208 protein-coding genes, 3 tRNA genes, 3 pseudogenes and 1 riboswitch are annotated in these 230686 nt (G+C 48.2%); of the genes and pseudogenes, 106 read left to right on the forward strand and 108 right to left on the reverse strand.

Annotated features, from left to right (window positions below; translation table 11 throughout):
- Positions 1-26: 26 nt before the first annotated feature.
- Both BUQ98_RS04260 and BUQ98_RS04265 read right to left on the reverse strand, forming a co-directional pair.
- On the reverse strand, positions 27-713 hold the full coding sequence (locus BUQ98_RS04260) for a DUF3334 family protein (RefSeq protein WP_074212647.1): 687 nt from the start codon (positions 711-713) through the stop codon (positions 27-29).
- A gap of 120 nt (positions 714-833) precedes the next feature.
- Entirely contained in the window at positions 834-3950 is a 3117-nt protein-coding gene (locus BUQ98_RS04265) for a hybrid sensor histidine kinase/response regulator (RefSeq protein ID WP_175566285.1), read from the reverse strand.
- Positions 3951-4372: 422 nt separating this feature from the next.
- Here BUQ98_RS04265 and BUQ98_RS04270 point away from each other — a divergent pair, with 422 nt between their 5' ends.
- From BUQ98_RS04270 to BUQ98_RS16765, 4 genes are all read left to right on the forward strand, one after another.
- On the forward strand, positions 4373-4717 hold the full coding sequence (locus BUQ98_RS04270) for a DUF3802 family protein (RefSeq protein ID WP_074212649.1): 345 nt from the start codon (positions 4373-4375) through the stop codon (positions 4715-4717).
- A gap of 128 nt (positions 4718-4845) precedes the next feature.
- Positions 4846-5598 carry a tRNA-uridine aminocarboxypropyltransferase gene (locus tag BUQ98_RS04275; protein ID WP_074212650.1) on the forward strand — a complete coding sequence of 251 codons (753 nt, stop codon included), beginning with the start codon at positions 4846-4848 and terminating at the stop codon, positions 5596-5598.
- 109 nt (positions 5599-5707) lie between these two features.
- Complete coding sequence (gene nagK / locus BUQ98_RS04280; protein ID WP_074212651.1) at positions 5708-6610, forward strand: N-acetylglucosamine kinase; 903 nt, start codon at positions 5708-5710, stop codon at positions 6608-6610.
- 132 nt (positions 6611-6742) lie between these two features.
- A protein-coding gene (locus BUQ98_RS16765) for an IS3 family transposase (RefSeq protein ID WP_139294610.1) occupies positions 6743-7971 on the forward strand; the annotation gives its coding sequence in 2 pieces (ribosomal slippage) (positions 6743-7094 and positions 7094-7971; 1230 coding nt in all).
- 56 nt (positions 7972-8027) lie between these two features.
- On the opposite strand, the gene BUQ98_RS04295 is transcribed toward BUQ98_RS16765, so the two are convergent.
- The 4 genes from BUQ98_RS04295 to BUQ98_RS04310 all read right to left on the reverse strand — a co-directional run bounded on the left by BUQ98_RS04295 (position 8028) and on the right by BUQ98_RS04310 (position 13298).
- A complete protein-coding gene (locus BUQ98_RS04295; protein ID WP_074212652.1) occupies positions 8028-9098 on the reverse strand; it encodes a ketoacyl-ACP synthase III in 1071 nt (356 codons plus the stop codon).
- A gap of 125 nt (positions 9099-9223) precedes the next feature.
- Positions 9224-10594 (reverse strand): SLC13 family permease, encoded by a 1371-nt coding sequence (locus BUQ98_RS04300; protein WP_074212653.1) that lies wholly within the window; start codon positions 10592-10594, stop codon positions 9224-9226.
- A gap of 224 nt (positions 10595-10818) precedes the next feature.
- Entirely contained in the window at positions 10819-11490 is a 672-nt protein-coding gene (locus BUQ98_RS04305) for a SanA/YdcF family protein (protein WP_074212654.1), read from the reverse strand.
- Between the two features lie 116 nt (positions 11491-11606).
- The gene (locus BUQ98_RS04310) at positions 11607-13298 is read right to left on the reverse strand and encodes an NAD-dependent malic enzyme (protein WP_074212655.1); all 1692 of its coding nucleotides are present in this window, start codon (positions 13296-13298) and stop codon (positions 11607-11609) included.
- A 492-nt stretch (positions 13299-13790) separates the two neighbouring features.
- On the opposite strand from BUQ98_RS04310, the gene BUQ98_RS04315 reads away from it, so the two are divergent.
- Positions 13791-14528, forward strand: coding sequence for a substrate-binding periplasmic protein (locus tag BUQ98_RS04315; RefSeq protein ID WP_074212656.1), 738 nt, complete (start codon positions 13791-13793; stop codon positions 14526-14528).
- A gap of 108 nt (positions 14529-14636) precedes the next feature.
- On the opposite strand, the gene BUQ98_RS04320 is transcribed toward BUQ98_RS04315, so the two are convergent.
- The 5 genes and pseudogenes from BUQ98_RS04320 to BUQ98_RS04340 form a co-directional block, all read right to left on the reverse strand.
- The gene (locus BUQ98_RS04320; protein WP_074212657.1) at positions 14637-15119 is read right to left on the reverse strand and encodes a YajQ family cyclic di-GMP-binding protein; all 483 of its coding nucleotides are present in this window, start codon (positions 15117-15119) and stop codon (positions 14637-14639) included.
- Positions 15120-15171: 52 nt separating this feature from the next.
- Positions 15172-16227, reverse strand: coding sequence for a 3-deoxy-7-phosphoheptulonate synthase (locus BUQ98_RS04325; protein ID WP_074212658.1), 1056 nt, complete (start codon positions 16225-16227; stop codon positions 15172-15174).
- Positions 16228-16412: 185 nt separating this feature from the next.
- Complete coding sequence (locus tag BUQ98_RS04330; RefSeq protein ID WP_074212659.1) at positions 16413-17882, reverse strand: protein adenylyltransferase SelO; 1470 nt, start codon at positions 17880-17882, stop codon at positions 16413-16415.
- A 95-nt stretch (positions 17883-17977) separates the two neighbouring features.
- Positions 17978-21064: pseudogene (locus tag BUQ98_RS04335) on the reverse strand (efflux RND transporter permease subunit).
- Positions 21065-21074: 10 nt separating this feature from the next.
- Entirely contained in the window at positions 21075-22205 is a 1131-nt protein-coding gene (locus BUQ98_RS04340) for an efflux RND transporter periplasmic adaptor subunit (RefSeq protein WP_074212660.1), read from the reverse strand.
- A gap of 177 nt (positions 22206-22382) precedes the next feature.
- Here BUQ98_RS04340 and BUQ98_RS04345 point away from each other — a divergent pair, with 177 nt between their 5' ends.
- Positions 22383-23012, forward strand: a complete 630-nt coding sequence (locus tag BUQ98_RS04345; protein WP_074212661.1) for a TetR/AcrR family transcriptional regulator — start codon at positions 22383-22385, stop codon at positions 23010-23012.
- A 109-nt stretch (positions 23013-23121) separates the two neighbouring features.
- Positions 23122-23955 carry a CvfB family protein gene (locus BUQ98_RS04350; RefSeq protein WP_074212662.1) on the forward strand — a complete coding sequence of 278 codons (834 nt, stop codon included), beginning with the start codon at positions 23122-23124 and terminating at the stop codon, positions 23953-23955.
- 209 nt (positions 23956-24164) lie between these two features.
- Here BUQ98_RS04350 and BUQ98_RS04355 read toward each other — a convergent pair whose 3' ends face one another.
- From BUQ98_RS04355 to BUQ98_RS04365, 3 genes are read right to left on the reverse strand one after another with little or no spacing between them, the layout of a single operon-like run.
- On the reverse strand, positions 24165-26801 hold the full coding sequence (locus tag BUQ98_RS04355; RefSeq protein ID WP_074212663.1) for a PqiB family protein: 2637 nt from the start codon (positions 26799-26801) through the stop codon (positions 24165-24167).
- Entirely contained in the window at positions 26764-28020 is a 1257-nt protein-coding gene (locus BUQ98_RS04360; RefSeq protein WP_254813875.1) for a paraquat-inducible protein A, read from the reverse strand. Before BUQ98_RS04360 ends, BUQ98_RS04355 begins: the two co-directional genes overlap by 38 nt.
- A 2-nt stretch (positions 28021-28022) precedes the next feature.
- Positions 28023-29810 (reverse strand): ABC transporter ATP-binding protein, encoded by a 1788-nt coding sequence (locus BUQ98_RS04365; protein WP_074212664.1) that lies wholly within the window; start codon positions 29808-29810, stop codon positions 28023-28025.
- 76 nt (positions 29811-29886) lie between these two features.
- Here BUQ98_RS04365 and BUQ98_RS04370 point away from each other — a divergent pair, with 76 nt between their 5' ends.
- From BUQ98_RS04370 to BUQ98_RS04385, 4 genes are all read left to right on the forward strand, one after another.
- Positions 29887-30345: a GAF domain-containing protein gene (locus BUQ98_RS04370; protein WP_074212665.1), complete on the forward strand. Its 459-nt coding sequence runs from the start codon at positions 29887-29889 to the stop codon at positions 30343-30345.
- Between the two features lie 114 nt (positions 30346-30459).
- Positions 30460-31116 (forward strand): RNA chaperone ProQ, encoded by a 657-nt coding sequence (gene proQ, locus BUQ98_RS04375; protein ID WP_074212666.1) that lies wholly within the window; start codon positions 30460-30462, stop codon positions 31114-31116.
- A 17-nt stretch (positions 31117-31133) separates the two neighbouring features.
- Positions 31134-33152, forward strand: coding sequence for a carboxy terminal-processing peptidase (gene prc / locus BUQ98_RS04380; protein ID WP_074212667.1), 2019 nt, complete (start codon positions 31134-31136; stop codon positions 33150-33152).
- A gap of 118 nt (positions 33153-33270) precedes the next feature.
- The gene (locus tag BUQ98_RS04385; protein WP_074212668.1) at positions 33271-33927 is read left to right on the forward strand and encodes a hypothetical protein; all 657 of its coding nucleotides are present in this window, start codon (positions 33271-33273) and stop codon (positions 33925-33927) included.
- A gap of 98 nt (positions 33928-34025) precedes the next feature.
- Here the strand turns inward: BUQ98_RS04385 and pncB are convergent, their stop codons facing one another.
- On the reverse strand, positions 34026-35198 hold the full coding sequence (gene pncB, locus BUQ98_RS04390; RefSeq protein ID WP_074212669.1) for a nicotinate phosphoribosyltransferase: 1173 nt from the start codon (positions 35196-35198) through the stop codon (positions 34026-34028).
- A gap of 363 nt (positions 35199-35561) precedes the next feature.
- Between pncB and pepN the strand changes: the two genes are divergently transcribed.
- From pepN to rmf, 9 genes are all read left to right on the forward strand, one after another.
- On the forward strand, positions 35562-38171 hold the full coding sequence (gene pepN, locus BUQ98_RS04395) for an aminopeptidase N (protein WP_074212670.1): 2610 nt from the start codon (positions 35562-35564) through the stop codon (positions 38169-38171).
- A gap of 88 nt (positions 38172-38259) precedes the next feature.
- Positions 38260-38478 carry a DUF2835 domain-containing protein gene (locus BUQ98_RS04400; RefSeq protein ID WP_074212671.1) on the forward strand — a complete coding sequence of 73 codons (219 nt, stop codon included), beginning with the start codon at positions 38260-38262 and terminating at the stop codon, positions 38476-38478.
- A gap of 203 nt (positions 38479-38681) precedes the next feature.
- Positions 38682-43502 (forward strand): NAD-glutamate dehydrogenase, encoded by a 4821-nt coding sequence (locus BUQ98_RS04405; protein ID WP_074212672.1) that lies wholly within the window; start codon positions 38682-38684, stop codon positions 43500-43502.
- A 65-nt stretch (positions 43503-43567) separates the two neighbouring features.
- The gene (gene pyrD / locus BUQ98_RS04410) at positions 43568-44581 is read left to right on the forward strand and encodes a quinone-dependent dihydroorotate dehydrogenase (RefSeq protein ID WP_074212673.1); all 1014 of its coding nucleotides are present in this window, start codon (positions 43568-43570) and stop codon (positions 44579-44581) included.
- A gap of 139 nt (positions 44582-44720) precedes the next feature.
- Entirely contained in the window at positions 44721-45275 is a 555-nt protein-coding gene (locus tag BUQ98_RS04415) for a cell division protein ZapC (RefSeq protein WP_074212674.1), read from the forward strand.
- A gap of 653 nt (positions 45276-45928) precedes the next feature.
- On the forward strand, positions 45929-48058 hold the full coding sequence (rlmKL, locus tag BUQ98_RS04420; RefSeq protein WP_074212675.1) for a bifunctional 23S rRNA (guanine(2069)-N(7))-methyltransferase RlmK/23S rRNA (guanine(2445)-N(2))-methyltransferase RlmL: 2130 nt from the start codon (positions 45929-45931) through the stop codon (positions 48056-48058).
- Positions 48055-48309 carry a glutaredoxin family protein gene (locus BUQ98_RS04425; protein ID WP_074212676.1) on the forward strand — a complete coding sequence of 85 codons (255 nt, stop codon included), beginning with the start codon at positions 48055-48057 and terminating at the stop codon, positions 48307-48309. Before rlmKL ends, BUQ98_RS04425 begins: the two co-directional genes overlap by 4 nt.
- Complete coding sequence (locus tag BUQ98_RS04430) at positions 48296-50221, forward strand: ATP-binding cassette ATPase Uup (protein WP_074212677.1); 1926 nt, start codon at positions 48296-48298, stop codon at positions 50219-50221. Before BUQ98_RS04425 ends, BUQ98_RS04430 begins: the two co-directional genes overlap by 14 nt.
- A gap of 182 nt (positions 50222-50403) precedes the next feature.
- Positions 50404-50574 carry a ribosome modulation factor gene (rmf, locus tag BUQ98_RS04435; RefSeq protein WP_074213579.1) on the forward strand — a complete coding sequence of 57 codons (171 nt, stop codon included), beginning with the start codon at positions 50404-50406 and terminating at the stop codon, positions 50572-50574.
- 235 nt (positions 50575-50809) lie between these two features.
- Here rmf and fabA read toward each other — a convergent pair whose 3' ends face one another.
- Positions 50810-51325, reverse strand: a complete 516-nt coding sequence (gene fabA / locus BUQ98_RS04440) for a bifunctional 3-hydroxydecanoyl-ACP dehydratase/trans-2-decenoyl-ACP isomerase (RefSeq protein ID WP_074212678.1) — start codon at positions 51323-51325, stop codon at positions 50810-50812.
- A gap of 68 nt (positions 51326-51393) precedes the next feature.
- Entirely contained in the window at positions 51394-53049 is a 1656-nt protein-coding gene (locus BUQ98_RS04445) for an AAA family ATPase (RefSeq protein WP_074212679.1), read from the reverse strand.
- A 188-nt stretch (positions 53050-53237) separates the two neighbouring features.
- On the opposite strand from BUQ98_RS04445, the gene matP reads away from it, so the two are divergent.
- Together matP and BUQ98_RS04455 are read left to right on the forward strand one after the other, a co-directional pair.
- Positions 53238-53687 carry a macrodomain Ter protein MatP gene (gene matP, locus BUQ98_RS04450; RefSeq protein ID WP_074212680.1) on the forward strand — a complete coding sequence of 150 codons (450 nt, stop codon included), beginning with the start codon at positions 53238-53240 and terminating at the stop codon, positions 53685-53687.
- Between the two features lie 32 nt (positions 53688-53719).
- The gene (locus BUQ98_RS04455; protein WP_074212681.1) at positions 53720-54010 is read left to right on the forward strand and encodes a DUF3634 family protein; all 291 of its coding nucleotides are present in this window, start codon (positions 53720-53722) and stop codon (positions 54008-54010) included.
- 318 nt (positions 54011-54328) lie between these two features.
- Here the strand turns inward: BUQ98_RS04455 and BUQ98_RS04460 are convergent, their stop codons facing one another.
- Together BUQ98_RS04460 and BUQ98_RS04465 are read right to left on the reverse strand one after the other, a co-directional pair.
- The gene (locus BUQ98_RS04460; protein ID WP_074212682.1) at positions 54329-56449 is read right to left on the reverse strand and encodes an ATP-binding protein; all 2121 of its coding nucleotides are present in this window, start codon (positions 56447-56449) and stop codon (positions 54329-54331) included.
- A gap of 2 nt (positions 56450-56451) precedes the next feature.
- Entirely contained in the window at positions 56452-57642 is a 1191-nt protein-coding gene (locus BUQ98_RS04465) for an FIST signal transduction protein (RefSeq protein ID WP_074212683.1), read from the reverse strand.
- 144 nt (positions 57643-57786) lie between these two features.
- Between BUQ98_RS04465 and BUQ98_RS04470 the strand changes: the two genes are divergently transcribed.
- Complete coding sequence (locus BUQ98_RS04470) at positions 57787-58347, forward strand: Rossmann-fold NAD(P)-binding domain-containing protein (RefSeq protein ID WP_074212684.1); 561 nt, start codon at positions 57787-57789, stop codon at positions 58345-58347.
- 87 nt (positions 58348-58434) lie between these two features.
- Here the strand turns inward: BUQ98_RS04470 and BUQ98_RS04475 are convergent, their stop codons facing one another.
- Positions 58435-58854, reverse strand: a complete 420-nt coding sequence (locus BUQ98_RS04475; RefSeq protein WP_074212685.1) for a hypothetical protein — start codon at positions 58852-58854, stop codon at positions 58435-58437.
- A 277-nt stretch (positions 58855-59131) separates the two neighbouring features.
- Here BUQ98_RS04475 and ccoN point away from each other — a divergent pair.
- From ccoN to ttcA, 11 genes and pseudogenes are all read left to right on the forward strand, one after another.
- Positions 59132-60558 (forward strand): annotated as a pseudogene (gene ccoN, locus BUQ98_RS04480) (cytochrome-c oxidase, cbb3-type subunit I).
- A gap of 13 nt (positions 60559-60571) precedes the next feature.
- Positions 60572-61183 (forward strand): cytochrome-c oxidase, cbb3-type subunit II, encoded by a 612-nt coding sequence (gene ccoO, locus BUQ98_RS04485; RefSeq protein WP_074212686.1) that lies wholly within the window; start codon positions 60572-60574, stop codon positions 61181-61183.
- Between the two features lie 12 nt (positions 61184-61195).
- A complete protein-coding gene (locus BUQ98_RS04490; protein ID WP_074212687.1) occupies positions 61196-61372 on the forward strand; it encodes a CcoQ/FixQ family Cbb3-type cytochrome c oxidase assembly chaperone in 177 nt (58 codons plus the stop codon).
- The gene (ccoP, locus tag BUQ98_RS04495; protein WP_074212688.1) at positions 61372-62352 is read left to right on the forward strand and encodes a cytochrome-c oxidase, cbb3-type subunit III; all 981 of its coding nucleotides are present in this window, start codon (positions 61372-61374) and stop codon (positions 62350-62352) included. Before BUQ98_RS04490 ends, ccoP begins: the two co-directional genes overlap by 1 nt.
- 70 nt (positions 62353-62422) lie before the next feature.
- Positions 62423-62908: a FixH family protein gene (locus tag BUQ98_RS04500; protein WP_074212689.1), complete on the forward strand. Its 486-nt coding sequence runs from the start codon at positions 62423-62425 to the stop codon at positions 62906-62908.
- Between the two features lie 2 nt (positions 62909-62910).
- A complete protein-coding gene (locus tag BUQ98_RS04505) occupies positions 62911-65286 on the forward strand; it encodes a heavy metal translocating P-type ATPase (RefSeq protein ID WP_074212690.1) in 2376 nt (791 codons plus the stop codon).
- 10 nt (positions 65287-65296) lie between these two features.
- Complete coding sequence (ccoS, locus tag BUQ98_RS04510; protein ID WP_074212691.1) at positions 65297-65509, forward strand: cbb3-type cytochrome oxidase assembly protein CcoS; 213 nt, start codon at positions 65297-65299, stop codon at positions 65507-65509.
- Positions 65496-66170, forward strand: coding sequence for a sulfite exporter TauE/SafE family protein (locus BUQ98_RS04515; protein ID WP_074212692.1), 675 nt, complete (start codon positions 65496-65498; stop codon positions 66168-66170). Before ccoS ends, BUQ98_RS04515 begins: the two co-directional genes overlap by 14 nt.
- A gap of 64 nt (positions 66171-66234) precedes the next feature.
- The gene (locus tag BUQ98_RS04520; RefSeq protein WP_074212693.1) at positions 66235-66984 is read left to right on the forward strand and encodes an FNR family transcription factor; all 750 of its coding nucleotides are present in this window, start codon (positions 66235-66237) and stop codon (positions 66982-66984) included.
- Positions 66985-67131: 147 nt separating this feature from the next.
- Positions 67132-68079, forward strand: a complete 948-nt coding sequence (gene uspE / locus BUQ98_RS04525) for a universal stress protein UspE (protein WP_074212694.1) — start codon at positions 67132-67134, stop codon at positions 68077-68079.
- A 146-nt stretch (positions 68080-68225) separates the two neighbouring features.
- Positions 68226-69155 (forward strand): tRNA 2-thiocytidine(32) synthetase TtcA, encoded by a 930-nt coding sequence (ttcA, locus tag BUQ98_RS04530; protein ID WP_074212695.1) that lies wholly within the window; start codon positions 68226-68228, stop codon positions 69153-69155.
- Between the two features lie 111 nt (positions 69156-69266).
- Here the strand turns inward: ttcA and BUQ98_RS04535 are convergent, their stop codons facing one another.
- Together BUQ98_RS04535 and BUQ98_RS04540 are read right to left on the reverse strand one after the other, a co-directional pair.
- On the reverse strand, positions 69267-69917 hold the full coding sequence (locus BUQ98_RS04535; protein WP_074213580.1) for a DUF2987 domain-containing protein: 651 nt from the start codon (positions 69915-69917) through the stop codon (positions 69267-69269).
- A gap of 28 nt (positions 69918-69945) precedes the next feature.
- Complete coding sequence (locus tag BUQ98_RS04540; protein WP_074212696.1) at positions 69946-70773, reverse strand: DUF2189 domain-containing protein; 828 nt, start codon at positions 70771-70773, stop codon at positions 69946-69948.
- A 261-nt stretch (positions 70774-71034) separates the two neighbouring features.
- Here BUQ98_RS04540 and potA point away from each other — a divergent pair, with 261 nt between their 5' ends.
- The 4 genes from potA to BUQ98_RS04560 all read left to right on the forward strand — a co-directional run bounded on the left by potA (position 71035) and on the right by BUQ98_RS04560 (position 74867).
- Positions 71035-72150, forward strand: coding sequence for a spermidine/putrescine ABC transporter ATP-binding protein PotA (potA, locus tag BUQ98_RS04545; protein ID WP_074212697.1), 1116 nt, complete (start codon positions 71035-71037; stop codon positions 72148-72150).
- On the forward strand, positions 72137-72991 hold the full coding sequence (gene potB, locus BUQ98_RS04550) for a spermidine/putrescine ABC transporter permease PotB (protein ID WP_074212698.1): 855 nt from the start codon (positions 72137-72139) through the stop codon (positions 72989-72991). The genes potA and potB overlap by 14 nt, the downstream gene beginning before the upstream one ends.
- Positions 72988-73758, forward strand: a complete 771-nt coding sequence (potC, locus tag BUQ98_RS04555) for a spermidine/putrescine ABC transporter permease PotC (RefSeq protein WP_074212699.1) — start codon at positions 72988-72990, stop codon at positions 73756-73758. The genes potB and potC overlap by 4 nt, the downstream gene beginning before the upstream one ends.
- A 65-nt stretch (positions 73759-73823) precedes the next feature.
- Positions 73824-74867: an extracellular solute-binding protein gene (locus BUQ98_RS04560; protein WP_074212700.1), complete on the forward strand. Its 1044-nt coding sequence runs from the start codon at positions 73824-73826 to the stop codon at positions 74865-74867.
- Between the two features lie 50 nt (positions 74868-74917).
- Here the strand turns inward: BUQ98_RS04560 and cobB are convergent, their stop codons facing one another.
- A complete protein-coding gene (cobB, locus tag BUQ98_RS04565) occupies positions 74918-75634 on the reverse strand; it encodes a Sir2 family NAD+-dependent deacetylase (RefSeq protein WP_074212701.1) in 717 nt (238 codons plus the stop codon).
- A gap of 189 nt (positions 75635-75823) precedes the next feature.
- Between cobB and BUQ98_RS04570 the strand changes: the two genes are divergently transcribed.
- Positions 75824-76531 carry a DUF3581 family protein gene (locus tag BUQ98_RS04570; RefSeq protein ID WP_074212702.1) on the forward strand — a complete coding sequence of 236 codons (708 nt, stop codon included), beginning with the start codon at positions 75824-75826 and terminating at the stop codon, positions 76529-76531.
- Between the two features lie 79 nt (positions 76532-76610).
- Complete coding sequence (locus tag BUQ98_RS04575; protein WP_074212703.1) at positions 76611-77435, forward strand: HDOD domain-containing protein; 825 nt, start codon at positions 76611-76613, stop codon at positions 77433-77435.
- Positions 77436-77444: 9 nt separating this feature from the next.
- On the opposite strand, the gene BUQ98_RS04580 is transcribed toward BUQ98_RS04575, so the two are convergent.
- The gene (locus BUQ98_RS04580; RefSeq protein ID WP_074212704.1) at positions 77445-78347 is read right to left on the reverse strand and encodes a LysR family transcriptional regulator; all 903 of its coding nucleotides are present in this window, start codon (positions 78345-78347) and stop codon (positions 77445-77447) included.
- A gap of 2 nt (positions 78348-78349) precedes the next feature.
- On the opposite strand from BUQ98_RS04580, the pseudogene BUQ98_RS04585 reads away from it, so the two are divergent.
- Positions 78350-78673, forward strand: a pseudogene (locus tag BUQ98_RS04585) (L-lactate permease); the annotation flags it as partial.
- Between the two features lie 140 nt (positions 78674-78813).
- Positions 78814-80565: a D-lactate dehydrogenase gene (gene dld, locus BUQ98_RS04590; RefSeq protein WP_074212705.1), complete on the forward strand. Its 1752-nt coding sequence runs from the start codon at positions 78814-78816 to the stop codon at positions 80563-80565.
- Positions 80566-80674: 109 nt separating this feature from the next.
- On the opposite strand, the gene BUQ98_RS04595 is transcribed toward dld, so the two are convergent.
- From BUQ98_RS04595 to hrpA, 3 genes are all read right to left on the reverse strand, one after another.
- Positions 80675-81532, reverse strand: coding sequence for a DNA ligase (locus BUQ98_RS04595; protein ID WP_074212706.1), 858 nt, complete (start codon positions 81530-81532; stop codon positions 80675-80677).
- A 169-nt stretch (positions 81533-81701) separates the two neighbouring features.
- The gene (locus BUQ98_RS04600; RefSeq protein ID WP_074212707.1) at positions 81702-82343 is read right to left on the reverse strand and encodes a murein L,D-transpeptidase catalytic domain family protein; all 642 of its coding nucleotides are present in this window, start codon (positions 82341-82343) and stop codon (positions 81702-81704) included.
- 181 nt (positions 82344-82524) lie between these two features.
- Positions 82525-86361, reverse strand: a complete 3837-nt coding sequence (hrpA, locus tag BUQ98_RS04605) for an ATP-dependent RNA helicase HrpA (RefSeq protein ID WP_254813910.1) — start codon at positions 86359-86361, stop codon at positions 82525-82527.
- A gap of 282 nt (positions 86362-86643) precedes the next feature.
- Here hrpA and BUQ98_RS04610 point away from each other — a divergent pair, with 282 nt between their 5' ends.
- Positions 86644-87111, forward strand: a complete 468-nt coding sequence (locus BUQ98_RS04610; protein ID WP_074212709.1) for a tellurite resistance TerB family protein — start codon at positions 86644-86646, stop codon at positions 87109-87111.
- Here BUQ98_RS04610 and btuD read toward each other — a convergent pair.
- The 6 genes from btuD to pheS form a co-directional block, all read right to left on the reverse strand.
- Complete coding sequence (gene btuD / locus BUQ98_RS04615) at positions 87108-87881, reverse strand: vitamin B12 ABC transporter ATP-binding protein BtuD (protein WP_083605197.1); 774 nt, start codon at positions 87879-87881, stop codon at positions 87108-87110. The two genes, BUQ98_RS04610 and btuD, sit on opposite strands and share 4 nt — an antisense overlap.
- Positions 87881-88864 (reverse strand): vitamin B12 ABC transporter permease BtuC, encoded by a 984-nt coding sequence (btuC, locus tag BUQ98_RS04620; protein ID WP_074212710.1) that lies wholly within the window; start codon positions 88862-88864, stop codon positions 87881-87883. Before btuC ends, btuD begins: the two co-directional genes overlap by 1 nt.
- Positions 88865-88926: 62 nt before the next feature.
- Positions 88927-89967, reverse strand: a complete 1041-nt coding sequence (locus BUQ98_RS04625; RefSeq protein ID WP_074212711.1) for a succinylglutamate desuccinylase — start codon at positions 89965-89967, stop codon at positions 88927-88929.
- Positions 89968-90137: 170 nt separating this feature from the next.
- Entirely contained in the window at positions 90138-90434 is a 297-nt protein-coding gene (gene ihfA / locus BUQ98_RS04630) for an integration host factor subunit alpha (RefSeq protein ID WP_074212712.1), read from the reverse strand.
- A gap of 406 nt (positions 90435-90840) precedes the next feature.
- Entirely contained in the window at positions 90841-93243 is a 2403-nt protein-coding gene (gene pheT / locus BUQ98_RS04635) for a phenylalanine--tRNA ligase subunit beta (RefSeq protein WP_074212713.1), read from the reverse strand.
- A gap of 19 nt (positions 93244-93262) precedes the next feature.
- Positions 93263-94246: a phenylalanine--tRNA ligase subunit alpha gene (gene pheS, locus BUQ98_RS04640; RefSeq protein WP_074212714.1), complete on the reverse strand. Its 984-nt coding sequence runs from the start codon at positions 94244-94246 to the stop codon at positions 93263-93265.
- A gap of 277 nt (positions 94247-94523) precedes the next feature.
- Between pheS and BUQ98_RS04645 the strand changes: the two genes are divergently transcribed.
- Entirely contained in the window at positions 94524-95585 is a 1062-nt protein-coding gene (locus BUQ98_RS04645) for a lipoate--protein ligase (protein ID WP_305794041.1), read from the forward strand.
- A gap of 322 nt (positions 95586-95907) precedes the next feature.
- Complete coding sequence (locus BUQ98_RS04650) at positions 95908-97296, forward strand: peptide MFS transporter (protein WP_074212715.1); 1389 nt, start codon at positions 95908-95910, stop codon at positions 97294-97296.
- A 62-nt stretch (positions 97297-97358) separates the two neighbouring features.
- Here BUQ98_RS04650 and ptsG read toward each other — a convergent pair whose 3' ends face one another.
- Entirely contained in the window at positions 97359-98795 is a 1437-nt protein-coding gene (gene ptsG, locus BUQ98_RS04655) for a glucose-specific PTS transporter subunit IIBC (protein ID WP_074212716.1), read from the reverse strand.
- Between the two features lie 191 nt (positions 98796-98986).
- Here ptsG and BUQ98_RS04660 point away from each other — a divergent pair, with 191 nt between their 5' ends.
- From BUQ98_RS04660 to BUQ98_RS04670, 3 genes are read left to right on the forward strand one after another with little or no spacing between them, the layout of a single operon-like run.
- On the forward strand, positions 98987-99700 hold the full coding sequence (locus tag BUQ98_RS04660; RefSeq protein ID WP_074212717.1) for a response regulator transcription factor: 714 nt from the start codon (positions 98987-98989) through the stop codon (positions 99698-99700).
- Positions 99700-101142, forward strand: a complete 1443-nt coding sequence (locus BUQ98_RS04665) for an ATP-binding protein (RefSeq protein ID WP_074212718.1) — start codon at positions 99700-99702, stop codon at positions 101140-101142. The genes BUQ98_RS04660 and BUQ98_RS04665 overlap by 1 nt, the downstream gene beginning before the upstream one ends.
- Complete coding sequence (locus BUQ98_RS04670; protein ID WP_074212719.1) at positions 101139-102386, forward strand: ABC transporter substrate-binding protein; 1248 nt, start codon at positions 101139-101141, stop codon at positions 102384-102386. The genes BUQ98_RS04665 and BUQ98_RS04670 overlap by 4 nt, the downstream gene beginning before the upstream one ends.
- Before the next feature lie 4 nt (positions 102387-102390).
- Here BUQ98_RS04670 and BUQ98_RS04675 read toward each other — a convergent pair whose 3' ends face one another.
- The 8 genes from BUQ98_RS04675 to thrS all read right to left on the reverse strand — a co-directional run bounded on the left by BUQ98_RS04675 (position 102391) and on the right by thrS (position 108529).
- Positions 102391-103194 carry a PhzF family phenazine biosynthesis protein gene (locus tag BUQ98_RS04675; RefSeq protein WP_074212720.1) on the reverse strand — a complete coding sequence of 268 codons (804 nt, stop codon included), beginning with the start codon at positions 103192-103194 and terminating at the stop codon, positions 102391-102393.
- A complete protein-coding gene (locus tag BUQ98_RS04680) occupies positions 103191-103481 on the reverse strand; it encodes a hypothetical protein (RefSeq protein ID WP_074212721.1) in 291 nt (96 codons plus the stop codon). The genes BUQ98_RS04675 and BUQ98_RS04680 overlap by 4 nt, the downstream gene beginning before the upstream one ends.
- On the reverse strand, positions 103478-104422 hold the full coding sequence (locus BUQ98_RS04685) for a phosphotransferase enzyme family protein (protein WP_074212722.1): 945 nt from the start codon (positions 104420-104422) through the stop codon (positions 103478-103480). Before BUQ98_RS04685 ends, BUQ98_RS04680 begins: the two co-directional genes overlap by 4 nt.
- A 61-nt stretch (positions 104423-104483) precedes the next feature.
- On the reverse strand, positions 104484-105116 hold the full coding sequence (locus tag BUQ98_RS04690) for a class I SAM-dependent methyltransferase (protein WP_083605198.1): 633 nt from the start codon (positions 105114-105116) through the stop codon (positions 104484-104486).
- Between the two features lie 255 nt (positions 105117-105371).
- Positions 105372-105725: a 50S ribosomal protein L20 gene (gene rplT / locus BUQ98_RS04695; RefSeq protein ID WP_025673305.1), complete on the reverse strand. Its 354-nt coding sequence runs from the start codon at positions 105723-105725 to the stop codon at positions 105372-105374.
- A gap of 36 nt (positions 105726-105761) precedes the next feature.
- Positions 105762-105956, reverse strand: coding sequence for a 50S ribosomal protein L35 (gene rpmI / locus BUQ98_RS04700; protein WP_025673304.1), 195 nt, complete (start codon positions 105954-105956; stop codon positions 105762-105764).
- A 95-nt stretch (positions 105957-106051) separates the two neighbouring features.
- Positions 106052-106597: a translation initiation factor IF-3 gene (gene infC, locus BUQ98_RS04705; RefSeq protein WP_074212723.1), complete on the reverse strand. Its 546-nt coding sequence runs from the start codon at positions 106595-106597 to the stop codon at positions 106052-106054.
- A 3-nt stretch (positions 106598-106600) separates the two neighbouring features.
- Positions 106601-108529, reverse strand: a complete 1929-nt coding sequence (thrS, locus tag BUQ98_RS04710) for a threonine--tRNA ligase (RefSeq protein WP_074212724.1) — start codon at positions 108527-108529, stop codon at positions 106601-106603.
- A gap of 255 nt (positions 108530-108784) precedes the next feature.
- On the opposite strand from thrS, the gene hutC reads away from it, so the two are divergent.
- From hutC to BUQ98_RS04745, 7 genes are all read left to right on the forward strand, one after another.
- Positions 108785-109489, forward strand: coding sequence for a histidine utilization repressor (hutC, locus tag BUQ98_RS04715; protein ID WP_074212725.1), 705 nt, complete (start codon positions 108785-108787; stop codon positions 109487-109489).
- Between the two features lie 53 nt (positions 109490-109542).
- Positions 109543-110334 carry a substrate-binding periplasmic protein gene (locus BUQ98_RS04720; protein WP_083605199.1) on the forward strand — a complete coding sequence of 264 codons (792 nt, stop codon included), beginning with the start codon at positions 109543-109545 and terminating at the stop codon, positions 110332-110334.
- Positions 110335-110486: 152 nt separating this feature from the next.
- On the forward strand, positions 110487-111710 hold the full coding sequence (gene hutI / locus BUQ98_RS04725; protein WP_074212727.1) for an imidazolonepropionase: 1224 nt from the start codon (positions 110487-110489) through the stop codon (positions 111708-111710).
- Positions 111707-112717 (forward strand): formimidoylglutamase, encoded by a 1011-nt coding sequence (gene hutG / locus BUQ98_RS04730; RefSeq protein ID WP_074212728.1) that lies wholly within the window; start codon positions 111707-111709, stop codon positions 112715-112717. Before hutI ends, hutG begins: the two co-directional genes overlap by 4 nt.
- Before the next feature lie 2 nt (positions 112718-112719).
- Positions 112720-114408: a urocanate hydratase gene (gene hutU / locus BUQ98_RS04735; protein WP_074212729.1), complete on the forward strand. Its 1689-nt coding sequence runs from the start codon at positions 112720-112722 to the stop codon at positions 114406-114408.
- A 15-nt stretch (positions 114409-114423) separates the two neighbouring features.
- Positions 114424-115956, forward strand: coding sequence for a histidine ammonia-lyase (gene hutH, locus BUQ98_RS04740; RefSeq protein WP_074212730.1), 1533 nt, complete (start codon positions 114424-114426; stop codon positions 115954-115956).
- A 136-nt stretch (positions 115957-116092) separates the two neighbouring features.
- Positions 116093-116962, forward strand: a complete 870-nt coding sequence (locus BUQ98_RS04745) for a fructosamine kinase family protein (RefSeq protein ID WP_074212731.1) — start codon at positions 116093-116095, stop codon at positions 116960-116962.
- A 34-nt stretch (positions 116963-116996) separates the two neighbouring features.
- On the opposite strand, the gene BUQ98_RS04750 is transcribed toward BUQ98_RS04745, so the two are convergent.
- The 6 genes from BUQ98_RS04750 to BUQ98_RS04775 all read right to left on the reverse strand — a co-directional run bounded on the left by BUQ98_RS04750 (position 116997) and on the right by BUQ98_RS04775 (position 121009).
- A complete protein-coding gene (locus BUQ98_RS04750) occupies positions 116997-117764 on the reverse strand; it encodes a glucitol operon DNA-binding transcriptional repressor SrlR (protein ID WP_074212732.1) in 768 nt (255 codons plus the stop codon).
- 76 nt (positions 117765-117840) lie between these two features.
- Positions 117841-118200, reverse strand: coding sequence for a transcriptional regulator GutM (locus BUQ98_RS04755; RefSeq protein ID WP_074212733.1), 360 nt, complete (start codon positions 118198-118200; stop codon positions 117841-117843).
- 59 nt (positions 118201-118259) lie between these two features.
- Positions 118260-119039, reverse strand: a complete 780-nt coding sequence (srlD, locus tag BUQ98_RS04760; protein WP_074212734.1) for a sorbitol-6-phosphate dehydrogenase — start codon at positions 119037-119039, stop codon at positions 118260-118262.
- An 18-nt stretch (positions 119040-119057) separates the two neighbouring features.
- Positions 119058-119420 carry a PTS glucitol/sorbitol transporter subunit IIA gene (locus tag BUQ98_RS04765; protein ID WP_074212735.1) on the reverse strand — a complete coding sequence of 121 codons (363 nt, stop codon included), beginning with the start codon at positions 119418-119420 and terminating at the stop codon, positions 119058-119060.
- A gap of 12 nt (positions 119421-119432) precedes the next feature.
- Complete coding sequence (locus tag BUQ98_RS04770) at positions 119433-120440, reverse strand: PTS glucitol/sorbitol transporter subunit IIB (RefSeq protein ID WP_074212736.1); 1008 nt, start codon at positions 120438-120440, stop codon at positions 119433-119435.
- Positions 120441-120457: 17 nt separating this feature from the next.
- Complete coding sequence (locus BUQ98_RS04775) at positions 120458-121009, reverse strand: PTS glucitol/sorbitol transporter subunit IIC (RefSeq protein WP_074212737.1); 552 nt, start codon at positions 121007-121009, stop codon at positions 120458-120460.
- Between the two features lie 325 nt (positions 121010-121334).
- Here BUQ98_RS04775 and BUQ98_RS04780 point away from each other — a divergent pair, with 325 nt between their 5' ends.
- From BUQ98_RS04780 to BUQ98_RS04820, 9 genes are all read left to right on the forward strand, one after another.
- Positions 121335-122309, forward strand: coding sequence for a KpsF/GutQ family sugar-phosphate isomerase (locus BUQ98_RS04780; RefSeq protein ID WP_074212738.1), 975 nt, complete (start codon positions 121335-121337; stop codon positions 122307-122309).
- A gap of 100 nt (positions 122310-122409) precedes the next feature.
- Positions 122410-123063, forward strand: coding sequence for a hexitol phosphatase HxpB (gene hxpB / locus BUQ98_RS04785; protein ID WP_074212739.1), 654 nt, complete (start codon positions 122410-122412; stop codon positions 123061-123063).
- A gap of 127 nt (positions 123064-123190) precedes the next feature.
- A complete protein-coding gene (locus BUQ98_RS04790) occupies positions 123191-123394 on the forward strand; it encodes a CPXCG motif-containing cysteine-rich protein (RefSeq protein ID WP_074212740.1) in 204 nt (67 codons plus the stop codon).
- A gap of 158 nt (positions 123395-123552) precedes the next feature.
- A complete protein-coding gene (locus BUQ98_RS04795; RefSeq protein ID WP_074212741.1) occupies positions 123553-124923 on the forward strand; it encodes an MATE family efflux transporter in 1371 nt (456 codons plus the stop codon).
- A gap of 196 nt (positions 124924-125119) precedes the next feature.
- On the forward strand, positions 125120-127153 hold the full coding sequence (locus BUQ98_RS04800) for a methyl-accepting chemotaxis protein (protein WP_074212742.1): 2034 nt from the start codon (positions 125120-125122) through the stop codon (positions 127151-127153).
- A gap of 105 nt (positions 127154-127258) precedes the next feature.
- Positions 127259-128263, forward strand: coding sequence for a DUF3080 domain-containing protein (locus BUQ98_RS04805; protein WP_074212743.1), 1005 nt, complete (start codon positions 127259-127261; stop codon positions 128261-128263).
- Between the two features lie 148 nt (positions 128264-128411).
- Positions 128412-128488, forward strand: a tRNA-Val gene (locus tag BUQ98_RS04810).
- A 63-nt stretch (positions 128489-128551) separates the two neighbouring features.
- Positions 128552-128628: transfer RNA gene (locus BUQ98_RS04815), tRNA-Val, on the forward strand.
- 13 nt (positions 128629-128641) lie between these two features.
- Positions 128642-128718, forward strand: a tRNA-Val gene (locus BUQ98_RS04820).
- Positions 128719-128959: 241 nt separating this feature from the next.
- Here BUQ98_RS04820 and BUQ98_RS04825 read toward each other — a convergent pair.
- From BUQ98_RS04825 to BUQ98_RS04840, 4 genes are all read right to left on the reverse strand, one after another.
- Positions 128960-129784, reverse strand: a complete 825-nt coding sequence (locus BUQ98_RS04825) for a Cof-type HAD-IIB family hydrolase (protein WP_074212744.1) — start codon at positions 129782-129784, stop codon at positions 128960-128962.
- A 60-nt stretch (positions 129785-129844) separates the two neighbouring features.
- Positions 129845-130318, reverse strand: a complete 474-nt coding sequence (locus tag BUQ98_RS04830) for an NYN domain-containing protein (protein ID WP_074212745.1) — start codon at positions 130316-130318, stop codon at positions 129845-129847.
- A gap of 140 nt (positions 130319-130458) precedes the next feature.
- Positions 130459-132207, reverse strand: coding sequence for a formate--tetrahydrofolate ligase (locus tag BUQ98_RS04835; protein ID WP_074212746.1), 1749 nt, complete (start codon positions 132205-132207; stop codon positions 130459-130461).
- A 165-nt stretch (positions 132208-132372) separates the two neighbouring features.
- Entirely contained in the window at positions 132373-134037 is a 1665-nt protein-coding gene (locus tag BUQ98_RS04840; protein WP_139294636.1) for a methyl-accepting chemotaxis protein, read from the reverse strand.
- Between the two features lie 274 nt (positions 134038-134311).
- Between BUQ98_RS04840 and BUQ98_RS04845 the strand changes: the two genes are divergently transcribed.
- On the forward strand, positions 134312-135652 hold the full coding sequence (locus BUQ98_RS04845) for an ABC1 kinase family protein (RefSeq protein ID WP_175566286.1): 1341 nt from the start codon (positions 134312-134314) through the stop codon (positions 135650-135652).
- Between the two features lie 26 nt (positions 135653-135678).
- Here BUQ98_RS04845 and BUQ98_RS04850 read toward each other — a convergent pair whose 3' ends face one another.
- Positions 135679-136620: a Gfo/Idh/MocA family protein gene (locus BUQ98_RS04850; protein WP_074212749.1), complete on the reverse strand. Its 942-nt coding sequence runs from the start codon at positions 136618-136620 to the stop codon at positions 135679-135681.
- Positions 136621-136735: 115 nt separating this feature from the next.
- On the opposite strand from BUQ98_RS04850, the gene BUQ98_RS04855 reads away from it, so the two are divergent.
- Positions 136736-137068, forward strand: coding sequence for a DUF3392 domain-containing protein (locus tag BUQ98_RS04855; RefSeq protein ID WP_074212750.1), 333 nt, complete (start codon positions 136736-136738; stop codon positions 137066-137068).
- Between the two features lie 89 nt (positions 137069-137157).
- On the forward strand, positions 137158-138435 hold the full coding sequence (locus BUQ98_RS04860) for a DASH family cryptochrome (RefSeq protein WP_074212751.1): 1278 nt from the start codon (positions 137158-137160) through the stop codon (positions 138433-138435).
- Here the strand turns inward: BUQ98_RS04860 and BUQ98_RS04865 are convergent.
- The 3 genes from BUQ98_RS04865 to BUQ98_RS04875 all read right to left on the reverse strand — a co-directional run bounded on the left by BUQ98_RS04865 (position 138395) and on the right by BUQ98_RS04875 (position 141719).
- On the reverse strand, positions 138395-139027 hold the full coding sequence (locus tag BUQ98_RS04865; RefSeq protein WP_074212752.1) for an esterase/lipase family protein: 633 nt from the start codon (positions 139025-139027) through the stop codon (positions 138395-138397). The genes BUQ98_RS04860 and BUQ98_RS04865 overlap by 41 nt on opposite strands.
- 132 nt (positions 139028-139159) lie before the next feature.
- The gene (locus BUQ98_RS04870; RefSeq protein ID WP_254813876.1) at positions 139160-140530 is read right to left on the reverse strand and encodes a YjiH family protein; all 1371 of its coding nucleotides are present in this window, start codon (positions 140528-140530) and stop codon (positions 139160-139162) included.
- Positions 140531-140876: 346 nt separating this feature from the next.
- Complete coding sequence (locus BUQ98_RS04875) at positions 140877-141719, reverse strand: hypothetical protein (protein ID WP_083605200.1); 843 nt, start codon at positions 141717-141719, stop codon at positions 140877-140879.
- A 177-nt stretch (positions 141720-141896) separates the two neighbouring features.
- Here BUQ98_RS04875 and BUQ98_RS04880 point away from each other — a divergent pair, with 177 nt between their 5' ends.
- Positions 141897-142235: an HI1450 family dsDNA-mimic protein gene (locus tag BUQ98_RS04880; RefSeq protein WP_074212754.1), complete on the forward strand. Its 339-nt coding sequence runs from the start codon at positions 141897-141899 to the stop codon at positions 142233-142235.
- Between the two features lie 65 nt (positions 142236-142300).
- On the opposite strand, the gene emrD is transcribed toward BUQ98_RS04880, so the two are convergent.
- The 5 genes from emrD to BUQ98_RS04905 all read right to left on the reverse strand — a co-directional run bounded on the left by emrD (position 142301) and on the right by BUQ98_RS04905 (position 146861).
- On the reverse strand, positions 142301-143512 hold the full coding sequence (gene emrD, locus BUQ98_RS04885) for a multidrug efflux MFS transporter EmrD (RefSeq protein ID WP_074212755.1): 1212 nt from the start codon (positions 143510-143512) through the stop codon (positions 142301-142303).
- A 192-nt stretch (positions 143513-143704) separates the two neighbouring features.
- Positions 143705-144166: a methyltransferase family protein gene (locus BUQ98_RS04890; protein WP_074212756.1), complete on the reverse strand. Its 462-nt coding sequence runs from the start codon at positions 144164-144166 to the stop codon at positions 143705-143707.
- A gap of 106 nt (positions 144167-144272) precedes the next feature.
- Positions 144273-144878: a GTP cyclohydrolase II gene (gene ribA / locus BUQ98_RS04895; RefSeq protein ID WP_074212757.1), complete on the reverse strand. Its 606-nt coding sequence runs from the start codon at positions 144876-144878 to the stop codon at positions 144273-144275.
- Between the two features lie 146 nt (positions 144879-145024).
- Positions 145025-145582 (reverse strand): sugar O-acetyltransferase, encoded by a 558-nt coding sequence (locus BUQ98_RS04900; protein WP_074212758.1) that lies wholly within the window; start codon positions 145580-145582, stop codon positions 145025-145027.
- Positions 145583-145586: 4 nt separating this feature from the next.
- A complete protein-coding gene (locus BUQ98_RS04905) occupies positions 145587-146861 on the reverse strand; it encodes a patatin-like phospholipase family protein (RefSeq protein WP_254813877.1) in 1275 nt (424 codons plus the stop codon).
- An 812-nt stretch (positions 146862-147673) separates the two neighbouring features.
- Between BUQ98_RS04905 and BUQ98_RS04910 the strand changes: the two genes are divergently transcribed.
- The 5 genes from BUQ98_RS04910 to BUQ98_RS04925 all read left to right on the forward strand — a co-directional run bounded on the left by BUQ98_RS04910 (position 147674) and on the right by BUQ98_RS04925 (position 152919).
- A complete protein-coding gene (locus BUQ98_RS04910; protein ID WP_074212760.1) occupies positions 147674-149161 on the forward strand; it encodes a sodium-dependent transporter in 1488 nt (495 codons plus the stop codon).
- Positions 149158-149259: a MetS family NSS transporter small subunit gene (locus BUQ98_RS16900; RefSeq protein ID WP_139294638.1), complete on the forward strand. Its 102-nt coding sequence runs from the start codon at positions 149158-149160 to the stop codon at positions 149257-149259. Before BUQ98_RS04910 ends, BUQ98_RS16900 begins: the two co-directional genes overlap by 4 nt.
- 237 nt (positions 149260-149496) lie before the next feature.
- Positions 149497-150216, forward strand: coding sequence for a response regulator (locus tag BUQ98_RS04915; RefSeq protein ID WP_074212761.1), 720 nt, complete (start codon positions 149497-149499; stop codon positions 150214-150216).
- Positions 150206-151654: an ATP-binding protein gene (locus BUQ98_RS04920; protein ID WP_074212762.1), complete on the forward strand. Its 1449-nt coding sequence runs from the start codon at positions 150206-150208 to the stop codon at positions 151652-151654. Before BUQ98_RS04915 ends, BUQ98_RS04920 begins: the two co-directional genes overlap by 11 nt.
- Entirely contained in the window at positions 151654-152919 is a 1266-nt protein-coding gene (locus BUQ98_RS04925; protein WP_083605201.1) for an ABC transporter substrate-binding protein, read from the forward strand. The genes BUQ98_RS04920 and BUQ98_RS04925 overlap by 1 nt, the downstream gene beginning before the upstream one ends.
- A gap of 85 nt (positions 152920-153004) precedes the next feature.
- Here BUQ98_RS04925 and BUQ98_RS04930 read toward each other — a convergent pair whose 3' ends face one another.
- Together BUQ98_RS04930 and BUQ98_RS04935 are read right to left on the reverse strand one after the other, a co-directional pair.
- Positions 153005-153769, reverse strand: coding sequence for a DeoR/GlpR family DNA-binding transcription regulator (locus tag BUQ98_RS04930; protein WP_074212763.1), 765 nt, complete (start codon positions 153767-153769; stop codon positions 153005-153007).
- Positions 153770-153835: 66 nt separating this feature from the next.
- On the reverse strand, positions 153836-154567 hold the full coding sequence (locus BUQ98_RS04935) for a glycerophosphodiester phosphodiesterase family protein (RefSeq protein ID WP_074212764.1): 732 nt from the start codon (positions 154565-154567) through the stop codon (positions 153836-153838).
- 278 nt (positions 154568-154845) lie between these two features.
- On the opposite strand from BUQ98_RS04935, the gene ugpB reads away from it, so the two are divergent.
- The 7 genes from ugpB (at position 154846) to panP (ending at position 162462) form a co-directional block, all read left to right on the forward strand.
- A complete protein-coding gene (gene ugpB, locus BUQ98_RS04940) occupies positions 154846-156150 on the forward strand; it encodes a sn-glycerol-3-phosphate ABC transporter substrate-binding protein UgpB (protein ID WP_074212765.1) in 1305 nt (434 codons plus the stop codon).
- Positions 156151-156211: 61 nt separating this feature from the next.
- Positions 156212-157093 (forward strand): sn-glycerol-3-phosphate ABC transporter permease UgpA, encoded by an 882-nt coding sequence (ugpA, locus tag BUQ98_RS04945; protein WP_074212766.1) that lies wholly within the window; start codon positions 156212-156214, stop codon positions 157091-157093.
- Positions 157093-157941, forward strand: a complete 849-nt coding sequence (ugpE, locus tag BUQ98_RS04950; protein ID WP_074212767.1) for a sn-glycerol-3-phosphate ABC transporter permease UgpE — start codon at positions 157093-157095, stop codon at positions 157939-157941. Before ugpA ends, ugpE begins: the two co-directional genes overlap by 1 nt.
- Positions 157942-159045, forward strand: coding sequence for a sn-glycerol-3-phosphate import ATP-binding protein UgpC (locus BUQ98_RS04955; protein ID WP_074212768.1), 1104 nt, complete (start codon positions 157942-157944; stop codon positions 159043-159045). It begins immediately after the preceding gene.
- Between the two features lie 19 nt (positions 159046-159064).
- Complete coding sequence (locus tag BUQ98_RS04960; RefSeq protein WP_074212769.1) at positions 159065-159862, forward strand: HAD family hydrolase; 798 nt, start codon at positions 159065-159067, stop codon at positions 159860-159862.
- Between the two features lie 214 nt (positions 159863-160076).
- Positions 160077-160598 (forward strand): hypothetical protein, encoded by a 522-nt coding sequence (locus BUQ98_RS04965; protein ID WP_074212770.1) that lies wholly within the window; start codon positions 160077-160079, stop codon positions 160596-160598.
- Positions 160599-160815: 217 nt separating this feature from the next.
- Positions 160816-162462, forward strand: a complete 1647-nt coding sequence (gene panP / locus BUQ98_RS04970) for a pyridoxal-dependent aspartate 1-decarboxylase PanP (protein ID WP_074212771.1) — start codon at positions 160816-160818, stop codon at positions 162460-162462.
- A gap of 126 nt (positions 162463-162588) precedes the next feature.
- Here the strand turns inward: panP and BUQ98_RS04975 are convergent, their stop codons facing one another.
- The 5 genes from BUQ98_RS04975 to BUQ98_RS04995 form a co-directional block, all read right to left on the reverse strand.
- A complete protein-coding gene (locus BUQ98_RS04975; RefSeq protein ID WP_083605203.1) occupies positions 162589-163032 on the reverse strand; it encodes a hypothetical protein in 444 nt (147 codons plus the stop codon).
- Positions 163033-163180: 148 nt separating this feature from the next.
- Complete coding sequence (locus tag BUQ98_RS04980) at positions 163181-163651, reverse strand: DUF2947 domain-containing protein (RefSeq protein WP_074213587.1); 471 nt, start codon at positions 163649-163651, stop codon at positions 163181-163183.
- Between the two features lie 138 nt (positions 163652-163789).
- Positions 163790-164359, reverse strand: a complete 570-nt coding sequence (hutZ, locus tag BUQ98_RS04985; RefSeq protein ID WP_074212772.1) for a heme utilization protein HutZ — start codon at positions 164357-164359, stop codon at positions 163790-163792.
- A gap of 2 nt (positions 164360-164361) precedes the next feature.
- The gene (gene hutX / locus BUQ98_RS04990; protein ID WP_074212773.1) at positions 164362-164898 is read right to left on the reverse strand and encodes a heme utilization cystosolic carrier protein HutX; all 537 of its coding nucleotides are present in this window, start codon (positions 164896-164898) and stop codon (positions 164362-164364) included.
- 92 nt (positions 164899-164990) lie between these two features.
- Positions 164991-167036: a TonB-dependent hemoglobin/transferrin/lactoferrin family receptor gene (locus tag BUQ98_RS04995; RefSeq protein ID WP_074212774.1), complete on the reverse strand. Its 2046-nt coding sequence runs from the start codon at positions 167034-167036 to the stop codon at positions 164991-164993.
- Positions 167037-167188: 152 nt separating this feature from the next.
- Between BUQ98_RS04995 and BUQ98_RS05000 the strand changes: the two genes are divergently transcribed.
- The 10 genes from BUQ98_RS05000 to BUQ98_RS05045 all read left to right on the forward strand — a co-directional run bounded on the left by BUQ98_RS05000 (position 167189) and on the right by BUQ98_RS05045 (position 178734).
- A complete protein-coding gene (locus BUQ98_RS05000; protein WP_074212775.1) occupies positions 167189-168031 on the forward strand; it encodes a heme/hemin ABC transporter substrate-binding protein in 843 nt (280 codons plus the stop codon).
- Positions 168031-169065: a FecCD family ABC transporter permease gene (locus tag BUQ98_RS05005; protein ID WP_083605204.1), complete on the forward strand. Its 1035-nt coding sequence runs from the start codon at positions 168031-168033 to the stop codon at positions 169063-169065. Before BUQ98_RS05000 ends, BUQ98_RS05005 begins: the two co-directional genes overlap by 1 nt.
- Positions 169065-169841, forward strand: coding sequence for a heme ABC transporter ATP-binding protein (locus tag BUQ98_RS05010; protein ID WP_074212776.1), 777 nt, complete (start codon positions 169065-169067; stop codon positions 169839-169841). Before BUQ98_RS05005 ends, BUQ98_RS05010 begins: the two co-directional genes overlap by 1 nt.
- Before the next feature lie 294 nt (positions 169842-170135).
- On the forward strand, positions 170136-171140 hold the full coding sequence (locus BUQ98_RS05015) for a substrate-binding domain-containing protein (protein WP_074212777.1): 1005 nt from the start codon (positions 170136-170138) through the stop codon (positions 171138-171140).
- 178 nt (positions 171141-171318) lie between these two features.
- Positions 171319-171421, forward strand: a riboswitch (cyclic di-GMP riboswitch).
- Between the two features lie 148 nt (positions 171422-171569).
- A complete protein-coding gene (locus BUQ98_RS05020) occupies positions 171570-172163 on the forward strand; it encodes a TfoX/Sxy family DNA transformation protein (protein ID WP_074212778.1) in 594 nt (197 codons plus the stop codon).
- 308 nt (positions 172164-172471) lie between these two features.
- Positions 172472-174607 carry an FAD-dependent oxidoreductase gene (locus BUQ98_RS05025; RefSeq protein WP_074212779.1) on the forward strand — a complete coding sequence of 712 codons (2136 nt, stop codon included), beginning with the start codon at positions 172472-172474 and terminating at the stop codon, positions 174605-174607.
- A gap of 14 nt (positions 174608-174621) precedes the next feature.
- A complete protein-coding gene (locus BUQ98_RS05030; RefSeq protein WP_175566287.1) occupies positions 174622-175761 on the forward strand; it encodes an ABC transporter substrate-binding protein in 1140 nt (379 codons plus the stop codon).
- Positions 175762-175771: 10 nt separating this feature from the next.
- Positions 175772-177487 carry an ABC transporter permease gene (locus tag BUQ98_RS05035; protein ID WP_074212781.1) on the forward strand — a complete coding sequence of 572 codons (1716 nt, stop codon included), beginning with the start codon at positions 175772-175774 and terminating at the stop codon, positions 177485-177487.
- Positions 177447-178115, forward strand: coding sequence for an ATP-binding cassette domain-containing protein (locus BUQ98_RS05040; RefSeq protein WP_074212782.1), 669 nt, complete (start codon positions 177447-177449; stop codon positions 178113-178115). The genes BUQ98_RS05035 and BUQ98_RS05040 overlap by 41 nt, the downstream gene beginning before the upstream one ends.
- Entirely contained in the window at positions 178108-178734 is a 627-nt protein-coding gene (locus BUQ98_RS05045) for a CDP-alcohol phosphatidyltransferase family protein (protein WP_074212783.1), read from the forward strand. The genes BUQ98_RS05040 and BUQ98_RS05045 overlap by 8 nt, the downstream gene beginning before the upstream one ends.
- 1 nt (position 178735) lies before the next feature.
- On the opposite strand, the gene punR is transcribed toward BUQ98_RS05045, so the two are convergent.
- Positions 178736-179635 (reverse strand): DNA-binding transcriptional activator PunR, encoded by a 900-nt coding sequence (gene punR, locus BUQ98_RS05050; protein ID WP_074212784.1) that lies wholly within the window; start codon positions 179633-179635, stop codon positions 178736-178738.
- 106 nt (positions 179636-179741) lie between these two features.
- Between punR and punC the strand changes: the two genes are divergently transcribed.
- Positions 179742-180947, forward strand: coding sequence for a purine nucleoside transporter PunC (gene punC, locus BUQ98_RS05055; protein ID WP_074212785.1), 1206 nt, complete (start codon positions 179742-179744; stop codon positions 180945-180947).
- 64 nt (positions 180948-181011) lie between these two features.
- On the opposite strand, the gene BUQ98_RS05060 is transcribed toward punC, so the two are convergent.
- The 5 genes from BUQ98_RS05060 to BUQ98_RS05080 form a co-directional block, all read right to left on the reverse strand.
- Complete coding sequence (locus tag BUQ98_RS05060; RefSeq protein WP_175566288.1) at positions 181012-181581, reverse strand: O-methyltransferase; 570 nt, start codon at positions 181579-181581, stop codon at positions 181012-181014.
- Positions 181582-181586: 5 nt separating this feature from the next.
- On the reverse strand, positions 181587-182015 hold the full coding sequence (locus tag BUQ98_RS05065; protein WP_074212787.1) for a VOC family protein: 429 nt from the start codon (positions 182013-182015) through the stop codon (positions 181587-181589).
- Between the two features lie 16 nt (positions 182016-182031).
- Entirely contained in the window at positions 182032-182742 is a 711-nt protein-coding gene (locus BUQ98_RS05070; protein WP_074212788.1) for a DUF4336 domain-containing protein, read from the reverse strand.
- Positions 182743-182814: 72 nt separating this feature from the next.
- Complete coding sequence (locus tag BUQ98_RS05075; RefSeq protein ID WP_074212789.1) at positions 182815-183108, reverse strand: hypothetical protein; 294 nt, start codon at positions 183106-183108, stop codon at positions 182815-182817.
- A 12-nt stretch (positions 183109-183120) separates the two neighbouring features.
- Positions 183121-183669, reverse strand: a complete 549-nt coding sequence (locus BUQ98_RS05080; protein WP_074212790.1) for a lipocalin family protein — start codon at positions 183667-183669, stop codon at positions 183121-183123.
- 225 nt (positions 183670-183894) lie between these two features.
- On the opposite strand from BUQ98_RS05080, the gene BUQ98_RS05085 reads away from it, so the two are divergent.
- The gene (locus tag BUQ98_RS05085) at positions 183895-184674 is read left to right on the forward strand and encodes a TerC family protein (protein WP_074212791.1); all 780 of its coding nucleotides are present in this window, start codon (positions 183895-183897) and stop codon (positions 184672-184674) included.
- Between the two features lie 2 nt (positions 184675-184676).
- On the opposite strand, the gene BUQ98_RS05090 is transcribed toward BUQ98_RS05085, so the two are convergent.
- The 4 genes from BUQ98_RS05090 to BUQ98_RS05105 all read right to left on the reverse strand — a co-directional run bounded on the left by BUQ98_RS05090 (position 184677) and on the right by BUQ98_RS05105 (position 189235).
- Entirely contained in the window at positions 184677-184997 is a 321-nt protein-coding gene (locus BUQ98_RS05090; RefSeq protein WP_074212792.1) for a DUF4144 family protein, read from the reverse strand.
- Entirely contained in the window at positions 184994-185356 is a 363-nt protein-coding gene (locus BUQ98_RS05095; RefSeq protein WP_083605206.1) for a DOPA 4,5-dioxygenase family protein, read from the reverse strand. Before BUQ98_RS05095 ends, BUQ98_RS05090 begins: the two co-directional genes overlap by 4 nt.
- 177 nt (positions 185357-185533) lie before the next feature.
- Positions 185534-187963 carry a VolA/Pla-1 family phospholipase gene (locus tag BUQ98_RS05100; RefSeq protein ID WP_074212794.1) on the reverse strand — a complete coding sequence of 810 codons (2430 nt, stop codon included), beginning with the start codon at positions 187961-187963 and terminating at the stop codon, positions 185534-185536.
- 15 nt (positions 187964-187978) lie between these two features.
- A complete protein-coding gene (locus tag BUQ98_RS05105; RefSeq protein ID WP_074212795.1) occupies positions 187979-189235 on the reverse strand; it encodes an outer membrane protein transport protein in 1257 nt (418 codons plus the stop codon).
- A 292-nt stretch (positions 189236-189527) separates the two neighbouring features.
- Here BUQ98_RS05105 and BUQ98_RS05110 point away from each other — a divergent pair, with 292 nt between their 5' ends.
- Positions 189528-190001 carry a peroxiredoxin gene (locus tag BUQ98_RS05110; RefSeq protein ID WP_074212796.1) on the forward strand — a complete coding sequence of 158 codons (474 nt, stop codon included), beginning with the start codon at positions 189528-189530 and terminating at the stop codon, positions 189999-190001.
- 41 nt (positions 190002-190042) lie between these two features.
- Here BUQ98_RS05110 and BUQ98_RS05115 read toward each other — a convergent pair whose 3' ends face one another.
- From BUQ98_RS05115 to BUQ98_RS05135, 5 genes are all read right to left on the reverse strand, one after another.
- Positions 190043-191677: an acyl-CoA synthetase gene (locus tag BUQ98_RS05115; RefSeq protein ID WP_074212797.1), complete on the reverse strand. Its 1635-nt coding sequence runs from the start codon at positions 191675-191677 to the stop codon at positions 190043-190045.
- Positions 191678-191803: 126 nt separating this feature from the next.
- Complete coding sequence (locus BUQ98_RS05120) at positions 191804-192316, reverse strand: prolyl-tRNA synthetase associated domain-containing protein (RefSeq protein WP_074212798.1); 513 nt, start codon at positions 192314-192316, stop codon at positions 191804-191806.
- Positions 192317-192653: 337 nt separating this feature from the next.
- A complete protein-coding gene (locus BUQ98_RS05125; protein WP_074212799.1) occupies positions 192654-193460 on the reverse strand; it encodes a substrate-binding periplasmic protein in 807 nt (268 codons plus the stop codon).
- Between the two features lie 84 nt (positions 193461-193544).
- The gene (locus BUQ98_RS05130) at positions 193545-193985 is read right to left on the reverse strand and encodes a GNAT family N-acetyltransferase (protein ID WP_074212800.1); all 441 of its coding nucleotides are present in this window, start codon (positions 193983-193985) and stop codon (positions 193545-193547) included.
- A 12-nt stretch (positions 193986-193997) separates the two neighbouring features.
- Positions 193998-194582: a nucleoside deaminase gene (locus BUQ98_RS05135; protein WP_074212801.1), complete on the reverse strand. Its 585-nt coding sequence runs from the start codon at positions 194580-194582 to the stop codon at positions 193998-194000.
- A 205-nt stretch (positions 194583-194787) separates the two neighbouring features.
- Between BUQ98_RS05135 and BUQ98_RS05140 the strand changes: the two genes are divergently transcribed.
- Positions 194788-195909, forward strand: a complete 1122-nt coding sequence (locus tag BUQ98_RS05140) for an efflux RND transporter periplasmic adaptor subunit (protein WP_074212802.1) — start codon at positions 194788-194790, stop codon at positions 195907-195909.
- Between the two features lie 10 nt (positions 195910-195919).
- Entirely contained in the window at positions 195920-199012 is a 3093-nt protein-coding gene (locus BUQ98_RS05145) for an efflux RND transporter permease subunit (protein ID WP_074212803.1), read from the forward strand.
- An 80-nt stretch (positions 199013-199092) separates the two neighbouring features.
- Here the strand turns inward: BUQ98_RS05145 and BUQ98_RS05150 are convergent, their stop codons facing one another.
- The gene (locus BUQ98_RS05150) at positions 199093-199986 is read right to left on the reverse strand and encodes a LysR family transcriptional regulator (RefSeq protein WP_074212804.1); all 894 of its coding nucleotides are present in this window, start codon (positions 199984-199986) and stop codon (positions 199093-199095) included.
- Between the two features lie 90 nt (positions 199987-200076).
- On the opposite strand from BUQ98_RS05150, the gene BUQ98_RS05155 reads away from it, so the two are divergent.
- Entirely contained in the window at positions 200077-201009 is a 933-nt protein-coding gene (locus BUQ98_RS05155) for a DMT family transporter (protein WP_074212805.1), read from the forward strand.
- A gap of 6 nt (positions 201010-201015) precedes the next feature.
- On the opposite strand, the gene BUQ98_RS05160 is transcribed toward BUQ98_RS05155, so the two are convergent.
- Together BUQ98_RS05160 and BUQ98_RS05165 are read right to left on the reverse strand one after the other, a co-directional pair.
- Complete coding sequence (locus BUQ98_RS05160) at positions 201016-201708, reverse strand: response regulator transcription factor (protein ID WP_074212806.1); 693 nt, start codon at positions 201706-201708, stop codon at positions 201016-201018.
- A gap of 162 nt (positions 201709-201870) precedes the next feature.
- Positions 201871-203112 carry an NAD(P)/FAD-dependent oxidoreductase gene (locus BUQ98_RS05165; protein WP_074212807.1) on the reverse strand — a complete coding sequence of 414 codons (1242 nt, stop codon included), beginning with the start codon at positions 203110-203112 and terminating at the stop codon, positions 201871-201873.
- Positions 203113-203437: 325 nt separating this feature from the next.
- Here BUQ98_RS05165 and BUQ98_RS05170 point away from each other — a divergent pair, with 325 nt between their 5' ends.
- From BUQ98_RS05170 to BUQ98_RS05185, 4 genes are all read left to right on the forward strand, one after another.
- Complete coding sequence (locus BUQ98_RS05170) at positions 203438-204664, forward strand: ATP-grasp domain-containing protein (protein WP_074212808.1); 1227 nt, start codon at positions 203438-203440, stop codon at positions 204662-204664.
- Complete coding sequence (locus BUQ98_RS05175; protein ID WP_074212809.1) at positions 204657-206636, forward strand: hypothetical protein; 1980 nt, start codon at positions 204657-204659, stop codon at positions 206634-206636. The genes BUQ98_RS05170 and BUQ98_RS05175 overlap by 8 nt, the downstream gene beginning before the upstream one ends.
- Positions 206637-206763: 127 nt before the next feature.
- Positions 206764-207771 (forward strand): amidoligase family protein, encoded by a 1008-nt coding sequence (locus tag BUQ98_RS05180; protein WP_074212810.1) that lies wholly within the window; start codon positions 206764-206766, stop codon positions 207769-207771.
- Positions 207747-208445: a gamma-glutamyl-gamma-aminobutyrate hydrolase family protein gene (locus tag BUQ98_RS05185; protein WP_074212811.1), complete on the forward strand. Its 699-nt coding sequence runs from the start codon at positions 207747-207749 to the stop codon at positions 208443-208445. The genes BUQ98_RS05180 and BUQ98_RS05185 overlap by 25 nt, the downstream gene beginning before the upstream one ends.
- Positions 208446-208512: 67 nt before the next feature.
- Here the strand turns inward: BUQ98_RS05185 and BUQ98_RS05190 are convergent, their stop codons facing one another.
- The 8 genes from BUQ98_RS05190 to BUQ98_RS05225 form a co-directional block, all read right to left on the reverse strand.
- Positions 208513-208986: a 2TM domain-containing protein gene (locus BUQ98_RS05190; RefSeq protein ID WP_074212812.1), complete on the reverse strand. Its 474-nt coding sequence runs from the start codon at positions 208984-208986 to the stop codon at positions 208513-208515.
- A gap of 159 nt (positions 208987-209145) precedes the next feature.
- Positions 209146-209361 carry a VF530 family protein gene (locus tag BUQ98_RS05195; protein WP_046073336.1) on the reverse strand — a complete coding sequence of 72 codons (216 nt, stop codon included), beginning with the start codon at positions 209359-209361 and terminating at the stop codon, positions 209146-209148.
- A 76-nt stretch (positions 209362-209437) separates the two neighbouring features.
- The gene (locus BUQ98_RS05200; RefSeq protein WP_074212813.1) at positions 209438-210046 is read right to left on the reverse strand and encodes a GNAT family N-acetyltransferase; all 609 of its coding nucleotides are present in this window, start codon (positions 210044-210046) and stop codon (positions 209438-209440) included.
- A gap of 20 nt (positions 210047-210066) precedes the next feature.
- The gene (locus BUQ98_RS05205) at positions 210067-210624 is read right to left on the reverse strand and encodes a GNAT family N-acetyltransferase (RefSeq protein ID WP_254813878.1); all 558 of its coding nucleotides are present in this window, start codon (positions 210622-210624) and stop codon (positions 210067-210069) included.
- Positions 210617-211138 (reverse strand): GNAT family N-acetyltransferase, encoded by a 522-nt coding sequence (locus BUQ98_RS05210; RefSeq protein ID WP_074212814.1) that lies wholly within the window; start codon positions 211136-211138, stop codon positions 210617-210619. Before BUQ98_RS05210 ends, BUQ98_RS05205 begins: the two co-directional genes overlap by 8 nt.
- 134 nt (positions 211139-211272) lie before the next feature.
- Positions 211273-211821 (reverse strand): hypothetical protein, encoded by a 549-nt coding sequence (locus tag BUQ98_RS05215; protein WP_074213590.1) that lies wholly within the window; start codon positions 211819-211821, stop codon positions 211273-211275.
- Entirely contained in the window at positions 211821-212357 is a 537-nt protein-coding gene (locus BUQ98_RS05220) for a GNAT family N-acetyltransferase (protein WP_074212815.1), read from the reverse strand. Before BUQ98_RS05220 ends, BUQ98_RS05215 begins: the two co-directional genes overlap by 1 nt.
- A gap of 19 nt (positions 212358-212376) precedes the next feature.
- Positions 212377-212964 (reverse strand): GNAT family N-acetyltransferase, encoded by a 588-nt coding sequence (locus BUQ98_RS05225; protein WP_074212816.1) that lies wholly within the window; start codon positions 212962-212964, stop codon positions 212377-212379.
- Positions 212965-213172: 208 nt separating this feature from the next.
- Between BUQ98_RS05225 and BUQ98_RS05230 the strand changes: the two genes are divergently transcribed.
- Positions 213173-213817: an NAD(P)-dependent oxidoreductase gene (locus BUQ98_RS05230; RefSeq protein WP_074212817.1), complete on the forward strand. Its 645-nt coding sequence runs from the start codon at positions 213173-213175 to the stop codon at positions 213815-213817.
- Positions 213818-213876: 59 nt separating this feature from the next.
- Here BUQ98_RS05230 and lhgO read toward each other — a convergent pair whose 3' ends face one another.
- From lhgO to BUQ98_RS05250, 4 genes are all read right to left on the reverse strand, one after another.
- Positions 213877-215112: an L-2-hydroxyglutarate oxidase gene (lhgO, locus tag BUQ98_RS05235; RefSeq protein ID WP_074212818.1), complete on the reverse strand. Its 1236-nt coding sequence runs from the start codon at positions 215110-215112 to the stop codon at positions 213877-213879.
- A 7-nt stretch (positions 215113-215119) separates the two neighbouring features.
- On the reverse strand, positions 215120-217273 hold the full coding sequence (locus tag BUQ98_RS05240) for a TRAP transporter permease (RefSeq protein ID WP_074212819.1): 2154 nt from the start codon (positions 217271-217273) through the stop codon (positions 215120-215122).
- A gap of 83 nt (positions 217274-217356) precedes the next feature.
- Complete coding sequence (locus BUQ98_RS05245; RefSeq protein ID WP_074212820.1) at positions 217357-218367, reverse strand: TAXI family TRAP transporter solute-binding subunit; 1011 nt, start codon at positions 218365-218367, stop codon at positions 217357-217359.
- Between the two features lie 294 nt (positions 218368-218661).
- On the reverse strand, positions 218662-220011 hold the full coding sequence (locus BUQ98_RS05250; RefSeq protein WP_074212821.1) for a sigma-54-dependent transcriptional regulator: 1350 nt from the start codon (positions 220009-220011) through the stop codon (positions 218662-218664).
- Between the two features lie 144 nt (positions 220012-220155).
- Between BUQ98_RS05250 and BUQ98_RS05255 the strand changes: the two genes are divergently transcribed.
- Complete coding sequence (locus BUQ98_RS05255; RefSeq protein WP_083605208.1) at positions 220156-222300, forward strand: sensor histidine kinase; 2145 nt, start codon at positions 220156-220158, stop codon at positions 222298-222300.
- 28 nt (positions 222301-222328) lie between these two features.
- Here BUQ98_RS05255 and BUQ98_RS05260 read toward each other — a convergent pair whose 3' ends face one another.
- Together BUQ98_RS05260 and BUQ98_RS05265 are read right to left on the reverse strand one after the other, a co-directional pair.
- Positions 222329-222823, reverse strand: a complete 495-nt coding sequence (locus tag BUQ98_RS05260; RefSeq protein WP_139294640.1) for a GNAT family N-acetyltransferase — start codon at positions 222821-222823, stop codon at positions 222329-222331.
- A 185-nt stretch (positions 222824-223008) separates the two neighbouring features.
- On the reverse strand, positions 223009-223437 hold the full coding sequence (locus BUQ98_RS05265) for an organic hydroperoxide resistance protein (RefSeq protein ID WP_074212822.1): 429 nt from the start codon (positions 223435-223437) through the stop codon (positions 223009-223011).
- A 179-nt stretch (positions 223438-223616) separates the two neighbouring features.
- Between BUQ98_RS05265 and BUQ98_RS05270 the strand changes: the two genes are divergently transcribed.
- The 4 genes from BUQ98_RS05270 to BUQ98_RS05285 all read left to right on the forward strand — a co-directional run bounded on the left by BUQ98_RS05270 (position 223617) and on the right by BUQ98_RS05285 (position 225610).
- Positions 223617-224060 carry a MarR family winged helix-turn-helix transcriptional regulator gene (locus BUQ98_RS05270; protein ID WP_074212823.1) on the forward strand — a complete coding sequence of 148 codons (444 nt, stop codon included), beginning with the start codon at positions 223617-223619 and terminating at the stop codon, positions 224058-224060.
- Positions 224061-224177: 117 nt separating this feature from the next.
- Positions 224178-224414 carry an RNA recognition motif domain-containing protein gene (locus tag BUQ98_RS05275; protein WP_074212824.1) on the forward strand — a complete coding sequence of 79 codons (237 nt, stop codon included), beginning with the start codon at positions 224178-224180 and terminating at the stop codon, positions 224412-224414.
- A gap of 120 nt (positions 224415-224534) precedes the next feature.
- Positions 224535-224786 (forward strand): hypothetical protein, encoded by a 252-nt coding sequence (locus tag BUQ98_RS05280; RefSeq protein WP_074212825.1) that lies wholly within the window; start codon positions 224535-224537, stop codon positions 224784-224786.
- Positions 224783-225610 (forward strand): TauD/TfdA dioxygenase family protein, encoded by an 828-nt coding sequence (locus BUQ98_RS05285; protein WP_074212826.1) that lies wholly within the window; start codon positions 224783-224785, stop codon positions 225608-225610. The genes BUQ98_RS05280 and BUQ98_RS05285 overlap by 4 nt, the downstream gene beginning before the upstream one ends.
- Before the next feature lie 13 nt (positions 225611-225623).
- Here the strand turns inward: BUQ98_RS05285 and BUQ98_RS05290 are convergent, their stop codons facing one another.
- The 8 genes from BUQ98_RS05290 to BUQ98_RS05325 all read right to left on the reverse strand — a co-directional run bounded on the left by BUQ98_RS05290 (position 225624) and on the right by BUQ98_RS05325 (position 230677).
- Positions 225624-226133 (reverse strand): GNAT family N-acetyltransferase, encoded by a 510-nt coding sequence (locus BUQ98_RS05290; protein WP_074212827.1) that lies wholly within the window; start codon positions 226131-226133, stop codon positions 225624-225626.
- Positions 226134-226195: 62 nt separating this feature from the next.
- On the reverse strand, positions 226196-226675 hold the full coding sequence (locus BUQ98_RS05295) for a GNAT family N-acetyltransferase (RefSeq protein ID WP_074212828.1): 480 nt from the start codon (positions 226673-226675) through the stop codon (positions 226196-226198).
- Between the two features lie 56 nt (positions 226676-226731).
- Positions 226732-227265, reverse strand: coding sequence for a GNAT family N-acetyltransferase (locus BUQ98_RS05300; RefSeq protein WP_074212829.1), 534 nt, complete (start codon positions 227263-227265; stop codon positions 226732-226734).
- Between the two features lie 73 nt (positions 227266-227338).
- Positions 227339-228088: an SDR family oxidoreductase gene (locus BUQ98_RS05305; RefSeq protein ID WP_074212830.1), complete on the reverse strand. Its 750-nt coding sequence runs from the start codon at positions 228086-228088 to the stop codon at positions 227339-227341.
- 31 nt (positions 228089-228119) lie between these two features.
- Complete coding sequence (locus tag BUQ98_RS05310) at positions 228120-228545, reverse strand: bleomycin resistance protein (RefSeq protein WP_074212831.1); 426 nt, start codon at positions 228543-228545, stop codon at positions 228120-228122.
- 71 nt (positions 228546-228616) lie between these two features.
- Positions 228617-229237 (reverse strand): DUF2726 domain-containing protein, encoded by a 621-nt coding sequence (locus BUQ98_RS05315; RefSeq protein ID WP_074212832.1) that lies wholly within the window; start codon positions 229235-229237, stop codon positions 228617-228619.
- Positions 229238-229336: 99 nt separating this feature from the next.
- Complete coding sequence (locus BUQ98_RS05320) at positions 229337-229723, reverse strand: VOC family protein (RefSeq protein WP_074213593.1); 387 nt, start codon at positions 229721-229723, stop codon at positions 229337-229339.
- 183 nt (positions 229724-229906) lie between these two features.
- Positions 229907-230677, reverse strand: coding sequence for a GNAT family N-acetyltransferase (locus BUQ98_RS05325; RefSeq protein ID WP_074212833.1), 771 nt, complete (start codon positions 230675-230677; stop codon positions 229907-229909).
- Positions 230678-230686 lie beyond the last annotated feature (9 nt).

A 230686-nucleotide genomic window follows, 5' to 3' on the forward strand; every position in this document is an offset into this window, starting at 1 on the left:
TTTTTTCACGTTTACACATCGGAGCATCAAATGCCGAGCTCATCTAACAAGTCGTTACTACCACCATCTTTCTTTTCACTTTTATCCGTAGACTTTTCTTCGAGCCGGCGAACCGTCTCCGCTTCTAGGATAGAATCAGGATCAACCTCTTCACCTTCTTCGAAATCTTGCAGTTGAATGAACTCAGTACGTTCCATCGCCAGCTCAAGATAGAAGATATGATTCTGTTCGGTCGTAAAGCTGACGCGGCGTGCCTGAGGCTTATCAATATTGCTGTCGACGGAAACGGATATGTTTTTATTCACCGCCATCATTTTCGGTTGGTTTTGCGTAATTGATGTTTGAATCGAGCGTTTAATTTTACCGGTAAAGTCACCAATGATTTGGTTCATTAGCTCACCGAGTACATCGCCCACTTCATCGGCGGTATGTAACGTGGCCAGCTCTTCTTCTGGGATCCCCATATGCTGCATGTAGTTTCGATAAATCTCTAATGCCGCAGCGGAAGAGAAATTAATCACCACGAGCCCAGAGAACCCGCCATCAAATAACACAAAACAGCCTATGTCAGGTTTAAGGCTTGTTTTTACGATCTTTTGCACCATGGCAGCATGGTGTACCGGAGAATCAGTGGCCTTGGTTAATACTGCCGTGGCGGACTGACAAAGCTTAAGCAGGATGTCCTCGGAGGTGACAACTTTGGTTTTTCTCATTATTCACTACCATAATGGTTGATGGAACTTACTGTCAGTGTGGCACCGGATTGTCAGATTTGTACACTGATTTTCCGGATATCCGGATAAGGGATCACATTCATTAGCGATGTCAGGGTACTAGCGATGGTTCGCATCGATATTATCCAGCGTGTCAACGAGCCGAGTCATCGCTTTTTGCATTCGGTGTAGCGCCTCTAATAAAGCATGGGTATCTTCCGTTTGAGCGGCTTGCTCTGCGTCAAGGCATGTTTGGTGTAACTCTGTGGCCCCAATACTGCCCGCGGCGGATTTTTGCTTATGAGCCGCATCTTTAATGTGCTTCCAGTCATCAAATGGCGGTTGAGCCTGAGCCAGTTCGATAAGGCTTGGTAGGCTACGCTGCTGAAAAATAGCGACGATTTCTTTAAAGGCCGTGAATTGGCCAGCGTAAAGGCGTTTAACCACGCTTAGATCTAAAACGTCAGGAGAGGGGGGGCAGACTTTTGTGGGGGCGTCGTCAGCGTTTATTGGTGCTGGGGTGTCACGCTGATTGAGCCAATAACTCAATCGGTTGTCGAGTTGGTCTAGTTCAATGGGTTTAGTGATGTAATCATCCATCCCTGCTTCGCTACAACGGGTTTCTTCGCCGCTGAGTGCATTAGCGGTGATGGCGATAATAGGAACGCGTGGAGAAGAGCGTTGGATTTCACGTAATGCGGCAGCAAGCGCGTAGCCATCTTTATTCGGCATGTGGCAATCGGTTAAAACTAAATCGAACTTATCGTTTTGATAGACTTCAAGCGCTTGTTTGCCATCATCAACCATGACGACGTGATAGCCCAGGTAGCGAAGTTGTTGGGTTAAAACCTGCTGATTGGTGGGGTTGTCCTCTGCGACGAGAATGCGTCCACGGATAACCCCAGCTGCGTTTTCTCGTGGTTCTATGCTTAATGGCGGAGGGGTAAGAGATGGCTCGTTCGACTCACCTAGCATGCTGATATCTGGACTTTCGAGTCCTAAACATACCCGGATACCATGCACCAAACGGCGGTAAGTCAGTGGCGAGGCAAAAAGCTCAACAATGCGTTTATTGGGGTGGGTCGCCAGTGACAAGGTCTCTTTTAGCACGATCACGTGATCAACAGCGAGCCGGTTAATGGCATTGTCTGGATTCGTGCGTTTGGTGATCAAAATTATATGATGGGTAGCATGGTCCTGATCATATGTTCTGGCGGTTTGTTCGAGATCAACGGTGTCATGTTTAATGCCTAAATGATCAAGGTAAGCACATATTGCTGTTTTAAGCGCGCTATCTGGCAAATCAAGATAAATCAGTAATGACGCAATATTATGGTAATCGATGGGTGCCGACGGTTGTTCAGCTAAGGGACAGATCCCGTAACTCAAATTGACGGTAAACTGAGTTCCTTTCCCTTGTTCACTGTTAATTTCAATATCACCATTGAGTAAGTCGATAATATTTTTACAAATCGCTAAACCAAGACCCGAGCCTCCATATTCACGGGTGGTCGATGATTCGGCTTGGTTAAACGGTTGGAATATCGTTTCCAGTTTGTCTGGATCAATACCGATACCATTATCGCTAATGATGAAGGATAAACCGGCTTGTTTTGGCGGGGCCGTGATGGACGGCACGATTCGCACATCCACCAGCCCTTGCACCTGGTTCGAGCCTCCGGAGAATTTAATCGCATTGCCGACTAAGTTAAAAAGGACTTGTTTTAGCCGGTTAGGATCACCGATATATTGATCGGGCAAATTTGGAGCGATAAAGAGTGACAGAGTGACGTTTCGTTTGCTGGCCTCATGACTCACGGTGTCCATCACTTGCTCAACGGTTTCTGACAGTGAAAAGGTAACACGTTCAAACTGGAGCTTACCTGCTTCGGTACGGGAAAAGTCGAGTATATCGTTAATAATAGAAAGCAAAGAGAGCGCGGACTCTCTTACTGTACTGAGCAAACTGTGTTGTGACTGCGTTAATGAAGAACGGCGCAACATATCGATCATGCCAATAACGCCATTCATGGGTGTCCGGATTTCGTGGCTCATAGTCGCAAGGAATTGCGCTTTGGCCCGTGATGCACTTTCCGCCCGCTCTTTTTCTGCCATTAGCTGCTCTCGCGCTTGATTACGAGAGATGATGTGAGCACGAAATATTACCAAACCCTGTGCAATCTTACCGACTTCATCTGTTCTATCTTGGAAATAACTGTCGGGAGGGGTCATATCGCCTTCGACGAGTCGTTGCATTGAGTCAGCAAGGACAGCAATCGGCTGTGTGAAAGTGCGATAGATATAAAGGTACATTGCACCACTCACAAACAAAATAAATAACAATAGATAACCGAGATTGAGTTGGTTGGAATGAAGAATCGATTGTAAATTGATCATGGAGCCGCTGACCACTTTGCCTGTCTCTTGGGCAAAGGTGGATAAGGCGTCTTCAAGTGATTGATACTCTTGATCACTTAAGGTACGAACAGCCATCATCGCGCCGACTTTAGCGCTCGGTTGATAGTTGTTAAAGATGGCAATACCACTGCGTTTAAGGCTGGTGAAATGACTCTCCAGCAATGCCACTTTTTTGAGTGACGCGGGATCGTTGAGTTCGAATTGAGCTAACGATAGATACCGCTCGAAAGTAGCCATGTCCTCGACAAAATGCTGTCGACTGCTTTCTCTACCTTCTAAGTATTGATTGAGCTCGGTGAGCATGTCTCCATTTTCATCAACGAGTTCATCAAGGTATTGTAAGATAGCGACGTTATCTGGTTGTGTGAGCGATTGTGCGGCTTTTAGCTCGGCAATCAGATTATCAATTGGGCGGACGACATCAATTGATAAGCGCATGACTTGTTTACGTGCCCATTGTTCAGCCACAGGGTCAAACTCGGTTAACACTTTTTGATGCGCAATCCGCTGAAAGCGTTCATAGAGTTGACTGATCTTACTGAGTTGTGGCTGTGGCTTAGGTTTGATATCACGAAGTTTTTTCAATGAGTTTTCAAAGGTCTGCTGATTTTCTAGAAAAACAGCAAGCGACTCATGTCGTCCCATCACATACTTAAGCATGCTCGCGTTCATGTCGCTGGCGGCTCGCAGCATCTTCATGGTGATAATTGCACTCGGAATTTCCTGGTTGGTCGCGCGCTCCACATCTTGGTTGACCCGCTCTTGCATGATGTAGCTTGAGACTGATAACCCCAGCACCATTAGGGTAATAAAAGTCATGATCAATCCAATTTTACTGACAATACTTTTACTAAATGGGCGGGAGCGGTTTACCTTCATGGGTTTTTCCTACATCCTTGTGGGCGATTGATTCTGAGCTTATCCGTATTACGTTGTGCTGTGTGGTGTTGCTTGCTTTTATCACGGCAAACTAGGACTATACTGCAAAAGAGGCTGGGTCAGTCGTTTGTATGAGTTAAGCTTATTATTGGCTAAGTTAATATGCTTAGCCAATCGTAGTTTTGGCAATGTATATAACCAGTATGATGGCTGCGTGAGTTATTGCGCATGCTATCTTATAATATACAGTGCGTTAAGCGCTGCGAAGCGTGACTCGGTTTCTAATTTCGTCCTCAAGGGGCGCATATCGCGGATGTTCGCGATACACTAGCGGCATATGAACAGTCTAAGGACAAGTAACCATGGTAGTAGACTCAGACGGGTATCAAGCACTGATCGAACACTTTGCGTTTAATCTTACTGTGTTTGAACAACCCGGTGAAGCCATTGGCAATGACACCATTGCTGATATCGTGCACGACTTAGTCGCCTCTAACATCATGACCATTTGTGAACAAAATCCTGGGCTCTCGTCCGCACTGCGGTTCACCATACTGCGTGAGGCCGATCGTGTGGTTGAAGACATGGAAGAAGTCTTAGCAGGACGATGGGAGCAACCTGTTACTGCTGAGCAGGTCGGTTTTTTAGAAGAATATGTGGCCCTGGTTAAAAATTTGTTTGATGGTGCGATGGTTGAGCTCCGCTAATGGGAGGACTAAGAACGTCAACCATGGTGCGATTTCCTCTCAATACCTCTTTCCCTGCCAGCATGGCCGCGATAGCATCATTAGATTTGGTATACTAGGCGGCCATAACCCACAATCCAGATGTATTGATGCCAGAGCCAGAGCAGAGTCACGCCATACAACGCCTTTATAAGACGCGCTTAGCCCGTGCAACGCGTCCTTATCTTGCGCGTGGTGCGGGGGTCGATCGTTGCCAGTACTGCATGTTGGTTCGCCACTATTGTGTCTGTGCGCATCGAGCAGCACGTCAAACCCAAGCGGCTTTTATACTGCTCATGTATGACGATGAAGTATTAAAACCAAGTAATACTGGACGTCTTATCGCAGATTGTGTGGAAGATACCCATGCCTTTATTTGGTCGCGAACCGCTCCCGATCCTGAGATGTTGGCAATGTTATCTCACCCTGATTTTCAACCTTACGTTGTTTTCCCTGCTCAATATGCAGCGTCAGAGCGCGTAGTCAACGTGCCAAATAATCCTCCCTCAGGAAAACGGCCACTTTTTATCATCATTGATGGTACATGGCGGGAAGCAAAAAAAATCTTCCGAAAAAGCCCTTGGCTTGATCATCTGCCGGTTTTGAGTATTCAAGCTCAGGCATTCTCGCGTTATCAGGTTCGTGATGCGCACGGAGAGAATCAGCTAGCGACCGCAGAAGTGGCTGCCGAGACCCTAGTCGCTAACCAAGAGCCAGAAGTCGCTGAGTACCTTAATCAGTGGTTTGATGTGTTTAGGGAGCGATACCTCGCGGGTAAACGACAGAAGACATTGCCCGATAGGGATGCATTGGCTGTATTTATAACACATCAAGCGCGCCACAAAGCCGATGAGGCAGTCTAGCTCTAAAATGTGATTAAAAAACAACGAAATTTGCCAAGACTCACGGACTTATCGCTTTTTTTCGTGAATAATCTGGTTATATAACGACAAACATATAGGTGACTTAGCCATGTATTACGGCTTCGATGTGGGCGGCACAAAAATTGAATTTGGCGCCTTCGATAAACAACTCAATCGTGTTGCGACCGAGCGTCACCCAACACCAACGCAAGATTACCCCGCATTAATCGACACATTGGTGCGGTTGGTGGAAAAGTACGATGCGCTGTTGGGCACGAAGGGAACAATTGGTATTGGTATTCCAGGCTCACAAGCCGAAGATGGAACCGTATTAACTGTTAACGTACCTGCTGCGAATGGGAAACCCTTGCGTGCTGACTTAGAGGCGCGTGTTGATCGTGAAGTACGTATCAGTAATGACGCGAACTGCTTCGCTCTTTCAGAAGCTTGGGATGAGCAAGCGCAATCGGCGAAAACCGTGTTAGGGCTAATCTTGGGTACAGGGTTTGGTGGTGGTTTGGTCATCAACGGGAAAGTGATCAATGGTAAAAACCAGATGGCAGGGGAAGTTGGCCATATGCGGATGCCGATTGATGCGTGGTTTCGGTTAGGTGAGCATCCTCCAATGTTTAACTGTGGCTGTGGTAATAAAGGCTGCTTAGACAATTATCTATCGGGGCGTGGGTTTGAGCAGTTGTATGCCCATTTTTATCAGCCGTTATCAGCCATTGAGATTATCGAAAACTATCGTCAAGGTGACTCCGATGCGGTGGCATTTGTTGACTGTTTCTTTGATGTGCTAGCGATGTCTCTAGGTGGCATTTTAACGGCCTTTGATCCAGACATGGTGGTACTTGGCGGTGGCTTGTCTAACTTTGATGAACTTTATCAAGCTATTCCTGCGCGCTTACCGAAACACCTCCTGTCTGCTGCAAATGCTCCGGATATTGTTAAAGCTCAGCATGGTGATGCTGGTGGGGTTCGTGGAGCTGCATTTTTGCACCTGGCTTAGCGGATGAGGCATTTTCGCTACTTGAATTTTGAAATGGTGCTATTTCAAATGAAAAAAGCCGACATTAGGTGTCGGCTTTTTTATCGTTAACTGTCCCGTCCTGAAATACGTTGACATAAAGAGGACTTCTTTATGACAACATCAAGTAATTCAAGCCGTAAGCGCACGCAACGTGATTACACCTTAGCCTTTAAATTAGGCGTTGTAGAGCGTGTTGAAAAAGGCGAAATGACGTACAAACAAGCTCAAGCCCGTTTTGGCATTCAGGGCCGCTCAACGGTACTCGTCTGGCTCAGAAAACATGGTAGACTCGATTGGTCGAAGCCATTTCAGCATCCCCTTATGCCACATTCAAAAGAAACCCCATCCGAAACTATCAAGCGCCTTGAGCGTGAGTTAGCCGAAGAGAAACTGCGTAACCAAATCCTCAATGGTATGGTCGATATCATGGACAATGAGTACGGAGCCGGCCTCAGAAAAAAGTACTTATCCGGTACATCTGGCAAGCCAAAGCCAAAAGTAAAATAAAGTTAGCGGCGGCATGTCGTGCCACAGGCATTTCTCGGCAAGGTGTCTATCAAGCCGTTGCTCGAATGGAAAGCCGAAGAGCTGAACTATCAATCATCAGAGACTGGGTCCAATACTGGCGTAAGTATATGCCGAGGTTAGGGGCGCGTAAGCTCTACGCGTTGGTAAAGCCCAAGCTAGTTGAACACGAAATTAAGCTAGGGCGAGACGGGTTTTTTAGCTATCTGAGAAGCGAAGGCTTACTGGTTAAACCCAAGAAAAGCTACACAAAAACTACGTGTAGTAAGCACTGGATGAAGAAGCATCCTAACCTGCTAAAAGAAGACGGACTGCATGATGCTGCGCATGTACTGGTCAGCGACATCACTTATGTTGAATCAGACCAAGGTGTGCACTATCTGTCACTGGTGACCGATGCCAACTCACGCAAGATAGTGGGTCATCACGTTAGCGAAGATATGAAAGTCGACAATGTAGTGAAAGCGCTGAAAATGGCCGTCAAAGATAAGCGCTATATCGGCAATGCGGTACATCACTCAGACCGAGGTTCGCAATACTGCTCAGCCGTTTATCAGAGTGCGCTACAGGAGAGTCAAATCCAGCCGTCGATGACGGATGGTTATGATTGCTACCAAAACGCGTTAGCGGAAAGAGTCAATGGCATACTGAAGCATGAGTTTTTACTGTACCGGTGTAAGACACTGACAGAGCTTAAAATACTGGTAAAAGAATCGATAGCGATATACAACGAAATGAGACCGCACCTAAGTTTAAGTATGGCAACCCCCAATCAGGTGCATAATAAAAAAGGCCAGCTACTGGAGCTGGCCTAAAAACTGTCAACCTATATTAGGACGGGACAAACGAGTCATCATTCACTCATATTATTTTATTTTTGGCACTGATGGATAGCGTAATGCAATAACTCGAGCGCAGTTTTGTCCGTGGGTGGCAGAGTCGCGTCGGATTGTGCGATAGGCGTGGTGCGTTCTCCCCAACGAATGAGCCCAGCTCCCCATGTTAAGCCAGCGCCAAAGGCTGCGGTGAGCAGCTGGCTGTGAGGCTTGACGACACCTTGTTCTACAGCCTCACACAAGGCGATGGGGATAGTAGCTGCAGAGGTATTACCATAATGCTGAATATTAATGAACGCTTTTTCTCGTTCGATCCCAGCGTGATCACACAGGGTTTCGATAATGCGTTTGTTGGCTTGGTGAGGAACCACGAGATCAATGCTATCAGCATCGAGTTGATTACGTGAGAGCACTTGATTGGCGGCTGACCCCATTCCTTTTACCGCGCGTTTGAAAATATCCCGGCCAATAAAATCAAACGAGAAGTGACCGTTTTCAGGATCAAAGCGATCCATTGCCGTACCAAAAGCGGGAATCGCCAACACGTCTCGGCCTGCTGGATCACAGCCAAGCTGTGCATCAAGTAATCCCACTTCTTGTTCGGTTTTGCTGACCACTACCGCTCCCGCACCATCACCGAATAGCACGGCGGTATCACGCTTGCTCCAATCGAGATACCAAGTTAAGTGCTCAGCTCCAATAATTAATGCATGCTGGTAGTGACCAGCTTGCAGCATCTTGGTTGCAGTTTCCAAACCATATAAAAAGCCAGTACAGGCTGCATTCATATCAAAGGCGGCAGCGCGCAGTGCGCCTAGGCTCCCTTGTACTTTTGAGGCGATGTTAGGAATGAGTGTGTCGGGGGAGCACGTCGCAACAATGAGAAGATCCAATTGGCTTGCTTCAATACCCGCTGCTGCCAGCGCGCGTTGTGCTGCAATGGTTGCTAAATCAGAGGTCTCTACATGGCTCACACGGCGAGCTTCAATGCCTGTGCGCGAGCGAATCCATTCATCATTGGTGTCTAGGATGGTGCTGAGATCATCGTTACTCAACACAGTGGGTGGGAGACACTTACCCCAGCCCGTTATTTCTGCAAATGCCATAGTCGATTACGGGTTATTAAGCGTTGCGACAGTGTAAACCTGAAACCTGATTGAAACAATTTTGATGACTGATAAGGAGTGAAAAACACTACCTGACGCAAATGCCAGGCAGTGTGTCGCGGGCGTTACCAGAAAAGACGGGTGAAAATTGCCAATACGACAATACAGACAATATTTAAGTACAAACCGACGCGCATCATATCACGCTGCTCAATATGGCCTGAACCAAACACAATGGCATTAGGCGGTGTTGCGACAGGTAACATAAAGGCACATGATGCCGCAATAGCGATCAGCGCCGATAGCGCCACTGGAGACACGCCTAGGGCTTCGGCGATTGTAGCAAAAACCGGTACCAGTAGCGCGGCGCTGGCAGTGTTACTCGCAAATTCAGTAAGAAAAATGACAAACGCAACGACACCAAGCATGGTAAAGAACAACCCTGACCCCGTGAGGGCATTGCTCAGGTGATTGGCCAGAAATAAGCTGGTACCTGTTGCTTTTAATACGTTGCTTAAGCAGATACCACCACCGAAGAGCAGTAACACGCCCCAATCAGCTGTTTTTTCTACTTCTTTCCATTTCACCACACGCGTCGCGCCTAGCAAAACGATCGCGGATAGTGCCACAATCGAGTCAAACTTGCTGAGGCCGCCGAGCATGGCATTTAATGGCTTACTAAAGATCCAAGCACTCACTGTGAGGGCGAAAATCGCAATGGTGATCAGGCGTGGCGTGTTCCAACTAAAACCACGCTGATCGGCTTCAAAACTGTAACTCAAGTTTGGTTTTGTTAGCAGGTACAGCACAGAAACGGCAACTGGGAGCAAGACCAGTGTTACGGGGAGCCCAAGCGTCATCCATTCAGCAAAACTCAGTCCTGCTTCTGCTGCGGCAATCGCATTAGGTGGACTACCGACAATGGTGGCGATCCCGCCAATACTGGCACAGTAGGCGATCCCCAGGAGGACAAACACATAGGTGCCATGATCTTTTTGGTTGTTGACCTTGTGTAAAATCCCTAATACCAGTGGCAGCATCATGGCTGTGGTGGCTGTGTTGCTGATCCACATCGATAAGCCCGCCGTGACCCCAAATAGCATCATCACTGCGACTGACATTTTACCTTGGGCAATGGTCAGTACCTTATTTGCAATCGCTTGATCGAGCCCTTGTGCCTGTAACGCCGCGGCTAACGCAAAGCCACCGAGAAATAAGAAAATGATCGGATTGGCGAAGTTAGACATGGCGGCAGGGGTTTCAAATACGCCGAGAGTAACCGCCATAATAGGCACCAGTATGGCAGTGATGCTGACATGAATGGCTTCTGTAAGCCAAAGCACAGCAATAAAAATTAGCAAGCTAAGGCCTGTCGTTACATCGGCTGCAAAGGGTAGGCTGTTATACAAAATGAAAAACAGCGCAATATCAGCAAATAGAATCCAGGCTTTTCGATCCAATCCCGGTGAACGGGAAGAGAGGGATTGCACATCCATAGGGCATCCTTTTTAAACGTTATTGGGTCTTTATGTTTTTATGTTTTGAGTAATGTTTGCTTGATAAGCTCGGTTTTAAGCACAAATAAACCGCCATTCTTTACCAAGCGATGGCTAATATACGCGTTATCGAACAGAGTGTTAATCGATTGCAGGCAGGTTTTTAAACAAATAATTAAAACAATGTGAAATTTGTGATTAGGGCGGCATTGGTAGGATGTGTGCTAGTTACTCGAATTTGAGAGGCCATCAATAGGCTCTTTCGGGCCCGTAAACTTGGGTTTTACATTGAGAATAAAGCTATCTAAGACCGCTTTGGTTCTTGCTAGTACTTCTCGCGCGCGGATCTTGGCCCCCGCCCAACCTTGAGGGCTTGGAACAGCGTAACAAATCGCATCAATATTGTTAACGTCAGCGAGAAATAACGCCCGCTCACAGTGAAACTGTTGAGTAATCACGGTAAAACGAGCAAGGCTAAAGACTGTTTTGGCACGGACTATGGAATCAAGCGTTCGAAAGCCGGCATAGTCAAGGTGAATTGCTGCTTCGGCGATCCCGGCTTGGCGTAAGTCCCGTTTCATGGTCCAAGGCTCGTTGTATGATCGATGGGCGTTATCGCCACTAAGCAAAAGGTGACGGACTTTGCCGGCATGGTACAGAGATTCCGCAGCGTTAATACGATAGGTATAGTAAGGATTGGGCGTTTTCCCAATGTATTTACTGGTTCCGAGTACCAACCCTACCTGCCGTTTAGGTAGCGTTTCGACGTTTTTGAAAACACGTCCTTTGGCATTGAGCGTGATCGCAACATCGCTGGCACCCATGATGATGACAGTAAAAACGGTGAAGATAGCTAGTGTGATCATCGCTTGACGAAAAAGGCGCCGGAGAGCCATGGTGCGTATTATACCTTTATTCAGTAGACAGCACTCGTTGGTAGCGGGTGCGGCAAGTAGATGGAATGTTAGCAAAAAAAGCGCCTTAATAGGCGCTTTTTTCTGTCAGTCTTTGGTTAAAATGAAGTGCGCTTATAAGCGCGATATTCAGGTGACCAAAAACTGTCATCGATACGTTTTTTCAAGGCTTCGTCTGATAGTTCAGCCGCGATCCCTTCAACAATTGCTTCTTTAGCAACGGCGAAAGCAATACGTTTCGACACCTGAGTGATATCTTCCAAAGGCGGGAGTAAGGCACCCATGCCACGCTTAGCTAAGGGCGAACATTCAGACAGTGCTCTCGACGAAGCCATCAGCATTCCGTCGGTGACTCGAGAAGCGCCGACAGCCAATACCCCGAGCCCAATACCTGGAAAAATATAGCTGTTGTTGCACTGTGCAATGGGGAACGTCTTGCCATTGTCTAAGCGTACCGGTTCGAATGGGCTTCCCGTGGCAACCAAGGCTTGACCATTGGTCCAACGCAAAATATCAAACGGCGTGGCTTCCACACGGCTAGTTGGGTTAGACAGTGGAAAGATGATTGGGCGTGGGCACGTCGCGTGCATTTCTTTAATCACGTCTTCAGTGAAGAGCCCCGGCGCTCCGGAGACACCGACGAGTACGGTCGGTTTCGCATTTCGAACCACGTCCAATAGCGAGATATTACTGTCTTCTAACTGCCAGTCTGAAAGTGCATCGCTTTTTTGCACCAGCTTTTGTTGGAAGTCGAGCAAGTTTGGCATCGCATCAATGAGTAGGCCCCAACGGTCGACCATATAGACACGTGCGCGAGCTTGTTGATCGGAAATACCCTCAGATACCATTTGTGCGATAATGGCTTCGGCAATCCCACACCCGGCAGAGCCCGCGCCTAAGAAGGTGATCCGCTGCTCGGAGAGCTTGGTGCCTGCCGCTTTACACGCGGCAATCAACGAGCCAACAGTGACTGCAGCAGTGCCTTGGATATCATCATTAAAGCAGCACACCTTGTCTTTATAGCGTTCAAGGATAGGCATGGCATTTTTCTGTGCAAAATCTTCAAACTGGATTAAGGCATCAGGCCAGCGACGTTGTACCGCTTGGATAAACTCTTCAATAAAGGCATCGTATTCTTGTCCGCTGATTCGGGTATGCCGCCACCCCATATACATAGGGTCAGAAAGACGTTGCGGGTTATTGGTTCCTACATCTAAGACAATGGGGAGTGTATAAGCCGGGCTGATCCCGCCGCATGCAGTATAAAGAGACAGCTTTCCTATTGGGATGCCCATGCCGCCGATCCCCTGATCACCAAGCCCTAGGATCCGTTCACCATCGGTCACTACGATCACTTTCACGTTGTGACGAGACGCGTTGTTTAAAACATCGTCGATACGATCACGGTTTGGGTAGGAGATAAACAGCCCGCGTCCACGGCGATAGATATTAGAAAAGTTTTCACAAGCCGCCCCCACGGTCGGGGTATAGATAATGGGCATCATTTCAGTAATGTGATTTGAAACGAGCCGGTAAAACAGTGTCTCATTGGTATCTTGGATATTTCTAAGATAGATATGCTTATCGATATCGTTTTCGAAACGCTGGTATTGCTGGTAGGCACGCTCTGTTTGTTCTTCAATGCTTTCGATAGCGTCAGGCAATAACCCTTCTAAGTTAAAAAATTTACGCTCTTCAACGCTAAATGCGCTGCCTTTGTTTAACAATGGCGTCTCGAGCAAAGCAGGTCCCGCATAGGGGATATAGAGAGGACGTTTTTGGTTATTCATGAATGATCAGACTCGATATTGTCTCTAAGTTGGGTCGATGACGAATGTTGGGCGTTATCGTGTGCCTTCATGGCGTTTGTTATGTCCTTTGCCGAACGCATTCTTAGCGTTATTCGGCGATAGTCCCAAGAGCTTTGTAAATGAGGACAAAGTTTAGGCATGAATGGTGACCTAATTCAACTTTTTTGCCGCATTGTGCGGTGTTTTCAACAGGTCTGATCAGATCGCGTTAATTGAAAATTTAAACGGTATCGTTGATTTTTTATCATCTTAGTCAACAACTTGTACATCAATAAAAACGGAATTTAGATCACAACCTTCGTTAAAATTGCGCAAGATAATGTGGAGGTGACTACACTCTAAAGGAAAGCTGATGAATGCCAAAGTCTAACTTTGCCATAAAGCTACGACACAGAAACGAGTTTCGCTATAAGCTAATAGAAATAACGTTGGCTGAGCATACTTAATGGAAAGTAAAAAAGAGGTAGTCCAATGAAGTCACTCATTGCCGCCAGCTTGCTGGTTTTTTCAACCACTACAATCGCTGCAAGCTTGGGCGATCTAGATTATATTACAGAAGTGTATCCGCCGTTTAACTATGAAGAGCGTGGAGAGTTGAAAGGGATTGCGGTTGATTTTCTTGAAGCTGCGACGGCCGCTGCAGGCGATCCGGTTAGCCGCGATCAAGTGAAAATCCAGCCATGGGCACGTGGTTATGCCACGACACTCTCAGAGCCTAATACGGTACTGTTTTCAACCACTCGGACGGATGAACGGGAAGATAAGTTTAAATGGGTAGGGCCGATTACAGACACCAAAATTGTGGTCTGGGCACCAAAGAGTAAAGGGATCACCATCGACAGTGCAAGTGACTTTGCCAATTATAAAGTTGGCGTTGTACGAGATGACGTTGGTGAGCACTTGTTACGCTCAATGGGTGTCGATGAAGGCACACTACGTCTATCACCAAAAGCTGATTTGTTAGCGAAACAGCTAGCCGCTGGACGTGTAGATATGTGGGCTTACGAGGAAAACGTCAGTGCCTTTATCATGAGCCAAAACAATATTGATACCAGCCAGTTTGAAGTGGTTCATGTCTTGGATGAGTCTCAGCTCTACTATAGCTTTAGCAACAACACGCCAGACAGCTATGTTGAAAAGCTACAAGCTGGCATTGATCAAGCGACCGCAGATGGCACGCTTGAGGAAATCAAAAGCAAGTATAAGTAGCGTAGCGCGATTGTTGTCACGAAAAAAGCGCTTAGAGTAACCAGTCTTAGTGAATAAAAACGGGCCAGACAGGCCCGTTTTTTAGCGTATTGAGAAAACTACTCAAGATCAGTCACGAAAATTCTCAAATTGGAAAGGCTGTTCAAAGTCACTTTCTTTAATCAGCTGGATCACGGCTTGTAAATCATCACGCTTTTTCCCAGTCACGCGTACTTGCTCACCTTGTATCTGGGTTTGCACCTTCATCTTGGCGTCTTTGATCGCTTTGGTAAGTTTTTTTGCGACTGGTGTTTCGATGCCATTTTTGAACTTCACCTGTTGCGAGAAGCTTTTACCAGAATGCACCATGTCTTGAATGTCCATCGCACGTGCATCAACACCACGCTTTGCTAAATTACTGCGTAACATGTCCATCATTTGGTTAACCTGAAAGTCCGCCTCGGCAGTCACTTTTACGGTTTCTTTATCGAGTTCAAAGCTGGCCTCTACACCACGAAAATCAAAGCGAGTTGCCAGCTCACGGTTGGCGTTATCCACTGCATTTTTAAGCTCAACGTTGTCAATTTCAGAGACAATATCAAATGAAGGCATAGTCTTTTCCTAATTGGGGCATGAGTCAGTCACGCCGATAAATCGTCAGTCGTTATATGTTGTTGCGTGCCGATACAGCGCCAGCAAGTTGTTCGAGCAAGCGTTCTGTATCTGTCCAGCCTAAACAGGGGTCAGTGATTGACTGGCCATAAACGCGTGATTCGGCGTTCCCCATGGCTTGATTCCCTTCTTGTAAGAAGCTTTCGGCCATGATGCCAGCAATCGCTTGTTCGCCATTACAGATCTGTGCGGCAACATCCGCGCAAACATCCAGCTGGCGGCGATGTTGTTTTTGGCAATTACCGTGGCTGAAGTCTACCACAAGCTTGGCGGGTAACCCGAAACCGCTTAGCGTTTGCGCGGCCGCTTTCACATCGTCGGCGTAATAATTGGGATGATGACCACCTCGTAAAATGACATGTCCATCAGGGTTACCCGCAGTGCGATAAATGGTCATGCGGCCATGTTTGTCGGGTGAGCAGAAAAGGTGAGACTCTCTGCTGGCGCGAATGGCATCAACTGCAATACGGATGTTGCCGTCTGTGCCATTTTTAAAGCCGACCGGGCTGGAGAGTGCAGAGGCCATTTCACGATGAATTTGTGATTCTGTCGTGCGGGCGCCAATGGCCCCCCAGCTGATCAAGTCAGCGATATACTGGCCGGTGATCATATCAAGGAATTCAGTGGCGGTAGGCAGCCCCATTTTGTTAATGTCCAACAGCAGCTCTCGTGCAGTGAATAGCCCAGCACGAATATCACCGCTACCATCAAGGTGTGGATCGTTGATCAGGCCTTTCCAGCCGACCACCGTCCGTGGCTTTTCAAAATACGTGCGCATCACCACCAATAATTGGTCGCTGTACTTATCGGCGAGCGGTTTAAGCTTGGCTGCGTAATCACGGGCCGCGTCGGGATCATGAACAGAGCAGGGACCAACAATCACCAGAAGCCTGGTATCGTCGCCATTAAGAATACGACTGATCGCCTGTCGTGCGGAAGTGATATGGTGAGCAACATTGTCGCTGATGGGGTGGGCAGCTTCCACCTCTGCAGGCGTAGGCATGGTATCCACCACGCGTGTTCGAAGCTCATCGGTTTTCAGTGGCATAGAGGACAGCCTTCCTCACATCTTATTCTGTTGCGAAGCCAGTAAGATAGCAAAAAACGCCGCCTATGAAAGCATCAATGTGACATCTGTTGGATTTTTCTTGTCAGAGCGGTGATCACCGAGGCGTATTTTAGTGAATTGATGATGAGCGCCTCAGTGGCAAATGACTCAGGCGCACGTTTAGGTTACGAGGAGCAGCTAAGGGTCATATCTTTCTCTTCATCAGCGGGACGCCGAGCAAGGGAGTCAAGCGCGGAATGTGACGCAAACGGGGAAGCCAGTACTGTCATCAAATTGTGAGTTGGTTGCATGTCACCTTGTTCTGCCGCCTCTATCGCTTGCTGTGCCAAATAGTTACGCAGAATAAACTTGGGATTGGTCGTCTGCATACAAGCAAGGCGAGTATCATCGTCAAGGTGCGCTATCCGCTGGTGATAATCAGTGATCCACTCCGTCAACGTATCAACATCGGACACTAGGTCGTTAAATTGATTCAGCGTATTGGCGCTTAACAGCGTGTCTTGTTTGATGTCACTGAGTCTGCGGAAGAAAAGGGTATAATCGACCCGCTCCGACTCGAGCAATGAGAAGAGGGCGTTGAATAAAGCGCTATCTCCTTGCTGTGCATCGGAGAGCCCCAGTTTGTCGCGCATGGCTTTGCTGTAAGCCACCTGGAGATGGTGTTCATAACCGCCGAGAATGTCGTTAATCACGTCACTTTCAAGCAGTGGGGTAAAGGCGTAGCCAAGCGCAGAGAGGTTCCATAGCGCGATAGCAGGCTGCTGATTAAAGGCATATCGCCCCGTGTAATCAGTGTGGTTACAAATATTGTTCGGGTTGAAATCATCCAAAAAAGCATAGGGGCCATAATCGAAGGTCTGGCCTAAAATCGACATATTGTCGGTATTCATGACACCATGGTTAAAACCAACCGCTTGCCACTTGGCAATCATTTCTGCCGTGCGCTCGACAATTTCTTGTAGCAATGCGGCATAAGGTTTCTCGGCCTCGGCAAGCTCAGGAAAATGGCGTGCAATGACATAGTCGGCCAGCGTACCCAGTGCATCGTGCTGTTGGCTGTAAAACAAGTACTCAAAATGGCCGAAACGCACGTGGCTTTCCGAGACCCGAAGTAAGGTCGCGGCCGTCTCGATGCGCTCGCGCATCACCGGGGTATCGCTGGTGGCCATGGCTAATGCCTGCGTGGTAGGGATGTTGAGTCCCTTCATGGCCGCGCTCGCGAGATACTCACGGAGGGTGGAACGTAACACCGCACGCCCGTCGCCGTGGCGGCTATAGGGGGTTTTTCCCGCCCCTTTTAAATGCCAATCCCAGAGTGTGCCATTATCATCACGCCACTCTCCCAATAACACCCCACGACCATCACCGAGCTCAGGGTTGTATTGGCCGAATTGGTGCCCTGTGTATTTCATTGCAAAGGGTTTGCGGCCCGCAAGCGGCGCCTCCGCAGACAGAATTGCGCGAAAGCGTTCACTGTGAATGTCTGCCGTTGTTAAGCCGAGTTCATCAGCTAGCGCGGCGTTGTATGTTAGAAGCCGGCCGTTGTCCAAAGGCGTAGGGGTCACTGCTTTACCCAATGCGTTTCCTAATTGGCTAAAGCTAAACCGAATATGTTCACCATCAAATACTGCCATGCATCCCCCTTTAGGTTAATCATTTAAGCCTAACAGCCTGGCAGCCGCTAACAAGGGATAGAATGTAGGGATATATCATGTTCTGCTATAACGCCTCATGTGTTTTCGCCCTCCGATTCGTCACCAGATGTATCAATACGAAACAACCAACTATAAAGCACGGGTGTCATTACCAACGTCAGTATGGTGCCGACGATTAACCCGAAAGCAATACTCACCGACAGGCCATAAAAAAGCACGTCTTTGCTAATAATGAGAGGCATCAAGCCCACGATGGTGGTCACTGTGGTGATGGTGATCGGCCGAAGGCGCCGCGAGCAGGCAATGATAATGGCATCACGATCTGACGTATTTCTCATCCCTCGCTCAATGTCTATCCGCTCGATCATCACAATCGCATTGTTGACAATAATGCCGGCCAATGCCAATAGGCTAAGAATAACCATAAAACTGAATGATGCCTTCATGATGGTGAGACCTATACCCACCCCGATAATAACCAATGGAATGGTTAATAAGATAATGATAGGCCTTCTATATCCATTGAATTGTGCGACAAGCAGAAGCAGACACAGGGCAATACAGAGGGGGAAGCCAGCGAATATTGCGGCTCGGCCCACTTTGGCATCTTTGACAATGCCATCAAATTCAATGTGATGACCTGGAGCCAGCTGGGCGCGCAGGGCGTCGAGCTGGGGTTGAAGTATTGGTGCCATATCCTCGGGAGACATCGTTAGGTTACGTGCTTCAACCGTAATGGTTGGCTCCAGATCCTCACGGTGGATCACGCTAAAATCTGACACCATGTCAATGGTGGCAACTTGTGCAAGGGGGATCGGAGTATCAGCACCGCTGGACCAAATGGGGACATCTTTTAGCCGAGCCGGATTGCGCCGTTCAGGTTCCATCGCGCGAAGTAGAATCGGAAACACATCATTGTTATCACGGAATGCTGACAATGTTTGACCATTATAAAAGCGTGCCAGTGACTCACTCACATCTGTCGATGTAACCCCTGCTTGGTGCGCCAAATGCTGTTCAATATTGACTTGCACTCGATTGACGGGGTTATACCAATTGCTCCAGATATCAATGGTATGAGGAATGTTTTCCAAGGTGTGTTCAAGTTTTTTCGCTTGTTCAACGAGGTAGGCTTTGTCTGGCCCTTTGACCTGAATTTGAATCACATTAGGGTCTGAGGGGCCGAGGAACATACCTGATACCCGGGTTTCCACGTCGTCAAAGCGTTGTCGAAAGTTCTCTCTTAGCCGTGGAATAGCTTCATTAACCGCTTGTTTGTTCCTGGCATTGACCACGATAAAACCGACATTGGGTGCTGGGTCTAACGGCGCGAGAGAGAGAACAAATCGTGGGCCACCAAAGCCGACATACGCGGCAAGATCGCCAAGTCTAGGGTAGCGTGTTCTATCTTGAATCATCGCCATCATCTCCGTGATACGGGCGGATGTGGTTTGTGATGAACTCCCCGCAGGTAAATTGACGTAGATAAGCACTTGAGCGCGATCACTGTCAGGGAAAAATTTGGCGGGAGTACTTTTGATGAGGTAACCGCCAGCGGGCAGTAAGGCGAACATGATAATGACGAAGACAAGGCGGTGGCGTAACACCGCTTTGAGCAACACCGCATAATAGCCCTCTATTCGGTTAAAAAGTGACAAAGAAGGGCGGGGGGCGATGCTGGGTGACAAACTAGGGGGCGGTAAAAACAAGTAGCAAAGCGTCGGTGTCACTGTCATCGCCAGTAGCCACGATACGGTCAAAGAAATTGCAATCACTAAGGATATGTTGCGTGTGTACTCACCCGAGGGGTGCTCGGCCATCATGAGGGGTAAAAATACCAAGATAGTCGTTAAAGACGAGGAAAGTAGCGGCAGTGCGAGTTCACTACCTGTTTCTTTTAGTGCGAGGGCTCTATCTTGGGTTTCTGCAAGCGTGCGCTTAAAGTTTTCGGCGATGACGACACCGTTATCGACAAGTAAGCCGAGTGCGATCACTAGTGTGGCTAAACTCATCCGTTCGAGTGTCATCTCGAGAAAGTACATGATGGCGAGCGTGGTTAGCATGACGGCCGGGACAATGGCGCCGACAATCAATCCGGTTTTGACACCGAGAAACAGAATAACCACGCCGAGCACGATAGCGAGTGTTTGAATGACGTTTGCAGACACGCCATATACCGCGTTTTCCACTTGATCGGCTTGCCAGGTAATCCGATCGAGGTTCACCCCAACAGGAAGGCTCTGCTTGACGTCTGCAATTACCTTGTCTGCCTGTCGAGCATAATTCAACACGCTTTGTTCAGGTTGCATCATCATTGACAGCACAATCGCTGGCTTACCATTAAAGTAAGCACGTCTCGGCGCAGGGTTGACATATCCTCGAGAAATATCTGCAATATTACCGAGTGCTATCTAACCCGCTTCATTGCCGTTTGGGATCAATACGTTACGGATGTCTTGGATGGACGCAAACTCACCACTTGATGAAATCGCCAGTGTGGTATCTTCGATGTGGATACGGCCACTTGGGCTCAAGGTGTTTTGACTGGCGATTGCCTTTGCAATGACGGAAGGGGAAAGCCCCAATGTTTCCATCTGAGAGAGTGACAGTTCCACGAATACTCGCTGCGGCACTCGACCAATAATGTCGATTTTCTGTGTACCAGGTATCGTGAGTAATTGTTGTCGTGAATGGGCAGCGAAGTCATCCAGTTCGGCAAGTGAAAAGTCGTTGCCTGTCAATGCGAGAGTAATCACGGCGACATCGCCAAAACTGTCGTTGACGCTTGGTTTACCGGCCTCTTTAGGTAGCGATGCTTTGTGTACCTCCTCTTCGAGCTCATCCCAGATTTGGTCAAGCTTTGTGAGTCTGTCGTAGGCTTTCACATAGATGATGGACTGCCCATCAGAGGAAATAGAGCGTATTTCGTCAACCCCGGTAATAGATAGCGCGGCTTCTTCCAAAGGCTGCGTGACGAGTGATTCGATACGGTTGGCGGTCAGGCCTGGTGCACTCGTGGTAACAATCGCCTCGCGAATGTGAATTTTAGGGTCTTCTCTGGCAGGAAGGGAAAAGTAACTGACTGCGCCAAATACCATTAAAACAAGGCTGACAAAGAAGATAACGGGGCGATACTGAAAAGCTAGTTGAGAGATATTCATGCGCGAAGACCTAGTGATTATAACGGGCTAGGTGAGCACCAGCGGTATAGACTTCTTGGTGCTCGCGGAGAAGATTGACGCCTTTGGCGACGACCCACTCATCGACAGCTAATCCTGACAAGACTTCTACCTCAGTCTCCCTAAGCGCTCCCACTTTAATGATGCGTGCTTTAAGACGTGTTTTATTGGCGTCGGGCTGCTCAACAACGAAAACACGGGCATGGTTTTTATCAATCAGCTCGATGGCCGTTAATGGCACGACAGGGCGAGAATGGACACTTGGCAGATCCCATTGCAGCGAGACTGACATGCCTAGGTGGAAGGATGCCGGTGGTTCGATCAACTGAGCAATGACAGGAAATAACCCCAGTTGATTGGCCTCCATGCCAATCTGCGTAACGTTGGCGCGGACGCTTTGTTCTATCAGTGACAAAGAGACAGTCGCTGTATCGCCCATTGAGAGGTGATCATGAATACGGCTGGGTACCCAGGTTTTAACTTCTATCTGTGATTGAGGGTTGGCCATTGCCGCTATCGGCTGCCCAGCCATGACCACTTCTGACTGTTCAACCAGTTGTTTGGTGATAAGGCCAGAAAAAGGGGCATAGAGAGAGGCTTTAGCGAGCTGACGTTGTGCTTTAGCCAGGCTCGCTTGGTGACGGGATAACTGTGCGGTGGCGCGCTCGAGCCTAGCTTCTGCTTCATCGACGGCCGAGGCGGAGGTGAGCTTTTGGGCGAACAGTGCTGCTAGCCGTTGATACTGGCGGGAGGCATCATTGCGCTCTATTTGGGCCGTTTTAAGGTTTGACTTTTCCACCTCCACATTGAGCTCAAGCGCTTGCGCATCAAGTCTGGCAAGTCGCTGACCTTTTTTTACTCGCTCACCTAACGCAAGTTCCAGAGTGCGGATTTTACCGCTGATTTCGAAGGAAAGGCTTGCTTGTTCAGCCGCCTGAATACGTCCACTGGCATATTGATGCTGCCCATCATGCGCCGCTTTTATTTGTATCACCTTGACAGTGCGAGGGGGAGGTGTGGCTGACGCTTGCTTGGGATCGCAAGCGCTGAGTAAGCCGATGACGATGAGCACCAACCCGCTATATAACGCGAGTTGTATGGTTTGTTTAGTGATTATAGTCATCGCGTTTCTCCCTCTACGACTTGCCTCAATAACGTCTCTGACGACCTGGCCATCAAATGACTCACTAGTCATAATATGACTCATTGGTCATTTTTACAATGACCAGGTGGTCATTTTTGCAATGACTAGTCAGTCACTGGTACTGTTTAGGTTTGATAGCTTGGGTAAGGTGATGATATGGAGCAAGATTCAACAGCCTCTAAGGCGTTGTCCAGATCTCAGGTGAGACGGCAGCAAGATATTATTAACGCTGCGCTAGCCGCGTTTGATCAACATGGGTTTGAGCGAGCACGTATTGATGATATTGCCAAGCAAGCCGGGGTCGCGAAAGGTACGGTATATCTATATTTTAAAAACAAGGAGCAGCTTTTTCATGGTGTGGTACGGCATGTGGTAGAGCCCGCACTCGAGCAGGTAAAGCATGTTGCAGCGGGCGAGACAGACAGTGCCTCAGAGCGACTGCGTCAGCAAGTCAACGCCTTTGGTCAGTTATTATCTGGTCATGACTTTCAGGTTATTTTAAGGCTGCTTATTTCTGAGGGGCCAAATAACCCAGCCATTCGATCATTTTACTACCACAGCATTGTCGCCCCAGGGATGCGTGCTTTTCAGCAGTGCCTAAAAGAGGGTGAGGAAAAAGGTGAGTTTAAATCGGGTACAGGGGATCTTTGTCCCCAACTCTTGGCAGGCGCGCCGATCGTATCCGCTGTCTGGCAAATTCTTTTTGCTGACTTTAGTCCGTTGGATATTCATACGTTGATCAACCAACAGCTGGCAGTCTTTCTCGAGGGTGTATCCGTAACCTAAAGCTCACTCAGGCGTTTGACGATTTTTCCATCGACTAGGCCAATAAGAGACGCAAGTTAAACGCAAATTGCGTATACTCACGGGCATTATTTTCTACAGCGCTGAGACAATGATTAAACTAGGCCAATTTAATACGCTCACTGTGGTCAAGCAGGTAGACTTTGGGGTGTTTCTGGATGGGGATGACTATGGCAACATTCTTCTTCCTAAGCGTTATGTACCGCAGGGTACCCAACTTGGCGATGACCTGGATGTGTTCATTTATTTCGATTCTGAAGATGACATCATTGCCACTACAGAAACGCCTTATGCCCAAGTCGGTGAATTTGCCTCCTTACGCTGTGTTGGGGTTAATACCGTTGGTGCCTTCGTTGACTGGGGATTGAGTAAGGATCTGCTTGTGCCCTTTAGCGAGCAACGTACGCGCATGGAAGAGGGCAAACCTTATGTCGTGCGTGTTTATACCGATAAGGCATCGGGACGCATTGTCGCCAGTCGTAAATTTAACAAGTTTATTAGTGAGGGCCAGCCGCAGTTAAAAACGGGCGATAAGGTCTCTGTACTCATTACTGATAACACGGATTTAGGGTATAAATGTGTGGTGGAAAACCAGCACTGGGGGCTAATTTATCGCGCAGAAGCGTTTGGTAAGTTATTCATTGGCAAGAAGCTCAGCGCCTATGTAAAGCATGTCCGAGATGATGGAAAAATGGACCTGTCTTTACAAAAACCAGGCAAAGCACGTGTTGATGATCTGAGTGATAAAATTATACAGACGCTTGAAAAGAAAGAGGGCTTTTTACCGCTGAACGATAAGAGTTCACCGGATGCCATCTTTGCATTGTTTCGAACCAGTAAAGCGACATTCAAAAAGACACTCGGTGGCCTCTATAAACAGCGTAAAATTCGTATCGAGCAGGATGGTATCTACTTGAATAAGTGACGGTGTCACAAATTCCTGGTAAAAAAAGACCCGGAACGTCCTGTTCCGGGTTCAGGGAAAAGGCTCATTAGAGCCAGTTGCCAATTTACGTTGTGATATTAAAGTGTAGTCTATCAATAAAGAATTACCAGTACGCGACTCGCCCTTTAAAAGGGTGAAGCTTTATCAGGGACCTAGCATCGCTAGGTCCTTTTTTGTTTTAAGCGGGGTTATGGCTTTGGAATGGCAGTACGCCATTCTTGCCACGCTTTTTTGCGCTCGCTGTGCAACAAGAAATGGTGCTTATTGCCAGCAACAGGTTGTAGTGGTTGATCGTCTGGGGTAGAAAACGCAATGCCGCCTTTCAGTAAGCTATCAATGGTACCACTTTTAAGGTCAGCGCCTGTCAGCCCAATTGATACGTCGACCCCAGACTCGTTCCAAAACACGGTGTTTTCGCGGATTAGGTGGGCGTATTGAGGTGCGATTTGTAGCTCGAAAACCACGCGATCGGATAGCTCGCCTAGTTGAACGTTAGAGACGATACCTACTTCTATATCTCGATGTAGTACCGGCGTACCGGCAGTCACGGAGTGGCGGGCCTCGCTTTCTAAGATCAATGTCAGCCCTTGTGGATACTTGGGGGAGTGGTGGAGAGTGAACTGCTGCGCGAATTCACCATTCCCTGGCACGACCGAGATATAGGTGCCAAATAATGAATCTAGATTTTCTGTTTTGGTGAGGCTAAGAACCGGCTGTGTTAGCCAAAAATAACTGCCGCTTCGCGCGAGTGATGCCTTGTATTCGGGATAGAGTCGGGCCTGAATATGGACCCGCTCTTGGTTGAAGTCAGGCGTTAGGTTGATCACCTCTCCTACGCCAACGCCTTGATAACGGATAGCGCTGCCGACTTTTACGCCATTTGCTTGCTCTACGGTTAGTGTAATATCAACGCCATATTGGGCTGCTTCCTGTTTTGATGGATAGAGTTTCCAATCCCCTTGGCGTTTATTACTGATCCCCGGCATTTTGCCAAACGCAATCCCGCCATTGATCAGAGAACGCAATGAGCCAGTATTTATCTCCACACCACTCAAGTTAGCTTTTATATCTAGCCCCGATTGGTTCCAGAATACGGTCTGGCGATTAATTAAGTGTTTGTAGCGATTATTGATGGCAATAGCGATCGAAACACTGTGGCCGTTGAGTTGATACCCCTCAACATGGCCGACCACGAAGTTACGATACATCACTGGACTGCCTTCGCTAATACTCGGTAAGCGATCTGCGACCAAGGTGAAGCGTGTTTGCCCATGCATGCCTTGTTTAGCGTGTTTCGCTTGAATGGGCGAGGTGTAAAGTGGATAGCTGTCTTGCACGCCATCGGGGCCTTGGCTCGTGAAGCTCAGTGCGGGATCGGCAACTTGCTCCATGGCGGGCACGACCACATCGAGGCCTTCACCCGTTAGTTCGCCGGTAATGCCACCTAAGATGAAAAACTGTGATTGTTGCTTTACTAAGTGACGATAGGCTGGGTCAATCACGAGGCTTAAAGTGACGGTGTCACTCTTGTTGAGACTGACGCTGTCAATGAATCCAACCTGAATACCGCGATGTAGCACTTTTGTATGTTGAGTGAGGCCATAGGCATCTTCGGCTGTTAAAGTGACCGTTAACGCGTCAGCCAATTGTTTTTGTTGTTGATGCCACGTTCTCGCGGTGAACACGTGACTATCGTTCACCTCTTCTGCATCGGCTGATCCAGGATCGATGGATAAATAATTTCCCAATACTAAGTTGCCAATATTTTTTAGCCCATCAAAGCCTATTCGCGGTTGCTCAATCCGTAACTGTGTCTCTTTATTCAAGAGCCAGGTCATACTGGGATCGATGCGAGCTGTCGCAATGGGCTTTTGCTGGTTGTTAGCCATTTCAATATGGGTTATTTCACCTACCTCTAAGCCCTGATAGGTAATTCGAGAGCCTGTTCCTGGAAGGCCATGATGGCTGGGAAGCGCGATCTTTATTGATTGTCCCCGCGCGGCATGAGCAAGGCTCCGATAAAGCTGAAAGGGCTGGTTTGCCTTTGATTGTGGACTCGCATCGGGTGAATCGAAAGCAATACCACCAGCAATTAAGCTAGCCATACTATCAATTTGAACATCTATGCCAGATACATCCATACTGGCCTTTAGGCCACTGACCGACCAAAATCGGGTATCTTGTTTGAGTAGGTGGGCGAATTGGGGCTCAATGAGCGCTGAGAGGGTGACGCCTTGCGCGTCGCTATCGAGGCGATAGCTGTAGACTTCACCGACCCGAATTTTGCGATAGTAGAGCGGCGAGCCAACATTGAGGGATCCGAGCGTCTGTGCATGCAGTTTTACCGTCGTACCTGCTTTTTCTGCCATATCGGTGGGCGGTTCGTCGCGAGCAATGAAAGAGCGGCGAGGTTCGCCTTTGCCGGGCTGCAAGGCAATATAATTACCAGATACTAAGGTTTCTAACCCACTAATGCCAGTAATCGAGGCGCGAGGTTTAACGAGCCAAAACGCGGTATCGGAGGTTAACAGCTGGGTTGCTTCTGGATAGATATTGGCATCAACATAAATACCATCCAAATCATCCGCTAAGGTAATATTGCGTACCTTGCCAACTTCTAAACCCTGATAACGAATAATGGTGCGGCCGGCTTCAAGCCCTTGTGCATCACCAAAAAGGATTTGGATCCGTTGTCCTGCTTCATTGATGGATTGAAACACCAGCCACGCCGCTAAACCTAACGCGAGAAGGGGGAGAACCCAAAGCGGTGATAAGCCGAAAGTGCTTTTAACGATCGGTGAGGGGGCGTTTTGTTTGTTGCTCATGATGATCCCATATCAAACGCGTATCAAGAAATTCGGTGGCAAGCATGGTGAATACCACGACGATACCAAAAGCGATGGCACCCGGCCCGGGCGTAAAGTCCATAATGCGGCCTCGGTCGATAAGAGCGACCATAAATGCAATCACAAATAAATCCATCATTGACCATTTTCCAATCCATTTTACCCCACGGTATAACCACATAAAGCGGCGAGGCGGAATGCCAGTCGGTAATCGTAAACTGGTTAAAATAAGCCCTAGCCCCAGGATTTTTGCTACAGGGACCACAATGCTGGCGGTGAAAATGATGGCAGCAATGCCTGGCATCCCGTTATTTATCAAGCTGGCAACGCCAGAAAAAATGGTGTCTTCAAGCCGAATACCGTTCGAGAATAAGATTGAGATAGGGTAGAGATTGGCAGGAAAAAGAAAAATGCTTGCGGTAATCAAGCAGGCCCATGTTTTTTGCTCACTTCTTGCTATTCGTGAGTGAATGGGCTGGTGGCAGCGCTGGCAAGGAAGCGACGGCACGGCGGCTTGTGTGAGTCCGCAGTGACCACAGCGGACTAATGACTTAGCCCCTACTTGGCGACCATGTGAAGAAAACGCATCCCAATACCTGCGCGTATTGACTCGCACTAATAACACCGACAGTAAAATTTGTATTAACGCGTAACAGGCCAGCCCTAACGAGAAGTGAAGAGTGGCATAGTCTTGAATTTTAAAACATGCGATCGCTAAGCTCACCATGAGCACATCCGCCATGACCCAGTGTCGGCAATGATCGACCACGTTTATCGCAGGGCGAAACCATTGAATGGCCCCTCGGTGGCGGGCAACATGCAAAATCAATAGCGCAGTCGTAAAAATCAGTGGTGCCAATGTTGCGCAGACCATGACCAGAGCGGCGACAAACGGAAAATCAGACCACAGTATGCCTGCTCCCGTTAAGACGGAGGCACTGACGGTTTTACCTAATAAGTCTATCGATAATAAAGGCAGTAAGTGTGCGGGGAAAAAAAGGAGCAGTATCGTCAAGGTTAAAGCGATTTCACCATTGAAAGATAAGCGACGACTTTGTGCGATCTTCGTTGCACAGCGTGGACAAATCGCGAGATGCCCATCGTCTGTATGACATGCTTGTAATACCAGATCACAACCGGGACATCTCATCATTGTTGAGTGAGAGGCCTGGCGCGTGCTATCTGGTGTATGTGCCATGATTATTTTCCTGCTACCTGTTGTACATGCCCATATAAGGTTTGGTATACCCCGGTTGCATTAACCAGTTCAGTGTGAGTGCCTTGTTGAGTGACCTGGCCTTCATCGAGCACATAAATCCGATCGGCTTCTTTTACGGCAGAGAGGCGGTGGGCGATGATAAGTGTGGTGCGCCCCGCCAAGAATGTTTGCATGGCTTGGTGCAGTGCTCGCTCGGTTGCGGTATCCAGCGCTGACGTAGCTTCATCCAAGATCACCAATTTAGGGTCGCCTAATAGCATACGCGCGATGGCGACACGCTGGCGTTGCCCACCAGACAAGCGAATGCCTTGCCGTCCAAGCGGCGTGTCTAGTCCTTCGGTGAGTTGGTTAACAACCTCTCCCAATTGCGCGCGATCCAGTGCTTCCCATAGTTTTATGTCGTCAAGCTCACGCCCTAAGCTTAAGTTATTTCTTAAACTGTCATTAAACAGCATTGGTTGCTGCAATACCACGGCAATTTGTTGACGAAGGGCATCCATATCGACGTGATTAATAGAATGACCGTTAAAACGGATATCTCCTTTTTCTACCGGATAAAGGCCTAACAACAACTGAATGAGGGTGGATTTTCCTCCACCGCTCGCGCCGACTAGGGCAACACGCTGCCCTGCAGGAATATGCATGGTTAAGCCGTCCAGAACGGACTTGTCATGATCATAGGCAAAGTGCAGGTTCTCGATATCAATACTGAGGGCGTGATGTGCTGTTTGACCCGGGTCAATACCATTAGGGCGGCGTATTTCTTCGGGCAATTGTAATACGTCGTTAATACGCGTCATCGCCGCTTTAGCGCTATACCATGCAAACTGGATCCCTAACAGTTCTTGAACCGGCCCCAACATGAACCATAAGTAACCAAAGACCGCAAACATGAGGCCAATCGATAAATCACTAAAAAAGACCATGCCCATTGCAACAGCTCGAAATAGTTCAAAGCCAATCAAGAACATAAGAAACGACAAGCGAGCTGCCGCTTCCGATTGCCAAGCATATTTATCGGCGCTGACTTTAATGTCACTGGCACTGCTGTCGAGCTGCCGCAAATACTCACGTTCCCGATTTGCGGCACGCAACTGGTATAAGCCGTCTAACGTGTCCACGAGCCGTTGTTGAAATCGCTCAAAAGCTTGGTTTTCTTGCGTCTTAAGGTGTTTGACACGTTGACCAAGCGACCGACTTAGCGCAATTACAAGTGGATTAATCAGCAGAATAAACACCCCTAATCGCCAGTCTATCCAGAGGAGGACCACGGCAGTACCAGTAACAGTGAGAATACCAATAATAAATTTACTTAGTGTTGTACCAATAAATTTATCAATAGTTTCAACGTCGGTGACCAAGTGAGAGGTGAGTCCGCCGCTGCCACGAAGCTCATATTCACGCATGCTGATACGCCCCAGTTTCGCGATCAGATGCTGACGTATTTTATAGGTGATAGCCTTTCCTACCAGCGTAAACTGGCGGCTTTGCACAATGTTGAGTCCTTGGCTGAATGTACGCATCAAGACGACGATGATCAGGACGGCACCGATGTAGAAGGTTGCGTGTTGCCACGTTTGTGGCAGTAAAGCATTGAGTATAGCCAACCCCCAGTCAGGTTTATCGAGCAAGACTTCATCAACCAGTAGCGGCATCAGTAAAGGAATAGGCACACTGATAATGGTCGCCGCAATGGCGACCACGTTAGCCCAGATAATCCGCGTGCGATGAGGTCGGGCTTGGTCAAGAATCCAGCGCCACGTAATCATAAATCAAGATACTCAATTGAAAAGTCTTTGGATTCTTTCTATTGTAATGCTCTTAGTGTTTGAGGTGCAGTGATTTATGGAAAACAAAGCTGATTTTTATCGCTTATTAACGCAACAAGCGGTTGCTTTATGTGAGGGTGAACCCAATCTTATCGCAAAACTGGCCAATGTAAGCGCATTGTTGAACAGTCAACTTGACGATATCAACTGGGTTGGGTTTTATCTTGATGATGGTTCAGAGTTAGTACTTGGCCCGTTTCAAGGTCAACCCGCTTGTGTTCGGATCCCTTTTGACAAAGGGGTATGTGGCGCGGCATACCAGCAAGATATGGTGATGCGAGTAGAAGATGTTCATGCTTTTGAAGGACATATCGCCTGTGACGCGGCCAGTAATGCTGAGATTGTTATTCCGGTCAGAGTGAATGGGCAGCGACACGCGGTGCTAGATATAGATAGCCCAAGTATCGGTCGATTTGACCAAGATGATGAACACGGACTGGCTATATTGGTCAAAGAAATGCAAAAACACCTATGATTTCGCCAATCTTGGTAGTTTTTTAATATCAGGTATCTATAATACGCACCACTTTCATACTTAAATACACGTAGATACGCTGCTGTAGTTTGCTGCAGCAGGCCAGGAAAAAACATGGAAAATACTGAAAAGCTCGCGAACAGCAAAGAAGTCATTGCCTACATTGCTGAACGTTTCCCTGAATGTTTTACTGTTGAAGGCGAAGCCAAGCCATTAAAAATTGGTATTTTTCAAGATCTTGCGACACGTCTTGAGGGTGATCCCAAGGTAAGCAAAACTCAATTGCGCGCCGCGCTTCGTCAGTACACGTCTTCCTGGCGTTATCTGCACAGCGTGAAACCAGGGGCGTCACGCGTCGATCTTGACGGCAACGCGTGCGGCGAGCTTGAGCAAGAACATATCGACCACGCTGCAAAGACACTGTCAGAAAGCAAAGCGCGTGCGGCTGAACGTCGTAAACAGCAACAAGCAAAGAAGGCAGAAGGTCAGGCGAAAAACGGCGGTAAAGCCGAGGCAAAAGGTAAAAAGGCGGCTGCTCAATCAGTGAAAGGCCGTACAAGTAAACCAAAGCCAGCTAAAATGACTAAGAAAGAGAGTGAGCCTCGTCGCGAACTCAGCGCCAACGACGTTGTCGTAGGGAAAGATGTAAATGTGAACATGGGCAACGGTAACCTACCTGCGACCATTGTTGAAATTAACAAGGATGAGGTGCGTGTTCGCCTGACTAACGGTCTAACCATGTTAGTAAAAGCGGAGCACCTCAGCGCCTAAAGGAGATACCTCGACGCATGTTTTGTCGACGCCGCGTTTCGGCTATCGCTGTCAGCTTAATGCTGGCAGCGTCTGCCCAGGCCGTAGAAGCCGATTTTCAACTCAGTGAGTTGCCCTCGCTCTCTGCTGAACCTCAACACAAAACCGCTTCCAAGCGAGTAACCTCACGCTTTACTCGGTCCCACTATAAGCAATTTTCACTCGACGATGCGTTTTCAGCGGCTATTTTTGAACGCTATATTGAAACGTTAGATTATAACCGTGTCTTTTTGACCCAAGACGATGTTGATACTTTGTCACGTTGGAAAACGCGCTTGGACGATCAACTGAAGTCTGGCGAGACAGACGCTGCTTATACGATCTATAACCGGGTGCTGAAAAAGCGTTTTGAACGTTATCAGTATGCACTGAACGTATTGGATAAGCCTTTCGATTTCTCCCGTGATGAGAGCATGGTGCTTGATCGTACCGAGCAACCATGGGCCGAGAATCAAGCAGAGTTGGATGCCATTTGGGATAAGCGGGTAAAAAATGACGCCTTGAACTTACGCCTGACGGGCAAAGAAGACGATGAGATCCGAGAAACGCTCGGCAAGCGTTATAACAGCGCACTCAAACGCCTGACTCAAAGCCACAGCGAAGATGTATTCCAAGTTTACATGAACGCGTTTGCGCGTCAGATTGATCCGCATACCAGTTATTTATCCCCACGCAATGCCGAACAGTTCCAATCGGAAATGAATTTGTCATTGGAGGGGATTGGAGCGGTCTTACAGGTCAAAAACGAGTATACCGTGATCCGCTCGTTGGTGGCTGGTGGGCCGGCCTCCAAGTCCAAACAGCTTTCACCGGGTGATCGTATCATCGGGGTCGGCCAAGAAGACGAAGCTATCGTTGATGTGATTGGCTGGCGCCTAGATGATGTCGTGGAGCTGATCAAGGGCCCGAAAGGGAGTAACGTCCAACTGAAAATATTGCCTGAGGGGGCGAACGCTAAAAGTTACAACGTCACGCTCACTCGCGATAAGATCCGCCTTGAAGATCGGGCGGTGAAATCAGACGTGATTAAGCGAGACGAAGATACCATTGGTGTACTGACTGTTCCCGGTTTTTATGTTGGTCTCGCGGACGACACCAAAAAAGAGCTCGCAAGCCTTAAGGCAAAGGGCGTCAGTGGCATTGTGGTCGATTTGCGAAATAACGGTGGAGGGGCATTGAGTGAGGCAACCGCGTTGAGTGGTTTGTTTATCGATGAAGGCCCGATCGTGCAAGTGCGAGACAGTTATGGGCGTGTCAAGGTCAACAATGATAGCGATGGGAAACGCTATTACGATGGCCCGATGACGGTATTAATCAATCGTTATAGCGCCTCGGCATCTGAAATTTTCGCGGCAGCGATGCAAGACTATAACCGTGCCGTAGTGATAGGTGAACAATCGTTTGGTAAAGGGACAGTGCAACAGCATCGCTCGCTTAACCATATTTATGATTTGTTCGATAAGCCATTAGGCTACGTCCAGTACACTATCCAAAAATTCTATCGGATCAGTGGCGGGAGTACCCAGAATAAAGGGGTTGTGCCCGACATTGCTTTTCCATCCCCTGTCTCGCCTGACGAAACGGGTGAGAGTATGGAAGACAATGCGCTACCATGGGATCGCATTGCCAAAGCGGATTTTCAGCCGCGTTCTTTGCCAGCACCGCTGATCGAGACCTTAGGTCAACGTCATAAGGCAAGGATTGCAGACGATCGCGAGTTTGGTTTCATTCGTCAAGATATTGACCGCTATCAGAAAGAAAAGGATGAAAACACCCTTTCTTTGAATGAAACAGTGCGCCGTAAACAAATGGACGATGAAGATGAGGATCGTTTGGCGCGCTTAAATGTGCGTCAAGAAGCCATGGGAGAACCAACCTTTAAGTCATTAGACGACGTGCCTAAAGATTATGAAGAGCCGGATGCTTACTTGGATGAAGCGGCCAGTATCACGCTAGATCTCGCCAGCCTGATGGCATCACGTGATGAGCTGAATTAACTGGCTAATATGATGTGCTGAGATTGAAGCCTAGGTTTTTGCCTAGGCTTTTTTGTAACTGAAAATGAGATCTAGGTCTAACCTTATTGGTAGGGTATCACCATCAGTGAGGGAAAGTATGCGTTGCTTCTTTGGGATCATACTCACCATACTTGTTGTACTACCAGTGCATAGCGAGGACTTAGCGCGCTTTGATGTCCCTTTGCTTTTGGGCCAATGGTATTGGTTTAGTGAAGAAACTGATGCCACACCCAGCCATCCATATAAGGCGATTAACCTTTCATTCAATTCTCACTATGAGTTCCGTATCGACATGCTACGTCGTGATGGTCAATTGGAAACCGCGGCAGGTCGATTCGCGGTGAATCAGCAAGTATTGCGGCTGTATAATGATAATGGCTCTGATCAGGTGCATGCGTATCAATTGAATCATTATCAGCTACAACTGCAAGATGCGATATTTACCAAGCTGCTTCCGGACGATCTCAGCGGTTTATGGCGTTCAAACAGTATTGAAGGTGAAGATGTGAGCGAAGACGTAAACGGTGTCTCTCTTAAACTTCGGCCTGATTTCTTATTTGCAATGCAGGTTCGTGGCGATAATGGTCGCTCGGTGACGCATCGAGGTGTCTACCTCGTTGAAGGAGGGAACTTGATGTTGATTTATAAAGAGGGGCGCCATTCATCACAATATCAATTAGCCTCCGATACCCTACGTTTAACCAATGATGTGTTTGGGATGGAAGCGGTATTGCAGAGGCAAAGAAATGAATAGACAGTAAAAAGCCCGCCATAAAACGGGCTTTTTACTGAATCGCGATTGGGTCTATCAGCCATATGACTCAAGCGTGACTCTTGCCCAAAAAAGCGGGCTTACTGTGACAGGTTAAAGGCCGCTTTAAGTGCTGATAGATGCGCTTCGTCTTTACAAATCGCTTTGTTTGGTTCATCGGATATCTTTGCTACTGGCTTCCCCTGACAACTGGTTAACTTAATGACCACATTTAAGGTTTTTACATTAGGTAAATCGCAGGTCAATTGTGTACCGATCCCAAACGAGGTACGGGCTTTATCGGCAAAGTGTTGATAGATATGAATCGCCTTAGCCAATGTTAAGCTATCGGAAAATACCAGTGTTTTTTCTTTAGGATCAATATGGTGGTGGCGATAATGCGCAATGGCTTTCTCGCCCCAGGTAATCGGATCGCCGCTATCGTGGCGTAGCCCCGTAAATGCGTGCGATAGCGATGCATTAAAATCATGTAAAAAGGCATCCATATTGATGCAGTCAGTTAAGGCCACCCCAAGGTTATTAGGGTATTCCTTTAGCCACATCGTTAATGCCAGCTGTTGTGAGTCTGCAAGATCTCCAGCAAGTTGCTGGTGTGCTTGGAACCATTCATGTGCTTGTGTTCCCACAGGTATGAGCCCCAATTGTTTTGCTAACCAACAATTAGAGGTCCCTTTCAACGGAGGATATACGGCCTCTAAACGTGTGACTATCGCTTGGTGCACGTCACGAGAGAAACGCCGGCGAGTACCAAAATCAACTAAATGAAATCCGTCCGCATAACCGTCTGCAGGTAAATGAGCGAGCTTTTCATCGAGACGGGCTAAGGCATCATCCACAGTATGTTGCGGGTAGCAAGCTTGGTTTCGCAGCTCACAAATAATGGCAAGTAAGGGAACTTCCCAGAGGATCACTTCGCGCCATGGCCCAGCAATATGGATTGCGAGTTGCCCTTCATCCTCTGATACCGTCACGTGTTCAGGGTTGAGCTGGAAGTGCGAAAGATAGGAGAGAAAATCAGCTTGATAAAGATCTAACGACGCGAGATAGTCAAGCTCATCCGCTTGAAAACGGAGAGTGCCCATATGAGTGATCTGCTCAATGATCTGTTCGCGAAGGTACGAGAGATTTTCATCGCTACGACAATAAAAGTCCGCCGTGACGTGAACGTCTGAATAATGATGAAATACCGCCTGCTGCATATTGATCTTATAAGCATCAGTATCTAAAAGCGATGTGATGATCGGATTGTGCATGCGTGAAGAACGCCTTACGGGTTACAAAACGAAATTGGCGTCATAGTACCGTAATTTTCGTAAAATTTAACCGTCGTCACATTATATTTCAGAATGGATTGGCAGGCTTCGTTGACATTATGCCGCGTATTTAACCACCACGGTATGCTTTGAAAACAGCCAGACGACGTTTTTAATGATTGACTTGGGGCTGGCTAACCAATCGGTGGCAGTTTGTTGAATGTAAACGCAAACATTTGATAACAAAATGTTAAACCTATAGTCATCTTTGCTAAGCCGCGGTATGGTATGGCATGCAAATCGTCCCTTGGACGAATGAATACAGTTTGTTGGCTGAGGTACACCCGATAAAAAGGAAATAACATGTCTCAACAACCCACCGCCAAATACCGTAATGATTACCGAGCACCGGATTTTACCATCACGGACATTAATCTTGAGTTTAATCTTGATCCGAACAATACCCTTGTCACCGCAGTAAGCCAGGTAAAGCGTCTGAATGAGCAAGCGACGGAACTGGTTTTAGATGGCGATGACCTTACCTTGGTACGCCTCGATATTAATGGTGACCCTTGGACTGCATATAGTGAAGAACCGGGTAAATTAATTATCCGTGATGTGCCTGCCGCGTTTACCTTGACCATTCAAACGCAACTAGATCCGGAAAACAACACGGCACTAGAAGGCTTATATATTTCTGGGGGGGCGTATTGTACCCAGTGTGAAGCGGAAGGATTCCGCCGAATCACCTATTATCTTGACCGTCCTGATGTACTCGCACGTTTCACGACGAAGGTAATTGCCGATAAAGCACAGTATCCATACTTGCTCAGCAATGGGAATAAAATTGCCTCAGGCGAGCTTGGTGAAGGCCGTCATTGGGTCGAGTGGCATGACCCTTATGCCAAGCCGAGCTATTTGTTTGCCTTAGTGGGCGGTGACTTTGATGTATTGCGTGATACCTTTGTAACGCGCTCAGGTCGCGATGTGGCGTTAGAAATCTTTGTTGATAAAGGCAACTTAGATCGTGCCGATCATGCAATGGTATCGCTTAAAAATGCGATGAAATGGGACGAAACCCGTTTCGGCCTGGAATACGATCTGGATATTTATATGATCGTTGCCGTCGACTTTTTCAATATGGGTGCCATGGAGAATAAAGGTCTCAATATCTTTAACTCCAAATATGTACTGGCCAACTCTGACACTGCGACTGACACCGATTATCTTGGTATTGAGGCGGTGATTGGGCATGAGTACTTCCATAACTGGACCGGGAACCGTGTGACATGTCGTGATTGGTTTCAGCTTAGTCTCAAAGAGGGCTTGACGGTATTCCGTGATCAAGAATTTTCTTCTGACTTAGGGTCACGTTCAGTTAACCGGATCAGCAATGCGCGCATCATGCGCGGCCCACAATTTGCTGAAGACGCCAGCCCGATGTCGCATCCGATCCGCCCAGAAAAAGTGATTGAGATGAATAACTTTTACACCCTGACTGTGTATGAAAAGGGCAGTGAAGTGATTCGCATGATGCACACTATTCTTGGGGAGTCGGTTTTCCAGAAAGGCGTGACGCTTTACCTTGAGCGTCATGATGGCACCGCCTCGACATGTGATGATTTTGTGCAAGCGATGGAAGATGCGTCGGATATCGATTTGACTCAATTCCGCCGCTGGTACAGCCAATCAGGCACGCCCGTGCTGACAGTGTCTTCTACGTATGATGCGGCCACTAAGCAACTTGCGCTCCATGTGGCGCAACACACTCCTGCGACCGCTGATCAGGAAGAGAAAGCGCCGCTTTATATTCCACTTGATATCGAAATGTATCGCCATGACGGCAGTGTTATTGAGTTACAGCGTCACGAAAAGCCCGTGTCGAATGTATTGGCAGTGACGGAAGCAGAACAAACCTACATCTTTGATGGGGTTGATGAGCAGCCCGTCTTATCACTGTTACGCGAGTTTTCTGCGCCTGTGAAGCTTGAGTATGATTATCAAGACGATGAACTGGCCTTTTTACTGCAACACGCGCGTAACGACTTTGCCCGTTGGGATGCAGGCCAGAGTCTACTGGCCAAGCATATTAAAGCGAACGTCGCACGGGTACAAAACGAACAGCCCATTGATGTCCCCTTGCCGGTGATTGACGCATTTCGTGGTGTACTACTCAGTGACAATACCGATCCGGCACTGATTGCTGAAATACTAAACTTGCCCTCTGAAACCGAAGTGGCGGGCTGGTTTGAGACCGTCGACGTGGACGCGATTCATCAAGTCATGTCGGCGTTTAAACAGCAGTTTGCCGATCATATGAAGGATGAGTGTGAAACTGTGTATCGTCGATATGCTCAACCTGATTATCAAATCACTCATAAAGCTATCGGTGAGCGCGCGCTGCGAAATGCGTGTTTGAGTTATTTGGCCCATACTGAAAATGGTAACACTCATGTTGAACGGCATTATCATGAGGCTAATAACATGACCGACACTATGGCTGCACTGAATGCCGCAAACACGGCACAGTTACCATGTCGTGAGCCACTTATGAAAGACTTCAGTGATAAGTGGGAGCATGACGGCTTGGTGATGGATAAGTGGTTTATGCTGCAAGGGGCGAATCCGGCTGATAATGCGCTAGAGGAAGTAAAAGCACAGATGTCACACCCGGCCTTTACGTTAAAGAACCCGAACCGGATACGCAGTTTGATTGGTGCCTTTTGTAACCGAAACCCTGCACGTTTTCACGCTGTAGATGGTGCGGGTTATCGCTTCTTAAAAGAGATCTTGGTGACGTTAAACCAATCGAACCCGCAAGTGGCATCGCGTTTGATCGACCCTATGTTGAAGCTGGCGTACTACGATCAGGATCGCCAGCAACAAATGCGTCACGTGCTGCAAGAGTTGGCAGATATGGATAACTTGGCCAACGATTTGTATGAAAAAGTGGAGAAAACACTTGAGCAGTAACCCATAATCTGGGGTAAGATCAACGCTATCAAGTAAATGGATCAAGCCGTCCTGGTTGGGCGGCTTTTTTAGCGGGTGTAAGTTGGCCATGGAGTACTTTTTTAGCGTTTATATCGCTTATTCCGAATATCAGCACTATTACAGTGGTGCGGCTGCCAACGTTGTGGTCATGACTGACCAAGGGCTTCGTCTTCAGATCCCGGCATCTCGCTTTCGGCCTTTTCTTTCTCAGCTAGGGATAAGAGGGCGTTTTAAACTCACCACAGATACCCACCATCGATTCCAATCTTTAATGCGGGTTGCCTAGTTGCTTATAGGCAATGTGCTTCGCCCATTCATCGATTAAATAGCCACACCAGTCACATTCTGGCGAAATTCGCGTAAATCCAGCCGTTTACCTATAACGTTTTTATGAGCCAAGCCTTACACTAGGCAGTACGTTTGTTAACGTAATGTTTACCTCTGAATACTCACAACGATAATGTTCTAAAAGGACAACGGAGCTCCAGAATGACCTCGCGTGACCCTATAGTACCTGTGTTACTTGAGAAAGTTTATCAACTGATTGCAGATAAGCTTGATGATACTCAACAACCACTTGTCGATGCGTTAGCCAAAAGGATATTGGGTCAAATTTCTGATGATGATTTGCAGGAACGCAATGAGTCAGATCTCTACGGTGCGGTAATGAGTTTATGGCACCATCTCAACACATTTGAACAAGATAAAGTGTTTGTTAAAGTCTTTAATCCTAGCCTGAGTGGTAATGGATGGCAGTCGACCCATACGATTGTCGAGATCTTAGCGCCAGATGCTCCTTTCCTCGTGGATTCTGTTCGCATGGCCCTTAATCGCTTGGGGATCACCACACACCTCATGCTTAATAGCCCCATCAAAGCACAGAAAAACGACCAAGGTGCTATGGTGGAAATTGGCGGTGAAAATGGCCAGTTCCAAAGTACCTTCCATATTGAAATCGACAAGATGTCGAATGACTCTGAGATGGCGGATCTAGAGGCTGAGCTGTCTGAAACGCTGACCGATGTCGTAATGGTCGTTAACGATTGGAAACCGATGCGTGAGCAAATGCTTGAGCTGGTGGCATCGCTGAAAGACACCCAGTTACCGATTGACGATGAGCGTCGCCAGGAAGCCATTGAATTTCTTAGCTGGATCACAGACAACAACTTTACCTTTATGGGCTACAAGTGCTTTGACTTGGTCCCCGTCGAAGGGGATTACGAGCTGAGAGCAAACAGTGATTGCGATGCGCTCGGCTTAGCGAAGAAACACAAGTCACCGACTGTATTACGTTTGTCAGAAATGCCAGAATCAGCCCGCGCTGAAGCGCTAAAAAAAGAGCTGTTAGTGCTGACCAAAAGTAACGCAAAATCCCGTGTGCATCGTCCTGCTTATGTGGATTACATAGGGATCAAAAAGTTTGATGCGCAGGGCAATGTGATTGGTGAGCACCGTTTTACAGGGCTGTATGCCTCGTCGGCGTATAACCAATCGACTGCAAGCATCCCGGTACTGCGTAACAAAGTGCGTCGTATTTTGGATAACAGTGGTTTTTACCGTGAGTCTCACTCATGGAAAGCTCTGGCGAATATTTTAGAAAACTATCCACGTGATGAACTGTTCCAAGCCACAGAAGAAGAAATGCGTGATGTTGGAATGGGCGTGGTGCAGATGCAAGATCGTGACATGCTGCGCGTGTTTGTTCGTCGCGATCCGTTTGGGCGCTTTTTCTCGTGCATGGTATACATCACTCGAGAACGCTATAACACCGAGTTCCGTCGTCAAACCCAGCGTATTCTGCAGCAATACTTTGGTTCAGATAAGACGGTTGAATTTACCACTTTCTTCTCGGAAAGCCCGCTTGCGCGTACGCACTACATTGTCCGAGTTGAGAATAACAACTTCGATATTGATGTGAAAAAAATCGAACATAACCTGACTGAAGCCGCATCCTCATGGGATGATCGTCTGCAAGAAGCGGTGATTGCAAACTTTGGTGAAAACCGAGGGACGCCTATTGCCAAGCGTTATTTGCGTGCATTTCCTCGTTCGTACAAAGAAGCCATGTTACCAGGATCTGCCGTGGCTGATATTGAGCGACTCGAAGGGCTCAGTGATGATAACAAGCTAGATATGCTGTTATATCGCCCACAAGAGGTTAGCCACCAATCGAATGCCATTAGCCTAAAATTGTTCCAAAAAGGTGAGCCCATTCATCTGTCTGATGTCATGCCTATGCTGGAAAATCTCGGGCTAAGAGTGATTGGCGAGTCACCGTATGAAGTAGAAACGAGTCAAGGTGATGTTTACTGGATCCTCGATTTCTCAATGTTGCATAGCGCAGGCACTGCGTTTGATCTTGGGAATGCACGTGATCGCTTTCAACATGCTTTTGCTGATATTTGGCATGGCCGCCTTGATAGTGATGGCTTTAATCGGCTGGTACTGAACGCGGGTCTTTCGGGGAGAGAAGTTACTATATTACGTGCTTACGCCCGCTATATGCGCCAAATTGGCTTCCCGTTTAGCCAAACATATATCGAAGAGACGCTGGCCTCGCATCCGCATTTAGCGGGTGTCTTGATCACGCTCTTTAATACGCGTTTCGATCCTGCGGGCAAGCGGACTCAACGTGCACAAGATGCCATCATTAACGACATTGAAGAAGCGCTGGATAATGTCGAGAGCTTAGATGATGACCGAATCATCCGCCGTTATATGGAAATCATTCTTGCGACTACGCGAACTAACTTCTTCCAAAAAGATCCGGATAACGATCAAGACAAGCCTTACTTGTCATTAAAACTGCAAGCGTCTGATATTCCAGATATGCCCAAACCGGTTCCGGCATTCGAAATCTTTGTTTATTCGCCAGATGTTGAAGGGGTCCACTTACGTGGCGGAAAAGTCGCGCGTGGTGGACTGCGTTGGTCAGATCGTCAAGAAGATTTCCGAACGGAGGTGCTTGGCCTGGTTAAAGCGCAGCAGGTAAAAAACACGGTGATTGTTCCGGTTGGAGCCAAAGGTGGGTTTGTCTGTAAGCGTCAGTATCAATTGTCAGGTCGGGATGCTATTTTTGCAGAAGGCAAGCGCTGCTACCGTCTCTTTATTCAAGGGCTGCTCGATATTACCGATAACATTGTTGAGGGGACACTGACCCCGCCGCAACACGTGGTACGTCACGATGAAGACGATGCTTACTTGGTGGTCGCCGCGGACAAGGGTACCGCTACCTTCTCCGATCTGGCGAACAGTGTCTCAGCACAATACAACTTCTGGTTAGGCGATGCCTTTGCCTCGGGTGGTTCTAATGGCTATGACCACAAAAAAATGGGGATCACCGCTGCGGGGGGATGGGAGTCCGTTAAACGCCACTTTCGTGAAGTGGATATTGATTGCCAAACCACTGACTTCACCTGTGTGGGTATTGGCGATATGGGGGGCGACGTATTTGGCAACGGCATGCTGCTATCTAAGCATATTCGCTTAGTGGCCGCATTTAACCACATGCACATCTTTATTGACCCAGATCCAGATGCAGAGAAAAGCTGGAAAGAGCGTCAACGTCTCTTTAATCTACCTCGTTCTACGTGGGAAGACTATGACAGCAAATTGATCGCTAAAGGCGGGGGAGTCTTCTCTCGTCGTGCGAAGTCAATTACCTTAACGCCAGAAATCCAAAAACTACTCGGTACGCGTAAACAATCGATGGCGCCTAACGATCTGATTAAACAGATTTTAAAGGCGAAAGTGGATCTCCTCTGGAACGGTGGCATCGGGACTTATGTGAAATCGTCTGACGAAACGCATACCTCTGTCGGGGATCGTGCTAATGATGGTTTACGTGTTAATGGCAATGAAATTGGCGCTCGCATTATTGGTGAGGGCGGTAATTTAGGCATGACACAGCTAGGGCGAATCGAGTATGCGCTCAAAGGTGGCCGAGTCAACACGGACTTTATTGATAATGTCGGTGGGGTCGATTGTTCCGATAATGAGGTAAACATCAAGATCTTGCTCAATGGCTTAGTCGCTGCTGGCGATCTGACCATGAAGAAGCGCAATGAGCTGTTGGAGCGGATGGAAGACGAAGTGTCGGACATCGTGCTTGAAGACGCTTATTGTCAGAGTGAATCGATCTCAGTGACCCATAACCAGCAAGCAGCCTTGTTAAAGGAACAGATCCGGTTTATTCATTATTTAGAAAAAGAGGGTAAATTAGATCGTGCACTCGAATATCTTCCCGATGATGAAACCTTGTCTGAGCGTAATTTACGAGGCACTGGATTAACTCGTCCTGAAATCGCGGTGCTGGTGGCTTACGGAAAAATGGTGCTCAAAGAACAGCTGGTTGTTGATGAAGTGACTCAGGATGCTCACTTTGGACAGTTACTCCCGAGTTATTTCCCCAAAGAGTTACAGCGTCACTATCGTCAAGAGATGGAATCGCATCCATTACGTGGAGAGATCATCGCAACCGCGCTCGCCAATCAAATGTCGAATGACATGGGCTTTAATTTTGTGACGCGTATGCAAGATGAAACCGGGGCCAGTGTCAGTGACATTGCTAAGTCTTATGCGATAGCACGAGATGTGTTTGGCTTTGAACAATTGTTTGAGGATGTGCGGACACTGGATAACCAGGTGAGTGCAACCGTCCAATACGATATTTTGTTCCGTTGCCGTCGGATGTTACGTCGTGCGACACGCTGGATGCTACGTAATAAACGCAAAGGAGAAAGCATTGAGGCGCAAGTGGCCTTTTATCGTCCTGCGTTGCAGAACTTGGTCGAGCATTTAGATCAATACTTGGTAGAAAGTGAGATTAAAGAACATGATGAGCAAGCGAATAAGCTACGCCAATCAGGTGTCTCAGACGCGGTAGCGAATAAAGTGTGTCGTTTGACCAGTGTATTCTCTGGTTTAGATCTCGCACAAGTATCTGAACAGCTTGATAAACCTTTCGATCTGGTGGCGCGCTTGTACTATGTGCTTGGTGACAGCCTGTCATTGCACTGGTTCTTAAAGCAAATCAATAATCAACCCGTCGATAATCACTGGCAAGCGCTAGCACGTGCATCGTTCCGTGAAGATCTTGACTGGCAACAACGTTTATTGACCGCGCGGATTGTCTCAGAAATGGATCCTGGCCAGAATGCTGAAACAGGGTTAGCCCAGTGGATGGATGACCATGTTGTGATCTTAGGTCGCTGGCAGAGTATTGTTGATGAGTTCAAAGTTGGCACTGTGCATGAGTTTGCCAAGTTCTCCGTCGCACTGCGTGAGTTGTCGTTGTTAAATTTGAATTGAATTACGACGCTAATGACGTAATAATCTAGCCCCGTTTATTACGGGGCTTTTTATTAGGAGGGATCATGCTTTACCGCCTCGCCAGACCGGCCATTTTTCAGTTAGATCCAGAAAAAGCACACGATTTAACGATCAACACGCTCTCCCGTTTTCATCACACACCACTTCGTTTCTTTTACTCTCAGCACCTTCCTCCTCGTCCTGTAACGGTGATGGGACTGAATTTTAATAATCCTGTTGGATTAGCCGCAGGGCTAGATAAAAATGGTGAATGCATAGAAGCGTTTGGTGCCATGGGGTTCGGTTTTGTTGAAGTAGGCACGGTCACCCCACGTTCTCAGCCAGGCAACGACAAACCTCGGCTCTTTCGTGTTAAGGCCGCCGAAGGCATTATCAATCGGATGGGCTTTAATAACCAGGGGGTGGATGCGCTCGTTGAGAATGTTAAAAAGGCGAAAAACTTTCATGGTATTCTCGGTATCAATATTGGCAAGAATAAAGATACGCCTATTGAGCAGGGCACTGATGATTATATTGCCTGTATGCAAAAGGTATATCAGCATGCCGATTATATTGCCGTGAATATTTCATCGCCTAATACCCCAGGGCTACGTAGCCTGCAGTATGGCGATATGCTGGACGAACTATTAAAGGCGTTGAAAGCTGAACAAACACTGCTCGCAGACATGCATGGCAAATATGTTCCTCTCGCGGTAAAGATAGCGCCTGATTTGAGTGAAGATGAAATTCAGCAAGTAGCTGATACCTTAGTTAGACAACAAATTGATGGTGTGATTGCGACAAATACGACGCTTGATCGTTCGTTGGTCGATGGTATGCCACATTATCGTGAATCGGGTGGGCTAAGTGGTCGTCCGGTTCAACTGAAAAGCACGGAAGTGATCCGTCAACTTCATCATGCACTCCATGGCGCGATGCCCATTATTGGCGTAGGGGGGATTGATTCAGTGACAGCGGCACGTGAAAAGTTGGAAGCGGGCGCCGATCTTGTTCAGATATACTCAGGACTCATCTACCAAGGGCCAGGGCTCGTCAAACAGATCGTGAGACATGTTTAACGAAAAAATAAAGTTTTAGGGCATAAAAGGGGGAGGTTTCTTCCCCTTTTTTTTTATCCTCAGCCCATTACACTTCAGGCAATGGCAATCATGACATCGCCACACACCCCAGTTAGTGAGTCACCGCGGGAGCTGAAGTATGTTAAAACCTAATAATGCATGGAGATGGTATTTCGATGATGCGTCGACATCACTAATGCTAGATTTAGGTGATGACATGGTTTTTCGCGTGGCGATTAATGCCAAACATCTCATCCCTGATGCGTTCTCAGCATCCCCATTTTCAGTTGAGGACGCATCGCTTTTTCAGCGCATGGCAGAGCCTCTGTCGTGCCTTTCGCTTTCCGGCCCTCGACAGGCCGAACTTGGTTTGAACGCAGTGGCAGCTTATCGCTTCCACAAACCTATTCTACCGAAGAGCTGGTTTTTTGAGACGCAACAAGAAACGATTGCTGCACCCGAATGGGGGCAAATCGTCGAGCTCACCAGCCAAACAGGAGATAGGGCGCCATTTATCATCATAGAAAACGCCGGCTCGGCCTCGCTTTGCATGCTTGCACGAGAGGCTGATTTTGAGCTGAGCGCAAATAAAAAGATGGCGTTTTGTGGTGCGATAAAAGTAATGAACGACCGGCTATCGCAACCGATACCTCAAACAAATAGCCAAAAAGGTCGCTTTGCGTTAGTGGGCTGAGTGGTTATCACTTAGCCCACAATCTTTTTCATACTCAAACCAAATTCACGTCCCTGACTTTCTGTTCATTCCCACATTTTTAGACGTTCAATGTTTCTTATACCAAACAGATGAGCATAAAACCTGTGATCTGCATTCATATTTAGGCTGAAAATCATCCACTAAAAATGACTCATTTTCAGCATTTCTGCTGATATTCACACCCTGAAACCACCAATCCCTGCCATGTTTTTCCCATTTTAACCCCAAGCATCTCTTTATATAACTCTTCTGGAATAGACCAGATTGGTGGTTTTTTATTGGTGATTAATAGGAATCAATGGTGTGGTTTTATTTCTATACGGTCAGTATTTACGGTGGTGATATCCCAAGTGAATACTTACCACTTAATGGTTTTTAGAACAAAGTATCCCTATGGAAAAGGCTTGAGGTGAGTCCGTTTCTTTGTGGAAACAAATGGTGAGCCGTTTTGGGGTGATGAGATTCCTGGGGGAAACAGTGTGTCTGAGGGATTGATTCTTGATGGAAACAGAAAGGCGGTGGTTTATTCACCATTCAACGGAGATTGTTACGCCTAGGGTCAACGAGTGACGCAAGATTGATGTATAATCGCGGCCATCACGACAACCACGCCCAGAGGGTGTAGAGACTTAATGAAACACTATCTCGCAATAACCGCTCGAGGCCTCGAGCATCTGTTGGCTCAGGAGCTTGAGCAGCTTGGCGTATCAAACCTCAAGCAAGTCCATGCCGGTGTAAAATTTAAAGCCGATGATCCGACACTGTATCAATGCTGTCTGTGGAGTCGGATTGCATCCCGCTTTGTCCTCGTGCTAGGTGAATTCGCGGTGCGTGATGATATGGATCTATACCTTGGCGCTACGGCGATTAATTGGCCTGACTATTTTCACTCTAGCCAGCGTATTGCTGTTGATTTTAACGGTACTAACCGTGAAATTCGTAATAGCCAATATGGTGCGTTGAAAGTCAAAGATGCCATTGTCGATAAATTTGAAAAAGCAAATTTACCGCGTCCAAGCATTGATCGTGAGCAGCCAGATTTACGCATTCATATGCGATTATCGAAAGACCAAGGGTTACTTGGCATTGATATGGTGGGTAGCGGTTTGCACCAGCGTGGTTATCGTACCCAAGCTGGGGCGGCACCATTACGTGAGACGCATGCAGCGGCCCTTGTCGCACGCAGTGGTTGGCAGGCAGACCAGCCCATGATGGACATTATGTGTGGGTCAGGAACACTGGTAATAGAAGCGGCGATGATGGCAGCGAAAGTCGCCCCTGGATTGAAGCGTAAACGATGGGGGTTTGAATCGTTGCTTGGCTTTGATAGCGAAGCCTTTAAAGCGATTAAGGCAGAAGCCAGCGTCAAAGCAAAACGGGGAGTCAGCCAATGTCAGACTCGGTTTTACGGAGTCGATAACGATGCGCGTATGGTCGAAACGGCGCGTGCAAACGCCCGACGCGCCGGTGTCGGCGATCTGATTCAGCTTGATGTAGCGGATGCTACTCACATCACACCTCCAGAAGGGTTCACTGGGGGTCATATTGTGTCTAACCCTCCTTATGGCGAGCGTCTAGGTACGACGCCAGGTCTTATCGCGTTGTACACTCAATTAGGTGACCACCTTAAGCAATCCTTTGCAGGGAACACGGTTTCTTTATATTCCGGCTCAGAAGAGTTGCTCAGTTGTTTACGGATGCGCGCTGACGATAAATTTAAGTTGCAAAATGGTGCGCTCGATTGTGTGATGAAAACCTATGCCATCACTGCACGGGGCGAGAAGGCGACCAGCGATAGTCCAACCGTCGATGTTGCTCCAGACTTTGCTAATCGCCTGCGCAAGAATATGAGCAAACTTGATAAGTGGGCGAAAAAAGAAGGGATAGAGTGCTATCGACTCTACGATGCGGATCTGCCTGATTATAAAGCAGCGATTGATCGTTATCGTGACTTTTTAGTGATCCAAGAATATGCCGCACCTAAGACGATTGAACCAGAGAAAGCACGTCGCCGCTTGTTAGATATGGTTCGCGCATCAATAGCGGTAACGGGTGTCGATGCCAATAAAGTGGTACTCAAAACCCGCGAGAAACAAAAAGGCAATAATCAGTATCAAAAATTGGCGGGGGCTGCCCGTACAATGACGATTGATGAATACGGCGTCGCACTTGAGGTTAACCTCTACGATTACCTAGATACCGGCTTGTTCCTGGATCATCGCTATACGCGTCGCCTTATCGGAGAAAAAGCGTCAGGGAAAGATGTGCTCAACCTGTTTGCCTACACAGGGAGTGCTTCTGTTCATGCTGCGGTAGGTGGCGCACGATCGACGACGACCGTTGATATGTCTAAAACCTATTTAGCATGGGCTGAGCGCAATATGAAGCTCAATGGCATTGTTGGGCGCCAACACCAATTTGAACATGCAGATTGCTTACAATGGATGCAGCAATCCAATCAGAAGTTTGATTTGATCTTTGTGGATCCTCCTACATTCTCAAACTCGAAACGGATGCAGACAACCTTTGATGTTCAGCGTGATCATCTTGATGTTCTACTCGCATTGAAAGCACTGCTACGTCCTGAGGGAGAAATTATATTCTCCAACAACAAGCGACATTTCAAAATGGATCTTGACGGTTTGGCGGCGGCTGGCCTCCAAGCTGAAAACATTAGCAAACGCTCGATTCCAGAAGACTTTGCCCGTAATCCACACATTCATAATTGCTGGATTATTCGTCACCAAGGTGTGACGTCATGACGTTAGTGTTGTTTAGCACTGAAGGGTGCCATCTTTGTGAGCAAGCTTGGTCGCTCTATCAATCACTCGGTTATCAAACGCCACTTGAGACCCAAGATATTGCCTTTGACGATATGCTGTTTGAGCGTTACGGCGTCACTATTCCTGTGATTGCTATACGCAGTCAAACCGGAAACGTTAGCGCAGAATTAGGCTGGCCGTTTGATCACACACAATTACAAACTTGGTTAACGCAACATGGCATTAATTAAAATTACCGCCGCTCAGCTGGCGTATGGCGACAATCCATTATTGGATAAAACGGACTTTATTCTCCAGCCAGGCGAGCGCGTCTGTTTGGTTGGACGTAACGGAGCCGGCAAGTCCACCTTAATGAAGGTACTTGATGGCCAAGTACAACTCGATGATGGCAGTATTCAAAGCCAGTCGGAGCTGAAAGTCTCTCGGCTTGAACAAGATCCTCCTCGGGATAGCGACGGTTCTGTCTTTGACTATGTTGCGGAAGGACTCGCAGAGGCAGGCGATAAGCTCAAGCAGTACCATCAATTGATCGCCAAGATCGAAACCGATCCGAGTGATCGAAACATTGCAGAGCTAGCCAATGTACAAGAAGCCCTTGATCACGCGGATGCTTGGCGCTTTGATAACCAGATTATGGTGGTATTAGGTGCGCTGGGTCTTGACGGGGATACGGCACTAAATGCTTTATCCGGTGGCTGGCAGCGTAAAGCCGCGCTAGCACGTGCATTGGTCTGTGAGCCAGACGTATTGCTGCTTGATGAGCCAACCAACCATCTCGACGTCTCTACTATTCTATGGTTAGAGCAGTTCTTGAAAGACTTCAGAGGTGCAATTGTCTTTATCTCGCATGACCGCGCCTTTATTGGTGCAATGGCAACACGAATTGTAGATTTAGATCGCGGTAAGCTGACATCCTGGCCAGGTAACTATCAGGCTTACTTAGACGGTAAGGAAGAAGCGCTACGCGTTGAGGCAGAACAAAACGCCGAATTTGATAAAAAACTGGCTCAGGAAGAATCATGGATTCGCCAAGGGATTAAAGCACGCCGTACCCGTAACGAGGGGCGTGTTCGCGCACTTAAAGCCTTACGGCAAGAACGTAAGAGCCGTGTTGAGTTACAGGGTAACGCTAACCTGCAACTGGATGATGCAGCTCGTTCCGGAAAAATTGTATTTGAAGCGGAAAACATTGCATTCACTTACCAAGATACACCGTTAATCAAACCATTTAGCTTTACCGTGATGCGTGGCGACCGTATTGCACTTATCGGCCCGAACGGTTGCGGCAAGAGTACACTGTTAAAGTTAATGTTAGAGACATTGACGCCGGACAGTGGTTATCTACATGTGGGGACTAAGCTTGATGTTGCCTATTTTGACCAATATCGAGAGAAGCTAGATCCTGAGAAAACCGTGATTGATAACCTTGCGGGTGGGAAAACGGAAGTGGAAGTAGGGGGGCGTAAACGACATGTAATGGGCTATTTACAAGATTTCTTATTCCATCCTCGTCGCGCACAAACCCCTGTAAAAGCGTTATCCGGCGGTGAAAAAAACCGGTTACTACTCGCTAAGTTGTTTCTTAAGCCAGCAAACTTATTGGTGCTTGATGAGCCAACCAACGATCTAGATATTGAAACGCTTGAGCTATTAGAAGATTTGCTCTCCCAGTTCCAAGGGACATTGTTATTGGTAAGTCATGATCGCCACTTTGTTGATAATACGGTGACACATAGTTGGATTTTTGAAGGTGATGGTACGATCAATAAGTTTGTTGGCGGTTATCACGATGCGCAGCAGCAACGTGATCAATACCTGAAAGCGATCACGGCAAATGAGAAACCCCATTCAAAATCAAACAATGGCCATACCGATACGGAACAAAAGACGGCAAAACCGAAAAGTAAGCCACGGAAGTTATCGTATAAGTTGCAGCGAGAGCTAGAAGGCCTGCCCGCGCGGCTTGAAGCGCTAGAAAGCGAAGTTGAATCATTGCAGTCAGAGATGAGCGATCCTGATTTTTTCTCAAAAAGTCAGGATGTTACGCAACCTAAACTGGATAGATTAGCCGATGTTGAACAAGAACTTGAGCAAGCCTTTGAACGCTGGGAAGAATTAGAGGCGATGCAACAAGAGGGGTAGTGATCTTGTCACTTCATGAGTGGGTTTGACTCACATTTTGTTTAGCTGTTGCTCGATATTGCTTGCTTAAAAAATAATCATAGCCGAAGCTGTAGAAGATGCTTCATAAAAACGTCATGGACGGGAGCATCTTTGCGAATGGCAATATTAGCATTGAACAAGATGGAAAAGAGGGCGACTCTATGAAAAGACAGAAGCGAGATCGTTTGGAACGCGCACAGTCTAAAGGCTTTCAAGCAGGAATAAACGGTCGATCGTCTGAACTATGTCCTTACCAACAAACGGATGCAAGAAGCTACTGGCTTGGCGGATGGCGCGAAGGCAGAACCAGTAAATCAGAGATGATGAAGTAATCCATTTCCACAGTGTTTCGGCCTTATTATATCGATAAGGCCTTTTTTTAATAACCCCTAATGCACTATAACTTTATATATGAGTGCAAATAAAACAATCTACCTATCAATGAGTATTGAACTCCTAGCTAACTGTCATCTAAAGTCAATTAATGTAGGAAGAGGGGTGAAGTGATTTTTTCTGGTGGGAAAAATAAAACCGGCGAGGAAAGATCGCCGGTTTTGTCGAGGGAAGCTAGAATGCAGATGTGTCTTGAAATAGACCCACTTTCAGATCTTTAGCAACGTAAATTTCTTTATCATCAACGTAAACATGGCCATCACCGACACCCATTACAAGCTTACGGTTAATGACACGCTTCATATGAATTTCATAGCGAACACGTTTAGCTGTTGGTAATACTTGACCTGTAAATTTCACTTCACCGACGCCGAGGGCACGACCTTTGCCTTCGCCGCCAACCCAGCCTAAGAAAAAGCCAACTAATTGCCACATCGCATCCAGGCCAAGACAGCCAGGCATTACGGGGTCACCAGGAAAGTGGCAGTCGAAAAACCATAGATCGGGATTAATATCCAACTCAGCGATAATTACACCTTTATCAAAGTCGCCACCTTGATCGGCAATATGGGTGATGCGATCCATCATCAGCATGTTCGGTGCTGGAAGCTGTGGACGTCCCGGGCCAAAGAGTTCACCTTGGCTAGATGCAAGTAAATCGTCGCGATTATAGGAATTTTGGCGTTTCATTATATCTAAACTGCTCCTTATTCAATTGCGAGCAGGTTAGCGTACACGTGTACGCCAAACAACTCGGATCAGTACTGGCCAAACCAGTTTTTTAAGCGTTTAAACAAACTGTTGCAGCTTTGTTTTTCATCAGTATGAAAATGATTTATCCGATTAGATATTTTTCTCAACAATGTCTCATCGTCTTCTCCTGAGAATGGGAGACCCGTCACAATGGGCAGCGCTTGTTCGACATCGTCGACGGCCCAAATATGGAACTGACCCGCTTTGATTGCTTCAACGACGTCATTGCGTAGACAAAGTGATGAAAGATTCGTTTTCGGTAATACGACACCTTGTTGCCCGGTGAGGCCTCGATGCGCACAAACTTGATAATAACCTTCAATTTTCTCGTTAATCCCACCAACGGCTTGTACACGGCCAAACTGGTCAACAGCGCCCGTAATGGCGATGGCTTGATTAATCGGTTGTTGAGAGAGTGCGCTGACAAATGCACATAGCTCGGCCAATGAGGCGCTATCTCCATCTACTTCGCTATAGGATTGTTCAAACACAATCGAGGCGGAGTATGGAAGAGGATCATCCAGATTCAGGGCTACGCTTACAAAAGCCTGCATAATCATCATGCCTTTGGCATGAATATTACCGGCTAGCTCTGCTTTACGCTCTACATCGGCAATATCACCGTCTCCGGAGTGCACAACACAGGATATCCGTGCGGGCTCACCATAACTCATCGGGTGACCAGGCACTTCTATGACTGTCAGCCCATTTATTTGCCCAATATGTTCACCGCGTGTATCAATAAAGACTTGTCCTTTATGGATGTCTTCAATGGCACGTTCTGGCAAGTATGCGGCCCGTTGGTAACGACGCATAATTGCGGCATTGATTGCTTCACCATCTAGCATGTCATTAGCTGTCATGAGTGACTCCTCAAGCAGCTGTTGATACCAAATGGGGCTAAGAGGCATACGCAACTGGTCTTCACTTTCTCGCGCGCCGGCTTGCAGTAAACGAACCAACGCGGAATCTGTCATGCTTAATGTTGTGAGTGTGTTGAGTATCCCTTTTAGCCAAGAAAAATAGGGGGTAACATTGCTCTCATTGAGCTCAATATCTTGTTCATATTCGGCATAGGCCGATAATCCGTCATAGAGATCCGGCTCATTGGTTTCAAAGTCCGCAAGCCATTGCCTATCACCCACCAAAACAAGGCGTACATCCAATGACTCATTAGGTAAGTCGGTAATTTGATCGGACCGGGCCGTTTGCCATGCCAGTTTTCCTGTGGCTAAAACCTGCTTGAGGCGAACCCAAACACGTGGCTGCTGAAGTACATCAGCGACTTTCAATATTAATACACCGCCATTGGCTTGGTGAAGTAACCCCAGCTTTTTATATGACGCTGTCACATTTTTATTAGCATCATAAGCAAAGCCAAATAGTGTCGATTCTGTTACCGCATCGCCGATTAAAACGGGTCGGTTTGGGCACTGACTCGCCAACTCAGCCTGATAAGCATTAAGGTATTGCGGTAAATCAGCAGACATCACGGTAAGGCAACGTGTAGGGCACGAAGATGACATAAGCCAAGCTAGCGCGTGGGTTAAGCGAGACTGCAATGACAGTAGTGTGGCCGCCTCTAAGCGATCAAATTGTGCGATGTCTGGGGAAAACTGAGAATAATGTGGTTTGGCATCACGCCAATCAACTTCATGCATGTCTATGATTACTGACTAAGATTAGAATGGACAGAGTATAAAGGATAACACACGACGGTAATAGGATATCGCCTCTAACAAATGGCAAATTGCCAACGGGTAGGGGGTGTCTTTCAAGTGTGTGATAATTGAACAGGCAGCGGGTTAGTGTTACGCTGTCACTATTAGGCGTGACAGAAGCTTGGCATATGAAATATCAACAACTAGAAAATTTAGAAGCAGGTTGGAAATGGGCCTACTTAATTAAAAAATGGAAAGATGGTGACGCTGTCACTAAATACATTGATCGTGACGAGGCAAAAGCCGCTGTCGACACACTGTTAAGCCTGGAGCATGAGCCTACGCGAGTGCATCAATGGATTGATAAGCACATGGCGCCTTCATTAGAGAAAAAACTGAAACAAGCGATTCGTGCCAAGCGAAAGCGCCATTTTAATGCCGAACAAGAGCAAACACGGAAAAAGTCCATCGATTTGGATTATCGCGTATGGGAAAAACTCTCGCAGAAAGCGCATGAACTTGATGCCACTTTGTCCGATACCATTGAGTACTTGTTGTCAGAAGCTAATCGCTCGGAGAGCGCAAATAAACAAGTGAATACGCTAAGGCAAGATCTGAATAACTTGCTGGATATGTAAAACCTTTTGACCGATAAGCGAGCACTGTAGTTATGGGTTATTTTTTACTGATTTCTTTTGCCATTTTTCTCGCATTTATGTTGATCGACCGACCATTATTGGTCATTGCATTTAAAGATGGTCAGTTAGTGCGTCACAAAGGAAAAGTCCCGAAAGGTTTTTTACACGATTGCCAAGAGATTGCTAAGCGCCATCCGTTCACGGGCACCGTGAAAGTATATAGTAATCGTTTTAAGCCTGCGAAAGTTGTGTTGTCGCGTAGCATCGACAACCGTATTCAACAGCGCATAAAAAACGTGTTCCCACACCAGTCATTCAAATAATGTCGGTTGCTCGGTCGACCACGATACCTATTGGCTAAGGCAGAAGTGCCATACTGGCTTGGCCGACCCAATAAACGTCGATGTGGAATATGTTGGCTGCATGACCAAATGACCCAATAGTACTTATAGACACCAGTGCGCATTATATATATTATGTTAAATTACGTGTTGGGCAGTAACAACGATAGCCTATTCTTTGCATTAGTTTGCGCAGTTGGGTTTGTGATTGAACGTAATTAGCTATTTACCATAAAATAGCTAATTACTACTTCTTTTAATCGTCATTACCCCAACTCGTTTGGTCTAAGTCGATTTAACTCAGTGGTAATTAGTAGATAGATCGACAGGCTGATGTGTATAAAGCACAGCGTTAAGGCTCGCTGCGCGTATCGGCTTCGTTACAAAATCATCCATCCCTGCACGGACACAGCGCTGTCTGTCTTCGTCCATCGCATTCGCAGTTAAAGCGATAATCGGTTTTTTAAAACCTGATGCACGAAGCGCTTTGGTTGCGGCGATGCCATCCATTACTGGCATCGACATGTCCATCAGTACAAGATCAAATTCAGTATGTTTAACATTTTCGAGTGCTTCTTCGCCGTTTGAAGCTAACACAACCGTGTGGCCTTGTTTTTCAAGCATCAATCGCACAACCATCTGATTAGCCCGACTGTCTTCCGCCACTAAAATTGACATAGGTTGCACAGTTTCTACTGATACAGGCGTCTGAGATTGATGTCTCTCGGCATCTTGAGGTGTGGCAACTATCGGCAGACGGACGTAAAAGTCGGTACCTTTATGAAGTTCGCTCTCTACTTCAATACTTCCACCCATCATTTCAACGAGTTTTTGACAAATGGATAAGCCCAGGCCTGTGCCACCAAATCGGCGTGTAATACTGCCGTCAGCTTGGGTAAAAGGTTCGAAAATTCGTCCAATTTGATGCTCATCAATACCAATTCCCGAGTCATTAACCCTTAGCATGAGCACGTCGCCTTCCGTATAGAGTGACACTGTCACTCCGCCATAATCGGTGAATTTAAGGGCATTGGCTACGAGGTTAAGCAAAACTTGCGTAAATCGATTTTCGTCCATAAAAAGTGTTTCAGGGACTGACGGTGAGACTGAGGCTGACAAATAAATACGTTTTTTATCCGCTCTCTCAATTAACTGTTGATAGACGTTAGTGACACTGTCACTAGGTTTCATCAACGATGGAGAGAGAGAAAAACGGTTTGACTCGATTTTCGATAGATCAAGCACATCGCTGATTAAGGTCAATAGGAGCTGAGCGGATTTATCCATTTGCCCTACCCACTCTTTTTGTTCTGTGCTTAACCTCGAATGCTGTAGTGCATCAATTAGCCCTAATACAGCGTTGAGTGGCGTCCGTATCTCGTGGCTCATTACTGCCAGAAACTGCGACTTTGCGTTATTCGCTAATTCAGCTTGCTGACGTGCTTGTTGCAGTTCCACAACGCGGCGTTTGGTCGCGGTTATATCTTTAGCCGTCCCGCGATAACCCGCTAATTCTCCCCGTTTGTTATAACAGGGCCTACCTGACAGGCTAACCCAGTAATCATGGGCGCGAGATGTTATATGCCACTCGATATCACTGAATGCTTGCTCGTGATCGATGAATTGCTCAAGTTTGGCTTTGAGTTGTGAGTCGGATTTGATTTTCGTGAGTAAGGCTTCTGCATCAATATCGGCATCCGTATTGGGTGATGACAGGTAAGTCAGTTGAAACTGATTATCAAGCTCCCAAAACCAGTCACTGGCCGTTTGTGCAAAATCTTGGAAGCGCTGACGGCTAGCATTTAGTTCTTGGGTTCGGCTACTAACAAGTGTATGTAAGCGATGTCGATAGTCGATGTCCATAATGGTACGTTCGATCAATGGGCGAAAACGGTCAATCACCTGTTGCGCTTCATTATTAAACGAGTCACGTCGATGTGAGAGTAATATCAGCATGACTTCGCTATCGTTTACCGTTAAACCGCTGATCAGGGCGGTTCCTTGTTGGTAACTGGCATATTGATGCGTTAGACAATGGAGCTCTTTAACCATGTCTGGCTTATAAATGGCAACAGTCTCTCCTTTTACACAACGACGAAAAACGTCTCCCGTTTGCCATGTCACGTTCTCTAGCAGACGGTCGGTGGAGACTAAACACCGAAAAGCATCTTCCGTTTCGCGATTGCGGCTGAGTGTCACGGCACTATCGAAATTAACGTAGCGGTGGATAACGTCGAGCAGCGACGCAAATATATCAGTCTTTGACGTCGCCTCAGCCATGGCAGAGATCGCCGACAAAATCGCATCATTCTCTTCTCTTAAGCGTTTTTCTCTTGCTTCAACACGACTGAGTTCAAATAAGGTTTCCTGTAGAGACTCAGCGTCTGAGCGTTCAGATGCCGATAGGCGTTTCGACGTCATGATTAATCCTTATGAAATAACACAGCCGAGATCATTAAATTACCGTGAGAGAGCTCCCCTCCTTTGAATAAACCTTGCTCACCAAAAGTAAAAGGGCAAACAAAAGGCGCGTTATACAGGGCCATATTTATGTTATCAGCCACCTCATCTAAACGGTCTTTGACATGCAACATACATCCTGCGCAATAAATCGCTAGCCCGCCTAACGGCTCTGGCTTGTACAATGCGTGATCATTGGCGGATTCCACGACACGGCTAGCGCGTGAGATCAACCCTTCACTGGTGCCTGACATTAAATAAACAGACTGGCCAACTTCAAGCTGAGAAAATAGCGCCATATGACCTTGCTCATTAATAAACATCGGATGTGACAAGGTATAATATGGCAAACCATGTATGGTCCCCGTTTGGGTACCGAGTGGATAGAGGGTCGATTGAGAAAACAGTGACTCTTCGCTATTAAACACTAATCCGGTTTCTGACTCATACCATTCTCTGTAAACGTCTGCAGCGGGTCGGTGGTTCAAACTGACTAATGTTCGACCTCGGACATCGGTGACCGTTGCGCGCTTTTTTGTCGCAGCATACCCTGAGTGGAATGAGTAACTCACACGAGCGGTAGGATAAAACACGCTAATCGCTATTCCAGACTGTGCGGTAGTGTGATTGTCAAAAATCGCCCACGGCCCACCAACAGTATCCGCCGCCGCAGAGCCACCGATCACGGGGACAGATACGCCCAACTCCTCACGGATAGCCGCTAATGTAGCCTCCTCATCGCCTGGCGTACTATGCAATGCGATCAATTTAGGTAATTCACCACACCGTCCACTTTCTTTGATAGCCTGACTCAATGCGGTGCGAGCGGAATCTCGTACATGACGGTGAGCTTGATGTGTGACTAAGGAGGTACCGTATCCTCCCTTTTTATCACTGCAAGCCCACGCCGCCGCGGTGGGTCCACGGGTATAACCGCGTTGGGTCATTATTCCACCGCACGTGGAGCAGCCGATTAATTGCACGCCCGGAAAAAGTGTGCACAAGGTGTGTTGCAGTAACTGGGCATCGTAGTGCTCTGTAAAATAGATCATTAAAAGCTTAGGCGTACTAAGGCGTGCTTTAATCATGCGAGCCAGGGTGTACGCTGCGTCTACTGCATCATCAGCTTGAGTTCGTGCTGTCGCTATTTTCATATTAACCGTTACAGGGGGAATTAGAACTAATCACACTGTTAATGATACAGATATCAAGCAATGAATTCATTGAGCTAGATGGCTGAAATAACATTCAAACTCACGTATCCTACTAGGCCATTTATATCCGATAGAGCGTCCAACATGGATTGTCGACCCGTCGCGCTATTAGGTGGTGCCTGCACTTTAGGCGCCACCATTGCTTATCAACTTGCCGCCAAGGGATACTCCCCTATTATTATCGACCAAGAGCAAGACGCTGCATTTGACATCGTTGCGGATGATCCTAGAGTTCGATTTAAAGCGCTCCCCAACCTTACCGTCTGTTCACTTCAAACCATCTTGAAGCAAAGTGTTTCACAACTTGCTCCAGTGACAGGCGTCGTCCTGATTTCTCCGCGCGGTAAACAATATATACAGCTTTTAGGATACCAAGAGTTAGATCTTTTTTGTCAGAAAGGCGCAGCTTGTGTGGCGGTATGTCCACAAGAAGCGCCTATTACGCATACACACAATGACATAAAGGATACAAGCTCTCTGCAACGGTTTAACAGTATTAGTTTCAGGTTGGATCACAGTATTAACACAGATGATGAAACATTATCGGACCGTAAAAAATGCGAAATTTTATCACCACTGGTCTGCTTTCTTCTGGAAAATGAGTCAAAATTCATTAATAAACAAGTTTTTAGTGTCGAAATTTAAAAATTAAAAGATGCTTACTTTAATAAATAAGCATCTTCTTTATTAAAAGCCTGCTAGCGTTAGAAATAAGCTTTAAATCGTACTTTTTTATTTGGTTTTAGGGTAACTAAATTTATATTGATACTGATCAAAGACAACATTGAAAACATCCGATTTTTTGGGGGCATTTTGACGTGCCCATCGCCATGTTGTTTTATAGGCGTCTTCCTGTTCTTCTTGGCTTCGACTCAGTTCAAGTGCTTGTTTTCCTTCCTTCTCCCAATAAGCTGAGTGTTGCTTATCTTTTGAAAATAAAGAAAATTCTATGTTTTTTTCAGTGATTGTCCACTCAAATTCTATTGTTTCCTGAGAATGTGACGTGCCACAAAAACCACTGACTCCATCGCAGTCTATAATCGTCAATCCTGGCGTATAAATGAGTGTTCGCCAGAAGAAGGCAATCACTAAAAGTGTAAGCATAACGATGATTTGCGCTAATCGCCCTCGAGTCAGTTTTTCTGCTGCCATTGATTGCTTTCTCCGTGTTACAGAGGTCAAAGTTTTATAAGAAAGGCGGGTAAGCCGCACTAAGTGTGTGGGTTAGGCCCTGTTTTTTAACCAGTATCTACAGTATGATTCTGGTCGAAAATGCCATTTTTACAAAGAAATAGCAACGGAGTGTATAAAGCGGTTAAAAACCGTACGCGACGGGGTGTTTTCTTCAAAATGGTATGTTACTAGACGAAGCGGAGGCTTTGTCCGTATCAAATGTGAGTGTAGTTAACTAAAAGTGGAAGCATGCAATATGAGCCAAGTTAAGCAGCTTGAACAAGACTACAACTACCGCGTTGTCCGCTTATTTACCCTAACAACCATTTTGTGGGGTATCGTGGGCATGGCTGTAGGTGTACTTATTGCCGCTCAGTTGGTGTGGCCTGCACTGAACTTTGATATTCCGTATTTGACATACAGTCGTTTGCGTCCACTGCATACTAACGCAGTGATCTTTGCATTCGGTACTAGTGCTTTGTTTGCAACCTCTTACTATGTTGCACAACGTACATGTCAGGCACGGTTGTTCGGAGGGAAGTTAGCAGAGTTCACCTTCTGGGGTTGGCAAGCCATTATCCTGTCTGCAGCAATTTCGCTGCCAATGGGGTATACCTCATCTAAAGAGTACGCTGAACTAGAGTGGCCAATCGATATCGCTATCGCGGTGGTATGGGTCGCCTACGCTATCGTGTTCTTTGGTACGCTAATTAAGCGTAAAACATCGCATATTTACGTTGCGAATTGGTTCTTCGGTGCCTTTATTCTGACCATCGCTGTTTTACATATCGTCAACAGTATGGCAATCCCTGTTTCACCGATGAAATCTTACTCCATTTACGCCGGTGCGGTTGATGCAATGGTGCAATGGTGGTATGGGCACAATGCGGTTGGGTTCCTACTCACTGCCGGTTTCCTTGGTATGATGTACTATTTCGTACCTAAGCAAGCGGGCCGTCCTGTTTACTCCTATCGCTTGTCTATTGTCCACTTCTGGGCACTGATCTCCTTGTATATCTGGGCGGGTCCTCACCACTTACACTATACCGCCCTACCTGATTGGACTCAGTCTGTCGGTATGGTGATGTCGTTGATCTTATTTGCTCCTTCTTGGGGGGGATGATTAACGGTATAATGACCCTGTCGGGGGCATGGCATAAACTACGTTATGATCCTATTTTGCGCTTCTTAATCGTTTCTCTATCGTTCTACGGTATGTCGACGTTTGAAGGCCCAATGATGTCGATTAAAACGGTTAATGCTTTGTCCCATTATACCGACTGGACGATCGGTCACGTGCACTCAGGTGCATTAGGCTGGGTTGCCATGGTATCTATTGGCTCTATCTATCACCTGATTCCAAAACTGTTTGGGCAAGAACGCATGTACTCAGTCTCGCTGGTTAACGTGCACTTCTGGCTAGCGACAATCGGAACGGTGCTCTACATCGTCGCGATGTGGATCTCTGGTGTCATGCAAGGCCTGATGTGGCGTGCAGTGAATACTGACGGCACATTGACATACAGCTTTGTGGAGTCATTAGAAGCCTCCTACCCGTTCTACTTCGTCCGCTTTATTGGCGGAGCGATTTTCCTATCAGGCATGTTCTTGATGGCTTACAACGCATACAAAACTATTCGTGCGCCTGAAGCCAGCTTGAAATCGCTTGAGCCTGCGGTGTAAGGAGGACGATTAAATGAGTTCAAATCGCCACGAAATAGTAGAAAAAAATACGGGCTTGCTTGCGATCTTAATCATCGTAGCCATCAGTTTCGGTGCATTAGTGGAGATCACGCCACTGATTTATCAAGAGCAAACCACTGAACCAGTTGATAACCTTCGCCCGTATACAGCGTTAGAGTTGGAAGGGCGAGACATCTATATTCGTGAAGGATGTAACGTCTGCCACAGCCAGATGGTTCGCCCGTTCCGTGCTGAAACAGAGCGTTACGGCCATTATGGCGTCGCGGGTGAAAGCGTATGGGAACACCCTTTTCTTTGGGGTTCTAAGCGTACAGGGCCTGACCTATTACGTGTAGGTCAACGTTATTCTGATGAATGGCACCGTGTTCACCTGATTAATCCGAGAGATGTGGTCCCAGAGTCGAATATGCCTGGCTTCCCTTGGCTAGCAGAGAACACGCTAGATGGGGAAACGACGGCAGCGAAGTTACAAGTGTTCCGAGATCAATTTGGTGTGCCTTACACCGATGAGGACATTGAGAACGCGAAAGCTGCTGTCAAAGGTAAAACGGAGATCGAAGCACTCATTGCTTATCTTCAGTCACTCGGTCATGCAATGAAGTAATAAGGAGGGCCTATGGATATCGGCACCTTTCATAGTATTTGGACAGTGGTCATATTTGTGAGCTTCATTGGGATTGTGGTGTGGGCTTATAGCAAACGTCAAAAGAAAAGCTTTGACGAAGCTGCCAATCTGATCTTCGCCGATGAAGAGCAGGAAAAGTCCAATCATAAGACAGGAGATAACCGCTAATGAGTACGTTTTGGAGTATCTTCGTAACAGTCATCGTACTCGGCACAATTGCTGGCTGTGCTGCCCTTATCATTTGGACAACCAAGGATAAAATGGGCGTTGCTGAAGGCGATGACATGGGCCACGAATATGATGGTATCCGTGAGCTAAATAATCCACTCCCCAAGTGGTGGTCTTATATGTTTTGGGCCACATTGGTGTTTGGTTTGGGTTACCTTATCCTGTATCCAGGGCTGGGTAACTTTGCTGGCGTTTTAGGCTGGAAAAGCTCTTACCAAAACATCAGTAGTGTCGAGGAGTCGCGTGAGTTAATGGCGAAAGCACAAGAAGCTCAGCATATTAACCAATACGCGATGGAGCTTGAAGCCGCGGACAAAGTCTTCGGTGAAGCGTTCCGTCAGTTGGCTTATCAAGAAGATGGCAAATCACTACGTCCAATCACACAAATTGCGCGCAATGAAGAAGCCTTGAAGGTAGGTCAGCGCTTGTTTAGCCAAAACTGTGCGGCTTGTCATGGGTCTGATGCACGCGGTCAAGCAGGTTTCCCTAACCTGACTGACGATGCATGGCTATATGGCGGTGAACCAGAAACGATCAAAGCCACGTTGCTTCACGGTCGAAAAGGCAATATGCCGGCTTGGCTAGACACCATGGGTGAAGATGGTGTGAAAGAAGTGGCGGCTTATGCGCTTAGCTTGTCTGGTCGAAAAGTTGACCCACAAATGGCAGCAAAAGGTAAAACCCGTTTTGTGGTATGTGCCGCTTGTCATGGTACGGACGGTAAAGGTAACCCTGCCTTTGGCGCCCCAGACTTGACCGACAATACTTGGCTATATGGTGGCTCACGTCGTGCGGTAGAACAAACCATTCGAAGTGGTCGTCAAGGTGTGATGCCAGCATGGGAAGCTCACCTTGGTGAAGAGAAAATTCAGATACTCTCCGCTTATGTGTGGCGTTTGAGTAATCCTGAAGTAGAATAGGCACTTACGTGTAAAAAAACAGCCCCTGCTTGCAGGGGCTTCTTAAATGCTCATACCCGAGGAGCTCCTGATGATAACACCCTGGTACAAGCAGTTCTGGCCTTGGTTCCTTATCGCTCTTCCCGCTTCTGTTGTAGTCGCGAGCCTCATTACAGTGACTCTTTTTTCAATGAACTCAGTGTCACTCGTTGCTGAGGATTACTACAAAAAAGGAAAAGGGATTAACGTTGATTTGTCGAAGCTTAGAGTGGCTGCGCAGTTAGGTGTTTCTGCTCATCTATCGTCGACGAATGAAGCCATCTCTATTGGGTTAGATAAAGGGAAACTTGATTCTTTTCCTGCGATCAACGTCCACCTTCAGCATCGAACCTTAGAACGTAAAGATGTGAATGTGATGGTCAACCCCAATCAAGCTGGCGTTTATCATATCGACCTTGCAGAGCCTATGTCCGGTCCTTGGTTTATCGAAGTATCATCATTTGATAAACAATGGAAAGTTCACGGTCGTATTAATTTTCCTTTATCCAATACCCTGACGTTAAGCGGTAAGCAATAACCATGACCTCACCCTGTTATCACTGTGGTGATCCTGTTTTAACAGGAGACGCCTACCAAGTAGTGATCTTCGACAAACCTCGCCTCATGTGTTGCCCTGGCTGCCAAGCTGTGGCAACCACCATCGTAGATAGTGGATTAAGTTCTTATTATCAATACCGAACGGAAAAAGCAGATAAAGCGGACTTAGTTCCCGACGAGCTCAAATCACTGACCTTGTATGACAATCAAGATGTACAACAAGAATTTGTTCGTGATGTGGCAGATCAAAAAGAAGTTACATTGTCTCTTGATGGTGTCTCATGCGCGGCATGTGCTTGGCTGATTGAGAAACAGTTACAACGGACTCAAGGTGTCACCCATATTCAGGTGAATACAACCACTAATCGAGCTCAAGTCCGCTGGGACCAAAGTGTGACCTCACTGAGTACAGTGTTGACGCGAATACATCAGCTTGGGTACAAAGCGGCTCCGTTTGAAGCGGACAAGCAAGAGCAACAATATCACCGGAACATGAAGCAGTATCTATATCGCTTGGGAATCGCTGGTCTCGCCACCATGCAGGTCATGATGTTAGCGGTTGCGATGTATTTTGAAGTTTTTGGTGATATGGATGAAACCTTTCGCAACTATTTTCGCTGGATAAGCTTAATTTTTGCGACGCCCGTACTGCTATATTCCGCATTGCCGTTTTACACCAATGCTTGGCGAAACCTAAAAGCAAGAACGCTGGGGATGGATGTCCCTGTATCAATTGCGCTACTTTTTGCGTACTTTTCCAGTTTATATGCCACGATAACGGGCAAAGGCGAGGTCTTTTTTGAGTCTGTCGCTATGTTTACCTTTTTTTTGCTGTTAGGGCGCTTTTTAGAAATGCGCGCAAGACGTACAGCGGCAGCAGCCAGCGCCAACTTATTAAAGTTAGTACCCAAAATGGCACGCCACCTGGATGGTGAAGCGGTGCCTGCCAACAGCTTAAAAGTCGATGAACAAATCCGGGTGTTACCTGGCGAGCCCTTCCCTGCCGACGGGCAGATACTATCAGGCAAGACGTCCGTCGACGAAGCGATGTTAACAGGAGAGTCTCTCCCGCAAACAAAACAAACCGGTGATACCGTTTATGCCGGCACCATGAATGTCGAAGGTAATGTTGACATCACGGTGACCTGTAACCACAAAGAATCTCTCGTTGCGCATATCGTTCGGCTGCAAGATGAAGCCCAAATGGCTAAGCCGAAAGTGGCCGTATTGGCCGATCATATCGCTCGATACTTTGTTGCTGCTATCTTAATCATTTCGGCGTCAACTTGGCTTTATTGGCACTTTGTGCAACCTGATGATGCATTTTGGATCATGCTGTCGGTACTGGTTGCGACGTGCCCTTGCGCCCTGTCCTTGGCTACTCCTACAGCGCTTACCTGCTCAACGTCCACATTTGGACAACTCGGCATTATGCTGCGTCGAGGGCATGTGTTAGAAACCTTGACCAAAGTGAATCGGTTAGTGGTAGATAAAACGGGGACGCTGACAAAAGGCGAAATACAAATTCGTGCGGTTCGTGTGGATGATGAAGCTTTTACAGAGCAAGACGCTTATAACATTGCCGCAAGCCTAGAGGCATTTGCTAACCACCCAATAGCCAAAGCGTTCCAAGAGCTATCCACCCTGCGTTTTGATGTTTATGATGCCGATAATCATATCGGCCAAGGCGTAAGTGGCATCATTAATGGCCAGAGTTGGCGAATAGGAAAGGCAAATTTTGCACTGACGTTAGATCAACCCGAGGATTACGAACGTTACCCTGTCGTTCTAAGTCGTGAAGGCAGTCCCATCGCAGCCTTTTCGTTAGTTGACCCAATCAGATCAAGTAGTGCGAGATTAGTCTCATCGTTTAAAGATGCAGGCATTCAGACCACAATGTTGACCGGAGATCAGTCATGGAATGTCGAGCAGGTTGCAGAAGCGTTAGGCATTGACTCTGTGATATCGGGGGTATCTCCTGAAGGAAAATTGGCGTACCTTCAAAGCCTTGATGACAGTACCATTACGCTCATGGTGGGTGATGGTGTAAATGATGCTCCAGTCTTAGCCGGGGCTCATCTGTCGGTTGCAATGGGCGGTGGTACAGATATCGCGAAATCATCTGCGGATATGGTGCTACTCAGCGATGATTTAGAAAAGCTGTTAACCGCAAGACGACTTGCCCAGCAGACTCGCCGCATTATTCGAGAAAATTTAATCTGGGCGCTGGGTTATAACGTGGTCATATTACCATTAGCGGTGTTGGGCTTTGTTGCACCCTACGTGGCAGTGGTAGGTATGTCGGCCAGCTCCATTATCGTGGTGTCTAACTCGCTACGCTTGCTCAATAAAAAATAAGGATAACGCTATGGCTAGTTTATATATCCTGATCCCAATTGCCATCATCCTGGTTTGTATCGCTGCTTTCGTATTTATCTGGGCAGTCAAGTCAGATCAGTTTGAAGATCTTGAGCGTCAAGGATCCTCTATCCTTTTCGATGAAGAAGAGCCAGAAAAAGAAACCTCTTCCCTTCCCGATCAAACAGCGAGCTCTGAATCTTCCCAGCATGGCCAACGTTGATTTTATAGGTGCCTTTGTCATAGGTTTGCTCGGTGCGGGCCATTGCCTCGGCATGTGTGGTGGCGTAGCGGCTGCTATGTCTTTAGGTATTCCCGCTGGACGAGCAAAGTGGCCTTACATTATTTTGTACAACTTGGGGCGTATTACCTCATATACAATTGCAGGCACAGTCATAGGTGGAACAGTTGCTTCTTTGCTCGCGTTTTCTGACTTAACCCATCATCTGGCTATATTACGGCTCATCGCTGCGATGATGATGCTATTGCTCGCCGCTTACATGGCTCGAGTCTGGAATGGCCTGAGTTACATAGAAAAAGTGGGTAGCAAGTTATGGCGTTATATCTCCCCGCTATCTTCAAAGCTAATGCCATTACGGTCAGCAGTCTACGCTTATCCGTTCGGTTTAGTTTGGGGCTGGTTACCGTGTGGCCTCGTCTATTCTGCACTCAGTTGGGCGGCTGTCGCAGGTAGCGCCTCTGGCGGTGGGCTTGTTATGCTCGGTTTTGGTTTGGGAACATTGCCGGCAATGTTGACCGTAGGTGTTCTTGCTGAACGAATAAAACCGATACTTGATAACCAATTACTGCGCTTGATATGTGCCACAGCGTTGGCCATTTATGGCCTCTACACCGCACAAGGCGCGCTGAAACTCCTTATATAAGGTCGACCTAGCACATAATAATGGTGTAATATGTTAATTGACGTTTTCAATTTTAGGCAGGTGTATGGTGTCGAATAAGATCATCACTCGGCGGGTTCAGTCTGGTGGCTGTGCGATCCATTGTCAGGACTGCAGTATTAGCCAGTTGTGTATTCCCTTCACGTTGAATGAGCAAGAGTTGGATCAACTGGATAGCATCATTGAGCGCAAAAAACCTATTCAGAAAGGCCAAGAGCTATTCAAAGCCGGTGATACTCTTCGAGCGCTTTATGCGATACGTTCAGGAACGGTAAAAACTTATACCATTACTGAACAAGGCGATGAGCAAATAACGGCGTTCCACCTCGCGGGCGACCTCGTTGGTTTTGATGCCATTAATGACAATGAGCACCCTAGCTTTGCTCAAGCATTAGAAACTTCAATGATTTGCGAAATCCCTTACGATACATTAGATGATTTGTCCGGCAAAATGCCTAAGCTACGTCAACAAATCATGCGACTTATGAGTAATGAGATAAAAGGCGATCAAGACATGATTTTACTTTTATCGAAGAAAACAGCGGAAGAGCGCTTAGCGGCTTTCTTATATAACCTCTCAAAGCGTTTTGCTCAACGTGGTTTTTCCCCACGCGAATTCCGACTTACGATGACGCGTGGTGATATTGGTAATTACCTTGGCTTAACGGTTGAAACCATTAGTCGCCTCCTAGGGCGGTTCCAAAAATCAGAAATTTTGGCTGTCAAAGGTAAGTATATTACGGTGTTAAACTTAGAAGAATTGGCGCGTTTGGCTGACGAGGAATGCTTGACATAGTAACACCCTGGTAAATATTTTGTTAACAAATGGCGCTTAAATGCGCCATTTCTCTTTTTTTCGATGCTACTTATAATTTCTTTCGCGCTACCTAGGTAAGTACGTTAAAGTGAAATTAACCGATGCATCTGTGTAAAGGAGGCAGATATGTCCAGGTACAATAACCTTCTCGTCGTCATTGATCCTTCCCAAGAACAACAACCTGCGTTATCGCGTGCGGTCACACTTAGTCAGCGGAGTGACTCACCGGTTAAGCTAACCCTCTTCCTCGCGATTTACGATTTTTCCTATGAAATGACATCCATGCTTTCGTCTGATGAACGGCAAGCGATGCGCCAAGGTGTCATGCACCAGCGTGAAGAATGGATGAATGACATTATTCAATCGCACCACGCCCAAGAGTGTGAGATAGAAAAAGTCGTTGTTTGGCATAACCGTCCTTATGAGGCTATTGTCGAGCGTGTACTTAGCCATCAGCATGATCTTGTGGTTAAAGCCACGCATACACACGACACCCTTGGCTCAGTGATTTTCACGCCAACAGACTGGCATTTGCTACGAAAATGTCCAAGTTCAGTGTTACTGGTGAAAGAGCACGGTTGGCCCGATAAAGGAAAGATCGTTGCGTCAGTTCACGTTGCGTCAGAAACTGAGACCCATGCGGAGCTCAATGATAAGTTAGTTGATGAAGGTGATGTAATGTGTGCGATGCTGGGTGCTGAGCTGCATCTGGCCAATGCTTACCCTGCGACCCCTGTCAATATAACGATTGAGTTGCCAGACTTCGACCCCACATCCTATACGGATGCGGTACGCGGTCATCATCTCACCGCGATGAAAGCCTTACGCCAGCGCCATCATATTGAAGAGAGTCGTACCCACGTGCAAGAAGGCTTACCAGAAGATGTCATCCCAAATATCGCTCGAAATTTGGATGCAGAGCTGGTGATTCTTGGTACCACTGGACGTACGGGGTTGTCTGCCGTCTTTATCGGTAATACGGCTGAGCATATGATTGATCAACTCGATTGCGACCTCCTTGCAATTAAGCCAGACGGATACATTAGCCCTCTTGATCCGCGAGCGAATGACTAGGTCACCTTTAAAAGCCACACGGCAGGCAGTGATACTGACTGCCTGTTCGTGACTGGCATTTATAGCCAAAATCCGTATCATACCCGCCATTCATGCACACTGGCAGCATAACGCGTTTAGGCTGCCCGATAACGCGATCGGTAATTATGAGCACGCAAGAGCTGAGCAAAGCACAAAAATACGGGTTTAATAAACTGCAAAAGCGCATTCGCCGAAATACAGGCCAGGCCATTGCTGACTTTAATATGATTGAAGATGGCGACCGAATCATGGTTTGTCTTTCCGGCGGAAAAGACAGCTACACCTTGCTTGATATGTTGCAAAGTCTGCGAAAGAGCGCCCCTATTTCGTTCGAATTAATCGCGGTTAATTTAGACCAAAAGCAACCGGGTTTTCCTGAACATATTCTCCCAGAGTATCTAAATACCTTGGGCGTAGAGTATAAAATTGTCGAAGAAGACACCTACTCAATCGTGAAAGAAAAAGTGCCAGAAGGGAAAACAACCTGCTCATTGTGCTCTCGCCTTCGTCGTGGGATCTTATACCGTACTGCGAAAGAGCTTGGTGCAACAAAAATAGCGCTTGGCCACCATCGTGATGACATTCTAGAAACCTTGTTCTTGAATATGTTTTACGGTGGAAAAATGAAAGGGATGCCACCTAAACTCGTATCTGATAACCGTGAGCACGTTGTGATTCGGCCATTGGCATATTGCCGTGAAAAAGATATCGAACGGTATTCAGAGCAGAAGGCATTCCCTATCATCCCTTGTAACCTGTGCGGCTCTCAGCCTAACTTGCAGCGTCAGGTGATCAAAGACATGTTACGGGACTGGGATAAACGACATCCAGGACGTATTGAGACCATGTTCCGTGCCATGCAAAACGTGGTTCCCTCACACCTTGCAGATACCGAGCTATTCGACTTTAAATCTGTCGCCGCGGGTATGGCTTATGAAGGTGATGGTGATACCGCATTTGATAAAGAAAATTTTTCTGATCCAGCATCCAATTCAGAGTCCGTTGTAGAGGTGGACCCTGATCTATCACTCGATATCGTCAATATCAATGTATAACGTTGCGACGTTAATCTTCTAATAAAAAAAGCGCTCACTGTTTTAGTGAGCGCTTTTTGCTTTTATTCCGCTAAATATGGCTCGATAGCCTCGGAGATCAAGCGCCTAAAACTAACCGTTCTTGGGGAGCCAAGGCGATACCTTTATTGGTGTCGCAGGGAGGCTTAGTTTGGCACCCTGCCCCAGGACACTAGCATCAATGATGGCTTGATGGTTTTTTATGGTATAGTCCTGACCTGCACTGTTGATTATTTTTCCTGCAACAGAGGGAGCAAAATGGATCACCACGCCCTGCGTTTTGGGCATAAACCAAGAGGCAAACATCCCACCTAGGTTTTCCATCATAGCATCCATTTGTGGCAGCCAATCACGGACTTGTTGACTCGTTAAGATATTTCCGACTGGCTTATCTACGAGGACTTGGAATGAAATATCACAATTTAGCTCTGACGGCGTTTCAACAAATACATCTGGATTCACTTGACGCAATTGGTTATCTAGCGGCAACGGCAACGCCTGTGAGGCCGGTATCGTAAACTCCTCGTAATGTTCTTTTTTACGCATCCATGCGCGCGATATGGGACATACTTGGCCAGAGTCAGCCGATATCATAAAGTATGCTACACCTATATCGGGGTGGCCCTCCTCCGTATTATGCTTAAGTTGAGTAAAGAGCTTACTATAACTAAAACGGTACGTATCAGCGCTGGCGGGGGCACTGGTCATCGCCAACAATGCCAGCACACTCATTATTTTTTTCATGAACACTCCACTAACGGGCTTAACGCCATTAGGCATCAAACGTATCCTGATCGGATGATGGTGACGACGTTTCTGAAGCAGAAGTGGTATTACTCTCTTCTTTTTGTGACACGGTCACTTCAACACCGACACCGAACATTTCTCGGTAAATCACACCTTTAACGTTAAAAAGGAAGGGTAACGCCCAAACCAGTGCAAAGCCAGCCGTGGCAAAAGAAATGAGAAACAGCACACCTACTACCGCATAAATGGTGGCCATCTGAAATAACTTTTTATTCACCGCCCGGAAAGAGACGGTAAGTGCTTTCATTGGCATCACTCGCTTTTCACAAATCAATAACGGCGCCATTGAAAATGCCATTGCGACATAAAGGCTAAGCAGTGGAAAAATCATACTTGCGACACTTTGAAGCGTGGCCGATAAGCAAATTACAACAGTGACAGGTAACGCGAACGCTAATCCTTTTAACAAATGTCGCGGTTTGGAGCGAAAGCCTATTGCGTGACTAAGCCCCATCAAGCTGGCTCCTGCATATAAAGGAGCTATCAATACTTCGGAGGTAAAGTTAGCTAACCAAATGGATGAAATCATATCGGTGGTGAGCTCTCGCTGACCTACTAATGCCTCAAACAAATGCGAAGGGGCGCCCAGCAACAAGGTAAGCATTAGCATTAAAATACCAATTTGAGTCGCGAATAATCCCAGTGTTGCAGGTAAGAAAGACCAAAAATGTTTAAAGGTCTGGGAGAAAGCCTCTTTGATGATCTCGAAAGGATCAAGGCGGTAACGGCCATTTAGTGCGGTTTCTATCGACCCACCAATATGTAAAGCATTATCGTATTCTTGTTGACTCATAATCGTTATCTATCATGGCTGATGCATACAGTATATCTGACTGTCACCCATAGCCAAAAATCATTCTGGCGAATCAGGGAAAATAACCCTAATTTGTCTGCTTGAGCGCTTTAAAGCATACGCATTGTCATAAGCGTATGCTAATAGGTTAAATGAAGCGAAAACTGCTTTAACTTAGACTGTCACGCGTCTATCATGCGCCGTCTGTTTTATGGGTACCTATGTACAAGACAACTTGCCAGGTAGAGAGAGAAAGAACCATTGAATCACGCAAATGTATCTCACAAACCGGTTGTCGAACTCGTGTCATTAACGAAAAGCTTCGACGGCAAAGAAATCATCTCACGCTTCGACTTGACGGTGAATGATGGTGAGTTCCTCACCATTCTCGGTCCGTCCGGTTGTGGTAAAACGACAGTCTTACGCTTGATTGCAGGGTTAGAAGATGTCGACAGCGGCCAAGTAATCATTGATGGTAAGGATGTCACTGACTTTCCTGCTGAACAACGTAACGTCAATACAGTGTTTCAAAGCTACGCCCTGTTCCCGCACATGACTGTCTATGAAAACGTGGCATTCGGTCTGCGTATGCAAGGCGTTAACCGTCATGATATCGACCCCCGCGTGATGGAAGCACTACGTATGGTGCAACTGGATCACTATGCCTCACGCAAACCACATCAGTTATCGGGCGGTCAGCAACAGCGTATTGCTATTGCACGTGCCGTGGTGAATAAGCCAAGTGTCTTGCTGCTTGATGAGTCGCTCTCTGCTCTCGATTATAAACTGCGTAAACAAATGCAAATGGAGCTAAAACAGCTTCAGCGTAAGCTCGGTATTACTTTTATATTCGTCACCCACGATCAAGAAGAAGCCTTGTCGATGTCTGACCGTATTCTGGTCATGCGTGAAGGCGAAATCGAACAAGATGGCTCACCACGAGAAATCTATGAAGAGCCTAAGAATTTGTTCGTGGCCCGCTTTATTGGTGAAATCAATGTTTTTGATGCCACCGTGATTAAACGCATTGATGAAAAACGCATTTGGGCCAACATTGAATCTCGTGAGTGTGAAGTCTTTTGTAAGCTGGACGTTACGTGCGGCGATCAGATCAAGGTCCTATTGCGTCCTGAAGATATTCGTCTCGAAGAAATTAGCGATGATGCGGAGCCTAACGGCATTGTTGGCTACGTGCGCGAGCGTAATTATAAAGGCATGACCTTGGATTCAGTGCTTGAACTCCCTTCAGGACAAACCGTCATGGTGAGTGAGTTCTTCAATGAAGATGACCCGGATGTGGATCATTCCCTTAATCAAAAAGTGGCCCTCACCTGGGTAGAAAGTTGGGAGGTGGTATTGGCCGATGAAAAAGCTTAATCTCCAAACTGCCATCATCGGCCTCGTCGTTGGCTGGTTGTTGGTCTTTGTTTTTCTGCCCAACCTCATGATCATCGTGACGAGCTTCTTAACCCGCGATGACGCCAACCTTATCGAGATGACGTTCACGCTGAGTAATTACGCGAAGCTTCTCGATCCGCTCTATGCCAAAGTAGTGTGGCATTCATTCTATATGGCGGCGCTGGCAACGCTGATCTGCTTACTCATTGGTTATCCGTTCGCCTTTATTATTGCCAAAATGCCCAAAAACATGCGTCCACTGATGCTCTTTTTAGTGATTGTGCCCTTTTGGACAAATTCATTAATCCGAACGTATGGGTTAAAAATTTTCCTTGGCACGCGAGGACTGTTGAATGAAAGCATGATGTGGCTCGGGATCATTGAACGCCCAGTCCGTATTATGTATACCGAATATGCCGTCATGATTGGCCTCGTGTACATATTGCTACCGTTCATGATCCTCCCCTTATATTCGAGTATCGAAAAACTGGACAACAGTTATTTGGAAGCCGCACGCGATCTCGGCGCGAACAAGTTGCAGTGTTTTTTACGTGTCATCCTACCGCTGACGACGCCAGGGATCATTGCCGGTTGTTTATTGGTCATCCTCCCTGCCCTGGGCATGTTCTATGTATCGGACTTGTTAGGAGGGGCGAAAAACTTACTGATCGGGAATGTCATTAAAAGCCAAATCCTCAATGTGCGTGATTGGCCATTTGGTTCAGCGGCCAGTATTTCACTCACTGTACTGATGGGCTTACTGCTTTTTGCTTACTGGCGAGTCGGTAAATGGATGAACCGTAAGGAGACGCTATCGTGAATCGTTTTTTCAAAGGCAGCTTCCTCTCTTTGGTTTATGCGTTTTTATACATCCCAATTCTGATTTTGATTGTGAATTCATTCAATAAAAGCAAATTTGGGATGAGTTGGAAAGGCTTTTCCTGGGAGTGGTACGGGCAACTGGTTAACAACCATAGCCTGATGCAAGCGGCTGGCAACTCGCTCACCATCGCCATTTTTTCTGCCAGTGCGGCCGCCATCATTGGCAGTTTAACGGCGGTGGCTCTATTCCGTTACCGCTTTAGAGGTAAGCAGTTTGTCAATGGTATGCTGTTTGTAGTGATGATGTCGCCTGATATCGTAATGGCAATATCATTACTGGCGTTGTTCATTTTAATGGGCGCGCAGCTCGGGTTTCTGACGTTGCTGCTCTCCCATATCACCTTCTGTTTACCGTTTGTCGTGGTTACGGTATACAGCCGCTTAAATGGGTTTGATGTCAAAATGCTAGAAGCCGCAAGGGATTTAGGCGCGAGTGAATGGGTTATTTTAACCAAGATTATACTCCCGCTCGCTGCTCCCGCTGTCGGCGCAGGTTGGCTGCTTAGTTTTACCTTGTCCCTCGATGATGTGATTGTAAGCTCTTTTGTCACTGGCCCAAGCTATGAAATTTTACCCCTTAAAATATATTCTATGGTGAAAGTCGGCGTTTCACCCGAAGTGAACGCCCTCGCCACGATCATGTTGCTGGTATCGCTGGCTCTGGTCATGTGCTCACAATGGCTCACCAAAGATCGACTAAAATAAACCATTCCTAGGGCGGCTGACAGGTCAGCAGCCCTTCTGTTGTTTGTGTTACCTAGGAGCTCACCATGGTCAAATGGTCCTCACTCTTTGCGCTCACCCTGTTCGGCGCATCACTGTCCTCTCACGCCGCATCAGCCGGTAACGATATCCTCTATTTTTATAATTGGTCGGAATACATACCTCACTCGGTGATAGAAGAATTTACCGATGAAACGGGGATCGAGGTGATGTACTCAACGTACGAATCTAACGAAACCATGTATGCTAAGCTCAAAACATACCCTGAAGGGTATGATCTTGTGGTGCCGTCAACGTATTACGTCGCCAAAATGCGGCAACAAGGGATGCTGCAAAAAATAGATAAAACCCAATTACATCATTTTGATGGGCTCGATCCAGCAAACCTAAATAAGCCTTTTGACCCCAGCAATCAATACTCTGTCCCCTATATCTGGGGCGCTACCGGTATTGGTGTAAATACGGATTTTATGGATGCGGAGGATGTATCAAGCTGGTCGGATCTATGGGATCCCAAGTGGCAAGGCCAACTTCTGATGATGGATGATGCCAGAGAGGTCTTTCATGTCGCACTGCGTAAACTTGGTTACTCTGCCAACACCACGGATCCAGACGAAATAAAGGCCGCGTATGAATCACTTAAGACACTGATGCCGAATGTGTTGTTATTTAACTCTGATTTTCCTGCCAATCCATTCTTAGCCGGGGAAGTAACCATGGGAATGCTCTGGAATGGTTCTGCGTACATGGCACGTCAAGAAGGTGCCGCCATTGAGATGGTTTGGCCAGAAGAAGGGGCGATTTTTTGGATGGATAGTCTAGCGATTCCTGCTAATGCTAAAAACGTCGACGCCGCCCATAAAATGATCGACTTTCTCCTACGTCCGGAAAATGCAGCCAAGCTAGCCTTACAGATAGGCTATCCAACGCCTGTAAAAGCGGCTTATCCCTTGTTGCCTCCCGCATTTAAAAATAATCCGCAAATTTACCCACCTCAATCTGTCATGGAGGCAGGTGAATGGCAAAACGATGTTGGTCGTGCTAACCGCCTCTACGAAGAGTACTTTCAACGACTAAAGGCGGGAAGTTGATCCATACTTTGCTTTAGGCTTTACTCTCAGGAGCCCAACAGGCTCCTGAGCTACGTCTCAAGGGCGAGTATTTCATCCACCAGCTCGGGTACCAAGGTACTGGCTTTGCCGTAGCGCCTTTCATTAAATTCACTTTCTACCGCACTGGGCTCTAGGTTTATCTCAATGGTATGCGCACCATGCATTGCCGCCTCGTGGACAAACCCAGCGGCAGGATAAACCGCGCCGGATGTGCCTACCGATACAAATAGATCGGCCTGATTTAATGCATCATGAATATTCCCCATCCCTAATGGCATTTCACCAAACCAAACAACATGTGGGCGAAGAGGCGCAGGCATCTGGCAGCAATGGCAATGGTCTGAATCGGAAATATCTCCTTTCCAGTCAATGGTTTGCTGAGAGTGGCTACAGCGTGCCTTTAATAACTCCCCATGCATGTGAATAATATTTTGGGTCCCCGCACGTTCATGGAGATCATCAATATTTTGTGTGACCACCAGCACCGTTGCACCCGTTTCTTTTTCAAGACGAGCAAGCGCCTCGTGAGCAGGATTTGGGCTGACACCAGATTGCAATTGGCGACGACGATCATTGTAAAATTGTTGTACTAACACGGGATTCCGCTCAAATCCTTCCGGCGTTGCCACATCTTCAAGATGATGCTCTTCCCATAGCCCATCTTGATCGCGAAAGGTCCGAATACCTGACTCCGCTGAAATCCCTGCGCCGGTCAAGACTACAATATATCGATAAGGGAATATCATACGCCTGTCCTTGATTGTTACTTTACTTACTGTATTTATAACACCCTCGCCTTTACCATTGAAGTACTATGGGTTTAGACCTTAGTCGTTGACATCAATCACAAATAGATGATGTAACGACTGGCTGGACCAATGGTAGGCACCGCTTACGTTACAATAGCCTCTTACTTCTCGTATCTGTTAGTCACTATGAAACTAGAAAACTATTACACCGAGCAGGATGGAAAACTGATATTTACTCGCCAAGGCGCGAGTGATTTTGCCAAGCATGTAGCAGGCGACTTTAACCCGATTCATGACACCGATGCGTCGCGTTTCTGTGTCCCCGGGGATCTTCTGCTCTCTATCTTATTGGCGAAAACCGGGATAAGCGAGCAAATTGAGATCCAGTTTAACGGCATGATTAGTGCCAACACCCCCTTATCTATCGTTGAAACAGGCGAAGAAGTCACTGTGGTGGACGATAATCAAAAACTATATCTCACCATGACCCGCAGAGGTACTGTACGACGAGATCACGTACTGGCGACCGAAATTGCAGAACATTATGTGCAGTTTTCTGGTAAGAACTTCCCTCATATCATGGTACCCCTAATGCGTGAGCAACAAATGATGATCAACACCGATCGTCCTTTAGTGATGTATGAGAAAATGAGCCTCGCATTTGATGATTTATCCATAAACTCCGCCGATGTTGCCCTCTCTGACTCTGCCATGCATGTCAGTGGCAAACGCGGCAAAGTAGAACTTGCCTTTGATTTCATCGTCGACGGAAAACGTGTAGGTCATGGTTGCAAAACCATGGTGGCGAGTAGTCTACGTCCCTATTGTGAGGACGCTATCCAGGATCTTGTCGACCGATTTAATGCCAGAAAGCAAGCCTATTGCCTAACCTAAACAACCTAATGATTTTCTTCACTATAACCGTTGGCTCTGATCTATAGTTAATTCAGAGCCAGCAGTGAAGGACGTTGTTATGGAATCCAATAGCTTAGTAGAGCATATCGACCGGTTGCCCAAAATCCCCAAAGTCGTGCAAGAATTGATTGAGTTGGTCAATAGCCAAGGCGTTGAACTTCATCAAATCGCAGACAAAATAGCATACGACCAGGTCATCTCTGCCCGCGTGTTGCGACTTTCAAATTCTGCTTATTTTGGGCGAGCACGTAGCGTCGGATCCATCCATGAAGCCGTGGTTCGCCTCGGCTTAGGTCCTGTACGAACGGTGGTCGTATCCAGTGCACTTATGAGTGCTTTTGAGATCGATGCAGAGGTTGATATCGATGCTTTTTGGCAACATACCTTTGAAGTAGCGACCTTGAGTAAGGCCCTTGCCTGTTCATTAAGAATGGATGGTAATGAAGCGTTCACTGCCGGTATGTTACATAATCTGGGCGAGTTATTAATGATGGCCACCGCTGCTGAAAAATTGGACCGTATTAGCCAACACATTGAATCCGGCAAGCCAAAACAAGAAGCTCAAAAGCTCATACTTGGTGTTACTAGTGCAGAGTTAGGTGGAGAGCTCGCGCAGTCTTGGGATTTTCCTGAACGCTTATCTGATGCTATCCGGTATCAATTTTCCCCCGTCCATGACGAGCAATTTTCTTCGCTCGCCGGCATTCTTCGTTTAGCGGGCAAAATTGATGCGGCTTGGGGCGATCTCGAGACAACGGATGCGAAACGTGAATGGCTCGATCAGCAACTTGAATATAATATTCTCGGGCTCCCTAACAGCGTCGTCGCGAGCGTCGATGAAATCATTGGATCTGGGCGTGAAATGGCCCGTATGCTTAAGTAAAAAATAACGTTAAAAACAATGCTGAATGGCTAAATATTTTTGGCGAATATGCTCAATGAGTAGGCGAACTTTCTTCGGCGGCTGGCGAGTAAACGGGTAGACGGCATAAATCCCCAACCTTTTACCTACTTGATCTGGAAACAAATCAATCAGGTCGCCTTTTATCAGATCATGATACACCAAGCAGCGCGGAACATATGCAATGCCATGCCCCGTTAACGCCCCTTGACGCAACGCAATCGGGTTATCCGTTGAAAGGTTTCCCGCTACTTTAATGACTTGATTTTTCTGCTCTCCTTTAAACTCCCAATCACTCGCTCCGGTGGTTTGGTAGGCATACTGTAGGCAATTGTGCTGTTTAAGCTCAATAGGTTGCTGTGGCCGCCCGTGACGAGCAATATAACTCGGGGCTGCGCAGACAACCCATTGAGAGTCGAGAATATGGCGAGCAATTAAACTAGAGTCTTCTAGATACCCGGTGCGAATAACTAAGTCGAAGCTTTCGTCAATCAAATCCACAAAGCGATTGTTTAAAGACATCTCAATGTTCAGTCCAGGATACTGACCACAAAACTCGGCCACAGCCTCTGCCAACAATAGCTCTCCCGATATTGTCGGTACTGAAATCTTTATTTTCCCTGTGATGGACTCTCCAAGCCCGGCCACGGCATCAAAGGCCTCATCAGCGGCTTGCTTCACAGTTTTTGCACCTTGGTACAAGGTCCGTCCCGCATCGGTCAGCGTCAGTTTACGCGTGGTTCGGTATAAAAGCTGAATACCTAAGCCTTCCTCAAGCTTTTTTATCCGCTTGCTAACTACGGAGTTTGTCAGGGAATTTATTTCTGCCACCTTGCTAAATGAACCACATTCGGCCACTTGAGCAAAAAGGATAAGATCATCTGTTTTAAGCATATATCGTGGTTGCTGCCATTTTACTGGTAGGTTTAAACTGGCCCGCTAAAAAGGCGATGCTCGTCGCCTTTATCATGACAGTCTTGATCGCACTATTCCAGTGGCAAATGAGCGCCGCTCGTGTCTCTGCCTCCATCGCACAAGGCTTGATCATTACTGCCGCCGTACTTTGGATCGTGTTTGGTACCATCCTTTTGCTTAACACGTTAAAGCACACAGGCGCGATCACTGTGATTTGAAATGGCTTTACCACCATCTCCGATGACAGACGTATTCAGGCAATCATTATTGCCTGGTGCCACGGCGGTTATTGGCTTGGTGTTAATCAATGTATTGCAATTTGCCGATGTCCTCTCCGGGGCGTAATCTACAACGATCAGGCCGAGCTTATCTCGGCCTTTCTCACCACAAGCGGGCCAGCCAGGCTGACCCCAGCCTTTGTAAAAAATAAAGGAAAGGAACGCTTATGAATACCCCATCACGTTTGTCGTCACCCCAACAACAAGCATTTCTCTCGACCTTGACGGACATCGTGGGCGAAGACAACCTACTCACAGATAAAAGCCATACTCAACACTATCGTACCGGCTTTCGCTCTGGCGGCGGGCCAGCACTTGCAGTTATCTTTCCAACGTCGTTGGTGATGCAGTGGCGCTTACTACAAGCCTGTGTAAACGCCGATGTGGTCATGATCATGCAAGCCGCCAATACTGGATTAACCGAGGGCTCAACGCCCAAAGGGGATGATTATGATCGAGATGTCGTGATCATCAACACCACTCGATTAGACGGTTTACAATTGATTGATAATGGTAAACAGGTCGTGAGTTTTCCTGGCACGACACTCCACCATTTAGAGCAAACACTACGGCCGCTCAATCGTGCGCCACACTCGGTGATCGGTTCATCCTGCATTGGCGCATCCATTGTCGGTGGCGTCGCCAATAACTCAGGTGGCGCGCTGGTCAAGCGAGGCCCGGCCTATACCGAGTATTCGCTATTTGCACAACTGACCGAACAAGGGGAGCTAGTCCTCGTGAATCATTTGGGGATTGCTCTGGGTGACGACCCTGAAACCATTCTTTCCCGCGTCGAGCGTGGTGATTATCGTCCAGATGATGTGACCTTTGATGATCGTAAAGCGTCGGCGCATGACTACGAACAAATCTTGCGTGATGTGGATGCAAACAGTCCCGCACGTTACAACGCAGACAAGCATCGTTTGCATGAAGTCAGCGGGTGCGCAGGGAAGCTTGCCGTGTTTGCGGTTCGATTAGATACTTATCCTATCCCCGCACGCGAGCAAGTTTTTTACCTTGGCACTAACAACCCAGATGTATTCAATACCCTACGCCGCCAAGTGTTATCTGAGCTGTCTCATTTGCCCGAAGTGGCTGAATACATACATCGCGATGCGTTTAATATCGCAGAGCGTTACGGCAAAGACGTGTTTCTGGCCATTGGACGCCTGGGGACCGATTCGATACCAAAAATGTTTGCGCTGAAAGCACAGATCACGGCCTGGTTAGACAAAGTACCATTGCTGCCTAAGTCCCTACCCGACAAAGTGATGCAGTCTGCCAGCCAATTGTTCCCGCAGCATTTACCGCAACGGATGCTTGCGTTTCGTGACCGGTTTGAACACCACCTAATTTTTAAAGCATCAGATGATGGGATTGAAGAGACATCCGCCTTTCTTAATCGCTTCTTTGCCGAGCACTCTGATAGTGATTATTTTGTCTGTGATGAGGACGAAGCTAAAAAGGCGATGTTACATCGTTTTGCTGCCGCCGGCGCCGCCATTCGTTACCACACCATGCATACTCGGGACAGTGAAGACATTCTTGCGCTCGATATCGCCCTGAAACGGAATGAAACGGAATGGGAAGAGCACCTTCCTGACGACATTGAAAAAGAGATGGTAGCAAAACTCTATTACGGGCATTTCTTCTGTCACGTGTTTCATCAAGACTACGTGGTAAGAAAAGGCGCCGACGTAGGAGCGATCAAAGCCAAGATGTTGGCGCTATTGGAAACACGAGGCGCGAAATACCCAGCAGAGCACAATGTCGGACACTTGTATGCGGCAGAGCCCGACCTCGCGAACTTTTACCACCAACTCGATCCAACCAATAGCTTTAACCCAGGGATCGGCAAAACTGGGAAGAAAAAGCACAGCGTAGATTGTCAGTGCTTGGACCATCAATTGCGCCAATAGACAGGTGCTTCCTCCTTTTCCGTCACTCAGGCGCATTCGTGAGCGCTAATCGTTAACGGGGAGCGGCACCGCCAACGGTGAGTGTCACTCTCCGTTGGCGGTGGTTTCATTATATGGACGGCTTCTCGCGAATAAAACGCGCAAAGCGCGGAATGCCCTTTTGGGTGACACCGTTATGGCGCACCAAGATAGTACTCCCAACCTGTGGCGGATCAGCCCGCTGCGCATCACTAAAGCCAGATCCCACGCTAAACTCGGTGCCATCGGCAAGGCGTACCACCAATGAGCCCATCAAGCCTTGCAATCGTCCCTTCCCAGGGTTTACCCCTACCACAACCACGTCTTTCTCTTGATAGGTTTTCAATTTAATCAGGCTTTCTACCCGATGGCTTACATACACACTATCAGGATGATGCAGCATCATCCCCTCTCCCCCCGCATCATTGATCGACGCCAGCCGAGCCTCGAGTGCACGATTATTCTCGACAGGGGTTTGTATGACATACGCTAAGTAAGGCGACGCCGTTTCAGCTACAACCTGTTTTAGGGCGGCGTAACGCTCCGAAAACTGGCCAGGATGGTCGGGCACATCAAAGGCATAAAAGCGAATGCGCTGCCACATGTTTTCATCCGGGGTATCATCAAGCACAGTGCGCAACACGGTTTGAAATTCGCCTCTTCCCGCCCATAACTCACCGTCTAAAGGTGTGCGCGGCAGTGATTGGGTAAACGTCTCAGGGGCGTGAATAAGGTTCCCTTGCCGCGTCACTAACCGAGAGCCGGTCCAGTAAGCACGGACCCCATCGAGCTTTTCACTGGCCCAATAACCTCGGTAGTCTTGTTCGGTAATATGTCCATCCGTGCCATGCATCAGGGCAGGCGCAGACGGTGCAGCGTGGCTGTCACTGGTTGGCCACAACGTAAACACCGATAATAAACACAGAGTGAAAGGATTTAGGCGTGTCATGCGTTCCTCCTTGGTCGCGAGTGTCACACGCTATCGAGATGGAGGAAATATCAACACACTTTTGTTTTCTCGCTGCAGAGAATTGGCTTTCACGGCCTACAAGGCGCAGGTGTTACATTGCATACCGTGAAATCGCTCGTGAAACATTGCTTATGCAAGATCAACGGCATCAAGCTTGGCTGGCGCTGGCAAATGCATAGATAAAGGTGCCATTTTTTATCGCATCTATCACCTGAGACGACAAATAGCTAGGCAGTGCCGGGCAGCCCCAGCTTCGGCCTAATTGGCCACTGTATTTGATCACCTTAGGGTGCGCATAGTCCGCGCCATGGATCACTATCGCTCGCTCGCGCGCGTTATCATTTAGCCCCTTCGACAAGCCATCCAAACGCAGCGAATAGCCATGCTTACCATGATACGTTTCCGCCGCGCGATAGATCCCCAAAGACGTTTGCAATGAATTGACTTGGTTAGAAAACTGCTTAGCATACAAGGCACCGCTGTTTTTGCCGTGTGATACGTATGAGCGAAAGAGCACTCGGCGCTTTTTTACATTGATCACCCAAAAGCGCTTTTCAGAAGAAGGCTTACCATAGTCGATCAGTGTCATCACGGGTTTGCGACTTCTATTGTAGGTGAAGTGTCGGTAAGCATCAGAAAAAGCTTGATATGACACCTCGCCAGCGAGGTTGAGTGATTGATATAAACCACTGACTTCATCTTTAAAACTGGCCCATACCGAGGTTGGCATGCTTAACGCCAACACATAGCAAACGACCCGATACCAAGAGGCTTTACCTGCTTGTTTCATTTTTTGCTCCTTTTTTGCCACGGCAACACGAACCACCGAGCGATTTGTTGTTCGTATTGACAAAAACAAAAACCGTGCCACATGACACGGTTTTGATTAACTATTGATATCTCTATAAATTAAATAAAGTCCAACATTTGCTCACTGCCGCCTTACCCGCAGCGGCATAAGCTTGCCGTGCTTAGATCGCGGCAATAGCGTTTTTTATCCGCTTATCGGATACCGGATATGGCGTGCCGAGTTGTTGCGCAAAGTAGCTCACGCGCAGCTCTTCAATCATCCAGCGAATCGCTTTCACCTCATCAGGTACGGCCTTTCCTTTAGGAAGCTTGTTCAGCAATCCTTTATACTCATTCATTACCGACTCGATTTTGAGCATATGGTTGCGATCTCGGGTGGGATCCACGGGGAGCTTTTCCAAGCGACGCTCAATCGCTTTCATGTAACGCAGAATATCAGGCAAGCGCTGCCAGCCTGAGTCAGTAGCAAAGCCTTTATAAATGAGCCCTTCTAGCTGTGCTTTGATATCTGACATCGCAAACGCCATGGAGAGATCGACTTTGCCTTTCAGCTTTTTGTTGATGTTGAATGCGTGCGTCAAGATTTGTTCGACCTGTTGCGCTATCTCGACCACGGTATCGCCTAACTCCGCGCGAACCATCTCTTTCAGCGACTCGAACGTGTGTGCTTCCCAGGTTAAACCACCATGCTGCTCGATAAGCTTGTCGATTCCACAGGCGATACAGTCATCAATCAAATCCAACACCCGACCGTATGGATTAAAGTAGAGCCCCAATTTGGACTTGTTGGGTAAGTGCGCATGTAAGTATTTAATCGGCGATGGCACATTGAGCAAGATAAGCCGACGTTGACCCGCTTGCATCGCTTTTTGTTGCTGGTCTTCGGTTTCGAAAAGACGAATCGCAACACTGTCTTTTTCATCGACCAATGCTGGGTAGGCTTTGACTTCAAATCCACTGCGCTTTTGCTGATAGCGTTTCGGCAGTTCGCCAAATGTCCATTGGGTGATCCCTTGCTGCTCAAGATCATCATCCGCCACATCCGATAACGTCGCTTGTACTTTTTCTTTCAGCGAGAGTTTAAGCGTATTGAGATCTTCACTTTCGGCCAAAGTTTGGTTTTTATCGTCCACCACGCGGAACTGGATACGTAAATGCTCAGGGAGCTGGCTGAAGTTCCAGCTTTCACGCTCAATGGTCACCCCCGACATCTGCTTAAGTGCTTTTTCCACGCTATCTAGCAGCGGCGCGTCCATCGGCGTCACCCGCTGTAAAATCGCATCGGCATAGTTTGGCGCTGGAACAAAGTTACGCCGTAATGGTTTAGGTAAGGACTTAATCAATGCCACAATCAGCTCGTGACGCAGTCCGGGGACATGCCAATCAAAACCGTCCTCTGACACTTGATTGAGGATCGGCAACGGGATATGCACGGTCACCCCATCGTGGTCTTGGCCCGGCTCAAATTGGTAGCTCAACTTGAGTTTCAAGTTGCCTTGATGCCAAAAATTGGGGTAATCCAGCTCAGTGACATGGCTGGCGTCGCCTTGCAACAGCATGGCTTTTTCAAAGTTGAGCAGGTCGGGATTGTCTTGACGTGCCTTTTTCCACCACGCATCAAAGTGACGACCGCTGACCACGCTGTGATCGAGACGCTGATCGTAAAAGTCGAACAAGGTATCGTCGTCTGCCAAAATATCGCGCCGGCGAGATTTAAGCTCAAGCTCTTCCACTTCCGCCAGCAGCTTTTGGTTTTGACGGAAAAAGGCATGCTTGGTGTGCCAGTCGCCCTCGACTAAAGCCGAACGAATAAACAGCTCACGGCTGAGCACAGGATCAATCGCGCCATAGTTAACATTACGGCTGGCAACAATTGGAATACCGTATAAGGTAACCTTCTCGCTGGCCATCACCGCCGCTTGCTTGCGTGACCAATGCGGCTCACTGTAGCTGCGCTTAATCAAGTGCTGCGCTAACGGCTCCACCCATTCCGGTTGGATACGCGCGACAATCCGCCCCCACAGTTTGGAGGTTTCAACCAGCTCGGCCACCATCACCCATTTCGGCTGCTTTTTAAAAAGCCCAGAGCCAGGGAAAATATGGAATCGTGCATTCCGCGCGCCCTGATATTCATTCTTTTCTTGGTCTTTTAAACCGATATGGCTTAATAAGCCAGCGAGCAGCGACATATGGACGGGCTGATAACTTGCCGGCTCTTGGTTAAATTGCGCATTCTGCTCTTTCATCACCTGGGTGATCTGGTAATGGACGTCTTGCCACTCCCGCACACGAAGATAATTAAGAAAGTCTTTTTTACACTGTTTACGGAACTGATTGTTCGATAGCGCTTTCTGCTGCTCTTTAACGTAATCCCAAAGGTTTACATAGGCCAAAAAGTCCGATTCTTTATCGGCAAAGCGACGATGCTTTTCATCTGCTTGTTGCTGCTTATCCGCTGGGCGCTCGCGTGGATCTTGTATCGCCAATGCCGCAGCAATCACCATCACTTCATTTAGCGCACCCTGCTTGGGTGCTTCGATTACCATGCGGGCCAGACGGGGGTCAATCGGCAATTTCGCCAAGGTTTTACCAATAGCGGTCAGTTTACGTTTATCGGTGGCTTGTCCTGGCTTAACCGCGCCCAGCTCTTCAAGCAAACGCACACCATCTTTAATATGGCGGCTGTCTGGCGGTTGAACAAACGGGAAAGCTTGGATATCGCCCAGTCCTATCGCCGTCATTTGCAGGATCACCGAGGCCAGATTGGTACGAAGAATTTCTGGGTCGGTAAATTCCGGTCGACCTAAAAAGTCCTCTTCGCTGTAAAGGCGAACACAAATACCTTCTGACACACGGCCACAACGGCCTTTACGCTGGTTGGCACTGGCTTGTGAAATAGGCTCAATCGGCAACCGCTGCACCTTGGTACGGTAGCTATAACGAGAAATGCGCGCCGTCCCTGGGTCAATCACATACTTGATCCCTGGCACGGTCAATGAGGTTTCCGCCACGTTGGTCGCCAGCACAATCCGTCGTCCCGAGTGGGATTGGAAAACACGGTTTTGCTCGCTGGCAGAAAGCCGAGCATACAAGGGTAAGATGTCGGTATCTCGCAGTTGACGGCGCTGCAAATGATCAGCGGTGTCACGAATTTCACGTTCACCATTCATAAAGATCAGGATATCGCCGGGCCCTTCAAGGCACAGCTCGTCCACCGCATCGCTGATCGCTTCCAGCTGATCGCGGTCGCTGTCATCGTCTTCCACCAATGGGCGATAACGTACATCAACAGGATAAGTTCGACCTGAGACCTCTATCATAGGTGCATTGTTGAAGTGCTTGGAAAAGCGCTCTGGGTCGATGGTCGCCGAGGTAATAATGACTTTGAGATCAGGGCGCTTGGGCAACAGCTCGCGCAAATAGCCGAGAATAAAATCGATGTTTAGGCTGCGCTCGTGGGCTTCATCGATAATGATGCAATCGTACTGATTGAGGTAACGATCATGCTGGATTTCAGCCAGCAAGATCCCATCCGTCATTAGCTTCACTTGGGTGGTATCCGAGACTTTGTCGTTAAAGCGGACTTTATAACCCACGCTGCCACCCAGTTCGACCTCAAGCTCTTCGGCAATCCGTGAGGCGACCGAGCGTGCCGCCAAACGACGCGGCTGAGTATGACCAATGGTGCCGGCAACACCCAGCCCAAGATCCATACAGATTTTAGGTATCTGAGTGGTTTTTCCAGAACCGGTTTCACCCGCGATGATCACCACTTGGTGATTAGCGATCGCCTCGGCGATATCGTCTTTTTTCTGACTTACCGGTAGCGATTCGGGGTAGCTCACCGTCGGCGTGTTGGCTTGTCGTGATAACACGCGCTGCATACTGTGCGCCATCTCCGCGGCGATTTGGTCGTAAACGGCCTGTTTGGCGTCGTCTTTTTTGATTTTTTGCGCGCCGTGGATGCGCTTTTTAAAACGAAAACGGTCTTGCAGCATACAATCGTTTAGTGCTGCAAACAGTGTCTCTGGCGTGTTGTGATGACGTGAACTCAAGGCGATTCCTGCTTACTGCTTAATCTTTTAAGGCGTTTATCAGTGTCACAGCCGATAAATAAGGTTGATTGGTGTCGCATCCTATCACAAAGTAAAAAGAATCAAAGCCGCGCCAGCTACGCGCTAACCACCAACGTGGCGGCGATAAAGTAAACGCATTGGCCGTTCGTTGCGTATAAACGCATAATGACGGCCAATAAACCCCCGCAGTTTGGGAGAGCAGCCATGCTAAAACAGCTTTTTAGAAAACTCGAATCCGCCCTCACCGCCGAAGCCGGTCAACACGGTAACCAATCAGGGCTATCCCTTCATCAAGCGATGGCGGGGCTACTCAGTGAAGTGGCGATGGCCGATCACGATATCGACGAGCGAGAGAGAACAACGAAGCGCAATCGTATTTGCCAGTTGCTATCACTCGACGTGACACAAGCCGAACAGTTGCTCGAGGAGGCCAGACAACACAGCGAGCATGCGACCTCACTGTATGAATACACGGATAAACTGCGCGACCTTGACCCACAAACCCGGATAGCATTAATCGAGGCGATGTGGTCAGTCGCGTATGCCGATGAGAACATTGATCCATTAGAAGAAGCGGTTGTTCGAAAAACGGCCGAGCTGCTCTATGTCGATCATGCTGAATTTATTCGTGCCAAACTCAATGTCATTGATGACGACGAACGTGGTGATTAGGCCGATGAAGCGCGCATAATCACGGGACCATTAGGGGTGGGCACCTGTTCAAGCGGGGTGGCGAACACGTCTGAAAGCCGTTGGTCAGTGAGAACCTCACTCGGTCGCCCGGTTGCAACGAGGCGGCCCTGTTTGAGCAATAACACTGTATCAGCATGCGCCAATGTACGGTTAAGATCATGATTTGCCATTATAATCGCAATCCCATGCTCGGTGGCCATCGTGCGGATTTCTTGGTAAATAATTTCCTGCTGAGCCACATCCAGCCCTGTAGCTGGTTCGTCCAATAACAGTAAGCAAGCATTAGGGTTCAGCCAAGGAGACACGTGTAACAACGCGCCTGCTAACCGAACACGTTGCCATTCTCCTCCCGATAAGCTATCTATTCGCCGATGGAGCTTGTCGGTTATCGCCAAACGGGCTGACACCTCTGTCACCGTATTATCGCGGCAGTCACCGCTAGGTAGTTGTAAACTGTCGAGAACGAGATTGAGGTATTCAAAAACCGCCATTACAAACGCAGGGCGCTGATGTTGCGTTAAATAGCCCCGGATCTGAGCCAAGGCATGCCGTGTTTGACCCGCGATAACCTGGCCATTCATTGACACATAGCCCGTCTCCGCCGTTTCCAGTCCTGAGAGAAGCTGAAGTAATGTGCTTTTTCCACTCCCATTCGGCCCAATTAGGTGAACCACCTGCCCTGCTTCGACCGCCAACGACATCGGCAAAAGGCGTGGTGACAAGCCTAAATCTTGCGCGTTCACGATCATTATCTCGCCCTCACTAGCATCCAAATAAACAAGGGAGCGCCAATCACACTGGTCACCACGCCTACGGGAAGCTCGGCCGATGGTATAATTAGCCGTCCAACGGTATCCGCGCAGACCAGTAACAAGGCACCAGCCAACGCTGACATCGGTAACAAATAGCGATTACGGCTCCCTAACCACACGCGCAGATAGTGAGGCACGATCAAACCAATAAAGCCAATCACCCCCGCGGTCGCAACCGACACACCAACCAGGACGCTGATCAGCACAATCAACTGCCAACGAAGCTGATGCGTATCAAGCCCCAGTTGCTGCGCTTGCTGGTCGCCGAGCATAAGCTGATCAAGTTTTTGTCCGTAACGCCATAATATCCCGATACAAGGCAACGTTATCGACAGTAACGCTGCATGCTCTAGACGCATGCCTGATAGCGATCCCATCAACCAAACCATTAATTGTCGTAGATTGAAATCGGTACTGAAATAGAAAGCCAGTGTCACCCCCGACCCAGCCAGTATACTCAACGCCACCCCAACCAATAAGATGCGCGACGTCGCTAATGCTCGTCGTGCTAATAATACTAAAACCAAAGTAAATAGGCTGGCACCTAACATCGCAGCGATCGCCATGTTCCCACTTGACGCCCAAGCTGGCGCGAGAAGTAACAGTAAAACTACAGCGATACTTGCGCCCCCCGATATACCAAGTACACCCGGTTCAGCCAGAGGGTTTCCCAGTAATACCTGCAAACTCGCACCGGCCATCGCCAGTGAGGCACCAATCATTAAACCTGCGAGCACTCTTGGAAGCCGAAGCTGGATCAGTAGCTGTTGCTCTAATGGCGAGCGAGGTGAAAATGGATTAATCCATAGCTCACCCACACTCAGTGCAGCACCACTTGCCAAAAACAATAAACAGGAAAAAATAAGTAATGCGCGCCGCCAACGGCTTTGTTGGCGGGCGGTGAGTTCTGACACTCGCATGTGTGATCCATTAGGCCAATACTGTGACGCACTTTACCGACTGACAGTCGGCTTGAAAAGCACTACGCAGAGGCTTTTTGGGGAGCGCACACATAGAGCGGTTGATTGACATCGGCATCAAAGGGGGTGGCAAGTAACCCAGCACGATGGCCAACTTGCACATGCGCATTCGGGAAAATCACCACTTCACCCTCATGCTCGGCATAGACGTCTTCTCCCATATCGGTCGCCAACAATGTACCCTTCTCGAACGGCGTGAAGTTTTTAGCCGACGAGGGAAAAGTCAGAGCGAATTGTTCGGAACGCTTGGTTAAAGTGCGCGTCACTCGATAAAAACGCATCGGAGCAAGTGATGAAGGCAAATCAGCGGCAGTGAGAAGCGTGCGCAAGGTGCGGTCAAGTGGTGCGTATTCACGCATGTCATTCTTATACAGCGGTGCAACCCGCCCCATCTCTAGTGTCGCAGCTAAGGCATGATGATGATTTGCACTGTACCAGCTAAAGGTGGGAGACGGAGATTGTGACAGTACTGTCGCATCCATTTGGGCATCATTAAGCAGTGCAGCAAGCGGACGTACGTCGCTGGCTTCCGGCGTCGTAGGGATCACCCCAAACATGTAATGATGAGAGTCACGAATGGCACTATGTAAATCTAAATGCCATCGCTGCATCGATGATGATTGGACAGCAAAAAAATCACTTACCGCTTGCTGAAGTTGGTTCGCGAGATAGTGCTCTTCGTTTTTCTCATCGTTCCAGCCACCAAACAAACGATTGAGGTTATCTTCGATAAAGCGGGTATGGACTTTAATCGCTTCAGCATGACCAATAATCAGTAGCAACGGAGAAGTTGGTGTCAACGCGCCACTTAGGATATCGGCGAGAAGACGATCAATAAGCTCAATGGGTGCCGTTTCATCACCATGGATACCTGATGACAATACGACACAACGATCACCGGTTGGGGAATCAGGCTGAACCACGACAATACCAGGCATGCGATGTGTAATGGTAAGCGTGTTCATACGCCACTGATCGGCATGGAAGGCGTGGGGAGCGGTAAGTGCGGCATCAATAAAAGCGCCTGGACGTGCTGTCAGCATAATGCTTCCTTTTATTACAACTAGACAACAAAACGTTACAGCGAGATAACCCAGAAACCCAGAATTTTCCACTCACAATGTGATCATGTATAGACAAATTAAAAAGCCGTGCACCTTTAGTACACGGCTTTCTACTGTGGTGTCGTCACCACCGACAAGTTGATGCTGGGTTACTCTTCTACCTCAGCATTTTCAACTCGCGCTTTAAGTTTTTGTCCAGGGCGAAAGGTCACTACGCGGCGCGCAGTGATCGGAATATCTTCCCCTGTCTTAGGATTCCGACCAGGTCGTTCATTCTTGTCTCGCAAATCAAAGTTGCCAAAACCCGATAGTTTGACCTGCTCGCCACTTTCAAGTGCTTTTCGTACTTCTTCGAAAAACGCCTCGACTGTATCCTTGGCGTCCCGTTTGCTAATCCCGACATTTTCAAACAGGTTCTCAGCCAAATCGGCCTTCGTGAGCGCCATAGGTTTTTCCCTCAAGAATTGTTGAACACATATGCAATACCGCAGTATCGACACCACCATTCTACACGTGGTCCACACGTCTTTAGCCCTTGTATTCTAGGGATATTTGAGGACCCGTTCAAATCAAGTGTATGCCAACTGGCTGATTTGCGCCAACTTTTTTACGTTAAAAAAGCAAGGGGCATGTCCAAAAAATTGACCTTTTAAACCAGTATGTTAAAAGCTGTATGATCCTCAGACACGTTAATGGGCTTTCAATATGATTGATATTAGGCTTATTTATCAATATCTGAACACTTAATAAACAAATATAGCGAATTTATTCAGTTTTTCAAACGCATAGATGTTAGGCCATTTAGGCATAAAAAAAGCAGCGTTTCCGCTGCTTTTTTATATTTAAACGGGGTTAGTCACGCAAGGCAACGCCCAATTTCTCCGATAAATGGCTAACGACACCAGACACGGCCTCACTAATATCCGCTTCTTCCAGTGTGCGTTCACCTGATTGCAAGACCAGTGCTATCGCGAGGCTCTTCTTACCCTCTTCTACCCCTTTACCGGTATAAAGATCGAAAAGCTGCGCATCTTTAATCAATGGACTGCCGGTTTGCAAACACGCGTCCACCACATCACCAGAAGCAAGCGCTTGGTCGGCAATCACAGCAATATCACGGCGGTTAGCCGGGTATTTAGAAAGCCCTGCGGCTTCAGGAATAAAGCGCTCATCAATGGCTTGCCATTCCAGCTCAAACACTACGGTACGGCCGTTTAAGCCAAATTCACGCTCAAGCTCTGGATGCAGTGTACCAATGTGGCCCACGACCTTGTCGTCATACTCGATCGCGGCGGTTTGGCCTGGGTGCATCGCTGGGTGCGACGCGGATACAAAACGGAAGTCTTTCAACTTTCCTGTTAGCTCAAGCACCGCTTCTAAGTCGCCTTTTAAGTCAAAAAAGTCGACAGTTGTGCTCGCCAGATCCCAATGCTCTTCACTGCCAGGACCTGCAATCACCCCCGCAAGCATGCTTTCTTGGCGAATGCTTGATTGACGAACGGTACCACCCGTTTCTCCTTCAGGGGTAAAGCGTAAGCCAAATTCAAACAAGCGCACACGAGGCTGCTGACGTTTTTGGTTGTAGGCAACTGTATTCAACAGCCCTGGAAGCAAGCTCAAGCGCATGGCCGACATATCAGCAGAAATTGGGCTTGGCAGGATCAGCGGCTCAACATCAGGGACAATCAGCGCTTGCTGTTTAGGTTCAACAAAGCTGTACGTAATCGCCTCGTGGAAGCCACGATCAACCAACAAATCGCGTACACGTTTTAGCGGCATTGCCGCTTCTTTGTATTCACGCATCGTCAGTGCCGCTTTAGGGGCTCGGGTTGGAATGTTGTCGTAGCCGTAAATACGGCCGACTTCTTCAATCAGATCCTGCTCAATGGCAATATCAAAGCGCCAGCTTGGAGCTGTTGCTTGCCAACCCTGTTCTGTGGTCGTTACCGCACACCCTAAACGCGTCAGAATCGCGTCGACATCGCTAGTGTCAATATGATGACCCAGCAAGCCGTCGAGTTTGCTTCGACGAAGCGTGACAGTGTCACGAGCCGGTAATGCTTCAGAGGACTCAGCGGTAACAATCTCTCCCGCTTCACCACCACAAATAGCTAATAGCAGCTCAGTGGCACGCTCCATCGCCGCCGCTTGCAGCGCCGGATCGACACCACGCTCAAAGCGGTGAGAGGAATCTGTGTGTAGCCCATAGCTGCGTGCACGGCCGCGGATCACATCAGGGGCAAAAAACGCCGATTCGAGTAAGATATCTTGCGTGTCTGTAGTGACGCCAGAGTCTTGCCCGCCAAAAATCCCGGCCATCGCCAAGGCTTTGTTCTCATCGGCAATCACCAAGGTTTGCGCATTGAGTGTTGCTTCGTTGCTATCGAGCAATGTAAGCGTTTCGCCCTCTTTTGCCATACGCACCACAATGCCACCCTCAAGCTTGCTAAGGTCAAAAGCATGCATCGGCTGACCTTGCTCAAGCATCACATAGTTAGTGACATCCACCACAGGGTCGATAGCGCGAATGCCACTGCGGCGCAATTTCTCTTGCATCCACAGCGGAGTCTGCGCATTTAGATCCACATTTTTTACCACACGTCCTAAATAACGTGGACACGCTTGTGGCGCATCAATACGCACGGATACCTTGTCTTCAATGCTGGCAGCGACCGGTGTGATAGTCGGCTCGGTGACATCCGCGCGATTCAATACGCCGACTTCACGCGCCAAGCCACGTAGGCTCAAGCAATCAGCACGGTTCGGGGTTAAGTCGACATCGATGGTTACATCGTTTAGCGCGAGGTAGTCACGGATGTCCGTACCAATCGGTGCGTCGACAGGCAGCTCGATAATGCCGTCAGATTCAACATCAATCCCTAACTCAGTAAATGAGCACAACATGCCGAAAGACGGTTGACCACGTAGTTTTGCTTTTTTGATTTTGAAGTCGCCAGGCAGCACAGCACCGACCATTGCTACGGCCACTTTCAGGCCTTGGCGGCAATTGGGCGCACCACAGACGATATCGAGTAATTCGTCGTCGCCGACATTAATTTTAGTCACGCGCAGTTTATCGGCATCAGGGTGCTGGCCACACTCAACGACTTCGCCAACAACCACTCCGCTAAAGTCACCAGCGACTGGCGCAATTTCATCGACTTCGAGGCCGGCCATGGTGATCTGATGGGCAAGCGCGTCGGTGTCGTTTGCTGGGTTTACCCACTCTCTCAACCAAGATTCACTGAATTTCATTATTACCTTGCCCCACTGATTACTTAAATTGTTTCAAAAAGCGCAGATCGTTCTCGAAGAACGCACGAAGATCATTCACGCCATAGCGCAGCATGGTTAGGCGCTCTACCCCAATACCAAAGGCGAAACCTTGGTATTCTTCTGGATCAATATTCACCGCGCGTAGGACATTTGGGTGAACCATGCCGCAGCCTAAAATCTCTAGCCACTTTCCACCTTTTCGGCGTACATCCACTTCGGCAGAAGGCTCAGTGAACGGGAAGTAAGAGGGACGGAAACGCACTTCCAAGTCTTCTTCAAAGAAGTTACGCAAAAAGTCGTTGAGGATCCCTTTCAAGTCCGCAAAAGTAATATCTTTATCAACCAAAAGGCCTTCCACTTGGTGGAACATCGGCGTGTGTGTTTGGTCGTAATCGTTTCGATAAACGCGACCTGGCGCAATAATACGGAATGGCGGTTTGCCCGCTTCCATGGTACGGATCTGAACGCCCGAGGTGTGCGTACGCAACATCAAATCAGGGTTGAAGAAAAAGGTATCATGATCGGTACGCGCGGGATGATCGGGGGCGATGTTCAGCGCATCAAAGTTATGAAAGCCATCTTCGACTTCTGGACCAGCTTCAACCGAAAAACCGAGCTCACCAAAAAATTGCTCAATACGCTCAATCGTACGCGTAACGGGGTGTAATCCACCATTTTCAATCCGGCGACCGGGTAAGCTTACGTCAATGGTTTCAGCAGCCAGTTTGGCCTCGAGTTCAGCGCGCTCGAGCGCCTGCTTACGTTCAGCAATCGTCTGCTGCACGGTTTGCTTAGCCTGATTAATCTTCTGACCCGCTTCACGGCGTTCTTCAGGAGGCAATTTGCCTAGAGCCTGAAGCTGTGCCGTTAGCTCACCCTTCTTTCCTAGGTATTTTACCCGGACTTCATCCAATGCAGCCACAGAGGCGGCGTCGGCCACCGCATTGGTTGCATTCGCAAGAATTTCTTCTAATTGTTGCATTGTTTCCTCGTCGACCCGTTGGGCAGTCCAAACCAGGTAGGTGCGTGACAATACCTGCTGACATCATGGTTTCACCCATTGTCTGAGCAAACTGACAGAGTCGTCTTGTTATACGCCTCAATGCCAATTGACTGAGAGAACAGGTAATAAATTGACCTTACATACTAATTAATGCCACGACTAATGCCAAACGCTAAACGGCATTTAAGCCATTTTTCCTCGTCATTACCTACCGGTTTATCCATTTCGTTGGCACAGAGGGAGAGTTTGCTATCCTATGGACCAATATCTCGACGAATCCGGAGCCAGTATGCAAGACAACAATCACCCTTTACGCGTGTTTGTATCCACCTCGACTCACCCTTGGTTTAATTTAGCGGTGGAAGATACGATTTTTCGGACGATGTCTGCAGATCAAAATGTGCTCTTTCTTTGGCGCAATGATAATACCGTGGTGATTGGTCGTGGCCAAAATGCGTGGCGCGAATGTAACACCCGAAAAATGGAACAAGACGGTGTCGTTTTAGCGCGGCGCCAAAGTGGGGGCGGCGCCGTGTTTCATGATCTCGGCAATACCAACTTTACCTTTATGGCCGGCAAACCGGGTTTCGATAAATCGATATCGACACAAATTGTACTCGACGCGCTGAAAAACCTGGGAATAGATGCCGATGCCAGTGGACGTAATGATCTCACCATGGAGACGCCCGAAGGCCCAAGAAAAATATCGGGCTCTGCCTACAAAGAGGCCAAAGATCGCGGCTTTCACCATGGTACGCTATTAATTAATGCCAACTTGTCGCGACTGGGCGACTACCTCAACCCCGACGCGAAGAAACTGAAAGCAAAAGGGATTACATCGGTCCGTGCCCGCGTTGCCAATATTACCGACTTTGTCCCTAGCATTGATCATCAACGCGTGTGTGCGGCGATTAAAACCGCCTTTTTCCGCCATTACGGCCATACCACTGAGGTTGAGTACATTTCTCCCGACGCCAAGCCCGATGTAGAAGGCTTTAATGCCATCTACGAAAAACAGTGCAGCTGGGAATGGAATTTTGGCAAGAGCCCACAATTTATGCATACGTTTGATGAGCGCTTCGAATGGGGCGGTATTGAGCTGCATTTAGATGTGAAGAATGGAGAAATCGCCGACTGTAAGCTATTTACCGATAGCTTAACGCCAGGGCCGCTGGAAATACTGGCGAGCCAGCTTATTGGGCAAACCTATCACTCGGAAACACTCTATCAATTTGTCACCCGTCAGGCAGAGGCAGATCCAAGCCACCAGGCCATGTTTCAGGATATAGCCCTTTGGCTGCGCCACGCCCTCGCTTGATAGGCACACATTAACAGTGACCCCCGTCACATAATCCCCTCTCTTTTTGATCCCACGCAAAGACGCAATCAGCTGTCACGTCACTATAGGTGGCAGCTGCTCAGTGCGACAAAATTTCATCATTTGGATAAAACTCATCATTAATGACGGCATTGTTGCTTGAATAATAGTTTTTAATTTTGATAAAAAACCATTAATCTAGTTTTACATATTTTGTTACAAACTGTAGCGAGGTGATCTTTCCAACAAACGTTTCGGCAATGTACTGCACGCCGATTGAAGAAATGCAGGCCCAACAAAACTCACGAATAATTAGATAGTTATGGAAAACCAAAAAACAATACTCGGTCACCCTCGGGGACTTTTTTTACTCTTCGGCACGGAACTGTGGGAGCGCTTTTCCTACTACGCGATGCGTGCGATTTTGGTGCTTTACCTCACCGATCAAACCATCAATGGCGGCTTAGGCTGGTCCACCAAAGACGCACTAGAGCTGTATGGCTACTACACTGGTCTCGTCTACATCACTCCACTCATTGGTGGATGGTTTGCCGATAACTTTATTGGTCAGCGCCGTGCCGTTATCGTCGGTGGTGCGCTGATGGCAATTGGACAATTCACCCTCGCCTTTCCTGCCCAAAAGTACGGTTTAGACATTGTTCACACCTTATATGCTGGCCTAGCTCTGCTGATCACAGGTTGTGGCTTACTAAAACCCAACATTTCGACGATGGTGGGTGACCTTTACTATGAAGGCGATCATCGTCGTGATGGTGCGTTTACCATCTTTTATATGGGCATCAACATTGGCTCATTGTTGGCCGGCTTTGTCTCTGGCTCGGTAACCAGCGCTTACGGCTGGCAATATGGCTTTTTTGCTGCCGGTATCGGCATGCTGTTTAGCTTAGTAATCCAGCTAACTATGGCCAACGCTTGGCTAGGCGAAATAGGCCGTGTTCCCGCGGCACAAAAAGCGCGAGATGCTAATCATTCTAAGACCAATGCTCCACTGACCAAGCAAGAAATCGATCGCCTTAAAGTCATCTTATTGATGGGTTTGTTCGTGATCATTTTCTGGGCCGGCTTTGAACAAGCGGGTGGCTTGATGAATATTTACACGCAAGAGTACACGGATCGCATGGTGGGTGGGTTTGAAATCCCAGCGGCATGGTTCCAGTCACTCAACCCCTTCTTCATCATTGTCTGTGCGCCCATAGCAGCATCATTGTGGGTGCGCCTGGGTCCGAAAGAGCCCGGCTCACCGGTCAAATTTGCCATGGCGTTATTTATGCTGGCGCTTGGCTTTTTGTGCATGATCGGGGCCGTGTTAGAGCAAGGCGGCGATACCACGGTGAAAACCTCGATGTTCTGGCTAGTGGGCGCGTTCTTCTTCCACACATTAGGCGAGTTGTGCCTCTCGCCAATTGGTTTATCGCTAGTGACTAAGCTAGCCCCACTTCGCTTAGCATCACTGATGATGGGCGCGTGGTTTGGCTTTAACGCAATTGCCAACTACATTGCCGGTATTATTGGCTCGCATGTGGGTGATTATGGTGCCATGGCTATTTTTGGTGGCATAGCGGCCACGGCTGCTGTCTCAGGCGTTATCTTGCTGACACTATCCAACACCCTGATCCGCTGGATGCACGGCGCTGAATCCGGTGCCACTCCCAGTGAAGAAATCGAGCAACAACAAGTACAAGTGGCGTAACATTAACACCCGTCGCGTTATTGAATAGCAAAGAGGCCCGAGGGCCTCTTTTTTATCGTTGTTTAACCAACAAGCACCGCTTTTATTTCAGATTTAATAGTGTCTGATTGCGTACCAAATATGGCTTGAAGGTTGTCACCAACAACCAGTACCTCTTTGGCGCCGAGCTGCTTAATTGCGGCAATATCGGCATGCTGGATATCATTCAGGCTGACTCGCAGTCGCGTGATACAGGCATCCACATTTTTAATGTTTTCCTTTCCTCCAAGCGCACTGACCAATTGATGTGCCAGCTCTGAACCGATTTCCGAAAGTTGACTTACCTCGGTTTCAGCTGTTTCACGGCCTGGTGTCAGCAAATTAAGCTTACTGATCGTTAATCTAAACAAGCTGTAATACATCAACGCCCAGAGCGGGCCAATCAGTGCGAAAAGCCAAGCATTGGTCGACAGTGGGTAATAGATCAGGAAGTCAATTGCGCCATGAGCGAAGGTGACGCTATGGTGGATATCTAACGTTGTGACGAGAGCAAAACCGATCCCCGTTAAGACACAATGCATGGCATACAACACCGGCGCGACAAATAGGAAAGAAAACTCCATCGGTTCGGTAATACCCGTCAGCCAAGATGTTAACGCTGCCGAAGCCATAATCCCGCCAACCAGTGCGCGTTTGTCAGGGCGAGCTGCGTGATAAATAGCTAACCCCACCGCCGGTAACGCCCACATTGAGTACAAATAGCCTCCGGCTAGATTGCCAGCAGTAGGGTCACCGGCAAGATAGCGCTGAATTTCACCAGTGATCACTTTACCGCTTTCAGGGTCGACGTATTCCCCCACTTCAAAGAAGAAAGGCACGTTCCAAATGTGGTGTAAGCCAAAAGGAATCAAAGAACGCTCAACAAACCCGTAAATACCAAAAGCGGTGGTTGGGCTTTGATAAGCCGCCCAGTGCGAAAAACTCTTGATTGCGCCGCCAATGGGAGGCCAGATATAGCTGAGCGCAATACCCAGGAATATTGCAGCAATACCCGTAACGATAGGGACGAAGCGTTTTCCGGCAAAGAAGCCTAAGTACTCAGGAAGTTGGATGTTATGAAAGCGATTAAATAAATAGGCTGCCACAGCCCCGATCATAATCCCGCCGAACACCCCAGTATTAAGGCTAGGGATCCCGATGATCATCGCAGGCTCAATGCCGTGGATGTTAGCCATTACCCCTAAGGTTGCGGTCATAATGGCAAAGCCAACCGTCGCCGCCAGCGCAGCCGCGCCATCGTTGTCTGATAGACCCAGAGCGACACCAATTGCAAAGATAAGTGCCAGATTGCTGAATACGGCATCGCCTGACATGGCCATGATTTCAGAGACACTATCCGGTATCCATGCGAAGTTAGCAGAACCGATACCGAGTAATAGACCAGCGACAGGTAATACCGCCACAGGCAGCATCAAAGAGCGCCCTATCCGTTGTAGTAATCCAAACGCGTGACTAAACATGTGATGTTCCTTTTTTATGTAGAGACATACACACGATAAAGAAAAGCGTCTCCCCTAAGGTTACAAAAGCCTATGAGTTTGTAAGCAGGCTGTTACATACCAACGCCTACCGGTGTGGCAATATCAGCTTGCACCAATAGTGATCTCGTTTTAATTGAGGTATACACAAGGCATTGGTGATAAACACAGGAATGTGCAAGATGAAAACCATCCTCGTTGTGGATGACAATCAATCGCTTAGAGATGCACTCACCGATTACCTAGGGCGAGCTGAGTTTCATGTTCTTACTGCCAGTGACGGTGAGCAAATGTGGGCGCACTATCAAACGCACGCACCGGATCTCATCATTCTCGATATTATGCTGCCAGGCGATGATGGGCTTACGCTATGTAGCCAAATTCGCAAACACTCTAACGTCCCCATCATCATGCTCACGGCCGTGACAGATGAAGCTGATCGTGTTGCAGGGCTTGAAGTGGGCGCCGATGATTACATGACAAAAACCTTTAGCCCACGTGAGCTACTGGCACGCATTAAAGCCTTATTGAGGCGTACACGTATGACCCAATCATCCGGTATCGGCCATAAAGTCACTTTCGCCGGATGGACGTGTGACCTGCTGAAGCGTCAATTAGTTAGCCCTCACGGTGAGTGCAAACAATTGTCTGGCGCCGATTTTAACCTGATCAGCTTAATGCTAGAAAAACCCAATCAGCTTTTGAGTCGAGATGATATTGCCCGCTGCATTTGGGGGCGAGATGCAGAGCCATTTGAACGCGGGATTGATGTACAAATCAGCCGATTACGTAAGCACCTTCACGACGACGAGCGTTCGCTGATTCTAACGGTAAGAAATAAAGGTTACATGCTCGCCACTGATGTCATCGCGACAGAGGTGCATTGATGCGTACGCTTGCGCTATCGTTGTTCACCTCCATTCGCTTTCGTATTGGCGTGACCTTATTGATCGTGATTGTTATCGCCCAATTGATCGCAGGGTTAATTTGGTACCAAACCAGTGCGCAAAAGGAGCAAGAGAGCCTACAGAAAACGGTACAAAGCCTAACCAGTAACGTTGCCGATACTTACAATTACTTTGAGGCGCTTCCCGTCAGTTATCGCTACCTCATCTTGAACCAAATTAGAGAGATGGGCGGCACACGCTTCTTTATTTCCATCAACCAACGCAAATTAGATGTTGGCTTACCCACACAAACTGCGCGTACCGCCATGATTCTAGATCAGGCATCAACGCGATTGTCTAAATCAGTGCGCCACGCTCAGCACATTGATGTTGCCTTAAGCCGACGCCAAGATCTCAAAGTGTTTAACTCAGGTATTAAGCTTGAGGCATTGCCTGCTATCTGGGCCGACTACAGTTTAGCCTTAGGCGATCTGGATTTACCTATCGTTGTGGTACAGATCCAAATGTCACAAAGCGAATGGTTTTATCTCGCGGCGACGCTACCTGTGCCCTTCTCGGCCTTATCCCCACAGTTTATCGACCAAAAACAGCTGGTCTTTTTGGGGATTTCTTCGTTGCTTCTTGTCTTTTGTACGGTCTGGTTGTTGCGATTAGAAATTCGTCCAATTCGGCGACTGGCTAAAGCCGCTACGCTAATGAGCGGACAGCTATATGTCGAAGAAGTACAAGAAGAAGGCAGTAAAGAAACACGTGCTGCTGTGCGAGCGTTTAATAAAATGCAGCGACGTATACGCGCCTATATCCGCGACCGTGAAATGCTGTTTGGGGCTATATCACACGATTTAAAGACGCCATTAGCTTGTATGAAATTACGCACGGAAATGTTGGAAGATGATGCAGAGCGGCAAAAATTTGAGACCGTATTGACTGAATTTGATGTGTTGTTAGAGGGCGCTCTGCAGTGTATTCGTGAAACTGACATCCATGAGGACGTTGAATGGATTAATTTGGTCGACACGCTTGAACAATGCGCAGCGTACTACAACCGCAGTAAACATAAGGTTCAGCTTTCGCTACCAGTTGAAAGCCGATTCTTGGGTAAACCCCTTGCGATTAAACGATGCCTTTATAACGTCATCGACAACGCGATTAAATATGGTGGCTCCGCTGAGGTTGGTCTTTACGACGGTCATGACAAGGTTGTTATTCAGGTGCGCGACTTTGGTCCAGGATTAGATAAAAAGTGGCAAGAAAAAGTCTTTGAGCCGTATTTTCGCGTTGATGCAACGACACACACTGGTTCAGGGCTCGGTCTAACCATTTCACGCAGTATTGCTCGCAGCCATGGCGGCGACCTTTATGTAGAAAATCACTCGACACAAGGACTCATTATCACCATTCAGTTGGCATGTGAACTATGAAAAGACTCTTTTTCAACCTATTACTCGCAATCGCTTTCCCCATTAACGCAGCACAGTCCACCGTAGCATCTGTTGAATTTCTGCATTGGTGGACATCAGCAGGCGAAGTCCGCGCTGCCAATATCGCCACGCAAGCGCTTGAGGAGGCTAACGTTCACGTCGAAACGCAAGCGATTCAAGGCGGTGGCGGTGATACCGCAATGTCTATTTTACAAGCTCGCGCAATTGCGGGAACACCGCCAGCTATCGCCCAACTAGAAGGGCCTGCAATCCAGTCATGGGCCGCGCTGGGGTTTCTTTACGACCTAGAACAGTTAGCCCATCAAGAACATTGGCGCTCTCAACTCTATCCTATCGCCCGAGCGGTCAATCAATTTGAAGGGAAGTTTGTGGCCACGCCCGTCACGATCCATCGTTTAAATTGGATGTGGGTAAATCATGACGTGCTTCACCAATACAACCTATCGCCACCTGACAACTGGGAAGCGCTAATCGACACTTTTAAAATCTTAAAGCGCCATAATGTGCAACCGATCGCTATTGGCAATGATCAATGGCAAATCGCATTACTGTTCGAAAACCTTGCTTTTGGCTACGGCGGTGCGGATTATTATCGGCGTGCATTTATGGATATGGATAAACATACACTACGGAGCGCAACCACATTTGAGATATTAAGTTTGTTCCGAGAGATTAGCCACCTCATCCAGCCAACGATTTCTCACATACGCTGGGATGAAGCCACTCAGTTGCTGATTGAAGGAGAGCACGCATTTCAGTTTTCTGGCGACTGGGTACTGGGAGAGCTATTGGCCAAACATGTAGCGGCTCCAGAAGCAATCGGCTGCTATCAAGCCCCCGCTAAGCACACAGGGTTTATTTACAATATGGACAGCTTCGCACTCTTTAATAGCGCAAGGAGTGATAGAACAACCGCCAATACGCTCGCTCGCGCCTTATCATCCAAAGCATTTCTTACCGATTTTAATCAAGCAAAAGGGGCACTGCCCGCTCGTAAAGATATCAACCTAAACCAGTTCAACCCGTGCTCTCGCCAAGCTCATCATGATATGGAGCAAGCAGAACAAAACGGCCGCTTGCTTCCTAGTACGGTTGATTCAATGGCTGTAAGCCCTATCGTTCAAAAAGCAACGACCAGTGAGATCTATCGGTATTTTAATGATGAAAGTATTGGGCCAGAGGAATTTATTCTGCGCCTTGAAAATATACCGCGGGGAAAATAAATGACTACTTCTTGCTCAAATCCAGCTTTCCGCCAAATACGGTCACTGCTTGGCCTTGTAGCAACACATGATCGTCGCTAAGCGTCATCTTGATCTGCCCACCGCGCGCGGACGCTTGATAACCGATAAGCTGCTTTTTACTCAGAGCTTGTGACCAATAGGCTGCCAGCGCACAATGTGCGGATCCTGTCACTGGGTCTTCATTCACCCCCACCCAAGGGGCGAAGTAGCGAGAGACAATATCGACCGTATTATCAGAGCTTGTCGCAGTTACCACCACGCCACGTCCAGGCTGCGTATTTAGCGCGGCAAAATCAGGAGACAGCGCTTTTACATCGTCTTCAGAATCAACCACCAATAGCTCTTTTTCACCAAAGCAATAACTCGCGCGGATAACAGAGCCATGTAGACCTAAAGCTTCTAGTCGCGATGGGTTTGGCGTTACTTCTGCAAGCTCAGAAACAGGAAATGCCATCGCTATTCCCTCGCGTTGAACCGTCACGTCAAGAGGCCCAGACTGCGTCTTAAACGTGACACTGTCACCCAGCATTACGTCACCACGCTCAACTAAAATATGTGCTGTTGCAAGCGTGCCATGACCGCAGAGTGCGACTTCAACTCTCGGTGTAAACCAGCGTAAGGACATGGTATCCAAGGAAAGAAATGCGGTTTCAGAGACAGCCATCTCGTCAGCAATAGCGAACATGGTTGCTTCATCCAGCATGGAGGTCGAGATGCACACGCCAGCCGGATTACCTTGAAATAACGACGCACTAAAGGCATCAACCTGATACATATCGACAATCATGATTTCATTCCAAGCCGACAACGCAATGAACGATACATTTCTATCATAAAGGTCGTAAAGCCAACGGTAGGATCGTGTTGTATGTAATCCTCGATTGCATTGAGATTAATCTGGCGAAATTTTTCAATCGCCGTCTCCGCACAATCGGCAACAATCACATCCCCTTCGATGATCAACCCCTGCTCTAACAATGCATTTTTTTCAACGAGGTAGTTGGGGTTTTCCTTAACCAAGTAAGTAAATTGGTCACAGTGATTCGGCTGACAAAAAAAGACATATTGGTTCATCGTATATCCTTATCGTTTTTTAGGTGGTGAGCGACACGACACCACTGCTGAGAAAAAGGCACAAAATCTTGATGAGGAATAAAGCGCTTTGCAGCAACATTATTATGCAAGTACACCTGCTCTAGCGGCCAAATATGATGATCCGCATACATACCCCAGGCTCTGGCTCCATCTATCAGTTCCTCGCCAGTCAGTGGTAATTGCAACGTATATCCATCAATAAAGGCACTTGATAACAGCGGGTCCATTTGAAACATATATGCACATGCCCGTATCACATCATAAGCCGGTGGCATGTTCTGTAATAAATCCCAATCGATCAGACCTGATACTGCGCTATGTCTATCGAAAAAGAGGTTAGCCTGATGGTAGTCGCCGTGAATTAGCTGACGTTGAGTGGCTATCTCATATTGGTGCTCACTGTTATTACTCGCCAAGTGCTCTCTCTGTTGTTTAACACGGCGCATCGCCCAATAGCTGTCTTCGCAGCTAGATGCCTGACTAATTCGTTTAATGATCGTTTCTAATTTGAGTAACCAAGCCTCTTTTTCCCAGTGAAGGGTGATAGTCGGAAAGGCGCTACCATCATGCAGAGCAAGCGCACTATGCACTTGCGCGAGAGCAAAACCCGCCGATTGAGCCTGAACTGACGAGAGTTCACTCACGGATCTCCCATGAGCAGCAGGGTACAAAGCGTAAGATGCACCATTAAATTTGATCAACGTTAACTCTTTGTCGGTGAAGCAGGGAGCAACCACAAACGGCAGCTGGGTTGCTAACGAGCGCTGAATCTGATGAGACTGTAAGATTTGATCGTCAGTTAACGTTTGATAGCAGCGTAAAAAGAAAACACGCGCAGCATGAATCTTGTACGTAACATTCACTGCTCCGCATTCAATTTTTTCAATCGACGAACATTGACCGATGCAAGGCCAATGCATTAACAGTCTATTCAATTCTCTAGCATTGATGAGTTGCACCTCTCGCTCTAAGTATCTGTTATTAAGGGCGCGCTTTTACAGCTTCTGCATACAACGCCTTTACTCTATTTCCTAGGATCTGGATTTGAACATCCTCAAACATCGCCGCATCAAGATACTGTTGTGTCCTTTGCGGCGTGAGTTTAATCGCACCGGCAGGCTTGTTCCCGTACATTCTGATATAACGATACATAAGCCCAAGCTGTCGGAATACGCTCATGCTGTATTGGGTCATACTCATCACAATCAGTCGACCACCAGGCTTTAATACTCGCTTTGCTTGAAGTAGTGCTGCATGTCGACAGGGAATGATGTGCAAAAGGTTGGCCATCAACACTGTATCAAACTGATCATCTGAATATGGCAGCTGTGCACAGTTGGCAACACCTGTACGAACATTTTCATAGCCTTGAAAGCGCTGCTTTGTGGTTTCGACCATTTTCTCTGATAAATCAGTTGCTAGGATTGATGTTGCACTGTGGACAAGGCTACTCGTATACGTACCATTTCCACAACCTAGCTCAAGCACTACCCCGAGGTTATCTAACTCGGCAAGTTTTGCTTTTACTGTATCTATAATGGCTTGACCAACAACATAGGTGTTTTTCTGTTCGAAGCTTTCAGAAAACGCTTCCCATTTGTTTACAATTGTCATGCTATTACCTCTCTAGCCATATGTGATGGCATATATGTAGTCAATAGCTCAACAATGCTCAGTAAAAACACATTTGCTCTAGAAAAGGAATGACATAGACATCCTATTTTCTAGGCAGAATATCACATTGATATACGTGGGTAGTTGGTTAGAGCGCACACTTTCTATGTATGGAGCATAATTATATAGGCGGGAAATAGATAGCAAAAAGGAGAGCCGAAGCTCTCCTTTTTTAGCAATTCTTTACTGTAAAAATTACAGTGAAGCTTTCGCTTTTTCTACCAGCACAGAGAATGCTGCTTTGTCATATACCGCGATATCGGCAAGGATCTTACGATCGATTTCGATAGATGCCTTTTTAAGACCGTTAATCAGACGGCTGTACGACATACCGTTTTGGCGAGCCGCAGCGTTGATACGCGCGATCCACAGTTGACGGAATTGACGTTTCTTGTTGCGACGGTCACGGTAAGCATATTGACCTGCTTTCGTTACCGCCTGAAACGCTACGCGGTAAACGCGTGAACGCGCACCATAGTAGCCTTTCGCCTGCTTCATTACACTCTTGTGACGTGCACGAGCTTGTACACCACGTTTTACGCGAGCCATTGTCTCTCTCCTAAACTAAATTATAAAACTAAAAACTTATGCGTATGGCAGCATGCGAGCTACTTGCGCGTTTTCGCACGCAGGCAGAACAGCATTTGGACGCAGCTGACGCTTGTTCTTAGTAGTACGTTTAGTCAGAATGTGACGCTTGGTTGCACGCTTGTACTTGAAGCCACCAGCGGTTTTCTTGAAACGCTTAGCAGCACCTTTGTTGGATTTCATCTTAGACATGATGATAACTCCGCATTGTGTTAATAATATAGCAACTTGGCGAACAAAACGGCTGCACCTAGCAGGCGCAGCCGCTTGTTACTTGGAAGCCAAAATTACTTCTTCTTTGGGGCCAGGACCATGATCATTTGACGGCCTTCGATGCGAGTAGGGAAACTCTCAACTAATGCGATATCAGCTGTGTCTTCCTTCAAGCGGTTCAGCACGTCAACACCGATGCTTTGGTGCGCCATTTCGCGACCGCGGAATCGGATAGTAACCTTGACCTTGTTACCCTCTTCAATGAAGCGAACCAGGTTGCGTAGTTTTACCTGATAGTCGCCTACATCTGTGCCAGGACGGAATTTTACTTCCTTAACCTGAATAGTCTTTTGTTTTTTCTTCTGCTCTTTCGCAGCTTTACTCTTCTCGTAAAGGAATTTGCCGTAATCCATGATACGACAAACCGGCGGCTCAGCGTTCGGACTGATCTCAACCAAATCAAGAGTCGCCTCTTCTGCCTTGGCGAGTGCTTCATCAAAAGGGACGATACCGAGTTGTTCGCCGCTGTCGTCAGACAGTCGAACTTCTTTTACACCACGAATCTCGTTGTTTAGACGATGAGCGTTTTTCTTTGCCGGGGCTTTTCTTGCGCCTTTAATACCTTATTCCTCCACAATATTGAGTGTTCGATCTTGCACTTCTTGCTGCAGTTGCGCTAGGAAGTCATCAATCTTAATTTTACCCAAATCTTTACCTTTACGGGTCCGTATTGCGATTTCGCCAGCTTCCATTTCCTGGTCACCACAAACGAGCATATACGGAACACGCTTCAAAGTGTGTTCGCGGATTTTAAAGCCAATCTTCTCGTTTCTCAAGTCCGCAGAGGCTCTAAATCCAGCTTTTTGCAGTTTTTTCGCAATCTCTTGCGCATAATCTGCTTGTTTATCCGTGATATTCATCACAACAGCTTGTTGTGGAGATAACCACGTTGGGAAGTGCCCCGCATATTCTTCAATAAGAATACCGATAAAGCGTTCCAACGAACCGAGAATAGCACGGTGAATCATCACAGGAGTGTGACGTTCGTTGTCTTCGCCCACATACGTGGCACTTAAGCGCTCTGGAAGCGCAAAATCAAGCTGTACTGTACCACATTGCCATGCACGATCCAGGCAATCATGGAGAGTAAACTCAATTTTAGGCCCGTAGAACGCCCCTTCACCCTCTTGGATTTCAAACGGAATCGCCATCGCCGTCAAGGCTTCGTGCAGTGCTTTTTCGGCACGATCCCACATTTCGTCAGAGCCAACACGTGTTTCTGGACGTGTAGAAAGCTTAACTTCAATGTTGTTGAAACCAAAGGTCTGGTACGTCTCGTAGACCATTTCAATACACGCACTGACTTCTTTTTGTACTTGTTCTGGCGTACAGAAGATATGTGCATCATCTTGAGTAAACCCACGCACACGCATCAAACCATGTAATGCGCCTGATGGCTCGTTACGGTGGCAACTCCCAAATTCTGCCATACGCAGCGGTAAATCACGATAAGACTTCAACCCTTGGTTGAAAATCTGTACGTGTCCCGGGCAGTTCATCGGCTTGAGTGCATATTCACGGCTTTCTGACTGGGTGGTGAACATGTAATCGGCGTATTTGTCCCAGTGACCAGAGCGTTCCCACAATACGCGGTCCATGATCAGCGGGCCTTTGACTTCTTGATAGTCGTATTCAGTCAGCTTCGCACGGATAAATTGCTCAAGTTCACGGAAGATGGTCCAGCCGTTATGGTGCCAGAATACCATCCCTGGGGCTTCTTGCTGCATATGATACAAATCAAGCTGCTTACCCAGTTTACGGTGATCACGCTTCGCCGCTTCTTCCAAACGCACAAGGTGTGCTTTCAGTTGCTTTTTATCGGGAAAGGCCGTGCCGTATATACGTTGCAGCATCTTGTTGTCGCTGTTACCACGCCAATACGCGCCAGCCACGTTCAAAATTTTAAAGTTCTGGCAAAAGCTCATGTTCGGCACATGCGGGCCACGACACATATCGATATATTCTTCGTGGTGATACAAGCCCGGGCGGTCATCGCGTGATACGTTCTCGTCCAAGATTTCGATCTTGTACGGTTCGCCACGTGACTCAAAGGTATCACGTGCTTCTTGCCAGCTGACCGTTTTCTTCACAACCTGATACTTGGTTTTCACCAGCTCTTTCATGCGCTTTTCGATCGCATCCAGGTCATCCTGGGTGAGCGAGCGATCCATATCGATATCGTAATAGAAACCGCTATCGATGGTTGGGCCAATCGCCATTTTGGTATCAGGGAAAAGTTGCTTAATCGCATGACCTAAAAGGTGCGCACACGAGTGGCGAATAATTTCAAGCCCATCATCGTCTTTTGCGGTGATGATTTCGAGTTGCGCATCGTGATCAATCAAATCACACGCATCAACGCGTTTGCCGTCAACACGGCCCGCGATACAAGCTTTAGCCAGGCCAGGCCCAATATCATTGGCAACGTCGAGGGTAGAAACCGCATGGTCAAAAGAACGCTGACTGCCGTCAGGGAGAGTAATTAGAGGCATTGATAACAATCCTTCTCAGTGGTGCCACACACCAAGTGGCACATGAAGTGTATTTGGGCGATTAGTAAGTAACCGCACAGTGCGAGAATAGAATGTCGATTATGAAGATCCCGCATTTGTGATGCAAGTCATCCCAACAATAATTTCTGCGCGGGAATCAGCGTGATACACAATCAAGTTTTCTATCATTCACTTGATTTTACGCGAGACTTCATTAACCCTGATTTGTATACACAATATAAAAAAGGAATCCGTATGGCCAATGCGCCTCGTTATCAACAAATCAAAGCCTACATTGAAGAGAAAATTGAGACGCGGGTTTGGCCAGTGGGTACACGGATTCCGACCGAGTACGAGCTGTGTGATCTATTCAACGTTAGCCGGATGACAGTCAATAAGGCGGTTCGTGACTTGGTGACTGATGGGCTACTGGAACGTACGCCTCGGTTAGGCACCTTTGTGACTGAGCCAAAAGCGGAATCCCCCCTAATGGACATACGTAATATTGCTGATGAGGTGACGGCAAGGGGCCAAACCTATCACAGTGTCATTCATGCCTTGAAGCGTATATCCGCTCCCGTTGATGTCGCAATGCGCTTGGGCGTGATGCTAGGAACAGATGTCTTTTATAGTGAAATTGTTCACTATGGTGATGACATGCCTTTACAGCTCGAGCAACGTTGGGTGAACCCAGCATTGGCACCCGCCTACTTAGAACAAGACTTTAACCAAACCACCCCGAATGAATACCTATCCACGGTTTGTCCCGTCAATACTATTGAGCACACAGTGGAGGCGATCAGTGCCACACCGTCTATTCATCAAGCACTTGCGATGAAATCAGACGAACCCTGTCTGTTATTACAGCGCCGCACCTGGAGCCAGCAAACATTGGTTAGTGCGGCATTACTCTACCATCCTGGTTCACGTTATAAGCTAACGTCACGCACAGACAGGTAGTCTATCCCCCTCTAAGCTATGCTTGTTGAAAGGTCGTGTATCGGGGTAACAAAATGCTTGCGCGTGCTCTAACGCTATTCAGCCGATATTGTCTATCCATCGTGATCGTTGGGATGCTGTTCACTCCTCACGCTGGTGCCAAAGACAAAATCATCCGCCTTACGAGTGGCGAGTTCGCCCCGCTAATGTCTGCAAAGACTAAACACCGAGGCCTTATCAGCCATATTGTTGATGAAGCGGCCTCGCTAAGTGGTTATCGCGTTCACTATGGCTTTTTCCCGTGGAAACGCGCCTATGTGATGGCAAAAAGTGGCTACTGGGACGGCTCTGTTGCTTGGGGCTACACGGCGGAACGTGAGAAATACTTTGTCTACTCAGCGCCCATCTTTCCTGAGCAGGTTTACCTTTATCACCGCAAGCACTATGCATTTGATTGGCAAGAAGAAGCTGATTTGGAGGGAATAAAGCTCGGTGTTAACCGTGGTTATCTTGATGAATACATGCTGCAGCAAATGCAAAAACGCGGATTACAAATTAACTACCAAACCACCACCACCGAGCTGCAGAACTTTCGTGCGCTACTCGGAGGCCGAATCGATATTGTGATCAGTAACAGCCTCATTGCCGAGCGGGTACTCAGACAACACTTTGACGAACAAGAGCGTGGTAATATCGTTCACCATGCACGCCCTTTTCGCGTCACCTCACTGCATGTGCTAATCAGTAGAGAAATTGAACAAACTGATGAGTACATCTCAGCGCTCAATCAAGGGCTAGAACGCTTGCATCAATCCGGCCGCTACGATGAGTTGGTTTCAGACTTCAAAGCTGGCGCTTATGATTAAGGCTCACACCCTCCTCTTTCCACGTTAAACCTCTCGTCCATGACCGAAAAACGATCGAACTGATCACAAAACCTTCACATCCCCTCTTGTGTCCGGCCTCTTATTTGTCTATACATTTGTATAGACATTTATGGAGTAGCAAGGTATTCACCATGAAAAAGGTCTTTACCGAGGCAAACGTAATCAGTATGGCGAGCGCGATTAGCGAAGAGTCTGGCTATCAATGCCAGCCAGACTCTGCGATCGCCGTCGAGAACGGGACAATTGTCGCCCTAGGAGAGCAAGCCAAGCAACTTGATTGGCCCAAGCAGTCGTTAAATGGCGGCTTAGTCACGCCGGGGCTTATCGATAGTCACACTCACTTAGTGTTTGCAGGCAATCGCGCCGGTGAATTCGAGCAGCGCCTTAACGGTGTGCCTTACCAAACCATTGCTGAGCAAGGCGGTGGGATCTTATCCACCGTCAACGCCACTCGCACAGCCAGCGAGGACGAGCTAATTGCGCTTGCGCTACCCCGCGCTGAAGCACTCATGCGAGACGGTGTGACAACCATCGAGGTAAAATCAGGTTATGGCCTCACTTTTGAGGACGAGCTAAAAATGCTGCGCGTCGCACGCGCCATTGAGCAGCATTTGCCGATTAACGTCTCCACCACCTTGTTAGCCGCGCACGCACTGCCACCTGAATATCAACATGATGCCGATCATTACATTGAGTTTGTTTGTAATACGCTAATTCCTGCCGCTGCAGAACAACAACTGGCTGATGCGGTAGACGTCTTTTGTGAAAAAATAGCCTTTAGCGTCGACCAAGCAGAAAAAGTGTATGCCGCAGCCAATGCACATGGATTAAAAATTAAAGCTCACACCGAACAGCTAAGCGATCTCGGCGGCAGTGTCGCAGCCGCAAAGGCAGGCGCCTTGTCGGTTGATCATATTGAATACCTGTCAGAAGCCGACGCTCAGATTTTGGCAGAGTTCGGCACGGTTGCGACCTTGCTCCCTGGCGCGTTTTACTTTCTGCGTGAAACTCAGCATCCCCCGATTCAAGCATTGCGTGATAACCACGTGCCGATGGCGATCGCTACCGATTTCAATCCGGGCACCTCGCCGTTTGCCTCTTTAACCCTGATGATGAATATGGCCTCCACCTTTTTTAGATTGACGCCTAAAGAGAATCTCTACGGCGTCACCCGCCATGCTGCGCAAGCCATGGGGCTAGACAACAAAGGCCAAATCGCTGTTGGATTTGATGCTGATTTTGCTGTTTGGCATTGCCAATCCCCAGCTGAGCTAAGCTACATGGTCGGTACCGCCCCTCTCGCTGGACGTGTTGTGAGTGGAGCATGGTATGACAACCAAGGGATCCGAGGATGAAACACTTACCAGCTGATATGACGCGGTGGCAAGGGCGTGTTGATCCTGAGGATGGCGATCGCGGACTGCGTTTGCACCAAGCGGTTACCGCATACACGCCTTCTTGTGAACAAGGCGGCGTGGTGATCTACGGTTTTGCCTGTGATGAAGGTGTCGCGCGCAACAAAGGTCGTCAAGGTGCGGCGCTGGCACCGGATGCTATCCGTCAAGCACTCGCAAACCTCGCTTGGCATCAATGTCCGCCATTATTTGATGGTGGCACTATCGCCTGTGACGACGGTGATCTTGTCTTAGCGCAGCAAAGCCTAAGCGCACAGATTGCAAATACACTTCCCCAACACAATGTACTGACACTGGGTGGCGGACATGAAACGGCGTGGGCCAGCTTTCAAGGCTTATCCAGTTACGTGTCGCGCCATGTTCCATCCCAACAGGCACCCAAGATTGGCATCATTAACTTTGATGCACACTTTGACTTGCGTACGCCACAAGGGCTCAGCGAAGCCGGCAGCTCAGGCACACCCTTCGCGCAAATTGCACAATATTGTGAGCAAAAAGGCTGGCCATTCCATTACGCCTGCTTGGGTGTGAGTCGCACCAGTAATACCCAAGCACTTTTCGACAAAGCCGATCAGCTCAATTGCTGGGTTGAAGAAGACACACAAATGGATGCAGATGCCGTACCGGCATTAAAAACCAAATTAACGCAATTTATCCAAGGCTGTGATTATCTCTATCTGACCTTAGATATGGATGTGTTTCCCGCCAGTGCCGCGCCGGGTGTCAGCGCCCCTGCCGCATTCGGAGTGCCTGTACACGTGATTGAGCCGCTTATTCGGCATGTATTTATCGACGCTCAGCAACAGCAGATCCCTGTGCCTATTTGCGATATCACTGAAGTTAACCCCCACTATGATCGCGACCAACAAACCAGTCGCTTAGCGGCGCGTATGGCGTGGGCCATGCTACACGCGTCGTCGCCCCAGATTCATGACCAAGGAGAGTAACCATGACGGATCCACGTTTTGACTCACGTACAGTTAAAGCACCAACCGGGCCGACACTGAACGCCAAAAGCTGGCTAACCGAAGCACCACTTCGCATGCTGATGAATAACCTGCACCCTGACGTGGCCGAGCATCCAAATGGTTTGGTCGTTTATGGTGGCATTGGCCGTGCCGCGCGCAACTGGCAATGTTTCGATAAGATCGTCGAGGTGCTAAAACGCTTAGAGGACGATCAAACTTTACTGGTGCAATCCGGCAAACCGGTGGGCGTATTCCCCACCCACAAAGATGCGCCACGTGTATTGATTGCCAACTCTAATTTGGTGCCGCATTGGGCAAACTGGGAACACTTTAATGAGCTCGATAAACAAGGGCTAATGATGTACGGCCAGATGACCGCGGGAAGCTGGATCTACATTGGCTCGCAAGGCATTGTTCAGGGTACTTATGAAACCTTTGTCGCCGTGGCTAAAAAGCATTTTGGCGGCGAGGCAAAAGGTCGCTGGGTGTTAACTGGCGGTTTAGGGGGTATGGGCGGCGCACAACCACTTGCCGCCACCATGGCGGGCTTTTCAATGATTGCGGTTGAGTGCGATGAAAGCCGTATCGACTACCGTCTGCGTACCGGTTACGTCGACCGTAAGGCCACATCACTTGACCAAGCATTAGGAATGATAGAAGACGCTAAACAAACAGGGGAACCCGTATCGATTGGCTTATTGGGTAATGCCGCCGATATCTTCCCAGAGCTGGTGGAACGCAATATCACCCCCGATGTGGTCACCGACCAAACCTCAGCCCACGATCCTCTCAATGGCTACCTGCCGCAGGGCTGGACTATGGAGCAAGCCGCGGCACAGCGCAAAGAAAACGAAGCGGACGTTGTGAAAGCGGCGAAAGCGTCAATGGCCGTGCAAGTAAAAGCGATGCTTGATCTGCAAACTCGTGGCGCGGCGACCCTGGATTACGGCAACAACATTCGCCAAATGGCGCTCGAAGTGGGGGTTGATAATGCCTTTGATTTCCCAGGGTTTGTGCCAGCCTACATTCGTCCGTTATTCTGCCAAGGAATTGGCCCGTTCCGCTGGGCGGCACTGTCGGGCGATCCAGAAGATATCTATAAAACCGATCAGAAAGTCAAAGAGCTGATCCCGGACGACCCACACCTGCACAACTGGCTGGATATGGCCAAAGAGCGCATTCAATTCCAAGGCTTACCCGCACGAATTTGCTGGGTGGGTGTCAAAGATCGCGCGCGTTTGGCCCTCGCTTTTAACGACATGGTGAAAAATGGTGAGCTCAAAGCACCCGTGGTAATTGGCCGTGACCACTTAGACTCAGGCTCAGTCGCAAGCCCGAACCGTGAAACCGAAGGCATGCTTGATGGTTCAGATGCGGTGTCAGATTGGCCATTACTCAACGCGATGCTAAACACGGCATCAGGGGCTACCTGGGTGTCATTGCACCATGGTGGGGGCGTCGGTATGGGCTTTTCACAACATTCTGGCGTTGTGATTGTCTGTGACGGCACAGATGATGCCCATCAGCGTGTGGCACGCGTGCTACGAAACGACCCCGCGACCGGGGTAATGCGCCACGCCGATGCCGGCTACGACATTGCCATTGATTGCGCCAAAGAAGAACAACTCGATCTGCCGCTGTTGGACTTATCCAACCAACCGCTGCGCTAAGCTAAGGAGAGCAAGATGTACACATTAACGCTACAACCTGGTGAGCTCACCCTAGACCAACTGCGCCAAGTTAGCCGCGAGCCAGTGCAACTGGTTTTTGCTGACGGCATTGAAGCTACCATGAAAACCAGTACCGATACGGTGGCAGACATCCTCGCGCAAGATCGCGTGGTGTATGGTATTAATACCGGCTTTGGTTTATTGGCCAATACTCGGATTGAATTGGACGATTTAGAAACACTGCAGCGCTCGATTGTACTGTCGCATGCGGCAGGGATTGGCGAGTTTATGGACGATGCCACCGTGCGCCTGATGATCGTGCTCAAAATTGCTAGCTTGGCTCGTGGCTACTCAGGGATCCGCTTTGAGGTCGTCAAAGCACTGGCAGAGTTGGTTAATCGCGAAGTCTATCCCTGCATTCCCAAAAAAGGATCTGTCGGTGCCTCAGGCGATCTCGCCCCACTGGCACATATGAGCACGGTACTATTGGGGGAAGGCCAGGCGCGTTACAAAGGCGAGGTGATCTCCGGCGAGGCCGCGTTAAAAATCGCGGGGCTGACTCCTATTACGCTGGGGCCAAAAGAAGGACTTGCGCTACTCAACGGCACGCAAGCCTCCACCGCTTTTGCCCTTGAAGGCTTGTTTGAGGCCGAAGACTTGTATGCTGCCGCCACTGTGTGTGGGGCATTGTCAGTAGAAGCGGCATTAGGCAGCCGCCGCCCCTTCGATCCACGCATTCACGCAGTACGCGGTCACCAAACCCAAATGGATGCCGCTGCCGCCTACCGTCATCTGCTAAATGAGTCCAGTGAAATTGGCGACAGCCACCAAAACTGTGAAAAAGTGCAAGATCCTTACTCTCTGCGCTGCCAGCCACAAGTGATGGGCGCCTGCTTACAGCAAATTCGCCAAGCAGCCGAGGTGCTCACCACTGAAGCCAATGCGGTGTCGGATAATCCCCTCGTGTTCCCTGAAGATGGCGACATCATTTCTGGTGGCAACTTCCATGCTGAGCCGGTTGCCATGGTGGCAGACAATTTGGCGCTCGCAATTGCCGAAATCGGCAGCTTATCAGAGCGCCGCATGGCCTTATTGATTGATAGCAACTTGAGTAAACTCCCGCCATTTTTGGTCAACAACGGCGGGGTCAACTCTGGTTTTATGATCGCGCAAGTCACCGCGGCTGCACTGGCAAGCGAGAATAAAACCCTAGCCCACCCGGCGTCCATCGATAGCTTGCCTACGTCTGCCAACCAAGAAGATCACGTCTCCATGGCGACTTTCGCCGCGCGGCGCTTGCATGATATGAGTGCAAACACCCGCGGCATTTTGGCCGTTGAGCTGCTATCGGCCAGTCAAGGGATTGATTTTCGCGCTCCCAATAAAACCTCTGAGCGCTTAGAGCAAGCCAAAGCCGAATTACGTGGTGCCGTCCCGTTTTACGATAAAGACCGCTACTTTGCGCCTGATATCGAAAAGGCCAATGCGCTTGTGAAAACCGGGACCTATAATCGGCTGATGCCCTCCGGCTTACTCCCCAGCCTGTAAAGTATTTACCCGCAAAAACGGCTCCTATGAGCCGTTTTTTATTGAATTTGCCTCCATCTCCACAGAACATCAAAGCCGAAATAGGCTAATATATAGCCAGTTACCTCCCCCTCACCTCGATGTAACGGAGTCGCTTATGTGGCATGCACTGTCTCTACACTTATCCGAACTGCTCGATATTGATTTTGAGATCAGAGAAAAAACCGCCATCAACGGTGGTGACATTCACGATGCCTATTGCATTAGCGACGGGGGCGAACAGCGCTTTTTCGTTAAAATCAACGAACGGGAGTTGTTGCCAGCTTTTGAGGCCGAAGCCGAAGGCCTACGTCAGCTCGCCATGAGCGGCCATATTCGTGTCCCTCAGGTACATTTTGTCGGCCCCGTGAAAGATAACGCAGCTCTGGTTCTTAATTTTTTGCCCATAAAATCGCTCGATGACACGCAGGCTTATTTGTTGGGGCAACACTTAGCGCGTCATCATCGCTGGGGGGAGCAAGCAGAGTACGGCTTCGATGACGATAATTTCATCGGCACCACGGAGCAGAGAAACTGTTGGCACCGCAAATGGTGTCGTTTTTTTGCCGAACAACGTATTGGTTGGCAACTGCAATTAGCAGCAGAGCGCTCACTGCATTTTGGCAACATCGATACCATTACCGATAATGTGAAAGCCCAGCTTGTCGGCTACACGCCTAAGCCTTCTTTATTACACGGTGATCTTTGGTCTGGCAACATGGGACTCTCTGTGAACGGGCCTGTGGTGTTTGATCCTGCTTGTTATTGGGGGGATCGTGAAGCCGATATTGCCATGACGGAATTATTTGGCGGTTTCCCACAAAGCTTCTATAACGGCTATCAGGCCGAGTGGCCATTAGATGACGGCTATCAGCAACGAAAAGACATTTACAACCTTTATCATGTGCTCAACCACGTTAACTTATTTGGCGGCCCCTACCTTGCCCAAGCCGAACAGTTGCTGATACGGCTTTCGCTTACAAACTAAATGTTTACGGATAGCGAAAAACCGCGCGTGCCGTTTAGACAACTAAAACGTCTATACCCTGTTTTTCCAAAGATTCTATGTGCTTTTGTTTAATATCGGAATCTGTCACTAAGACATTAATCTTATCGAGAGGAACAACAACATTGGGGCTTCGACGCCCAAATTTACTCGAATCTGTGACAACAATGATTTTATTTGCTGCCTGACACATGGCTTGACTCACCTGATACGCTTCATTGTATGTTGTGGTGCCTTGGGCAAGATCAAAGCCATCCGCGCCAATGAATAGCTTATCAAACGAAAACTTCTGAAATGCCTGTTCGGCAAGGGCGCCATGGAATGATGCGGATTTGTGCCTGTACGTGCCCCCGGGCATTAACACTGTGTGGGGCGATTCGAGCTCCGCTACTGCATTGACAATATGAATGCTATTGGTCATCAGCGTCAGCTCTAAAACATGTTGAAGATGACTCACCATTTGCAATGTGGTGCTGCCACAGTCAAGAATAATAGACTCGCCATCTTGTACAAGTTTAGATGCAGCTTGCGCAATCAGAGATTTGTGCTCTAGGTTTAAGGTTTGCTTAACATCCATAGACCAATCCTCAAGGCTATGAGGAGCTGTGGCCGCTTCCGCAGCACCATATCGGCGAATCACCAAACCATCCTCTTCAAGTGACCGGAGATCGCTTCTAATCGTTGCGCCTGATGTGTCAAACGTAGATGCGAGCCTATTCACTGACGTCTTACCATTAGCTTTGAGGAATTCTAACAATCGCTCTCTTCTATTATCCAAATTCATTACATCATCCACTTTTTGATATACTTAGCACTGTAAACACAAGGCTTTCAAAATGAAAGATGAAAAAGCGAATCATCTAGAGATTTTCACGATTTGCGACACTAATCGCCTCTTGAAATGGCGGGGTGAGCTGCGATAAAGCTCTGTTTGATAAAGGGAGAAGCTGGCCAACAAGAGATTCCATTCTCTTTGGGCGAGAGAAGATTGACACACCTTTCATATAAGCAAAATCAACAATTTCTTCATTTTCATTTGCCGCAATAATGACTACAGTTCTAGGTTTCCAGCGGCTTTTTGTCCGCCCGATTCTAACACTTCCTTTTTGAGATAACTCCTTCAATATTTTGTTAAAAGCTCTAACTTGAAAATACCCAAAAACAATTTGAAGCCCCCATGCGAGTATCGCCACATAAATAATCGACCAGGTTGTATCCATAAACTCTCCTTACATAAACAAAGGGGCTATACACCCCTTTATTTATAAATATCAATATATTAGAACATAACTTGTCCACCAGTAATGTTGATAGATTGTCCCGTGCAATAGGCAGCCTCATCACTGGCATAGAATTTAAGCACATTCAGTACATCTTGATAATCACAACCCGCTTTCAAAGGCACTTTATCGATGTATATTTGTTCAACAGCAGACTCATCCACATTGAGCTTTTTAGCATATTGTGGAATGAGGGATTGAAACATTGGGCTTTTCAGTAAATTACCCAGCATCAAAGAATGAACAGTTACACCGTGCTCTGCTAAGTCGAGCGCTAAAGACTGTGTCAGTCCAACACCGCCAAACTTCGCTGCAGAATACCCACTATTATGTTTAGAACCTACCTTTCCTGATTTAGAGTTAATTTGAATAATACGCCCACCACGCCTTTCTCTAATCATAATTTTAGAGACTTCTCTTGCGCATAAGAAATACCCAGTCAAATTAACATTGATTGATAATTTCCAATCTGAAAAATCAAAACTATCTATTTTTGATGCCGTTGCAACACCAGCATTATATACTAAAAGATCAATGCGACCTATAAGAGAGTCAACACGCTCGACCATTTCTTTAACGCTAGATTCATTTGTAGCATCAACACCTACACCAAAGGCAATTTCATCGCCATATTCTTGGTTAATTCCTTCGCTTACGCCACTCGCATTTTTTTCATTCAAGTCAGCAACGACCACACGGTAACCATCATCGGCTAATCCCCGACAAATGAACTCACCTAGAGTTTGGCCACCACCGACAACTAACGCTACTTTACTCATAACCACCTCTAAAAATTTCTAATTAAAAAATTTAATTTCATCACCACAAACGATACTGCCTGGCCGATTTCCTTCGACATGTACACAGCCAGGGAACTCAGCAGAATGTTCACCATCAAAACGAATTGTTATATGGCCTAACTCACTTAAATTTCGATTAGCAACATCACCTACGGCAGTAATAGTAAATAAGCAATCTGAGATCTTCACTTTATTACCAGGCTTAATCTCACCTTTTAATTGATCATGACAATGAATAAAGCAATAGTCTTTTACTTCTTCGGGCGCAATATCAGAAAATAGAATCATCATATCGTCTTCCAGTGCTTCGCTGGAAAATTCACCGAGGCTTTGTATTTTCACTTGATAGAGAGCTAACATATCTACCTCCTACTATTGATAAATGAACATAGACACAAACCAAGCAATTAGAACGGTCGGCGCACCTGTTAAGAACCGTGAATACAGAACAGATGGCACGCCGATTTCCACTGTTTTTTGCTCGGCTTCAGCAAGTCCCAATCCCACAGGGATAAAATCACAAGCTGCTTGTGAGTTAATTGCAAATAAAGCCGGTAGCGCCAGGTGAGGCGGAATGGATCCCATGCCAATCTGAGTGCCAACCAATACACCAATGACTTGTGCAATTACCGCCCCAGGGCCGAGAAAAGGCGAAAGTAAGGGGAAAGAGCAGATTAACGCTAACGTCACTAGACCCAGCGGGTTTTGCGCGAGTGGCGTGAGGCCATGAGCAACCAAATCACCGAACCCTGATGCCATGATCACGCCAATGAGCATCGCAACAAACGCCATAAAAGGAAGAATAGTCTGGATGACGGTATCAATGGTTTCTCGCCCTGCTTGGAAGAAAGTCGACATCACTCCCCCCATCGCCAAGCCAACTCGCGCTAAAAGTCCATCACTCTGCTGGCTCAGTTTTTTATTTGGATCAATAGTTGCTCCATCAGTATTTGATGCATGATCTGATAAATCATCGGTTTTTGTATCTGATTTAATCATAGTTTCTTCACCCAATGAGCCCACAACTTTTATTCCCGATGGGATAACCCCCGAAACATAAATATCTTCAGTGATATACTGCGCAAGAGGGCCACTCTTTCCCGTCGAGTGAATGTTAACTGTTGGTATTCTTTTTTTGGGGTAAAGGCCACATCTAAGCGTTCCACCGCAATCAATTACCGCAACACCAACCTCTTCCTCTGGGACACTTGTTTTAAATCCATCTACCAGTTCATAGCCAGTCACCTCTGATATTTTCTTTGCAATATCAGGGCAAGATCCTCCAGTGATATATAAAACCTTTTTACCTTCTTGAATAGGGAGTTCTAATGGACCACCCCAACCACTACTGCCTTTTTCTATCACTAATATTTTAGACATTTTTATTCTCCCTTACCTTATTGGACAATGTGCACTTTTCTATCGAGTTGTACGCCTTGTTGACGTTCAATAAAGTAGGTTGTGAGATCAGTAACCCAACCACGGAAGAAATTAGTAAACATACCCACTAACAAATAGCTCACGGCTAAAGGCCCAAGCGGCAATCCTAGTGTTGTGATACCACTTGCCACACCCAGATAGACAAAAAGCTCCCCAGGATTAACATGAGGGAATAGCCCATTCATTGAGTGACAACTATAGGAAGCCGCTGCATAATAAGAGGGTTTATAACGTTCTGGTAAAAAGCGACCAAGACTTAGTGTCATTGGGTTACAAAAAATAAATGTACCAATTACTGGAAGCACTAGATAACGCGTAATTGGATTTCCCGCACATCGTTGCGCTAGCCACTCCACCCGCTCTTGCCCAACGAAACGAATCAACGCGTTCATTGCAACAAGTAAAGATATAAGTAAGGGAAGTATCCCGGTTACCATATCTGAAAAAACATCTCCTCCTTTTTCAAACAAACCGATAAACCATTCCGCGCCATGAATTATCCATTCCATAAACAACCCCTTTCATTATGATATTGTGTTTAACCGCATTCATATTTTCACTTTGAAAGCAAAATTAAAACAAGAAAGGCCGTAAGACGTGACTCAGCTCACCATGCTTTTAGTTTGAAAATTCAAAGTTAGATTCAAACACCAATTAATGGAGAATAATGGTTTTTGTTGCATTAATTATGGTGATCATGATCACTATAATCGTGTTTTTAACACCGTAAGGGGATCTTTATGGGTATTATCAGTTTCTTATAATAGATAAAACTCTTTCACTTTACTCTTTCACAGTAAAAACAAAAGCAACATTAAAGAGGTGCTTGTCAATATGACTTATACGAAAAAAGAAGTGATAAATATAGGTAAAAGTGTTGTAAAACATGAGCTTGAACAAGCAATGAGACTATACTCATCGATAAGCACCTCCTTTGTCGATGCCGCCACTTCTCTTTTACAGTGTAAAGGGAAAGTCATCATCTCAGGAGTGGGAAAATCAGGCCATATAGGCAAAAAAATTGCGGCCACATTAGCTTCTACAGGGACGCCGTCGTTTTTTGTTCACCCGACAGAAGCCCTTCATGGTGACTTAGGAATGATTGGAGAAGCAGACGTCGTTATTATGATCTCGAACTCAGGGAGTAGTAACGAGCTACAAACAATGCGAACGCTGATTGAAGTACAAAAAATCACGACTATCGTTATAACAAGTAATCTTGATAGTCCGTTGGCTCGTAAATGTGATATCAAGCTTGACATTAGTACAAGCGAAGAAGCCTGCCCACTTGGACTCGCCCCAACGTCTAGCACGACCAACACTTTGCTTTTAGGAGATGCATTAGCGCTCACCATCATGACAATGCGAAAATTTGATCAAAACGACTTTGCGTTATCTCATCCTGCAGGTGCGCTGGGAAGCCGATTAATTACACGCATTGTGCACTTGATAGAAGATAAACATCAGCAAGCGTTTTGCTCACCCGATACCGAACTACAAGATGCAATAACAATCATGTGCCAAACAGGGCTAGGTCTTATCACCATAATTGATAACAGTAAGCATGTTTTAGGTGTGTTTACCGATGGTGATTTAAGAAGAGCCTTTGCAAAGGGTTGCTATCACAAAACCAAGATGAGCTTATTGGTGCAGCGCGGCCCTCTCGTCATATCATCATCTCGTCTTTGTACCGAAGCATTGGCTCTGATGCATCGTCATGGTGTAACGGCAATACCTGCAGTCGATAACAATTCGTGCTTTACTGGGGTAATCAATCAACATACCATTCATCGCGCAGGTATTTGTTGATGAGTCTTTTAGCACCAGGCTGCCACTTCGTGCGCCGAGTTCGTGTACCTCCGTCGAGCAAATCCCTCTCATTGATTATTCCCTAAAAGTGAGGTTGGCAATGTTATCTGCCGCGATATTTGACATGGATGGTTTGCTGGTTGATTCAGAACCATTTTGGCAACGAGTACAAACAGAAGAACTGAGGAAGCTAGGCGTCTCTATCAGCTTGCAAGACACCCGCGACACGACGGGCGTACGGATTGATGAGATTGTCAAATACTACGCACGCACTCAACCTTGGCAGGGGCCGTCGAATGCCGAGGTGCAACAGCGTATCGTTGATCGCGTGGTTGAGCTGGTGAAAGATGAAAAACCCATGATGCCTGGCGTTAAAGAAGCCTTAGAAATCTGCCATCAAGCAGGTCTAAAAATTGGCCTTGCGTCATCTTCTCCATTGACGCTCATTTATCCGACGTTAGATGCATTAGGGCTCAGTGATCAGTTCGCAATCGTTGAATCTGCAGGGGATTTAAAATACGGAAAGCCACATCCAGAAGTGTACCTTAACGCTGCGAATGCATTGGGTGTCGACCCAGAAAACTGTGTTGCGTTTGAAGATTCGTTTACTGGCCTGCTTGCCGCCAAAGCCGCTTCAATGAAAACCATCGTCGTGCCCGCGGCGCACGAATGGGAAGATCCACGCTTTGTGATTGCCGATCAAAAACTGGCCAGCCTACGCGCCTTTAGTGCTGATAACCTTGAGTCTGTTTAGCCAGTCTCTCTGCGTAATGAACAAGCCATGATAACCGCTGGGCAAGCTAATTATCTTGCCCGCTTTTATGTCCGCTATCCTCTTCTATACTGAAGGTAACCTGTATGTCATAAAGAAGGCGATGATGATGGATGATATTACTGACCGTATCGTTACCTGCCCACATTGCGGACACCGTATTGATATTACGCTAGATCTTAGCGGGGGAAATCAAGAGTTTTACGAAGACTGCCCCAACTGCTGCAACGCAGTCCATTACAATATGCAAATTGACGAATTGCATAAAACCGTCAATTTATTCGTTGATGCCGATGACGAACAAATATTCTAACGACGCGTCAAAGAACAGCCCTATTGTCCAAGGCTTTTTGCATCATTCTTGATGCAAAACTGACATCCTTTTGCTTTCTTTTCTCTCGCTCAAGCACGTATAATTGCGGACGTTTTATATCCCTTCCCTCCCTTAAAATTTAATCTGTTGAGGCCAACGTGCAGCAATATCATGATGAAGCAAGAGCCATTATCCGGCTCAGCGTGCCTGTTTTTATTGCCCAGATAGCGCAAACCTCCATGGGGTTCGTCGATACCGTCATGGCCGGTGGCTATAGCGCCACCGATATGGCCGCGGTGGCGGTGGCTTCTAGCGTATGGATGCCCGCTATCTTGTTTGGAATTGGCCTGCTGATGGCCATGGTGCCAATGATTGCACAACTCAATGGCGCCAGTAAAAACACCGACATACCCTTTCAATTTCAGCAAGGCCTGTATATGGCGCTGGTACTAAGCGTTCCCATTGGGTTCATTCTTTATAAAGCGGGCTTTATTATCAATATCATGGATGTTGAAGCCGCATTGGCCAATAAGACGATTGGTTATTTGCACGCCGTGATCTGGGCGGTGCCCGCGTTTTTAGCTTTTCAGGCGATTCGTAACCTTTGCGAAGGGATGTCTCTCACTGTCCCTGCGATGGTGATTGGTTTTATCGGTTTGGCCGCCAATATCCCGCTAAATTGGATGTTCGTTTACGGCAAACTCGGCGCGCCAGAACTCGGTGGTGTGGGGTGCGGTGTCGCGACGGCGCTGGTGTACTGGTTAATGGCAATCCTCATGGCACTGTACGTAGCGATGAGCAAAAAACTCAGTGGGCTACACCTTTTTGCCTCGTTTTACGCCCCGAAACTGAAAGAGCAAGTTCGTCTGTTTCAACTCGGTTTTCCCGTCGCCGCTTCGCTGTTTTTTGAGGTGACACTATTTGCCGTTATTGCCATTTTGATTGCGCCCCTTGGCCCTATTACCGTCGCCGCGCACCAAGTCGCGATTAATTTCTCGACCATGATTTTTATGTTGCCCATGAGTTTAGGCGTCGCAGTGAGTATTCGTGTCGGCCACCTACTAGGGAAGCGCACCACCGAAGGGGCTGGCAACTCAGCCAAAATCGGTACCTGGTTAGGGGTAAGCACCGCAATCATCACTGCATTGCTTACGGTGTGGCTGCGCGATCCGATTATCGCCCTGTATTCCGATAACCCAGAAGTGGCAACCTTGGCCTCATCACTGATGTTATTGGCCGCGGTGTATCAGATCACCGATGCCATCCAAGTCGTGGCGGCTGGCGCCCTTCGCGGCTACAAAGATATGCGCGCTATTTTTCAGCGTACGCTTATCGCTTACTGGGGCTTAGGTTTGCCCCTCGGTTATGTACTCGGTATGACAGATTGGCTGGTCCCGGCCATGGGCGCACACGGTTTCTGGATCGGTATTATCATCGGCTTATCCAGCGCCGCCGTGTTGTTAGGGTTACGCCTACGCTGGCTACGCCAACAACCCTCTGACTTCCAATTGGCAATGGCAGAGCGATAAGCATCCTGTCACCCTGTCGGTTTTCGCTGTCAGGGTGACAACAGTCACGTATTTATCAATCCAACATTAAAAACATATAAAACAGCGTGATAGATCATGCGCAGCCACTACGCCCCCACCGCCAAACCACGTATAGTTTGTCCTAATTCCCATACAAAATACGTGGCAACCCGGTCACATTGTCGTAGAGTTGTTTATGTTTGAATTCTTAAAATCTCGCCCATTATCAGATAAAGCCTCGCCACAATCGCAGAACCCTATGCCTTGTGTTCATTCATTGTGTCTGAGTAGCCGTGCTATCAATGAAACCACCTTATCGGCGCTATCGTATCCATACGGACAAACGCCCTTAGTTCTTGCTTTTATCTCGCCACATTTACCGTTTGAAGCCACAACCCAAAAGCTCCAAGCAGCCATGCCCTTTTGCCAAACCCTAATTACCATAATGACAGCCGGCGAGCTCGGTGGCGGGCATACTTCGTTGTATCACGCCGCAGACGGTGAATGGGATAACATTGTTTTACAAAGCTACGGCGATAACGTGATTGCGTCGATCAGCCCTGCCACCATTCCTCTGCATTGCGAAGACATTAAACGTGGTGCGCCAACATTATCGCCCGACGCGCGTATTGAAAAAATAACCCGTTCGCTACAACAACTCAGGATCCCTTTTGCGGTAGATTCCGCCGATACCGTTGCACTCACCTTTTTCGATGGTCTCAGCGGTTCAGAAAATTTCTTTATGCAGGCACTGTATGCGACCCGCCGTTTCCCTTGCTATTTCGTCGGTGGCTCAGCTGGCGGCACACTCGACTTTAGCGCAGCGAAGTTAGCACTCAACGGTAAATTGCTCGACAATCATGCCGCGCTCGCCTTTATCAAGTTTGCACCCGGTATTCGCTATGGCATCCTAAATAGCCACAATTTTAAGCCAACGCATTTCCATCTTGATATTGCCAAAGCCGATCCAGCGGCACGGGTAGTGACAGACGTATTTGCGCCCAATAGCACCGCATTGATCTCTCCCGTACAAGCACTGTGTGACCACTTGGGTTGTCAAGCACACCAGCTCGAGTCACACCTGAGTGGGTATACTTTTGGCGTAAAGATTGGCGAACAAATCTACATCCGTTCGATCGCCGCCATTGATCATGAGCGAGGTGCCCTGCACTTCTTTTGCGATCTCGACTTTGGCGATAGCTTATACCTGATGAAGGCGGATGATTTCGCCGACGTCACCGCGCGCGACTATCAACAACATCTAAAAGATAAGCCACGCCGCCCCTTTGCTATGCTCGCCAACGACTGTATATTGCGCCGCGTCAACAACCCACAATCGCTATCGAGGGTGGGATGTTTTGATAGTATCCCGAGCATTGCTGGGTTCTCGACCTTTGGTGAACTATTGGGGGTACATCAAAACCAAACGCTCACTGCGCTCATGCTTTACAACGTGGCACCCGGCGAGACGTTTGCCGACACCTTCGCTGATAATTTTCCTATTTATTATGCCGATTACCGTGGCTACAGCGCACAAAAACAAATCAATAGCTTACAAAAGCTCTCAGCGCTTCAATCACATAGTATCGATAGCCTTTCTCGCTACAAATCATTGCTGCAGTCGCTGCTAGATAGTTACAGCGGAGTCGCTAACTATGCCACCGAAAGCGCAGAGATATTACAAGCCGTTCAGCAACAATTCTCAACACTTGCCAACGAAGTTCAGCAACAACATGGGCAAAGCCAAGACTTACAAACCCATACCGATGCATTAAGTGTGAATGCCGGCCGTATCGAAGAAATATTAAAAGTGATTGATGGCATTGCCGAACAAACCAACCTTCTCGCGTTAAATGCCGCTATCGAAGCAGCACGCGCAGGTGAGCAAGGGCGCGGGTTTGCGGTGGTCGCCGATGAGGTACGCAATTTATCGCAAAACACCCAACGCAGCCTCAGTACCACCGGCGAGACCGTCAGAAACGTCAACGGCGCCATTGGTCAGATCAGCAATGTGATAGGCCTGACCCTCGAGGTGATGGAAAAAGTCCAGTATTCGGCTGACGGCTTGAGTGACGAGGTGACACGGTTGCTAACCCTGTCTGAACAAGCAACCGGGAGTATTCAGTCGAGCATTGCTAATATTGAACACGTGCAGCACGACATGACAGTCATTGATGAGGAGCTTTCTACCATTTTATCGCTCACCCAAAGCCAACAAGGCGCGGGATAAGCTATTAGCGCGCACACAGGTAAAATTCAACCCGGCGATCGTTCATCCGATCGCCTGCGTAAATGGTAAGATTGATACGTAAAGAGCTTAGCCACGAGATAAACCATGCGCGGACTCAAAACAATCTTACTCCTCATTACCCTCGTTGGATTAGTTGGCTGCCAATCTGACGATCCGGCCAAAGCGATGATGGCTGATTATTACCAACGGTTAGGCAATGTGCTTGATGCCCCGACGCCCGATTTTAAGACGCCAGCGGTGCCGACGTTACCGCGCAAGCGCGAGCTAGTCCAGCCACTCGACGCGCTGCGAATGGGAGTACTTGATGCCTATGAACTGCGTCAGTGTGGTTTGTTTAATCTCATCGCCGAACGTAACTCCTCGCTGGGCAAAGTCGCTGACCGCTTCCGTCAGCTGGATTACGAGCTCAATTTTTTACGTATTGCCGAGCAGTGTTTACCGAAAGTGAAAGATCCGAGCATTCAATCTGAGTTAGAGCAAGCGCTGGCACGTAAACGCGAGCAACGCGACACAGTGATCTGGAATACCTTGATCGACAGTGACGCCTGGCGCGGACAACTGAGCCTACCAACCCATACCCTGCCTATTGAACTTCCCGCTCACAGCAATGCGATCAGCACCATTGAGCAATTCAGTCAATTACTCGATAACTCCCCAGCACCCAATGAATCAGTCATCGATTGGCAAGAGAGTATTGAAAAACAGCGTATTCTTGGCGCCCTCTTTGTCAGTTTGAGCAATCATACCGCCTGGCTTAATCAGACCAGTGAGCTGATCGCTAACCACCAAGAAAAAGTGCTTTGTGGCGGTAATTTTGATACGACCCGACTAGAGCGCCTGCAAACCGTGTTCTATAAATTTTACGTGGGTGACGTCCAACCTTACTTAGCTCGTGTCGACGGCCTTTATCGAGACCTGTCTCCTGCCCTCAGCCGTTTTAACCAATTGCAAACCCCAGATGCGTTTAGCGCGTATAAAAACGCCTATTGGCAGGGAGAGGCTTATCACCAATATAAAAACGCGATCAAGCATCATGCCGACGTGTGGCAACAACTTTTCCAACGCTGTGACGTTAAACTGGGGCAGTAGCACGTGCAGCGAAGCCCCTGAAAAAGCGAAAATATCGCCACATTGACGATCAAATCGCCAAACAAACGCGAATGTACAAAAATATGCGTTGAAGCGCTTGCGCGATAAAGATGAACTCGCTACTATTCACCCCGCTTTCAAGCACTGTGCGTCCGTAGCTCAGCTGGTTAGAGTATCGCCTTGACATGGCGGGGGTCGGTGGTTCGAGTCCACTCGGACGCACCACTTGGCTTGATAGCAAACAGTGAATCGCTTAAAGACGGCGATAACTGAATGAAAAAATGGTATGCGTCTGTAGCTCAGCTGGTTAGAGTATCGCCTTGACATGGCGGGGGTCGGTGGTTCGAGTCCACTCAGACGCACCACATTTTGAAATATGCGTCCGTAGCTCAGTTGGTTAGAGTACCGCCTTGACATGGCGGGGGTCGGTAGTTCGAGTCTACTCGGACGCACCATTTCAAGTCGTATCCTTACTTCTTTGATATCTTCATTTTCAACACATCAAACATCAACGCAATTAAATCCTCTATTCACTAAAGCGTGAACTCATTAATACGCTTATTCCGGTAATGTAGCTCCCCAGCAAAGCATCGACTCATACCATAAATGGTAAAAAGATCACTCACCCTTGAGCGCTATTTCTCTTATTTAAAAAGCCTGCATGTAAACAGGCTTTAACGTGTTTAACTAGAGTGTTCACGCCACTGAGCTGTCCGCCGATAACACAAACTTTTCAATCGCTTTGGCCACACCGTGCTCATCATTGCTCTCGGTAATGTAATCCGCGATTTGCTTGGTTGCTTCCATCGCATTCGTCATCGCAATACCAAGGCCCGCGTATTCCAACATCGCGTGATCGTTTTCAGCATCGCCCATGCAAATCACTTCAGCGGGTTGAATGCCTAAATGCGCTGCAATCGCAGCCACTCCCGCCCCTTTATCGCTCGCAGGGTTTAAAAACTCTAGGAAGAAAGGGGCACTTTGCACCACTGTAAATTCCTCGCGTAGCGCGGATGGTAAGGCGGCGATTACGGAGTTTAACTGCGTAGGCTCAGCCACCATTAACACTTTAATAATGGGATGATCATCGCTTAAGGTCTCGAAATCCATCACGGTAATATCTAGGCCGTTGATCTTGCCCTCAATCTCGGTATATGGATTCTGTGCTGGGGTAATCAAACCATGCTCAGTACTAAAGGCATGCACGTAAGCACCCAGTGCCTCGGCATGCTGAGCCAGTGCTTTAGCGGCTTTGCCATCTAGCCCTTTTTGCAAGATCACCTCATCGGTCCCCACGTTTTTCACCATCGAGCCATTGTAATAAAGCACAAAGTCTTTATCTGAATGGATACCCAACTCATCCAGCTTAGGCTGCATGCCTTCAAGCGGACGGCCGGATGCCAACACCACGGTCACCCCTTTGTCTCGCGCACGGGCAATGGCCTGTTTGTTTTCAGCCGATATTTGTTTATCGCTGTTTAACAAGGTGCCATCCATATCTAGGGCGATCAGTTTGTACATCTTTAACTACCTCAAACATCAAAATCAAAACAGAATGGTTTCCCTCAGCCTCGATCGGCTTTATAGCAACAAGCTATCGTCAATGGGAATAAAGCGATCCACGCTATTCACGAGAGAATTAGCACTTAATGCGGGCACTCCGAACACCACCGCTTCGGTGTGATAGCGCGCGCGGATTTTATTCATCAGCAAATCAAAATCGCCATCACCAGAAAGCAGCACCACGGTATCAACATCCGACGCAGCTTCCATCACATCAATGGCAATACCGACATCCCAATCGCCTTTGGTGCTGCCATCGGCACGTTGAATATAAGGTTTGAGCTTGACGGTAAAGCCAATGTGGCGCAGGGCATCTTGAAATTTGATTTGCTGATCGTCATCGCGGCGAATGGCATAGGCATACGCGGTTACCACCTCACCCATGTCATTGAGGGTTTGCCACAACTGGCGATAGTTAAACTGGCGCCCGTAGGCTTGGCGTGTGGTGTAGTAGATATTTTGAACGTCGACAAAAACCGCGATTTTTTTCAAGTCAGGCTCACAGTCGGTGGGAGAATTGAAGCCAGAGAGGATACCACATCACGCAACCGTGAAGATAATGACAGCGTGGCCGCATCTAGCAAAAACAAAAAAGCCGCTGATAACAGCGGCTCTCACGAGGGTTAGTATCATTAACTCAACCCAATAATATTACCTTCATCATCGAGGTCGAGGTTCATAAACGCCGGTTTTTCCGGTAGGCCGGGCATGGTCATCACGTTGCCGCATAAGGCATAGACAAATCCGGCCCCCGCGCACAGTTTTAACTCGCGGATCGGTACATCAAAGCCTTTGGGAGCGCCTTTTATCGCGCCATCGGTTGAAATAGACAGCGGCGTTTTCGCCAAACAGACTGCCAAGCGGTCATACCCTTGCGCTTTAAATTGTTGCAGTTGCTGTTTCGCGGTTTCACTTAACGTCACGCTTCCCGCACCATAGCCGACTTCCGCAACCGCCATCAACTTTTCTTCCAAGCTTTGCTGGGCGTGATACAAGGGTGAGAATGATGCATTGGTTTCACATTGCGCGACCACTTGTTCCGCCAGTTCACGCGTACCCTCGCCACCTTGGGCAAAGCCTTCACTGATCGCTACCCGCACCTTGTTGGGCAGCGCCTCAATCATGGTCTTGAGTGTCGCAAGCTCAGCATCACTGTCTTGTGGAAAGCGATTAATGGCCACCACCGCCGGTACTCCATATTGGGTCACGTTATTGATATGCCATTTGAGGTTTTCAAACCCGGCTATTAATGCCTCATTATCATCCGCAAAGAGTGCGTCGGGCATGGACTGGCCAGGCTGCAAATTGTAGTGACCCGAGTTGGCTTTTAAGCCACGTAATGTCGCCACAATCACCGCACAATCTGGCGCTTTACCAGATCCTTGCGCTTTAATGTTACAGGCTTTTTCAAACCCCATGTCCGAGCCAAAGCCACCTTCGGTGACGGTATAATCACCTAGCTTAAGCGCAATGTTATCGGCGATAATCGACGAATTGCCATGAGCAATATTGGCAAACGGGCCGGCGTGTATCAGTGTTGGCACGCCTTCTAGGGTTTGCATTAAGGTAGGTTCAATCGCTTCTTTCATACTGACCGCCATCGCGCCGGCCACTTGCAAATCTTCGGTGGTGATCGGCTCACCGGTATGGCTATAAGCCAACACAATACGGCCGATACGCTGACGCAGATCGCGAAGATCGCTCGCCAACGCCAAAATCGCCATCAACTCAGAGGCGGCCGAGATATCAAATCCGCCCTCACGCTCGTAACCGTTAATGGTTTTGCCTGGCTCGTTTTTCCCCACTGTCACCATGCGCAAGGCGCGATCGTTGTGATCCATTACCCGCTTCCACACCACGCGACTTGGATCAATTTTTAACGCTTTTAAGCCACTGCGTGCCTCGAAATCGTCATAGCCTCGACGTTGCTCGTGATAAATTCGCGCATCAATGGCCGCAGCAGCCAAGTTGTGCGCCGCGGTCACCGCATGAATATCCCCTGTGAGATGGAGGTTTAGCTCCTCCATCGGAGCCACTTGCGAATAACCGCCACCGGCTGCGCCGCCTTTTACGCCAAATACGGGCCCCATCGAAGGCTGACGAATACACGCGGTGACAGAATGATTCAGCTTCGCCAAGCCTTGCGCCAGACCAATGGTGGTCACGGTTTTGCCTTCACCCAAGGGCGTGGGGGTAATGGCCGTGACCAGGACTAACTTTCCCGTTCGGTTGGAGGCAAGACGCTTTAAGCAATCGAGAGAGACTTTGGCTTTATAGCTACCTTGCGTTTTAAACTCTGAGTCAAGTAGGCTAGCTTGGTTGGCAATGGTGGAAATGGGGGCGAGTTTGGTGTTACGACAGATCTCGACATCAGGCAGCATGATACCCTCTCAATAGCGCACAATATGTTCAAAGCAAACGTTTGCGTAAGCATAATACCGCTAAAGTGACCATTGTAAAGCGAAAGGACGCTTGCCGTAAGCGTCCTTTTAAGATTTTATCCTATCACGCGCCTACGCGTTCCTACGCACCCGCATGGGAGCGAATTAAGCGACTTTAAATTGCCCGACCAAGGTATCGAGATCTTGGCCCAGCGTGCTGAGTTCCGTCGCCGCGTGTGACGACGCCTCACTGGCGTTTAGCAAGCTCGCCACAATGTCGCGTATTGATACCAGGTTACGATGAATATCTTCCGTGACCGTGGTTTGCTCTGACGCCGCGCTGGCAATTTGCGTAGTCATATCGTTCACTTGCGAGAACGCGGCACTGACTGAGGTGATCCGTTCGCCAATGTCCGCTGAAGTACTTGCCATGCTTTGGCATTCTTGATCGCTTTCGGCGATGGTTTTCACTGCACTATCCACATGTACGTGCAAGCCATCGAGCATGTCACGGATCTCATGGGTGCTGGTTTGAGTGCGACTGGCCAAGGTGCGCACTTCATCGGCCACTACCGCAAATCCTCTACCTTGTTCACCCGCGCGTGCCGCTTCAATCGCTGCGTTCAGCGCCAGTAAATTGGTTTGCTCGGCAATCTCACCAATCACCGACAGCACCGAGGTAATTTTATCCGACTGGGCTTTAAGTTGATCGACCTGGCTGCTCGACTCGCTCATCCGCGACACCAAACGCTCAACCGACGCGATAGATTCATGCACTTGGGTTTGCGCATCCTGTGCATCTTGGGTGGCAGACGTAGCCGCATCGGCAACCTGTGTGGTGTTTTGCGCCACTTCCTGCGCGGCGGAGCTCATTTCTGTTACCGCAGTGACCACTTGCTCGGTCTCGTTATTATGGGTTTGTAGCGTTTGCGCCACCGTTTCCATCTGTTGAGCCATATCACTGGCGGTGCTGTTCACTTGTGCCGTCGCCTGCGCCACCCGCTGAATGGTCTGCTGCAGTTTCTCAACAAAGCGATTAAAGGCATGACCGAGTTGAGCGATTTCATCATGGCCGTGTACGCTTAGACGCTGGGTTAAATCTCCCTCGCCACTGGCAATATCACTGAGCTTATCGAGCATATCTTTCACTGGCTCACCAATGCGCTGAGCCAACCAGCTCACCAGCAATACCGTGATAATCACCGTGCCTAACCCGAGCAAGGTTAAATGTAAAATTTGTGCATCTAACGCTTTTTCGGCCTCAATACGGTAGGCAGTCACTTCTTGTGCGATGTCATCGGTATAAGCGCCGGTGCCCAACAGCCACTGACCGTTATTGATCATCACCGCATAACCAATTTTTTCAATCAGTTGATCAGCACCCGGTTTATCAAACATAAAATTGAAAAAGCCATCGCCTCGCTGTGCGGCCTCAAGCAGGCCCTGAATGACCTTATTGCCTTTCGGATCGGTAAAATCAATCAGGTTTTTTCCTTCAAGCGCAGGCTTTACAGGGTGAAACACATTGATCCCCTGTTTGTTGTAGATAAAAAAGTAACCCGCCTCGCCAAACTGCACATCAGTGAGCGCCGTTTTCAGCGCCGCTAGACGTGCCTCACTGGTGCCGGGATTGATGCGTTTAACAATGTTCTCCGCCACCTGAGTCACTTCTTTTAGTTGTTTTTTACGCTCGTTGACCAACTTCTCCCGAAACGTGGCAATGTTTTCTTCTATTAATGTCCGCTCGTTATGCGCCGTGACCGCACTCAAAATCAATATCGAGGCAATAAGCGGCACAATGGCAAGCAGCAGTATTTTTGTTTTAAACATCAGCTTCATTAGTATTTACCCTACCGACTAACTTTGTAAGCAAATGCTACTACTTAACTAGACATTAAAAATATAAACCACTGTTTTCTTTGATCTAAACGCGACTTCGTCAACGAAGCTGTGACATGGGTTGGAGTGTAATGTAAATGAAGGAATCTTTGTCATACCGTAGTGTGGATTTGGCTCGTTAACTCGCTTCTGTGTGGTTGCGAGCAACACGTCCCCACCAAACCATTCTGCTATTTATCCCGTATTCTTAGGAGGTATTTAGGAGGTGGCTATGAAAAATCGTAAAGTGCCGCATGGTAAATTCTCTCGGTTTAGTGCGTTGGCTTCCCTAGCGGGGCGGGTGGCGTCGAATGTGGCGTGGGAAGGCACGAAGCAGTTTGCGCAGGGTAACCGCCCGAGTCGCAAAGATTTGGTGATGTCGCCGGCTAATATTGCCCACGTGGCGGACAAACTGGCGGATTTACGTGGAGCGGCGATGAAGGTCGGTCAATTGTTGTCGATGGATGCGGGGGATTTGATTCCGCCAGAGCTCAGCGAGCTTCTCGCCCGTTTGCGTAATAATGCTACTCCCATGCCACCGGCGCAGCTCAAAGCAGTGCTCAATGAAGAGCTGGGCGACAATTGGCAGGCTGAGTTCACCCACTTTCGTTTTTCGCCCATCGCGTCAGCCTCGATAGGCCAAGTGCACGAGGCCTATACCGATGCCGGTGAAAAAGTAGCGGTAAAGGTGCAATACCCGCGCATCAAAGACAGCATTGATAGCGATGTGGATAATGTGATCACCCTACTGCGCTTAAGTGGCCTGATCCCCAAAGAAGCGAATTACCAAGCCTTACTCGATGAAGCCAAGCAACAACTGCATGATGAAGCCGATTACGGCAAAGAGGCACAAGCATTGACTCGGTTTGGCAACCATTTGAAAAATGCCAACGGTTTGGTGGTGCCAAGGGTTCACTCAGCCCTTACCTCTGATCGCATTCTCACCATGAGCCATATGGCGGGAGAGCCGATTGAGCGGCTTGATAAGGCCTCTGAGACCATTCGTCACCGTGTGATCAGTCGATTGTTCCAGTTACTGTTTGAAGAGGTTTTTGTATTCGGTGAAGTACAAACCGACCCCAACTTTGCCAATTATTTGTATCAGCCTGACACCGGGCGCGTCGTGTTGCTCGACTTTGGCGCCACCCGCCTGTATGCACCAACGTTTACCGATGGCTATCGTAAGCTGTTTTTGGCGGCAATTGAAAAAGATAACGCGGGTATTGAGGCGGCACTGAGCCAAATTGGCTTTTTTGCCGAGCACATCTTGCCGGAGCAAAAGGCCAGTGTGCTGGAACTGGTGAACACGGCTTGTGAACCGATTGCGACGGATGCGCCATTTAACTTTGGCGACGCCGATTTGGCAACGCGTTTACGTAACCGTGGGATGGCGCTGAGTATGGAACAAGGCTATTGGCACACACCGCCGGCGGATGCACTGTTTTTACATCGTAAAATTGCGGGGTTGTATTTGCTGGCGGCCAAGTTAAACGTCAGTTTTAATGTCCGCCAGTTGTTATTGCCCTATTTAATCCACTCGCATACGGATAATCCGGTCGAAGTATAAACAGCTACAGCGTGCTGCGCGTGGGACTAAGGGCTATCGCGCAGCGCTTCACAATAGGCGACCAAATCTTCCGCGGCCCAGTGGCTCGCCACATTACGAGCGGTGAGAGCAGCATCAACCCGCCCTTCGCTGACCACCTCAAACCAATGGCTGAGCATAGCCGCAAAACCTTTGCTCGCTTGCATACCCGTCCAATCTGGCAAGGTAAGCCGTGTGGTGACGTTGTCTTGCATGCGCGCACCGCGGGTAAAACCATCAAAGAAATAGCACTCGTTACGATAAGCCGCCGCAATGGTTTCTTTGGTGACCCCATACTGGCGGTTCATGCTGGCCTCAAACAAGCTATTGTCGCGGTGCCAACGCACATCTAAGCGGCCTAGCAAGCCTTCGCTAAATTGAGCAAACACGTCCAAATCATCAATATTGATGTCACCATGAACGTTTATACTGTCGAGTGGATGAATGAAATCATCAAAAATAAAACGACGCGGTGCATCGGGCAGCGCATGACGGTGTTTTTCCCAACGCAGCGATAAAAGGGGTGTGCCCAGTTCGTCTTCAGGGCGCTGGCCATTGAGATGGGTGTTGAGCAAAGGCAAATAACGCCGGTTAAAGCCTGCAAACAAGGGGGTTTGCTGTTGTTCTGCCAAGTTGAATAAGGCTTCAACCTCCGCGCCTGATGGGGCGACAGGTTTATCGACAAACACCGGCACATCTGCTTGCAAGCAGGTACGAATCAAGGCCGCATGCGAGTCGGTGGCGCTGTGGATCATCACTCCATCCACCCCTAATGCTAAGCATTGTTGGATATCACTTGCGGTCTCACTCACTCGGTATTGGGTGGCGAGCGTCGCCCGTTTCGCGCTATCACGGCTGCACAATACCCATTCGAGCCCAGGCCAATTGGCCATCAGTGGCAGGTAGGCTTTTTGTGCAATATCCCCCAACCCGATCGATGCGATCTTCATGCCTTCTCCTTACATCGTGCGTTCCAGCTACCCAACCGGATGCGGCTTAAGTCAGCGCTGGAAGTCGCCAGCAGAAATCAGTAACCTAGCCGCATTCTACACAGTGTAAGTCGTTATGAATATTTTAATCTCTTGGTTCTCTCAAGCCGGTGCCTGGTTAACGCCTTGGCTCAGTGATATTGCAGTGGCGATTGTCGCGTCACTGTTGGTGGTCTTTGGCAATGATATTAACCGCACTCTGCGCCGTTTATTGACTGGGCATCATTTTATCGTTCGCACCCTGGTGTTTGTAGCGATCAATGCCTTTGGTTACGGGGCTTTTATTATCACTGTCTCACCGTGGTTAGCCACGCAAATGCGCCGATGGCCGGATCATTGGTTGTTTGCAGGATTGGTCGCTACCTTTATGTTTATCGGGATGTGGGCACAGCGACAGCGACAGATTTAGCCGATGACTGTTCAAGGCTTGAACAGCCATGCAGGTAAGGCAATCTGATACACGTATTGCTGCGTATTGGTGAGAAAAAGGAGATTTGTATGCAACGTGGATTAATGTGGTTTCGCCACGACCTTCGAATACATGATAACCCTGCGCTCGCCAATCTGGCTTCAAGCTGTGATGAACTGACCTGTGTGTTTGTGATTGACCCGAACTGGTATCGCGCAGATCATTTTCAAAGTAAACATCTTGGCGGCCCGCGTGAAGCGTTTTTGTGGCAAAGCTTAACGGAGCTGCACCGCGCTTTAGATGCGATGGGGCAAACGCTGATCCTCCGTACGGGTAACCCGCTTGAAGTGGTGGCCGATCTGTGCATGGATCATGATTTTGATCTTATTGGCGTGACCGATCATCCCGGCACACGAGAGCGCCATCAGGTAGATACCTTGGTCAGCCGATTTCCGCAGCGGGTAGTCGTCTCGGATGCCCACACCTTATTTACCCAGCATCAGTTGCCGTTTGATTTACCTGATATTCCACCTACATTTACCCAATTTCGCAAAGCGGTAGAAACAAAAGCTATTAAACCACGCTTACCACTCCCCATTCCTGAGTCGCTCCCCTCTCCTATCGCGGGGATAAAAACCGAACCAGCCCCAGTGTCTGATCGCCGTATCGCACCTTACCAAGGTGGCGAGATTGCCGGCCGGGCCCAGCTTAACCATTACTTGTGGGACACGCACCGTATTCAACGCTATAAAGAAACCCGTAATGGCCTTGATGGTTGGGATTTTTCCTCGCGTTTATCGGCGTGGCTGGCCAATGGCTGCTTATCCGTGCGCTGGGTCGCCGCAGAGCTTGATCGGTATGAACGTAACGTCGAGAAGAATGAGTCCACCTATTGGCTGTATTTCGAGCTGTTATGGCGCGAATACTTCCAATGGATGCTGTATCACTATGGCGCGCGCTTTTTCCATTTTAAAGGCATTGCCAACAAACGCCCGTTAACCACGTTTTATGCAGAGGCGTTTATGGCATGGCGAGAAGGCAGTACCGACTTTCCGATTGTCAATGCGGCGATGCGTCAGCTTAAACACACTGGATGGCTCTCTAATCGCAGCCGCCAATTGGTCGCTAGCTGCTTAATTCATGATCTCGGTGTAGATTGGCGTTATGGTGCGGCGTACTTTGAGCAGCAACTGATTGATTTTGATGTCGCCGCTAATTACGGCAATTGGCAATATTTGGCAGGTGTGGGTGCCGACCCGCGCGGCAGTCGCCGGTTTAATCTCGACAAGCAAGCAGTGCAATACGATCCCGATGGGGCATTTGTTGCTAAGTGGCTTTTGGCGCCCTCGGTTGGTAACCATCAATAAGCGCAATCACTTTATCGCTCACTCGACGTGAAAACAGCAACGCGATGTGTGTCACCGGATACACATCGTGGCTGGTCATGCCTTCGATTTTGGTTTCATCGACTAACACGGTGCCATCACAGACCTCGTTTTTTAGCAACATAGCGGCGGGACCAAAAGGACAATCGCCAGCGACGCTATGCAAAGGCGGCAGGCCCTTCCAGGGGATGACCTTGTCAGGGATCAACAGGCCTTCACTACGTTGGAATAACCAGCCTCCCCAGCCTAAGTCACCAAAGAGTTGCGCGAGTTTTGCCCCCTGATGCGGCGTGCCTAAGGTGATTACCGCTTTTACATTGTCAGTCGGTTGTGCGCTAGCGGCTTTGCCCTCTAAATAACGACGAATGATAAGGCCTCCCATTGAATGGCCAATCAAAATTGTAGGCTCTTGGTTAATAAAGGCGTCTATTTTGGCGTTAATCTCGTCTAAATCTGGGTTCAGTGTGTTGTAGGAGACATTAAGTACTTGATGACCATGCTTTTCTAGGCGCTCACACAGCGGGATAAAAAACACGCCGTGCATATATAAGCCATGAAGTGTGACAATTTTCATCCCGCCTCCTAACGATCGTATTTTGCTAGCATATCAACCTCTGCGGCATCGTGCCCAGAGCGAGTACATAAAAACGCCCCACTAAACAGTGAGGCGCGATGGGATCTCATTGCTCTTGATGCTGCGTGTCGCTTAGAAAATCAAATGGGCAATCCCGGCGATAACAGGGAGTGTCACGAGGGTACGCAAAATAAAAATCACGAACAGCTCCCATAATTTTACTGGGATTTTACTGCCGAGTAGCAAAGCACCCACTTCTGAGATGTAAATCAGCTGAGTGACCGACACGGTAGCAATCACAAAGCGCGTCATTTCACTGTCGATTTCTGCTGCGAGAATGGCGGGAATGAACATATCCGCAAAGCCAATCACCATGGTCTCAGACGCTTTTACCGCATCTGGAATATGCAACAATTCCAGTAATGGTACAAACGGCGTACCTAAGATACTAAATACATCGGTGTATTCTGCCACCATCAGAGCAGCTGTCCCGATTGCCATCACCACCGGTAGCACACCAAGCACCATGTCGATTGCGTTTTGGACACCTTCTTTTAATACACTGTTCACCGAACGGATCTTTTCCACTCGACTAAGCGCGCAGTGCAACCCATAACTCAGGGTTGTGTGCCCCTCAGGTAACGCTTCATCGTTGCTTTCACGCACAGAGTTATCAATTAGTGCATCTTTTTTCCAACACAATGGCGGTAGACGTGGCACGACGATCGCGGCGGCAATACCCGCCAAACATACTGTGAGATAGAACCAGGTAAACATGTGCATCAAGTCAACTTGTGCTATCACGACCAAACTAAAGCTGATCGATACCGCCGAGAAAGTGGTACCGACCACGGCCGCTTCGCGCTGGGTGTAGAAACCTTGCTCATATTGTTTGCTGGTCATCAAAATACCGACACTGCCATCCCCTAACCAAGAAGCGGCGCAATCTACCGCTGAACGACCCGGCAAACCGAATAACGGACGCATAACTTTGGTTAAAATTGCCCCCAGTAACTCGAGCAGACCAAAACTAGTAAGAAGCGGCAAGAGTAAACCCGCAAAAATGAAGACGGACAATAACGTTGGTAATAGTTCATTGAGTACAAATGCGCCCGTGGTCTCACCCATGATCACAGGAGAGCCGATGCCGTAAAATGCCATTGCCACGAAAACAGCACCAAAGACGCGTGTGACTAGCCAAATAGGAGAGATATTAAATAGGCCATTAAGGAAGCCATGACGGGTGATAACGGCAGGTTTGGTCAGGGTAACCAACACTGAAACAACGGCACTCAGTACCACTAAGGCAGTGACGACCGCGGTTGCACTATTACCTAACAAGTCCAAGACGCTGCTGGCCATCACTGCGATAGGGATGGTCACACTATCACCAAAGCTAATCGGCGTCATGAAGAGTAACAATCCCAACAGTGATGGAATCGCGAACATCAGAATATTTCTCGTCGAAGGTGACTTCTTGGAGAGAGTGTCAGTTTTTTGCATACGTCTGAATCCTGAATTTTTATTTAACTCACAGCGATAATTAACCACTTTGTCGATTAATTATTCACTTACTGTGACTAATTGGCACGCAGATTATCGAATCATACTCGTAATGTAAATAATTATTTAGTCATAAATACTGAATAAATACATCATAAAAGTAGATTAACCATGCCTTCCACTTGTTTCATAGTTCAACAAACCATCTTTTGTGAAAAGTTTGTTACACCATTTTATTGACCAAGATCAGATTCTGTTACTCACTTGTAGGGAATGAGGTGGGTCAGCTCACAGAATAAGCTCAAAAAAATAAACAGGTCTCACTCACTGTCGTGGGGAATACCGATTAACCAATTTTAAAGTCAATACGTGCATATTCTTTGATCAACCAATCACCAAAGTCATTGAGGAGGGTCATAACAGCACGTTTTTTTACAGGCTTGCGCTCTAACAGTATAAAAAGTCGTTCAACTGTGGTTTTTTGGGCAGGATAATGCTTGATAAACGCCTCTGCACATTCCTCTAATGATTCACTCCACCGCCCTTCTTTATGCATCACCAAACCGAATGCGCCGCGAATCAATGTATCCGCAATCCATTGTGCAGTGTTGAGCTGAGTATTCCACGTGCTGGCAGCAGTGACTTTTTGCTTAGCTCTCGCTAACTTGCCCGATAAATCGGGATTCATGGCTTTTGCCACTTCCCAACTGGCTTCGAACAAACCAAAACTCACGGACAAGTCTTGTCCATATAGACAAATGGCTCGGTGTTTGAAAAAAAAGCCCCAGTGAAAGACCTGGGAGAGATCCCTAACATGTGACGTTGTCACTATGTCGATATGGCAATCATTAATTATCTTGTGGTGGCTGGTTTTTAGCCGCCAGAGTAAAGTGTTCAAGGCATTTGACTGGTCAAGGGTTAAGGCTTGTTGGCAAACCACAGTGAGCGATAGCACACTCTCTTTGACAACCGCTCGCCGCCAAACGAGATCACCACTGATATACACACTGTGAAGTCGGTTGCCAAGTAAGCGGCGCAGCTGTTTCACCGCTTTGATCATCACGGGGATAAAGTCAGATTGTAATGGCGCATACCGATCAGGTTCGGGCAAAAAAGCATTTCTGGATGGCAACTGAGTCACGACTTTTACACAAGTTTGAGTTCGCGCGCTATTGTTGGTCATCTGCATAAACAAATCAACGCTCTCACATCGGGTCTGCTTCTATTTTAGTCAGTTGCTATCATTATCACCATGCCCGTAACAGTTTGCCCTCGTGATCGATTATTCGGAGCAAGGCCAAAGTCTAAGGCTGAGATGCCTCGCTGTGCATGGTATAGTTCACTGAGGCATACGCAATGAGAATCAATGATGACGCAACAAAACCTGCTTAGCTTAGAAACCGTCCTAGAGACCGCGTTCGAGATTTTTGCCGAAATGGCGCCTGATAACTTAGAATACGATGATTTGATGCTTTTTGAGGCACGCTTTGAAGACGAAGGCGGCGCTATAGTGCTTGAAGTGAACAGAGATTGGCCAGAGCATGTGGGAGCAGATGTGGATTTATCCCAATGTGCAGAGGTTCAAATCGGACTCGCTGGTGATGAGGTCCTCGATCCTGTGTTTGTGCGTATGTTGATCAGTCGCGATCCAGAGAACAAATTCTGTCACATGCTGTGGAAACGTAGCCCTACCCAATTGCATTAAGACAGCTTATAAAAATAAACGGCGGCCTTTATCGCTGCCGTTTCTCTATCAATATCCTCTACGCGTTAATGCACAGTAATCGATGCTGGATCATCACCATGCGTATCTGCGCGATAACTGATCACTAATCCAATGCTTGCAAGCGTCCCCAATATCAACATGATTACGCCTAAGGACAATTGACTCGCCACGCCTAAATAACTAGCCACCAGAGTGACAACGCCGGCGAGTAAGTTTTGTGTTCCGCCCAAAATCGCGCCTGCCGTCCCTGCGTGATGCGGAAATGGACTAATCGCGCCGGTGCTCGCGGCAGGGAAAAGGATCCCCGCCCCAGAAAAATACACGCACCCACCACCAATCAGCGCATAAAGCGATACCTCGCCTATTAAGCCCGGCAACATGATGGCACCAGCTCCCACCAATGCTAGCAAACTGCCTAGCGCCAACGTCGCGTAATAGCCCATTCCCTCCGCGAGTCGACTCGAGAGGCCAGAGCCAACCAAGTAGGCCGGAAGAGGGACCACGAACAACAGACTAATGGTACTCGGAGGTAACGCCAGTGCATCAGACATAATGACCCCAGCGGCAGCCTCGAACAACGAGACCCCTGAAAAGACGGTGATCAAACAAAGTAAGTAACCTCTAAACTTACGCGACCCCATAACATGGCGATAACGCGCAACAAAATGACCAGGTTGACGCGATTCGGCTGGCAGCGTTTCAGTAAACCGCAATGCCATGACGGCATACACCGCAACGGCCAGTAGCAGCAAAAAGAAGTAGCTGGCTCGCCAGTTCAATGCCTCGGTGAGGAAGCCACCTAATAACGGCGCAACCAAGGGTGAAAAAATCAGCCCCATACTGACAAGACTATTGGCACGATGCAGTTTGGCACCCGAGAAACAATCGCGTGTCAGCGTGCGTGCCATCGCGCCACCACAACCAATACCGGCACCTTGCACCACACTACCCATCAAAAAACCATTGAAGGTATTGGCCAATAAGGTAATGCCCGTCCCTACGAGGAATAGTGCCAATCCCACCAAAATAACCGGCTTGCGGCCAATCCGATCAGACATAGGTCCATAAATGAATTGTGACAACCCATAAGGGATTAAGTAGCAAGCCATGACCGCTTGAAGCTGTGATGGCGACACCGCGAAATCCTCCGCCATGACGCCAATAGAAGGCACATACATGGTTTGCGTCATTTGCCCAACCGCAGCCAACATGACGATCAATAGCAATAGCTTGCCCATAGGCATTGCCGAGGACATACCGACACTCCTAAAAATTATTATGCGAAAATGAACGTTGGAAAGATAACCGAAGTTCAGAATAAGGGTTTAACTGACTAGGTCACTTCATTTGAGATAGGGGGATAATAGGCGTTGATGAGAGAGCAAGCAATCGGAGTTTGCCTGTGCAACCCCGATTCTTTATTATATTAAAGATTAGTTTATCTAATCCTAAATCCAGCAACGGACACGAGCTTTGTAGGCCTCAAATGCCTCAGGCCATTGACGTAATAATCGAGCTTCTTCAGCAGGAATAAAAGTAGCGGAAAGATAAGCCATGAATGCCGGAATCATCCCCCAGCACCACAACGCATTAAAATAGAGCCCGGCTGCAGCGATGATAAGCACCATAGCAAGATACATGGGGTTGCGGGTATAACGATAGATCCCCGTCGTGACCAGCGCTGAGGGAGCTTGTAGCGGATCAACGGTCGTATGATGACGATGGAACGCCCATTTAGCTGCAATCAATAAGCTCAAGGCCAACGCCAGTGTCAAGACAGCCCAAATCGGCGTCCCTAGCACCACCGAAAACGGAAAAAAGTGACTAAGTGATAAACCTATTGCGATGACAATAATCATCGCAACGGGGGGTAATGGAGGAAAGAGGTAACGCCATGTTTGTACGCGCATGACTCGTCCTTGAGTGATGACTTATATAATGGCAGTAATGTATCGAAAATTGGCAGTGGCTGTCACTGCCTAGCGGGTTAATTGATCGATTTTTCGCGACGAATGCTTAATCCTGCTCAATATTGAGACGGTGTTTACCGTGCTCTATTTTTGCCTTCAAATAATTACGGTTTCCGTCTTTAAGATGTGCCTTGGTGCCAATCACTTCTTTGAGGGTGATACCCGCGGATTGTAGCTCTTCTATTTTTTTCGGGTTATTGGTCACTAAGCGAATACATTTTATTTTCAAAGCTTTAAGCATTTGTGCCGCTTCGGTAAAGTCACGAAGGTCATCAGCAAAGCCAAGATGGTTATTCGCCTCATAGGTAGTCATTCCCTCACTTTGCAACTTATAAGCATCGAGTTTATTGTAAAGACCAATTCCTCGCCCTTCTTGGCGCAAGTACAAGATAATGCCACCATCCTCACCCATTTTTTGGATGGTTTCTTCAAGTTGTTCGCCACAATCACAGCGCGAAGAGTGAAAGACATCGCCAGTTAAACACTCAGAATGCATTCGCACTAACGGTGGATTAGCCGTTTGATCTGCCTGCTTAAAGATCAGTGCAACGTGCTCTTGCTCGGATTGTAAACCATGGAAGGAAAGGATCTCAGCGGGGATCTCACTTCCCACACCTACTTTCAACGGCACGCGGGCCCTAACTTTAACCATTATGCGTTTATCTCTTACTACTGATACCCGATTCAGGGCACTAACATTACTACACCCATACTCGGATGCCAATTAGAAATTGTTATAATATAACAATTCAGATTGTTACGTTATAACACAAATAAATATGGCGCTGTATGGGTGAGTTACTGTAACCGACGAACCACCGCAGCGGGGTTACCCGCGACAATAGAGAACGGCTCAATATCGGTATCAACTACAGAGCCCGCTTCAATGACGACCCCCTCTCCAATCGCAACCCCGGCTTTTATCACGGTATTGCCTTCGATAATCACGTTATTACCAATAATTACATCTTGGGAGGACTCACATTCTCCACGCGCGATATCAAGCGGTAGTACGCGATGACGCGTCGTATAGATCCCTATATTCGGGCCGATACTGACATTGTCGCCAATGCTGACATGAGCGCCATCAAGAATGGTGCAATTTGGACCCACGCTAACATTACTACCCATCTGAATATTCATTCCGTAGTGGCAAAAAAACGGGGCGTCTATTTCCACATTATCTCCAATATGAGCAAACAATTTGGTCGTGACCACATTGAGGCTGGTAGCATCTTCGGGATCCAAACGATTAAATTGCTGACACAGCCGGCGCGCGGCGTACCGAAACAAGGTAAGTTCGTCATCCGCAGGGCAATACGGCAGTCCACGCTGCATCTTCTCAAATTCAGTCATCACCTTATCCTTGATCCGGCACATGTACCGAGGTCGATGAAAATTCTGGGTTACCGACGGAAGAGATGGCAACCAATGACTCCCCATATTGGCGCAAAAACTGGTTACCTAATGCCAGACCAAGTTGGTAATCCGCTTCTAATGCTTCAGGTTTGCTCAACAGCGCGCTACTTTGCAATGGCGCACTGGGCGCAATTTGCAGTATTTGCGTACGAGCTGGCGGGGTTGCCAAAAACTGCAGTTCACTTTGATAACTTTGGTAGTGTGTGGTGAACATTCTCAACATATCGGTATTGAGTGGCTTCCCTGATAGCGATTGCAGTCGATAAATAGTGTCACCACCAAATAACCATCGGCCACCATTTTGTATCGCTTTTTCTCTCATGTTGTCGCGTACTCTGTTCACCCACTGTTCTCGACTCGATTTGTATCGATCAGATAACTCCCCGAGTTGCTTACTAAGCTCTTTTTGGAAGGTTTCAAATCGCGCCAGTCGGTACTTTGACTCAAAATTCGATAAGTAATCAGAAAGCTTAAATTGTGGTTTTTTATTTTCAAACCGAGTGCGTAAGGTCTCGAGAAATCGACCACTATCATCGCCCCGTTTACTTTGCTCAACGGTAGGTTCGGTGCGGATAACGACAATAATGTCAGCGCCTCGCGCAAATGCTTCTTTAGCAGGGATCGCAGCAGTCACTCCACCATCCACATATCGATGGTCATTGATATTGACTGGATCAGGATACAAAAGTGGGATGGCACAGGTTGCCTTAAGCGCATCGGGCCAGTTATCTTCCACAAGAGAGAAAAAGGCAGGTTGTAAGGTATCAACATCGGTTGCACAGGCATATGCGTACCGATGTTGAAGATGGCGACGCGCTACCTCCATATCTAATGCGGTGTCTTTACCAGGAAGCGCCTTATCCAACGCCCAATCTAGGTCCATATGATGCTGGCGACGCACGTATTTCATTAAATGAAAAAAGCGTTCTTGGGTCGTGAGCTGAGTAATAAAGCGGTAGCCATATTGATATTGTTGGCAAACATACGCACTCATATTGAGCGCCCCCGCAGAGGTGCCAAAGTAAAGCTCAAAGGGATCAAAGTGGTGGGTTAAGAAAGCATCTAGCACGCCCGCTGTAAAGATGCCTCGCTGCCCGCCTCCTTGTAGTACTAGTGAAAGGCGCTGCGGTCGCGAGTACGCGCCACTCTGTACGCCAGCGGCGAGCGCGTTGTCCGTCAAAGCGCTAGGTTGCACGGTTTGATTACTGTCTACCACTTCCATCCCTTACTATCACATATCGCTTTACGAACATATGTTGCTTTTATCAAGCACACAACAAAGAGTACATAACGTTATGCGTATGTTTTTATTGACTGTTTCTTAGGCCTAAGCGTCACAGTCTAACGCGTCGTGTGAGACTGTGCTAGCGCTCACCGTGCTGTGGCTATGTCATTGCTGTGGCTATTTCATTGCTGTGGCGATGACGGGTCTTTATGCCATCACCGCGACGGCGGCAAAAGTAAAGATAATACCTAAGGCACAGGCTGCGGTGACCAATGCGTAAGTAAGGGCAGTGTTCATTATTCTCTCCTAGGGGATAACGCTATTTTAACAAGTATAAGCCACATTTAGTGTGCGTCTTTATTACCTCAAAATCTGCTGCCGAGATCATGTTTTCCGGCGCTGTGGCACGGCCTCATTACGTCTTTCCGTTGTTTTTTTCATCAGTTAACGACCGAAAAAAAATAACCATTAATCACCAATTCTTGATAAAAAAGACAGTTTTTATCACTACACTTAGTTAACAAAGCAAGATTTATATCTAGATCGTAACCTAGGCACTAGGTAAACCCCCACTTTTTGACTAACTTGTTGGTTTTAAGGCTATTGATTTAGTCTTATGCTGTGCTTAATGTGCAATGATTGTCCGCTTTAGATAAAAAATTCAACATTCGGACAACAGGAAGTTAAAAATCATTATTGCGGGAATGTGCTATTTCTTTCATATCGGCCAAAAAACGCAGCTTCACAACACTGCCAATTTGGATGGGCGTAAAGAAAGGCGATTCGCTAAGGAGTAAGTAGATATGAAAAGAGAACAATGGGGCTCACGCGCTGGGTTTATCCTAGCTGCCGTGGGGTCAGCAGTCGGCCTAGGGAATATTTGGCGATTCCCTTATATGGCCTATGAGAACGGTGGCGGTGCCTTTTTTATCCCATACCTTTTCGCCATGCTCACAGCCGGTATTCCATTTATGATTATGGAGTTTGGTTTAGGGAAGAAGCTACGGGGATCATCGCCCGTGGTATTTTCAAAGCTAAACACCAAATTTGAATGGCTTGGATGGTTCCAGGTCTTAATCGCTGCCACTATCGGGATTTACTATGTGGCGGTTATTGGGTGGGCCATTTCGTACTTTGGTTTTTCGTTTGGGCAAGATTGGGGCACAGATACGAATGCCTTCTTCTTCTCCGATTACCTAAAACTGGGTGAAAACTCGCCCACCAGCTTAGGTGACTGGCAGTGGCATATTGCCATTCCAATGATCATTGCTTGGGCCATCACCTATGCAGCGGTTTTCCGTGGCGTTAAAGGCGGTATCGAGAAAGCCAGCAAAATAATGATGCCCTTATTGTTTGTCATGGTGCTATTGCTCATTGGCCGTGTGGTGATGTTGCCGGGTGCACTGGATGGCTTGAACTATCTATTCTCACCTGACTTTAGCAAGCTAACCGATGCCAGTGTCTGGTCAGCCGCTTACGGGCAGATCTTCTTCACGCTCTCAGTCGGCTTTGCCATCATGCTCGCTTACTCAAGCTACTTGCCAGAAAAATCAGACGTGAACAACAACGCCTTAATGACGGTGTTGATTAACTGTGGCTTCTCGATTGTGGCCGGTGTGCTGATCTTCTCCATTCTTGGCTATATGGCGGCAGAACAAAGTAAAGGGATCACCGATGTCGTCAGTGGAGGGGTCGGCTTAGCGTTTGTCACTCTACCAGCGGCAATTAACTTGCTGCCCATCCCTTATATCCTTGGTCCACTGTTTTTCCTCGCATTGGTAGTGGCTGGCTTGAGCTCGCATATTTCTATCATTGAGGCCGTCACTTCATCGATTATGGATAAGCTCAACGTCACCCGTCAAAAAGCCGCAACGGCGGTGTGTGGTGTTGGCTTTGTTGTGTCAATGGCCTTTGCGACCAACGGTGGCTTGCTGCTGCTTGATTTGGTTGACTACTTTGTCAACAACGTGGCACTACTGGCGAGTTGCTTACTTGAGCTGATCATTGTGGGCTGGCTGGTGAAATTGTCTGATATCCGTCAATACGTTAATCGCGTCTCTGAGTTCAGTGTCGGCCAGTGGATGGAAGTTTGTATCCGCTTTATCAGCCCAATAATGCTAGCTGTCATTGTGACCAAAAACCTGATTGATACCATTAATGAAGGTTATGGTGGTTACGCTCAATTCGAGTTATTAACACTTGGCTGGGGCTTGGTTGCCGCGATGCTCGTCGTTGGCATCATTGTAAATAGCACCACTCCTCCCGCTCGTGATATGGAGACAGACTCATGACAACAGGCGCAATTATTATGATGCTTATCGGTTTTGCCGTCACTTGGGGCGGAGCAGCCCTGTGCATCCGTAAAGCGATGCAGAGCAATAACGAATAAGACACATGACATACTGATATCAATTCATCATAAAGCCCTCACGACGAGGGCTTTACTTTTTACTTTATCTACCTTTCCAGACTCATCTCAAACAGAATGTCTGCTCTACCATCACACCTCCACCCTCGACTAACAAGTTGCTGATTAATTACACAAAGTGCGGCTTTGTTTGTGGCATCTCAGTGACAAAGCACCGATAATGAGGGCATTGAAAGTAGCAACGAGGATAATGGCGATATGGCTTCAGCCAAACGCATTTTAGTAGTCGATGACGATGTTGAAATTCGTGAGCTTCTCCAAGCTTATCTCGCGAAAGCCGGTTATGATGTGGTAACCGCGCAAAATGGCCATGAAATGCAATCCAAGCTGGCCGTCCAATATCCCGATTTAATCCTTTTAGACGTCATGTTGCCTGGTGACGATGGGTTTACCTTATGCAAACGGATTCGTAAAGACTCAAGCGTGCCCATCATTATGCTTACTGCGGTGTCAGATGAGACCGACCAAATTGTTGGCCTTGAACTTGGCGCTGATGATTATATAGCCAAACCCTTTAGCCCACGCCAACTGATCGCTCGGATTCGCGCACTGTTACGTCGCACCCAACAATTACAGGAAACCACTCTGTCACGCCCCAAAGCCATTCGCTTTGGTCAGTGGCGTCTTGAGCCAGCCACACAGCAGCTACACCATGTGGTAACAGGGATGGAAATCGAACTGTCTGCATCAGATTACGCGCTCCTCATTCTCTTTATCGACCACCCACATCAGCTGCTCGATCGCAATGCGATTAGCCAAGCGACACGCGGTCGTGACGCGCAGGCACAAGAGCGTGGCATTGATGTCCAAGTTAGCCGCCTACGCCAGCGTTTGCGTGATACGGGTAAAGCCAATTTAATCAAGACGGTTCGTGGGGCTGGCTACATGTTTGTTTCCGAGATCCAATATGAATCATGAATGGCTGGAAAAACTGATCCCTCGCTCGTTGCTATCACGCACCTTACTGCTCACTTTGTTGTCAGTGGTCTTAGCGCAAGGTATCGCCACCTCGATTTGGTATACCCAATCTAAGCGTACCCAGCTTGCCGGGCTAGAATCGGCATCCGCAAGCTTGGCCAACATGTTTGCGTCAACCACCACCTTCTTTCAATCCTTGCCCGTTGCTTATCGCCATGTTGCGCTTAACCAATTACGTAACATGGGCGGGACACGGTTTTTTGTCTCTTTCAACAAAGAAAAAATCCAAATCACGTCCATTGAAGACACGCAGGCAAAAAAGGTAGCGACGAGCACGGTATCACGCATCCTTCACGAGCAGCTTCCTTCGCTCAATACCATTGATGTCGACTTTTCTCGCCCTGAAACCTTGCGAGTGCTCAATAATGATATTCTGCTGCAAGACTTACCCAAATCCTGGGCGCACCACACCTTGAGCTTAGAGCCATTAAACCCACCGATTTTGGTGGTTCAGATGGAGCTACAAACAGATGAGTGGGTGTATATCGCTGCACTACTCCCCGCCCCCTATGTGACCCTAGACGACACTCTGATTACCGCGGATCAGGTCGTATTTATCGTGGTGATCACCGCACTATTGCTATTTTTTACTTATACCTTGATTCGCCAACAAGCCAGACCCTTGAAGCGATTAGCCAAGGCCGCTAATTTATTCAGTACCGATATTGAGCAGCCCCCGCTAAAAGAAGAAGGAGCGGCTGAAATTGCGATTGTCACCCGTGCGTTTAATCGGATGCAGCGCCGGTTGCAACGCCACTTGCGTGAGCGCGAAACCTTGTTCCGCTCCATGTCGCATGATTTAAAAACACCCATCACCCGTTTGCGTCTACGTGCCGAACTGATTGATGACGAGATACAAACATCAAAACTCAATAAAGATTTGGACGATCTTGAGATGATGGTAAAAGGGGCCGTCCAGACCGTCCGTGATACCGATATTCACGAAAACATGGCAGCCATTGACGTGATTGATTTCTTGGCGATGATTGTCGAGCCCCATAACCAAAACCGTATCCGTGTCGGCATTGAGAGTGATGCCGTGCCACCCTTTACCTGTAAGCCACTCGCGTTCAAACGCTGTTTATCCAATTTAATTGATAATGGCGTCAAGTACGGCGACAAGGTGACCATTTATGTGATGGATGCGAAACACACATTGGATATCACTTTGATTGACGAAGGCCCTGGCATCCCTGAAGAAGAGCTAGACTCGGTGTTTGACCCTTATGTGCGCTTACATGATGACAACGAAGGCTCAGGTCTAGGCCTTGGGATTGCGCGTGATATCATCCACGCGCATGGCGGGGACATGGTGCTCAGCAATCGTAGTGAAGGCGGCTTACAAGTCGATATCAGTTTTCCGCGGGTAGAAGAATAATGGCATCCTTAAATAAACGTGTCTCTCAATGGATCATCGGCGGCGTGCTTGCAACTTACAGCCTTGCAGTGTCCGCGAGTGATGTTGAAGTCTTGCACTGGTGGACATCGGCGGGCGAAGCCAAAGCCGCTTCTGTCTTGCGTGAAGGCATCGAGCAACAAGGCCACCAATGGCAAGACTTCGCGGTCGGTGGCCGCGCCGGGATCAGCGCGATGAACACTCTGAGGATCCGTGCCATTAGTGGCAACCCGCCCCTTGCCGCTCAAATCAAAGGGCCAGAGATCACCGAATGGGCGCGTTTAGGCTTTTTACGCAACCTCAATGAGATTGCTGAAGCAGAACACTGGGAAGAAAAAATCCCCGCCCCACTGCGTGATGTTATGCAATACCAAGGCAACTATGTAGCCGCGCCCATTAATATTCACCGGGTGAACTGGTTATGGGTCAACTTACGCGCGTTTGAAGCGGCTAATGCCGACATCCCTACAGACTTTGATAGCTTTTTTTCTGCCGCCGACAAGCTGCAACAAGCAGGGTTTATCCCGATCGCGCTGGGTGGTGAGCCATGGCAAGTGGCAACGCTTTTCGACAGTCTGGCGCTATCAGTGTTAGGGCCGCAAGATTATCAACGTGCCTTTTTAGACTTTGATCGAAAAGCCCTGCTCAGTGACGATGTGGTTAAAGCTTTTACCCTATTAGCAAAGATGCGCCAATACGTCGATGATACAGGCCAAGGGCGTAACTGGAGTGATACCACTCGCCTACTCATTGATAACCAAGCGGGTATGCAAGTGATGGGTGATTGGGCCAAAGGGGAGTTTTTCGCTGCTGATCAGCAAGAAGGCAAAGCCTTTACCTGTGTCGCTTTCCCGGGAACGAAAAAAGCCTTTAGTTACAATGTCGACAGCTTTGTATTTTTCAAGCCCAATAGCCAAAGCGAGCGACAAAGCCAAACAGATATGGCGTCGTATCTACTTACTCCACAGTTCCAGCGTGACTTTAACCGTTACAAAGGCTCGTTGCCTATCCGGTTTGATGTGCCGCTCCCCAAGGGGGATCGTTGTGCACAGCAATCACGTGACGCGTTTATTTATGCGCAAGAGAACGACACCTTAAGTCCCAGCATGTCGCACGGTCTTTCCACTACACGTTATGTACAAAGCGCGGTGTTCGATGTGATTAATGAGTTTTTCTACAAGCCAGAGCAAACACCGCGTGAAGCCACCGAGGCACTGTATCGCGCTATTTTATCCGCGCAAGCCTGATTATCACTACGCACAAATTATCACCACGAAGAAGAGGCAATCTATCCTGTCAGTGATCTGCCTCTTCTTCGTGGCGGGGATCACGCTAGTCACAAGGGATAAAAGCGATATCTGGCGGCAGCGTCAAATAGTTGCTCAATACATCGTTAGTGAACACATAGTCAAACTGACTTAACCTCGTCACTTTCACTGGCGCACTGCGCTGCCACTTTGACCCATCTGCCACCAGCCAACGTGCGCTGGCCGCATTAAGCATGGTGTCACTAACATCCGCTTCATCGGGTGAAAACTCACACACCCACCCCTCTTCATTGACTGCCGCACAACCGATAATGGCGATATCAGGTTGGAAACGGGAAAGGAACTGGAGTACCGAGTGTCCAACCATATCTTGATCATTAGCGCGCAACTTCCCACCAGCCAGCCAAATATCAAGATCGGGATTGGCGCCCAAAATATGCGCGATTTGCACGTTATTGGTGATCACGCGAAGGTGACGTCTTTTTAGCAGCTGTTCCGCAATCGCAGAGACCGTAGTACCAATACCAAGCATCACGGTCGCACCATCAGGGATGCGTTCTGCCACAGCGCGTGCAATCGCCGTTTTAACGCCACTGTGTCTTTGCAAGCGACGTTGGTAATCGCTATTCACCTGCGCAGAGGGCATATTAATACCACCATGGTGACGCCGCGCTAAGCCCAGCGCACAGAGCTGATTAATATCGCGACGAATGGTCTGGGTCGTCACCGAAAACTGCGTGGCTAAATCATCGGTTTCTAGGTGCTCTATTTTCGCTAATTGCGCCAATATTTCCCGTTGACGCCAATTTAACTCCGCCTCTTGTGGCACGCACGCTCCTTTTTGTATCCGGTTATCAGTCGTTGGCTCGCTAACCCTCCGATGGCATCAGCTTCGTTATTGGTTTGCCAAATATTTGCCAGGATCGTCAGTGATCATCATATCGACGCCCCACGCCCACAAGGCCTCCACCTCCGTAGGTTCGTTAGGGGTATAACATTTCAACGCTAACCCTGACGCTTTTACCGCTTTTGCTTTCTCTCGGGTTAGATAGCGATAGTTACAGTGAATGCTAAACGTGGCTAAGTCCCGAAACTCATGCCAATTACCGGGGATCACATCCCATAAAATGGCCCTGGCTAATTCAGGCATTTCATCACGAACAACGGCAAGCGCCTCAAGCGAAAAAGACGAGATCAATACGTTGTCCACGCTGATGGGACTTGCCGATAAACAGGTAAATATCGCGCGACACAAGGCGGGAATATCGCTATCCGGGTAGGTTTTGATCTCGAGGTTGATATGAAGCGCATCACGGTGCGCTTGGTCTAACACCGCCGCAAGCGTTGGCACGGTTTCGTGACCAAACGTCGGAGAAAAGTGTCCACCGGCATCAAGTTGTTGCAAGTCTACCAAGGGAATGTCTTTCAGCGCCCCCACCCCATTGGTACAGCGCAATAAGTTGTGGTCATGAAACACCACGGGAATACCGTCTTGGGTGAGTTGCACATCGACCTCGACCCAGCTTAACCCCATCTCTCGCACCAGTGAAATAGATGTCAGTGTATTCTCTGGGGCATGGGCGGCAACCCCTCGATGGCCGCATAATTGCTGTGGCGAGATTTTCATTTGAACCGTCTCATTTCTCAAGTAATAAAGGTATTTTAGGACAGAGTTTACGCCATTGTCTCGCTTAAAGATGACAAACGCTTTACGAATAAATCATTACGATTACAGTGATTTCATCATAAAAACACGCTCGCATTAACAATTTTTTCACACGTCATGAGACCGCGGTCAAAAGTCATACAATTGTCATCTCCCTTTTCGTTCAGGTTCATATTATGTTCATTTTTGTTCATTAAGTTGCCGGATGAACATTACCCAATCCTCAAAAGGAGTGACGCATGAAAACCCAACGCTTAACCGCGCTTTCTTCGGCCTTGCTGTTGGCCTCATTTTCTGCCAACGCGACAACCGAAATTGAATGGTGGCACGCAATGGGCGGAAACCTCGGTGAAAAAGTGAATGAAATTGCTGAGAAGTTCAATGCCAGTCAGGACGACTATTCCGTTAAACCCGTCTACAAAGGTAATTACACCGAAACCATGACAGGGGCTGTCTCAGCATTCCGCGCCAACAAGCAGCCTCATATCGTTCAAGTATTTGAAGTAGGCACTGCCACCATGATGTCAGCAAAAGGTGCGGTATACCCCGTTTATGAGCTGATGGAAAACGCCAACGTCCCGTTCGACCAATCTGACTACCTCTCTTCTGTCACCGGTTATTATTCCGACGAAGACGGAAATATGTTGTCGATGCCCTTTAATAGCTCAACGCCTGTGCTGTATTACAACAAAGACTTGTTTGCGAAAGCCGGTGTTACCCCCCCCAACACCTGGGAAGAGGTTGAGCAAGTATCTGAGAAGCTCCTAGCTAATGGCACACAGTGCGGCTTCACTACAGGTTGGCAATCTTGGGTACAAATCGAAAACCTCGGCGCCCGTCACAATGCACCTATCGCCACCAACGACAATGGCTTTGGTAGTGTCGATAACAAAATGCTAATTAACCAATCTCCCTTTGTGGATCACATTGCCAAAATGGCGGATTGGCAACAGGCTGGCATTTTTGAATACGGTGGCCGGCGCTCTGACAGTGCCCCACTTTTTTATAGTGGCGAGTGTGCCATGTATATGAACTCTTCGGCTTCTTACGCGGGTGTGCGCGAGAGCGTGAAAGATTTCGAGTTTGGCGTTGCCAAGCTGCCTTACTGGGACAAAGCCGTTGAGCAGCCAAGAAACACCATCATTGGCGGCGCAACACTGTGGGTACTGCAAGGCCACGAGTCAGAAGAGTACAAAGGGGTCGCGAAGTTCTTTTCATTCTTGTCTAAACCCGACATCCAAGCTGACTGGCACCAATTTACCGGTTACCTACCTATCACCCACGACGCTTATGCGCTGAGCAAGGAGCAAGGCTTTTATGCTAAGAATCCTGGTACAGACGTCGCGATTAAGCAGATGACGGAAGTCGAGCCAACCCCTGCCTCTAAAGGGATCCGCTTAGGCAATTTCGTCCAGATCCGTGATGTGATTAACGAAGAGCTTGAGACCGTATGGTCAGGGGATAAGTCAGCACAAGAAGCGCTGGATGAAGCCGTAGATCGCGCCAACGGATTGTTGTCTAAGTTCGCCAAAGCGAACCAATAAGATATCGAGTTGTATCACGGAGCGGTGCATAGACTGCCCGCTCCATGTATTGAGAAAGTCTATGTCTAATAAACCCACATTTAATCATTGTGCGTTTCCCATTTTATTACTCGCGCCTCAGCTGCTTATCACGTTTGTCTTTTTTATTTGGCCGGCAGCTCAGGCAGTGTGGCAATCAACACTACTCGAAGATCCTTTCGGCTTAAGTACCGAGTTCGTCGGTGCCGAAAACTTTATAGAGCTATTGGGAGACACAAGTTATTACAGCGCCTTTTTTACCACGTTATTTTTTAGTTTTTCTGTCGCAGGTATCGCGCTGATATCAGCATTAGTGCTTGCCGTTATGGCCGATAGAGTGATCAAAGGAGCCACGGGTTACAAAACCTTACTGGTTTGGCCCTACGCCGTTGCACCAGCGGTTGCCGGGGTACTCTGGTTGTTTATGTTTAACCCAACCGTGGGAGTGTTAGCCCACGCGTTAACCGCCATAGGGATAAATTGGAACCCTTTCATTCATTCTGGAGATGCCATGACAATGGTGATTATTGCCGCCACATGGAAACAGGTTAGCTATAACTTTTTATTCTTTTTAGCTGGTTTGCAGTCAATCCCACGCTCGCTCATTGAAGCCGCCGCGATTGATGGTGCAGGTCCAGGGAAACGGTTTTTTACTATTATATTCCCTCTCCTTTCGCCAACATCATTCTTCCTTTTGGTTGTCAATCTGGTTTATGCCTTTTTCGAAACTTTCGGCGTTATTCATGCCATGACACAAGGTGGCCCAGGTCAATCGACGACCACGTTAGTTTATAAAGTCTACGCTGATGGGTTTGTGGGACTCAACTTGGGCTCTTCTGCAGCGCAGTCTGTGGTGTTAATGATCTTGGTGGGGGCCCTCACCGTGATCCAGTTTAAATATGTTGAAAAGAAGGTGGCCTACTAATGGTTGAACGTCGCCCTTGGCTTACCGTGTTCTCACATTTGGTGTTAATTCTAGGTGTGGCCTCTGTCGCTCTCCCCGTGTGGCTCGCACTTACTGCTGCAACCCATGATAGCAGCGCCTTTGTGAGTGGTGTCACCCCATTATGGTTTGGTGACAAGGGATTATCTGTCTTTGAGGAGGTTTTAACCGAAGGCACATCACGCGAGTTAAACATTTCTGTTGCTGGCATGCTGTGGAATTCATTTCTGATGGCAATGGGGATCTCGATCGGCAAGCTGTCTATTTCCATTCTATCGGCGTATGCCGTGGTGTACTTCCGTTTCCCGGGTCGGATGTTGGCATTTTGGATCATATTTATGACCCTGATGCTGCCTGTCGAGGTACGGATCATGCCCACCTTCCAGGTGATTGCCGATCTCAATATGCTTAATTCTATGTCGGGGTTAACCATTCCTCTTATCGCCAGTGCTACCGCGACCTTTCTATTCCGCCAGTTTTTTATGACAGTCCCGGGCGAAATGCTGGAAGCAGCACGTATCGATGGCGCCGGCCCGTTCAAATTTTTTAAAGATATTCTTTTACCCTTATCGCGAACCAATATCGCCGCACTGTTTGTGATCACGTTTATTTATGGTTGGAACCAGTACCTCTGGCCCATTTTGATCACTACAGATGATGAGTATTACACCATTGTGATGAGTATCCAGCGCATGCTGTCTGTCGGTGACGGCGAAGTGCAATGGAACCGAGTAATGGCAACGACGCTTATGGCAATGCTACCACCCGTACTTGTGGTGCTCGGCATGCAGAAACTCTTTGTTAAAGGCTTAGTGGAGACGGAGAAGTAAATGGCAACGGTAACCCTCGATCAAATTCAAAAAACCTACCCCAATGGGTTCAAAGCTATTCATGGTGTCGACTTAGCAGTGAAAGATGGTGAAATGATTGTCTTGGTTGGCCCCAGTGGCTGCGGTAAGTCAACATTACTACGCATGATTGCCGGCCTTGAAGCCATTTCTAATGGTCACTTAATTATCGAAGATAAACGGGTTAACGAGCTCGAACCAGGAGAGCGTGACATCGCCATGGTGTTTCAAAACTATGCGCTCTATCCACATATGAGCGTATTCAACAACATGGCTTACGGATTAAGAAACAGAGGGACACCTAAGTCGGAGATTGAAACGTTAGTCAACGACGTCGCCGCTATGTTGGAACTGGATCATTTGCTCGATAGACGCCCAAATCAACTATCAGGTGGCCAACGCCAACGGGTCGCAATGGGCCGTGCGATCGTGCGCCGACCTAAGGTGTTCTTATTCGATGAACCCTTGTCCAACCTCGACGCTAAACTGCGCGTACAGATGCGGCTGGAAATCAAGAGCCTGCAGCGAAAGCTTAATACCACCGCGGTCTATGTGACGCATGATCAAGTCGAAGCTATGACGCTCGCTGATCGTTTGGTTGTATTAAACGGAGGGAATGTTGAACAGATTGGCACACCGCTCGAGGTCTATGATGCACCCGCGAGCCTGTTTGTCGCGACCTTTATCGGGTCACCAGCGATGAATATCGTCGAGGGAAGCGTGACCAATAATACTCTTTCTATTGGCAATCATGCGTTAGCTAATTGCGAGATCGACGCCTTTCAGTCTGTGTTGGTTGGGCTTCGACCTGAGCATTTAAACGTGGTGCCAGCGGATCAAGCAAGCTTTACCTTGTCGGTAACATTAACGGAATCACTAGGGGCCGACTTACTGGCATACGGTCATATTGCGGGGACAAGCAACCTCATAACACTGCGCTTAGAGGGACATAGCAAAGTGGCTGAGGGTGATCAGTTGCCTTTAACAATTGAGCCGCATAACCTCCACGTCTTTGATAGCCAAAATGGTCAGCGGCTTACGTTTGCGATTAAAGCGCTTAATCATCAACGTGCTACCGCCATTTAATGCTCAGGAGTGTCACCTAATGTCCACCCAGTGTTTGCCTTTATCATCCATTCATGATTACGCTACGCGCTGGCGTAACGTACGATGGCTATTTACCGACGTAGATGACACCTTGACATGGCAAGGTGAACTACCTTGGCAAACACTGAGGGCATTAGCAGATTTACGTCACGCAGGGATCCGTGTCGTACCGGTTACTGGTGCTTGTGCGGGGTGGTGTGATCATATAATCAATGCTTGGCCCATTGATGCCGTGATTGGTGAAAATGGTGGGGTTGTCATGTGGCATGAAAATGGCAAGCGGTACACTCGCGTTAATGATGTCGCCCAGAAAGCTCAACCCGCATTGCTCGCCTGGGTTAGTCACCTACTGGATAGTTATCCCGAGAGAATGGTTACAACCGATCAACCGTACCGCCAATGTGAAGTGGCGATTGATATTGGCCAGCACACAACACGTGCGCCAGCGGCAGAAATCGATGCTTTGCTTTATGAACTCCATAAACACGGCGCGAATGCGACCGCCAGTTCGATTCATATCAATGCTTGGTTTGGCACACACAGTAAAAAGCAAGCGACGCTTAATTGGCTTTCTCGTTACAGTGTCACAAAAAAGCAATCTCAACATCAGGTTGCCTTCATTGGCGATTCACGAAACGACAGTGAGATGTTTGCCCACTTTCCCCTGAGTGTGGGGGTTGCCAATATCGCACCACACCTTGAGGCATTAGACACCCCGCCGACTTGGATGACCGATGCACCCGGTGGATTGGGGTTTGCTGAGTTTGTTTCACACTGGTTATCAACCGGCCGATAACAAAAGATAGATTCACACTAACTGAGCGCAACATCACAGCTTTTCTGCTACAGGGCTTTTTATATCAATGTGTTATTTAACTTTGTTGATGGCTCGTTCTACAATGTCTGCGTTTTATCATGAGAATGATGCCCAAACCTCACTGTTTGCGCACCGCGCGCGGTTAGTGCGTATAATTATTAAGCGCAAACACGATAACGATTAGGATAATGTTATGAAACGCTATGCCCTTGCACTGGTAGCGGCCTTGTTGCCGATGATGTCACACGCGGCACCTGTAGAAAACGCAGATTGTTACTCGTCCAAGTATCATGACTATGTCGACGCATCAATTAACTGGTATCAAGCTTTGGTCGACATGACAGTTGAAAAAGATCCATCACTGGATGAGGTTGCCAACTGGTTCTTACATGGTCGCACAAACCACTTTAATCTTAATGCCCAAGCCTTTGACTATTACTTGAACAATGACAGCGCCAAGCTAAATTTAGACGCTCCCGTCGAATCATGGTTGCAGCTGACTCAGGATGATGTAAAAACATTGTCTCAAAGCTCTCTCCCTCCATCTTCACTTGCAAAAGCGGTTTTTGATTTTCGCCAAGGCGAAGCAATGGAAGGTAACTATGCACTACGCAGTGCCCTCGCCGACTTGCTCAGTCACCCGAAAGAAATTGACAAAGCACTAAACCAATACAACGACAAAATGGTCAGTATTAACCAGCGTCAATGCCAATAAATCACCGCTCATGGATCAGGGCCAGCAGAGGTTGGCCCTGTTCACGACCAGGTGCATTGTTTATGCTGCTTTTCGAGCCTATAACTAACAAAAAAGCCTGATGGTCTCGCATTTTTTTGCTATGTTGTGACCATTTTTCAGCAAGTGATCGAGTGTTCCCCTGACATAATTAGGGTGATCACCGTTTGGACAGCTAAGCAGACAAAAGAAGAACGTCATGGCAACACAGAACAAAGCCGCGGACGCCACACCGGAAACCTTACACCGGATTTTCACTGTTCCCGAAGCACCAGGTTCGACGCTCAGTCAAATTGAGCAGGAAATCTCGCAGAATCTTAATCGTTTTTTACAAAATCATATAACAGCCACTGAGCGTTCGCTGACTGACATTGAACGTGATTTTAGCGATCCTACCATTCCCGAAGATCCTACTTTCGTCTCCGATCATACCCAATACCTGCTTGATAAACTGGTTGCTCAGTCAGTACATACTGCTTCACCACGGTTTATCGGTCATATGACTTCGGCGCTCCCGTATTTTTTAATGCCGCTCTCTAAAATTATGATTGGCCTTAATCAAAATACGGTCAAAATAGAAACCTCTAAAGCGTTCACCCCCCTGGAACGTCAAGTACTAGGAATGCTGCATAATTTGATTTATCAGCAGGACGAAGCCTTCTATCAAAGCTGGATGCACAGTGCCAATCATTCACTGGGGGCGTTTTGCTCTGGCGGCACCGTGGCGAATATCACGGCTTTATGGGTGGCACGCAATAATGTGCTTAAACCTGAGGGCGATTTTCCTGGTATTAATAAAGCAGGCTTGTTTGGTGCGATGCGTCATTACGGGTATCGAGATCTCGCCATCTTGGTCTCTGAGCGTGGACATTACTCATTAGGCAAAGCCGCCGATGTCCTCGGCATTGGCCGTGACCAGCTGATTTCTATTCCTGCCGATAACCAAAACCGTATCTGTATCAATGCGCTAGAAGAAACCATTGAACAGCTGAATCAAGACAACATAAAGCCTGTCGCTATCGTAGGGGTTGCGGGGACCACAGAAACCGGCAGTATCGACCCACTAAACGCATTGGCCGATATTGCCGAGCGTGAAGGTATCCATTTCCATGTCGATGCCGCCTGGGGGGGGGCCACGTTAATGTCGAATAACCAGCGCCATAAGCTGGCCGGTATTGAGCGTGCTGACTCGGTGACGATTGATGCACACAAACAGCTTTACGTGCCAATGGGGGCTGGGATGGTACTGTTTAAAGATCCCTCAGTCGTCGCATCGATTGAACATCATGCGGAGTATATTTTACGTAAAGGGGCGAAAGACTTAGGCAGTCATACATTAGAAGGTTCACGAAGTGGTATGGCAATGTTGGTATTCGCCTGTATGAATATCATCTCCCGCCGTGGCTATGAGCTGTTGATTGATCAAAGTATCGATAAAGCGGCTGCGTTTGCCAAAATGGTTAGCCAACACCCGGATTTTGAGCTGATCTCAGAGCCAGAACTTTGTTTATTGACCTATCGCTTTGTCCCCGCTCGTGTGCAAGCGGCCCTTGCAGTGGCCAGTGAGGAACAAGTTGATTTAATCCATGATTTGCTTAATGACCTGACCAAATTTGTGCAAAAGCGCCAACGGGAATCAGGCCAAACGTTCGTCTCTCGCACACGTCTTACGCCAGAACAGTGGCAGCGTCGTACCACAACTGTGTTTAGAGTGGTACTGGCTAACCCATTAACTACACAAGAGATCCTTCACGAGGTATTAACTGAACAGGCGACGATCGCGCAAGAGAGTGAGTTCGCGTATCCACGCCTTATTACGTTGGCAGATAGTATTCTCAAAGGCTAGTGCGCCACCGTTAGGTGCGCAACGATAAAGAAAAATAAAGGCAGTCACATACAGTGGCTGCCTTTTTCATACTATTGGTTCTGCGTACTGGCTCCGTTCAGGTTACCTATTAACTCGGTTGCCCAGTCATTTGAGCGGCCCCGTTTTGGGTATATCGGTTGATTGTAAACAATGCGTCTGGCTCAAGGCAGCCTCGCGCTGATGCTCAATGTCTAACTGAGCTTGCTGCCATTGCATCTGCACTTGTGACGCAGTCATCGAGCGGCCTGGCGTTGAAAACAAAAAGCGCTGCAAAGTATGATCAAATTCAGCAACATTTTCTTGCTCGCTATACGCAATTCCCATTAATTCGAAGGCGCGCACTTTTTCTCGCTCTGTTCCAATCACAGTGTATCGCTGGGCCGTATCTAGCGTTTTATCATAGCGGCAATGAATGAGGTCTTGTTGTGCACCTCGTAATGCCTCGTTAAGGCCTATTGTGCTGTAATTGCGCCATAGATCCGACATTTTTGGCAATGAGCACCCGACCAAAAAAACCGACAAACACGCCGCAGCCATTATCTTAATCATCACTTTTTCCTGAGCTCTGCACGTCATGCGACTCGTATATCAAAGACTGACTCGCTTATCAAAAACCCTAGCACCATGAGAACCTCTGCCGTCACGATAGCGGGCTTCCTATTATTAATTAACGGCGCCACGGCTTGTAACTTGAGACTCAGTCACGCTTGCCAATCACCACTTCTCCTGATTGCTCAAACATGGCGACTTCTTTGCGACGACGACCGATTAAAATGGGTTTGTCGTCGTAAAATAAAAAATTCTTCCAATATTGCTTAAATACTCCCCATTGTGTTTCGACGATATTGTGCTTGTCGTAACAAAAGTAGACCGTGATATTGTCTTCCCAAGGAAAGTTGGACAAAAACTCCTCAGGAAGATTGTCATCGTTATCCCACGCTTGTTGCCAGACCAGCCGTTGGGTCCAGACGTTTTGATGGGTTGGCCAGTCTTGTTTGCCGAAATGATCCGGCGTTGGGCTATCTTTGCTGATAAACTCTTGCCATAACTGCGACGCGCGCATTTCAGTCATGGGTTTAATCTCAGCAAGATCCTGCTCGGGAATAGGGAGAGATTGATGGGTAAAAATCCACTTTCTTTTGTATTCAGACAATGGGAGATAATTCATGCTGCTCGTGGTAATCGGCTTGGTCATGGGCGCAATTTTACCATAATTGCCACTGGGTTGTTACCAAGCGTAATAGAGAAGATAGAAACCAAAAACGGCAATGCGTGATACATTGCCGCTAAGAAAGAACGCATCAGATTAGCCGTTAATGGCGAGTTCATCGGTAGTTTGAATGTCGTTGTCTTCGCCGATTTTACGGTGGCCTTGATCAAGGTGCACCATATCAACAAAGTCGTCACTACCCACTTGAAACGCTTGACCAAACCCTTTTACATACAGGCCGTTTTCTGGCATCAAGCGGAAAAGACGGAAATCTTCAAGCCCGCTTAGGTTGCCGATAATATCGCCAAACCGCGCTTTCAACGCATCAATACCGGCTTGCCAAGTCGCGGTGTTACGTTCCACCATTTCGGCACGTGCATCAAAGCTGAGACGTTGCCGAGCAAAAATCTGTTTCGCGCTCTCTTCATCTTCGATCATCATCAATGACAAGTTTGGGTTTTCTTGCAGGTTGCGTGCATGACGAGCGATGTCACTGATCAGGATATAAAAGCCATCTTCACGCTGAGCAAAAGGGGCATAACTCACATTGGGTTTGCCGTTCGCATCCAGTGTCGCAAGCTGCAATGTCCGGCAGTTTGCACGAAATTCTTTAATTTCAGGGCCAAGGCGGTTTTGCAGACGTTGTTGTTTCGTGGCTTGATCCATGATTATTGCTCCGATTCTGTGTGTTGTGAGGTCGCTAATTGCGTTTTTAGTTGATAAAAAGCATCAATTTGATGATCTAAAAGCTGACGCTTTTCGTCACGCCCGAGGTAGATCTTAAAAATCGAATCGCCTTGTTCTGTAAAAAACCCGATGTAATGGGTTGTCTTGCCGCGAAAGGGTTTGCTGACAAAGGCAATGCCCGCCACGCGTTCTAATTTTAAGTGGCCATGCATTTCGCCGGGCTTACCCATTAAGTTGTAATAGCCGTAAGCGATTTTGCCTTTGGGAAACGGCGCTTTTACTTCAAAGATAGAGCCCCCGGAATGCACAATCGCCGTCACAGGGCCGCCCCATTCGGCCACCTGCATTAACACGGTTTCAGCATGTTTCCCATCGACCCAAGTTTGATAGTCCGCAGGCATGGCGCGTACCGCCTCGCCCTCACTCACACCCAGTGCGTTTGCCATATCAGCAGGCAATATGGAGGCATTGTCAGTCAGTAACGCGCTGACCTGCTCCGTTAACGTGGTGGTTGTCATTGATCACTCCCAACCTATTTTTATTGTGGTTTGTTATTTCAGTGGGCAGGCGTTCACCTGCCCTTTGTACGGGGGGTAAAATTGCTAACGAGCTAAAATTGGTAACGAACATTAAATTTGATATCACGCCCAGGTGAAGCCACTTGCGCCCACGCTTGGGTGTATTGCTCGTCGGTTACGTTATCGATCGCTAAATCAAACTTCACACCATCCCAAGCGCCATTGGGACTGTAGCTTGCATACAAGTCCCACAGAGTGTAGCCGTCATAAGTGTTGGCATCGTTAGTGTCGTTTTGATCTGCATAGTGGGATACGCGACCACCAATACTCACTGGTAACGTCGCAAGCGCATAATCGGTTTCCGCGACAAACTTGTGGGCTGGGATGTTATCGAGATAACTGCCCGTCTCTTTGTCTTTCCCTTCAGTTTGGCTGTAACTTAGATTATTGGTAAAGCCACCAAGTTGGTGATGAAGGCTTAGCTCGACGCCTTCAAGCTTGGCATCTTGAACGTTTTCACGCGTTGTTGTGCCGCCCATGAAGTCAACGTTCATATCAATAAAATCGTCAACATCGTTACGGAAGAGGCGCACATCAACATAGGCGTTATCGAAATAGCTCGTCGGAGTAAACTGGTACGTGATGGCTAATTCTTTGTTAGCACTGTGCTCGGGTTTCAAGTCCGGATTAGGGACAAATTGGTTAATCCCCATGCGAGTAATAAAGTGAGTACCACTGGCATACATTTCTTCTAAACTAGGTGCACGAAATGCTTCGCGATAGCTGGCAGTCAATGCTAGCTGTTTGGTCGCATTCCATGTTAATGCCGTCGACGGGGACCACGCATGATCGCGGCTCTCACTATCCAGTGATGTCGGTCGATTATCTTCACCTTTGTATGAGTCAAATCGAACACCCGCTTGCCAGCGAAATTGGTCTAATACAGGAATATTTATTTGACCAAATGCACCTAAACTTTCTGCATTTGCATCTTGTCCTGCCGGACGCTCTCCAGGTGCACTACTGTCATCACGTTTCGTTTCATAACTATCGCGATATAAATCCAGACCTGTAATTAAATCAGTATCTTTTATGTTGGACGTGTTCGTGATAGAGAAACCTATGGTCTGGGTCTCATTATTGTCACGTTCTTGCGATGCAACACGATGCTCTTTCATCTCAGTATTATTAAAATACAACTGAGAGTTAATATCGATCCAATGACTGGTGGGACTATAATCGTAGGCAACGGAAAGGCTCTGATCCCGTGTTTCCCGGTATACTAACGGATAATAACTTGACGGCTCTTTGACTGAGGGATTTGATGGAGACATATCATCAAGCTCGCCTTGACGAGCAGTAAACGTCCATCGATGATCTAAAGATGGTGTATAGGTTAGTTTCGCAAACCCACCTTTTTCTCTCTCCGCAGAATAAGATAAGGTTTTACCATTACCCAGTTGGTTATCGTCGGCATCGTGGTAGTAGCTTTGTACCAACCAATCAACCGCCTCCGAGCGTCCAAACACCGCGCCGCTTGTGCGTGAGGCATTATTGTTGCTGTGGAAGCCTTGTTTCACATATCCCCCCAGCGTTTGAGCACCGGAGAGAAAGTCGCTGGCCGATTTGGTGTTTTGGGCAAACACGCCCCCTAAAGCACCGGATCCCCATAAAGTACTGGATGGGCCACGGACCACCTCTACCGAGCTGAGTAACTCAGGGTCAATAAATAGACTAGAGCGGTGACCCACAGAGAAATTCTGACGCGTACCATCAACAAGCTGCACCACGCGACCGTTTTCGCTACTTAATCCACGAATAGTCACAGACTGAGCGGCATCGCGCCCGCCGCCAAGCACAGAGACGTTGGGTAAGTGACGAATTAAGTCCGTGACGTTACTTCCTTGCCTTTTCTCTATCTCTTCCTGTGACACCGTGCTGACGGCAACAGCGCGATTTGCTTTTTGCGCGTCCATACGACTGGCATACACAGACACCGTCTCTGTTTGTTCATCGTTATGTTGTGCGCCATCGGCGGCTATTACAGGGGACGCGAGGCTGAATGTCCCCAACGCCAGTCCAATCGCTAGGTTTAAATGGCGAGGGCGCGGTATCAAAATGTCCTTTTTCAATGTCATGTCAGTTCTCTCTAATCCAATTACAAATGAGAATCATCATTATTTTTGCAAGATTGTATTGATCGAGAACATCAATGTAAACGATAATTGATCGTAATTAGTTATGTAACTATTGATTACACTTAATGAAGAGACAACAATAAGGATTAAACATGGCAACTGCCGCAGTAAGACTGATTGCCCTCATCAGTACCCTCATATCGCTGTCTGTTAACGCATCACCACGTATCATCAGTGCGGGGGCTAGCGTGACTGATCTTTTAGTCGAACTTAACGCGCAATCACACATTGTCGGCATTGATGCCACCAGCCAATTGAAAAATAAGGATGTTCCGAGCGTTGGCTATCATCGCCAGCTCGCGGTAGAAGGTGTGCTCTCTTTATCACCTGATCTCTTGATCGGCTCCGATGAGATGGGTCCTGCCTCCGTGTTATCTAAACTCAGTGATACGGGTATAAACGTGGTGACGTTGTCGAGTTCACCGACAGTGGCTGCGCTCAAGCAACGTATTCAAACCGTGGCCGAATTGACCGACACACAGGCCAATGCCAGTTCACTGTTGGATACGATTGACGTTCAGTTAACCAAGCTAAAAAAACAAGCGTCCTCATCATCACTCAAGGGGGTATTCTTATTGGTCCATCAAGGACGACCGGCCAGCGTCGCCGGTGCGAATACCACGCCAAATACTCTGATCCGCCTACTAGGGGCGACCAATCCAGCCGCCGAATCGGTCACCAGTTATAAGCCACTTTCATCCGAGGCGCTTCTTGGCTTTAACCCTGACTTTATTCTAGTCATGCAGCGTTCACTCGATCAGCTTGGGGGTTTACAGGGGTTAGCGGAGGCAGTGCCTTTACTATCTAGCACCAACGCCTACCAACAAAATAAAATCATACCAATAGATGGCCGTGTGTTAGTCGGGGGGTTAAGCCTTAACACCTTAGATGAAGCGCGTCGTATTCAAACGCAGTTAATTGGACATCAACCCTGATGCACGCTTACTTTCGTGATACGCACCATCGACTATTTCCCGCATTGATCACGATGCTCTTTATGGTGGCCGTGACGTCGATCGCGGTTGGACAGTGGCAACTCGGATGGTGGGTCAGTTTACAAAGCCTGAGTCCATGGCAGGATCATATTGCACCTCATGTGTTAACCATCGTGCAGCAAGTACGATTACCACGTACATTGCTCTGTTTATTTGTCGGTGCGTTATTGGCCGTCAGCGGCACATTAATGCAAGGGCTATTTCGCAATCCGCTCGCTGATCCAGGGATTATTGGTGTCTCCGGCGGTGCCTCATTAGGCGGTGCGTTAGGTCTGTTGTTGTTGTCGTGGGGTAGCCTAGAGGCTGGTTTTACTCTTTCAGTTCCGTTGTTTGCCTTTGTCGGTGCACTCTTAGCAACGCTCTTTGTTTATCGTATTGGCACCACATCAATGGGCACCTCGGTCACCATTATGTTATTAGCTGGCATTGCTATCAGCGCATTATCAGGGGCTGCGCTCGGAATGATTAACTATATTGCTGATAATCAAACACTACGTGATATCGCATTATGGTCGATGGGGTCGCTTACTGGGGCCTCATGGGAGCAAATCGCGCTAACAGGTATCGCAGCCGTCACCCTCACGCTTTTTGCCTATCGCTGCGCGCCCCATATCAACGCCTTGTTACTTGGCGAAAACGAAGCAGCGTACCTTGGTATCAATGTCCATCGCCTAAAGCGCCTGCTGATCATTGCCACTGCTGCAGGCATGGGCGTGTCAGTGAGCGCTGCAGGTCTAATTGGCTTTATTGGCCTGGTGGTACCGCATATTGGCCGGCTACTGGCTGGGCCAGATCATCGCACGTTAATTCCTTTATCGGCGATATTAGGTGCACTTTTGCTCACACTTGCCGATATTATCGCGCGTGTGATTGTTGCACCGGCGGAGCTGCCAGTGGGGATAGTCACTGCTTTGATGGGGGCTCCTTTCTTTTTATGGTTACTCATTCAACAACGACAAGCTGTGGTGCATTAATGTCTGATATTGCCTTAGATGTTCGTAATTTAAGTTACTCGCTTAACGGACGCCAACTGCTTAATCGCATCAATGTTTCCTTTGCTGCAGGCCAATTACATGTGTTGCTCGGCCCTAATGGGGCGGGAAAAAGTACACTACTCAAGCAAATGATGAGTGGTCAGCAACAGTCAGGTCATGTGAATTTTTGGGCAACACCTAAAACTGCATGGCACGGTGAGATATTTGCCAAACATGTGGCCTTCCTACCGCAAAGTAGTGGCTTAACCTTTGCGTTTACCGTCAAAGAAGTCGTGAAAATGGGCGCGACCCCTTTGAAAGCGAGCCAGTCACAAATTGCCACAATGGCCGACGAACAGTTACATCGGTGGGAGATTTCTCACCTGGCCAATCGGCCCTATCCCATCTTGTCGGGCGGTGAGAAACAACGTGTCCACATGGCGCGCATTTCTTTGCAGTTGGTCCAAACCGACCCAACACGTGCCATCATGCTGTTAGATGAACCGACTGCCGCACTCGATATTACCCATCAGCATTACACGCTACAACGTTGTCGGGCGCTTGCTGATCAGGGAATGACGGTAATCGTCATACTTCATGATCTCAACCTCGCTAGCCGGTATGCCGATCAGCTCTACTTTTTAAAGCAAGGCGAAATCGTTTTATCAGGGACACCTTGGCAATGTTTTGACAGTGACCAAGTGGTCGATATTTACCATTACCCACTGACAGTCATTCCGCATCCAGAGCATGCTTGTCCACTGATTGTCACCTAGTGCCTACTGGATAGACATTCGAGCGCGGCTTATCCGCCGTAAAGAGGCATCGCTGGGTCACAAAACCGCCTGTTAGTGATCGTTCGCTCATCAGACCAATTGCGACGAAGCAACAACCTAAGTAAACTGAGACCGCAACCGATTAACTATGAGAATGGATGAAATCGGATTCGTTACCTTCGCAACCGTCTGATGGGCCGGGATTGTGAAAGACAGCGCCGCTGCGTATCAGCGGCGTTTTTCTGTAAGGTCGCGAGTAACGATCCCAAGGCTTCACAATATAGAAGAATTAAGATGGCAACGATTAAAGATGTCGCGCGTCTCGCGGGGGTTTCAACCACCACGGTTTCACACGTAATAAACAAAACCCGCTTTGTCGCCGAAAAAACAACAGAAAAGGTTTGGCAAGCCGTTGAAGATCTCAATTATGCACCAAGTGCGGTGGCTCGTAGCTTAAAATGTAATACGACACGTACGCTTGGTATGTTGGTGACTAAGTCGACTAACCCCTTTTTCGCTGAGCTCGTGCACGGTGTGGAAGACTATTGCTACGAACAAGGCTATACGCTGATTCTATGTAACACCGAAGGCAACCTCGAAAAGCAACGTGATTACCTACGCATGCTGTCAGAGAAACGTGTCGATGGTTTGATTGTGGTCTGCTCAGATCTCAATGAAGATCTTATGTTGCTGCTAGAGAAAAAACGCGACTTACCGATGGTGGTGATGGATTGGGGCAGCCATCATATTGATACCGATCGCATTGAGGATAACGCAGAATTAGGCGGCTACCTCGCGACTAAGCATTTTATTGATAACGGACATACCCAAATCGGGTGTATTTCGGGGCAAATGGATAAAAATACCTGTAAACAGCGACTCGCAGGTTTTTATCGCGCACTGAAGGAAGCGAACATCCCAGTGAACCACGATTGGATCATCGAAGCTGATTTTGAAGCGGATCAAGCGAAACATGCTGCGGCACAAATTATTGCGATGAATAACCGCCCCACTGGCGTATTTTGCTTTAACGATATTATGGCCTTAGCTGCTATTAGCACATTTAATCAGGCAGGCATTCAGGTCCCCGATGATATATCCATCATTGGTTATGACAATATCGATCTAACGGAATACTACTCACCACCGCTCACAACCGTGCATCAACCTAAACGTCGACTGGGTAAAACCGCAGTGAAACTGCTGCTTGCTCGGATTAGCGATAATGATACTCAGCAACAAGTGTTTGAAATGGATTTAGCTCTGATTAGCCGAGCCTCAGTGAAAAACCTATCCTAATGTTTTTAAAATATTTATTAAGAAGCCACGGCCTACATCGGTCGTGGCTTCTTACGTTATACTCTGCTAACAAGAGCTTTTACTTTAATCTATCAGTTGCATGATTATTGAACTAGCGTCACATTTTTAGTGCGTAGCAAGGGCGACATCACTGTCTAATTATTATATCCTTAATGGCGTTTGAACAAGGCAAACCACGGCGAAAGCATGGGACGCAAAGCCTCCGGCCTAATGGAAACTGGCTTCATCGTCAGGGTCTCAATGGTAGCGGGGTTGCCAGAATTATTGTTTTTATCGCTGACTTAGGCGTAATTACGAACGAATGCATCAAAACTAAGAATTTGATAATTTGTTGACAATCTTGTCTATTTGCCTTGTTACACTACGACTTTATTTTTAGGCATTCATATTTATCGAGATTGTTATTAAATGGATAAACCTGCTTTAAAAAACGCGATGCGTTTATTTGCCGAGTTTGGCAATATCAAATCCCGATCCATGTTCGGCGGATTTGGCCTGTTTTGTGAAAACACCATGTTCGCTCTTGTTGTAGGCAATACCCTGCACCTTCGCGCAGGCAAAGAAAATGAAAACGTGCTAAAACAACAAGGCTTAGCCCCGTATATCTATAAAAAACGCGGCTTTCCGGTTGTCACTAAGTATTTTGCGATCCCCGATGCATGGTGGGAAGATCATCAAAAACTGCTCACAGAAGCAAAAAATGCTCTCGATGTGGCCGTCCATGATCGCTCGCTTAAGACAGGAACCTGTCCCTCAAGGCTCAAAGATCTTCCCAACCTGCGACTAGCGACCGAACGTATGCTAAAAAAGGCAGGCATCGATTCACCTGAAACCTTGCAAAAACATGGTGCGGTGGGTGCTTATAAAGCCCTCATTTCTGCGCACGATAAAGACCTAAGTTTAGAGCTTTTATGGTCATTGGAAGGCGCTATCACAGGTAAACACTGGTCCGTCGTTCCCCCAAAAAGACGACAAGAGTTATTACAACACTTAGATAAATGATCTCTCATAGTCACGCCTTTATACGTTGATTTTTTGTTACTGTGAGCAATGTCCGCGTCCAACACCGCCTCTAGGCGGTGTCGCTTTATCCCACAATCAAGCTCCCCTCATTTGGCACGAAAGGTCAAAAAATAACCACTCAAACACCTTTTTCGTATGAACTGAAAGTATTGTTCGATCCTTCGGGTCTTATGAAAGGTACGATTGAGAACACAAATTCTTAATGTAACCGAAAAATCAGCCAGTTAGTTGTCGAAAAGATCCTAAAGTATTAGCTGGACCCTATTGACCATACGATGAGACAGACTATGTCAGTAAAAAAACTTCTTGTGGGTGCGGTGATTATCACTCTCGTTGCACTGTGGTTTAGCTTCGATATTGGCCAATGGCTAACACTCGACAATGCTAAAGCACAGCAAACAGTGCTCAATGATTACATTGATCAACATTTCATCCAAGCAAGCCTACTTTTCTTCATTGGGTATGTCGTCATGACAGCGCTCTCACTGCCGGGCGCAGCAGTCGCGAGTTTACTAGGCGCGGCTTTGTTTGGTTTTTGGTGGGCGTTATTACTGGTATCGTTCGCCAGTTCCATCGGTGCCACCCTCGCATTTCTCGTTAGCCGGTTTTTACTGCAAGACTGGGTACAACATCGATTTGGGAACAAGCTAGAGGCAATTAATCGCGGCATTGAAGAAGACGGGAGTTTTTATCTCCTCACGCTTCGTCTCATCCCTATTTTTCCCTTTTTCTTAATTAATTTGGTCATGGGGTTAACCCCCTTCAAAACACGTACTTTTTATTGGGTCAGCCAACTGGGGATGCTACCTGGTACGGCTGTGTATGTGAATGCGGGGACCCAGCTGGCGCACATTAATTCACTCGGGGATGTTGTCTCACCATCGGTACTCGGATCGTTGGCACTGCTGGGGTTATTTCCTCTATTGACCAAATCTATCATGCGTTGGGTTACGCATAGAAAACGTTATCAAGGCTGGGTAAAACCTCAACGCTTTGATCGAAATATGATCGTCATTGGTGCAGGCGCAGGTGGCCTCGTCTCCAGCTACATCGCAGCCATCGTCAACGCCAAAGTTACCCTGATTGAAAAGGCTGATATGGGGGGAGATTGCCTCAATACTGGCTGTGTCCCCTCAAAGGCATTGATCCGCGCAGCAAAAGCAATGCGCGAAATTCGTAAAGCAGACGAATTTGGTATTCATACATCTCAACCTGCAGTCGACTTTGCGGCAGTGATGGAGCGGGTAAAAAAGGTCATCACAAACATTGAGCCACATGATTCTGTCGAACGCTACACCAAGCTTGGTGTCGAGTGTATACAAGGCGAAGCAAAAATAGTCTCGCCCTGGGAGGTAAGCGTCAATGGCCAGCATTTAACGACCCGCAACATTGTGATTGCGACGGGTGCCCGCCCGATGCTACCGCCTATTCCTGGTTTGGCGGAAGTGACCCATTATACGTCAGACACGATTTGGTCACTGACAGCGCTTCCACCACGTCTCTTAGTGTTGGGTGGTGGCCCGATTGGCGCAGAACTCGCGCAAAGTTTTTCTTGCTTGGGAAGCCAAGTCACATTGGTAGAAATGGCGGACCAGCTGCTAAGCCGAGAAGATAAAGACGCCGCAGACTATGTCGAAGCCTCGTTGACTCGTGATGGCGTCACGATGATGATGGGCCACAAAGCCATAGCGTTTGAATACCAAGGCGACCAACAAATCGCCCGATTGGACGGCCCTAATGGCGAAAAAGATGTCGAATTTGATGCAGTATTGGTTGCATTGGGGCGCAGCGCCAACACACAAGGCTTTGGACTTGAGTCACTTGGCGTACCACTTACCGAGCGCGGTAATATTCAGGTTAATGACTATTTACAAACCCATTATCCAAATATCTATGCGGTCGGTGATGTCGCGGGACCGTTCCAATTGACACATGCGAGTGCACATCAAGCATGGTATGCCACAGTCAATGCACTGTTTGGACAGTTTAAACGCTTTAGAGCCGACTATACGGTCATGCCTGCGGCAACCTATACCTCCCCCGAGGTCGCCCGTGTAGGGATCAACGAAAAAGAAGCGAAGGCAAATCATCAAACGGTGGAAGTGACGTATTACGGCATTGATGATCTTGACCGTGCGATAGCCGATGGGAATGATCATGGTTTTATTAAAGTGCTAACACCAAAGGGAAAAGATACCATTTTAGGTGTCACTATTGTCGGTGAACACGCCGGTGACTTACTTGCCGAGTTTACACTTGCCATGCGTCATGGTTTGGGGCTCAATAAAATCCTCGGTACCGTACATCCCTATCCCACCATGAGTGAAGCGGTGAAATATACCGCGGGAATGTGGAAGCAGGCCCATACGCCAAAAACACTCCTTAAATGGGTCAAGAAGTATCACCGTTGGATGCGTCATTAAAAAGGAAGATGAAAATGAAACAGTGGATAGCGGCAGTCACGTTCGCGCTAGCAAGTAGCCATGTGCTGGCAAACCCAGCTGACAATGACTGGGAGCAAATAAAACAAGAGGCAAGCGGACAAACCGTTTATTTTAACGCCTGGGGCGGTAGCCAGGACATTAATGCTTATTTGCGTTGGGCCGGTCGTGAACTCAAACGTGATTATGGGGTGACACTCCAGCATGTCAAAGTGGCGGATATCGCTGAAACGGTGAATCGTCTATTGGCGGAAAAAACTGCGGGAAAAGACACGAACGGCAGTATTGATATGGTTTGGATTAATGGTGAGAACTTTAAATCCATGAAGGAAAATAATTTGCTTTATGGGCCCTTTGTCGAGGCACTTCCCAACTGGGTAATTGTGGATAAAAGCTTACCCGTTGAGGAAGACTTTACGGAGCCGACTGAGGGTCTCGAAGCGCCATGGGGGGTAGGTCAGTTGGTCTTTATTCATGATCAAAAAACGCTCGCTAATCCCCCACGTTCTTTTGCTGAACTTTTAAGCCTTGCGAAAGCCAACCCAGGCCGTGTGGGTTATCCTAAACCTCCGCAATTCCATGGCACCAGCTTTTTAAAAGCCGCGTTGCTTGAACTAACAGATAATAAAGCAGCACTTTATGGCCCAGTCAGTGATGCCGACTTTAACACCGTGACGGCACCGTTATGGCGCTACCTTGATGCATTGCACCCGGTAGCATGGCGCAATGGAGATCAGTTTCCATCAGGCAGTGCAGAGACAATGCAACTTGTCGATGACGGTGAATTGTTAGTGGGCATTGCGTTTAACCCGAACGCCGCAAAAGCAGCGATAGCCTCGGGGACTCTCGCTCCAACGGCGCGCGCGTTTGCGTTTAATCAAGGCGCCCTCTCTAATATCCATTTTATGGCGATCCCTTATAATGCTAATGCTAAAGCCGGTGCCATGGTGGCGATTAACTTCTTGATGAGTAAGGAAGCCCAACGTCGTAAGTCAGATACAGAGGTTTGGGGCGATCCCTCAGTGGTTAAGCTATCTGATACGGCTGCAGGCAACCGATTTAGCACTCAACCCGAGCCACATCCAAGTTGGCAAACCGCGTTAGAGCGCGCGTGGCTTAAACGCTACGGACAATAGAAGAGATCCCATGGCACGTTTGTTGTTTGCCATCACCCTAACGGTATGCTGCCTGCCTTTGTTGCCTGGGGTTGGTGGCTTGCTCACCAGTGCGTTCGCTTTTTTACCCTCTTTAGGACTGGATGAGGCCAATTTCTCAGGCTGGCGAGATGTAATGGCTTGGCCTGGCTTGTCTCAATCGCTCTGGTTGACGCTAGTCTCTGGCATCGGCAGCAGCTTACTTGCGACTGGACTTAGCTTCATCATTTTGCAAGCCACGTGGCAAACACCATTCTGGCAGCGGATAGCCCGTAGCCTCCCAGGTTTACTGGCGCTTCCCCATGTCGCCTACGCCATTGGATTGGTGTTGTTATTATCACCATCCGGTTGGTTATTTCGATTACTCAGTCCCGTCACTGGGGACGCCCCATTAACCTGGGCACTCGTACAAGACCCTTATGTGATAGGCCTTACTCTGGCATTAACACTCAAAGAGACGCCATTTTTACTCTTGATGAGCTTTTCCGTGCTCAGTCAAATTGACGTGCAACGTCTGAGCATGGTGTCGGCTAGCTTGGGTTACAATCGGGCCAGTACCTGGATAAAAGTTATCTTACCGCTTTGGCTGGCAAAGATGCGCTTTCCTATTTTTGCTGTCGTAGCGTATAGCCTTTCCGTCGTCGATGTGGCAATGATTTTAGGCCCAAACACACCGCCTACTTTTGCAGTATTGGTCTGGCAATGGTTTAACGATCCGGATCTCTCTTTACTGCCCCGCGCGTCTGCGGGAGCATTATTGCTTTTTTTGTTTTGCGCGCTGGTACTCCTCGGCTATCGCTCCATCGAGTGGAGTGCTTGTGAGCGCTTTAATCGCTGGCAGTATACTGGCTCACGCTGCACTTGGTTACCGGGGAAATGGATCTGGTGGCCGGTGTTGCTCATGCCATTACTGGTGATCCCAACCCTGCTGATGTGGTCGTTTGCCTTGCGTTGGTCTTTTCCCGACTGGCTACCTAGCCGCTATGGCATACGATTTTGGGAGCAAGAACTGAGTTACATTTGGGCGCTAGTCGGCAATAGTCTGCTACTCGCATTAATCAGTAGCACTGTCGCAGTAATATGTGCCATTGGTTGCCTTGAACGCACCTGTAATTACCAACAACGATCGCTCCCTAGCGCCATCATTGCCATACCTTTATTGGTGCCCCAGTTATCTATTCTGTTTGGTATTCAAGTTGCTGTGTACAGCTTACCTGGTCAATGGCATGTGCCCACGACGATATGGGCACATATCTTTTTTGTTTTTCCTTATGTTTATTTAGCGCTGGATGGCCCATGGCAACAATTTGATCCTCGGCTAACTCAAACAGCTCGAAGCCTGGGGGTTAGTGCGATATCTGCCTGGCTACGCATAAAACTGCCGTTATTATTGCCCGCAATAATACTGGCTTGGGCGGTGGGGGCCAGTGTCAGTTTGGCACAATATCTTCCTACCCAATTGTTGGGCGCAGGGCGAATTAATACTTTAACCACTGAAGCGGTGAGTTTATCGAGTGGCCTGGATAGACGGATCAGCGGCCTCTACGGACTAATGCAGGCGGTTATCCCCTTACTCGTTTTCATGGTGACCACCTACTTAAGCCGCGCAGTCCAGCGGCGACTCACACCTAATCAATCGGGCTATATGCAACCAGGAGCAAAAAATAATGACGCTGTCTATCAACCAACTCAGCATAAACGCGCCTGATCAGTGTTTGCTGAAAGACGTGTCTTTTAACGTGGCCCCAGGGCAAATACTCACCGTCATGGGCCCTAGCGGATGCGGCAAATCAACACTTTTAGGGGTGCTAGCGGGTCACGCTCAGCCACCCATACAGTACCAGGGTGACATAATATTAAATCACCGTGTGTTAAATACATTACCGCCTGAACAGCGCCGACTGGGGATTCTATTTCAAGATGACTTGCTGTTTCCACATTTAAACGTTTGGCAAAATTTGGCGTTTGCATTGCCCTCATCCATGAGTAAGCAGGAAAAACATACGCAGGCACTCGAGGCCCTAACCTCAGTTAACTTGGCGGAGTTTGCTAACTACGCCCCTTCACAGCTTTCCGGTGGGCAACGTGCGCGTGTCAGTGTGTTGCGTGCCTTACTCGCCGAGCCTGATGCAATTTTACTCGATGAACCTTTTAGTAAACTCGATAAGCCACTGCGCCGATCATTTCGTCAGTTTGTGTTCGAACAAATCGAGCAGCGGCAGATCCCCGCGGTGATCGTAACGCATGATGCCGAAGATATAGCACATCCTGACCACTGCCTAAACTGGCCAAGCACTGAAAAGGATAAAGATCCAGAGGAGATCCCCAATGCTTGATCGCTATGCCATCCCCGTGATCCGCTGGCCACTAAAACGTGCGGCCATTCAGCTTAACCAATGGGAGATTAAGCCGGATACAGTGACGATAAGTGGCTTTTTTATCGGTCTATTAGCTGTGCCCGCTTTAGCGTTTCAAGCCTACGGGCTTGCCCTAATGTTCATTGTCATCAACCGTGTGTTTGATGGCTTGGATGGCGCGCTTGCGCGCGAGCAACGACTTAGTGATGCAGGTGGTTTTCTTGATATCACGCTAGATTTTATTTTCTACGCCTCAATCCCGTTTGGTTTTGCCCTCGCGGATCCAGCTAACAACGCTATTGCCGCAAGCTTCTTGTTATTTTGCTTTATGGGGACTGGCGCGAGCTTTTTAGCCTTCGCTACCATGGCCAGCAAACATCAGATTGATAATCCGGTTTACGCCAATAAGTCGATGTATTACATCGGTGGGATCACCGAAGGAACGGAGACCATCGCGAGTTTTGTGTTAATGTGCCTTTTCCCAACATACATGGCCTGGATTGCCGGCATCTTTGGCGCAGCCTGTTTAATCACCGCCGCATCACGAGTCTGGGCGGGGTACCAAACGTTGCGTGCGCTCGATACGCCCTCCTCCTAGCTTATAGCCACTGGTGTTGCAGCTGCTCTTTATCGCCTAAGTAGTCGAGCAGCCAGCGCACCGGTGGTGACTCTTTATCCGATCGCCATGCAATGCAGCACGGACTGCTTAATAGCGGCTCTTCAAGGGCAAGCTCCACCAGCTCTCCTCGCGCAATCGCCTCTTCTGCCATGTGTGAAGGCATCACACCAATGCCTAACCCTGCCTTAAAACATTGCATGGCACTGTGCCAATTCGGTACCGTGAGGCGGCGCTGATTATCCAATAGCCAAGTGGTACGGCGCGGTAAGCGGCGCGAGGTGTCTTCCAAACAGATAGCCGGATACGGCGCGAGCTGCTCGTTAGCCAGCGGCTGAGCACACTGCACCAGTGGGTGCGATGGACTCACAACAAACCGCCAACGCAGGGTGCCCATTTCCCGGTAACGAAACGCGCCGCTCACCGGTACCGCAGCGGTTGCACCGATAGCAATATCAGCACGATCATCTGCAAGTGCGTCCCATACACCATTAAACACTTCCATGGTTAGCAATAGCTCAACATCAGGAAATGCATCATAGAAATCCCGCACCAGTGTATTCACACTGTCTTCACGCACGACATTATCGAGCGCCAGCGAGACACTCTGCGCCCAACCATTAGCAACGCGTTGGGTTTGCTGGCGAATACTCTCCATGGCTTTCAGCATCTCGCGCGCTTGTTCAACAAAGTATTCCCCGGCAGATGTCAGTCTCACTTTACGATGAAGTCGTTCAAATAACGTTACCGCCAATTTGTCTTCTATTTGCCGCACCGTATAGCTCACTGCACTGGGAACTTTATGTAGTTCCTCCGCTGCCCCGGAAAAGCTCCCTCGTCGCGCGACCACATCAATTACTTGAAAATCTTGGTAGGAAAACATTCAAATCAATTTTTTTGAAAGGAGTGTTCAAATCATACCGTTTCACAGCCTGGATTGTTAGCCATAAACTGCAAGTTACATTAATCTTTGTATCAAGAGATGAAAAATGAGCAATAAAGTATCTTTCATTACCCTGTTTTGGCTAGCAGGGCTGAGTATGCTTGGCTTTTTAGCCACCGATATGTACCTGCCCGCTTTCGAAGCGATGCAAATGGATTTTGCAACGTCCCCAGCAAATATAGGTTTGACTTTAAGTATCTTTTTACTCGGAATGGCCTGTGGTCAGCTCGTTTATGGCCCCCTATCTGACCGTATAGGTCGTAAGCCAGCTTTATTGATTGGCTTAAGTCTCTATATCGCCGCAACGGTAGTCTGCCTGTTCGCCAACGATATCTCTATTTTATTAGGTGCACGCCTTGTACAAGCACTTGGAGCATGTAGTGCCATTGTTATTTGGCAAGCGGTGGTTATTGACCGTTATGAGGGTAAACTTGGGCAAAAAATGTTCGCCACCATCATGCCCTTAGTCGCGCTATCTCCAGCATTAGCTCCTTTACTTGGATCCTATTTACTCCAGCATTTTGATTGGCGGAGTATTTTTGTGGTTTTACTAGCACTAGGGGTTGTGTTTGTTGCATTAACCCTGCGTGAGAAAGAAAGCCTTATCGAACCAGAGCAAGACACTAAAATTATTGATAAATTACTAAGTGACTATCGTCAGGTTTTTAAGTCAAAAAAATTCATTGGTAATATGCTTATCTTCGCAGGCTGTTCCGCTGCTTTCTTTGCGTATTTAACCGGTTCGCCGTTCATCATGTCTTCTATGGGCTATACAGAGTCCGATATTGGCCTCAGCTATATCCCACAAACTATTGCTTTTGTCGTCGGGGGTTATGCCTGTCGTCACGCACTGAATAAACTCAAAGATCACAGCATCTTGCCCTGGCTGCTAAAGCTATTCGTGATCAGCGTGGTCATCATCTTTCTGATTAGCTGGCGCACGGATGTCACCAATATTTGGGTAATTTTGGGACCATTCTGCTTTTTAGCTGCTGCGAACGGTGCTATTTACCCACTGGTCGTTAATCGTGCATTAGAAGCGTTTAGATCTTGCAGTGCGACAGCGGCTAGCCTCCTCAACTTTTTGCAGATGATGGTTTGCTTTATTGCCAGTGCCCTCGTTTCTACGTTTGCGGCGTCTGGACTGTTTGCTGTCACAACCGTCATGCTATCAACCTGCGTGATTGTAATTGTGGGCTTTGGTTTGGTCTGGCATGCAAACCGTCAAGCGCAAACGCTGGCAACAGCTTAAAGCAATTGGTTTTATAGACTAAAAAAGGCGTCTCTCGAGACGCCTTTTCTATTACTAACGTGTATCACTCACGCAAATAGGCAACCAGTTCACCTTTACCAATGGGAAGCACGCCCACATCGAGTTCAGGCTGTTGTTCCAGCCATTGCTTAAAAGGTGCCACTTCGTCGGCGTGGGACAATGCGTTATCGACCACCAGCATGCCCTGAGGCTTGAGGAGTTGGAATAAACGTGGCGCTAAGGAGAGGTACTGACTTCGATCGGCATCGAGAAAAATGAGCTCAAACTGTCCCTCAAGGCGAGTAATCCAGTCACTTGCATCACCCAATTTAGCATCTATCCGGTTATTAATGCCGGCTTGCTGAAGGTGCTGCTGCGCTTGATAGTGTTTTGCTTCGTCGCGCTCAATCGTTGTCACTTGTACGCTATCGCCGCCCGCGCGCGCAAGCCATAATGTGGAATACCCCATTGACGTGCCAATTTCTAAAATGAGGGTAGGCTGAATTTCACCCACTAACAGCGCTAAGAACTTGCCAGTTTCAGGCGTGATATTCAGCCACTTCTTACCTTTATCCTGTTGCAGGGCATCATTCTCTGTCCCCTGCATTTGCAACTGTTCCAATAAGCCGTCCATGGTCATTAGTCCAATACAAGGCTGCCATTATCATCAAACTGCCAGCAATCGCCATAAGCGACTTCCCAAAGGTAATTATCCGGATCGGCAAAATAGCCACTGTAGCCTCCCCAAAAAACGTTTTGTGCGGGTTTAACAATACGACCGCCACATCGCTCGGCCAACGCCAGCACCTCATCGACCTGTTCTTTGGATCGCGTGTTATGCGCCAATGTGATGCCACCAAAACCTGTCTCGTTAACGGTGAGTCCAGGTTTGATATCATCGGCTAACGCGTCAGCGGGATATAACGCTAATCGCGTACCGGCGGTACTAAAAAACACGATTCCCTCTTCAGGATGGGTGTGCGTTGGAAAGCCCAACTGGCGATAAAATTCATACGACCGTGATAAGTCAGCGACACCCAAAGTGATAATGCTAATTCGTGCTTCCATACCGTTGCTCCTTCGCTTAATGGGTGGGGGCATTGAGTCGCTTTTCACCTAGCCATGAAAATGCGCGCAATAAATGAGGGACAGCCGCTTCCACAATTTCGCCATGTGCCATGACAAGACGCTGTGGTGTCCAATTAATCAAGGTACGAATGTGTTTTGCTAATTCGTCTTTGTGAAACCAAAAGCTCAATCGCCAATCAAGTGGTGTCTTACCATTGGGTGCTGTCACACCTGACCACTCGGCAATTTTGCGTTTAAAAGGTGGAAACACCTCTGGACGAAAATTTTCAATCAGATCAGTGACAATCAGCGTTTGACTTTTCCGATGGAAAAACACGCACTCTGTCATCACTGGCGAGCCCGTAATCAAACATTGAGCGATGTCATCTTGCCAAGCGGGCTCCGGCAAGTCCTCTAAACAGTGGTCAAAACACAGATCATCTCGTTTTTTCGCAACTTGTTGAGTGCCAATAAGTTGCGCGTCGGGAAACGCCTCAGTCCATTCTCCTAAATAGAGATGGTGTAAATGATTGGGGGCAATTAAGTAGCGAACGCTCCCCAACGACGCCAGCTCACCGCGTAATGCGCCAGTGAGCTTTATCGGGCTGTGAATCCATAGGGACTGATCGGCAAACCTCACCACCACCATGCGCGTGGTATAGGGCAAGGTAAAGAAAGGGACCGCTTCACCATCGGCTATCCAAATTGACGTATCGAGTTGATACACAGCACTCTCCTCATGACCGACTTTACACTGTAGCGTGTCAGCCAACCGGTAAGTGTGCGAATAATCACAGCCTTACAGAGTGCCTAACTCGACATGGCGATTGATGTTTTTCAGTGTGACCCCTACAGCAGCAAGGCGAGTTTGCATCTCATTCAGGGCGGCTTGGTAGTCATCACTCCGTTCAAAACTGGCTAGCGTTTGCCTGTCTTTAAACATCAGCCGCACGGTTAAGCTTTGTGGAAAGCGTTGATAATTCACCTCATGCATGAGCCATTCAAACCCCTCGACCTTTTCCATTGTCAATTCACAGACGTCTGTCAGTGCCTCTCGGATCGCCTTGTCATACTTCTTGTCTGTTTTTCGCATGATGCTTCTCTTCTACTGCTGGGTTTTCTTGTGTTTGGGGTCCGTGCGGGTATGATCGACAAAAATCAGCTCTTCGGTGGCAAAGCCTCGCTGTTTCGACGCTGCAATAAACTGCTCCTTCACGGACTCCGAGACGGTTGGCGTGCGCGATAACAGCCATAGGTAATCGTGGTCAGGGCCCGAAATAAAGGCATATTGGTAATCATCATCCAAATCAAACACCACATAAGAGCCATAAAAAGGACCAAAGAACGATACCTTCAAATACCCCGTCTTATCGTTTTCAACGAAGTACGCCTTGCCTTCTGCCTCTTGCCATTGACCCTCTTCACGGCTGTAGCCACGATTAATCACTTTGACGCCGCCGTCTTCACGTAAGCTGTATGTCGCGGTGACATCCGATAAACCCCGTTCAAATGAGTGATCTAGTCGTGCCACTTCATACCAAGTACCTAAATAGCGGTTAAGCTCGAAGTCGGTGACGGGAGTGACTTGTTTGGGCATGCCTAAACATTCAGTCAACATTAAGGACAATAACCCAATCATCCAGCCTCTTTTCATTGTTATTCCCTCTTTAAATCCAACATGAAGAGTTTTACTCAGCAACAGGTTTAATCGTTTACATACTTTGTCAATTTTTTGTCAATACACTATTTTTTGCTTGCCAAGGTGGCAAGCCGGTGCTTATATAAGCGCTCTTTAGTCACAGAGGTAATTACCATCCATGGACAGCGACCGATGTCGTGTTGTGCCCTTCCCCGCTTCCTTTAATCAGGAGGCAATCATATGTTAACACTCTTTATGGAACCCGAAACTTGGGTGATCTTTTTTACCCTTCTAACCCTTGAAGTGGTATTGGGTGTTGATAACTTAGTCTTTATTTCCGTTCTGTGTGAGCGTCTCCCCAAAGAGAAGCGCCGCTTCGCGCGCACCTTGGGTATTGGTCTCGCTGTAATTAGCCGGATTGGCTTATTGCTCTCCATCGCTTGGGTCATGTCGTTGACTGCACCACTGTTTACGATTGGTACGGAACCGGTTACCGGTAAAGATCTTATCATGCTGTTTGGTGGTGGCTTTTTGCTGCTAAAAAGTGCCAAAGAGCTGTGGGCATGGTTGGGTCACGGCGAGCCCGTGAGCCACTCGACACAAGTACGCACCGGCATGGCAGTGATTTTGCTGCAAATCGTTGCGGTTGATGCTGTGTTTTCGATGGACTCAGTGATTACTGCGGTCGGTCTAACCCAAGATGTACCCGTGATGGTCGCCGCCATTATTACCGCCGCCATCATTATGATGATCGCGGCCGAACCCGTGAATAATCTGGTCAGCCGTTACCCTGGGTTTAAAACCCTAGCCTTGCTGTTCTTGGTGCTACTAGGCTTGCTGCTGATGGCCGAAGGTGCTGGCATTCATATCAACAAAGGCTACGTGTATGTTGCGATGGCATTTGGTTTGATACTTGAGCTCTGCCACATTCGATTGCGCAACAAGCAGCGCTTGAACATCAAGCGTATTCGTCCGCACTTTTCGTTAAAAGTGTCACGTCGGATTGCTGACAGCCGTTAATTCTAAGGGGCCGTCGCCACACTTTTGATGGCGGCGGCCCTATCTTTAAATTGAATTTTTCCCACACAACATTGACCCAGCTGCGCATAGTGCGCTTGGACATGTGCCACGAGCTGCTCAAGTGGCATGATTTGCCCACTCGGCTGCCAGTGCTGGCCACCGTCTTGGCTCAACCAGCATACGCCTTGGCTATCCACTAGCCGATCGTCTTCTGTGATCACATTTTCGCTCAGCACCTTAAGCGACGTCGAATCGGAGGCAAACGAGAGTTCGTCATCGCCATGCCAAATCAGGAGAGCCGGATAGTCAAGAAACGTATTCATTGCTTGGGCTTAAACATCGCTAAATTGAGTTCAACAGACGAACCCATCCAACCGACATGGTCAGTGTGATCTATGTAGTCATCGCCCGTCACGCCATGCAAAAACACGGTTAAATCGCCCCGATGCGCCTCAAGCCATTCCATCACCTCATCGAACGCAGCGTTGTCAAAGGCGATCTGAAAACTCCACTTTGGATGTGGGCCAACGCATTTGCGATGAAAGCGGCCAAGATCAATGGGCAGTGACGATGCCGCCGCGGCTTGATAGATGGTATCCACCTGCGCTTCGGTGTCTGCCTCATAGTAGACATGGGCGTGGTAAGCCTGATGAACATTGGGAAAAGCGTGTAAAGAAGACATAAGCATCATTCGATTCAACAAGATGGAATTGAGAATAGTTTACGTGAAACCAAGGGAAAGAAATAGTGACGAACGGTGTGGCTATTCAATCATGGCGCTAATTAACACAGCATCAGGTAATAAAAAAGCGGCCGAAGCCGCTTTTTTTTGGTAAGAACCTTTACGATAACGCGTCGGTTAATTCAACACACCGTTTGAGTTATCGATACTATCCAAGCTGGCGTCTCCACCAAAATCAACCGCTTGACGGATCATTTCAGCGTGCACGGCTTGTTCTGCAAGCTCCGCCGATTGCGGGAAAATAAAGGTGCTATGGCTGGCGTTATCACCGGCAAAGACTACAAAGTTCTGCTGACCTTGCGCAGCGGGCGAACTGGCATTGATGGTTGGGAGGCCAAGTTTCGCGGCTAATGGCTCAGAGCCAGCGAAATTATCCACAATGCCCGGAATCGTGTAAGCAACGTTGTTCGGTACAGTGTCATCACCTTCCACTTGCTGCATATAAATTGGGGTCGTATTACCATCAATGTAAGCAGCATTTGTGTATGGATCGACAGTGTCGAGCAAGGTTTGGGCCGCATAACTAAATTGCTGAATCACACCCTGAACCTCGGCTTTCGCACTTGCTGAGCCGGTTGACTCGAAGGTTTTGTAGCAAACCACGTTGTTTTCTGCGCTATTATCGAGCGTACAATTGTCACCGGCAAAGGTTTGATAAGCGACACTGCCTTTAAAAGCAACACTGTGCTTAATCAAAGGACCAAACGAGTCCGACCCGAGAAGCAAGTTAGCAATTTGCCCCCCAGAATTCGCCACACTTAGCGCAAAGAAGTCATAGTATGGGCCAACGCCTGTCGCCGCATTGTCACGATTAGACGCCGCAAACGCAGTAGTGCCAACAATGCCGCCCAGCGAATGACCTAATAAGCGTGGTGCCGAGGTAGCGAAAGACGCTATCGTCTCTAATGGCGTCCCCGTAAATCCACCCGCCAATTGGGTGCGGGTCAAAGCTGCGCGCAAACCCATCACATCCAACTCACTTTGACGCACATTGTCACGCGCCACGGCCAAGTTATTCAGATTTAAATACGCTGTCACATCCACGTTAGCAGAACGCTTAGCATCTAGGCTACGCTGACCATGAAGCGGCAAATCAATCGCCATAATGGCTTGACCTGCACTGGCAAAGTTAGGCGCAAAGAAGTACGAATTCTCTTTTGCCGAGGTAATCCCATGCTGATAAACCGTTAGTTGGGTATTGCTATCAACCGTTGCTGGTGTAAACAGCAAGAAAGGCACCTCTTGCACCGATTTAATCTGCGGCACAGGACTGTAACGGGTAATAATCCGCTCAGGGTCCAATTGACTACCGTCAGCTTTGGTCAGCGTCACGCCAGCCAGCTTGAAAAGCTCGTTGACGATCTGTGATTTATCGTTACCCGTTAACACAGCAACGTCGGCACCCGCGTCGGTCAACTGCGAAGTAATGGTCGCTTTCTGCTCGGGATCTTGCAGAGCATTCAGTACTTTGACCAAGCTAGGGGTGGCTGACTCAAACGGCTGACTATTCCAATTGCTATCCGTTTCCAGATAGTAAGGTAGCTTGATGGTGCCTTTGCTCACATTAACATTGACGCCGTTAAACGCTGCTTTAAGCGTCGCCTTAATATTATCGGCATCATTGGGATCGAAGTACTGGGTAAACTGGGCATCGGCGTCCAATGCCGTATCGTAATCCTCAATGCCTGTAATATCGATGGTGTAGGCATCCGATAAATCAGCATTATTGGGGTTGGCGCCCGCTTTCCATACAGCAGCTAGGCTTCCAGCATTAAAGCCATTAGCCGTTGCTAGCTTGGTGTAGTTTAAGCTATCCCCCACCGATTGCGTTGAAAACCAGGTGGAGTAGACGATTTTGGTCGGATCAGCAGGAGTTGCGGCAGCTACCAGTTTTTCGACTCCCTGAATCACCGCTTCTGGTGCTTCAAGTAGTGAGTCTTCATAAGTGACAGTCTGGGATTTTAATCCCGCATAGCTCGATGGCATGCCAATCGGATCGCCGTTTACGTCCTGAATAGCATCGGTTAGAGCAATAATGTACTCACTGCTGGCATTGAGATCCTTAACAGGCAACACCGTCAGTGTGTCACTGGCCGCATCGCTCAGGACTTGAAAGTCGGTACCTTGTTGGAGCACCGCTTTAACGTTAGGTGTTCCCGTCATTGATTCGGTCAGTTCAATGAGATAAACCCCATTAGTCACAAGCCCTGAATTAAGGCCCGCGCCACGGAAATTAAATACCAAAGGCATCGAGGTTGACCAACCATCCATGGTATTCATAGCAGCCTTTGGGTTGGTAAGCGCGTTGTCACCTTCCGTGGGTATTTTTAGCGTCCCATCTTCACTGTCCATCAGCAAAAAGGTAGGAACAGGCACTGCCGCATTGGCACCTTGCAAGGTAAAGTCGACCGAAGTAGGTCGATCGATGGCGGTTTGAATATAACTTTCAAATTGAGGTGTGTTGGTATCACTGGCCGTTTCATCGCCACAACCAACCAAGATGAACGCGGTCGCCAAGACTGACAATTTTAATTGTGTTTTAAACATCGTGATATATCCCGGTTAGAACTGGTAATTAAGCTGAACAGAGCTGATATAAGCGGTTCCGTTAGAATCAAATTCGAGGTTTTGTTTCAGCTTATTTTTTTCTGTGAATGAGCCGTCACGACTGCGCACGATGGCAAAGCCGGCATCAATGCTGAGATCATTATCGTATTGATAGGTCAAACCCGTGGCATACCAGTAACGATCAGCGTCAGGGATACTCAGTGTGGCCTCACCGGCTTGTTCGTCATAGGCAAAACCAAGGCGACCCGTCCAGTGTTGATTAAACTGATACGTCGAGCCAATTGACCAACGGTCGTTATCTTTGTACGACTCATCTTTGACAAAACACACCTTGTTGTCAGTACATTCATCGGATGTGGCTCGTAGCTCGGTAAAGCTGCTCCAATTGGTGTGTTGATAGCTATAGTGGACGGCAAACGCGTCGGTCAGTTGGTGAAAGCCTGACACTTCCCAGTAAGACGGCAAAGATAACTCGAGGCGCCCTTTAACTGATGCAGATGTCGCACGACCACTGTCGTAGCTATCAAAGGTGCCATCATCAAAATCGAGATCCACTTTTGAGCGATAACCAACACCAAAACGGTGATTTTCATTGATTTCGTACAACGCACCAAGATTCCAACCGTACCCAAAGGTTTCACCCTCTAGACCAATCAATTTATCGGATGGATTATTGCTTGTAACGCTGTTCTTATTGTTTAAGTAAGGCGCAAGCGCTCCTTTATGACGGGTTAACTTTGCTTTGGCATAGGTAAGGCTCAGACCAGCACCAAGACTTAACTCAGGGGTCACTTGATACGCAATCGCCGGGTTTAAGTTGGTTGAGAGCAAATCGGTGTCACCGGCCAAGTCACCTGCTTGGATATCATCGGGATAATCGGTCGCGATACCATAGGTGGTGAATAGACCAATGCCCCAAGCCCACTTACCTTCTTGCGGGCTGACATAGAAGCCCGCTGGGACGACCTTCATCGGTGCCACATCTTTCGCATATTCATTATTGCTACGATCTTTTACATCAACATCGGGATCGATGATGGTTAACGCACCGGATAACTGGGCGCGGTCAAATCGCATCATGGCGGCAGGATTACGTGCCAATACGGAGGCATTGTCAGCCACCGCAGCGTCACCTGCAAACGCGCGTCCTAGCCCTGACGCGGATTGCTCAGATACCTGAAACCCAGCACCGTAGGCTTGGGTTGCTGCTAATACGCTAAGCGCGATTAAAGAATACTGCTTCTTGTTCACTCGTCGGACCTCCGAGGTCTTTTTTAATAATTAGTTTCAGATGTTAATAATTGGTAAACAGCGTGTCAAATCAGTGAGTTGAAACATGGAATCCAAAGAGGGCGGATTATAGAGAGCCAATGAGTGAGATAAAGGAGAACTTCATTGGTAAGACCAGCTCAGAGAAAAAGCGCCTAGTTTGCAGGCAAATACCGTAAAAACCTCAATTATTGTCGGTATTTTTACCCAATAGTTAGGCGTAGACTGTCGATCGTACATTGTGTTTTTTGCTATGACTTAATGAGGAGTCACTATGATTGAGCAAGGACAACCCTTACCCAGTACCACACTTAGCGAACTCACTGCTGAGGGAATGCAAACCCACGATATCCCTGCCCTTTTCGCCAACAAGAAGGTTGTGCTGTTCGCGGTGCCGGGTGCCTTTACCCCAACCTGTTCAGAGTCGCACTTACCGGGTTTTGTGGTGAAGGCGGATGAGATTAAAGCAAAAGGTGTCGATATGATTGCTTGCGTCTCCGTCAACGATGCCTTTGTGATACAGGCGTGGGGCGAAGCACAAAACGCCAATCAGATTCATATGTTGGCCGACGGCGATGGCAGCTTTACCCAAGCGCTAGGGTTGGAAATGGACTCAGGGAAGTTTGGGGGTATTCGCTCGCAGCGTTATGCGATGGTGATTGATAATGGCATCGTCACGCATTTGAACGTTGAAGCGCCAAAAAGCTTTGAAGTCTCCAGTGCCGAGGCGATTCTCGCCCTGCTGTAGCGGTGAATTAGCGGTGGCATTTGTCGCCACCGCGTCATGATTTACACCGACTTTTCAGTGACTTTACGACGAAGTACATACTTTTGCACTTTGCCCGTCGATGTTTTTGGGAGCGCGGTAAAGATCACCTTTTTCGGCGCCTTGAAGTGCGCCATTTGTTCTCGGCAAAAAGCAATAATGTCTGCTTCGGTCACGGCTGATGCTTCGGTCGTTTTAACAAACGCACAGGGGACCTCACCCCATTTTTCATCGGGCATCGCAATCACCGCCACTTCTTCAATATCAGGGTGACGGTACAGGACGTCTTCCACTTCGATACTGGAAATGTTCTCCCCGCCACTAATGATAATGTCTTTGAGTCTGTCCTTGATTTCGATGTAATTATCGGCATGCCATACCGCTAAGTCGCCAGTGCGAAACCAACCGTTACTCATGGCATCTTCCGTCGCACTCGGGTTCTTTAGGTAGCCTTTCATCACGATGTTACCGCGAACAAAAATCTCACCTAGCGTACCACCATCTTTTGCCACTGGTTTAAACGTCACCGGATCGGCAACCATCAGTCCACCTTGCATTGGGGCCCGTACACCTTGGCGCGCTTTCATGCGTGCTTTTTGTTGTTGCGAGAGTTGATCCCAGTGGTGTTGCCAATCACACACCACACAGGGGCCGTAAGTTTCAGTGAGGCCATAAACGTGAGTCACTTCAATCCCCATCGCTTCCATCCCTTCAATCACAGAAGCCGGAGGTGCCGCCCCTGCAGTCATCGCTTTAACCGTATGGTGAATCTCAGCTTTTAGCGTCGGATCTGCGTTATTCATCATGTTCAGCACAATCGGCGCACCACAGAAATGGGTCACTTTATGGGTTTTTATCGCATCAAAGATAGGCTCTGCCCGTACATGCCGTAGGCTGACACTCACCCCCGCCGTTGCAGCAACCGTCCAAGGAAAACACCAACCATTGCAATGGAACATCGGTAGCGTCCAAAGATAGACAGGGTGCGCATCCATATTCCAAGACAACACATTGCTCACGGCATTCAGGTGGGCACCACGATGATGATAGACCACGCCTTTGGGGTTGCCGGTTGTCCCTGAGGTGTAATTAAGTGAAATGGCCTGCCATTCATCGTCTGGCAATGCGTACTGATAATCACAATCCCCTTGTGCTAAAAAAGTCTCGTACGTAGTCTCACTGATACAGTCGCCATGTGGGTACAAAGGATCGTCAATCGCAATCACCAGTGGGCGATGTTTGATCATCTTTAACGCCCGCTTAGCCACTTTCGTCATTTCTTTGTCGACGATAAAGACTTTGCTTTCCGCATGCTCGAGAATAAACGCGACGGTTTCCGCTTCCAACCGAGTGTTAATGGTATTGAGTACGGCACCTGTCATCGGCACGCCAAAATGCAACTCAAAGACTTCGGGTAGATTGGGGGCCATCACCGACACCGTATCACCGAGTCCAATGCCTGCTTGGCTCAATGCCGAGGCAAATTGACGACATCGCTGATCCACTTGCTGCCAACTCCAACATAAATGACCGTGAACGCTAGCCGGATAATCTGGATAGACGCTAGCGGCTCGCTCGAGGAAAGAAAGTGGACTCAGTGTTTGATAGTTGGCTGGACTTTTGTCCAAGCCAAGCTCATAGATGTTATTGGCTGACATAACGCGCTCCTTGCTGACTTTGTCTAGATAACTAGATCAACCTAGCATGTCATCAAGCATGCGCTATTCAACTTAAGTCGATGTGGCGGCGAGAACGCAAAAAAGCCCAGCGATGCTGAGCCTTTGTTATTGATGATCCACCGTTTGATACGAGCGATCTATGCTGTGTAGCCAGCGGGCGAGATCTTGAGTGGCAATGACCCACGTTTGATCATGACAAAAAGGCTGGCATTCCACCGCTTGGACTTGCCATATCGCATTCGCGATGACCAAACTGACGCGACGCTCAGGATCGTTCATCACATCAAATACCGATACGGCGCCAGATTGTGCCTGCAAATAGGTTTCGAGTTGCTGCGCCGACGCAAACGATAAGCGAGACGTGCCCAAGGCTTCACTCAATCCGGCTAAGTTAACCGTAGCTTTGCCCGGTAATACCACCAAGAAAAAGCGCTTTCCCTTTCTATCCTTCAACAACAAGTTCTTGGTCGGGTTTGCATCAGTATGCAAACCGAGCTCGTCTGCTTGTTCACACGTATAGACAGGCTGATGGCGGTATATTTTTACCGAAATACCGTGCGTATTTAGGCTTTGAAACAGCGCGGCCTGTTGACTAGATAGCGGAGGATTACCCGTCATAACGATCCTTATTGATTGAAATACATCGCCGGAATGCGACCTTAATACTTACGGGCTGGTTGCTTTATCTTACGCGTGGACAGCCCTGATTAACTATTAGTCTTTCTTATGTCACTTAAGAATAATTAAATACACTTATTTAGCATAAAAATGTAACTTTACCGCAATGTTAATCACAAGGAGAGGAAAATGGTACTCAAGGTGAGCTTTCAATCGGGTCGTCAAGTCACCTATCATCGACATGCTAAAAAACTACACATCCACTTAGCGGCGACCAAACTATCAACACGCTGGGCGAAGCGCCATCCAACCTCTGTGCGTAGCACAAGATAAGTCGTTACTTCGACGATGAGTCTGAGGTAACCGATTGAAAATATTGCGCACGGAGCATTTGTAACTCACCACGTTGAGCCGCACTATCCAAATATGCGTCAATCTGCGCTACTAAGTCATTCGCTTGTGGCGCATATCGGCTCACTTGAGCATGAAATGCTTTCGGGTTGGGCAGCGCGATATAAGCGAGATCGCGTGAAAATTGATAGAGATCTAACCGTATGCCTCCTAAAATGGGCTCTATTTCACTGGCCAGAAAGCGACACCGCCCCGCTTCTAACATCCGCAACGCTTGCTGCAAAGTATTGGCTTCAAACCTCGGCTTGGGATTATCGTCAAACGCCGTATAGTTATATCCATTCACACCACAAATGGACTGTGTTGCCGATAGATTCGGTTGCGCTTTTGTATCTGGCGCACCAATGTATAAATACCCCAAAGATATGGAATAGAGGGGCTGCGTAAAGCGACTATATTGCGCCCGAGCAGGTTTATAGCTGGCATCCCAAGTGAGATCACAACGGCCTGACTCACGTGCCAGTTCATGTTGCACACGCGCCCAAGGCATAAATACCAGTTGATAGGCAATGTCGTTACGCTCTAATGCGGTGAGCACCAAATCTGTCGCATAACCTGTCAAGGTATCCGCTTTTTGCTGTCGCGTTTCTCCCTGCCAATAGGTGTATGGCGGCCAAGGACTCCCATCCCCCACACAAACATTGAGCGGCTCTGATGTGGCTGGTGCTGACCATACTTGAAATGGCGCGATGGTCAGCCAAATAGCAATGCACGCTTGAATCCAGTTAGTCATGCAGCAACTCACTTTCTTGGCTGGCTATTTAGTGTATCAGTTTAGCATGCAGCATCTACCCGCATACTCTAAGCGACTTGCCGTTTACTCAGACGACGCGTTTAACAACAACGAAAGCGTGAGAACCGCATCTCGGCTTCGTCCTGTCTCCACAAAACCCAGCGCTTGATACAATGAAGCGGCGGGATTTTCTGCAAAAACGCGCAATGCTAACTGCGCATAGCCAGACGTTTGGGCATGGGCTATCGCCCAAGTGATTGCCTCGCGGCCGATCCCTTGACGCTGCTTACTCGGCTCAATCTGTAAATCGCGGATAAAAAGTGTTTCACCGTCTGACTTCAAGCGAATCACACCACAACGTTTTCGCTCATGGCGAATTTCATAATTATCAAAAACTCGCCAACTTTCCATAAACATCTGTGGATTCCAAGCGATTTTCCTCGCTTCATAGTAAGGGGCCATATTCTCTTGAGTCAGCTGTTGGCTGTAATTCGCATCCGTTGTCGGACCAATCGCCACATCCATGTTGTTCTCCTGTTATTCACGCTTGGATAAGCTTGCTTTAACGGCACTCACACCTTGCCAATCTTCCAGCTCTTGCTGAGGCTTATCGGTCCTAAATTGCTGATACAGCGCGATGCCTTGCGGATCTTCCAGCACATCAACCGTCACCCCTTTCGCTTGCAGTATAACCTCGTTACCACTGGCGCTGGTGATATCCCCTACCACCACTCGAGAGAAGCCACGCATGGCGATCAACGCCGCGCACACATCACATGGGCTTAAACTGGTAAACAAGGTTGTTTGGCTGAAGTCGATTCGCCCGGCATCACGTATCGCGGCCGTTTCGCCGTGATTGTAGGGATGATTTTCTTGCACCAAGGTATTATGCCCTTTACCTACAATTTGACGTGTCTCATTGTCAACAATCACCGCACCGATGGGGCACCCTCCTTCATCAGCGCTTTTTTGGGCCAACAACACTGCGATGCGCATCAAGTCGGCATCGGTCAGTTTTTGGCTAAAGCTGTTATCCACCAGCACCGGCAAACTGCGCGTTGGCATATGCGCCACGGCACGCAGCGCGGCTTCCGTTACCGTGCTATTTGCATTGAGTAGCATCGACGTTCTCCTTATTCGGTTTCGCTGATGACACTGACCTGAGCCAACCCACAAGATCATCAATTTACCACCAATGAATGAACCAAACAGTGATAAGGTTTGTACTGGTCAGTTCGATATTTGTTATTGGTTTAATCAACCTTTTGCGCCTTCGTCTGTACTCATAAGCCAAGAGTGGTGATAGCAATTCTGTTCAGGGATTTTTATGATAAAACGTTTGATTATTATGTTAGTCGCATGTGGCCTCGTTTTTGGGGGAATTTTTGCCTACAAAGCAGTGGGCAATCATTTTATGAACCAATTCTTTGACAGCATGCCTGCTCCTACGGTCACCGTGACGGCCACTGCAGTCTCAACCCACCCTTGGCGTGAACAACAAACTACCATTGGTAGTTTTGCGGCCATTAATGAAACCCAACTAACCACCGAAGCAAGCGGCATCGTCAACGATATTATGTTCGATAACGCGACGTCGGTGAAAAAAGGACAATTGCTCCTCACGCTGGATGCCAGCGTTGATGAAGCAGAGCTTCGTCGGCTCGAGTCCGTGGCAGAACTTGCCCAGCTTGAACTGCGGCGTTATCAGCAACTATTCAAAGATAAAAACATCTCCGAGTCAGAGCTAAAGCGCAAAGAAAGTGAAGCCAAGCAAGCGATTGCCGCTGTCGACAGCCAAAAAGCGCGCATTGAGCAAAAGTCATTAACCGCGCCTTTCGACGGCATCATTGGCATCCGAGAAGTCAGTCTTGGCCAATTAATGTCCCCGGGGACAGCGGTTGCGACACTCACGTCAGTGACCCCGATTCACCTCAACTTTACCTTACCGGAACAGCAACTCAGCACGTTGAAAAATGGTCAAATCGTTTCTGCCACGATTAGCGCACAGCCTGACGAGGTCTTTGCCGGCACAGTGACTGCAATTTCGCCGGTTGTCACGCCGTCGAGTCGCAGTGTTGATATTCAAGCCACCTTTGACAACCCAGATGCCGTTTTACGGTCAGGTATGTTCGCACGCGTGAGCCTTGATCAAGGTGAAGAAACGCAAAATGTCTTGCTGGCACCACAAAGCGCGATTCAATTTAATCCGTATGGCAACGCAGTCTTCGTGATCCAAGAGCAAGACGATGCATTGACGGTACAACAGCGCTTTGTGCAAACGGGCGCGCGCCGCGGTGACATGATTGTGATTAAAGACGGCCTTCAACCCGGTGACCGTATCGTTACCTCCGGCCTACTTAAGCTCCGTAACGGCAGCAACATCAAGGTCAGTGACAATGAGCGTGTTCAGCCGAGCGAAGATCTTGATCCCAACGTTGTGAATCAATAGGAGCGATTCGATGCGATTTACCGACGTCTTTATCAAGAAACCCGTCTTGGCCTCCGTAGTGAGCCTATTCATTATCTTGCTCGGCTTACGCGCCATCACCGACATGAATGTGCGTCAGTTCCCCGAGATCAAAAATGCAGTGGTCAGTGTCTCTACCACTTATATCGGTGCAGATGCCGACCTGATCCAAGGCTTTATCACCACGCCGCTGGAGCGTGAAATCGCTGCCTCAGAAGGGATTGATTACTTAGTCTCCACATCAACCGCCGGAGTGAGCACCATTGAGGCCTACTTGCGTCTCGATTACGATCCGAATGAAGCACTCACGCAAATTGCCGCACAGGTGAATAAGGTGCGCTCAGAGCTACCTGATGATGCCCGTGAGCCCGTTGTTACCCTGCAGGTGGGGGAAACGGTCGCGGCAATGTACCTCGCGTTCTACTCTGACGTCCTCACTGATAATCAAATTACTGATTACTTGGTCCGTGTGGTCGAGCCACAGCTCTCGACGATTCCCGGTGTGCAGCGTGCTGATGTGTTGGGTGCCAGTAGCTTTGCGATGCGGATCTGGCTCGACTCGGTCAAAATGGCCGCTTACGATCTCACCGGTACGGATGTGATTGCCGCCCTGCGCAGCAATAATGTGCTTGCGACGCTAGGGCGCACCAAAGGCCAAGACGTGGCGATTGATTTGAACGCCGCCACCGACATTCATGACGTGAAACAATTTGAAGATCTGGTGATAAGCAGTGATGGCCAATCTGTTGTGCGTTTGAGTGATGTGGCGACCGTTGAGCTCGGCGCCGAAAGTTACCAAACATCGGTGAACTTTAACGGGCTCGATGCCACCTTTATCGGCATCGAAGTCTCGCCAGATGCCAATGCGCTGGATGTGATTGAGGCGGTGAATCAGGTGTGGGATGCCGACATTACCACCCAATTGCCTCAAGGGTTGTCAGCGTATATCGCCTATGATTCAACCGAGTATATTGATAATGCCATTGATGAAGTAGTGATATCGATTATTCTCGCCTTAGCGATCGTAGTCTTTGTCATTTATGGCTTTTTAGGGTCGTTACGCTCGGTAATTATTCCTGCGGTCGCGATCCCCGTATCGCTCATCGGCACCTTCTTTTTAATGTGGCTATTAGGGTTCTCCATCAACCTACTAACGCTACTTGCCATGGTGCTTGCAATTGGTGTGGTGGTCGATGATGCGATTATCATGCTTGAAAACGTGCACCGACATATCGAAGAAGGCAAAAGCCGAACACAAGCTGCGCTGGAAGGCGCGCGCGAGCTGGCGTGGCCGATTATCACTATGTCGACCACCTTGGTCGCGGTGTTCCTGCCCATCGGCTTTGTCGGTGGGTTAACTGGGGTGTTGTTTGTTGAATTTGCCTTTACCCTCGCCGCGTCGGTGATCTTATCCGGCGTCGTGGCTCTCACGCTCTCGCCCATGATGTGTGCCTACGTGCTCAAGCCCTATCAAGCAGACAAAGCGACCCAAGAACGCTCCCTTGAGCACTGGCTGGATAAGCAGTTTGACCGGCTGCATCATCGCTACCAACGCACACTCCATAGCTTGTTGAATACCAATGCGGTGATCCTCACGTTTGGCGCGATTGTTTTAGTGTCTTGCTATTTTTTGTTTATCACCAGTCCCTCTGAACTTGAGCCCGCTGAGGACCAAGGGTTTGTGTTCTCCATACTCGAAGCCGACAGCCAAACCACGCTGGATGCGTTGTCTGCCAGTACCGACGAATTAAACCGACTGATTGACGATGTACCAGAAATCGACAACGTCTTTATTATCAATGGCTCTGGCGGCACCAATAACGCAATAGCCGGTATTGTACTCGCGCCGTGGGATGAGCGAGAGCGCAGTACCCAAGCGATCTTGGAAAACGAGATTCAACCCTTTATGGACAGCCAACCGAGCTTAAGTAGCTTTGCCTTGGTGCCCCCTTCACTGCCGTCTCCGGGCGGCGGCACACCGGTTGAATTTATTATCGGTTCGACACAACCCTTTGAAGCGATTAATGAAGTGGCGAACAATATCGTGGGCAAAGCGATGCAAACGGGGCGGTTTATCTTTGTCGATACCGATCTGAGCATTGACCGCCCCAAACAAACGGTCAACATCGATCGTGAAAAGGCGGCTTTGATGGGCGTGAGCATGCAACAGCTCGCCGCGGATATGGGCTCACTGTTATCTGGGGCGGATGCGGGACGCTTTTCACTCGAAAACCGCTCATATCGAGTGATCCCGCAAGTCGCGCGCAGTGAACGTCTCACGCCAGAACAATTGCGCCAGTTTTATACCCGAAACCAAGACGGTGAATTGGTTCAGCTGTCAACCTTAGTGACCTTAGAAGAAAGTGTGCAGCCCCAAGCATTGCGCGGTTTTCAGCAGCTGAATGCGGTGAAAATTTCCGGAGTGCCCCGCCCTGGCGTGCCTTTGGGGGAAGCGCTGGGTGTACTCGAAGAGATTGCAGCGACAGAATTGCCAGCAGGCTTTAGTGTCGATTATGCCGGACAGTCACGCCAGTTTATGAGCGAAGGTCAGCAACTGGTCGTGACCTTCTTCTTTGCTTTAATCGTGATTTTCTTGATCTTGGCGGCGCAGTTTGAGTCGTTTAAAAACGCGATCATTATTTTGGTCACCGTGCCAATGAGTGTCTGTGGCGCACTGATATTTATCAGCCTCGGGTTTACCACCTTGAATATTTACACCCAAGTCGGCTTGCTCACCCTTGTCGGCCTGATTGCCAAACACGGGATATTGATCGTCGAGTTCGCCAATCAGCTCCAACAAGAAGGACGAACTAAACGTGAGGCGATTGAAGAAGCGACCGCCATCCGTTTACGCCCAATCTTGATGACCACGGCGGCGACGGTGCTCGCCATGATCCCGCTCTTGATTGCCTCAGGAGCCGGTGCTGGCGCCCGTTTTGCTATGGGGCTGGTGATAGCCAGTGGGATGACATTGGGGACCTTGTTCACCCTGTTTGTGGTACCTGCGATGTACCTGTTCTTAGCCAAAACCATCACGCCGGCATCCACCGAGTTATCGCCAGCGCACACGCATCATAGCGATTAATCGAAAAATCGCACCCATTGGGGCCACTGAAAAGTGGCTCCTATTGTCTCGGGCAACAGCCTTTTATATCCGGTTACGCGCTAAGAGGACATAAAGCGCGCGAGGACGAATTCCACCAGCAATCGAACACGCAAAGGCACTTGTTCGCGATCTCGATAGAGCAAAAATAGCGTGCGCGCTCGACTGCACCATTGCGGCAACACGCGCTGTAATTCACCCTGTTCTATCAAAGGTAGCGCGGAATAATCAGGAATATAGCCGATGCCAAATCCGGCCTGCACCGCATGGGTTAACATCTGAATTTCATCCACTTCTGCACGTATGCCCGTGGTGGCTTGATAATCAAACGCCTCCCCCGTTTGATGATGTGTGAGCTCCCAGACCGTCATCGGATGACAAATCACCACCGGTTTACCCCTCAGATCATTAGGAGAGCGAACGTCGTGATAATCACTGTCAGGGCTGGCGCACAAAATGAAGTGAATATCGGTGAGCGGCCGTGCAATCCAGTTTTCCACTACCGGATTCCCGACCCGAAACACCACATCCATGCCCTCCGCTTCAATGTCTATCAAACTATTAGAAAAGTTAATATCCAGTTGAATCTCGGGATACTCACGCATAAAGTCGAAAAAGACGCGGCGTAAAAACTGCTTACCAGCATTGATCGGTGCGCTAATACGAATTTTGCCTTGGGGGTGATGTTTCTCGCTCACCAAATCATCGCTCAGTGTCTGCAACTCATCGAACAACCCTACGGCACGTTCAAAATAGCGATGGCCAATTTGGGTCAGAGAGATACGATGTGCATCGCGATTGAGTAAACGCAGGGCAAGATCCTGCTCAAGCTGGCGAATTCGACGGCTGAGGGTCGATTGCGGCATGGCAAGCTGCTGCGCTGCGGCTTTAAAACTCCCCAACTGCGCCACAGTACAAAAACAGCGCAAATCGTCTAAAGAATAATTAAGTTTCATTATTGGAATCTGCCGTTCTAATATTGCCTATTTATTCACATTTTGAAACTTATACACTAGCGCACATGGTTTAATAAGTCAGGTCTTCATATGAACACTACATCTATTTGGAAAGCCATTGCCCTACTCATTTTATGTGCTTTTTTTTGGGGCAGCACCTTTCCTATTGGTAAAGACGCACTCAATGAGGTTAATGCACTCACGCTTGTTTTTTGGCGGTTCGGAGTCGCGGCCCTTTGTCTTGGCGTCTATCTCAAGGCGACTCGCGCTACAATTCCGCACCTCAGTGCCAGACAATGGCTGTGGGCAACCACCGTTAGCGCTGTGGGGATTGGCGGGTTAAACCTGTGTTTATTTACTGGGCTCGAGTATACCCAAGCCACCAATGGCTCACTGATTATGGCGTTAAGCCCTTTAGTGACGTCTTTGATTGCCTGCGTAGCAATACGTGCGCTTCCACGTAAAGGCCAAGTCTTTAGTTTAGTGGTGAGTTTATCCGGAGTGTTGTTGGTTATCACCGACGGGCAGTGGGATGTTTTACGCAACCTCAACTTTAACCAGGGCGATCAAATGATTTTCACTGGGATGTTCGCATGGAGCGCGTATACCTTTTTCAGCCAAGGCATTGGTCGCTGGATGCCGGTTATCCCTTATACCTTTCTTGGCATGCTCAGTGGCGCAACCGTGATTGGCGTTATGTGTGCAGCCACACCAGATGTTCATCCCTTTGGCGAGGTAATGGTTGCGAGCCAAACCACGGTGTCAGAGCTACTTTATATTGGTGTGCTGGGTACGGTTGCGGGATACTTGCTCTGGCTAAACGGTGTGCGTCATCTCGGCTCAGCGAATGCTGCACTATTCTTTAACTTTGTGCCTGTTTTCGCGGTGCTCGCCGCCTTTTTAATGGGTCAATCCGTGAGTCCAATTCAGCTATTAGGGATTGCTGTCGTTATTGCGGGATTACTATTACCTCGCTTGCCCCACCCAGCACGTTGGCGGCTTGCGCTGTTACGCTCAGCCTAAAGGTGACTAAATAAAACAATAGCCTTTGCCGTGATCGGTTTGTAAGCGCTCTGGCGGAAAACCCACGTCAGAGAGCTTTTTGCGCACACGGCTTAAATGCATATCGAGGCTTCGATCATCAGGGCTATAGGCTTTTTTTAGGACTTGACGATAAAGCAGCGGCTTACTGAGGGTGGTACCTTTATGTTGAGCAAGAATCCATAGCAAATCAAACTGCAAAGGGGTTAGCTTTACTGGGGTATTGTCAATACGGACGCGCTGCGTGTGTTGTTGCATCCATAAGCTATCAATGTGTACCTGGCCAGACGAATCTTTCATGGCAGTGATGGCATGACGACGGTGTAAAGCCATAGCCGCACGCAATAAACACTCTTCCAAATCGAAGGGGACAGATAACACATCGTCAGCCCCAGCCTGCAATGCCGCAACGCGATCGACCGCGGACTGACTCTCAATTAATGCGATAAATGGATATTGGCCGGTTAGCTTAGCAAGCTGCGCAGAGGCGGCAGCCCCATCGGGTAACCAGGCGAACACAAATCCCGTATCCCAATCAGGCATTGCACTATCAGAGGCGACCACGGTGACATCGCAGCCACATTCCTTTAGACGTGCCACCAACATTTGGAGGGATGGAATACTGTCAGATCCGCGCACCACAATCGCGGGTTTTGTAATGGCGAAAAACTCCTTATACATTCACCTATCCTGCAACATGATAAAATAAAGCGCGCAGAATAGGGATCAGACCATGACCCAACCACTCTGCACGTCTCGATTGTCTTATAACCACATACCATAAAGCAAGGAACGAGCTAGGCCATAATGCTCACTCTCCGGTGGCTCCTCCCTATGAGTGAATTAAAAGCGGTTGACTCTATAAGGCTGCATATCCACATCGGTTGGTTCACCATCCATCATTTGTCCCAACAGCTTTCCTGTTACCGGCCCCAAGGTGAAACCTTGGTGACCATGGCCAAACGCTAACCATAACCCTTCTTGATCCGGCGCCGGACCAATAACAGGTTTCATATCTGGCATACAGGGCCGCCCGCCTTTCCAGGGTGACGCATCGAGACGGTTACCAAGGGGGTAAAGTGAGCGTGCGACGTTTTCGGCAGCGTCGAGTTGTCGCTCATCAGTAGGCGCATCCAATGCTGTCAATTCCGCACCAGTTGTGAGTCGAACGCCAGATCGCATCGGTGCCAGCAAATAACCGACTTCGGCATCCATCACCCAGTACTTAAGCGGTGAGTTGGAGTTATTGGCATAGTGCATATGGTAGCCTCGCTTGGCGAATAAAGGCACATCGATCCTCTGCTGGCGTAGCCAGTGAGCAGACCAAGGCCCCATCGCCATGACCACCTGATCCGTAGAAAACACGTCAGTATTCGTCTCAACCAGCCAGCGTCTACCTTGGCGTTTTAACCCCGTCAACGAGGAATGTTTAATGGCCCCTCCTTTACGTTTTACGTCAGCGGCGTACGCTTCAACCAAAGCGCCGGGATCGGTCACAGTCCAAGGCTGTTTCCAGTGGATAGCCCCCGCGAGCGGTACCGTTAAACTCGGCACCATGGCGACCACCCGTTCACCATCCAGCGCCTCATACTCAACCCCGTAGTTTGCGTTATCTGACGCTGCTCGCGTGCATTCTTCATCGAAGGCTTTTTGGGTGCGAAATAGCTTGAGATAGCCTTCTTTGTGGATCAGTGATTCGGCATTTGCGGACGTAATCATTTCATCATGCGTCTCGAGGGATTGCATGATCAACGCCGCATACTCTGGCACTAATTTTTTGTATTTACTCTCACTGGAATGGTGCCAGTACTGCAACAATGGGTGGGCGGCTCGAATAACACTGGTAGGTCGGTAACGAATATCGACCGAACGATTCGGTAACACACGCAACAAAGTAGCAAGGTCACGCGGAAAAGCGTAAGGCCTGACCGCTTCACGCTGAATAATCCCAGCATTACCAAACGAGGTTTCTTGTCCCGGCGGCACTCTATCTACCACAGTGACATCATACCCTCGGTTTAAAAGGTGCCACGCCACAGACACACCCACCATCCCTGCTCCTAGTACTACCACTTGCTTTGCCATACTTCACTCCCTGAATAACTTGATATTGTGTTTTTATTGTTCTGTGCTTGTATTGTTACACGTGGCTATTTTTTACACATAAGTTACAAGCTTTTAACCCATGCGGGTAGGGGCACTTCACAATCAATCTCACACTTTTCCTACCGCAACGAACACGGATTATGGACACAAAGCTAGCTATTCACTGTCAATGAAACAATTTACTTTTTTTACTGATTCAAGCTAGCTAGCGCACACTTCCCACAGAGAAATAGGCGCAAGTGGTTACTATTTAGACCTACCTATGTGAGAGTGATTGGACACTCTCGACGTAAAAGGAAGCAATATGGCTGACTATGATCCAAACAAAGGCTTCGTCGCCATCCTGGGATGGAGTCTCAATGCAATAGATGCGATTAGCCGTTTCGATCGTAAGTATGTCGTTGTCGCCCCTACGTGGGCAGAAGAGTACGCCAAAGAGCATAATATCCCCTACCTTCCTTGGGACTTTGAGCGTCTCAATGATCGATCATTTGAAATAGCGAACACGTTGCAAGAAATGGGTGTCGATGTCGCCATTCCATTGTTCGAAGAAACCGTAGAGTGGGCCGGCGCCATTAACGCCGTACTACTTAAAAACCCAAAATTGATGGGCCAATCACTCCTCTTCCGTGATAAATCCTTGATGAAACGCCGTGCACAAATCGGTGGCATTCGCGTCGGTATCTTTGAAGAAGCGCAAGACAAGTCGGACGTTGTTCGCTTTTTAAGACGCGTTAACCAGGCCTTGTTAAAGCTTGATGGTGACCTGAATGATCCTATCCACCTCAAAGCCTTTGATAAAGCGGGCTGCGAAGGGCACTGGATGATTCGCGAACCGGATGACCTCGATCGCGTTTCAGATGAAGAATTTCCACTATTAATGGAAAGTCACCTTGATGGCTGGGAATTTGCGGTAGAGGCGTTTATAAAAAACCGTAAAATCCAGTTTTTGAACATTTCAGAATACGTCACCCTTGGTTATTCTGTTTTCGTCCCGGCCTCGCCCGAGCTGGAAAAATATCGAGAAAAAGTCACTCAGGAAATTGAAAAGCTGATTGAAGCGTTTGATATCGACTTTGGTTTTATCCACCCAGAATACTTTGTGACCAATGATGGCCAGATGTACTTCGGTGAAGTGGCTTATCGACCACCGGGCTTCCAAGGCTTTGAAATCATTGAGCGCGTCTACGACTTTAACTGTTATCAAGCCATGGTGGTTGCCTTTGATCCTCATACCACCCAAGAAGAACTCGATACATTCTTCCCAACGCCTATCAAAGATGCCAAAGGCGTCGCCGGTACCTTTGGTGTCTATCCAAGACGTCGAGTGGTAAACCAGTTGGCCATTCCAGAAGCTACCGAAAATCATGATTACTTTGAGTTTCATGAGCTACAATCGCCTATGGAAGGGAAAGTACCTAAGCGTAGTGCGTTTGGGACACACTGGGGGCTATTGCACTTCTTCGGTGATGATCCACACGTCATGCGCGACCTCTTAAAAGCACAGGAAGATCTTGATTTTTATGTCTAGCTTACTGAATAAGCTCGACCATGCTGTTGAACAACTTGGTCAAGTGAGTTCCATCGCCAAAGCACGCCACCAATTTCACGTTATTGATATTTGTGGCCGTGTATTGGTACAGGATGACGGTATTAATCAACTGCACTCACGGATTGTCACCCTCACAGAGGTAGGCCTTTTTGAGGGAACAGATTGGGGGCAGCCCGAGTATCTCGTACCGAATCTGGTGCCGGACACGCTCGCGCATGCCGATAAAGCCACCGTGATACTGGACTGCCTCAGCCAGCTTCGGATGCTGGCTATCGTCGAGGGGAAGTTAGCCTCCCCTCTTTTTTCCCAACAAGAAGCTCACCAATTTCTGGCCAAGGTATTAAGCCTCAATTTGTCGCTCGTCATGGGCCTGACCGATGAGTCGAGTCGCGTTCGACTCGGTGCGATGGCACCCGCCATAAGTACCTTATATCGTTTTATTCTCAGCCACTTGGGCTATGAAACCATTCTCAGTAAGCTGGTTGATGAGGTTTGGCGTGTACTCGCACAGCGCCCTATTCAGGTCAACCCAATAAAGTCGATGATCAATCAGATCTCTATCTTAGTCTCACAAGAGCAGATTAATTTAGGTGAAGCAAAACTCGGCATTGATCGCCTTGTTAGTGCGTTATACGGCCCAACGCAAGGCTGTTATGACGATCCGGGATTGGACGCGTACTGTGAGCGCCTTGATGCAATGGATAGCAATTCTTTGCAACAAGAGGCGATGGGCTTTGCGCGCGCCATGCACGATGTCGGCTTAGCGTCTGACTATCACGCCGCATTTTTACGTTGGTTGTTGGATAACGAAGGCAGCGACACGCTCCCCACCGCACTAGGCTTGAGCAACACCGGACTAGACTGCTTGGTCACGTATCGCCAGCTGGTGCATACATTGATCCGAGAAGCTATTTATCCACAAACCGCGCAAGCCGTGTATGGTTTGGCAATGATGCTTGAGCGTGGGGTATTGTTCGATGCGCCCGTCGCACCCAGTTTGTGGCGTCAGGTTCATCTCAACCTGCACCCGGACGTCGCCACTACCCTAACCCTCGCCTTTGGTGACCAACTCCCTGCTCGCGTTCACCTGTTAGCAGGTGTGATGTCAGTGCTTGGCCAACCGCTAGGCGTGGCTCAAGGTAATAATCCGACTTGCCAATCGGCACGTGCCATTTCTATGTGGGCTTATAACGACCCCGACTATTTACTTAACTGCATTGTCCAAGTGGCCTGCAACACAAGTTTGCGCATGCACTTTGAGGGGCAATCGTTAGACTCTCATACCCTCTTGCAAGGTCTGAGCACCGCGTTACCATTTGATACCGACCCGGTTTCAGTCGTCCTTGTCCCTCACTTAGACAAGCTGTATATCGAAATGGGTCGGCGCTGTGTTAGCAGAGACCAAGATCCCCATAAATGGATCAATCCAGAGTTTCATGGTTGGTACGTGGGACGAGAGTTTATGATTGCGGTTGACGTTAAAACTGGCCAGCTCAAAGAGTTTGATAACTTCATTGAACGCTTTTACCGAAGTTATCATCCGTTGTACAACGGCAATATCCCGGTTATCCACCCACAGCCAGTCGGCGTCGCTGTCACTAGTAGCCAAGGTCGATTTGTTGGCTGGCATGCTATCACGTTAATACGCATTGCCCTCGACCAAGACAGTGTGATGCGGGTTTATTTTTACAACCCCAACAATGATAGCGGCCAAGACTGGGGACATGACGTGGTTGTGTCAACGCAAGGAAAGGGAGAGCAATACGGGGAAGCATCCCTGCCCTTTGAGCAATTTTTATCTCGCTTATACTTGTATCATGATGACACCATCCAAGTCGGGGTGAAAAGCCCACTGCCAAGCAATGCACTCAATGAAATTAAGCGCATGGCTGTCGCCAGTTGGGCTCAAGATCGAATAGAAGATAGCCCAGATGCTATTGCAAACGGTTAAACATCAGCCTGCTCAGTGATAGCCATCGCGCCGAGCAGGTGTTCAATATTTATCCACTAGGCCTTTAAATGTCAACCACTTACCCCCACCTCTGATTTGTAGTTGATAAAAGTGAGGCTCGACAATTATGAAAGCGCCACATTCACCACTAATAACACCGCCAAAGGTTACAAACGCAGAGGGGAAAGCTCGTCGCGTAGGCGTTGAGTTAGAATTAAGTGGCTTAGAGCTGGATACCATCACCCGTTTAGTGGCCGATTTTTTCTCTCTCAACGTAAAACGCGGCGGCCGATATGATCGTCGCTTGAGCGGAGACAAAGCCGGAGACTGGGTAGTGGAACTCGACTATGCCAAGCTCAAGCGCTTGGGACAAAGCGATCGCAGCGGAAACACCGTGACCAATCGACTTGACCAATCGGCTGAAGACCTATTGGCATGGGCGGCAAAAGCCTTTGTTCCCGTGGAAATTGTCGGTCCTCCTCTTCCACTTGATCGCCTGCATGAAGTTGACCAATTAATTGCTCATCTCCGTCAGCAAGGCGCCGAGGGAACCGAAGACAGCCCAGTTTATGCGTTTGGCATGCAGCTCAATCCAGAGCTGCCTGATTTAACCGCCAAAACGATTTGTGCTCATTTAAAAGCATTCTTATGTTTGTATGACTGGCTTTTAAAGCGTGCCGATATTGACCTTTCTCGGCGTCTAACCAACTATGTGGATCCCTTTCCTAAAGCGTATATTGAGCGTGTGCTAGCCGCTGATTATTGGCCGGATCTCGATACCCTAATCGACGACTATCTGATTGATAATCCCACACGAAACCGAGCGTTAGATATGTTGCCCTTATTTGCACATCTCGATCCTGAGCGCGTCAATGCGGCCGTCAACGACGGGCTTACCAAGGCGCGACCCACGTTTCATTATCGGTTGCCGGACAGTAAAGTCAGCCAACCCCATTGGGGCATTCACGAAGCATGGAACGATTGGGTGGAGGTAGAAAAACTCGCCGCCGATCCTGCACGACTGGAAACATGCTGCAAAGCCTATTTGGGCTATCTCAACGACCCATTGGCACGTATCGTTAATAATTGGGCGGAAAAGGTGCACAATTTATGGATAAACCCGTCATCGCAATAACCGGCCCGAGCAAAGGCGCAAGACTGCCACGTTTTTTTGTCGCCGCGGCAGTCAAACTTTATGGTGGCAAACCGTTACAGTTGCACCCTGGCACCGCCTTAGATCCAGACGCCTATCAAGGCGTGGTGATTACTGGCGGGCACGATGTCGAGCCTGTGCTGTACGCCGCCGAGCCCGAAGTAAAACCCAACTACGACTCTGAACGCGATGCGCTAGAGAGCGCCGTTATCAAAAGCGCATTGGCGAGCCAAAAGCCCTTGCTGGGCATTTGCCGAGGTGCGCAACTTCTCAACATCTGTTTAGGCGGCACCTTGCACCAAAGCTTGCGCGAGCAACGTAAAAAAACCTCTCATCGCTGGACAATATTCCCGATGAAAACCTTGTGTATATTGCGTGATGTCAACGGCCATATACAGCAACGGTTGGGGCAAGGCAGACGCAAAATAAATAGTCTACACAACCAAGCGATTAACGCGTTAGGCGAGGATTTAACGGTAAGCGCACGTGATTTAGATGGCATTGTACAGGCCATTGAGTCGCCTAACCGCCCTTATACACTGGGGGTACAGTGGCATCCAGAGTTCTTACTTTATCTTCGCTGTCAGCGTGCACTGTTTAAGGGCCTAGTCGAGCACGCAACACGCTTCCAGCAGCGACAAGCGGCATCTCAGTAAAGATGTCTGTTAGCTGGTGAAAAACAAAAACGCCGAGGCACATTCGCTCGGCGTTATCAGGTAGCGACTAACGCTTTGACCGCGCATTTAGTCGCTTCTCTATCTGACGTTTTTCCCACTTATCACCAAAGAGATCGACAATGCCCAGAGCATTGACACCGTGGCTGACCACGGCAATCCCCCATCCCAATGCGACCCACCAAGCCCAGTAATAGTCTGGAGTGGTTAGCCAGTTGATAATAAACAAAATCGCTAGCACGACCACATAGCGCGTCAAATGAGAATAAAACCCGCCGAGGGCACGGACGCGATTGGTAATCGCTCTTTCTTCTGGACTCATTGAAGTATCTGCCTGCATGTCTGTCTCCTTTTGCAAATCACTAATGTCAATATCAAACACAGCAGCCAACGATTTCAGCGACTCCAATCCGGGTTTGTGGCCGCGTTCGATACGTTGAATCGTTCGAACACTTAGCCCACTAAATTGTGCTAATTGGTCTTGCGACCACCCTTTTTGAACTCTGAGTGCTTTCACGTTCATCCTTGCTCCTTTGTGCTCTTCCCTAGCGACACTATGCAAAATGGGGGCGACATTACCACGACAGCACCCCGACAGCACCCCGACACCTTAACGACAGTTATTTAAAATTAATTACTTACAAACAAACACCGACCGATAGCCAATCCGTGTATTTTACCCTTAGCAAAAGGTATCAATATACAAGGCTTCGACTTTATCGCGCGCCCACTGCGTTTTACGCAAAAATTTCAACGATGATTTCATCGAAGGATCGTTAGAAAAACAGTTCACATTGATATGTTGGTAGAGGCCTGACCAACCATAGTGTTCAACCAAACGGGTCAAAATGGTTTGTAGGGTTAACCCGTGCAGCGGGTTATTGGGTTGTGTATCCATAAGGGTTCTCAGCAACTCGAGCACGCGCTCGTCAATAAAAGCGCTACTTTACGTGACGATATTGCAAAACGCGAATTTAACCACGGTAGCGCGCCAGCTTATAATCAAGGTTTAGCTTAATCGCCGGCCATTCGCTTTCGATAATCGAGAACACAACGGTATCACGGTATACGCCATTCACGATCTTGTGGTTACGCAACACACCATCTTGTTTGGCCCCTAAACGGGCAATGGCCGCACGCGATGCCTGATTCAACCAATGGGTGCGAAACTCAACGGCAATCACCCCCAAGCTTTCAAATGCATAAGCGAGTAATAACCGCTTACACTCGGTGTTTACCGACGAGCGGTGATAACGACTGGAGTACCAAGTGTAACCAAGTTCCACGCGCTTATTGGCGGCATCCGCATTGGCCAATCGTGTTGACCCAATCACTCGCCCCGATTCTTTCTCAATCACGGCGAACGGCAATGCTTTATCTTTCGCTTTTTCGTCCAAGGCGCTAGCGATGTAGCCTTCCACCGATTCTGCGTTTGGGACCGAGGTATACCAAAGCTCCCAAAGCTTTCCATCGGTAGCGGCTTCAACTAATGCATCCGCGTGCGAGGCAGATAAAGGGACCAAGGAAACCGTGTCACCGTGCAATATGATATCATCTTGAATAAAAAAGCGTTCCATGCTCATGATTTAGTCCTCACTATTTTTCATTCCGCCACTTTTGCATAAACCACAGTGCTAGAAATCGCACCGCTCGGCAGGATACGGTCATTGATAAGTATCGCTTCTTGATGATACCCACAGCGCTCGGCTACCGCACGGCTGCGGGTATTTTCGTAGGCAGTTTTGATTTCGACACGCTTGGCATTAAGGTCATTAAACGCATACTGCTCTAGCGTTCGCACCGCTTCACTCATATAGCCAAGGCCTTCTTTGGAGCTCCGCAGCCAATAGCCTATTTCAAAATAAGGAATCGCGATGTTGCGGATGATTAAGCTGATCACACCCACCAATTGCCCCGTCGATTTTTCAAAAATCGAGTAGCGTAGCTCATTGATAAACATGTCGAAGTCATCAATCGCTTGTTGGGTGTTTTCAATCGAGCTCGATTCGGTCAACGCGTGCGGAAGCCAATCCATAAAAGGCGCAAGGGTGTGCTGACTTTCCAATACGGCTTCTAAAATGAAAGGGTGATGGGCTATATTGGGCGCCACTAGCAACAGACGGTCACTGTCCAGTTGGTCTACGCGCGGGGAATCATCCATTAATATCCACCCAGTACCGCGCCAATGATTCATTAAACACTTCACCATTGATGATGTTTTCCAACGTGCCGCCATTGGCTTCAATTACTTTGCGCGATGCCATATTGTCTTCATTCGCGGTAATTAGAGCGCGAGTGATCCCTAGCTCTCTCGCCTTGGGCAGTGCTAAGGCTAACATTTGCTTGCCACATCCGCGTCCACGATATGATGGCGCAATGTCGTAGCCAATGTGTCCAGCTTCTTGGGTTAGAAATGGCGTATTGATGTGATGGCGGATCCGAATCGCGCCAATGATTTGTTGCTCAGCATCAAGCAGCCAAAAATGACTACACGACACATACCCTTTACGAAGGTTTTTACCCAATGACTCATCCGTTAACCGAGTCACGTAAGTGGGGAAATCGTCTTTCCCCGGCCGATAGTAATCGGCATTGTCGGGGTCAAACTGAACAAAATCATCATAAAAGCGTGTAAAGGCTGCTTGGTGATTGAATGCGGGGACGACTAATTCCATGTGCTTGTTCCAACTCCTATAATAGAACTAGGCTATCTCATTGATATTGAGAAATAAACACTTATTGGCCGCCCGTTATCCCACCGCCTTAGCGCTCGCCACCTAGATGTGATTGAATGGTTGATTGCCGCGCATCACTGCCAACGCATCACCGCATCAAACGTTTGACAATGTTGAACCGCTTGCTCCCCCTCTTGCAGATAAACTTGTTGGGCACTTGAAGTTGGATAAGTTAAATACTCGGAACATTTCGCGCTTTGACCATTACCCACCACAATCTTGGCGCCTGGTTGCAAGGTGCACTGTACCAATTTATCGAGCGGCGACCATTGATAACAAATCTCATAGTCTTGGCGATAATCCGCCACCAAGCCAGACGGTTGTGATAACGCCCACCAGTGACCAAACTGACTATGCGGGTTGGTGCTATTCCACGCGCGATACACTGTTACCCCTTCAGTCGCCTGATATACCTTGCCTTGGCAAAGCTTCCCTTCCAATGGCTGACCCAGCGACGCCGCCAGTAGCGCTGGATCGTCCACGGCTACAAACTTATCTGCCCATGCGCTTGGCAACGCCGTGCTACCGACACATTCTGCAGCGTCGGTCGTTTCATTACCAACGGGCGTACTGGTACACGCTTGCAGTGTAACGATCAGTGCGCCAAGCAGTGCTTTTTTCATCATCCTTGCTCCCATTCGTGTCGTAATATGGCGTAAACCACCGTATCCCACCACCGTTCTTTAAAGAAACGATGCTGATGAAAATGGGCCTCTTGTCGCATGCCAAGTGAACGACAAAGCTTGGTTGCAGCGAGATTATCGTAAATGGTCTCAGCGTATAACCGATGCACGCCCAGACACTCAAAACCGAAGTTGGCCAGGGCGACAGCCGCCTCCCTCATAAGCCCCGCGCCCTGAGCCTCTACAGCTAAGCCACACCCGATGGAGGCTTGATGGTTGTCCTCAAGCCTTAAACCGACGGTGCCTATACATTTTTCTGATTGCTTGCAGATAACCGCCAACTGATAAGCCACGCGTGGATTTGCGTTAGCTTGTTCGATAAAGCGCGCGTGTAAGTCTCGGTATTTCTCTGGCTGGCAGTCCGTTTCGCTATAAAAACGCTGGTACTTCTGGTGTTGCGTTAAGTGAACAAACGCCCCTTCATCGCTCGGCTGCATGTCACGCAGCACTAGTCGACGTGTTTCAATCATAAACATCCTTGTCTCTCTTGTTGTTTTAGTTCAGCGCCTTGACCATGGTGGTGGCGCCTGAAAAGCCGACTAACCATTTTAGGTGCGGAAAGCGCTCTTCTTTAGTGGCGACAAAGCCTTTGGTTTCATAAAGCTTGCGGGCTCTGGGGTTACTATCAATCACATCCAACCGAACGCTTTCAAAGCCATGCGCTTGAGCATAATCCATAATGGCATCCAATAATTGGGAGCCAATCCCCTGCCCGCGTACTGCGCTATCAACGGCAATGCCATCCATCACCAATTCATTGGGTGCCGCTTTACGCTCAAACAGCGCCAATACTACACAGGCCCAAGTACCCTTGATGAGCCCCAAGCTATCGATCAGTTGTTTTGCGCCCATACCCTGTGTCAACGCGCCGGCTTGGGTTTGAAACCCGGCCAACCCCACCACCTTGCCGTTTTGCATAGCAGCAAACGAAAAGTCTGGGACGAAACATCGGGATAGTATCGCCACTCGCGCTGCCTGATTAGAGATTGCCCGTGCGAACTTCATCCCAAACGCCTGCTCATAGAGCTCAGCCACTTTTTGTGCTTGCTCAAGCGGCCATCCTTGCTGGATCGCTATCTCCATTTGCTCCCCTCTGTCTTCCTCAATAAAAAACACTCACGCATTTATCTTGACGTGAAGATTCTTATTATTTATCTTTACATCAAGATAGATAATAAATCACAACTTAATCAGTTCATCATGGTTTAACCACAAGCGTATGACAGCCGCCCTTCTTACTGGCTATTGCGCGGCATAAGGACACAGGAGTCATAACATGGAGACTAACGCAATGAATATAATCGTATTTGGTGCCACGGGCGATATTGGCAGTCGAATTGTGTCGGAAGCGTTGCAACGCGGCCATAAGGTCACGGCAGTGACACGTAACGAGGCAGCATTCAGCAAGCTACCCGACGGCGTAACGCCTGTCGCCGCCAATTTGAGCGATGCGGACAAGATGGCATCGGTAATGGTTGGTCATGATCTTGCCATTACGGCGTTACGGCCACCGACAGGCGAAGAAGCACAATTACCCGTGTTAACCCAAGCCGTCGTCCAAGGCGCAGCCCATCATCAAATGCGCGTTCTGATTGTTGGCGGTGCCGCTCGACTGATGATTCCAGGCACTGACGGTGAAACCGTGTTAAACGCAAAGGGCTTTCTCCCCGCCTCAGCCGTTGAGATAGCACGCGCGTGCCAAGTGCAATATGAGCAATGTTTAGCCAGCCAAGATGTGATTTGGAGCTACCTCTCGCCTGCCGCCATGATCGCACCTGGCACTCGCACTGGTCAGTACAAATTGGGGACAGACACCTTAGTGACAGATAGCAACGGACAGTCTCGCATTTCAATGGAAGACTTCGCGGTCGCCATGCTTGATGAGGCCGAAACACCTAAGCATCTGCAGCAAGCATTTACAGTCGGTTATCAGTAATCAAAGCAAAAGCCAGCGGCCGAGTATAGGCGCTGGCTTTCACTTTCCGATATGTAGCGCTAATCAGCATCATGGCTTAGCCACTGCTGTTTTTGCGTCACCTTGTCACAAATGTATTCACCAATCGGCATCGCAGAGGTCGCTGCCGGCGATGGCGCATTACACACGTGTAAACTCCGCGCACTCTCAGCAAACAGAAAGTCATGGACCAAGGTGCCGTCATTTAACACGGCTTGAGCACGGATCCCCGCTGGATAAGAAGTCAAATCCTTCGCTTTTATCGTTGGGCAATACTTGTTCACCTGCTTGACATAACCCGGCTTCCACCAGGAATTTTTCAGCTCAACCAAGCCGGCTTTTAGATTATTGATGGTGACTTTCCAAAACCCAGCAAAGGTCAGCATTTGCCAGGTATCTTTTAGACTGACATTCACCTTGCCATAGCCTTCACGCTTCCAGCCTTGCACAGCGTTAGGTCCAACCGTAATGGAGCCGTCTATCATCCGCGTGAGGTGAACGCCTAAAAAAGGTAAATCGGGATCGGGAATTGGATAGATAAGGTGATTAACAAAGCCTTGGTACTGGCTCGCAAGTTGATAGTATTCCCCGCGGTAAGGGATAATTTGAAACGCTGTCGGGATCCCCATCATTTGGGTCATTCTATCCGCCATCAATCCACTGCATGTCACCACAAATTGACATTGAATCGTCAGTCGCTCCCCGCTTGCTTGGCAATGGAGAGTGACTTGTTCAGCCGCTTCACTGGCCCCAATCACTTCTGTACTGAGTTGGGTGACACCGCCGAGCGCTTCAAACTCACACACCATTTGCTCAGTCACCCGCCGATAGTCAACAATGCTGGTCGCGCGAACCGCTATGGCACCCAAGCCTTTAACATTCGGCTCTTCAGCATGAAGCTCCGCCGCATCCAGCCAGCGCACGTCGATATCATTGGTTAAGCATCGCTCATAGAGCGCCCGCATCCGAGCCATCTCTTGCTCGTTGGTGGCGACCAATAGCTTGCCACAGTTCTCCACTGCAATATCGTGCTTGGCACAAAATTCAACGGTCAGCGCCGCTCCTCGTTTACAGAAATCGGCTTTTAAACTGCCTGGTGGATAATAGACACCCGCGTGGATCACGCCACTGTTATGCCCCGTTTGATGCTGGGCAACGCTTGCCTCTTTTTCCACCAGCAATACGGAGCAGCCTGGGTATCGCTGCTTTAATTGCCAGGCTGTGGATGCGCCAACAATACCACCACCGACAATCACATAATCATAAACAGATTTCATATACGCCTCATGACACTGGCAGTTGAGATTGTTGCAACTGATACTTGCGCCCACTGTATATAAACAGGCCCACAAACCCAACGACGCTCACTAAGCGAAGCCACAACGGGATATCGTGCCACACTAACAAGGCACCAATCATTAATAAGCAAAGGCGGCTTACCCAATTAATCGGGCCTTCAAGATACCCTTCAATCGCGCCAATTAAGGCATAAGTGCCAATAATGGCAAAAAAGCCAACCTCTAACACCGAGACGATATCCCAGCTGACCAGGCTAGTATAAGCAATGAGCAAAGGCACGAGATACAAGCCTTTAGCAATTTTCCACGCCATCAGCCCCGTGCGCATCGGTGGGGTTTTAGCAATGGTGGCCGCGGCAAATGCCGTCAAACAAAACGGCGGGGTCACGTTACTGTCTTGCGATAACCAAAAAATAATTAAGTGGGCGGCGAGCAGGGCCAAACTGACGGCCTCCAGCCCTAAGCTTTGCTCTAACAAGGTTTCCATAAAGTCAGCCGGCACTAAGGCAACCATTTGCTGCGCGGTTTCCATGGTCATTGGCGCATTTAAAAGATCGAGTTTGTCTGGGGCAGCCAACATAAATATCGCCTTGGCTTGCTCGGGAAGTTGGCCTGATACCAGCAGCTCCAACAATTGGTTTTCAGCGATAAGCTTATACAGAGCAGGTGCCGACAAGGTGCCCAGTACGATATAGGCAGCGGTCACTGGTAATCCCATCCCTAACACTAACGAGGCGATAGCAATTAGCACCAGCATCATAAACAGATCACCGTTCGCCCAACCATCAATCATCAGCGAGAAAGTATTGCCGATACCCGTGGTGCTGATCACATTCACCACCAAACCAATGCCCACGAGCAAGATGGCGGTGGTGGCCATATTTTTTGCCCCTTGCGCCAAGGCCTCGATGATCGCTTTCGGCCCCATCCGGTGCTCTTTGGAAAACCAGGAAGCGAAAATCACAGAAATAATCGAAATGCCGGCAGCATAGGTGGGTGTGAAACCTTTAATCAGCAAGGTGACAAGCACCGCAAGCGGGATAAGGTTATGCCAACCGCGGAGAAGCACCATCAATAAAGAGTCTTCGGTGGTGACAATCTTTTGCACGCCACTGCGCTTTGCTTCAATGCGCACAAAAAAGCCCACCGAGAGAAAGTAGATCAGCGCAGGAACCAGTGATACGGCAATAATGTCAACGTAAGGGATTTGGGTGTACGAGGCCATAATAAACGCCCCCGCCCCCATTACGGGCGGCATCAATTGCCCCCCAGTTGAAGCCGATGCTTCGACCCCAGCAGCAAAGCGCGACGGAAAACCGGCTTTTTGCATTAAAGGAATACTGATCACCCCAGTCGATACGGTATTCGCTACGCTCGAGCCTGACACTGACCCCATTAACCCAGAGCCAATCACCGCAATAAAACCCGGCCCGCCAATAATCTTACCCGCGGCCGCACGGGCCACGTTGATGATATAATCTCCAACCCCAGAGCGGACAAGAAAAGCGCCAAATAAAATGAACATAAACACGAACGTCCAGCTAATCCGGGTAATCGCGCCAAACATGCCTTCCGAGGAGTAGTAACTGCGATATAACAGGGTTTCAAGGCTCAATCCGGGAAAGTGAAAAATCCCCGACGCCCACTCGCCCCACAGCACGACATAGCTCAAACACACCATAATCAGAATGGGAATAAACCATCCCATGGTACGACGAATCAGCTCCACCACGATGATGATCGCTAAGCTGGCGAACACCCAATCGGCAGTGACAAATTTTACCCCACGCGCGTACAACGCGTCCTCGGCATAAGGGATATACAACAGACAAGCCACTGCACCTAACGCAATAAAAATATCGACCGCCAGCGCTATTTTATTCCGCTTCAAAGAGATATGGGCTGGATACCACAGTGCACAAATCACCGCAAACCCCGCAAAGTGGGTCGCCGAAATCCATAACTCCGGTAGTGTTGATAGCGTATTGAACCAAATATGCAATACAGACAACACCACGCCCAGCACAGTGATGGTGGTGGTCACCCACGGAAAATCATCGCGCGTGGGTAATTCAAATTTCTCCAGCGCTGTTTCATCAGGCCCTTGCTCAACAGGCTCGTGCTCTCTTGGCTCGCTCATCCCTTTACTCCAAGCAGTATCCGCGTTTCCATGCAGTATTTGATCTCGATAGGCGCTCCGAGCTATCCCGGAGCGCTATCGCCTTATTTCATTACCAGTTCAGACGGGATATCGATACCCACTTCTTGGTAATAGCGTGCTGCACCTGGATGCAGTGGCACAGGCAAACCGGCGATCGCTTTTTCAATCGCCATCGCTTTGGTGGCTTTATGAATGCCTTGAAGGAAAGACAAGTTCTCGTAAATAGCCTTGGTGAGCTGATACACATCCTCATCGGAAAGATCTTTACGCACGGCCAAGAAGTTAGGTTGCGCAATGGTGGTGACCGGCTTATCCAGCTCAGGATAGGTATTAGCAGGAATTTCGTACTTGGTCCAAAGGTTGTATTTACCGTTCGCCGCTTTGATTTGCTCGTCAGTAAAAGACAGGATAGAGATATCATTCCCCAGTGCAGCGAACGCTTGGGTAACCGCACCAACTGGCACCCCCGCTGGGGTATTCATGCCATCAATGGTGCCATTTTGTAGTGCGCTGGCACTGCCACCATAACCCATGTAAGCCAAATTAAAGGATTCCGGATCCACGCCAAGTCCCTTCATTATCTGACGACCTGAGTTTTCGGTACCTGAATTCTTCTTACCAATCGAAAATTTTTCACCTTCAAGGTTACTCAAATCACTCACGGTGCCTGTTTCTGCCAGCTCACTGCGCACAATAAAGTGCTCAACGTTTTGCCAGAGCATAGACACAGAGCGCAGTTGATCTTGGCGGCCACTTTCAGCATATGGCCCCTCGCCGGACCAGGCCCATGCGCCGTATAAGCCCTGCAAGATCGCAAATTGCGCTTCATCTTCGTTCAGGAGCTTCACATTCTCGCCGGAGCCAGCGGAGCTGATTGCCGACAACGAAAAATGGTGCTTAGGCGCCAGCTTGACCTTACTCAGCGTCGCCAGCGCGACACCAACGGGATAGTAGGTGCCACCGGTTGAAGCCGTTGCGAGGATATAGCTTCGGTCTTCTGCGACAGCGGTCGAGGCGAGGCTAAACGAGGCCGCAGCAAACGTCAGTGCTTTAAATAGCTGATTGATCTTCATCTTTACTCTCCATGTAGGGCTGTATTATTGGTTTACATAAATTACAAAATTATTTAACAGCAAAGCATAGATAGCAAAGGGAATGCCAAAGCCTATATCCCTGTTATAAAAGGAAATATAAGAAGAGGCCATGGATAATCAGCAAGATTTTTCTCATTTATGGCTGGGCCAATAAGCAAAATCTTGCTGATGATAGCGGCTCACTAGGCAGTCAGGCATCACAAAATGTAACTAAAGTGTGATCAACGCTTAAACGCGGCGCGTTTCGCCTTGAGCAATTTTTTGCCGATTCACTTAGGTATAGTCAGCACGGTGTAAGCCAAACTTTTTCATTTTTTGGTTCAAGGTACGGCGAGGCAAATCGAGTGCTACCATCACTTCATGAATTCGCCCTCGATGGGCGACCAAGCACTCATGCAATACCTTGCGCTCAAAGTTATGCAGTTGGATTAGAAGCGGGACATCCGACTGGATGGTTTCCATGGTCGATGAGGGACGATTCGATAAGATTTCCATCACTGAAATACTGTCATCCAAGGCAAACCGCACTGCTACGTTACGCAGCTCGCGAATATTACCCGGCCATGAATAAGACAAAATGGCGTGCCGATCAGCCTCACTGGCCAAGCGTGTCTCCGGATTGGTCTGACGGGTAAAGTGTTCAAACAAGATTAACGCATCATCGTCACGCTCTCTTAAGGGCGGAATATGAATTTGTGCCACGTTTAAGCGGTAGTACAAATCTTGCCGAAAGGTTTCATGACCACTGAGATCTTCTTTCGCTGCCGCAATCACCCGCGTATCGATCGCTATTGACTGATTTCCTCCCACTCGCTCAACCCTTTGCTCCTGAAGCACGCGTAAAACCTTTACTTGCATGCTCATCGGCATGCTCTCTACTTCATCAAAAAACAAAGTGCCCTTGTGCGCGTATTCGAGCTTACCAATCCGACGCTGATTGGCACCGGTAAACGCCCCCGCTTCATGGCCAAACAGCTCACTTTCAAACAAGTTTTCTGGGATCGCGCCGCAGTTAATCGGCACCAAGCGTTGTCCACGACGTACACTCTCATTATGCAAGCTGGTCGCCACCAGCTCTTTGCCACAGCCTGTTTCCCCATAAATGATCACATTCGTGTCAATGCGTGCCAGTTTTGCCACTTGCTCACGTAACTGTTGCATCACACGACTTTGCCCAATCAATACCTTTTCTAACCCGCTGATGCGCGCTAAATACGCTTGCCGCTCTTGCGTCGATGCTTGCTGGCGATAAGTATCAACCGCCTCGGTAACACGCTGAGACAAACGCTCGGGCTCAAAAGGTTTTTCGATAAAATCAAACGCCCCGTTTTGCAACGCCCCCACGGCCATATCAACATCACCGTGTCCGGTAATAAACAACACAGGCGTGGCCACCAGGTGCTGCTCAAGCTCACTCAGGATCGATAATCCATCAACATCAGGGAGTTTGACGTCGCTGACCACCGCATCAAACGGGTGCTGTAGCACGGCATCCAACCCGGCTTTGCCATGACTAAATGCTGCCACCTCAAACCCTGCCAGCTCTAGCCACTGGCAGGTGGTCTGGCGAACAATATCGTCATCTTCAATCAAGGCAATGCGTGGGGGTGTTTCAGCAATCATGAGGGTTCATCCGTGATACGTTTTTCATTACGGTAGCAAAAGCCACCGATCAGAAAAGGAGCTAGCTCTCACTTTCTCATCACACTGCTTTAACATTTTTTCGGCGCACCGCAGTCTAAAACAGAATAAGAATGAGAGTGTGTTATGCATCAGGATCACCACAGCCACCAAGAAACCAGCATCAAGACGACATGGGCTCGATTAGTATTCGTCGGCATACTGGTGATTTTCTCATATGGCATCAGCCGTGAAGCGGCTTATCAGTGGTTAAGCGTACAACATCATATTGAGGTGCAGAACAAGCTTTTGGACTACATCGGTGAGGTCCGCCGTGCATTAAGACGCTTCTATCATCTGCCTTATTTGCTGACCAACCATCCTGACACACTGGCGATTGTAAAGGGCGCGCAGCATGACCCCGCCGCCTTCCAAGCAAAACTCACACAACTCGACAAAGCGGCCAATACCGAAGGTTGGACACTGCTCTCCACATCAGGCGATGTGCTGGCGTCGAGCTTGATTGATGAACGCTTTAGCCGCCCCGATCGATTGGCGATCGTCGAGCAAGTATTGCACCAAGGTGAAGGCGTATCATTGGTAAATAAAACCAAAGGCTATGGCCCACTCTACTATTTATCCGCCCCGGTTTTTGAGGGGCTTAACATTGCCGCTATCGTGGTGGTGCAGATTGACCTGAGTTTTCTCACCGAACAACCCATTACCAGTCAAGACATCATTCTGCTGCAAAATCGGCAACAGCGCTTTTTCCTTTCAAGCAGCAGCGAGTACAACGCAGACTGGCTGAATGCAGCCCAGCTGAATGCAGCCCAGCTGAACGCGACACAAACGCCAGAACACGATAAGACACAGACGGTTAACAGGGAAACGCGTTATCTCTACGACAGTACCGCCATCAGTCAGTGGCGGCTGAATGCCACCTCCTTTCTCGGCCACACGGTAAAACTGGACGATCTAAAGTGGTCAGTGAGCTACCTTACGCCCTACAAGCCTATCAAAGGCGCGGCAAGCCTGTTCGCATGGGGAGTGGCCGCCGCACTGCTCGTGGTCATTCTGCTGTTGATTATCGGTCAACAACGCCGGCAAAAACACCGTCACCAGCAGCGTATTCAAAGCTTATTGCAAGAGTCGCAGCGCCGGCTTAAACAAATGATCGATAAAACACAAGTCGGGTTACTGTTAATTGATCAGCAAGGAGCGCTGTTTGATCTCAACCCGATGGCCAAGCGATTATTTGGCCTGCCAGAAAACAATCATCACCGCATTTTTGCTTGGGAATTATTTGATACCGGCAATCCACACTCCACCACCCTCACCTTGCTCAAAAACCTCGATAAGCACAATGAACTGGCCGAGCTCAATGCGGTTGAAACCATGGCGCGTCGCAGCGACGGGAGCGTCTTTCCAGCGCTTTTCTCGCTCACCCGCTTTCCTTGGCATGATGAGCAATACTACCTGGCGACGTTGATTGACATTAGCAAACGTAAAAAAGCCGAACAGTCACTGCAGCAGATGAACCAAGCACTCACCGAGCGCGTGGAAGAGCGCACTCAAGCGCTGCAACAAGCACAAGCGCAACTGATTGAAACCAGCAAAATGGCCGCCTTAGGGAGAATGTCGAGCGCCATTACTCATGAGCTTAATCAGCCACTTACCGGCCTTCGTACCTTACTCACCACCAACACCTTGCTTGCTGAGCGCGGCGAGACAGAAAAAGTTAAAGCCAACAACCAGCTGGTGCAAAAGCTGATTGATCGTATGACCAATATGACCAGCCAATTAAAAACCTTTGCCTACAGCAAACCACAGCATCTCCATCCCGTGTCGCTGGCTGATGCCCTCAATGAGACCTTGCGTGTGTATCAAGCTCAGTTGGCAGACATTGATGTGCGAGTGCGGATGCCTCACGACACGCCCCTGATTGAGGGTGAAGGACAACGACTATTGCAAATATTGGGGAACTTGGTGTCCAACGCGTGCGATGCGATGGCAAATACCGCGGCGCCGACCTTGGTGTTTGTGGTCACTCCTGCCGAAAGGACAGTCGAGCTGATGGTCAGTGACAACGGCTGCGGAGCCTCAACAGACGTTCTTGAAACCATGTTCGAGCCGTTTGTCACCTCTAAAAAAATTGGCGACGGACTGGGTTTGGGGCTCGCGATTACCGCCAATAACGTGCGAGATATAAATGGACATATAAGCGTCGCCCCTAATGCCCAGAATGGACTGACCTTCAAACTTACTTTTCAGTCAGTCATCCCTGGTCACTAAACCGCGCGCCGCTCGCCTCCGCGCGCAATTACAGTGCGGCCGACATAATATGCTGAGGGCCAGCCGCACCGCCCCAATACAGCTCGCCTGTATCGGTGAAGCCACCTTTTTGGTAACAGGCTTTAGCGGCCGGGTTTCGACAGTTAACGGTCAGATACACCCAATTGAAATCACCATAAGCAACGGGTAAATACGCCAGCAAGGCTTTAACCGCACCGGTACCTAATCCCTGCCCTTGATACCGCGCATCCACCACAAACATGCGCAGACCCAGCGTCTTTGGCGGGCAAAAGTCATACTGAGACGCATAGTCGATATCGAGTTTAAAAAAGCCTACCGTCTTGCCCGCTCGCTTGATCACATGGCGGTGAATGGTCTCACTGTCCTCGGCAAGAAATTCGTCTGCAGTCCCCGCAAACTTTACTTGTTGGTCAGGTAACGATACCTGGCGAACCCCCTCTGTGTCTTCATTCGTTAGCGGGGCGACACTTATCTCGATAAGCTTACTGGTGGCGTCTGGCATGTTAGCTTTCATCATCCTTGTTATTGGTATAGGGCTCGCGCGTTAGTCTTCGTGGTCAATAGTCTTAGCGGTCAATGCTGAGCACTCGAGGTTAGGGATCACCGAACAACGTGTTCCCTTAAAGAGCGGGCATAAAAAAGGGAGCCCTGCTACACAGCGCTCCCTATCATAGCGTGCCAGTTAGGTTAAATCACTGACAATTCAACCTTAATATTGCCACGCGTGGCATTGGAATACGGGCATACTTGGTGTGCTTGTTCCACCAATGACTGCGCGGTGTCTTTATCCAGTTCGCCAACCGATACCGCCAATTTCACCGCAATGCCAAAACCGCCATCAATGGGGCCAATCGACACTTCTGAGTTGATATGCGTATCTTCCGGTAAGGTGACGCCTGCTTTACCCGCCACTAGACGAAGCGCGCCAATAAAACACGCCGCATAGCCGGCAGCAAAGAGCTGCTCAGGGTTGGTGCCTTCACCATCGTTCCCGCCGAGCCCTTTGGGGGTTGAAAGCGCAACATCTAAACGCCCATCATCGGATTTTGCAGACCCTTCACGGCCTCCCGTAGCGGTCGCTTTTGCTGTATAGGCAACACTTTGTAGCTCTTTCATTTCACTCTCCTGTGTTCCAGTCCGCTTGCGGCTCACTGCTTCGCCCAGCAGGTGCGGTGAAGCCGCTTGCATCAGGTTTATTTATTTTGCATGCAAAATACTAGATCGCATGACCCAGCATTGCAAATACTTTGCGTACAAAATAAAATACTTATTAGACACACAGACAATGACAAGCCATGACCTATCCCCAATTACAGCTCAATAGCCAAATTTGCCACCGCTTGTATAAAGCCTCTAATGGGATTTCGCGCGCCTACCGAACCTGGTTGAGCGAGCTTGATCTCACCTATCCGCAATATGTGGTGATGATGGCGCTGTGGGAAGAAAATCAACTATCGATCGCCACGTTAGTCGAGAAGACGGGGATCGATGGTGGTGCGATGACGCAGATTTTGAAAAAGATGAGCGATAAAGGCTTGCTCACCATCGTGAAAGACGAAGACGATAAGCGAAAGCGATGGGTCACCCTAACGGGCAAAGGCATTGAGCTGCAGCACCAAGCCGCTGCTATCCCTGAGAAAATCCGCTGCAAGTTTCCCAGCATTGATGATGAGCAAGCCCAGCACCTGATTGCGCTGCTGGATATGATTAATCACGACTTAGGAGAAAGTGACGCATAACCGTCCGGAAAACGGCACCTGCGCAAGGCGCATCGGCAACAAAGGCAAACTATTACTTGGTCGTGGCCCTCTTTACTGACACAATCGGCGCTGTTACCTCGATATGAACGGACAACAATGAAACTTTTAGCTCGCAACCTTGCACGCACCACCACCGAACACCAACTCCGTCAGCTGTTTTCTGAACACGGCGATGTCACCGAATGCACTCTGGTGCTGGACCAAGAGACCGGCGAATCCAAAGGCTTTGCTTTTGTGACCATGCCTGACGAGACACAAGCCAAAGCCGCAATGGCCGCCTTAAACCTCACCAGTGTTGCGAAAAGCAAAATCCGCGTGAAAATCGCGAACTAAGTACAGAACAATCATAAAAAGTTCTCTACACACGTTCCCATGCTCTGCGTGGGAATGTATACGCCCCACGACTCATGGTTCATACTACTGCTGATAGTTTTTTCGCGTCGAGCAATCAACATGGCAAAACCGAATAAAAAAGGCCCCAGTAAAACCATCGATATTTTCTGTAAACGCTGTAATGCGCCGCTGTTTAAATACCGAAAAGGTGGTAAAGGCGCTTTGGTGAAGTGCTTTAAAGAAAGGATTGTTGAAGATGCCACGACCACGCCGTGTCACTGCCCTCAGTGCGAGCAGCCCTTTGCGCGTGACACCCTGGTGCGAGGCACACCAGCCTATAAATTCATTGGCGGTAAGGTATGGTTCAAATGAAGATAACCCCGTTAGGCGATACGTTAGGGGCGCAAGTCGATAATATCGACCTATCCCAGCTTTCCGAGGCGGAGTTTGCGGCGTTGTATCAAGCATTTTTACGCTACAAAGTGCTTTTCTTTCGCGAGCAGCCTCTCTCGACCGACGACCATGTCGCACTGGCAAAACGCTTCGGCGAGCTTGAGCCACCTCACCCGTTTTTCCCTCATCTGCCCGACAACAGCCAAGTGGTTGTGATTGAAACCAGCCGCGGCAACCCACCCAGCCAAAGCTATTGGCACACCGACATGACATGGCAAGCGGTGCCGCCCAAGTGCTCGGTTTTACACGCGCAATATGTACCAGAACATGGCGGGGATACGATTTGGTGTGACATGGCAGCAGTATGGGCCGATCTAACCGACGAAGAAAAAACCGAGCTACACCAGCTCGACACCATTCACGCGCTACACGCCTTTGAAGGCAGCCGATACGATCATCAAGATGCCGACGGCCAGAGTGTGGTGACGAAACGCGCTCAAGACTACCCACCGATTCGTCGAGCAATGGTGCAAGCCCACCCTGAAACCGGCCAAGAGGTGCTATTTATTAACGAGCAATTTACTCGCGCGATTGCCGATTGGCCAGAAGCAGCTAGCCAACAACGGCTCGCGACACTGTTTAGTCAAGCACGCCAATCGAAATATCACGTTCGCTTTCGCTGGCAAAAGCACTCGGTGGCAATCTGGGATAATCGCGCTACCCAGCACTACGCGGTAACCGATTATGGCGACGCTCCCAGACGATTACACCGTGTCACGGTTCAGGGTGAGCGTGCTCAGTAACATCTTATGGCGCTCAAACGCGGGTATATTGATACAAATTGTTGCTATGCCCATAAAGCATGATTTGGCTTTGTAGCCGAAACCCTAGCTTTTCGAGCAAGCGGTTGGAGGATTGGTTGTCCGGTAAGGTCACCGCCTGAACCGTAGTCAGTCCGCTCGCTAACAGAGTTGCTTCAAGCACCGCCTCGGCGGCTTCTGTGGCGTATCCTTGCCCGGTATAACGCGATAAAAACGCGTAGCCTAAATCTGGATATGCCAACTCATCGCGCTTGAGCACACCGCACATGCCGATAGGCTTACCATCTTCCCGCCGTTCCACCAGATTTAAGCCAAAGCCATATGCTTGATAACTCGCAAGCGGCCCGTGACGGAGATACTCGACTGCATCTTGCTCAGTACGCACCTTTTTATCTGCGATATAGCGTATAAACGACGCATCATTAAGCAGCTTCACAATAAACGGCGCATCGTCGAGTGTAAACTGTCGCACATTGAGCCTTTTTGATTGGCATATCAGTGTCATAAACCACTCGCCTACTGAAACCTTCTATCGCGCCATAATCGCATATTGGCGCGAATAAGTATCTACGCTGGCAACCAACACTGATAAAAATCGGTCTTCGCATGTTTGGGGTTGGCGCGAACAAATTCCCAGCCGTGCTGGCGATAAAAGGTTAACGCACGATGGTTATCACGGCTTACAGAAAGCATTGCTCGGCGACACCCGGCGTTTGTTAAGGTGGTTTCGATATAGTGCTGCAGCAAAGGGGCAAACCCGCGACCACGAAAAGCAGGTGCAAGGTAGATTAGATGCACATAACCAGTTTCTGGCTCCGGCGACGTGCTGCGAAATTCAAGCTGCCCAGCCCATTCTCCATCGACGAAAATATGCCGATAAAACCACTCGGGCTGATTCATGCGTTCACTCACCCGTTCATAATATCCAGTTAGAAAGTCTTCAAACCCCTCATCGGAGCCAAAGCTACACACAAAAGCGTCCCGACGTGCAGCCACGCAATAAGCAAAATCGGTTTCAAGATTGATGGGCCGGAAAGTCAGGTGCATGGGTGTATCCTTACTCAAGGTAATCTCTATTTCCATTAAGCGCGCAAAAGTCAGTGCTAGATAGCTCGGGTCATCGTTAACTCATCAATAGAATGACCATCGATTCGATAGCAATCCGACATGTTGCCAATCACTTTAAAGCCATATTTTTCGTATAGTTTTTTGGCGGGTAGATTATTAGAGAGCACGTTCAAGTCAAGCCATCTGACATGCTCTGTGTGTTGACAAAACGCCACCACCGCATTAATTAATGCCACCCCTACTCCTTGTCGCCTAATACGACTTTCAACCCCCATCCCAAGCATAACGCGATGAGCCTTGTACGGTTCGTTATACTGACGCAAGTCAATATGACCAACAATTGTATTATTCTCTTCTTTAGCCAACCATAGTTTTCTCCAGCCTGTCTGCCCTACCTCAAACTGAAAGCCGTCTTGAAACTTCGCTTTTAACTCTTCGGATACATAGCTACATGCTTTAGAAAGCGGCTGGAAGCTTGGCGCACTATTGGTGTTATTCTCTTCAAGCTGTGCATTCAGATAGACATAGAATGCTTCTAAATCTGCTGTCGTTGCCTCAACGATTTTCACTGGTTAATTTCTCTGTCACATAAATAATAAAACAGGTAGCGATACTCGCTCGATGTTACGTTTCGAACATTGATTACAAACCACCCGATAAATCTAAAAAGTTACCGGTCGAAAAGGAAGCTTTATCAGTCGCTAGCCAAAAAATGGCCTCTGCAACTTCTTCTGGCTGCCCCCCTCTTTGCATCGGGATTTTGTTTTCTAATCGTTTGACTCTCTCCGGTTCGCCGCCATCTGCATGCATGTCGGTATAAATTAAGCCAGGACGTACACAATTCACGCGAATTCCTTCCGCTGCAACCTCTTTAGATAAGCCTTTAGTCAGTGTATCAACTGCTCCCTTAGAGGCAGCATAATCGATGTATTCATTGGGGGAACCAGTGCGGGCCGCACCAGAAGAGACATTTATGATCGCACCACCTTCTCCACCCGATCGCGTCGACATACGTTTAACGGCTTCGCGACAGCAAAGAAAATATCCTGTAATATTGTTGACCAAAATGGCGTTGATTCGACTTGCAGTCATATTTTCTAGGCGCGATTGCTGGCGCAAAATGCCAGCGTTATTGACTAGCACATCCAGTTTATCTACTCGCTGATCCACAGACGAAAACAATTTAATGGCATCTTCCTCTTTGGAAACGTCGGCTTGGATTGGGTAACACTCCCCTCCATCGGCCTTAATGTCGTTTGCGACACGAGATGCGGCCTGATGATTAGACCTATAGTTAATAAAAACTACGTATCCGTTTCGTGCAAATAACTTGGCCGTTGAGGCACCGATGCCTCGCCCACCACCTGTTATCAATACCGTCTTTTTACGCATCTGCATTCCATCCAATTATAAAGCATTATTATTAATACGTTTTTTCTTTCTCTCCGAGAAATTGACTAAAGCGCAATAAATAGCCATCGGGATCTTGAACCAAGAACTCTCGTTGACCGCAAAGCACTGTTCCTTCGTCATACCAGTTTTCTTGTGGTTCTTGATAAAGAGGCGTTTCAGACGCAACCAAGCGTTCCAGAACCGGCGAAATATCACTTAACTCTATTTGAGAATTAACACCTCGCCCGAGTGGGTAGACGAGTGCCCCTGTCTCCCATCCGGCATCATGCATTTGCTCAATCATAATATGAACATTCTCATACTCTAAGTAAGCGAATTTTGGTGTGGTGCGTTGGTTTCTAATTTTGAACCCAAGCAAATCCTGATAAAAATGGAGTGACCTTTCAAAATTACTCACAGTTAACTCTGGCACCATTGGGTTCCAATATTCTTCCATAAAATCCCTTTATATAATAAACAACGAACTTTTTACTCTTAATCACTTGACAAGCTTACTTTTATCAAACACTAAGTGACATTTGGTTTACTAACATCACTTAGCGAATGCTTTTCTTCAAAGTTATTACACTTAATGCCTACTTCACACGATAATATATCTGCGAGTTTTGATGGTTCATAAAAACTCGCTGACGGAATACGTATCAGTTTATGATGACCATAAAGCGCTTCATTTACGTACAGATCGCGTTCCTGTCTTTTCTTCCATTGATGCGTCGCATCATCTAACTCAATCACAGCGAGTATTCTTGTCGTTTTGTCAGTTATCACAAAATCCATACGCTTCGCCCATGTACGAGAGTTATGCCGGAAGTTGACGGGCTTAACTAGCGCCATAAGAGAGACTTGGCTGTGAATGACATAATCAGAGGGAAGTGCCTTTTGGAGAGCAAAATAGAGTTTCTGCTCGTTTCTAGTCGCAAGATGTGATTGGCGTTTATGCTCAACTCTCTCAAATCGACGTTTATGAGGGTTATCGTCATCTAGTTGATTATCTGAGGATTCTGAGCACTTAATCTCTTTACTAAGAGACGGCTCCTTTCTCTTCCACGGAGTATCCGTTGGTTGGCTATCCTTTGTAAACTTCCACACCAGATAGACAAAAACGATAAAAATACCAAGATATAACATTATCAATATTCCCTAATTGTGCATCCAAGAAGCAATTCCATGGTGATTTATTGAGATGACAACTCGTTGATTCTTTCTCTTGCTAACTCTTCTCATTCATCAAACAGGCCCTCGGAGCCCAATGAGGTTTCCAAATGGATCAGTGACTTGGCACATTGATAGTCCATGCTCGATCGCCATTGGACCGCGGTATAACTCAGCGCCGATTGCCTTAAAGTGATCTCGAGCGCTTAACACGTCATCAACCAGCCAATACAGCACAGTTCCGCACTTACCATTGCGGACTTTTTCATCGGCTTGCACAATTTCCAACTGAAAACCATTTAAGTCGAGGGCGGTAAAATCAAAGTCTGTATAATAAATAGGCGTTGCATTAGGGAAAGCCTTGCGATACCACTCTAGCCCTTCATTTACATTCGGTACATGTATAAGCAACGCAGATGGGTAAACGGATATACCATTGGAAGAATCTTGTTTATTATTCATTGAAAGTGACTCGAAAAACTTCTCGATAAAAAATGAACTGTCGTAACCCAGCAATTCATCAAACCGTCTCAGCAATCAACTTAAACCTCCATCTCTAGTGTGATTTAGGATCAATTAACATGATCTTACATGTATCCCTAATCACACTGAAAGGGTGAAGTTTAATATCAACTATGGGTATCTCTATTTTTTACACCATACGCTTCTCACACCAACACGCCTAAAGCCAACTGACTTACAGTTACGACTACTCGTACTGTTTGGCATGACATCAGTCAGCACCACTTTAACACCTAAAGAAATAGCATCTTCAATTCGTGCTCGAAGTAACGCAGTTTGACACCCTTTCGAACGATAACTTTCTTGTGTATACGCATTGGCGAGTATTACATATTCGCCCTCGATATAACTCGTTGCCCAAGCACATGGAGCACCGTTTATTTTCGCAACATAGCAACGAAACGTATCGGTGCAGTAAAGCGGACGTTTCTTCTGCCAGATTTCGTTCGAACACTCTAAACCTGACGTTTTAAGTAGAGCTAAAAAATCATCAACATTATCATGTGACCATCGTTCAACTGACACTTGCTGGGATTTATCTGCACACGTCACATAATCATTCGACTTCAGTTCGAGAAATTCATGCTCATATTCTGATACAAAGGCACGATTTAGTAACCATGTTGTCAGATCATTTGTTATTGCCTGCGGTTCGACGGATATTTCAGGGGGCAAGTTATGTGTGTAAAAACTCAGATAACTCTCTAAAGTCTCTATGCTAGAAAACTCATGGATGATTATCTGGTTATCATACTTACGTGTTTTGTCCACGAAGACAGAGCAACCTTCAGATTCAACCGAAAAAAGTTCACTGTCTAAATCAGTTGAGAGCGTTCGTTCATTATTAAAGTAAAAATAAGCGTTATAGGCGTCTCTTACTTTTTTATCTTGCATCGTTCCCTC

It is taken from the genome of Salinivibrio sp. ES.052 (genome assembly GCF_900141775.1).
Classification (GTDB): domain Bacteria; phylum Pseudomonadota; class Gammaproteobacteria; order Enterobacterales; family Vibrionaceae; genus Salinivibrio.

What these genes read in the sequence shown, in the direction of transcription:
- BUQ98_RS04260 (WP_074212647.1), bottom strand. Translation starts at nt 713, where the DNA reads ATGAGAAAAACCAAAGTTGTCACCTCCGAGGACATCCTGCTTAAGCTT.
- BUQ98_RS04265 (WP_175566285.1), bottom strand. Translation starts at nt 3,950, where the DNA reads ATGACTTTTATTACCCTAATGGTGCTGGGGTTATCAGTCTCAAGCTAC.
- BUQ98_RS04270 (WP_074212649.1), top strand. Translation starts at nt 4,373, where the DNA reads ATGGTAGTAGACTCAGACGGGTATCAAGCACTGATCGAACACTTTGCG.
- BUQ98_RS04275 (WP_074212650.1), top strand. Translation starts at nt 4,846, where the DNA reads ATGCCAGAGCCAGAGCAGAGTCACGCCATACAACGCCTTTATAAGACG.
- nagK (WP_074212651.1), top strand. Translation starts at nt 5,708, where the DNA reads ATGTATTACGGCTTCGATGTGGGCGGCACAAAAATTGAATTTGGCGCC.
- BUQ98_RS04295 (WP_074212652.1), bottom strand. Translation starts at nt 9,098, where the DNA reads ATGGCATTTGCAGAAATAACGGGCTGGGGTAAGTGTCTCCCACCCACT.
- BUQ98_RS04300 (WP_074212653.1), bottom strand. Translation starts at nt 10,594, where the DNA reads ATGGATGTGCAATCCCTCTCTTCCCGTTCACCGGGATTGGATCGAAAA.
- BUQ98_RS04305 (WP_074212654.1), bottom strand. Translation starts at nt 11,490, where the DNA reads ATGGCTCTCCGGCGCCTTTTTCGTCAAGCGATGATCACACTAGCTATC.
- BUQ98_RS04310 (WP_074212655.1), bottom strand. Translation starts at nt 13,298, where the DNA reads ATGAATAACCAAAAACGTCCTCTCTATATCCCCTATGCGGGACCTGCT.
- BUQ98_RS04315 (WP_074212656.1), top strand. Translation starts at nt 13,791, where the DNA reads ATGAAGTCACTCATTGCCGCCAGCTTGCTGGTTTTTTCAACCACTACA.
- BUQ98_RS04320 (WP_074212657.1), bottom strand. Translation starts at nt 15,119, where the DNA reads ATGCCTTCATTTGATATTGTCTCTGAAATTGACAACGTTGAGCTTAAA.
- BUQ98_RS04325 (WP_074212658.1), bottom strand. Translation starts at nt 16,227, where the DNA reads ATGCCACTGAAAACCGATGAGCTTCGAACACGCGTGGTGGATACCATG.
- BUQ98_RS04330 (WP_074212659.1), bottom strand. Translation starts at nt 17,882, where the DNA reads ATGGCAGTATTTGATGGTGAACATATTCGGTTTAGCTTTAGCCAATTA.
- BUQ98_RS04340 (WP_074212660.1), bottom strand. Translation starts at nt 22,205, where the DNA reads ATGACTATAATCACTAAACAAACCATACAACTCGCGTTATATAGCGGG.
- BUQ98_RS04345 (WP_074212661.1), top strand. Translation starts at nt 22,383, where the DNA reads ATGGAGCAAGATTCAACAGCCTCTAAGGCGTTGTCCAGATCTCAGGTG.
- BUQ98_RS04350 (WP_074212662.1), top strand. Translation starts at nt 23,122, where the DNA reads ATGATTAAACTAGGCCAATTTAATACGCTCACTGTGGTCAAGCAGGTA.
- BUQ98_RS04355 (WP_074212663.1), bottom strand. Translation starts at nt 26,801, where the DNA reads ATGAGCAACAAACAAAACGCCCCCTCACCGATCGTTAAAAGCACTTTC.
- BUQ98_RS04360 (WP_254813875.1), bottom strand. Translation starts at nt 28,020, where the DNA reads ATGGCACATACACCAGATAGCACGCGCCAGGCCTCTCACTCAACAATG.
- BUQ98_RS04365 (WP_074212664.1), bottom strand. Translation starts at nt 29,810, where the DNA reads ATGATTACGTGGCGCTGGATTCTTGACCAAGCCCGACCTCATCGCACG.
- BUQ98_RS04370 (WP_074212665.1), top strand. Translation starts at nt 29,887, where the DNA reads ATGGAAAACAAAGCTGATTTTTATCGCTTATTAACGCAACAAGCGGTT.
- proQ (WP_074212666.1), top strand. Translation starts at nt 30,460, where the DNA reads ATGGAAAATACTGAAAAGCTCGCGAACAGCAAAGAAGTCATTGCCTAC.
- prc (WP_074212667.1), top strand. Translation starts at nt 31,134, where the DNA reads ATGTTTTGTCGACGCCGCGTTTCGGCTATCGCTGTCAGCTTAATGCTG.
- BUQ98_RS04385 (WP_074212668.1), top strand. Translation starts at nt 33,271, where the DNA reads ATGCGTTGCTTCTTTGGGATCATACTCACCATACTTGTTGTACTACCA.
- pncB (WP_074212669.1), bottom strand. Translation starts at nt 35,198, where the DNA reads ATGCACAATCCGATCATCACATCGCTTTTAGATACTGATGCTTATAAG.
- pepN (WP_074212670.1), top strand. Translation starts at nt 35,562, where the DNA reads ATGTCTCAACAACCCACCGCCAAATACCGTAATGATTACCGAGCACCG.
- BUQ98_RS04400 (WP_074212671.1), top strand. Translation starts at nt 38,260, where the DNA reads ATGGAGTACTTTTTTAGCGTTTATATCGCTTATTCCGAATATCAGCAC.
- BUQ98_RS04405 (WP_074212672.1), top strand. Translation starts at nt 38,682, where the DNA reads ATGACCTCGCGTGACCCTATAGTACCTGTGTTACTTGAGAAAGTTTAT.
- pyrD (WP_074212673.1), top strand. Translation starts at nt 43,568, where the DNA reads ATGCTTTACCGCCTCGCCAGACCGGCCATTTTTCAGTTAGATCCAGAA.
- BUQ98_RS04415 (WP_074212674.1), top strand. Translation starts at nt 44,721, where the DNA reads ATGTTAAAACCTAATAATGCATGGAGATGGTATTTCGATGATGCGTCG.
- rlmKL (WP_074212675.1), top strand. Translation starts at nt 45,929, where the DNA reads ATGAAACACTATCTCGCAATAACCGCTCGAGGCCTCGAGCATCTGTTG.
- BUQ98_RS04425 (WP_074212676.1), top strand. Translation starts at nt 48,055, where the DNA reads ATGACGTTAGTGTTGTTTAGCACTGAAGGGTGCCATCTTTGTGAGCAA.
- BUQ98_RS04430 (WP_074212677.1), top strand. Translation starts at nt 48,296, where the DNA reads ATGGCATTAATTAAAATTACCGCCGCTCAGCTGGCGTATGGCGACAAT.
- rmf (WP_074213579.1), top strand. Translation starts at nt 50,404, where the DNA reads ATGAAAAGACAGAAGCGAGATCGTTTGGAACGCGCACAGTCTAAAGGC.
- fabA (WP_074212678.1), bottom strand. Translation starts at nt 51,325, where the DNA reads ATGAAACGCCAAAATTCCTATAATCGCGACGATTTACTTGCATCTAGC.
- BUQ98_RS04445 (WP_074212679.1), bottom strand. Translation starts at nt 53,049, where the DNA reads ATGCATGAAGTTGATTGGCGTGATGCCAAACCACATTATTCTCAGTTT.
- matP (WP_074212680.1), top strand. Translation starts at nt 53,238, where the DNA reads ATGAAATATCAACAACTAGAAAATTTAGAAGCAGGTTGGAAATGGGCC.
- BUQ98_RS04455 (WP_074212681.1), top strand. Translation starts at nt 53,720, where the DNA reads ATGGGTTATTTTTTACTGATTTCTTTTGCCATTTTTCTCGCATTTATG.
- BUQ98_RS04460 (WP_074212682.1), bottom strand. Translation starts at nt 56,449, where the DNA reads ATGACGTCGAAACGCCTATCGGCATCTGAACGCTCAGACGCTGAGTCT.
- BUQ98_RS04465 (WP_074212683.1), bottom strand. Translation starts at nt 57,642, where the DNA reads ATGAAAATAGCGACAGCACGAACTCAAGCTGATGATGCAGTAGACGCA.
- BUQ98_RS04470 (WP_074212684.1), top strand. Translation starts at nt 57,787, where the DNA reads ATGGATTGTCGACCCGTCGCGCTATTAGGTGGTGCCTGCACTTTAGGC.
- BUQ98_RS04475 (WP_074212685.1), bottom strand. Translation starts at nt 58,854, where the DNA reads ATGGCAGCAGAAAAACTGACTCGAGGGCGATTAGCGCAAATCATCGTT.
- ccoO (WP_074212686.1), top strand. Translation starts at nt 60,572, where the DNA reads ATGAGTTCAAATCGCCACGAAATAGTAGAAAAAAATACGGGCTTGCTT.
- BUQ98_RS04490 (WP_074212687.1), top strand. Translation starts at nt 61,196, where the DNA reads ATGGATATCGGCACCTTTCATAGTATTTGGACAGTGGTCATATTTGTG.
- ccoP (WP_074212688.1), top strand. Translation starts at nt 61,372, where the DNA reads ATGAGTACGTTTTGGAGTATCTTCGTAACAGTCATCGTACTCGGCACA.
- BUQ98_RS04500 (WP_074212689.1), top strand. Translation starts at nt 62,423, where the DNA reads ATGATAACACCCTGGTACAAGCAGTTCTGGCCTTGGTTCCTTATCGCT.
- BUQ98_RS04505 (WP_074212690.1), top strand. Translation starts at nt 62,911, where the DNA reads ATGACCTCACCCTGTTATCACTGTGGTGATCCTGTTTTAACAGGAGAC.
- ccoS (WP_074212691.1), top strand. Translation starts at nt 65,297, where the DNA reads ATGGCTAGTTTATATATCCTGATCCCAATTGCCATCATCCTGGTTTGT.
- BUQ98_RS04515 (WP_074212692.1), top strand. Translation starts at nt 65,496, where the DNA reads ATGGCCAACGTTGATTTTATAGGTGCCTTTGTCATAGGTTTGCTCGGT.
- BUQ98_RS04520 (WP_074212693.1), top strand. Translation starts at nt 66,235, where the DNA reads ATGGTGTCGAATAAGATCATCACTCGGCGGGTTCAGTCTGGTGGCTGT.
- uspE (WP_074212694.1), top strand. Translation starts at nt 67,132, where the DNA reads ATGTCCAGGTACAATAACCTTCTCGTCGTCATTGATCCTTCCCAAGAA.
- ttcA (WP_074212695.1), top strand. Translation starts at nt 68,226, where the DNA reads ATGAGCACGCAAGAGCTGAGCAAAGCACAAAAATACGGGTTTAATAAA.
- BUQ98_RS04535 (WP_074213580.1), bottom strand. Translation starts at nt 69,917, where the DNA reads ATGAAAAAAATAATGAGTGTGCTGGCATTGTTGGCGATGACCAGTGCC.
- BUQ98_RS04540 (WP_074212696.1), bottom strand. Translation starts at nt 70,773, where the DNA reads ATGAGTCAACAAGAATACGATAATGCTTTACATATTGGTGGGTCGATA.
- potB (WP_074212698.1), top strand. Translation starts at nt 72,137, where the DNA reads ATGAAAAAGCTTAATCTCCAAACTGCCATCATCGGCCTCGTCGTTGGC.
- BUQ98_RS04560 (WP_074212700.1), top strand. Translation starts at nt 73,824, where the DNA reads ATGGTCAAATGGTCCTCACTCTTTGCGCTCACCCTGTTCGGCGCATCA.
- cobB (WP_074212701.1), bottom strand. Translation starts at nt 75,634, where the DNA reads ATGATATTCCCTTATCGATATATTGTAGTCTTGACCGGCGCAGGGATT.
- BUQ98_RS04570 (WP_074212702.1), top strand. Translation starts at nt 75,824, where the DNA reads ATGAAACTAGAAAACTATTACACCGAGCAGGATGGAAAACTGATATTT.
- BUQ98_RS04575 (WP_074212703.1), top strand. Translation starts at nt 76,611, where the DNA reads ATGGAATCCAATAGCTTAGTAGAGCATATCGACCGGTTGCCCAAAATC.
- BUQ98_RS04580 (WP_074212704.1), bottom strand. Translation starts at nt 78,347, where the DNA reads ATGCTTAAAACAGATGATCTTATCCTTTTTGCTCAAGTGGCCGAATGT.
- dld (WP_074212705.1), top strand. Translation starts at nt 78,814, where the DNA reads ATGAATACCCCATCACGTTTGTCGTCACCCCAACAACAAGCATTTCTC.
- BUQ98_RS04595 (WP_074212706.1), bottom strand. Translation starts at nt 81,532, where the DNA reads ATGACACGCCTAAATCCTTTCACTCTGTGTTTATTATCGGTGTTTACG.
- BUQ98_RS04600 (WP_074212707.1), bottom strand. Translation starts at nt 82,343, where the DNA reads ATGAAACAAGCAGGTAAAGCCTCTTGGTATCGGGTCGTTTGCTATGTG.
- hrpA (WP_254813910.1), bottom strand. Translation starts at nt 86,361, where the DNA reads ATGCTGCAAGACCGTTTTCGTTTTAAAAAGCGCATCCACGGCGCGCAA.
- BUQ98_RS04610 (WP_074212709.1), top strand. Translation starts at nt 86,644, where the DNA reads ATGCTAAAACAGCTTTTTAGAAAACTCGAATCCGCCCTCACCGCCGAA.
- btuD (WP_083605197.1), bottom strand. Translation starts at nt 87,881, where the DNA reads ATGATCGTGAACGCGCAAGATTTAGGCTTGTCACCACGCCTTTTGCCG.
- btuC (WP_074212710.1), bottom strand. Translation starts at nt 88,864, where the DNA reads ATGCGAGTGTCAGAACTCACCGCCCGCCAACAAAGCCGTTGGCGGCGC.
- BUQ98_RS04625 (WP_074212711.1), bottom strand. Translation starts at nt 89,967, where the DNA reads ATGCTGACAGCACGTCCAGGCGCTTTTATTGATGCCGCACTTACCGCT.
- ihfA (WP_074212712.1), bottom strand. Translation starts at nt 90,434, where the DNA reads ATGGCGCTCACGAAGGCCGATTTGGCTGAGAACCTGTTTGAAAATGTC.
- pheT (WP_074212713.1), bottom strand. Translation starts at nt 93,243, where the DNA reads ATGAAATTCAGTGAATCTTGGTTGAGAGAGTGGGTAAACCCAGCAAAC.
- pheS (WP_074212714.1), bottom strand. Translation starts at nt 94,246, where the DNA reads ATGCAACAATTAGAAGAAATTCTTGCGAATGCAACCAATGCGGTGGCC.
- BUQ98_RS04645 (WP_305794041.1), top strand. Translation starts at nt 94,524, where the DNA reads ATGGACCAATATCTCGACGAATCCGGAGCCAGTATGCAAGACAACAAT.
- BUQ98_RS04650 (WP_074212715.1), top strand. Translation starts at nt 95,908, where the DNA reads ATGGAAAACCAAAAAACAATACTCGGTCACCCTCGGGGACTTTTTTTA.
- ptsG (WP_074212716.1), bottom strand. Translation starts at nt 98,795, where the DNA reads ATGTTTAGTCACGCGTTTGGATTACTACAACGGATAGGGCGCTCTTTG.
- BUQ98_RS04660 (WP_074212717.1), top strand. Translation starts at nt 98,987, where the DNA reads ATGTGCAAGATGAAAACCATCCTCGTTGTGGATGACAATCAATCGCTT.
- BUQ98_RS04665 (WP_074212718.1), top strand. Translation starts at nt 99,700, where the DNA reads ATGCGTACGCTTGCGCTATCGTTGTTCACCTCCATTCGCTTTCGTATT.
- BUQ98_RS04670 (WP_074212719.1), top strand. Translation starts at nt 101,139, where the DNA reads ATGAAAAGACTCTTTTTCAACCTATTACTCGCAATCGCTTTCCCCATT.
- BUQ98_RS04675 (WP_074212720.1), bottom strand. Translation starts at nt 103,194, where the DNA reads ATGATTGTCGATATGTATCAGGTTGATGCCTTTAGTGCGTCGTTATTT.
- BUQ98_RS04680 (WP_074212721.1), bottom strand. Translation starts at nt 103,481, where the DNA reads ATGAACCAATATGTCTTTTTTTGTCAGCCGAATCACTGTGACCAATTT.
- BUQ98_RS04685 (WP_074212722.1), bottom strand. Translation starts at nt 104,422, where the DNA reads ATGCATTGGCCTTGCATCGGTCAATGTTCGTCGATTGAAAAAATTGAA.
- BUQ98_RS04690 (WP_083605198.1), bottom strand. Translation starts at nt 105,116, where the DNA reads ATGACAATTGTAAACAAATGGGAAGCGTTTTCTGAAAGCTTCGAACAG.
- rplT (WP_025673305.1), bottom strand. Translation starts at nt 105,725, where the DNA reads ATGGCTCGCGTAAAACGTGGTGTACAAGCTCGTGCACGTCACAAGAGT.
- rpmI (WP_025673304.1), bottom strand. Translation starts at nt 105,956, where the DNA reads ATGTCTAAGATGAAATCCAACAAAGGTGCTGCTAAGCGTTTCAAGAAA.
- thrS (WP_074212724.1), bottom strand. Translation starts at nt 108,529, where the DNA reads ATGCCTCTAATTACTCTCCCTGACGGCAGTCAGCGTTCTTTTGACCAT.
- hutC (WP_074212725.1), top strand. Translation starts at nt 108,785, where the DNA reads ATGGCCAATGCGCCTCGTTATCAACAAATCAAAGCCTACATTGAAGAG.
- BUQ98_RS04720 (WP_083605199.1), top strand. Translation starts at nt 109,543, where the DNA reads ATGCTTGCGCGTGCTCTAACGCTATTCAGCCGATATTGTCTATCCATC.
- hutI (WP_074212727.1), top strand. Translation starts at nt 110,487, where the DNA reads ATGAAAAAGGTCTTTACCGAGGCAAACGTAATCAGTATGGCGAGCGCG.
- hutG (WP_074212728.1), top strand. Translation starts at nt 111,707, where the DNA reads ATGAAACACTTACCAGCTGATATGACGCGGTGGCAAGGGCGTGTTGAT.
- hutU (WP_074212729.1), top strand. Translation starts at nt 112,720, where the DNA reads ATGACGGATCCACGTTTTGACTCACGTACAGTTAAAGCACCAACCGGG.
- hutH (WP_074212730.1), top strand. Translation starts at nt 114,424, where the DNA reads ATGTACACATTAACGCTACAACCTGGTGAGCTCACCCTAGACCAACTG.
- BUQ98_RS04745 (WP_074212731.1), top strand. Translation starts at nt 116,093, where the DNA reads ATGTGGCATGCACTGTCTCTACACTTATCCGAACTGCTCGATATTGAT.
- BUQ98_RS04750 (WP_074212732.1), bottom strand. Translation starts at nt 117,764, where the DNA reads ATGAATTTGGATAATAGAAGAGAGCGATTGTTAGAATTCCTCAAAGCT.
- BUQ98_RS04755 (WP_074212733.1), bottom strand. Translation starts at nt 118,200, where the DNA reads ATGGATACAACCTGGTCGATTATTTATGTGGCGATACTCGCATGGGGG.
- srlD (WP_074212734.1), bottom strand. Translation starts at nt 119,039, where the DNA reads ATGAGTAAAGTAGCGTTAGTTGTCGGTGGTGGCCAAACTCTAGGTGAG.
- BUQ98_RS04765 (WP_074212735.1), bottom strand. Translation starts at nt 119,420, where the DNA reads ATGTTAGCTCTCTATCAAGTGAAAATACAAAGCCTCGGTGAATTTTCC.
- BUQ98_RS04770 (WP_074212736.1), bottom strand. Translation starts at nt 120,440, where the DNA reads ATGTCTAAAATATTAGTGATAGAAAAAGGCAGTAGTGGTTGGGGTGGT.
- BUQ98_RS04775 (WP_074212737.1), bottom strand. Translation starts at nt 121,009, where the DNA reads ATGGAATGGATAATTCATGGCGCGGAATGGTTTATCGGTTTGTTTGAA.
- BUQ98_RS04780 (WP_074212738.1), top strand. Translation starts at nt 121,335, where the DNA reads ATGACTTATACGAAAAAAGAAGTGATAAATATAGGTAAAAGTGTTGTA.
- hxpB (WP_074212739.1), top strand. Translation starts at nt 122,410, where the DNA reads ATGTTATCTGCCGCGATATTTGACATGGATGGTTTGCTGGTTGATTCA.
- BUQ98_RS04790 (WP_074212740.1), top strand. Translation starts at nt 123,191, where the DNA reads ATGGATGATATTACTGACCGTATCGTTACCTGCCCACATTGCGGACAC.
- BUQ98_RS04800 (WP_074212742.1), top strand. Translation starts at nt 125,120, where the DNA reads ATGTTTGAATTCTTAAAATCTCGCCCATTATCAGATAAAGCCTCGCCA.
- BUQ98_RS04805 (WP_074212743.1), top strand. Translation starts at nt 127,259, where the DNA reads ATGCGCGGACTCAAAACAATCTTACTCCTCATTACCCTCGTTGGATTA.
- BUQ98_RS04825 (WP_074212744.1), bottom strand. Translation starts at nt 129,784, where the DNA reads ATGTACAAACTGATCGCCCTAGATATGGATGGCACCTTGTTAAACAGC.
- BUQ98_RS04835 (WP_074212746.1), bottom strand. Translation starts at nt 132,207, where the DNA reads ATGCTGCCTGATGTCGAGATCTGTCGTAACACCAAACTCGCCCCCATT.
- BUQ98_RS04840 (WP_139294636.1), bottom strand. Translation starts at nt 134,037, where the DNA reads ATGTTTAAAACAAAAATACTGCTGCTTGCCATTGTGCCGCTTATTGCC.
- BUQ98_RS04850 (WP_074212749.1), bottom strand. Translation starts at nt 136,620, where the DNA reads ATGAAGATCGCATCGATCGGGTTGGGGGATATTGCACAAAAAGCCTAC.
- BUQ98_RS04855 (WP_074212750.1), top strand. Translation starts at nt 136,736, where the DNA reads ATGAATATTTTAATCTCTTGGTTCTCTCAAGCCGGTGCCTGGTTAACG.
- BUQ98_RS04860 (WP_074212751.1), top strand. Translation starts at nt 137,158, where the DNA reads ATGCAACGTGGATTAATGTGGTTTCGCCACGACCTTCGAATACATGAT.
- BUQ98_RS04865 (WP_074212752.1), bottom strand. Translation starts at nt 139,027, where the DNA reads ATGAAAATTGTCACACTTCATGGCTTATATATGCACGGCGTGTTTTTT.
- BUQ98_RS04870 (WP_254813876.1), bottom strand. Translation starts at nt 140,530, where the DNA reads ATGCAAAAAACTGACACTCTCTCCAAGAAGTCACCTTCGACGAGAAAT.
- BUQ98_RS04875 (WP_083605200.1), bottom strand. Translation starts at nt 141,719, where the DNA reads ATGCAGATGACCAACAATAGCGCGCGAACTCAAACTTGTGTAAAAGTC.
- BUQ98_RS04880 (WP_074212754.1), top strand. Translation starts at nt 141,897, where the DNA reads ATGATGACGCAACAAAACCTGCTTAGCTTAGAAACCGTCCTAGAGACC.
- emrD (WP_074212755.1), bottom strand. Translation starts at nt 143,512, where the DNA reads ATGTCCTCGGCAATGCCTATGGGCAAGCTATTGCTATTGATCGTCATG.
- BUQ98_RS04890 (WP_074212756.1), bottom strand. Translation starts at nt 144,166, where the DNA reads ATGCGCGTACAAACATGGCGTTACCTCTTTCCTCCATTACCCCCCGTT.
- ribA (WP_074212757.1), bottom strand. Translation starts at nt 144,878, where the DNA reads ATGGTTAAAGTTAGGGCCCGCGTGCCGTTGAAAGTAGGTGTGGGAAGT.
- BUQ98_RS04900 (WP_074212758.1), bottom strand. Translation starts at nt 145,582, where the DNA reads ATGACTGAATTTGAGAAGATGCAGCGTGGACTGCCGTATTGCCCTGCG.
- BUQ98_RS04910 (WP_074212760.1), top strand. Translation starts at nt 147,674, where the DNA reads ATGAAAAGAGAACAATGGGGCTCACGCGCTGGGTTTATCCTAGCTGCC.
- BUQ98_RS16900 (WP_139294638.1), top strand. Translation starts at nt 149,158, where the DNA reads ATGACAACAGGCGCAATTATTATGATGCTTATCGGTTTTGCCGTCACT.
- BUQ98_RS04915 (WP_074212761.1), top strand. Translation starts at nt 149,497, where the DNA reads ATGGCTTCAGCCAAACGCATTTTAGTAGTCGATGACGATGTTGAAATT.
- BUQ98_RS04920 (WP_074212762.1), top strand. Translation starts at nt 150,206, where the DNA reads ATGAATCATGAATGGCTGGAAAAACTGATCCCTCGCTCGTTGCTATCA.
- BUQ98_RS04925 (WP_083605201.1), top strand. Translation starts at nt 151,654, where the DNA reads ATGGCATCCTTAAATAAACGTGTCTCTCAATGGATCATCGGCGGCGTG.
- BUQ98_RS04935 (WP_074212764.1), bottom strand. Translation starts at nt 154,567, where the DNA reads ATGAAAATCTCGCCACAGCAATTATGCGGCCATCGAGGGGTTGCCGCC.
- ugpB (WP_074212765.1), top strand. Translation starts at nt 154,846, where the DNA reads ATGAAAACCCAACGCTTAACCGCGCTTTCTTCGGCCTTGCTGTTGGCC.
- ugpA (WP_074212766.1), top strand. Translation starts at nt 156,212, where the DNA reads ATGTCTAATAAACCCACATTTAATCATTGTGCGTTTCCCATTTTATTA.
- ugpE (WP_074212767.1), top strand. Translation starts at nt 157,093, where the DNA reads ATGGTTGAACGTCGCCCTTGGCTTACCGTGTTCTCACATTTGGTGTTA.
- BUQ98_RS04955 (WP_074212768.1), top strand. Translation starts at nt 157,942, where the DNA reads ATGGCAACGGTAACCCTCGATCAAATTCAAAAAACCTACCCCAATGGG.
- BUQ98_RS04960 (WP_074212769.1), top strand. Translation starts at nt 159,065, where the DNA reads ATGTCCACCCAGTGTTTGCCTTTATCATCCATTCATGATTACGCTACG.
- BUQ98_RS04965 (WP_074212770.1), top strand. Translation starts at nt 160,077, where the DNA reads ATGAAACGCTATGCCCTTGCACTGGTAGCGGCCTTGTTGCCGATGATG.
- panP (WP_074212771.1), top strand. Translation starts at nt 160,816, where the DNA reads ATGGCAACACAGAACAAAGCCGCGGACGCCACACCGGAAACCTTACAC.
- BUQ98_RS04975 (WP_083605203.1), bottom strand. Translation starts at nt 163,032, where the DNA reads ATGATTAAGATAATGGCTGCGGCGTGTTTGTCGGTTTTTTTGGTCGGG.
- BUQ98_RS04980 (WP_074213587.1), bottom strand. Translation starts at nt 163,651, where the DNA reads ATGAATTATCTCCCATTGTCTGAATACAAAAGAAAGTGGATTTTTACC.
- hutZ (WP_074212772.1), bottom strand. Translation starts at nt 164,359, where the DNA reads ATGGATCAAGCCACGAAACAACAACGTCTGCAAAACCGCCTTGGCCCT.
- hutX (WP_074212773.1), bottom strand. Translation starts at nt 164,898, where the DNA reads ATGACAACCACCACGTTAACGGAGCAGGTCAGCGCGTTACTGACTGAC.
- BUQ98_RS04995 (WP_074212774.1), bottom strand. Translation starts at nt 167,036, where the DNA reads ATGACATTGAAAAAGGACATTTTGATACCGCGCCCTCGCCATTTAAAC.
- BUQ98_RS05000 (WP_074212775.1), top strand. Translation starts at nt 167,189, where the DNA reads ATGGCAACTGCCGCAGTAAGACTGATTGCCCTCATCAGTACCCTCATA.
- BUQ98_RS05005 (WP_083605204.1), top strand. Translation starts at nt 168,031, where the DNA reads ATGCACGCTTACTTTCGTGATACGCACCATCGACTATTTCCCGCATTG.
- BUQ98_RS05010 (WP_074212776.1), top strand. Translation starts at nt 169,065, where the DNA reads ATGTCTGATATTGCCTTAGATGTTCGTAATTTAAGTTACTCGCTTAAC.
- BUQ98_RS05015 (WP_074212777.1), top strand. Translation starts at nt 170,136, where the DNA reads ATGGCAACGATTAAAGATGTCGCGCGTCTCGCGGGGGTTTCAACCACC.
- BUQ98_RS05020 (WP_074212778.1), top strand. Translation starts at nt 171,570, where the DNA reads ATGGATAAACCTGCTTTAAAAAACGCGATGCGTTTATTTGCCGAGTTT.
- BUQ98_RS05025 (WP_074212779.1), top strand. Translation starts at nt 172,472, where the DNA reads ATGTCAGTAAAAAAACTTCTTGTGGGTGCGGTGATTATCACTCTCGTT.
- BUQ98_RS05030 (WP_175566287.1), top strand. Translation starts at nt 174,622, where the DNA reads ATGAAACAGTGGATAGCGGCAGTCACGTTCGCGCTAGCAAGTAGCCAT.
- BUQ98_RS05035 (WP_074212781.1), top strand. Translation starts at nt 175,772, where the DNA reads ATGGCACGTTTGTTGTTTGCCATCACCCTAACGGTATGCTGCCTGCCT.
- BUQ98_RS05040 (WP_074212782.1), top strand. Translation starts at nt 177,447, where the DNA reads ATGACGCTGTCTATCAACCAACTCAGCATAAACGCGCCTGATCAGTGT.
- BUQ98_RS05045 (WP_074212783.1), top strand. Translation starts at nt 178,108, where the DNA reads ATGCTTGATCGCTATGCCATCCCCGTGATCCGCTGGCCACTAAAACGT.
- punR (WP_074212784.1), bottom strand. Translation starts at nt 179,635, where the DNA reads ATGTTTTCCTACCAAGATTTTCAAGTAATTGATGTGGTCGCGCGACGA.
- punC (WP_074212785.1), top strand. Translation starts at nt 179,742, where the DNA reads ATGAGCAATAAAGTATCTTTCATTACCCTGTTTTGGCTAGCAGGGCTG.
- BUQ98_RS05060 (WP_175566288.1), bottom strand. Translation starts at nt 181,581, where the DNA reads ATGGACGGCTTATTGGAACAGTTGCAAATGCAGGGGACAGAGAATGAT.
- BUQ98_RS05065 (WP_074212787.1), bottom strand. Translation starts at nt 182,015, where the DNA reads ATGGAAGCACGAATTAGCATTATCACTTTGGGTGTCGCTGACTTATCA.
- BUQ98_RS05075 (WP_074212789.1), bottom strand. Translation starts at nt 183,108, where the DNA reads ATGCGAAAAACAGACAAGAAGTATGACAAGGCGATCCGAGAGGCACTG.
- BUQ98_RS05080 (WP_074212790.1), bottom strand. Translation starts at nt 183,669, where the DNA reads ATGAAAAGAGGCTGGATGATTGGGTTATTGTCCTTAATGTTGACTGAA.
- BUQ98_RS05085 (WP_074212791.1), top strand. Translation starts at nt 183,895, where the DNA reads ATGTTAACACTCTTTATGGAACCCGAAACTTGGGTGATCTTTTTTACC.
- BUQ98_RS05090 (WP_074212792.1), bottom strand. Translation starts at nt 184,997, where the DNA reads ATGAATACGTTTCTTGACTATCCGGCTCTCCTGATTTGGCATGGCGAT.
- BUQ98_RS05095 (WP_083605206.1), bottom strand. Translation starts at nt 185,356, where the DNA reads ATGTCTTCTTTACACGCTTTTCCCAATGTTCATCAGGCTTACCACGCC.
- BUQ98_RS05100 (WP_074212794.1), bottom strand. Translation starts at nt 187,963, where the DNA reads ATGTTTAAAACACAATTAAAATTGTCAGTCTTGGCGACCGCGTTCATC.
- BUQ98_RS05110 (WP_074212796.1), top strand. Translation starts at nt 189,528, where the DNA reads ATGATTGAGCAAGGACAACCCTTACCCAGTACCACACTTAGCGAACTC.
- BUQ98_RS05115 (WP_074212797.1), bottom strand. Translation starts at nt 191,677, where the DNA reads ATGTCAGCCAATAACATCTATGAGCTTGGCTTGGACAAAAGTCCAGCC.
- BUQ98_RS05120 (WP_074212798.1), bottom strand. Translation starts at nt 192,316, where the DNA reads ATGACGGGTAATCCTCCGCTATCTAGTCAACAGGCCGCGCTGTTTCAA.
- BUQ98_RS05125 (WP_074212799.1), bottom strand. Translation starts at nt 193,460, where the DNA reads ATGACTAACTGGATTCAAGCGTGCATTGCTATTTGGCTGACCATCGCG.
- BUQ98_RS05130 (WP_074212800.1), bottom strand. Translation starts at nt 193,985, where the DNA reads ATGGATGTGGCGATTGGTCCGACAACGGATGCGAATTACAGCCAACAG.
- BUQ98_RS05135 (WP_074212801.1), bottom strand. Translation starts at nt 194,582, where the DNA reads ATGCTACTCAATGCAAATAGCACGGTAACGGAAGCCGCGCTGCGTGCC.
- BUQ98_RS05140 (WP_074212802.1), top strand. Translation starts at nt 194,788, where the DNA reads ATGATAAAACGTTTGATTATTATGTTAGTCGCATGTGGCCTCGTTTTT.
- BUQ98_RS05145 (WP_074212803.1), top strand. Translation starts at nt 195,920, where the DNA reads ATGCGATTTACCGACGTCTTTATCAAGAAACCCGTCTTGGCCTCCGTA.
- BUQ98_RS05150 (WP_074212804.1), bottom strand. Translation starts at nt 199,986, where the DNA reads ATGAAACTTAATTATTCTTTAGACGATTTGCGCTGTTTTTGTACTGTG.
- BUQ98_RS05155 (WP_074212805.1), top strand. Translation starts at nt 200,077, where the DNA reads ATGAACACTACATCTATTTGGAAAGCCATTGCCCTACTCATTTTATGT.
- BUQ98_RS05160 (WP_074212806.1), bottom strand. Translation starts at nt 201,708, where the DNA reads ATGTATAAGGAGTTTTTCGCCATTACAAAACCCGCGATTGTGGTGCGC.
- BUQ98_RS05165 (WP_074212807.1), bottom strand. Translation starts at nt 203,112, where the DNA reads ATGGCAAAGCAAGTGGTAGTACTAGGAGCAGGGATGGTGGGTGTGTCT.
- BUQ98_RS05170 (WP_074212808.1), top strand. Translation starts at nt 203,438, where the DNA reads ATGGCTGACTATGATCCAAACAAAGGCTTCGTCGCCATCCTGGGATGG.
- BUQ98_RS05175 (WP_074212809.1), top strand. Translation starts at nt 204,657, where the DNA reads ATGTCTAGCTTACTGAATAAGCTCGACCATGCTGTTGAACAACTTGGT.
- BUQ98_RS05180 (WP_074212810.1), top strand. Translation starts at nt 206,764, where the DNA reads ATGAAAGCGCCACATTCACCACTAATAACACCGCCAAAGGTTACAAAC.
- BUQ98_RS05185 (WP_074212811.1), top strand. Translation starts at nt 207,747, where the DNA reads ATGGATAAACCCGTCATCGCAATAACCGGCCCGAGCAAAGGCGCAAGA.
- BUQ98_RS05190 (WP_074212812.1), bottom strand. Translation starts at nt 208,986, where the DNA reads ATGAACGTGAAAGCACTCAGAGTTCAAAAAGGGTGGTCGCAAGACCAA.
- BUQ98_RS05195 (WP_046073336.1), bottom strand. Translation starts at nt 209,361, where the DNA reads ATGGATACACAACCCAATAACCCGCTGCACGGGTTAACCCTACAAACC.
- BUQ98_RS05200 (WP_074212813.1), bottom strand. Translation starts at nt 210,046, where the DNA reads ATGAGCATGGAACGCTTTTTTATTCAAGATGATATCATATTGCACGGT.
- BUQ98_RS05205 (WP_254813878.1), bottom strand. Translation starts at nt 210,624, where the DNA reads ATGGATGATTCCCCGCGCGTAGACCAACTGGACAGTGACCGTCTGTTG.
- BUQ98_RS05210 (WP_074212814.1), bottom strand. Translation starts at nt 211,138, where the DNA reads ATGGAATTAGTCGTCCCCGCATTCAATCACCAAGCAGCCTTTACACGC.
- BUQ98_RS05215 (WP_074213590.1), bottom strand. Translation starts at nt 211,821, where the DNA reads ATGAAAAAAGCACTGCTTGGCGCACTGATCGTTACACTGCAAGCGTGT.
- BUQ98_RS05220 (WP_074212815.1), bottom strand. Translation starts at nt 212,357, where the DNA reads ATGTTTATGATTGAAACACGTCGACTAGTGCTGCGTGACATGCAGCCG.
- BUQ98_RS05225 (WP_074212816.1), bottom strand. Translation starts at nt 212,964, where the DNA reads ATGGAGATAGCGATCCAGCAAGGATGGCCGCTTGAGCAAGCACAAAAA.
- BUQ98_RS05230 (WP_074212817.1), top strand. Translation starts at nt 213,173, where the DNA reads ATGAATATAATCGTATTTGGTGCCACGGGCGATATTGGCAGTCGAATT.
- lhgO (WP_074212818.1), bottom strand. Translation starts at nt 215,112, where the DNA reads ATGAAATCTGTTTATGATTATGTGATTGTCGGTGGTGGTATTGTTGGC.
- BUQ98_RS05240 (WP_074212819.1), bottom strand. Translation starts at nt 217,273, where the DNA reads ATGAGCGAGCCAAGAGAGCACGAGCCTGTTGAGCAAGGGCCTGATGAA.
- BUQ98_RS05245 (WP_074212820.1), bottom strand. Translation starts at nt 218,367, where the DNA reads ATGAAGATCAATCAGCTATTTAAAGCACTGACGTTTGCTGCGGCCTCG.
- BUQ98_RS05250 (WP_074212821.1), bottom strand. Translation starts at nt 220,011, where the DNA reads ATGATTGCTGAAACACCCCCACGCATTGCCTTGATTGAAGATGACGAT.
- BUQ98_RS05255 (WP_083605208.1), top strand. Translation starts at nt 220,156, where the DNA reads ATGCATCAGGATCACCACAGCCACCAAGAAACCAGCATCAAGACGACA.
- BUQ98_RS05260 (WP_139294640.1), bottom strand. Translation starts at nt 222,823, where the DNA reads ATGCCAGACGCCACCAGTAAGCTTATCGAGATAAGTGTCGCCCCGCTA.
- BUQ98_RS05265 (WP_074212822.1), bottom strand. Translation starts at nt 223,437, where the DNA reads ATGAAAGAGCTACAAAGTGTTGCCTATACAGCAAAAGCGACCGCTACG.
- BUQ98_RS05270 (WP_074212823.1), top strand. Translation starts at nt 223,617, where the DNA reads ATGACCTATCCCCAATTACAGCTCAATAGCCAAATTTGCCACCGCTTG.
- BUQ98_RS05275 (WP_074212824.1), top strand. Translation starts at nt 224,178, where the DNA reads ATGAAACTTTTAGCTCGCAACCTTGCACGCACCACCACCGAACACCAA.
- BUQ98_RS05280 (WP_074212825.1), top strand. Translation starts at nt 224,535, where the DNA reads ATGGCAAAACCGAATAAAAAAGGCCCCAGTAAAACCATCGATATTTTC.
- BUQ98_RS05285 (WP_074212826.1), top strand. Translation starts at nt 224,783, where the DNA reads ATGAAGATAACCCCGTTAGGCGATACGTTAGGGGCGCAAGTCGATAAT.
- BUQ98_RS05290 (WP_074212827.1), bottom strand. Translation starts at nt 226,133, where the DNA reads ATGACACTGATATGCCAATCAAAAAGGCTCAATGTGCGACAGTTTACA.
- BUQ98_RS05295 (WP_074212828.1), bottom strand. Translation starts at nt 226,675, where the DNA reads ATGCACCTGACTTTCCGGCCCATCAATCTTGAAACCGATTTTGCTTAT.
- BUQ98_RS05305 (WP_074212830.1), bottom strand. Translation starts at nt 228,088, where the DNA reads ATGCGTAAAAAGACGGTATTGATAACAGGTGGTGGGCGAGGCATCGGT.
- BUQ98_RS05310 (WP_074212831.1), bottom strand. Translation starts at nt 228,545, where the DNA reads ATGGAAGAATATTGGAACCCAATGGTGCCAGAGTTAACTGTGAGTAAT.
- BUQ98_RS05315 (WP_074212832.1), bottom strand. Translation starts at nt 229,237, where the DNA reads ATGTTATATCTTGGTATTTTTATCGTTTTTGTCTATCTGGTGTGGAAG.
- BUQ98_RS05320 (WP_074213593.1), bottom strand. Translation starts at nt 229,723, where the DNA reads ATGAATAATAAACAAGATTCTTCCAATGGTATATCCGTTTACCCATCT.
- BUQ98_RS05325 (WP_074212833.1), bottom strand. Translation starts at nt 230,677, where the DNA reads ATGCAAGATAAAAAAGTAAGAGACGCCTATAACGCTTATTTTTACTTT.